The following is a 192,841-nucleotide window of genomic DNA, read 5'->3' on the forward strand; positions in this document are numbered from 1 at the left end:
CACAAGTTGAATTCGCGCACCGGCTCGATCTATATCGTGAAGCCGAAAATGCACGGTCCCGCCGAAGTCGCGTTTGCGAGCGAACTGTTCGCGCGCGTCGAAGATCTGCTGAAGCTGCCGCGTAACACGATCAAGATGGGCATCATGGACGAGGAGCGCCGCACGAGCGTGAATCTGCTCGCGTGTATTGCCGAGGCGTCGGAACGCGTGGCGTTCATCAACACGGGCTTTCTCGACCGGACCGGCGACGAAATGCACAGCGCGATGGAAGCCGGCCCGATGATGCGCAAGGGCGACATGAAGTCGAGCGCATGGATCGCCGCATACGAAAGCAGCAACGTGCTCGTCGGTTTGCACGCGGGCCTGCGCGGCCGCTCGCAGATCGGCAAGGGCATGTGGGCCATGCCCGATCTGATGCACGCCATGCTCGAACAGAAGATCGCGCATCCGAAGGCCGGCGCGAACACTGCATGGGTGCCCTCGCCGACCGCGGCAACGCTGCATGCGCTGCACTATCATCAGATCGACGTGCAGGCGGTTCAGCAGCAACTGGAGCGCACCGACTATGCGAGCGTCCGCGACGAACTGCTGGACGGCCTGCTGACGATTCCCGTCGTCGAAACGGCCAACTGGAGCGCCGACGAGATCCGCGCTGAACTCGACAACAACGCGCAAGGCATTCTGGGCTACGTGGTGCGCTGGATCGATCAGGGCGTGGGCTGCTCGAAGGTGCCCGATATTCACGACGTCGGCCTGATGGAAGACCGCGCAACGTTGCGTATCTCGAGCCAGCACATTGCGAACTGGCTGTATCACGGCGTGGTGACGCGCGAGCAGGTCGAGGAGACCTTTAAACGCATGGCGCAAGTGGTCGATCAGCAGAACGCCGGCGATCCGAATTACAGGCCCATGGCGCCCTCGTTCGGCACCATCGCATTCAAGGCCGCGCAAGCACTGGTATTCGAAGGACGCCAGCAGCCGAGCGGCTACACGGAACCGTTGCTGCACAAGTTCCGTCTGCAAGTGAAGAACGGCTGAGCTTGATATCGCGCCGCGGCTCGAAGAAGTTTTAAATTCGAGCGCGGCAAAAAACGACGGGCGCCCGCGTGGATCGGGGCGCCCGTTTTCAATGCGCGCGATGTTTCGGGCGCTTCTGCGTGATGCTTCGACGTGATGCCTGAATGCGATCTCGCGCCAGATGCGTCAATGACACCGATCACGCGAATTGCGCGAAATGCACGAATCGCGCGATCAGGATGTCCCGGCCTGGATCAAGCCGCTTCGGCCGTGTACTGAGGCTCCAGGCTTTCCGGATTCGCCTGTCCATTTGCGCGCATGTATGCGTGCAGATACGCTTCGAACTCCTCTTTCACCTCCGGATGACGCAGCGCGAACTCCACCGTCGCCTTCAGGTAGCCGAGCTTGCTGCCGCAATCGAAACGCGTGCCGAAGTAGCGATATGCGAGCACCTGCTCCTCAGTGAGCAGCGACTGCACTGCATCGGTCAATTGCAGTTCACCGCCGGCACCCGGCTTGAGCGCGCGAATATGCTTGAAGATGGTCGGCATCAGCACGTAGCGGCCCACCACGCCGAGGTTCGACGGCGCATTGTCCGGCGCCGGCTTTTCCACGATACCCGACAGCTTGATCACGTTGTCTTCCCACTCGCGGCCGTCCACGACACCGTACGAGCGGCTGTCTTCGCGCGCGATGGTTTCGACGCCGATCACGGAACTGTGATAGTGATTGAACGTATCGACCAACTGGCTCATGACGGGCTTCGAGCTGTGCAGCAGGTCGTCGGCGAGAATGACCGCGAACGGGCTGTCGCCCACCAGCTTTTCGGCGCACAAGACCGCGTGGCCCAGGCCGAGTGCTTCCGCCTGGCGCACGTAGAAGCAGTCGACGTTGGCGGGTTTGATGCTGCGCACGAGGTCGAGCAGTTTCTGCTTGTTGCGTGCCTCGAGTTCGGCTTCGATCTCATACGACTTGTCGAAATGATCTTCAATTGCGCGCTTGCTGCGCCCAGTCACGAAGATCATTTCGGTGATGCCGGCGGCAATCGCTTCTTCAACCGCGTACTGAATCAGCGGCTTGTCGACGATAGGCAGCATTTCCTTTGGACTTGCCTTGGTAGCCGGCAGGAATCGTGTCCCGAGGCCCGCTACGGGAAACACGGCTTTAGTGACTTTCAGCATGGTAGGCATTCCCAGATCGGTTAGAAATTGGTGTTCGCGAGCCGCTTGGGCCCTCGACGTCGCCAGAAAGGCTAACAAAAAATCTGCGCTAGATCACGCGTGAATTTCACAAACAATGCTTAATGCGCCCGACTCACAACTATTTGCGCCATTTGTCACGGGCACAGGAAACATTTACTTTCGGAAGCCGAATTATTTGCGGACGATTCCGAAAAAATTACTCACGCCAGAGGACCCCGCGCGGACTCCGTTAGCAAGCGAGTTAGCATTTACTGGCGTGCTTCCTCGTTTTCGTCGAGTTGCGGCAGCTTGCCCGGACTGATGCGGAAACGGCGGATCGGCTCATTGCGCAGCGCCTCGCGATAAGCTGAAGCGGCGACGAGGATCAGTAGCACGGCAATGCCGGCAAGCAAATGCAGGTTCATGACTTCACCTCTCATCAGGAGAATCCGTGCTGTAAATTAGCACGACAAAATCGATAAATAATTGATCGTCCGCATCTGCTTATGCGCAATTACATTTAGTCACAAAGGCCGCTCAAATAGAGATTGGCTGTCATTTTTTATTCATTTTTTTATAGACGCAGTGAACTAGCATGTGATGCACCGTGTGCGGAAGTCGCGCGCGGATCCGCATTGCATGACTTCAAATAAAAGGACCGCGCATGAGCGACCCAGCACTGGATGCCGCCGGCTCATCCCTGCCTCTCTCTCCACCTGTGAAGGCTGCCGCACCGCGCGTGCAAAGCGACGCACGTTCCGACAGTGCCGGCAAAGAACATGTGATCGACGCAATGCGCGGTTTTGCCGCGCTGCTCGTCGCGTATTTCCATTGCCGTCAGATCGAGTGGGTCGGCATGCAGGCATTTCATCAGAATGCCGGGCATTCGTTGAGTTTGAAAACAATTGCGGCTTATCTGACTTTCCCTATTGCATGGGGATCGGCGGGCGTGCCGATTTTTTTCGTAATCAGCGGCTACTGCATTCACCGCAGCGGCGCATTACGCCTTGCTAACAACCCGGCTTACCGGCTCGACGCAGGCAATTTCTGGGTGCGCCGCTTTACGCGCATCTATCCGGTGCTGCTCGCCGCCTTGCTGCTGACGCTCGCGCTCGACTGGTTCAGTCTTCAATTGCCGCCGGTTAGTCACAAGATTCGCGAGATCGGCGTACAGGCGTTTCTCGTCAATCTGTTCTCGCTGCAAGGCGTGGCCGGCAAGACGTATGGATCGAACGGCGCGCTCTGGACCCTTTCGCTGGAAGTGCAGTTCTACGCGATCTATCCGTTGCTGTTCGCGCTGCGTCGACGTATCGGCATGACCTCCGTGCTCGCGATCGTCGCCGTGGTCAATCTCGTTTCCGCGTATGTGCTCGAACGGCATGACATCCAGTTCTTCACGTCGTACTGGTTTTCGTGGACCCTCGGCGCATGGATTGCCGACGCGAAAGCCCGCACCTCCGCGCAGACTGGTTCGCCGCGGTGGCTCTATGCGCTCGCCGCAGCATTCATCGCGCTGGGTTGCGCCGCATTTCACTACGGTCAATACGGCGCGTTCCAGCTCTGGGCAATCGGCTTCGCGTTCTATCTGTATAAAGCGCTGAAGCGCGGCAACGTCAACCAGCGCGACGGTTGGGGCTTGCGGCTTCTGTCGCGCTTTGGCGACTTCAGCTTTTCGTTGTATCTGATTCATCTGCCGATCTTCGTGCTGCTTTCGTCGGTCCTCTTCCGCTCTTCGTTGCAGATGTCGATCTGGCCGTCGTTCGGCTACATGCTGGTCGCCGTGCCGGCCGCATACGTGTTCTACCGGCTGGTCGAATTACCGGCGATGAACTGGTCCGCCAGTTTCAAGCCGAAATCCGCTAAAGGCGCGTTCGTGAAGTCGTAAAAAAAGCGGGGCGAATGTCAGTGACGTTCGCCCCGTTGCGCCAAATGACAGGAACTGGCCAAGTCCCTGCCTGCCCCGCGTCAATCGTTCCCGTAACAGATGTTCCTGGCGGTGCCTCTGGCCGCGTTGTCTGTCGCATGTCGGCGGTCTGGGTCGCGATTCATCAAGCCACGCCCTTTACCGCCTTCGTGCTTCATACAGATCGTGCGGGTCGCGCAGATCATGCGCCGGCAGCCTTGCCCGGCCGCGCCACACGCGTCAGTATCCGCTCGACGCTTTCGACATAGCTCGACGTACCGAAGCGGTTCAGCGCCGTCATGTAGCCGTTTTTGATGAGCTTGTCACGCAGTTCGTCGTTCGCGCGCAGTTCTGCCAGCACGTCGGCCAATGCATGCGCATCGCCCGGTGTGCAAAGCACGCCGTTCTCGTAGTCGTCGATAATTTCAAGTACCCCACCCGCACGCGCGGCCACGACTGGCCGTTGCGCGAGCATTCCTTCTACGATCACCCGGCCGAACGGCTCAGGCGTGATGGACGTGTGAACCACCGCATCCACCGCGCACATGCAGCCAGGAATATCGTGCTGGAAGCCGAAAAAATGCACGCGGCCGCCCAGATCATGCGCAGCGACGAACGCGCGCAATTCGATCTCGTACTGATCTTCGCCGAATAGCGCCGCGCCAACCAGCACCGCGTGCATGTGCGGATTGAGCACCAGCGCCTGGAGCAGTACATGCTGCCCTTTCCAGCGTGCAAGGCGGCTGAACGAGCCCACCAGAAACGCGTCGTCCGGCAGGTTCAGCTTCTCGCGCAGCGTGGCTTGCGGCACGTTGCGCAATGCGTCGAACGGCGCCGCCGAAATGCCGTTGAACACCACGTCGATGCGTTTGGCGTCGAAGTGCGTGAGGTCGGCGAACGCGCGCGCCGACGCCGCCGAATTGGCGATCACGTGCGTGAGGCCGAGGCGTGCGCACCATTTGATGATGGCGAGCTGCTTGGACCCGAAATGCTCCGGACTTACGATGTCGCGCAGATGCCAGACCACCGGCCGCCTCGCGAGCTTGCCGGCGACCGCGCCGATCACCATCGCGCGCTGCGTGTTCGCATAGATCACGTGCGCGCTGCGCGCGCGTTTGGCCGTCGCGCGAATAAGCGACATCAGACCCATCAACGCCTGACCCTTCGGCAACGAACCGCCCTGCTTGCGCACGTTGCGCAGCGCGCCCGCATCGAGCACCTCGACACTGGCGCCCACTTTATCGAGCGCGGTACGGAATGGGCCGTCGTCGAACAGCACCACTTGCATGCGCGAGCGCAGCGCCTTGACGATTTCGAGCAGCGACAACTCAGCGCCGCCGAGTACGCCGCTTTGATCCACCGCGAGAATACGCGGCGCGTTCGCGGCCGGCCCCGCGTTATACGGTACATACGGTGGCAGCGTCGTGTCGCGCAGCGCTGGCACGGAAGCCCGCACGTGGGCGAAAAAGCGTTCGCGGAAGTTGGCTGCAGAAAAACGCTCGGCGTTCGCGCGGCAATCGGTTGGCGAGAAACGCTTCACATGTCCATCGAAACGCTCGACCGCGGCGATGATCGAGTCCGCGCTCTGCTCGTCGAAGAACATGCCGGTCGGGCGCGGCTCCGACAGATCGCGCACCGTTTCGAGTGCACCGCCCTTGCCATACGCGATGACAGGCGTGCCGCACGCCTGCGCCTCGACCACGGAAATGCCGAAGTCTTCCTCGGCAGCGAAGACGAAAGCCTTGGCGCGGCTCATCCGGTCCTTCAGCACTTTGAACGGCTGGTAGCCCATGATCTCGACATTGGGCCCCGCCTTCGCGCGGATCTTCTGCATGTCGGGACCGTCGCCGATGACGACGAGTTTTCTCTCGGGCATGCGCGCAAACGCCTCGACAATCAGGTCGATTTTCTTGTACGGCACCATCCGCGAGGCGGTCAGATAAAAGTCTTCCTTCTGCGTGCACAGCGTGAACGCTTCGACGTCGACAGGCGGAAAGATCACCTGCGCATCGCGCTGATAAACCTTTCTAATGCGCCGCGCGATGAAATCGGAGTTCGCAATAAAGCCGTCCACCGAGTTCGACGTGCGGATGTCCCAGTTGCGGATGTAATGCAAAATGAGCCGCGCCATTGCCGACTTCGGCCCGCTCGTCAATTTCGACTGCTGCAGGTACTGGTGCTGCAAATCCCACGCATAACGGATCGGCGAATGCACGTAGCTGATATGCACCTGATCCGGACCGGTGAGAATGCCCTTGGCCACCGCGTGGCTGCTCGATATCACCACGTCGTAGGCGGATACATCGAGTTGCTCGATCGCGAGCGGCATCAACGGCAGATACGTGCGGTATTTGCTGCGCGCGAGCGGGAGCTTCTGGATAAACGATGTGGTCACGGGCTTGCCGCGCAAAAAGCTGCGGTCGTCGAGAAAATCGACGAGGCTGAACAGGTCCGCGTCCGGAAAGCACGCCACTATCTGCTCGAGCACCTTCTCCGCACCCGCATATGTAACGAGCCAGTCGTGCACGATCGCAACCCGAACGGCTTTATCGCCGCGCAATGCGGCACGCCGCGGCGGCGCGTCAGCCGTAGGAACGGTGGTCAGTTCGGCCAGCGCACTGCGCGTCGGAGCTTGCAGCACGGCTTCTTCAAGGACTTCGTGGTTCATGCGCTTTTCCTCGGATTCAGTCGCAACAGCAGTGAACGCGCTAGATCGCGCAAGGCGGGTGTCATCGTGATGGACCAGGCGATGTTCGCGCCCACCATCAACAAGCCGGCGAGGATCGCCATGGCGAGGCCCGGCAGGAAGCTGGAAAGCCAGAGGCTGGCCAGAAGGAAAGCGAAATGAGCCAGCATGTCGAGTGCGATTTGCCGCGCACGGATCGCCGAGAGCCGTAACAGCACTGCGTAATCGAACAGCGCGCGGCCGGCCACCGCGATCGCCGCGCCGGTCAATCCGAAATGCGTGATGCCGAACCACAAAGCCCCTGCAAACAAGGGCAATTCGAACAGACCGACGCGCGCGGCCGTGGCCGGATTAACCTGCGACTGGATCAGGATCCGCGTCACGTTCGCCTGACCCACGAGCCATACCGCAACGATCATGATGCGTCCCACGGGCGCCGCGACACTTGCAATTTCATTGCCGACCCAAAGGTGCAGGAACGGTTCGAGCACCAGCATCGCGATCAATGCGACCGGCGTGAACACGCCGTTGAGAAATTCGAGCGACTGCTGCGTGATAGTGTCGGCATCCGCGCGGCCTACCGCGGACAGCCGTGGAAACAGCGTGCGCACCATTGCGGTGGGCACGATGTTCAAGCGCGTCACGAGGTTTTGCGGCACTGTGTAATACGTGACGAAGCGCGCGCCGAGGCTCGTGCCCAGCATCACGCGATCGAGCGATTCGGCGATCATGTTGGTGACGCTCGCAATCAGCATCCAGCCGCCAAAGTTGAAAAGCCCTTTCGCCACACCGAGCTGCGGCGGCAGAATACTGCGTATTTCAAGCACTTTTATCGCGGACCGGCCGAGCAGGATCGCGGCGAGAATGCGTGCAAACACGGCGGCGGCGAGCACGTTCTGCAAGCTCGCACCGAGCCACAGCGCCGCGCCGAGCGGCAGCAGCTGAAACAGGAACGTGCCGATGGTCTGATTCGTGTTGTAGATGCCGAAGCGTTCGGCGCCGTTGATCGCGCCGGCGAACACCCACGAGACGTTTGCAATCGGAATCGCCACCGCGAGCCACGGTAGCGCCATATACACCTCATGCTGCAGTTCCGGCGACACCTTCGTGAAATACGCGGTGTAGAGGAACGCACCGAAATAGATGATCAACCCGCCGACCACGCCCGTCACGAGATTGAGCCAGGTCGCACTCCAGAACACGCGCGCGCTCTCGTCCTTGTTGCCCGACGCGCGCGCCTTCGAAATGTGATTCTGCGCGGCCATGCTCATGCCCAGATCGAGAATCCCGAAGTAGCCGATCAGCGTCCACACGAGGCTGATTACGCCGTAGCGCTCGACGCCGAGCAGCCTGATATACGACGGCACGGTGACGAGCGAGACGAAAGTCGGCAGCACGAGACCGAAGAAATTGATCGCTACGTTCTTGAGAATGCCTTTGTCCATCGGATGCCCTGGGTTCGACTACGATTGCCTGTTTTTTTCTTCATGCGTGGTGTTGCCGACGCGTCGTCAAGGTTTCCAGCGGTACATCAGCACCTTGCCGCGTGCGTCTTCCTCGACTAATACGAGGTACTCGCCGTCGGCTCGCTTCGCCGCGCTGATGCCGTTGGGTACGTCGACCCAGCCGGACGCCCGGCCCACTTCGGGGCCGGGCCGGATTACGCCGACTTCACGGCCGCTGTCCTTGTCCCACACGTGCACCGCGCCCACCGGTTCGACGCCGAAGATGTATTGCCCCTCGACCGTGAGGCCGATGATCGTCGCGATGGGCTTGCTCTGTGTCTGCCACGGCAGCGCGATCGAATAGCGTTGCACCGGCTTGCCGCTGGACCATTTGTCGTAGCGCACCAGCACGCGGCCCACTTCTTTCCAGAAGCCGCGATCGACCGGCGTGTCGGGCGTATAGCCGCTCACGTACATCGTGTCGGTGTCGGGCTCGTAGATCGCGCGATGCAGTTCGGTGAACGGTTGAGGCACCGGGTACTGCGTGAGGTCCGAATACGAATAGACGGGGTTGGCCTTCGCATCCAGACCGCCGAACCGAAAGCGATAAATGCCCTTGGTGTCACGCGTGCGCCAGATGTCGCCCGCGCTATCCACCCACCAGCCCCAACCGCCCGCGAGCTTCGTGCCGCTCGTGTTCGGGGCGAATTCGTCGCTATTGAATTTGCCGTCGCCGTTCGCGTCGCGCCAGATCCAGTCGCCGCCCGGAGGCGCGTTCGGCACCTTTGCGACCGGGCGCTCGCGACCCGCGATAAAGCCGGACGGAATCGCCGTTTCGCCATCGCGTTGCGGATCGAAGCGATAGATCTTCAGATGGTCCGCATACATGTCGGTCAGGTACAGAAAGGTGTGGCCCTTCAGCTTGCGGGCAATCGGCAAGCCCGGATATTGGTCGGTGTGAAAGACCGGATCGTCCGGGTATCTGAAGCGGTTAGACAGGAATCCGACGTATTTCCAGTCTTGCCCGGCAGGCTTCGACAAATCGAGCTCGAAACGCTTGTTGCCCGTGTACACGCTGTCTGGCCGCGACGGATCGATCCATGCACCATCGACAAAAAGCAGTCCCTGCACGAGCCAGTTCTGCTTGCCGTCAGGCGCGTAGCTTTCGAGGGTCGCGCCAAGGCCCGCGCCGATCGGCTCATAACGCGGGCCGATGCCGTTGGTCGATACATAGACGTTTCCGCTCGCATCCACGCCTACGCCTGTTAGTCCATTGAAACGTCGCGGTCCCGGTCTTCCCGCAACGCCGCTAAAAATTCCGCCGCGCTCGCCCAGTGAGCCCGATTGCGCGTATTGGCCATTGTTCTTGCTGAAGAACAGCACCTGCTGTCGCGGGCCGTTGTCGGCGATCAGAACGCGGCCTTTCGCATCGACGGCGATATCGACGGCGAGAGTATCGGCGGGCAGTTCGAACGTCTCGTCGATCCGCTTGCCGCCCGGCGTGTAATGCTCGACATGCGGCGCACGATCGTTGCGCGTACCGCTCAGCACCCACAGCGTGCCGTCCGGCGCAAGCGCGATCCGGCCGGGCTCGTGGACGCTCCACGCGGCCTTCTGCTGCATCGACTCGGCGTCGTACACCTCGATGCGGTCTCGCGCCGTGTTAGCCGCGTAGAGCGTAGTGTCGCTAGCCGCGAGTCCGCCGATCTCGGCGCTCGTGCCCGTCGGCACTTCGTTCATCATCAGAAAGCCGGCGGCGAGTTGCGCATGCGGGTCAGCGGCTTTCGCCGCGGGCTGAAACGGCGCGGCACGCTTCGGATCGGCAATCTGCCGGCGCGAGATGCCGAACCACTGCTTGCCTTTTACCGGCCACACGCCCTGTTCGACCAGCCGGCCTTTTTCGTTGCCGACTGCAATAGCAACAAATGCGTACTTCCGGTTGATCGCGATCGCGTTGCCGCCGCTGTTACCCCACCCATGTGTTCCGCCCGCGAAGCCGAGCATCTTGCCGTTCTGATAGACGCTCGCTTCGGCGCCGCTTTCGTCCCATGGCGCATTTGTATAGACCTTGCCGTCGGGCGCGACCGCGATCGCCGTGATGTTGATCTGTGCCCACGTGCCGTCACCGAAACCAAACGTGTTGCCGATCCATGACGTCTTCGCGTTCAACGCAGTTTCCGCGCGAGCCGCCGAAGTGGCCGATACAGCAGCCAGTCCGACAGCGCACGCAAATACCGCGAGCCAGCTTTTGAACGTGAAACGGGGCAAGGTATGTCCTCCAGTCGATGCAAACCGATGCTTTGACAGAACTGTGATCCGGGTACGCGACCAGACGAGCGTGCTAACGCGAGCGCCATTGGCAACAGCGTTGCAGGAGTGATGGCAAGCGCCATTCATGAACGCGCGGCTATCGGCACATAGACGACTCAGTGAAAGATGAAGCCGCAGCGCGAAGCTTGCTGTCGCGCGCGGCGTCAGCACGCGCACGCGCTCTTCCGCTTCGAAGATGCAGGCCGCGCCGCGCTGCAGTACGCCGCATCGAACTAACGCGGTGCACGGCGCACGCGCAGTCCCAGGACGCCCAATGCGCAAGGATCACATTACGCGCAAAAAACTCCGCGACGAAAATAGAAAATAATTCAAAAATATTCGACACTTTAAAACGATGCGAAAGAAATCATTTTAAAAATCGATTAACACAAAATATGTCCGTGCGGCATGCGAATGAGCCATGCGAGCACCACTGTCGTTCCTCTTTTCGCCTAGCCAGTCAGTATGGACGTCACTTCATCACGCGATTTGCACCCAACGTCATGAGCGCGACACAAGCATGGAAACGCTGCGCAAATGCTCAACGAAACAACCTGTTTCAATCTGGCTCATTTATCTATTTCATTCCCGTTTTTTCACGATTTTCTTTTGCCTAGAATCAATCGCACTGACGTCGCGGCCACAGCGGGCGCGACTGGCTTTCTGCCTCGGCTCGCGGCTCCTCGCGGCTCGTCGGCTTTCACACCATGGACGGTTCATGACTGTTAGCGCACTGCCCTCAGCGCCTTCCCATTCACGCCGCATCGTGCAGCTCGACGGCTTGCGCGCGATCGCCGTGCTCGCGGTGTTCGCGCAGCACGCGTTGAAAGCACCGCTGTGGATGGGCGTCGATCTGTTCTTTGTTTTGAGCGGCTTTCTGATTACCGGCATCCTGCTCGAACGCAAGGCACGTGAGCAGTCGTACTTCGGCTACTTCTACGCACGCCGTGCGCGGCGCATCTTGCCGCCCTATCTACTGCTGATGGCGGTCTCCTCGATCCTGTTCGGCTTTGGCTGGGCGCAGCACTGGCAGTGGTACGCATTCTTTGCAACGAACATTGGCGACGCGCTGAATCAGAGCGGGCACGACAGCCTGAATGTGTTGTGGTCGCTTGCGGTCGAAGAGCAGTTCTATATCGTCTGGCCGTTCGTGATTCTGTTCGTGCCCGAGCGTGCGCTCGCGTGGGTGGCCGCCGCGCTGGTCCTGCTCGTGCCGGTGCTTCGCGCAGTTGCCACGCCATGGTTCGATTCGTTCTGGCCGATCTATTACCTGACGCCCTTTCGCATGGATCTGCTCGCGGCCGGCGCGCTACTCGCCGTCGGCGTGCGGCGCGATCGTCATGCACTCGAACCGTTCAAGGGCGTGGCGGTGCTGGGTGTGATCGCTGCCCTCGCCGCGCTCGCCTGGCTGCATCTGCACTTTCCGCGTTTTCGCGCGGCCAATACACCACTGTCCAATGCGGGGCTTTACAGCATTTCGTTGGTGCTTTGCACGTCCGTCGTGGTCATCGCCCTGCAAAGCAAGGGCATCGTCAAACGGCTGCTGTGCAATCCGGTACTCGTGTATATCGGCACGATCAGCTACACGATCTATCTGATTCATCTGAGCGTGCTGTATGCGCTCTGGCCGTTGCAGATGAACCGCTATGTGAGCGCCGCGCTCGCGCTCGTTATCACGATTGCATACGCAAGTCTCACGTGGTTCGGGTTTGAGAAGCGCCTGATCTTCGGTTCTCGCGGCAACTTGCATGCGACGGCCGGCACCGGTGCGGGCGTGGCGAGCGCTGCGCCGCAAGTACCGCAAAGCCGCGCATGAGATGCCCCGCATGGCTTCGGGCCGCCGCGATATGCGCGTCGCTTGCAGCACTGTCTCTGCGTTCGCCGGGCGCGATTGCTCAAGCCGCTCAAGTGGAGCAGATGCAAGCGCACGCACAAGTCGTGATCGATGCATACGGCGATTCCACCACGCTCGGTATTTCATGCAGCGAAGGCCATTGCGCGCCGCAAGCGCAGAACGCCGTGGCTTATCTGCAGGACGAATTGCAGACGCATCACGGCGACCGCGTGCGCGTCGCCAACTACGGCGTGGGCGGCACGATGGCCACGCAATTGCTCGACGGCACGGGCAATCGGCGCGCCGGGCCGACCGCCGGTTTGCCATGGCGTGAGCGGCTCGCTGCGTCGCCCGCGCGAATCGTGTTGATCAACTACGGCATCAACGAAGTGATGCAGAACCAGACGCCCGAGCAGTTCTACGCAGCGCAAACCGCGCTCGTCAAAACCGCTCGCGCGCTCGGCAAGGAGCCGGTGCTGGAGACGTCGAATCCGATGCCCGATAACCGGCTCAATGCGCGGCTCGCCTCGATGGTGGCGATGACGCGCCGCGTAGCCGACGAACAGCGGGTGCCGCTCGTCGACCAGTTCGCGTACATCAGCAGTCTGCCGGACTGGAAGACGTTGATGTCCGACGGCGCGCATCCGAAGCCTGGCTTGTACAGGCTCAAGGCCGAGCAGGATTTTCAGGTCGTCGAACCGCTGGTGCGGCGGCTTCTCGATGGCACGCTCTGAGGTGCTCTTTTTTCTTTTTCCAATATTGAAGGCAAGCTATGAGCCAACCACGCAAAGCGATCATCACCGGTGTGTCGGGACAAGACGGCGCCTACCTGACCCGGTTGCTGCTCGACAAGGGCTATCAGGTCACCGGCACCTATCGTCGCACGAGTTCCGTGAATTTCTGGCGCATGCGCGAGTTGGGCGTGCTAGACCATCCGAATCTGCGTCTCGTCGAACACGATCTGACCGACCTCGGCTCGACGCTGCGTCTGCTCGAAGGCGCGCAGGCCGACGAGTTGTATAACCTCGCCGCGCAGAGTTTCGTGGGCGTATCGTTCGACCAGCCGGTGACGACCGCGGAGGTAACCGGCATCGGCGCGTTGAATCTGCTCGAAGGCATCCGCATTCTCAACCCGAAGATGCGCTACTACCAGGCGTCGACATCGGAGATGTTCGGGCTCGTGCAGGCGGTGCCGCAACGCGAGGACACGCCCTTCTATCCGCGCAGCCCCTATGGCGTCGCGAAGCTGTTCGCGCATTGGTCGACGATCAACTATCGCGAGTCGTATGGTCTCTTTGCGAGCAGCGGCATTCTGTTCAATCACGAATCGCCGCTGCGTGGCCGCGAATTCGTGACGCGCAAGATCACCGACACGGTCGCAAAGATCAAGCTCGGCAAGCAGGACGTGCTGGAACTCGGCAACCTTGGCGCGAAACGCGACTGGGGTTTCGCGCTCGAATACGTGGAAGGCATGTGGCGCATGCTGCAAGCCGACGAGCCGGACACCTTCGTGCTCGCAACCGGCCGCACTGAAACGGTTCGCGACTTCGTGCGCATGGCGTTCGCAGCGGCGGATTATCAGATCGAGTGGTCAGGCAAGGAAGAGCGTGAAACGGGCATCGACGTGGCGACTGGCAAGACGCTCGTGCGCGTGAATCCGAAGTTCTACCGGCCCGCTGAAGTCGATCTGCTGATCGGCTGCGCGGACAAGGCGCGCGAGAAACTCGGCTGGCAGGCGCAGACCACGCTCGAACAACTGTGCCACATGATGGTTCATGCGGACATTGGGCGCAATCAGCAACACGAGACGTTTTAATTAGCGATCGCCAGCGGCCGCCGCGCACGCCCGCATTGCGGCAATCAGTGGCGGCCGCACAAAAGCATGCATATGAAAAAAGGCGCCGGCTCTCTTCTACAGGAGCCGGCGCCTTCTTTATTTCGTCCCACGAATTTCAACGCTCGATCAGTGCACCTCGCCCGAGGCAATAGCCTCGCTATACACCGACGCTACCCGTTTCGCGATCACCGAGTTATCGAAGTTTTCACGCGCATAGCGCCGGCACGCATCGGCATCGGGGAGCTTCAACGAGCCGCTCAGCGCGCCGGCAAGTCCCGCCGCGATCGCCTTTGCGCCGGTCTCCGGCAGCACCAGATCGGGCGAGAGCCCCGCAACCGCCTCGGGCAAGCCGCCAACCGGCGTGACCAGCACCGGCGTGCCCGACGCGAGCGATTCGACCGTGATGAGACCGAAGCCTTCGAGCGCGACTGTCGGCACCACGCTGATATTCGCAGCGCGATACAGCGCCGCCAGATGCTGATCCGGCACGAAGCCGAGCAGCTTCACGTTGTCCTGCAAGCCGGCCTCGTCGATGCGCGCTTGCAATTCGTCCGCGAGACGCCCCTTGCCCGCGATCAGAAGCAGCACATCGGGGTGGCTCGGCTTGAGCAGCCTGATCGCGTCGATCAGATCTTCGAGGCCCATGCGCCGCACGAGACGCCGCACCGCCAACACGATCGGTCTGTCCTGCGGCAATTGCAGTTTCAGACGCGCCTCGGCGGGCGTGATCGGCAGATTGAACTGTTCGACGTCGACGCAACCCGGCACCACGCGCACACGCTCCGGCGAGATGCGATAACGCGAAGTGAGAATCTTGCCGAACGCCTCGGACAAGACGATGAGACGCGACGAGCGCGTGTAGACCGATTGTTCGAGATAACGCTTTGCGCGCTGACCGAGCGAATCCGCGCCTTCAACATGGCTTTCGTCGGCCCACGGCCCCTGAAAATGCGAGACCTGCGGAATGCCGCGCGTCACGTCGAGGCCCGGAAACGTATACAGCGCGAAGTGCGACGAGATCACGTCGGGACGCGACGTACTGATTTCCTGGCGCAGTGCGCGGCGCGCGGCCATCAGGCGCAAAGGCAGCGACTGGCCGGCGGAGCCGAAACCGTTGATCGCACCGCCTGTGTCGGCGGCAACCTTCGGCGAGCCTGCTACGACGCCGCGCACCGCAACGCCCGCGCCCGGCAGCGCGCCGACCAGCGAGTAATACATGCGGTCGAGGCCACCCGCGCGCTCCGGGAACCAGTGCATGCCGATCTGCAGCGATTTGATTGAGCTTGTCGTCATTGTCGTTGCCTTTTTGAGCCTTTTTGTATCCGGTGAGTGGTGTGAACGCTCGCGCGTCGCGTCATTCGATGCGCTTGTGTCCGGCCAGCGTGTTCAGCGTGAGCGCGTCGGTCTTCGCGACCACCGCCGCCTCGGCTTCCTTGCGCCGGCGATTCTTCTGCTGCCCCTCGATCTGCCGATACAGCGCGATATATTGCGCGGCCATGCGCGCCCAACCGAAGCCGGTCGCGAGTTCGTTGGCGGCCACGCCCATCTTGCGACGCGCGTCGTCATCGGCGGCGAGGCGTGCGACCGCCCCTGCGAGCGCCTTCGGATCGTCCGGATCGTCGAGCACGATCCCGCATTCCGGCGTGATGATTTCAGCGCCGCCCGCGGTGCGCGCGGTCACGACCGGCAGGCCGGCGGCCATCGCTTCGAGCAGCGACAGGCTCATGGCCTCGTAACGCGACGGAAACACGAACGCATCGACCGAATGCATCAACACCGGCATCTTTCTGACGAGCCCGAGAAAGTGCACGCGATGCGCAATGCCGAGCGTCTTCGCCTCATCCGGATACGGACTGCCCGGCAAAAAACCCGCCACCGCGATATGCACCTGTTCGGGCAAATGCTTGAGCGCGGCTAGCACCGTGCCGAGGTTCTTGCGCGGCGTACGCAGATCGCCGACGAACAGCAGCAAGAACGCGTCTTGCGGCAAGCCGAACTTCGCGCGATCGCCGGTGGCTGCAGCAAAGCCTTGCGTGTCGACGCCGTTGTAGATCACGTCCACACGGTTATCCGGCGTGAGGCCAATCGCGCGGATTTCATCGGCGACTTTTTGCGAGACCGCCGTAATGACCTTCGAGCGCCGGTAGGCCCAGCGCTCGAGCAACGCATTGCAGCGCGTATAGACCGACTGGTACGCGGACCACGCACCCTTCGTGAGACCGAACGGGTAGTACTTGCTCCCGAGCCATCCGCTATGCACGAAGTGCGACGTGTTGACGTCGGCGGGCATCCACGTGATGAAGCCGTTCACATGGAGCACGTCGTATTCGCGGCGATGCGAGCGCAGCCACATCGCGCTCTTGAACGCGAACACCTGCTGGCGCAGCAGATTGGTCGGCCACCAGCGGCCGATTTTCATCGGCACCCAGCGGACATTCGGATGAACGAGCAGATCGGGCGCGACGTGCGAGGCAATCAGCGTGACGCCGATATTCTCGTCGAGCGCCGCGCGCGCGATCTCGTGGTTGACGCGCCCCTGGCCGTCGTTATGGCGCACAACGTGCGTGACAATGGCGACTCTCAATCAGTGCCTCCGTGGAAAAGTTGCGTGCGGGATAACGTACCGGCGCGGTTGATTTTTTCGTAATGCACCGCGGAAAGAATCGAAAAGACGCTCATGAAAAGCAGCAGCCCGCCAGTGCCGACCAGCGAATTGGTGAACACCAGCATTGCGAAAGTCGCAAGGCACAGGCTCAGACATGCGGACACGTACTTGTCGTGGCGCAATCTGAACGACGCAAGCACGGCGCGCGTCAATAGCCACACGATGCCGGACATGTAAAGCAGCGTGCCGGGCCAGCCAAGCACGAACGGGATGTTCATCACGCCGCTGTCGAAGTTGCCGTACTGGCCGAGTTGGCCGCCGTCGTTCGAGAGCTTCGTCGAGGTGCCGGTCGCGCCCATGCCTTCGCCGGAGACATCGGTGAAAGCGGTTTTCGCGAAGGTTGCATAGAACTGGTTGCGGGCCGCGTAGCTCTGGTCGTCGTTCAGATTGACGATGGTGGACAAGCGCGCCTGCATCCGCTCGGCCACCGGACCGACCGCGAGGAGCGGCACGCACAGTCCCGCGAGCAACACCGCGCTCGCGACAATACGTACCCGCACCTTGTTGTTGGACTTGATCAGCTGGATCAGCAGCGCGATGATCCAGCCGCCCCATGTGGAGCGCACAAGGCTCAACGCGAACGAAAAGAAACCGAGCGCCGCCGCGACCCAGCGCACGCGATGCGTGGCCGCCATCACGTACACCATCGCGCCCATCATCGCGAACGCGAACGGCCCCGAAGAATTCATCGTGCTGAATACGCGCACGCCCATCGGCACAGGGTCGCCTTGCGAGTTCATCTGCGAGCCGAGCATCCACAGTGCGTCCCACTGCGGCATGATGAAAAACTGGATCAATCCGTAGCCGCCCATCACGAGCATGCCCCAGATGAACGTGTTCACGATGGTGTCGCGGTACTGCGGATACTGGCGCGTGTTCGCCATGATGTGAAAGCCGATCAGAATCGGATATAGCCAGTTCGCGAGGTCGTAAGTGGCCGCGAGCGGACCGCTCGACACCACGCCGACAAGATAGGCGTAGACGAGGCCGAGCAGAATCAGCAGCACCGGAAGGCCGCGCCGTTGTCCGAGCAGCCTGTAGTAGCGTACGAGCGACAACGCGCTGATCATCGTGACGGCGAGCGGCGCGACCTGGATCAGGCTCGTCGGCGTGAACGAGCCTTTGGACCAGTCGGCGAGGCGGCGCACTTCAGGGCTCAGAAACCATAACCACCACATGAAGCCGATATAGCGCGCGGGGCTCTTGAAGTAGAGCCACAGGCCCGTCGCAATTGCGAGGACGGGAAACGCGAGCGTGAGCACCGTGCCCTGACGCGCGACGATCAGTACGGCCGTGACCAGCCACAGCATGGCTGCGGGCATCCACTCGCGACGTTTGCGCGACGCACCAACGCTGCCCGGCACGCCGGGTATGGGCGGAAGGTCGGCTCGCGGAAGCGTCGACATCGCTTAGAGGCCGCCGCGCGATTCTTGCGCGGTGCTGCGTTGACCGTGAGCGCCCACCGCCTTGTCCGCGTCGGCAGAAGAAGGCGCCGCGCGGCCGCGTGCCGCGGCGCCGCGAGCGCGCAGCATCTCCTGCGTAATCCGCACATGCTGCATCGCGTAGTGCTGCGTGGTCAGATCGCGCGACAGCAGGCCGGCAGCCGCTGCCTGCGCCTGGCGCAATGCTTCCACGGGCGCGGCGGCGAGCCGGTCGACCGCATCGCGCAACGCAGACGGATTGAACGGCGGAATGTACGCGGCCTCGCCGGCCGGAAAATAATCCTGCAAGGCGCCGACGTCGGTCACGACCATCGGCTTGCCGACTGCCGCCGCCTCCAGCATCACGGTGATACCCGACGCGTGCGTGTTCGGCCGCAACGGCACGACGATCACATCGGCCCAGTCATACAGTTCGTGCTGTTTTCTGATGCCTGAGAACAGCGCGATTTCCACGTTCGGCGCGCGCAGCGACGCGGGAATACGACGGCGCGTGGCGAGCTTCACCGTGTAGCGCGCGTCGTTGCCGAACGCCCTGATGAGCGTATCCCAGTCGCGGTCGCGGTCGTTGCCGATCGCGGCAATGCGGATCGGCGAACGCGGCTTCCATTCGGTCGGTGCTTTAACCGGAAAGTCGCGCGTGTTCAAACCATAGAGAAGCGGCTTCGCGTCGCGATTGAAATAGCGCTTGCATAACGCCGCGTTTTCGCTCGCGAGCGTGGTCAGCTGATCGGCGCGCGTCATCAGCTTGCGATACAGCCACTTACGCACGATTCCATACGAAGGCCATTTGTCGAGCAGCCACACGCTTTGCGCGAGCAGAAGCGGCGATGAGTCCGCGCCGGCCTTGCGGCCGCTCAGCAGGAGCATCAACGCGGCTGACAGCCATTCCTGTTCGGTGTGCGTCCAGATCACATCGGAGCGCAACATTTCCGCGCGATTGCGCCACGTATGGATGAAGTCGAAGCCAAGCACCGCCTTCAGCGCACGTCGAACGAGCCGCATCGGCTTGCCTTCGCGAGCGTCGCGTGAATAGGTCAGCGCGAACGCGTCCGATTCGGCGTGGTGATAGCCGTACAGGCAACCGATGTTGTCGCCCGGTCGATAGAAACGCGGATCGGCGCCGTAAAACAGATGAACGTGGACCTTCGTACTCATGCAGACACTCCCTTTGCCGATGCTGCAGCGTGTGAGGCGCTGTGTGCTGCTCGCGCCCGTTGCATTGGCCGCCCGCTCAGGCGGTGCGCGACAGCGCGCGCCGGGCTTCGTGCGCGCCGGTCCGCACCGCGCGCCATCGCGACAGCTTCAGGCGCGCCTGTTTCGACACGAGCGCGAGCGCCGCATGCGTGAGCCCCGGATAGACGCGTGTGCCGACGAGCGTCCACCACCACCACGCGGTTTCGCGGCGCAACGGCGGCAACTGGTCGCGCAGGATCAGATGGAAATTGAACGCGGCATTGCGCAACGCGGCCATGGTTTGCGCGTCGCGGCGGTCGTCGTCGAAACGTTCGGCGGGGAAATGATCGACCGCGACGCGCGGGTCGTACATCAGCTTCCAGCCGGCGTTCTTCACCGCGAGGCTGAACGCCATGTCGTTGTGAACCTGCGCGCCCGCGCCGCGCAGCCGTGCGTCGAAGCGGATGTTGCGCACCGCGTCGCGCCGGTAGCTCATGTTGGCGCCCTTCAGAATGTCGACCTCGCGCGCGCTGCCCACCCCGAGGTGATGATTGCCGATGATCTTGCCGTGCGCCGTGACCTTGCCGACCAATGGCCGCTCGCCGTCCAGCACGCGGCCTTTTTCGTGCACCCAGTCGCGCCCGCCGAGCGCGCCGAGCCGAGCGTCGCTTTCGAACGCGGCTGCAATGCGCTGCACCCAGTCGGGATGAGGCGCGGCGTCATCGTCGGTGATCGCGATTACGTCGCCGTTGGCCGCGTCGAGTCCGCGATTGAGCGCCGCAACCTGGCCGGGCGCTTCGACGAGCGCGACCGAGAGCGGCAGCATGCCGGTCACCGCCGGATCGCGCAGACACATATGAGTCGCCTCGTCGTCGGCGCGCGCCACTACCACGACTTCATCGGGCGCGCGCGACTGCCGTTGCAGCGCCGCCAGGCAGCGCGCGAGGTCGGCCGGGCGGCGGTAAGTCGGAACCAGTACCGTCACTTTCATTGCGATGTCCTTGTTGCGGTGTCCTGTGTGATTCATCGTCGGTGTGCTCCTGCCCGGTCAGGTGCTCAGATATTCCTGGACGGCCGCGTAGCTGCGGTCGTAGCCGCCGCGAGCCCGCGCCGGCATGCCGTTGAAGATGCCACCCTGCACGTGCACGCCGGCTGCACGCAGACGCTTTAACGCGTCGGTGATCTCGCCCTCGCTGTGCATGCCCGAACGCATCACGAAGAAGGTCGAACCGGCATACGCGCCAATGATCGACGCATCGGTCACGGCGAGCACCGGCGGCGTGTCGACCAGGATCACGTCGTAGCGTTTCGCGAGACCGTCGAGGTATTGCGGCAGACGCGGCGACATCAGCAGCTCTGACGGATTGGGCGGACGGCGCCCGCACGAAATGAAGCTCAGGTTCTCGATCTCCGACGCGCGGATCGCTTCCTCCAGCGAGATCTGGCCGCTCAGCAGTTCCGACAGCCCGTTGTCCGGTGTGCCGCCCAGAAAGCGTTCGAGGACGCCGCGGCGCATGTCGCCGTCGATCATCAGCACGCGCTTGCCCGAATGCGCGAGCAGCACCGCCAGGTTGACCGTGAGGAAGCTCTTGCCGACGCCGGCCATCGGGCCCGTGAGCATGACGATGCGGTTCTTCGCGTCCATCATCGTGAACTGCATCGACGTGCGCAGGCTGCGCAAGCTCTCGACCGTGACGTCCTTCGGCCGCGCGTTGGCGAGCACCGAGCGCAGGCGCTCGCCGCCGCGCTGGAAGCCGTTTTCGAGCAGCGTCTGCTCGGCGCTCATCGGCACGAGCCCGAACACCGGCAGATGGAACGCGCGCTCGATGTGCTCCGGGTCGTCGATGCCCTTGAACATATTGCGGCGCAGGAACACGAAACCGGTGCCCGCGATCAGCCCGAGGATCGTCGCCGCCGACAGGATCAGCGCCTTCTTCGGCTTGACCGGCGCGCCGGGCCGCAGCGCGGCGTCGACGATATGCACGTTGCCGCCCGTGCCGGCCTTCTGCACCGACAGCTCCTGCACGCGATTGAGCAGCAGCACGTAGATGTCTTCCGCCACTTTCGCGTCGCGCTGCAACTGCACGGCTTTCACTTCGGTAGCCGGCAGATCGCGAAAGCGGTCAGCGTATTTCGCGCGCTGCGCCTGCAACTCGGCCATTTGCTCGCGCGCCGCCTTGAGCATCGGATGGTCGTCGCCGTAGCGCTCGATGAGCTGCGCCATCTGCAGACGCAAGCCGGCGATCTGCTGCTCGTACTGCACGCTGCCTTCGAGGTACACCTTTGCTTCTTCGCTCGCATTGATCGAGCCGGACTGGCGCTGATACGCGGTCAAGGCGGCTTCGGCGCGCTCCAGGTCCGACTTCAGGCGCGGCTCCTCGCTCTTCAGGAAGTCGAGCATCTTGCTCGCGTCGGCCTGCTTGTTCGAAACATGCTGGCGCACATACGACTGCGCGAGCGCATTGGCGACGAGCGCCGCATGCTCGGGGTTCTTGTCCTCCAGCGAAATCTGGATCACGCCGGTTTGCTTGCCCTGCTCCTGCACGCTGATTGCCGACTGGAACGCGCTGATCGCGTCGAGATCGTTCGCGCGGACCACGGTGAATTCCTCGCCCGGACGCGCGACCAGCTTGTTCACCAGCATCGTCACGCCGCCGCCCTGCGCCTGCTGCCCGACTTGTCCGCGCAGCAGCAGCGCGCCGTTTTCCGCATGCAGCTCGTAACGGTCGCCGCCCAGCGCTTTCATGGTGAGTTTCTGGCCTTCGAGTGCGGGCAGCACGTCGATCGAATCGATGTCGGCCACTTCACCGCCCCACGCATACGACGACAGGCCGAGCCATGGCCGCGCCGGCTGGCCTGGCGTCGCCATGCGCGCGGCGATGCTGCCGAGAAGCGGCAGCGTCTTCGGCGTGACGCTGAAGTTCAGCTTCATCTGCTCGACCACGGGGCCGACGACGCCGCGGCTTTTGATGATTTCGATCTCGGCGTCCGTCGGCAGCGAGGTCGAGCCGCTCGTGATCGCGGCGCCGGTCTGCGTCTGCGTGAGCGCCTGCGACGTGTTGTCGGCCTGCTCGACGCGCACGTGCGCATCGGCCGAATAGATCGGCTTGGCGAGCACACAGTACGCACCAGCAATCGCGACGACCGCCGCGGCGATTGCGATCAGCCACCAGATGTCGTCGATGATCACTTGCACCAGTTGCCCGAGAACGACGTCCTCTTCTTCGGTCCTGAGCGGCCCGGTCATGTGTGGAGAGATTTGATTGCTCACGATTCGATCCCGTATCGGTTGCTTTTGCGGTTGCTTGCGTGCATCTGCTTCGGCGTTGGCTTATCTGTTGTTTCGCGGGTGCTAGCTGCGTTTGCCCCAGTCCCGCGCCGCAGCCACCGGACGATGGCGCGGCGCGGGACCCTCGGCGACTCACGCGCCTAGCGTGTGAGCTGCTTCAGGTAGAACAGTGTCTGCACGCTCGGCAACACCTGCTGCAACACACGGTTGAACGTAGTCGATGCCGCAGTGCCCACATACACGACGTCCATCGGCTGCAACTGGAACTGCGCGGACAGCATGATCGCGTCGGGCTGCGTCATATCGAGGCGGTACACGTCCGGTGTGGTCGGATGCTCGCGCATGCCGCGCATCACGAAGATCTGGCGCGGATTGGCGTCCGTGTCGAGAATGCCGCCCGCTTGCGTGAGCGCGTCGGCAATCGTGAGACGGCCCTTGAGCATCGGCAACTGGATCGGTGTCTTCACCTCGCCCATCACAAAGATGCGGCTGTTGCTGCGGTCCGGCACGTTGATGACGTCGCCGTTTTGCAGCATCACGTTCTGAGTGGTGTCGCCCGCATCCAGCATGCGGTTCGCGTCGAGCACATAGAGCTTGTTGTTGCGCGTGAGACGCACGCGCTGGATGTCGGCGTCGGCAGTCGTGCCGCCCGAGCGCGTCAGCGCATCGACCAGCGTGAGCGGCACGTCGCTCACCGCGAGCGGGCCCGGCGTCTTCACCTCGCCCGTGACCTGCACTTTCTGGCCGCGGTACGACAGCACGCGCACGTCGACCTGTGGATTACGGATATAGCGCACAAGTCCGCTCGCGAGCTGATCGCGCAATTCGCCGACGGTTTTGCCCGCGGCCCGGATGCGGCCGACGAACGGGAAATAGATGGTGCCGTCGGCGGCGATGGTCTGGCCGTACGGATCGGCCTGGCCCGGCAACGCGGCCGTGTACGGCTGCTGCAACGCGCCCGCGATGGTCTGCGTGCTGGTGCCGCCCGCCGACAGCGTGCTGCCCTGTGGCGTGGTCAGTTCAGGGTGATCCCACACGGTGATGCCGAGAATGTCCTGCGGCGAAAGCCGGTAGACGTATTGCGACGGATCGCTGAAAGTCGACGTGGGCAGCGGGCGCGGCGGCATGCTGGCTTCGGCCTGCGCTTGCGCAGCGACGACGCTCGCGTCAATCACATGGACCGGATAGGTTTCCGCGGGCTGGCTCTCGTGCTGGCCGTCGTCTTTCAGACGCGACGTGTCGAGATAGTTGCCGGGTGCGGTGGCGCAGGCCGACAGAAAGGACGTCAGCAGCAGCGTGGCGGCGAACCTGGCTTTGAAGTTCGCTTTGAAGTTAGCGTTGCGGTTCGCAAATGCTTGTGTAGCTTGTGTTGCGTGTGTTTTCATCAGCATATTTTTTTCAGCCATCCCATGACCAGGTGTTCGATGAGCACGAGACTCTCCCTGTAAGCGGATTCCTCGCCGCCGTGCGGATCGGCGACATCGGGCACGTCTTCCCACTTGCCGAGTGGGAAGACCTTGCCGCGCGAAGCAGGGTCGAGCGCTTCGACTTCGCTCGCCTGCGCGCGCTCGCTCACGAGCACAAGGTCGGCGGAGCGCACGAGCTGCCGGTCAAGACGCCGCGAATAATGCGCTTCGGAGGCAACGCCGCGCTCGGCGAGCAGCCGCCGCATGACCGGGTCCATGCCGTGACCGTTCATCGCCCGCACGCCCGCCGAATGAAACGCAATCGCCCCAGCCGACGCATGCGAACGCGCGGCCTGGCGTGCCTTGAACAGCATTTCAGCGGCGGGCGAACGGCACACGTTGGCGTGGCAGACGATCAGAACATTGGCGAACATGTCGGGGCTCCGTGAAGATGCGCGGCGATACAGCATGCGAGCGGCCTGCAAGCCGGCTTAGTGGCCCGCCTCCGCTGCCGCGAGCGCGTCCGCCGGCGTGAGCGGCAGGCCGTTTGCGCCGACTCTCGCGGGCGCGTTGCGCAACGCATGCTGACGGCCGATTGCGTGATATTCGATGCCGAGTTCGAGCAGCGTGTCCGGCTCATACAGGTTGCGGCCGTCGAAAATGAGCGGCGTCTTCAGGATCGTTTTCAGCGCGTCGAAATCCGGGCTCTTGAAGACCTTCCACTCGGTGAGAATCACGAGCGCGTCGGCGCCGTCGGCAGCTTCCATCTCTTCGTTCGCGAAATGAAGGCGTGCGTGCTGCTGCGGCACATCCTTCAGATCGAGCGCGAATACCCGCTTCGATTCGTCGATTGCAACCGGGTCATACGCTTTCACGCGTGCGCCGCGGCGCAGCAGCTCGGCGATCAGCGGACGGCTCGGCGCTTCGCGCATGTCGTCGGTATTGGGCTTGAACGCGAGACCCCACACGGCGAAGGTGCGGTCCGACAGGTCCTCGCCGAGGCGAGCGACGATCTTCTGCGCAAGCACCTTCTTCTGCGTATCGTTGACGGCTTCCACCGCTTCGAGAATGCGCAGGTTGGCGTTGTGATCGGCGGCCGTGCGGATCAACGCCTGCACGTCTTTCGGAAAGCACGAACCGCCGTAGCCGCAGCCCGCATACAGGAAGTCGTAGCCGATGCGCGGGTCGGAGCCGATGCCGCGACGCACAGCCTCGATATCGGCGCCCACACGATCGGCCAGATTCGCGAGCTCGTTCATATAGGAAATACGGGTGGCGAGCATCGCGTTCGCCGCGTATTTGGTGAATTCCGCCGAGCGCACGTCCATGTATAGCGTGCGTTGGCGGTTACGGTTGAACGGCGCATAGAGGCGCTTCATCAGTTCGCGCGCCTTCTCGCCGGGCACGTCCTCATCGCAACCCAGCACGATGCGGTCGGGCCGCGTGAAGTCTTCGACCGCCGCGCCTTCCTTCAGGAACTCGGGGTTCGATACGACCGAGAACATGTGGGCGAGTCCACGCTTCTCGAGCTCTTGTGCGATCGCTTCGCGCACGCGCGACGCCGTGCCGACCGGCACCGTCGACTTGTCGACGATCACCTTGAAGCCGGTCATATGGCGGCCGATGTTGCGCGCGGCGGCGAGAACGTATTGCAGATCGGCGGAGCCGTCTTCGTCGGACGGCGTGCCGACCGCGATGAACTGGATGTCGCCGTGCGCGACCGCCGCTTCGACATCGGTCGAAAACGTGAGGCGGCCCGCCTTGCGATTGCGCGCGATGATCTCCTGCAGACCCGGTTCGTGGATCGGCACGCCGCCGTTGTTGAGCACGTCGATCTTGCGCTGATCGACGTCGAGACAGAAGACGTCGTGGCCGATGTCGGCCAGACATGCGCCCGTTACGAGGCCTACGTAGCCACTACCGATGATCGTCAGGTTCATGTATTACCTCGCAGGAAATTGGAGTTGGTTCAATATGCGTTGTTGCCGACAAAGCCCTTCCACAGCGTCAGCACGACGATCTTGATGTCGAGCCAGAAGGTCCAGTGCTGCATGTAGTAGAGATCGAGCTTGACGCGGCCCATCATCTTTTCGATGCGGTCGGTTTCGCCGCGATAGCCGTTGATCTGCGCCCAGCCGGTGATGCCCGGCTTGATCCGGTAGCGGTGCATGTAACCCTTCACCAGATCCTTGTAGATGTCGTCGTGTTCGAGCGCGTGCGGACGCGGCCCGACCACCGACATCTCGCCGCGCAGCACGTTGATGAACTGCGGCAGTTCGTCGAGGCTCGTGCGGCGCAGGAACGCGCCCACCGCGGTGATACGCGGATCGCGTCGCGTCGCCTGAGTAATCCTGCCGGCCTCTTCCTTGTGCACTTTCATCGAACGGAATTTGTAAATCTCGAACTCGTGTCCGTCGATGCCCTTGCGCTTCTGGCGGAAGAACACGGGGCCCGGCGAACTGAGCTTGACCATCGCCGCGATTACGAGCATTACCGGGGCGAGCGCGGTCAAGGCGGCGAGCGCAAAGAGCCGGTCAAAGATGCGCTTGGGCAGCACGCGCAGATCGGTGATCGGCGACGCCGCCAGGTTGATCGCCGGCACGCCGAGCAACTCGACCATCGGCTGATTGAAAAGAGTCAGGCTGCGCACATCGGGAATGAAGCGGATATTCACGAAGTCGTTGCGCAGATCCATCACGAAGCGATGGATCTCCTTCTCCTTCGAGATCGGCAATGCGAGCCACAACTCGCGAATCGCGCGCTGCCGGACGAGTTCGATCATGCGCTGGTATTCCCGCTCCACGGGCACGCCTTCGATCGCGTCGGACGTAGCCGGGTCTTCGTACGGGTTGATGGTGGCGTCTTCGTCGAACACGACGACCGGGCTAAAGCCCGCGTCCGGACGGCTGCGCATCTGCTGGATCAGGAAGCGCCCATACGGCGCGCCGCCCACGATCGCCACCGCGCGCTGGTTGAAACCTTCCCGGCGCAGTCCGCGCAGAATCGAATAGACGATTACCTTCGTGACGATCAGCAGCACGATGGTGGCGACCGCCCAATACACGAGCCACAGCCGCGACAGACTGTCCGCGCGATGCAGCGTGAAGCTGATGAGCACGCCGGTGACTTCCACCATCGCCCAGCCGCCCGCGACGCGGCACAGCAGGTCGTAAAGGGGCTTGCCGCGCCATGACTGGTAGATGCCGAGCGCCGGAAAGAACACCACCACGAGCAGGACATCGAAAGCGAGCGACACGCTTTGCATATCGTCCAGCCACACCACTTTCCCGTTGTGCACGGCCGCCGCGATCGCGGCGCCGAGCGCAACCATCGCGATGTCGATGATTCTCGATAGAACGCTCAGCATGTGCTGCCCCTCAGTTCGTCAGTCAAGTGCCATCCCGTCGGTTAGTCGGCTGGTGGGTTCGAAATACGCGGCCTGGTCATTACGGCAACAGCACGCACAACGCCGGTCATCTCGCAGGCGAATAATTGCCCGACGCGAAACCAGTTGAAGCGGTGCTAATTGCAATTGCGTTTCCCGCATGGCTAAGCCGGATACGCGGCCGCAGCGAAAAACGTGTCTCGGAATGAGTGAATGTCCTTCTGCAGGTATAGATAAGGCGTTATTAAAATTCGCTTCGCAAGGCTGCAAAAATCTCAAAATGTATCGGCGAAATTTCAGCATTTTTGGTGCAATTTATTCGGCAGTTTTTACCGATAAAGATGCGTTATCGCGGTGTTTTCAGCGGGGTGCGCGCCTTTTGCGGCGTTCTTCGGTCGGAGTTTTTTTCTTCGTGTCCTGCCGGTTCGACAGATGGTCTTGTTCATGCATCAGCGTTAAAAAATAAGTTGCCAGTTTTTTACGCTTAATTTTTATTTTTGGAACCGTGGTGGTGACATTCTTTGTTCACGAGACGTCGAATTTATAGCGTCGTTATATAGTTTTCATTTAACGCGCTTTTATTGATTTCGCCCTTCGTGATAAAACTCGTTGCATTCACCCAGCCCCCGAGGAGTCCATCATGACAGCTCCGGTTACGGCCACGTCCGCCGACACCCGGTCCACGCAAGCGACGTCCGCGCACGTCAAACTCAAGGTCCATCCCGTGATTCTGGCGGGCGGCTCCGGCACGAGGTTGTGGCCGATGTCGCGCGAACAGCACCCGAAGCAGTTGATCGGCCTGCTCGGCGAAGATTCGCTGCTGCAATCCACCACGCGCCGTCTCGACGGCCTCGAGGCCGGTTATCCGCTGACCGGCCAACTCGTCGTGGTGGCCAACGAGGAACAGCGCTTCACGACCGCCGAGCAGTTGCGCACGAGCGGCAAACCAAGCAGGTTGATACTCGAACCCGTGGGCCGCGATACGGCGCCTGCATTGACCGTGGCCGCGCTTTCAATCGCCGCGCAGGACGAGGACGGCATCATGGTCGTGATGCCCGCGGACCATGCGGTTACCGACCTCGACGGATTTCACGCAGCGGTCGCCGCAGGTGTGCAGCATGCGGCGGCGGGCAATATCGTCACGATGGGCATCGTGCCGACCCGCGCGGAAACGGGCTATGGCTATATCCGGATCGGCGCGCCTGTCGCTACGCCTGGCAATCCTGATGAAACGCGGGCAGACGATGCCGCGCAAGATGCCGCACAGAATGCCGCCCACGCCAACGCTCCGATCGCCGCGCACAAACTCGACCGCTTTGTCGAAAAGCCGCATCTCGAACTTGCGCAGCGCTATGTCGAATCGCGTGAATACTGGTGGAACAGCGGCATTTTCATCATGCGAGCGTCGACCTGGCTGAAGGCGATCCGCCACTTTCAGCCCGCCATTTACGAAGCATGCGACGCGGCTTATGCGGGCGGCAAATCAGATGGCGATTTCTTCCGGCTGCAGCGCGATGCGTTCAGCGCGTCGCCGTCCAACTCGATCGACTATGCAGTGATGGAGCAACTCGGCAACGATCAGACCGCAGCCGCGGGCGTTGTCATGCCTTTGCAGGCGGGTTGGTCGGACGTGGGTTCGTGGGACGCAATCTGGGACATCTCCGAGAAAGACGCCGAGCAGAACGTCGGCCGCGGGCGCGTGATGTTCGAAGGCGCATCTTCCACGTTTGCCCATTCGGAAGGACGCCTGATCGCCTGCGTGGGCACGCAGGATCTGGTCGTAGTCGAAACGGCCGACGCCATTCTCGTCGCGGACAAATCGCGCGTGCAGGACGTCAAGAAAATCGTGGCGCGTATTCGCAGCGAGGGCGGCCTCGAAGCGGCCAATCATCGCAAGGTGCATCGCCCGTGGGGCAATTACGATTCCGTCGACACCGGCGAGCGCTTCCAGGTCAAGCGCATCGTCGTGAAGCCGGGCGCTCGCCTCTCGCTGCAAATGCATCATCACCGCGCCGAACATTGGATTGTCGTGCGCGGCACCGCGCTCGTCACGCGAGGGGAAGAGCGCTTTATCGTCTCCGAAAACGAATCGGCTTATATCCCGCTAGGTGTCACGCACCGTCTTGAGAATCCCGGCAAGATGCCGCTCGAAATGATCGAGGTGCAATCCGGTTCGTATCTCGGCGAAGACGATATCGTGCGCTTCGACGACACATACGGACGCCAGTGAAGTACTGAATCACGCACGCGAAGTCACTTGCAGGCACAGCCCTGAATCACAGCGAATGAAGCGGAAACCTGCGGCGGTTGCTCCGACAGCCGCGGGGCACTGCATGCTCATCCCGCGTGGGAGATGAGTTCTGTGTATGACGGATAACGCTCTGCTGCTTCGCGTTCGTTGACTACATGTGCTGCCGTGTCGGCGGCATTCACCTCATTCACCGCACTTGCGATGTTCGCCGTGCCTGACGCGGACACGGCGGACGGTTCGCTCGCATAACGCCGCAGCGGTCCGCGAAACGCATTCAGAGGACCATGCAACGGCGCGCCATGATGCGCGGCGACCGGCTCCGGCACATGGCGCAGGCCGGGCAACGGACGCGCCGGCGCCCCGGCATACGGCGCGTGAGTGGCCGGTCCATTCGGCGCATAGCCTGGCTTGTGCGTTTGCATTGGCGTTGCATGCTGTTGCGGCGCGCGGGCTTGGGGCGCGGCTTGCGCTGCGGCCAGCGTACGGCACTCGCGATCGACCCACTGCGCCGCCCACTCGAACGCATACTGCTCGGCGGCCTGGGGATCGGCGAAACGCGGACCGACGAGACCGGAACGCTCGACGCGCCTGCCGTCCATCATGATCTCCGCCCATGCGCGATACATATCGTTAGGCACACGCTCGGCGGCGACGTAGATCAGATAGCCATGCCGCTCGGCAACTTGCCGGCCGCGCGGTGCGAGACTTGCCGGCAGTGGGCTGCGCTGCAACGCTGCTGCGGGCATTTTTCGCGCCGACGCAATTGCCGAATCCAAACTCTGCATGGCGGCGCCGACTGCACCGGCTTCGCCTATCGCGCCGAGGTCGACGCGCAGCGCAGGGCGCGGCGCATAGGCGACCGAAGGCGTCGGAAAGGCCGGCGCGCGCGCTACTGCCTGCGGTGCATACGCTGCCGACGATGTGTGCTGCGCGAACTGTTCGGTTGGTGCGACATTGTCGATACCCGCCAGCTGACGTGTGATGTCGGCAAACGGATCGGCGCAACGCCAGTCACGCGCGTGAGACGGAAGCGCCGCGTGCAGCGCATTCGCGCCGTTGCCGCTCGTGCCGGGCGCCTGCCAGGACTCGGGGCTCTTCCACGTCACACCACGCGGAGCGTCGTCCCGCGATCTCGAGGTTTCCGCGACCTGCGCGGCCGGCTTGCCTGCAGGCTTGGCGGCAACCAGCGGCGCAGGTTGAGGCACGTACGCGAACGTGCGTCCGGTCCTGGACAGGAGCCGAACCATCTCGAGCAGCGTACCGTTCAACTGCCATTCTTCAAAGCGGCGCCGGCAAGTAGGACCCGACGGATACCGTCCCGGCAGCTTCGACCACGGCTCACCGGTGGTGAGGATCCACAACACTGCATTCGCCACGACACGTGGGTCGGCACGAGGCCGCCCGCGTCGGTTCAGACGGACGGCCGGCTCATCTGAGACAAGCGCTGAGAGCAGCGCCCATTCGTCATTGCTTAGCTCATCGAAAAACATGGATTTTCTCCACGCAGCCTGGCCGGGCCGCGGCTTTGGGCTGACCACGAATTCAACTTTCACGATCCGTGTGTAGCCCTCGGTTGCACAAATATGTTTTGTACGTTCTGTCTGGTGATCAATACCGCCCTGTGTTAGTGCGGTTTGTCCCTATTGCGAAGCACAGAACGTGGTCTCACTCGTGCATGGGAGAATTGTGCACGAAGCATACCACCACCAGGGTTTGCGTGAATATCGTTGCGACAAGTGTTACGGAAAGAAACAAACTTCTCTTGCGCATTCCGTCTTTTCACGTAAAGCCGTAACGGAAATGCTTGCTGCGATAGCACCGGTTTTTCTGTAGCGAGCCTGAGAATTCGAAAAAGCCCCGAATAAACCTATGCAATTTCTCAGTCACGGCGGCATTTGGGATTTTTCGAAATTTTGACTCGGCCGGCTGCGGCAGTTGGTTGCGAGCGCATCGAGCGCAAGGTGCCAACGCTTGATGACATCGATGTGGCAAGAAACGATTCCCGCGTCCTGGCAACAGCGCGGGCGAGGCACCTCGCCCGCGCGTTCGTCGGCGCATTCAATTAGCGGACTGGAGTGGCCGCGCCCTCGCCGACCACGGTCGTCCACTCTCGCACGCGCCAGCGTGTCACAAGGCCCGCCTGCACGTACGGATCCGCCTTGGCAAAGGCCTCGGCGGCTGCTGGCGACTCGCCGGTAAAAAGCAGCACGGCGGTGTCGACGGGTTCGTTCAATGCGCCGGCAAGCAGCAGTTCGCCGCGCTCCGCCGCCGCCCACGCGAGTTTCAGATGCCGCTCGCGGTGCGCGCCGCGCTGTTCGAGATAGTCGGGCACAAGGTCATAGGTCATCAGATAGTGCATGGCATGCTCCTCTGGTTTGTCTGACGCGACAGCATCGGCGCCCCATGCACACCGCTGCGCGGCAGATAGATTGCAGAATTTCGGTCCGGATTTCCTTACCAATTGCTATTCGTGTGCGGGCGCAGCAAAAGAACAATTCAGCGCGAATTTTTTTATTCCGCCACTCGCGGCGGCAACATTGCGATTTACGGCCCCGCTGCATTCGTCAATTAATCTGCAATGCATAACATAATGGCCTGCTCGCAATTGCGCCTTTTGAATGCCGCGAATGCCGCAAGCGCTGCTCCATCAGGGAAAACGCGCGGGTGCGCATGTCAACGCAAACGCGGTTTTGGCCGTTGATGCAGACAGCATTTGCCATAATGGACCTGCCGAGGGCCGGATGCGTCGACGCCCGCGTGCATGAAGACCAAAAACGTTTCTACACCGATGGGAGTGTCACATGAAATTCCAATCCACAATCGCTGCACTGGTACTCGGCACCGTCCTCGCTTCGCCCGCGTTTGCAGAGAACAGCCAGCAAACCAAGATGGCGGACTGTAACAAGCAGGCCGCCGACAAGAAAGGCGACGAGCGCAAGGCATTCATGAAAACCTGCCTTTCCGCGAAGCCGGCTGCCGCACCGATGAGCCAGCAGGACAAGATGAAGGCGTGCAACGTGCAAGCCACCGGCAAGCAAGGCGACGAACGCAAAGCGTTCATGAAGAGCTGCCTGTCTTCCGCGCCGGCCAACTGAGCCCCGCGCATCGCCGGAAAGCGCCGCGTGCGTCGCGGCGCTCGATCGTCGCACTATGCTGTTTGCGTTTTTCCCTCACCCGCTTTCCCCGCCCTTCTCCGAGCCGCCGCCCGAACGCGCCGTTTTTCTTCTATGATGGCTGCGGAGACGGCCCACCCCACACAATATCCATACGGGCCGCCATCTTGTCGTTGATGCCGAAAAGCATCGATTGGAGGCAAGGATGGTATCGAAGCATAAAAACCGCTGGTTGAGGCGGTGGCTGGTCGTCATCGTATTTTGGGCCGTGCCCGTGGCGATCGTTGCAGTCAGCGAAATTCGCGAGGAGATGGCCTACAACGCCGTCGACCTCGAGCGCGCGCTGACCACCTGGAATTTCACCGACGCACAGCGCGCCGCCGGCGCCCCCGCCCGCTGCCACGGCAAGCCCGACGAGGCGCAAGCCGCCGGTTGCCCGGCCGACGTCCTGGCGGCCAACGCGCCGCGCCAGCAGGAAGCCCGCAACGAATACAGCGTGCGCCGCTCTACCTTGATGGCTTACCTGTGGCATGCGTTCGTCGGTTACTGGATCGTGCCGGCGCTCACGCTGTTCGTCGTGGGTGTGCTGATTGGCGGGGTGCGGCGCGCACTCAGGCGGCCGCCCACGGTCAAGAGCCAGGCGAACCACGGCGGATAGCGTGCGCCGAAGCCGCTAGTGTGCGGCGCCGGGACAACACTTTTCGTTCGTTGATGGCGCAAATTCCAGCGCATCCGAATCGGTAAAAATGGGCATCTACCCAAGTTTCTGCGCGGCCGCTGCTGGACAACCCACGAGCGAATCCGCGACGCCGTGAGCCCGTTCGATCACGCTTTCTGCGCGTGGCGAGCCTCGTCGCGCGAGCCGGTCAGATTTACAGCGTATCTCTTGCGATCTCCCGCAAAGCCCCGTCGCATAAGGCTTTTCGCCTAGGCGTGTGAAAGCGCCTTTTGGCCTGCCGTGTGATATAACTCACAGGACAGCCGCTCAACTTCCGCGGCTGCGCCCCGGAACCATACGGAGAAAAACGATGCAAAGACGACACTTCATGTTGAAGACTACCGCTGCGCTCGCTTTCGGAGGCCTTGCACTTGCCGGTTGTACCACCAACACCGGCGGCCACGACACACCGTCCACCGACGCGTCCAAACGTCAGTCGATCGACGCCAGCGTCGACGGCACCTTGTCGCGCCTGTACACGAACGTGAAGGGTTCGCACGAACTCGTCTCGAAGGCTCGGGGCGTGCTCGTGTTCCCGTCGGTGCTGCAGGCTGGCTTCATCGTCGGCGGGCAGTACGGCGAAGGCTCGCTGCGCGTAAGCGGCAGCACGGTGGGCTACTACAGCACGATTTCCGGCTCGTTCGGCTTGCAGGCCGGCGCACAGTCGAAGGCCATCATCTTCCTGTTCATGACGCAGGACGCGCTCGACAAATTCCGCAATGCCGACGGCTGGTCGGTGGGCGGCGACGCTTCGGTCGCGCTCATCAAGATGGGTGCGAACGGCGTGATCGACACCACCACCGCCACGGCGCCGGTGCAAGTATTCGTGCTGACCAATACTGGCTTGATGGGCGATCTGTCGCTGCAGGGCACGAAGGTTTCGCGCCTGAAAATCTAAGGAATTTGACGGCGGACCAGCGGCCTCGCATCACGTCGCATCACGATAAGCGCCCGGACGTATGCGGGCTGCGCGTCCTGTCCGCCTGATTCCTGCAACGGTGTCCGGGTTGGACACGGGGCTTGCGCAGTGTGAGCAGCGCGATGCATCGCAGTGCGCGGAAACTTGACGACAGGGCCGGCTCCGCCCGCGGAGGCCGGCCTTGTCCGTCCGGTCTTGTCCAACTTTTATGCGTTCAACTTAAGGTTCTGAAAACGGTGCGCGGAGCAGTCGGCATATGCTCTTGCAACGAGCAAGCGCATATGTCAACCCGGCGGCCGAACCTTCAGAACCGTCCGCATGCCTCGCTCGCGGAAATCAACGTCCCGAGCTATCCACCACCTTGAACCGCGAACGCTTTTGCGCGCGAATCACCGACTGATACGCATCCACATATTGCTGCGCCATCCGATGCGACGTGAAGCGCTCCTCGAAGCGTTGACGCACGCCCGCACGCGGCATCTTGTGCAGCCGGTTGACCGCCGCCACCGCACCGATCTCGTCTTCGACGATAAAGCCGGTCAACCCGTCTTCGAGCACCTCCGGCACCGAACCGCGATTGAACGCGACGACCGGCGTGCCGCAGGCCATGGCCTCGATCATGACGAGGCCGAACGGCTCCGGCCAATCGATCGGAAACAGCAGTGCATGAGCGCCTGACAAAAATTCGGCTTTCTGATGATCCGCGATCTCACCGATGAACTCGACGTGCGGCAAGTCCAGTAGCGGCCGGATATCACGCTCGAAATATTCGTGATCCGCGGTGTCGACCTTTGCCGCGATGCGGATCTGCATGCCACAGCGCCCGGCAATGCGGATCGCCGTGTCAACGCGCTTTTCGGGCGAAATACGGCCGAGGAACGCGAGGTACTTCTGCTCCACCGGCTGCGGCGTATAAAGCTTCTCCGGCAAGCCGTGATACACCGTGGTCAGCCAGCGCGCTTGCGGCAGCGGATGGCGCTGCGCATTGGAAATCGAAATGACCGGCGCAGTGTTGAACGTGTCGAACACCGGCTGTTGTTCGGGCAGATCGAGCCGGCCGTGCATGGTCGTGACAAACGGCGTCTCCTGCCGCTTGAACACCGAGAACGAGTAATAGTCGAGGTGGAAATGCAGGACATCGAACTCTTCGGCCTGGCGGCGCACGAGTTCCATCAGCAGCATGTGCGGCGCCACGCGATCGCGGATGCCGGGATCGAGGCGCAGCGCCCGCGGCCACACGGCCTCCAGCTTCGCGCTCGTCACCGAGTCGCCACTTGCGAACAGCGTCACGTCATGGCCGAGTTCCACGAGCGCCTCGGTGATGTACGACACGACGCGCTCCGTGCCGCCGTACAGCTTCGGCGGCACCGATTCGGTCAAGGGGGCGATCTGCGCAATCTTCATAGTTGTCTCCGTGAACTGACGGCTTGCGGCGCTGGGTTGTGCACAGCCTGGCACGGCCCGGCGCTGCCCGACCCGCCCAGGTTTATCCGGCGTCAACAGGCGCCGGGCGAGCAGGCAAGTCTTCCGTCTTTCGATTAATGGCGCCGAGGCCGGCGCGCGCCACAGGCATCGAAGCATTATTCCCTGGGAAGCGCTAAAAAGCGCACGGGATTGCATTTTTTGGGCGCTGTTACATTCAGCTTACATCGCAGGGGCCATCGAAATATTGGAGCCGCACGCGCGCGTCGAGCGTCAGCGCGACGGCCATTTCCACGGCGGTATGTCGCGCTCTTCGGCGTCGGCGAGACGCGTTGCACCGAAATGCTTCTCGAGCACGATCGACTCGGTCGCGTCTTCGCGTTCGAGTGACGCGGTGAGCCGCGCCGCGTGCGATACGACAAGCACCTGTGAATGCGCGGCGACTCGCGTGATCAGCCGCGCAAGCGCCGGCAACAGGTCCGGATGCAGACTCGTTTCGGGCTCGTTCAATACGAGTAACGCGGGCGGACGCGGCGTCAACAGCGCGGCGACCAGCAATAAATAACGCAGGGTCCCGTCAGACAGTTCCGCAGCTTTGAGCGGACGCAGCAGACCATGCTGCTGCATCAGCACTTCGAAGCGGCCGTTCTGTGTGGCGACGTCGAGCCGTGAGCCGGGAAACGCATCGTCGATGGCGGCGTCGAGTGCAGCGGGGTCGCCGATCTCGCGAATGGTCTGCAAAGCCGCAGCGAGATCCGCACCGTCGTCGGAGAGCACCGGCGTGTGCGTGCCGATTTGCGGCATGCGCGCAGGCGCGTCGACATCAGTACGGAAATGGTCATAGAAGCGCCACGAGCGGATCTGTTCGCGCACTGCGATCATCTCCGGCGCGCAGCGCGGGTCGGCGAACTCCGTCATCATGCTGTCAAAGCTCGCGACGGGTTGCGGGACTGTTTGCCAGTCGCCGTTTTCATCACGCGTGCGCAGCGCCGCTCCTTGACGATCCACCAGCAACGCCGAGGGCCGCAGCACCGGCCCGCTCCAGATGCACTCGCGCTTGATGACCGGATCGAGCACGAACCTGCTGGTACCCGGATGCGGCAAGCCGAGGTCGATCGCATAGCTGAACGGGTCGCCCGCGAAGCCGAGCCGCAGACTGACCGGTGCGTTGCGGGTCGTGCCTTGAACCTCGAATTCGCCGCTCAGCATGCCCCGGGAAAAACGCTCCGGGCCGGCCCATAACGTGGACGGCAAACCGCCTTCGCGAGCGAGCGACGTGATCACGCCGCCGCGCGCCGTTTCGGCAAGCAGGCGTAGCGACCGATAAACGCTCGACTTCCCGCTGCCGTTGGCACCCGTGATGACGTTAAGCCGCCCAAGCGGCACGATCAATTCGCGCAACGACCGGTAACCGGCGATGGCGAGCGCGCTCAGCACGCGGCCATCCGTGGATACGATGTTCGGCGGGCCGCAGGAGCGCAGCGCCTTGGCGTGCCACGCCTGCATGCGCACACGGCATGCTGTTTCGGACCGCTCACTACTTATGCCCGCCGCCCATGGCGGGCTTCTGCAGCGGCACGCTGCGCAGGTCACGCAGGAAACTGTCGCGCCACACGCCAAGATCGTTTTTGCGCAGCGCCGCCATGTTGATCTCGTGACGCCGCTGACGCGCGTCGAGCGGCATTTGCAGCGCGCGCTGCAACGCCTCGCACATGCCTATTGCATCGTGCGGATTCACGAGCAGCGCGCCTGTCAGCTCGGCCGCGGCGCCCGCGAAAATGGACAGCACGAGTACGCCCGGATCGTCGGGGTTCTGCGCGGCGACATATTCCTTCGCGACGAGATTCATGCCGTCGTGCAACGGCGTGACGAAGCCGATCTGCGACTCGCGGAACAGCGACATCAGTTTCCAGCGGTCGTATTGCTGATTCAGATAGCGGATCGGCGTGTAGTCGAGGCCTGAATAGCGGCCGTTGATTCGCCCTGCTTCGTACTCCAGATCCTGACGAATTTTCTGGTACGTAGCGACGTCCGAACGCGTGGGCGGCGCAATCTGCACGAGCGTGACGTTGCCGCGCCATTCGGGCGAACGTTCCAGCAAATGCTCGAATGCGCGAAAGCGTTCGACGAGCCCCTTCGAATAATCGAGCCGGTCGACGCTCATGATCAGCTTGCGGCCTTCGAGACTCTGCTTCAGATCGAGCACGTGCTGACGGCTTTCGTAGCGCTTTGCCTGCTCTGCGATCTCGTCTGGAAACACGCCGATGCGGTAGACGCCCGTACGCAATTTGCGGCCGAACGCTTCGACGAGACCGTTCGACACCGAGCCGCGCGCGTGGCGAGTGACGTAATCGTGGAACGCTTCCTGATCGGTCGCCGTCTGGAAGCCCAGCAAGTCGTAGCACGACAGCGATTTGACCAGCTCCTCGTGCGGCGGAATGTTGAGCAGAATCTGCGGCGCGGGAAACGGAATGTGCAGGAAAAAGCCGATGCGGTTCGTGATGCCTTCGCTGCGCAGCGCTTCGGCAAACGGAATCAGGTGGTAGTCGTGAATCCAGATCACGTCGTCTGGCTCGAGCAGCTTGATCAGCTTGTGCGCGAGCCACGCGTTGACGCGCCGGTAGCCTGCATACTCCTCGCGCTCGTAGCGCGCGAGGTCGTTGCGGTAGTGGAACACCGGCCACAGCGTCGCGTTCGAGAAGCCGCGGTAGTACTGGTCGTAGTCCTTGCGCGTAAGACCCACCGTTGCGAAGGTGACCGCGCCCTCCTGTTCGAGCGTCGGTCCGGCGTTGGCGACGGTCTCGCTGACCACGTCGCCGCTCCAGCCGAACCACACGCCTCCGGCATCCTTCAGCGCGCCGAACACGCCGACGGCGAGGCCGCCTGCCGATCCTTTGGTTTCCGTCGGCGTTGCGACGCGATTCGACACGACGATCAGTCGGCCCATGTTGCTAGTCCTCCTTGTTGCGCGCGGCATCTGCCGGGGTGCAGCCGGCGCTCGTCATGCAGCGAGCGCCTCGACAAACTTTCGCATGGTGCACGCCATGCCGCGCCGAGTTTATGTGTAAGTGGACGGTTCGACCCCTTAGCGATCGATCGGTTGCATCGCCGTGGGCGCCGGTCGGCGTGGAGGAACCTCACGCGGACACCTGTAGCTGCTAGGCCATTTCCTTGACCCTGTGCGACGGCGCTGCCGCGCCAGTCGCCTGAGCGGGCCGGCTCGCCACCGGGTCCGCCTCAGTATGCGCCGCCGTGCTGCCGGCCGGCGTGCGAGCGCCGCGCGGCACCCAGTCGAGCGGCTCGCCCTTGCCGTTTTCGAGTTCCGCCGACACCTCCGCACGCGCGCGCGGCAGATACTGCGGATAGTGCTTCTGGATGAAGTCGAGCAGCCCCTCGCGCACGCGGCAGCGCAGGTCCCAGTTGAGGCCCGAATCGAGCGAACTGACGAGCGCGCGCAATTGCATCGAGCGTTCGGTGCCCTCGGTGACTTGCAGAACCTGCACGCGCCCGTCCCACTCAGGCGCCGCCGCGACGATGCGCGCAAGTTCCTCGCGCAGCGGCGCGAGCGGCATCCGGTAATCGACGTAGAGAAACACCGTGCCGATAATTTGCGAACTGCTGCGCGTCCAGTTCGAAAACGGATTCTCGATAAACCATTGCAGCGGCACGATGAGCCGCCGCTGGTCCCACAGGCGCACCGACACATATGTGCCGGTGATTTCCTCGATGCGCCCCCATTCGCCCTGAATGACGACGACGTCGTCGAGCCGGATGGGTTGTGACAGCGCAATCTGCAAGCCGGCGATCAGATTGCCAAGCACCGGCCGCGCAGCGATACCGGCAACCAGACCTGCCACGCCCGCCGATGCAAGAAGGCTCGCGCCGATCTGCCGGACATTCGGGAACGTCATCAAGGCGCCGCCCACGCCGACGATCACGATCACGAGCATCACTGAGCGGGCCAGCACTCTCGCCTGCGTGTGGATGCGCCGCGCTTGCAGATTGTCGGCGGTATCGAGCGGATGCGCCTGGATGATTGCCTCGCCGATGGCCGCCGCCGAACGCACCGACAGCCACGTCAACGCGCCGATCATCGCGATAGCCGCGGCGTCGCGCAACGGCGATATGAAGGTTAGCGTGTCGGGCGCCTCCCACCATACGGCTTCCAGCGCGAGAATGATGAGCACGAACAGCGAAGGCTTGTCGATATAGCGAAGCACGACGCTGGTGAGCGGATAAGGCCGCGCGATTCGGGTCACGATACGTGCGCCGACGCGGTGCACGCCGATACCGATCAGCACGACGACCACCGAGATCATCAACGCGCCCAGCCACGTATGCAGCGGCGCTTCGGCGATACGGTCAAGGTGGTTGAGTTCGTCGAGAAAAGGCATGAAGGACAACCTCCTTTTCGATTGGGTATGGACAGGCCGGCGGCCATGAAACGCGGCGACGGCACAATGTGGCACGCGCCGCGGGACGAACCCGCCGGACGCGCTCGTGAAAAGCGCTGAAAAGCACCGTGAAGCGCCTTCGAGGCAGACGCGCTAATGGAAAGATGCGCTCCGCGTTTCGAGCCGGCCGCGCATGGGCAGCGTGGCGTCCGACTCATGGGAAAACGTGTGCGTCCTGCGGCACACGTCCTTTCAGCTCACACTAACTTCCGCTTTTGCAAGGAAATGCCTTGCCGAGTCCCAGCGAGATTGCCGTGCTCGCGTTATAGCCCGCGACAATCGGATTTTCCGCGATGTACTTGCGTACGGCGTCGGTCAGCTGCGCCGAGCGCGCGTCCTGAGGCAAACAGAAGTATTGCCCGACGCGCGGTCCCGTCGTGCCGCCAATCGCGTCGATGGTGTTGAAGATACCGTCGGCGGCGCCTTCGATGTATGCGGCGCACGCGCTGCGCGACGCGACGTCGGTCTTCGTGCACAGTTTGTTGAGGTCGCCCCCCGTAAACGCGGCTGCCGATAACGGTACGGCAAACGCGCTGGCGAAAATCAAAGCCCGCAGCATGGTGTTCCTTTCCAGGGTCGTTTATCAGGCGGTCTGTTGCCGCATCCGGACGGCGCGCGAACGCGCGGCAACAAAGTCGTCATTCTGCACTGTTTTGCGATGCGGCAGCAGGCCGGCAGCCGCGATCTTCAGGCAGTGGGCGGTGCGCGCCGGCGCATGCCGGTGCGCCGCGCGCTCTATTTTTGCTGCATCTGCTGCAACCGCGCGGTCAGACCTTCGACCACGTCCGGCTCCTTATAGGTCTTCGCGAAATCCAGTGCGGTGAGCCCGATCTGGTTCTTGACCGTCAGGTCCGCGCCATTGTCGAGCAGCAGTTTCACCGTCGACACATGGCCGCCGCGCGCCGCCATCATGAGCGGCGTGGTGCCGTTCGGGGACCCTGCGTCCACGTAGGCGGAATGGTCGAGCAGCAGCTTCACGACGTCGTCGTGGCCGTTTGCTGCCGCGTAGTGCAGCGGCGCCCAGCCCTTCTTGTTCACTTCGGCGTCCTTCGCGATCAACTGTTTGACGAAGTCGATGTCGCCGTTCAGCGCGGCCATCATCATTGCGTTTTCGCCGGCTTTGTCTTCGATCTCGACGTTGGTTTTCGGATTCGCGAGCAGCGCGGCGCCGACCTTGTCGGATTTCTCGCGCGCGGCAAGCACCAGAAGCGGCATGCCCTGGTTATCGACGCTGTTCGGATCCATGCCCTTGGCGAGCAGTTTCTTGACGCCGTCGACGTCGTCGAATTTGACTGATTTGATCAGCGAATCGATCGGCGCAGCCTGGGCCGGTGCCGCGATCAGCGAACTCAGCGCGGCGCACGTCACCGTAGCCGCCAGCGCGGCGCGCGAGAAGTTGCGGCGCGCCGACGCGCATGCGGCGCGGGCCGTTTGGGCGGCTTGCCGCACGTTGGAGAAACTGGAACTGTTGATCATATTTTACTTTAGGGTTGACCCCTATCCTCTTAATATTTATCCACTTTCACAGTGCACCGATTGGCGCGGAAAGCTTGAATAGACGGAAGAAATTCTGCGTGGTTGCGGCCGCCAGCGCCTCGTCCGTCATGCCACGCTGCTGCGCGATGAAACGTCCGACATAACTGACGTACGCAGGTTCATTAGGCTTGCCGCGGTACGGCACCGGCGCAAGGTAAGGCGAATCCGTTTCGATCAGCAGGCGCTCCAGAGGCACGCGGCGCGCGACGTCCTGCACGTCCGTCGCGCTCTTGAACGTGACGATGCCCGACAGCGAGATGTAAAAATTCTGCGCCAGTGCCTGCTCGGCTACGGCCCACGGCTCCGTGAAGCAATGCATCACGCCGCCCGGCTCGCTCGCGCGCTCCTCGGCCATGATGCGCAGCGTGTCTTCCGACGAAGAGCGCGTATGGATGATGAGCGGCTTGCCCGTGGCATGCGCGGCGCGGATATGCGTGCGAAAGCGCTCGCGCTGCCATTCCATATCGGCGATCGAGCGGCCTTCCAGGCGGTAGTAGTCGAGCCCCGTCTCGCCAATTGCAATCACTTTCGGATGCCCGGCCAGTTCCACCAGTTCCGCGACGCTTGGCTCGCGCATGTCCTCGTGGTCCGGATGCACGCCCACCGACGCGTACACGTTCTCATGCCGGCTCGCGATATCCAGCACGGACGGCAGCGTTTCCAGGTCCACCGACACGCACAGCGCGTGCGTGACCGAGTGGCTTCGCATATTCTCGAGCACCTGCGGCAGGCGATCGGCGAGTCCTTCGAAATTGATGTGGCAGTGCGAATCGACAAACATGATGATGTCCTGCAAATGAATGGCCCGAGGAATGGCCCGAGGCGGTCAGGCTGCCGCGCCTTGCGCGTCGAGGCGCTTGCCGAGGATCACCAGATCGCGCTCCACGCCGTCCAGCACGGCCACGCGCGGCAGAGAGCCCCATGTGTCGAAACCGAAGCCGCGGAACAGACGCAGGCTCGCCTCATTGTGACCGAAGATAAACCCCAGCACTGTGTCGATGCCGAGCGCCGGCGCCGCCGTCAGCGAGGCCGCCAGCAACTGCTTGCCGAGGCCCTTGCCGCGCGCGCGCTCGTCGAGATAGATGCTGACTTCGGCGGTGCGCTGATAGGCGGGACGGCCATAAAAATCCGAAAAGCTCAGCCAGGCGATCACACGGCGAGGCTGTTCGGCGTCTTCGACAACCCATAGCGGACGTTTGTGCGGCCCATGCGCGTGGAACCACGCAACGCGGCTTTCGACACTGACCGGTTCGAGATCGGCGGTCACCTGGCGCGAGGCCACCGTCGAGTTGTAAATGGCGACGATGGCAGGCAGATCGTCGAGCGTGGCATCGCGGTAAGACAGGCTCATGGTGCTTTCAGATTGAATTGAAGAACCGGCTAACGGGTAAAGCGCTAGTGAACGGAAACGACGTTCGCCGCGCGTGGGGACCACCGCCTCGCGTCATGCAAAGAGTTCGCGGTAACCGAGAAACAGTTCCTCGAACACGAGCCGCGCGTTCAACGGATGATTTTCGACCGCGCGCTGGCGCGTTACGGCGCGCATGAAGCGGGCGAACGCGCTCGCGTCTGCTTGCGATGCGCAGCGCGTCAACGCCGCGGACGCCTGCGGAAAATAGCGCGGCGCGCCCGCGGTGCGCTGCGCGAGCAGATCGTACATCCAGCGTTGCAGCCAGCCGAGTACGAGCGGCACGGGCAGCTTTTGAAGCGCCTCGCCGCATGCAAAGGCGTCGCACTCCGGGCCGGCGGCCAGTTGCTTGAGCGTCCAGTCGCGCAACGTGCGGTTTTCGTCGCTAGCGAGCGCGAGTGCGGTCAGCGGCGCGCCGCCCGCTTCGGCGAGCAGCGCCGGCGCCTCCGCCACGCCTTGCGCCGCGAGCCATTGGGTCGAGACCTGGGGCGCGGGCAGACTCATCGGCCATTGGCGGCAACGGCTGATGATGGTGGGCAAAAGCCGGTCGATCCGCGCGGACACCATCAGGAACACGACGCCCGCGGGCGGCTCTTCGAGTGTTTTCAGCAGCGCATTGGCCGCCGCGATGTTGAGCGCCTCCGCCGGAGCCAGCACGACCACGCGGGCGCCGCCGCGGTGCGAACCCACGCCGACGAAGTCGAGCAAGCCGCGAATTTGCTCGATCTTGATTTCCTTGCTCGGTGCGCGCGTTTTTTTGCCTTCGTCGCCATCGGCTTTTTCGGCTTTCTCGTCCGCGCCGTTGCCGATGCCGGCTTCGGCCGCCAGCGCCTCGGGCACGACGATACGGTAATCGGGATGGTTGCCCTGCGTGAACCAGTTGCACGCGACGCATGCGCCGCACGGTTCGCCGTTGTCTCGCCGATCCTCGCACAGCAGACCTTGCGCGAGATGCTGCGCGAAGCGCAGCTTGCCGATGCCCGCCTGTCCGTGCAGCAGCAAGGCGTGCGGCCAGTGGTCGCGCAATTGCTGCAGGCGGTTCCAGTCATCGGCTTGCCACGGATAAATCATTTTTTCTCTTTCTGATCAGTCAGTTGAACGCGTTTGGTGAGGTATTGCACGAGGCCTTGCTAGGCAGATAATAATTTCTTATATTGTTTGTGTATCAAAGACTTGCAAGAAGTTCGTCAAGTTGTTTCTGGATTCGCGCAATGCTTTGCGAAGAGTCAATGATAGCGAATCGATAAGGCGCTTCTTCCGCGCGCCGCAGATATTCGGCTCGGGTGCGGTCGAAAAACGCGGTCGATTCGCTCTCGAAACGATCCGGATCGCGCGCCGCGCTGCGCCTCTCGTTCGCGATCTCTGGCGCGAGGTCGAACAGCACCGTGAGATCGGGCTGGAAGCCGCCCTGAACCCAGCGCTCCAGCGTTTCGAGCTTGTCGCGCGGCAGCCCGCGGCCGCCGCCCTGATAGGCAAAGGTGGCGTCGGTGAAGCGGTCGGAGAGCACCCAGTCGCCGCGCGCGAGCGCCGGTTCGATCACTTCGGCCAGATGCTGGCGGCGCAGCGCGAACATCAGCAGCGCCTCGGTTTCAAGGTCCATCTTCTGATGCAGCACGATCTCGCGGATCTGCTCGCCAAGCGGCGTGCCGCCCGGCTCGCGGGTCATGACGACCGAGCGGCCGTTGGCCGCCACCTTCTGTTCCAGCCGCTCGCGGAACCAGGCCAGATGCGTCGTCTTGCCGGCGCCATCTATGCCCTCGAATGTAATGAATTTGCCGCGCGCCATTATTGCCCTCGAATGTATTTGTCCACGGCCTTGTTGTGATCGCCGAGGGTGTCGGAAAAGATGCTGCTGCCGTCGCCGCGCGAGACGAAGTACAACGCGCTGGTTTGCGCAGGGTTCATCGCCGCCTGCAGCGAGGCCACGCCCGGCAGCGAGATAGGTGTCGGCGGCAGGCCCATCCGCGTATAGGTATTGTAGGGAGTGTCAGTTTGCAGGTCCTTCTTGCGGATGTGGCCGTTATAGCTCTCGCCCATACCGTAGATCACGGTCGGATCGGTTTGCAGCGGCATGCCCACGCGCAGACGGTTCGCGAAGACGGCGGCGACCATCGCCCGGTCGGATTTCTTGCCGGTTTCCTTCTCGATGATGGACGCCATGATCAGCGCATCATACGGTGTCTTGTAGGGCAGATTCGGCGAGCGCGCGACCCACGCTTCGTCGAGGCGCGCGCGCATCAGCCGATAGGCGCGGCGGTAGACGTCGAGATCGCTCGTGTTTTTGTCGAACAGGTAGGTGTCCGGGAAAAACAGCCCTTCGCCGTTGCCGATCGACGCCTCAGGCGCGCCGATCGCGCTCATCAGCTGCGCGTCGTTCATCCCGGCGCTGTCGTGCTTCAGCGCCGGATTGGCGTCCAGTTCCTGGCGCATGCGCCTGAAAGTCCACCCTTCGATGACGGTCGCGACGTATTCGTTGACGTCGCCGCGAGCGATCTTTTGCAGCACTTCGTATGGCGTGACGCCGGTCTTGAACTCGTAATTGCCCGATTTGAGTTCGCTCTGAAGACCGAGCAGCCGCGTCATGACGATGAACAGTTCAGGCTCGACGGGCACGCCGCCGCGGTTCAGTTGCAGCGTGACGCTGCGCAGACTGCTGTGCGGTTTGACGGTGACGTCGAGTTGCGCGGGGTTCAGCTCGAGCGGGCTATTGGCCCAGTGGTATCCGCCAGCAATCGCGGCTGCGGCCAGCACGACGATAATCGAGCCGGCGACGAAACATTTCTTGAACAGGGACATGAAAACGTGACTGGGTTGGACTGCATATAATACTTGTTTGCCTTAGCTAAAGTCAGAATTGACTGTTCCAGGAATCCATGAACACACCGCTCGCTACCGCTTCAGGCATACCTTCAGGCACTCCTTCAGCTACTGCTTCAGGCGCTGCTCCCGGCGCTGGTTCTGGCAGCCCCGGCGGCGCGCCGTTGGGCCATTCCGCCACGGCGCTGCCGGTGTTGCCGCGTCCGTCCGAGTATGAGTTCGCCGCAGTGCTTGAACATGGCGCCTACATGGCGCTCACGCAGTTCGGCGTGATCGACGCCACCGGCGACGACGCCGCGAGCTTCCTGCACGGGCAGTTGACCAACGACACGCAGCACCTGGACGCCGCGAACGCACGTCTCGCGGGTTATTGCTCGGCGAAGGGACGGCTGCTGGCGTCGTTTTTGACGTGGCGCAGCGGCGACATGATCCATCTGCTCGTCTCGAAAGACGTGCAGGCGGCGGTGCAAAAGCGGCTGTCCATGTTCGTTTTGCGCGCCAAGGCGAAGCTCGTGGATGCAAGCGGCGAACTCGCCGTGATCGGCCTCGCGGGCGATGTCCGCAAGGCGCTGTCCGGCGTGTTCGACGCTCTGCCCGACGGCGTTCATGTGAAGGTGGACGGCGCGGCCGGCTCGCTGATCCGCGTGCCCGATGCGTTCGAGCGTTTGCGCTATCTGTGGATCGGCCCGAAGGCGCAAGTCGAAGCGCACTTGCCGCAGCTTCGCGAGAAGTTGAAGCAGGTTTCGCCCGCAGTCTGGGACTGGCTCGACATTCGCGCAGGCGAGCCGCGCATCACGCAGCCGGTGGTCGAGCAATTCGTGCCGCAGATGGTCAATTTCGACGTGCTCGGCGCGGTCAATTTCCGCAAGGGCTGCTATCCCGGCCAGGAAGTGGTGGCGCGCAGCCAGTATCGCGGCACGATCAAGCGGCGCACGTCGCTCGCCAACGTGGCGAGCGACCTCGATACCGCGAAGGCCGGCGCCGAACTCTTTCACTCCGACGATCCAGGCCAGCCGTGCGGCATGGTGGTGAACGCGGCATCAGCTCGCGACGGCGGCGTCGATCTGCTGGTGGAGATCAAGCTGGCGGCGCTCGAAAGCGGCTCGGTGCATCTAGGCGCGGCGCAAGGCCCGGCGCTGCGGTTCCTCGCGCTTCCGTACGGCCTGCCCACCGAGGTTTGAACGCCCTCGAAGATGCGACGCGGCGCTGTTCGACGAAAACGCGCCGCTTCCTCGCTGCGCCCTCGCCTGAACTTCTGCCTGCCATGCCATTTCAGAAGTCCCCAATTGGGAGACGCCCCCAATGTGCCTGATTGTCTTCGACTGGCGACCCGATGCGGTCGACGGCCCGATCTTCACGCTCGCCGCGAATCGCGATGAGTTCTTCCGGCGCACGGCCGAGCCGATCGCCTGGTGGAGCGACGCGCCGGGCGTGCTGGCCGGCCGCGACTTGCTCGGCGGCGGAACGTGGCTCGGCATGTCGCGCGACGGCCGTTTTGCTGCGCTGACCAACTACCGCGCGCCGCACGAGACGCGCGCCGATGCGCCGACTCGCGGCACGCTCGTCAGCGACTGGCTGGCTTCGGGCAGCGCCGGCAGGAATGGCATGGAGAACGGCGGTGAGAACGGCGGCCCGCGCGAAACGCCGCTGGCCTATCTGCAACGCGTGGCGAAGACCGGCGACATGTATAACGGCTTCAACCTGCTGGTGGGTGACTGGACGCGCCGCGAACTCGCCTGGTATTGCAATCGCTCCAACGTCGCCCCCGCGCTGCTTATGCCCGGCACACACGGCATCTCGAACGCGGTGCTCGACACCGCGTGGCCGAAGCTCGTCAGAAAGCGGGCCGAATTGAGCGCGCTCCTCACGCGCAACCCGATGCCGCCGCTCGAGCGCCTGATCGACCTGATGCGCGACCCGCGCGTCGCTCCCGACGATGAGTTGCCTGCCACCGGCATTCCGCTCGAACGCGAACGGGCGCTGTCGGCGGCATTCATCGAAACGCCGGAGTACGGCACGCGCGGCACGACGGCGCTGCGAGTAGTCGCGAACGCGGAGATGGTCAGCGTGGCGGTGGCCGAGCGAAGCGACGACAACGGCTCACACCGGATCGTGCGCCCGGGCGACTTCGAGCGCAGCTTCGCGTTCAACGTCGAGCCGCAAATCGCGTAATCATTGCTCGCCGAATGCCCTGCGCAATGCCGCCGCGGCCTCCGCGTGCGCATGCGCAACATCGGGCACGAAACCGCCCATCTTGAAGAACTCGTGGATCATGCCGGGGTAGCGCCTGAGCGTGACTTCGTTGCCGTGGTCGCGCAGCTTCAGCGCATAGGCATCGCCTTCGTCACTCAACGGATCGTATTCGGCAGTCGCGATCCAGGCTGGCGCGAGTCCGCCGAAGTCGGGTGCGCCGCGTTTGCCGTCGAGCGGTGCAAAGCGCCAGTCGTCGCGATCGCTCGCGTCGCGAACATATTGATCGAAAAACCATTGGATCGTCTCGCCCGAAAGCAGGAAGCCGTCGGCAAGGCGCGAGTGCGAATCGGTCTCCTGATAGCCGGTCGTGCCTGGATAGATCAGCAATTGCACTGAAAGCGCGATGCCGGCGTCGCGCGCGAGCACCGCGCAAACCGTGGCGAGCGTGCCGCCCGCGCTGTCGCCGCCTACCGCAAGCCGCCCGGTGTCGATGCCAAACTGCGCGGCGTGCGCATGCAGCCAGACGAGCGCGTCGAAAGCGTCGTCGACGGCGGTAGGAAACTTGTGTTCGGGCGCGAGCCGGTAATCGACCGACAGCACCGTGCATTTTCCGTCGCGCGCAAACATGCGGCACAGCGCATCGTGCGTATCGACGCTGCCGACCGTGAAGCCGCCGCCGTGATAGTAGATCAATGCAGGAGCCGGCTCGGCCCAGCTCGGCTCGACGGCCTGATAAAGACGCGCGCGAATCGTTGCGCCGTCGCGCGTCGGCACGCGCATGTCCTCGACGGCAAACATCGGCGCGCTCGCAATCTCGAGAATCGGCGCACTCTTCTCGTACGACGCGCGCGCCGCTTGCGCGGTCATCTCATGGAGCTTCGGGCGCTTTGCGCGCGCGATCATGTCGAGCACCTGCTCGATCTTCGGGTTCAGCGGCATGTGACGCAGGTAACGTTAGATGGCGCATACGCGCCGCAGGTTGAAAAGGCGCACGCGACATTGCGCGCAACGAGCGGCGCTAGTCGGGATCCGCCTGCCTGACTTCGGGTTTCAGCGACATCGGGTCGGTGGGATCGCGCAACTGCTCGATGTCCTCGTGACGCAATCTCACCGTTGCCATGATGGCCGGGTGCGTGATGATATAGAAACGGCGCTCGGCGATAGCCTCGAACGTGATGCCGGCGACATCGGCGGCACTGAGCTTGCCCGATTGCACCGCGCGCTGCAGTTGCTTGCCCGCAGCGATCTGCGAGCGCGTCGGGCGGCTCTCGTTGCGAAGTTCAGCGGGCCGCGAGCGCTCGGCATCGGCGATGCCCGTGGGCACGAACGCGGGGCACAGCAGCGAACAGCCGACGCGGCGGCTCGCCTCACGCCCGGACTGCGCGATTTGCAGGTCGTAATACAGCGTCTCGGTGAGCGAGACGACCGCGTGTTTCGACGCGTTATAGACGCCCATCGCGGGCGGCGACAGCAGCCCCGCGACGGATGCGGTGTTGACGATATGCGCTGGTTCGTTCTGCGCCAGCATGATCGGCGCAAACGCACGCACGCCGTGCGCGACGCCCATTACGTTGACCCCGAATACCCACGACCAGTCGTTGGCGGAACTCTCCCACAGCAAGCCGCCCGAGCCCACGCCCGCGTTGTTGAACAACAGATGCACCTTGCCAAACGCATCGAGCGCGGCTTGCGCGAGCGCTTCGACCTGCGTTGCGCTCGACACGTCGGTCGGCACGCCGATCGCGTCGCCCCCCGCCGCGCGCAACGTATCGACGGCCTGCGCGAGCGCGTCGGGATTCAGGTCGGCGAGCACGAGCTTCATGCCGAGCGCCGCGCCTTTGTGCGCAAACGCGAGGCCGAAGCCGCTGGCCGCGCCGGTGATGACCGCGACCTTGCCTGCAAATTCGAACATCCGTGGACTCCTTTGTGTGCGGCTGCAAGTGCGGCTGCAAGTGCGGTGGCAAACGCGGCTGCAAGTGCGGCTCCAGACGTTTCCAACCGCCGCCCGCCGCCATGACCTCACATCAGATCAATCGCACAAGCTGCTTGCCGAAATTCTTGCCTTTCAGCAAGCCGATGAACGCCTCGGGCGCCGCATCGAGCCCTTGCGCGATGCTCTCGCGATAGTGCAGCTTTTTCTGCGCGACCAGCGTGCCAAGCTGCTTGAGCGCTTCCGGCCAGACGTCCATATGCTCGCTGACGATAAAGCCCTGCACGAGCAGACGCTGCGTCAATATCAGCGACGGGTGCTTGAGCGGCAGCGGCTGGCCGTCGTAGCCCGCAATGTATCCGCACAGCGCGATGCGGCCGAACGGGTTCATGCGTGCGAGCGTCGCGTCGAGCACTTCGCCGCCGACGTTCTCGAAGCAACCGTCGACGCCGTCCGGCGTCGCCGCCTTCAGGTCCTGATAGAGGTTGCCGGCCTTGTAGTCGATGCAGGCGTCGAAGCCAAGCGTTTCCACCACATAACGGCACTTCTGCTGACCGCCCGCGATACCCACTGCGCGCGCGCCGGCCTCTTTCGCCAATTGGCCGACCACGCTGCCCACTGCTCCGCTTGCCGCGCTGACCACGACCGTCTCGCCGGCCTTCGGCGCGATGATCCGGTTCAGTCCGTACCACGCCGTCACGCCCGGCATGCCGACCGGTCCGAGATAAGCCGACAGCGGCACATGCGTGTCGTCGACTTTCTGAATGCCCGTACCGTTCGACGTGCCGTACTCCTGCCATCCGAACATTGCGACGACCTTGTCGCCGACCGCGAACTTCTCATTCTTCGATTCGACCACCTCGCCGACCGTGCCGCCGATCATGACTTCGTCGAGCGGTTGAGGCGGCGCATACGACTTGCTGTCGTTCATGCGGCCGCGCATGTACGGGTCGAGCGACAGATAGTGATTACGCACGCGCACTTCTCCATCGGCGAGCGGTGCAAGCGGCGTTTCGACGAGGCGGAAGTTCTCGGGCGTGACGGCGCCTTGCGGCCGCGAAGCCAACACGAACTGACGGTTGATCTGTGGCATGACATCGTCTCCTTGATTTGCTGCTTCTGCTGATTGTCAAGACCGGCTACAGGTTGCCGGTCGCATATCGTTCCGGTTGCAGCGAGCCTTGCACCCGGCCTGCGCCCGGACAATGCAGATCGAAACGCCGCATGTGCTCAGCCGTCGCTAGGACCGGGTTTCGCCGATGGGTCGCTGCGCAAGCGCTGACGCGTCACGTCGCGGCCCACGGCAAGACGGCGCATGTATTTGAACGTGCCGAGCGCCTTGGCGACGAAGTGCCCTTCGCTATCGCGGATCTCGCCTTCGCAATAGGCCATCGTCGTCGAGCGGTGCAGCACGCGGCCTGTCGCGCGCAACTCACCGCGGCCGGGCTGCATGAAGTTGACCTTCATTTCGACCGTGACCACGCCGACGCCGTCGCCCGCGAGGCTGCGCGCGGCCATCGCGAGCGCAACGTCGGCGAGCGTCATGGTTACGCCGCCGTGCGCGACGTCCCACGTGTTCATATGCTCGGGCAGCAAGGGCAGCATCACTTCGCTGACCCCGTCCGCCGCCGACACCAGTTGCGCGCCGAGCCGGTCGACAAAGGGGCTCTCAGGCAGCGACGCGCCCGTCGCGGTGGATGAAGATGAATCGGTCATTGCGGCTTCAGTTGACTTGTCTCGACATGAGGGCGGCGCAACTCGCGATGATGTGCAAACAGCAGCATGCACGCGACGACGCACCGCGCCAAAGGAGAGGAAATGATACCCGCTATGGCACCGTGCGGTGTCGAGCGGCACTTCGGCTCAACGGTCTTGACGTGCTAAGCGGCCTCACCGTATTCAACGGGCGCGGTGCGCTCACGCCGCTTGCGTCGCCGCGCGCGCGGCCATCGCTGTCGCAAGCCGGCCGAGTTTGAGCACGGCTTCATCCGCGAGTTCGAGGTCCGTGCTCGGACAACTCAGCCTGATGAACCGATCGAAGCGGCCCGCGTTCGAAAACACAATGCCCGGCATCACACGAATGCCTTGCTTCAAAGCGGCGTCGAACAACGCGGCCGACGACACCGCGTCCGGCAACTCGATCCAGAAGAACATACCGCCAGCGGGCGGCGTAAAACGCGTTCCATCGGGAAAGGAGGCGCCGATTGCCGCCGACATCCGCTCACGCTGCAGCCTCAAGCGATCCCGCAAACGCCGCAAATGCCGTTCATACGCGTTCGTTTCGAGAAACCCGGCAAGCACGACTTGCGACAGCTGTTCGTTGTGACGCGACTGCGCAAACTTCAGCATGCCGATACGCGGATGCCAGCGCCCGCCGTTGATCCAGCCGATCCGCATGCCGGGCGCGAGAGTCTTGTTGAACGACGTGCAGTGGATCACAGTGCCGTCGGTGTCCCACGCCTTCAGCGAGCGCAGCGGCTGCGCGCTGTCGACGAGTTCGCGATACGGGTCGTCTTCGATCAGCGCGATGCGGGCTCGCGCGCACAGTTCGACCAGCCTCGCCTTGTGCGAATCGGGCATCACGCTGCCAAGCGGATTCTGCAAATTCGGCACGACGACCACGGCCTTGATGTCGGGATGCGTTTGCAACGCGAAGTCGAGCGCCTCGATGGCGAGCCCACTGCTCGGGCTCGCTGGAATTTCGAGTGCGCGCAGCCCGAGGCTTTCCAGCGCCTGGAGCAAGCCGAAGAAACAGGGCGACTCGACGGCGACGGTGTCACCCGGTTGCGTGACCGCACGCAGCGCGAGATTGACGGCCTCGATGCCGCCGTGCGTCATGATGATGTCGTCCGAGCCAATCTGAATGCCCGCTTCGAGCGCGCGGCGCGCAATGATCGCGCGTAACGCCGGGTCGCCCTGATCGGGCCCGACCGCGGTCAGCAATGTGGGCCGCCTGCGCAACGCCCGCAGCGCGGCTTTTTGCAACGCGTCAGTTGGATAAAGGTCAGCCGAAGCGGTCGCACCGCCCAGATTGAATGCGTCCGGATAGCGCTGATATTGCGAGACGATCGCCGATATCGCCGAGTGAATACCGACGAACTGAGCGGCCTGCGGCAGGGCCGCAAGATCGGGCTCCGACGCGGCCGGCAACGCAGCGCATTGCGAAGCGCGCACGAAGTAACCGGCGCGCGGCCGCGCCTCGATTAGCGCTTCGCGTTCGAGCACGCGATAGCTCTCGATCGCCGTCGCGAGACTTACGCCGTGGCGCTGCATGAATGCGCGCATCGACGGCATACGCTCGCCGGGACGCAGTGCGCCGTTGCCGATTGCGCGACGGTAGTGGCCGGCCAGTTGACGATAAAGCGGCTCGCTCGCCGGCAAAACGTCCGCAGGCGCGAGGTCCGCGCGCTCGGAATGCTCGGACTGCATGACGGTGTCCATGGAGGTGTCCGTGTGCATGTAGGTGGGTCGGCTCATCAACCGATGGTGCGCACTGCGGCGGCGCCGCGACAGATACACGTTCTCTTCATTTCGACCGATACAGCGCGCCAAACCGCCGCCTTGTAGCGGTTCAGATTGCCGATAACTGCGGCTGTTTTCAAGGGCACCTGCTCAATATGCTGGATGGCATGGAAACGGTCTTAAGGAAACGGTCATGTCAACTCGCCCCAACGCCAATCTGTCCCTCCTCGCAGTCGGTCAAGTCGCCCTGCACGACGTGCGGGCAAGAGGCACCGTCGTTGCCGTTGAGGGCGATCTGCTGCTGGCGTTTCGCGATCATTCGCTTGCCTGGCTCGGCGATGCCGTTCCGTTGACGTCCGTCACCTTGCACGAGGGCCAGTGCTTCGTGGCGCGGCAACACGGCATGATATCGATCAGTGCGCAGGATGCGCCGGCTGCCGCCTTCGTGGTGCAACCGTCTCTTGCTGAAAACAGAGGCAGCAGCGCGACGGGTGGGGCTCTGCATTGGTTGACCGCATTCCTGAAAGCGACGCTGCGGCGCACTGCTTCAAACGAAACATGAGACGACCATAAGACGAAAGACGAGCGGTACCTGAGTAACTCACCGAGAAGCCGCATAACAGGCGCCCGCGCGCCGGAATTCGCCAGCTACAATGCATGACCCCATCCGCTCTTCGAGGTGCCGGTCATGTCCTTCGTCCGCATGCTGTTCAGCGCGCGTCTGTGCCGCGTGACCGCGTTATGCGCTGTGTTCGCGCTCACCGTGAGCGGCTGCGCCGGATTCTTCGGCGGCGATCCGTTACGCGTGAGCGTCGCCGGCATCGAACCGATGGACAGCCAAGGCTTCGAGATGCGTTTCAACGTCAAACTGCGCGTACAAAATCCGAACGATTCGGCGGTCAGCTTCAATGGCGTGTCGCTCGATCTGGAACTGAACGGCAAGCCGTTCGCGAGCGGCGTCAGCGACCAGAGCGGCACCGTGCCCCGCTTCGGCGAAACTATTGTCAATGTGCCGTTGACGGTGCCCGCGTTTTCCGCGGTTCGCCAGGCGTTCGCGTTCGCCGGTGTAATGCAGGGCAGCACCGCGCAGTCGAGCCAGATTCCGTACATTATGCGAGGCAAGCTCGCCAGCGGCCTGACCGGCACGACGCGCTTCGTCGATCAGGGCGCGTTGAGCCTGCCCTCGACGGGCATGGCCCTGCCCTGACCACGCTCCGCCGACCACGCGGTCAAGCGACTTCGAACAGCCCCGCCGCGCCCTGCCCGCCGCCGATACACATCGTCACCACGACGAGCTTCGCGCCGCGCCGCTTGCCTTCGATCAGCGCATGCCCGGTGAGCCGCGCGCCCGACACGCCATACGGATGGCCGACCGCAATCGCGCCACCGTCGACATTCAGACGGTCATGCGGAATGCCGAGCTTGTCGGCGCAATACAGCACCTGCACGGCGAACGCTTCGTTCAACTCCCACAGATCGATGTCCTCGACTTTCAGCCCCGCCTGCCTGAGCAGCTTCGGCACGGCGAAAACAGGGCCGATGCCCATCTCGTCCGGTTCGCAGCCGGCCACCGCGAAACCCCGGAAAATGCCGAGCGGCTGCAGCCCTTCGCGCTCCGCGACTTTCGCGTTCATCACCACGCAAGCGGACGCACCGTCTGAGAACTGGCTCGCGTTGCCCGCCGTGATGACGCCGCCCGGCAGCGCGGTGCGGATCTTCGATACGCCTTCGAGCGTCGTGTCCGCGCGAATGCCCTCGTCGCCGCTGACGGTCACCTCTTTCGTGTACAACCGGCCGGTCGCTTTGTCGGCGACACCCGCGAGCACCGTCAACGGCACGATCTCGTCCTTGAACTTGCCGGCTTCCAGCGCCGCTGCGGCGCGCTGCTGTGAGCGCACGCCGTACTCGTCCTGACGCTCTTTCGAAATCGAATAACGTTTTGCGACGTTCTCGGCGGTCTGCAACATCGACCAGTAGATTTCCGGCTTGTTCTCGCTGAGCCAACCGTCGGTCAACATGTGCTGGTTCATCTCGTTCTGCACGCACGAGATCGATTCAACGCCGCCCGCGACGAACACGTCGCCCTCGCCGGCAATCACGCGCTGAGCGGCCAGCGCGATGGTTTGCAATCCCGACGAACAGAAGCGGTTCACCGTCATGCCCGGCACGCTGACCGGCAAGCCGGCGCGCAGCGCGATCTGCCGCGCGATGTTCATGCCCGTCGCGCCTTCAGGATTGGCGCAACCCATGATCACGTCCTCCACACGCGCCGGGTCCAGCTTCGCCCGTTCGACGGCGGCGTGCGTTACGTGCCCGCCGAGCGTCGCGCCATGCGTCATGTTGAAACCGCCGCGCCATGATTTGGCGAGCCCCGTGCGGGCGGTCGATACGATTACGGCGTCAGTCATGCGAGTCTCCTGCGTATAGATGGCGATGGTGGCGCGTGCGTTCCGTGCGGGCGATATCGCCGCCGCGCCGCAATAACGCGCGCCACCGCTGTCGTTCGATATGAGCGGCGTGTGCTGTGCGCGGCGTCAGCCGTTAAAGCCCCGGCCCTGGGCCGCAAGTTCGGCGATGCTGCGCGCCAACTGCCATGCGTCGCCATTCGGCTGCGATGCGTAGCGGCGAATTGCGCGCTCGACGTTGTAGAGGCCGACGGTGTCCGCGTACAGCATCGGGCCGCCGCGATAAAGCGGGAAGCCATAGCCGGTCAGATACACCATGTCGATGTCCGACGCCTTCGATGCAATCCCTTCTTCAAGAATCTTCGCGCCTTCGTTGACGAGCGCGAATACGAGACGTTCGACGATCTCGTCGTCGCCGATCTTGCGGCGCTGCGTGTTCGTTTCGTTCGAGTAAGCGACAATCATCTCGTCGACCAGTTTCGACGGATGCGCGGTGCGATCGCCCGCCTTGTAGTCGTACCAGCCGCCGCCGGTTTTCTGGCCGAAGCGCCCCGTCTCGCACAGACGGTCGGCGATCTTCGAATAATGCATCTCCGGATGTTCCTCATAGCGGCGCTTGCGGATCGCCCAGCCGATGTCATTGCCGGCCAGATCGCTCATGCGGAACGGTCCCATTGCGAAGCCGAATTTTTCAATCGCACGATCGACTTGCGCGGGCAGCGCGCCCTCTTCGAGCATGAAAAGCGCCTGGCGGATGTACTGCTCGATCATCCGGTTGCCGATGAAACCGTCGCACACGCCCGACACCACCGCCGTTTTTTTGATCTTCTTCGCAAGCTTCATGACGGTGGCGAGCACGTCTTTCGCGGTTTGCTTGCCGCGCACGACTTCAAGGAGCTTCATGACGTTGGCCGGGCTGAAGAAGTGCATGCCGACCACATTTTGCGGCCGCCTGGTGAACGCGGCGATCTTGTCCACGTCGAGCGTCGACGTGTTCGACGCCAGGATCGCGCCGGACTTCGCCACTTCGTCGAGACGCTTGAACACCTGCTCCTTGACGCCGAGTTCCTCGAACACCGCTTCGACGATCAGGTCCGCGTTCTTCAGGTCGTCGTACGAAAGCGTGGGCGTGATCAGCGCCATCCGCTCTTCGAGCGCTTCGGGCTTGAGCTTGCCCTTCTTCACAGTTGCTTCGTAGTTCTTGCGGATCGTGGCGAGGCCGCGGTCAAGCGCCTCCTGTTTCGTTTCGAGCAGCGTAACGGGAATGCCGGCGCTGATGAAGTTCATTGCGATGCCGCCGCCCATCGTGCCCGCGCCGATCACCGCGACCTGCCGGATCTCGCGCACTGGCGTATCGGCAGGCACGTCGGGAATCTTGCTCGCGGCGCGCTCGCCGAAGAACGCGTGACGCAGCGCACGGCTCTCGGGCGTTTGCACGAGCGCGACGAAGCATTCGCGCTCGACCTCAAGGCCCTTGTCGAAGCCGTTCTTCACGCCGGCTTCAACTGCGTCGATACATTTGAGCGGCGCGGGGAAATTCTTCGCGACGGTTGCGACACTATTGCGTGCGAACTGGATAAAGCCTTCGGCATTCGGATGCTCGATCTTGCGCTCGCGCACTTTCGGATGCGGGCCTTCTTTTGCGCCGACCTTGCGCGCGAACGCGAGCGCCGCTTCGGCGAGATCGCCGTCCGCGAGTTCGTCGAAGAGACCCGATCGGGCGAGGTCCTGCGACATGACAGGCGCGCCGGAAACGATCATGTTGAGCGCGGCTTCGAGGCCGATTGCACGCGGCAGACGCTGAGTGCCTCCCGCGCCCGGCAAGATGCCGAGCTTGACTTCGGGCAACGCGATTTGCGCGCCGGGCGCGGCGATCCGGTAATGCGCGCCTAGCGCGAGTTCGAGCCCGCCGCCCATCGCGACGCTGTGAATCGCCGCGACCACCGGTTTCGCGCTGCCTTCAACGGTCTTGATGACGGTGGCGAGCGTCGGCTCCTGGGTGGCTTTCGGCGTATTGAATTCGGTGATGTCGGCGCCGCCCGAAAAGGCTTTGCCCGCGCCCGTCAGCACGATGGCCTTGATGGCCGCGTCGTTCTGCGCGCGCTCGATGCCCTCGACGATTCCCGCCCGGGTCGACAGGCCGAGGCCGTTGACGGGAGGATTGTTCAGCGTGATGACGGCCACGCCGTCATGGGTTGTGTAGTCCACTGCCATCTGCCTGCCTCCATGCGATGCATCGCATCCTTGAGATGAGGCGGCGCAGCGCGCCGCCCTTCCGGGTCCACCAGACGACTGATGTCTGGCTTCAGTGCTCCAACCTTCGTCCCGAGTTCAGGTCGGCCGTTCCGGTGTCAGCAGGCAGAATACACAAAAAAGCACGCTCGTTCAATTTATCGTCAGCCGGGGTTTCCCCTGGCGAGCGGGCAGTCTCCCTCGAACATCTGGGCTTCCAGCGCCGACGGCAGCACGTGATCGCGGAAGATTTCGCGCAGCTTCAGCTTTTGCAATTTGCCCGTGGCCGTATGCGGCAATTCGTCGACGAACACCACGTCGTCCGGGATCCACCATTTGGCGACCTTGCCGTTGTAGAACGCGAGCAGTTCTTCGCGCGTCACGTCGAAACCCGCGCGTTTGACCACAGCCAGCAGCGGACGCTCCGTCCATTTCGGATGAGCGCATGCGATGCACGCCGCCTCCGCGACCGCCGGATGCGCAATGGCGACGTTCTCGATGTCGATCGAACTGATCCACTCGCCGCCCGACTTGATGACGTCCTTCGAGCGGTCCGTGATCTGCAAAAAGCCATCTCGGTCGATAGTCGCGACGTCGCCGGTCGGAAACCAGCCGTCCACGAGCGGGGAGTCGTCCTTGCGGAAATACCGGTCGATTACCCAAGGCCCACGAACATACAGATCGCCGAACGCGACGCCGTCCCACGGCAACTCCGTACCGTCTTCGCCGACGATCTTCATATCGACGCCGTAAAGCGCATGTCCTTGTTTCTCAAGCAGTTTGCGCTGCTCAGCAAGCGAGCGCTGCGATTGCTCCCACGTGAGCTTCGCCAACGTGCCGAGCGGTGACATTTCGGTCATGCCCCACGCGTGAATGACCTGTACGTTGTAGTCGTCCTCGAAAGTGCGCAGCATCGCGGGCGGACACGCGGAGCCACCGATCACCGTGCGCTCGAGCGACGAAAAGCGCACGCCAGCTTCGCGCAGATAGTTCAACAGGCCGAGCCAGACGGTCGGCACGCCAGCCGAATAAGTGACGCGCTCGCGCTCCATCAGTTCGAACAGCGACTTGCCGTCCAGGTCCTTGCCTGGAAACACGAGCTTTGCGCCGGTGAGCGGCGCGGCGTGCGGGATGCCCCAGGCGTTGACATGGAACATAGGGACGACGGGCAGCACGGAATCGCGCGCGGACAGGCTCATTGCGTCAGGCAGCGATGCGCCGAACGCATGCAGCACCGTCGATCGATGCGAGTACAGCGCGCCTTTCGGGTTGCCCGTGGTACCCGACGTATAGCAGAGATAGGACGCCTGACGCTCGTCGATTGGCGGCCATTCGAAATTGCCGTCCTGCGCGTTCACGAGCGTTTCGTAACTCAGCACGGGCGTTTGCATCGCCGGCAAATGTGCTTCGTCGGCGAGAGCGATCCAGCCGCGTACTTTCGGGCATTGCGGCGCAAGGCCGTCGACTAGCGGCGCGAAGGTCGTGTCGAACAGCACGTAGGCATCGTCGGCATGATTGATGATGTACGCAATCTGATCGGGGAAAAGGCGCGGGTTGATCGTGTGGCACACGGCGCCGAATCCGGTCGTGCCGTAATAGGCTTCGAGATGCCGGTAGCCGTTCCACGCCAGTGTCGCGACCCGCTCACCGGAATGAACGCCGAGCGCGATCAAGGCCTGCGCGAGCTGCTTTGCGCGCCGTTCGCAATCACGATAGGTGTAGCGATGAATGTCGCCTTCGATACGCCGCGACACGATCTCGGTGCCGCTGAAATGCCGCGCCGCGTGAGCGAGCAGCGAGGACACGGTGAGGGGCACATCCATCATCTGGCCAAGCAGCGGCATCGTCATAAAGGGTCGTCTCCTGGCCTTTTTATTTTCAGGGTTTGGACATTGAAGCGCCGTTCGGGAGAAACCGGCGCGGCAGTGAAATTGCTGAAGCAAGCCACAGGCGAGTCACGCATCCGCCACCACTGGAATGTTCGTATCGGGCATACGCGGGCCATACACGGGCCAAATGCCGGCCCGCCAGCAGCGCCGCGGGTGCGGACTTACAATATCGGTTAATAGTGAGGCGCTCAACATGTCGTTTTCCCCAAGCATTGCAGGCCTGTCCGGGCCTCTGGCGGCACTTTCCGAACTTCTTACCAACCCCACCGAAAGCGCGTTTGCGCGGCTTGGCAGCACGTTTCTCACGCGTCTGGCAGCCACGCCGCTGAGCGCGCCGTATCTCGTCGGTTTCTCGGCCGACACTGCCGCGCTGCTCGGGTTAGAGCCGGGCCTCGAAAAAGAGCCTGCGTTCGCCGATCTGTTTTCCGGCAACAGCACCCGCGAATGGCCAGCCGAGGCGCTCCCGTATGCGTCGGTGTACTCGGGGCATCAGTTCGGCGTGTGGGCGGGACAGCTCGGCGACGGCCGCGCGCTCGGACTCGGCGAAGTCGAATATGCGGGTCAGCGGTTCGAGCTTCAGTTAAAAGGCGCCGGGCGCACGCCGTATTCGCGCATGGGCGACGGGCGTGCGGTGCTGCGCTCGTCGATTCGCGAATTTCTCTGCTCGGAGGCCATGCATCACCTCGGCATTCCGACCACGCGCGCACTGTGCGTGATCGGCTCAGACCAGCCGGTACGGCGCGAGGAGATCGAAACCGCCGCCGTCGTCACGCGCGTCGCGCCGAGCTTCGTGCGCTTCGGCCACTTCGAGCACTTCTATTCAAACGATCGCACCGACGCGCTGCGCGCGCTCGCGGATCATGTGATCGAGCGCTTCTATCCGCATTGCCGCGAAGCCGACGATCCGTATCTCGCGTTGCTGAACGAGGCGGTGTTGTCCACGGCGGATCTGATGGTCGAGTGGCAGGCCGTCGGCTTCTGCCACGGCGTGATGAATACGGACAACATGTCGATCCTCGGCCTGACCATCGACTATGGTCCGTTCGGCTTCATGGACGGCTTCGACGCGGGCTACATCTGCAATCACTCCGACTCGCAGGGTCGTTATGCGTACCGGATGCAACCGCAGATCGCGTACTGGAATCTCTTTTGCCTTGCGCAAGGACTGCTGCCGCTGCTTGGCGAACACTACGAGCAAAGCGCGCGCAACGACAAAGCCATTGAAGACGCGCAACGCGTGCTCGGCGGTTTCAGGGAGCGTTTCGGCCCGGCGCTCGAGCGACGCATGGCGGCGAAGCTCGGGCTCGAAGCCGTGCACGACGGCGATGCGCAACTGGTCAACCGGCTGTTCGACGTGATGCATGCGAACCGGGCGGATTTCACGCTGACTTTTCGCAATCTCGGCCGTATGTCGAAACACGACGCGAGCGGCGATGCGCCGGTGCGCGACCTGTTCCTCGACCGCGCTGCATTCGATGCCTGGGCGAACGAGTATCGCGCGCGCCTGTCCCATGAAACACGCGACGACGCCGCGCGCGCCATTGCAATGAACCGTGTGAACCCCAAATTCATTCTTCGCAATCATTTGGCGGAAACGGCGATCCGCCACGCGAAAGAGAAGGATTTTTCCGAACTTGAGCGTCTGGCCGCGGTGCTGCGTCGTCCGTTCGACGAACAGCCCGAGCACGAAGCGTATGCCGGGTTGCCGCCCGACTGGGCGAGCTCGCTGGAAGTCAGCTGCTCGTCATGACCCGCAAGCTGCAAGCCGCTCTCATTACAAGCCCGAGACAGGAACCGACATGAACAATCCCGACGACCTCAAGCACGACACCCCAGCGGTGCAGAAAGACGACACCGAGTGGCGCAAGCAGCTTTCCGACATCGAATATCAGGTGACGCGCCACGCGGCCACCGAGCGCCCGTTCACCGGCCGTTATCACGATCACTGGGAGCGCGGCATTTATGACTGCGTCTGTTGCGGCACACCGCTGTTCGAATCGGATACCAAGTTCGACGCCGGCTGCGGCTGGCCGAGCTACTTCAAACCGATCAACGGTGAAGTGATTGCCGAGAAAACCGACCGGTCGCATGGCATGCTGCGCATCGAGGTGCAATGCAAGAATTGCGGCGCGCATCTCGGCCATGTGTTCGAAGACGGACCGGCGCCAACGGGTCTGCGCTACTGCATCAATTCGGCTGCGTTACAATTCGACCCCAAGTAACGCAGCGTCCGGGTTTGGCGCGCTCTGTGCCTGTGCTGGCGAATTGCGGTTGCTGTCGGCGAGTAATGTGGCGTCCGCGGACGCGGTAATGCGCCGAGGCAGCCTTGAGCGGCCAGGCCAAGGCCACAAGCAGGCACAAGCAGGCACGGAATGCACACGGACCGCACGGAATGGCACAGTCCGCCCCGAACCGCAGGTAGACGCAACTGGCAGCAACCTGCGGCATCGGAAAGCGAACGGACGCGGGGCATCGCGTCAAGCTGACAACGGTTTCGCGTGGGCTGCGACGGCAATCAGTTCGCTTCCGACGCCGCGCCTGGTTGTGTGCTGCATGCCGCGGGGTGCCTCGTGCATGGCGCCGCGCACTTGCTCCTCCGACCCACTCTCCGAGTTCCCGTCAGATAAATGAAATTCCTGTTCGATCTGTTCCCGATCATTCTGTTCTTCGTCGCCTTCAAGGTGTGGGGCATCTTCACGGCGACCGCAGTGGCGATCGTTGCCACGCTGGTGCAGATCGCGTGGGTGGCCTTCCGGCACCGCAAGGTGGACCCGATGCTGTGGGTGAGCCTCGGCGTCGTCACCGTGTTCGGCGGCGCGACGCTCGTTCTGCACAACGACACCTTCATCAAATGGAAGCCGACTGTGCTGTACTGGGCCTTCTCCGTCGTGCTGATCGTGTCGCAACTCGCGTTCAACAAGAACCTGATCGAAGCGATGATGGGCAAGCAGATCACGCTGCCGCATGCGATCTGGGGCAAGCTGAGCGTAATCTGGGCGATCTTTTTCGTGCTGCTCGGACTGCTCAACCTGTTCGTCGCGTACAACTACACGACCGACCAGTGGGTCAATTTCAAACTGTTCGGCGCGACAGGCTGTCTGGTGGTGTTTATCGTCGGACAGAGCTTGTGGCTGTCCAAGTACATGAAGGAGGAATGATATGAGCGATATGTTCATGCACGCCACCACCGCCGAGCGTGCCGCGCTGATCGAAGCACGCCTTACTGCCGCGCTCGCGCCCATCGCATCGATCCAGATCACCGACGACAGCGCGCAGCACGCCGGCCACGCCGGCGCTGCCGCCGGCGGTCATTTCAGTGTCACGATCGTGGCTGCCGCATTCGCCGGCAAGCCCCGCGTGGCGCGGCATCGCATGGTGTATGATGCGCTGGCCGATGCCATGCAGCGCGGCATTCATGCCCTTGCAATCACGGCTTACACGCCCGAAGAATTCGCTTTGTTGCCCCGCTAGGAAACTTCCGATGACCTTGAAGAAAACCCGTCTTTGGGTATTGCTGGCTGCGTTTGCGGCCGCACCTGCATTCGCACAGAACATCGCCGTGGTGAACGGCACGCCGATTCCGAAAGCACGCGCCGACGCGCTGATCGACCAACTGGTCCATCAAGGCCAGCAGAACACGCCGCAACTCCAGATGGCCGTGCGTGAAGAACTCGTGAACCGCGAAATCCTGATGCAGGAAGCGCTGCGCCGCGGCCTGCCGAATCGTCCGGACATCAAGGCGCAAATTGCTGTCGCTCAGCAAACCGTCGTGCTGCGCGCACTGATCGAAGACTTCGTGAAGAAGAACACGCCGAGCGACGCGGAAGTCACCGCTCGCTACAACGCACTGATCAAGGACGCAGGCGGCAAGGAATATCACCTGCATCACATTCTCGTGGACAACGAGCAGCAGGCGAAAGACCTCATCGCGAAAATCAAGGGTGGCGCGAGCTTCGAGGATCTGGCCAAGCAATTCTCGAAGGACCCGGGATCGGGCAAGAACGGCGGCGACCTGGACTGGTCTGACCCGAAGGCTTACGTGCCGGAATTCGCGGAAGCGGCCACGCATTTGCAGAAGGGCCAGATGTCTGACACGCCGGTGCATACGCAATTCGGCTGGCACATCATTCGCGTTGACGACGTGCGCAGCATCACGCCGCCGCCGCTCGAACAGGTGCGCCCGCAGATCGTGCAGCAGATCCAGCAAGAAAAACTGCAGGCATTCGAAGAAGGTCTGCGCAAGAACGCGAAGATTCAGTAAGCGTTAATTCGCAATCTTCGATCTGGTTCGAAAAAGCCCCGTTCAGTTGATGACTGAACGGGGCTTTTTTATATCGCGCTCCGGCGGGCTTAGGCGCCACTCGACTGTGCGATTTCGCCGAGTGCGCGCCGCGAGCACGCGCACTCACTACCTCATTACCCCAGCCAGCGGCGTGCGTTCTGGAAGACGCGCATCCACGGGCTTGCGTCCGTCGCGCCCTCACCCCAGCTTTCCGGATGCCAGCTCATTTGCACCGCGCGATGCACGCGCTCAGTGTGCGGCATCACAACGGTGAAGCGGCCGTCGGGCGTGGTAACGGACGTGATGCCGTTCGGCGAACCGTTCGGATTGAACGGATACTGCTCGGTCGCCTGACCACGGTGATCGACGTAACGCATTGCCACCGCGACCTTCGACGCATCGCCTTGCTGCGAGAAGTCCGCATAACCCTCGCCGTGCGCAACCGCGACCGGAATGCGTGAACCTTCCATGCCGGCAAAGAAGATCGACGGCGACGCCTCGACTTGCACGAGCGAAAAGCGCGCCTCGAATTTTTCCGACTTGTTGCGCGTGAACTTCGGCCATGCTTCGGCGCCGGGGATCATCGACGCGAGGCTGCTCATCATCTGGCAGCCGTTGCAGATGCCGAGCGCAAACGTGTCGGTCCGGCCAAAAAACGCCGCGAACATATCGGCCAGTTGCGAGTTGAAGCGGATCGCCTTCGCCCAGCCTTCGCCGGCGCCGAGCGTGTCGCCGTACGAGAACCCGCCGCACGCCACCGCACCGGCGAAGTCCGCCAGATCGGCGCGGCCCGCAAGCAGGTCGCTCATGTGCACGTCGTGCGCGTCGAAACCGGCGCGGTCGAACGCATATGCCGTTTCAAGGTGTGAGTTCACGCCCTGCTCGCGCAGAATCGCCACGCGCGGACGCGCGCTCTTGCCCACGTACGGCGCGGCCACGTCATCAGCAGGGTCGAATGTCAGCACCGGAGTGATGCCCGGATCAGCGGCGTCGAGCAGCGCGTCGTATTCCGCGTCGGCGCAAGCCGGGTTGTCGCGCAAACGCGAAATGCGCCAACTCACTTCGCTCCACGTGCGATGCAGTTCTACACGCGGCGCTTCGTAGACCTTCTTCGCGTCGCGATAAATTTCGATGGTATCGCGATCGTTGATCTTGCCGATCACATGCGAGCACGCCGACAGGCCATGCTCGCGCAACGCTGCCAGCACCGCGTCGCGGTCGGCCGCGCGCACCTGAATCACGGCGCCGAGTTCTTCGGTGAAGAGCGCGCGGATCGTGCGGTCTTCGCGGCGGCCGCTCGTCTGCTTTGCCCAGTCTTTCGCGTCGCCGTAATCCGACTCGTGATGCGGATCGAGCACGAGCATGTCCACATTCAACGACACGCCGACGTGACCCGCGAACGCCATTTCACATACGGTCGCCCACAGGCCGCCATCGGAGCGGTCGTGGTAGGCGAGCAGCTTGCCGCTCCCGTTCAGCGACTGGATTGCGTTGAAGAAGCGCTTCAGGTCTTCCGGATCGTCAACGTCCGGCACTGTATCGCCGATCTGCTGCGTAACCTGCGCGAGAATGCTGCCGCCCAGACGATGCTTGCCGCGGCCGAGGTCGATTGCGATCAGCACGGAGTCGCCCACACCGTCCGCACCGTTTGCGCGACGCAGTTGCGGTGTGAGATGACGGCGCACGTCTTCGACCGGCGCGAACGCCGAGATGATGAGCGAAACCGGTGCGACGACTTCTTTAGCGACGCCGCGGTCTTCCCACTTGGTGCGCATGGACAGCGAATCTTTGCCGACCGGAATGCTGATGCCGAGTGCCGGGCACAGTTCCATACCGATCGCCTTGACCGTCTCGTAGAGCGCCGCGTCTTCGCCCGGCGCGCCGCACGCAGCCATCCAGTTGGCCGACAGTTTGAGCTTGTCGAGCGACGCGATAGGCGCCGCCGCGATGTTGGTGATCGCCTCGCCGACCGCCATGCGGCCCGACGCGGGTGCGTTGATGACGGCGAGCGGCGTGCGCTCGGCCATTGTCATCGCCTCGCCGCGAAAGCCCGCGTAGTCCATGGTCGTGATCGCGACGTCCGCGACCGGAACTTGCCATGGGCCGACCATCTGGTCGCGCGCCGTGGTGCCGCCCACCGAGCGGTCGCCGATTGTAATGAGGAACGACTTGCTCGCGACCGTGGGATGGCGCAGCACGCTGACCGCGACTTCCGCGAGTGCGAGGCCGGTCACATCCACCGGCTGGACCTTCGGCTCGACGCGCGTGACGTCGCGATGCATCCGCGGCGCCTTGCCGAGCAACACTTCCATTGGCATGTCGACCGGTTGATGCGCGTTCTCGTCCTTCAGTTCGGGATCGATCAGCTTCAACTGACGTTCGGCCGTTGCCGTGCCGATCACGGCGAACGGGCAGCGTTCGCGCTCGCACATGGCCTGGAAAGCCGGGAGATCAGCGGGCGCGATGGCGAGCACGTAACGCTCCTGCGCTTCGTTCGACCAGATCTCGCGCGGCGACAGGCCGCTTTCCTCCAGCTGGATTTCGCGCAGATCGAAAATCGCGCCCTTTCCTGCGCCGTCGACCACTTCCGGGAACGCGTTCGACAGACCGCCCGCGCCCACGTCGTGAATGCTCAGGATCGGGTTTTTGTCGCCCAGTTGCCAGCACGCATTGATGACTTCCTGCGCGCGCCGCTCGATCTCCGGATTGCCGCGCTGGACGGAGTCGAAGTCGAGTTCGGCGGTATTCGTGCCGGTCGCCATCGAGCTTGCTGCGCCGCCGCCCATGCCGATGCGCATGCCCGGGCCGCCGATCTGAATCAGAAGCGACCCTTCCGGCAGGTCGTGCTTGTGCGTGTGCTGATCCGAAATATTGCCGATGCCGCCCGCGATCATGATCGGCTTGTGATAGCCGCGCACGAGGCCCGCCACGTTCTGCTCGTATGCGCGGAAATAGCCGCCCAGATTCGGCCGGCCAAATTCGTTGTTGAATGCGGCGCCGCCGAGCGGGCCGTCGATCATGATTTGCAGCGGCGAAGCGATGCGGTCCGGGCGGCCATACGCCTCAAGCTTGTCGTTCGGATTGCGATGCGCGAGCGGCACGGCGACATCGCGTGCATTTTCCCAGGCTTCGACGCCGTCCGGCAATTCGAGGTTCGACACCGTGAAGCCCGCCAGACCGGCCTTCGGCCGCGCGCCGCGGCCGGTCGCGCCTTCGTCGCGAATCTCGCCGCCCGCGCCCGTCGCAGCGCCAGGGAAAGGCGAGATCGCGGTTGGGTGATTGTGCGTCTCGACCTTCATCAAGGTGTGCGTGAGTTCGACGCTGCGGCGATAGTGCTCGGGCAGTTCCTTCTCACCAAGCTGCTCCGGCGTGCGCGGGAACCAGCGCTCTGCCATACCGCCCGCCATGATCGCCGAGTTGTCCGAATAAGCGACGATCGTGCCTTGCGGATGGAGCTTCTCGGTATTGCGGATCATGTTGAAGAGCGAGATGTCCTGCTTCTCGCCGTCGATGGTCCATTCCGCGTTGAAAATCTTGTGACGGCAGTGCTCGCTGTTGGCCTGCGCGAACATCATCAGTTCGACGTCGGTCGGATTGCGGCCGAGTTTCGTGAATGCGTCGACGAGGTAGTCGATCTCGTCGTCGGCGAGCGCGAGGCCCAGTTCCGTGTTCGCTACTTCCAGCGCGCGCCGGCTTTGGCCGAGCACGTCGACGGTTTGCAGCGGCTTGGCCGGCAGTTCGTCGAACAGATGCAGCGCATGGTCGCGCGACGGCGCGACGCTCTCGGTCATGCGGTCGTGCAACGCGGCGGCGACGGCCTCGCGCGCTTCGTCGGAAAGCGCCTTCTTGCCGCCCAGCAGGCCGCTTTTCAGCGTAACCGTGTACTCGACGCCGCGCTCGATCCGGCGCACCTGCGTGAGCCCGCACAGGTGCGCGATATCCGTTGCCTTGCTCGCCCACGGCGACACCGTACCGAAGCGCGGCACCACCAGAAACGTTTCGGCCGCGCCGCGCTCTCTGGTTTCTTCGAGCGGATGGCCGTAGTGCATCAGCGCCTCGATCTTCGCGTTGTCTTCAGCGGAAAGCGGGGTCTGCGCGTTGACGAAGTGCAGATATTGCCCGCGCACGCCCGTGATGTTCGGGTCGATGCGCGTAAGCGTTTCGAGCAGGCGGGTTTGACGGAAATCGGAAAGGGCCGAAGCGCCGGGGAAACACGAGAAGTGGGCCATGGACTTGACGTTGCGTCGCTCAATGATGCCGAAGAGTCGCGCGTGATGGCGACATGAGGCGGAAAGGAAGTCAGGGATTATACCCCGGGAACGGCCATCCAGCGGGGCGCGCCATGGCCCCGGAATACGCTGCGCGGGTGTCTCGGGCGACGCCTGCGCAGCAGCGCGCATGACCATGCGCGGGCGTTGACTGCTATCATTCGCCCTTTCATCAGATCGGTGCGAGCGGGGTTCTGGCCTTGCCGCCGGCAGTATGTCGCGAGTCCTGCCCGGATCGGATCCGGGGTCATGTCTTCGCGTCATGTCCGGCCGCGCCGCATGTCACGCCTAGCGGGGCCCGCACAACGGCCCCCGCCCGGCAAATCGAATCAGAACAATGGATGTCATCGTCATTGGCGGCGGGATCGCGGGCGTCGCCACCGCTTATCAGCTACGCGCCGCGGGCCACCGGGTATGCGTCGTCGAGCGCCACGCCACCGTCGCGCAGGGCGCAACCTATGGACATGGCGGCACGGTCCTGCCAACGCCGCTCGACGTCTGGTTTGGCCCGACTTTCATGGCGAACCGGCAGAATGCGAAAAACGGCGTGATCAACAAGCCCGGATTCAACGGGCCGGCGCGCCAGTTCGTGAAGAAGCTCGCCGAATTGCAGGAGCCCGACGAGTTCGGTCGCCAATACCGGCTGTTACGACCGCTTATCGAGCTGTCGCGCGAGGCGATGGCCGACATGGAAGCGCGCTTCGGCTTCGAATTCGAACAGGCGAGCGGTCTGCTCTATCTGGTCCGTTCCGCTCAGGAGTGGCAGCAATTGCAGCCCGCGCTCGGGCTGCTGGCGCTCTACGAAGTGCCGCATCATGTGTTGAGCCCCGCCGAATGTGCGGCGTACGAGCATTCGGTGCGCACCGAACCGGAATTCGCGGGCGGCGTTCTGTTCGAACACGAGCGAACCGCCAATTGCCCGCTTTTCACCAAGCTTCTCAAGCAGACGCTCGACACCCAGGGCGGCGTGCAGTTCATGCTCGGCTGCGAGGTGTCGGCGATCCGCCTCGACGGCCAGCGCGCCGCAGTCGAGCTCGCGCCTCGGCCGGGCGCGGCGTCCCGGTCACGCGAAGTCGATGTGATCCACGCGGACGCGATCGTGGTCGCCGGCGGTTACGGCAGCCTCGCGCTGCTCGAGCGCCTCGGCCTCGCCTTGCCCCTGCATCCGCTGCGCGTGCATACGCTCGTCGCGCCTATCGCGCATGAGGAATGTGCGCCGCATGTCGCTATCGTCGACGCGATCAAGCGCATAGGAATCAGCCGGATGAATCACCGCTTGCGCATTGCGGGCGGTGCGGTCTTGCAAGGCGCTAATCTGATCGAGAAGCCGCTCGGCGAAGCACTGACGAAAGAAGCGCTGGCGCTGCTGGGGCAGGCGACACACGACTGGATTCCGGGCGCGGCGCGTATTTCGGCGGCCTTGCCGTGGGAAGGCATCAAGCTGCTGTCGCCCGACGGCTTGCCGGTGGTCGGCAATGCGCTGCATCCACGGATCTTCGTCAATGTGGGCCACGGGCCTGCGGGTTGGGGCCTCGCGTGCGGAGCGGGCAAGCTGATCGCCGATCTGGTCGTGGGCCAGGCGCCGGATTTGCCCGACGAAACGCTCGCCGCGCTGCGCGTGGACCGGTTCCAGTAACAGCGGGGTGCGCCGGAATCGACGCATTGGGCGCACATCGGCACTACCATAGCGATTCCAGACGCTTTCGCACCTTGCTCAAGGGTGACCGCCCGCCTCGCCATGACAGAAGCCGACCTCACGCCGCCGACGCTGATTCGCCCGCATAACCGCGCCCTCCCGCTGCTGACGCTGACCGACCTGAGGATCGCGGAATCGCAAGCCGCCGCTTCGCTGCCGCAGCATACGCTGATGGACCGCGCCGGCAAGGCGGCAGCCAGCTTCCTGCTCGAACAGATTACCCGCGACACGTCGGTCGAAAAATCCAGGCAGCGCGTCTGGCTGATAGCCGGCCCCGGTAACAATGGCGGCGACGCACTGATTCTGGCGGCGGAGCTGCACAAGGCCGGCATCGCCGTCGAATTGTGCATGCCGGTGGAAGTGAAACCGGACGACGCCCGCTGGGCGCTCGCGACGGCACGCGCATCCGGCGTCGCGATCGCCACCGCGCCGCCCGCGTCGCTCGACGGCTACACGTGGCTCGTCGACGGTATGTTCGGCATTGGCCTCGCGCGGCCACTGGAAGGCGTGTTCGCCGCGACCGCGCGGCAGTTCTCGCAACGTGCCCAAAGCCGGCCGCACACAGGCGGCGTGCTCGCGCTCGACGTGCCGAGCGGCCTCGACAGCGACACGGGCACGATCGTCGGCGACGGCGACGGCGACGCAGCCGTGCGCGCGACCCACACGGTTACCTTCATTGCCGGCAAGCCGGGACTCTTCACGGCGCAAGGCCGCGATCTCGCCGGCTCGGTGACGGTCGCGCCGATCGGCGTCGATTGCAGCGCGCGCACGGCGGTGCAACTGAACGCGCCCGAACTCTTTGGCTCGTTCCTGCCACCGCGTGATTTCGCGACCAACAAGGGCACGTTCGGCAGCCTCGCCGTGGTTGGCGGCGACACGGGCATGTGCGGCGCGCCGATTCTCGCGGCGCGTGCGGCGCTCTACACCGGCGCGGGCAAGGTCCACGTCGCACTGCTCGGCGCCGGCGCCCCGCCCTACGACCCGCCGCATCCCGAACTGATGTTGCATGCCGTCGACGATTTGCCGCTCGACAAGATGGATGCGCTGGCGCTCGGCTGCGGCATGGGCCACGGCGAGCGCGCCACGCGGGTGTTGCACGATGTGCTGCAACTCGATGTGCCGAAGCTCTTCGACGCTGACGCGCTCAATCTGATTTCGAAAGACTCCACGTTGGCCGCGGCCGTTACCGCGCGAGGCGTGCAGGGCGATCCCTGCGTGCTCACGCCGCACCCGCTCGAAGCCGCGCGCCTGCTTGGCACTGAGGTGGTCCGCGTACAGCGCGACCGCCTCGCCGCGGCGCGCGCTCTCGCGGCGCGCTTTGCCAGTGTGGTGGTGCTCAAGGGCACCGGTACGGTGATCGCGGCCCCCGACGGCCGTCTCACGATCAACCCGACCGGAAATGCCGCGCTCGCGACAGGCGGCACCGGCGACGTCCTGGGCGGCATGATCGGCGCTTTGCTCGCGCAGCACTTGCCGGGCTACGAGGCGGCGTTGGCCGGCGTCTACCTGCACGGCCTCGCCGCCGACACGTTGAACGCGCAGGGCCACGGTCCCGCCGGCCTCACGGCCGGCGAACTTGCGCCGATGGTGCGCAGCTTGTTGAACCGCATGTTTTATCCATCGGTGCAATCGTGATGTTGGGTATCGAGCGGCATGGCGCGATATTGGCCGAATTGGGTGGCTGGCTTCCGGCGTGGGTTGTGTCAAAGCGCTGCCGCCTGTCCCGCAACGCCGTTATACTGAGTAATCGAGTGAGGAGTACGTGAGCAACTGCGCTGACCGGTCGAACCTGTGGCCGCGTGCGGACCGCACGCGAACTGAGCGCGCTTGCTGCGCGCATACTGCCTGACGGCGTGGCGGTTCGTAGCGAGCCACTCGCAAAACACGGCGGAATCAACGGGCGTTAATGACTGCGCGGGCGCTCAAGACTCACCGCGAACGCGGCCGTGCTGCCTCGCTCTAATAGCATCGTTGCATCATCCTCGGCGGCGCCTCGCGCGCGCCTTTCTTTGTGCCCCTTGGTTAGACGGACGCTATGACCCAGAATTCGCTCCCCTCCTGGTCCTCTCTGCAAACGCACTACGAGCAGATCCGCGATGCACATCTGCGCGACTGGTTCGCTCCCGGGAACGACCCCGCGCCGACGCGTGCCGAGCGCTTCGCGTTCGCGGGCGGCGGCATCGCCGCCGACTTCTCGAAGAACCGCATCACCGACGAAACCCTGAAGCTGCTCGTGCAACTCGCGCGCGAAGCCGGCGTCGAGAAACGTCGCGACGCGATGTTCGCGGGCGAAGTCGTCAATCCCACTGAAGGCCGTGCCGCGCTGCACACCGCGCTGCGAGCGAGCAACCCCAATGCGCCGTTCCATCAGCAGGTGCAGGCCGAACGCGCGAAAATGGCCGCGTTCGCCGATCAGGTGCGGAGTGGCGCCTGGACCGGCTATACGGGCAAACGCATTCGCCACGTGGTGAACATCGGCATTGGGGGCTCGGACCTCGGGCCGAAGATGGTCGTGCACGCGCTGCATCATCTGGCCACGCCGGAAATCACCACGCACTTCGTGTCGAATGTCGACGGTGCCGATCTCTACAACGTGATGCAGCAGATCGACCCCGAAGAGACGCTGGCCATCATCGTTTCGAAGACGTTCACGACGCTCGAAACCATGACCAACGCGCGTTCGCTGCGTGACTGGTTCACGGAAAAGGGCTGCCCGGAAAATGCGCTGGCGAAGCACTTCGTCGGTGTGTCGGCGAATCCTTCGGAAGTCGTCAAGTTCGGCATCGCGAAAGAGAACGTGTTCGAGATGTGGGACTGGGTAGGCGGCCGATATTCGCTGTGGTCGGCGGTCGGTCTGTCGATCATGATCGCGGTCGGGCCGCAGCAGTTCGGCGAACTGCTGGCCGGCGCGAACGAAATGGACGAGCACTTCCGCACTGCGCCGCTCGAAAAGAATCTGCCGGTGCTGCTGGGCATGATCGGCATCTGGTATCGCAACTTCTTCGGCTCGCAAAGCTATCTCGTCGCGCCGTACTCGGAGGCGCTGCACTTCCTGCCGTCGTATCTGCAACAGCTGGAAATGGAGAGCAACGGCAAATCGGCGCGTCTCGACGGCGCAATGGTCGACTATCCGACCTCCGCGGTAACGTGGGGCGAGCCGGGTACGAATGGTCAGCATGCGTTTTTCCAGATGCTGCATCAAGGTCCGACCATAGTCCCGATCGACTTCATTGCGGTGCTGACGCCAGAGCATCCGCTCGTGAGCCATCATCCGAAGCTGCTCGCCAACTGCTTCGCGCAAAGCGAAGCATTGATGCTCGGCCGCACGCTCGAAGAAGCGAAAAAGGTCGCCGGTCCCGACAAGCCGGAACTGGCGCCGCACCTGGTGTTTCCGGGCAACCGGCCGACCACCACGCTGCTGGTCGAGGCGCTCACGGCGCGCTCACTCGGCGCGCTGATCGCGCTCTACGAGCACAAGGTGCTCGTACAGGCGTCGGTATGGAACATCAATCCGTTCGATCAATGGGGCGTCGAGCTAGGCAAGATTCTCGGCAAGGTCGTCGAGGCGGACCTGACAGCCGCAAGCGTCGACGAAAAGAAACACGATTCGTCGACGTCCGCGCTGATCGCAAGGGCGCGCGCCGCGTTGAAGCGTTGACACTTGAACGCCGGTTGGCTATGTAGCTGGCGGCGTGCTGCGCTCCGTACTGGGTGAAGTATCGGGCGGGCCACTTGTGGCCCGCTTTTTTTCGTGGGCGTATGTTTGACTTCGACCGAGCCTGTGCGTCAGGCGAGACGTCCCGCTTCTATCGTTACGGTCGTATCGCAGCGGCGCGCCAGTTCCACGTCGTGCGTGACGAGAATCAGCGTTGCACCGTTCGCGCGGTTCATCTGGAACATCAGATCGATTACCGCGTGGCCGGTCGCGGCGTCGAGACTGCCCGTCGGTTCGTCGGCGAAGAGAATGGCCGGATGCGTAACGAAGGCGCGCGCCAGTGCGACGCGTTGCTGTTCGCCGCCCGACAGCAGCTTCGGATAATGGTTTGTGCGCTGGCCGAGGCCGACCTGTTCGAGCAGCCCGCGCGCGCGCAGTGCGGCTTCACGTGTACCGATGCCGCCTTGCAATTCGAGCGGCAACGTGACGTTTTCGAGCGCCGTCAAATGCGGCATTAACTGGAACGACTGGAACACGAAACCGACCGAGCCGCTGCGCAATGCCGCGCGCTCGTCTTCGTTCAATGTGGTGAGCTCGCGGCCGAGTAGCCGAACCGAGCCCGAACTCGCGCTGTCCAATCCTGCGAGCAGTCCAAGCAGCGTAGACTTGCCCGACCCGGATGCGCCGACTATCGCGACACTGCTGCCCGCTTCGATAGCCAGATCGATGTTGTCGAGAATGGTCAGTTCGCCCGTCGCATCCTTAACCTTCTTGCACAAACCCCGCACTTCAATGACTGGATCAGTTTTGTTTAGCATAGTGAAGCGTAGGTTGAAAGTGCGCGCCATGAAGCTTCGCGCGAATGCACTGACTTCGGCAACGAGCTCGGTGGCAAGGGGCTCGGTCATAGTGGCGGCCGCCCTTTTTTCGACGACCTTCGCGGTTCGCGCAGCCAATGCGCCCGAAGCGGCCAAACCGGTGATCGTCGTACTTGGCGATAGCATCTCCGCTGAATACGGCTTGCCCCGCGACACGGGCTGGGTCGCGTTGATGCGCCAGCGACTCACCCAGGAGCGAATCGATTATAGCGTCGCCAATGCGAGCATTAGCGGCGATACGACGAGCGGCGGGCGGGCCCGCTTGCCGGCGCTGATGCAACGCCTGAAGCCCAGCATCGTGATTGTCGAACTGGGTGCCAACGATGCCTTGCGTGGCGTGCCGCTTTCAACAACTGAAGACAATCTGCGCACGATCATCGAGCAGGCTCAGCAGGCTCACGCGAAGGTCGTGCTCGTGGGCATGTATGTACCGCCTAACTACGGCCCGGACTATACGCAAAAGTTCCATGGCCTATACGGCCAGCTCGCAAAGCAACTGAACGTGCCGCTAGTGCCGTTCCTGCTTGCCGGCATTGCCGATAAGCCGGATATGTTCCAGGCAGATCAGATTCATCCGACTCAGCAGGCACAGCCAGTGCTACTCAACAACGTGTGGCCCGCTGTCAAGCCACTCCTTCGTACAAGTTCGTCGCACTGAAAGGCTGCTGTCGGCTTGTTTCCGGAACTACGGGGAACACGGATCCGCGAGCTTGAGCTCATGCTTGCGCAATCCCGTGGCCCCGGCTCGATACCGAGCGACTTATGAGGAGATAACGTGAAATACTTACCGTTAATCGCTTTGACCGTGGCAATTTCCGCCTGCGCTGCTCAACCGCCGGCTGGCGTTCAGTCCGTCGGACAAAGCCAGCAACCGCCGAAGGCCGTTGCGACCTGCATCGCGCACAAATGGGCAGACGGCTCCCAGCAACAAGTCGTGTCGCAAGACACCTTGGCCAACGATCAGGCTGTAGACGTGTATGTGCCGGGCCAGCAGCCGCCCAACGGCGCGGCCGCCGTGGTACGTCCTTCGTACTCCGGCAAGGGCTCATGGGTCGGCTTCCGCGCGAACGGAGCAGCAGGCAGCGACGCTACCAGCGCGATCAGCTCATGCCTCTGACCATATTTACCCTCTGATCGCTGCGATCGTTCGGTGAGCTTCGATCTCGCCGAATGACCGATCGAGTCAGATTCGAAAATGAAAAAAGCCCCGCATTTGCGGGGCTTTTTTGCGCTCGCGCGTTCAGCGCGGCTTGTGTGGATTCGCGGCGAGTAGAAAGGTGCACGCTAGGCGCGCCGCGAACACCGACGCGCAAACGAGCGTTCCCTGGAAAGCTTACTCGTCGCTTGCCTGCGCGTTGCTGCTCTCGAGCGAGCCGTACAGTTTTACTTTCGACCGGGCACGCAACGCCTGAACGTAGGCCTCTACTTCGGACTGCGACTCTACCTGCGCGATCTGCTGCTGCGCCGCGGCCAGACGCTGCGGTTCCACCGCTGTGCCTGCGACGACGGCGTTCACTCGATAGATGGCGTAACCGTCGTCACCGAGATCAACGCCCACGTATGCCGGCAGTTTTTGCGCATCGGCCTTGTAGATCGCACTGAGCGCAGCGGGAGGCACGCCTTGCGCGTCGTTGCGCGACACTTTCAACGGCGACGAGAAACCCGTGGTCGCCTTCGACTTCTCGAACTCTGCGAGCTTCGCGATGCCGTCTTTGTGCGCGGCTTCGTTTGACTGAGCCGCGATGACCTTCTGACGCACCAGGTCCTTGATTGCGTCGAGCGACGGCACGGCTGCGGCCTTATAGTCGGTGACGCGTGCCGCGATCAGCGTGTTTGCGCCCACGTCGATTGCCTGCGTGTTGTTGCGTGCCACGGCTGCGTCGTTCGCGAAAACAGCGGCGAGGAATTTCGCGTTGTTCAGCGGGCTGTCGGGCGGCAGCTTCGGATCGGGCTGCGGAGTGACCGTCGCCGTCTGCAACTGCAGCTTGTACTTGTCGGCGGCAGGTTGCAGGCTCTTCGCCTTCTCGTAGACGATCGACGTGAAACCTTCGGAGTCGTCGCTGAATGCCTTGCTCGCCAGCTGCGTTTTCAGGTCTCTTGAGATCTGGTCTTTCACTTCGTCAAAAGGCTTGGTGACGGCCGGCTTCACGTCGGTGACCTTGACAATGTGATAGCCGAAGTCCGTTTGTACGATCCCGCTGACTTCGTCCTTCTTCAGAGCGAAGACGGCGTCGTCGAACGCCTGACCGCCCGCGATCATGCCGCGCCCGAAGTAACCGAGATCGCCGCCCTTTGACGCCGAGCCGGGATCTTGCGAGTTCTGTTGCGCGATCTGAGCGAATTGTTCAGGATGCGCCTTGATCTGTGCGAGCAACTCTTCAGCCTTCTGCTTCGCCTTGGCCTTGTCGGCCGCGCTCGCGTCTTTCGGCGCGGTGATCAGAATGTGGCTGGCGCGTACCTGACCTTCGGTGCGGTAGCGCGCGATGTTGTCGTCGTAATACTTCTTCAGGTCGGCGTCGCTCGGCTGCACCGACGCGGCGAGCGTGGCCGGCGACATCACCAGATACTGAATGGTCGCTGTGGCCGGCGTGGCGAAGTCGTTACGGTGTGCGTCGTAGTAAGCCTGCAATTGCGCGTCGGTGGGCTGCACCTTCGCGGCATAGTCGCGCGGGTGGAAGGCAATACCCTGCAGTTCACGCTGCTGCTCAGCGAGTTCCGTCAGATGCTGAGCGAGCGTTTTAGACGTGAACGCGCTGCCCTGAATGCTGGCAGGCAACTGTTGGGTGGCGATGCTGTAGCGCACGCGCTCGTCGTACTGGTCGGGCGTCATGCCCTGCATGGCAAGCAGTTGCTTGTACCGGTCGACGTCGATTGAGCCGTCTGGGTTTTTCAGCGACGAGATCACCGGATCGTTAAGCAGCGTGCGGCGCACGGCGTCGTCGGATGCGGTCAGGTGCAGGCGCTGCGCTTCATCGGCGAGCACGCGTTGTTCAATCAGGCCGTCGAGCATCTCGCTGCGGCGTTGCGGCGTATCGAACGCCTTCATGTCGAATTGCGCGCCGAGCATCTGACGGGCGCGGTCAAGCTGTTGACGCATCGCATTTTCGTATTCTGCGCGCGTGATCTTGTGACCGTTGACGCTTGCGACGTTTGCACTTTCGTCAAAGAAGCCGCGAAAGCCCTGAATACCCACAAAACCCAGCCCCGGCACAATGACGAGGATGAGCATAAACATCATCAGGCGTTTGTGATTGCGGAAAAAATCGAGCATGCGTGAGTGCCAAAAACAGAACGCCCGATCTTACAACAGCGGGCAATAAAAAAGGCGAACCGGAGTTCGCCTTTCGAGGATACTGGCGGAGTGGACGGGACTCGAACCCGCGACCCCCGGCGTGACAGGCCGGTATTCTAACCGACTGAACTACCACTCCTTATACTGCGCTTTCACTGCGTCACTGCGCAGAAACACTTTAAGAGAATCTGAAACTGGTGGGTGCTGAGAGGCTCGAACTCCCGACCTACGCCTTGTAAGGGCGCCGCTCTACCAACTGAGCTAAGCACCCGGCTTCATGATTCTTGTGCTTCCGCTATTACTGCCTGAGTGGTCCGCCTCGCGCCTGATTGAACAGCCATCGAAACGAGCAACCGTTAATTCAGATTCGCCGCCCTTCTTTCTGGCAAACCTGCAATTCCTCAAGCAGCAAGCCCATTAGTTTAGCGCATCCTTTAGCGCTTTGCCAGGCCTAAATTTCGGCACCTTCGCAGCCTTGATTTTGATCGCATCGCCGGTTCGTGGATTGCGCCCCGTGCGGGCCGTGCGCTTGCCGACGGCAAACGTGCCGAAACCCACCAACGTCACCGAACCGCCTTTCTTCAACGTGCCTTTCACACCGCCGATCACCGCGTCGAGCGCGCGTCCGGCCGCAGCCTTCGAAATCTCCGCTTGTTGCGCAATGTGATCGATCAATTCCGTCTTGTTCATCCCTACCCCCGAGAATGTTTTTAGAACCGAAACGGCGCTCTGCAGCGCCTGACATCGTCTAGCCGGCCGTAATGCCGGGCCGAGTCATTAGAATGGGCCGAAACGCACGTGTCAACCGGGATTGAGCCTGATTCTTGGCGGATTGCCATGATCTCTTTGTCACACTACGTGAATGCCGATATGGGATGTATTAGATGCGCGCGCAACGAGTACTGCGTCAGCAATCCGCTGTTCTTTCTGCAATGAAAGGCGCGTTGTTGCAAGTGTCTTCTGAAGCGTGCGGCAATAAAAAACCCGCGGCCTTTCAGGCCGCGGGTTCTTTCTTGTACAGCAAATAACTTGCTGAAAGCTTAGTGCTTCACGACATCCGTAGCGCCAGTGTCTTTGCCCGGCTCAGCCGCGACGGGCGAGGCAGGCTTCGGCTCTTCTTCCGGCAACGGCGACGGCACACGTTCGAGCGCAAGTTCGAGCACCTTGTCGATCCAGCGGACCGGCACGATTTCGATCGCGTTCTTCACGTTGTCCGGAATCTCCGTCAAATCCTTGACGTTTTCTTCCGGGATCAGCACCAGCTTGATGCCGCCGCGATGCGCCGCCAGCAGCTTCTCTTTCAGACCGCCGATCGGCAGCACTTCGCCACGCAACGTGATTTCGCCTGTCATCGCGACGTCGGCCCGTACCGGAATACCGGTCAGCACCGAGACCAGCGCAGTCGTCATCGCGATACCAGCCGAAGGACCGTCTTTCGGTGTAGCGCCTTCAGGCACGTGGATGTGAATATCCTGCTTTTCGAACGCTTCGTCCTTGACGCCAAGACGACGCGACCGCGAGCGGACCACCGAGCGTGCTGCTTCGACGGATTCCTTCATCACATCGCCAAGCGAACCCGTGCGGATCACATTGCCCTTACCCGGCATCACGGCGGCTTCGATGGTCAGCAGATCGCCGCCCACTTCCGTCCACGCGAGACCCGTGACCTGGCCCACCTGGTTTTCCTTAGCGGCCAGACCGAAGTCGTACTTGCGCACGCCGAGGAACGTATCGAGGTTGCTGCCGTCGACCTTCACCGCGCCTTCCGCCTTCTTCAGCAGAAGCATCTTCACGACCTTGCGGCAGATCTTCGACACTTCACGCTCGAGCGAACGCACGCCCGCTTCACGCGTGTAGTAACGAATGATGTCGCGGATCGCGGTTTCCGTCACATCGACCTCGCCATCCTTGAGGCCGTTGTTCTTCTTCTGCTTCGGCAAAAGATAACGTTGCGCAATGCTGACCTTTTCGTCTTCCGTGTAACCCGACAAACGGATCACTTCCATCCGGTCGAGCAGCGGCGGCGGAATGTTCAGCGAGTTCGACGTCGCCACGAACATCACGTCCGACAGATCGAAGTCCACTTCGACGTAGTGATCGGCGAACGTATGGTTCTGTTCCGGATCGAGCACTTCGAGCAACGCCGACGACGGATCACCGCGGAAATCCTGACCCATCTTGTCGACTTCGTCGAGCAGGAAGAGCGGATTGCGCACGCCGACCTTGGTCAGGCTTTGCAGAATCTTGCCCGGCATGGAACCGATATACGTACGACGGTGACCGCGAATCTCGGCTTCGTCGCGCACGCCACCGAGCGCCATACGCACGAACTTGCGGTTCGTTGCGCGAGCGATCGACTGGCCCAACGACGTCTTACCGACACCCGGAGGCCCAACGAGGCACAGAATCGGCGCTTTCACCTTGTCGACACGTTGCTGGACCGCGAGATACTCGAGAATCCGTTCCTTCACTTTCTCGAGACCGAAGTGGTCTTCGTCGAGCACGCGTTCCGCATTCGAGAGGTCGTTGTTGACCTTGCTCTTCTTGCGCCACGGCAAGCCGATCAGCGTATCGATATAGTTGCGCACGACCGTCGCTTCAGCCGACATGGGCGACATCAGCTTGAGCTTCTTCAGCTCGGCGTCGGCCTTCTTCTTGGCTTCCTTCGGCATGCGGGCAGCCGTGATGCGCTTCTCGAGTTCTTCGAGATCCGCACCTTCTTCGCCTTCGCCGAGTTCCTTCTGGATCGCCTTGACCTGCTCGTTCAGGTAGTACTCGCGCTGGCTCTTCTCCATCTGGCGTTTCACACGCCCACGGATGCGCTTTTCAACCTGCAGGATGTCGATCTCGGCCTCGAGTTGCGCGAGCAGATGCTCGAGTCGCTCGATAACCGGGAACATTTCCAGGATGTGCTGCTTCTGGTCGAGCTTGAGCGGCAGATGCGCCGCGATCGTGTCGGCCAGACGACCTGCTTCGTCGATACCCGACAGCGACGTCAGGATCTCAGGCGGGATCTTCTTGTTCAGCTTCACATACTGATCGAACTGCGACACGATCGCGCGGCGCAGCGCTTCGGTTTCAGCGCTGTCGGCGTGGTCGGGCTCGAGCGGCATGACTTCGCACGAGAACTGCGTTTCCTGTTCTTCGATGGAAAGCGTTTTCGCGCGCTGCAAGCCCTCGACGAGCACCTTTACGGTGCCATCCGGCAGCTTCAGCATTTGCAGGATGTTGGCAACACACCCTACTTCGTACATGTCCTTTTCGGTCGGCTCATCTTTCGCAGCCGTTTTCTGGGCGACGAGCATGATGTGCTTGCCGCCTTCCATCGCTGCTTCGAGAGCCTTGATCGACTTCGGGCGGCCTACGAAGAGCGGAATCACCATGTGCGGGAAAACGACTACGTCGCGCAGCGGGAGCAGCGGGAGCGTAATGCGTTCCTGCGGGAGGAGTTGGGTTCCTGACATTTCATTTCCCCATGAGTGGAATCAGTTCGTTCGATAGGTGAGGCCAGCAGAAACTATTGCAAGGCCTCCGCGTGTGGGAAAAGTTCAGTGACTCCGAAGGTTCAGTGACTCCATTGTGAAAACAACCATTCTGACCACACGATAAACGAAAAAGCCGTTCACGTCGCCATGAACGGCTTTTTGCAGTACCCGAAGCCGATCAGTTCGAACCCGCGACTTTAGGCGCGTCTTCGTAGATCAGTAAGGGTTTGCCGTCGCCGTCAATCACATTGTCGTCGATGATGACCTTGCTCACGCCTTTCATTTGCGGCAAGTCGTACATCACGTCAAGCAACGCCTGTTCCAGGATGGAGCGCAGTCCGCGCGCACCCGTCTTTCGGCGGATCGCCTTACGCGCCACAGCCTGCAGCGCAGCCGGGCGAATTTCGAGCTCGACGCGTTCCATGTTGAACAGCTTGTGGTACTGCTTCACGAGCGCGTTCTTCGGTTCGACGAGGATTTTCATTAGCGCGGCTTCGTCGAGCTTGCCGAGCGTGGCCACCACTGGCAGACGGCCGATCAGTTCCGGGATCAGACCGAACTTGATCAGATCTTCCGGCTCCACTTCACGCAGCACTTCGCCGGCGTCGCGGTCCTGCTTGCTCTTTACGCTTGCGCCAAAGCCGATGCCGGTCTTTTCAGTACGATCGACAATGACTTTTTCAAGGCCGTCGAACGCGCCACCGCAGATGAACAAAATGTTCGTGGTGTCGACCTGAATGAAGTCCTGATTCGGATGCTTGCGGCCTCCTTGCGGGGGCACCGACGCCATCGTGCCTTCAACCAGCTTGAGCAGCGCCTGCTGCACGCCCTCGCCCGACACATCGCGAGTGATGGACGGGTTGTCCGACTTCCGGCTGATCTTGTCGATTTCGTCGATATAGACAATGCCGCGCTGCGCTTTGTCGACTTCGTAGTTGCAGTTCTGCAGCAGTTTCTGAATGATGTTCTCGACATCTTCGCCCACATAACCCGCCTCAGTCAGCGTGGTTGCGTCTGCAATGACAAAGGGGACGTTCAGAAGCCGCGCGAGCGTTTGCGCAAGCAAGGTCTTGCCCGAACCGGTCGGGCCGATCAGCAGGATGTTGCTCTTGGACAGCTCGATCTCGTCTTTCTTGTCGAGATGCTTCAGGCGCTTGTAGTGGTTGTACACAGCAACCGCGAGAATTTTCTTTGCACGTTCCTGACCAATCACATACTGGTCAAGGATTTCACGGATTTCCTGCGGACTCGGCAGATCGGACTTGGACAAGCCCGCCTCGATACCCGCGCCTGCTGCTTCATCGCGAATGATTTCGTTGCACAGGTCGATACATTCATCGCAGATGAACACCGACGGGCCGGCAATCAGTTTTTTAACCTCATGCTGGCTCTTGCCGCAAAACGAGCAATACAACAGCTTTTCGCTGTTAGAACCTTTCTTGTCCGCCATAGATGTGTGAGCCTCCGGACACTCGATTACATGATACGCCGTTTGCCCCAGCCTCGCAGTTGGGCGCGGCCGGGTTGAGCAATGTGACGGCGTTTGCCGCAGGCGCTCGGACGAGTCTTAATTATTTCACAACCGATCGGACGCGGGCTTTGCCCCGATTTAGCGCAAATCCCACCCGATCAAGGACGTTTGTGGGCTACCTGATCGACCAGACCGTAGGCTTGCGCGTCGTCGCCGGACATGAAATTGTCACGGTCGGTGTCGCGTGCAATGCGCTCGACGGGTTGGCCGGTGTGGTGCGCCAGCAGATGATTGAGCCGCTCCTTCAGGTACAGGATTTCGCGTGCCTGAATTTCGATGTCCGACGCCTGACCGCGGGCGCCGCCCAGCGGCTGGTGAATCATCACGCGCGAATTCGGCAGCGCGAAACGCTTGCCCTTTGCGCCTGCTGCAAGCAGGAACGCGCCCATGCTCGCCGCCAGTCCCATGCACAGCGTGGAAACGTCCGGCTTGATGAACTGCATCGTATCGTAAATCGCCATGCCGGCCGACACCGAGCCGCCCGGGCTGTTGATATAGAAATAGATGTCCTTGTCGGGATTCTCGCTTTCCAGAAACAGCATTTGCGCGACCACCAGGTTGGCCGTCTGGTCGTTCACCTCGCCCACCAGGAACACAATGCGTTCCTTCAGCAGACGCGAGTAGATGTCATACGAGCGCTCGCCCCGGCCGCTCGTTTCCACGACGATCGGCACCAGTCCGAGCGCCTGCGCTTCGAGATCCCGGGAAGACTGGGAGGTCAACGTGTCCAGCATTTGGGCGCGAAAGGTCATGCAATGGATCCTTGTCTGGAAATATTCTAAATATTTGATGCTAGACAGGTGTGGTCGACCAGCTCGTATTCAAGTGCACACAAACTGCACAAAAACACCACAAAAAAACGGCGTGCGGGCCGTCGCTCCGACAGCCGGCACGCCGTTGCAGCGACGCTTACGCTTGCGCCGTTGCGCTTGCCAGTTCTTCGAAGCTCACTTCCTTGTCCGTCACCTTGGCCTTGCTCAGCACGAATTCGACGACGTTCGCTTCAACGACGTACGCTTCCATTTCAGCAAGACGTTGCTGGTTCGAATAATACCAGCGGACGACTTCCTTCGGGTCTTCGTAGCTTTTCGCGAATTCGTCGACTTCTGCGCGGATCTGCTCCGGCTTCGCCTGCAGGTCGTTAGCCTTCACCAGCTCGGCCAGCACGAGACCCAGCTTGACGCGGCGCTCGGCCTGTTCCTTAAACATAGCGGCAGGAATCGGCGCATCTTTAGCGTTCGGCACGCCGCGCTGCTCCAGGTCCTGACGCGCCATTGCGACCAGACGCTCCTGGTCCTGCTCGATCAGTGCGTTCGGCACGTCGAGTTCCGAAATCTTCAGCAGCGCGTCCATGACCTGATTCTTGACGATGGCTTGCATGCGGCGCTTCGCTTCACGCTCCAGATTGTCTTTGATCTCGGCACGCATCTTGGTCAGGTCGCCGTCTTCAATGCCGAGCGACTTCGCGAATTCGGCGTCGATTTCCGGCAGGTGCGGCCACTCGATCTTCTTCATCGTGATCGTGAATTGCGCCGTCTTGCCGGCGACGTCCTTGCCGTGATAATCGGCCGGGAACGCCAGATCGAATTCCTTCGTTTCGCCGACCTTCAGGCCCGTAGCTGCCGTTTCGAATTCAGGCAACATGCGACCTTCGCCCAGCACGAACGCGAAGTCTTCGGCGCTGCCGCCCTGGAACACTTCACCGTCGATCTTGCCGACGAAGTCGACCGATACGCGATCGCCTTCCTTGGCGGCCGTGTCACCGCCGCCGTCGCCGTGCTCGCCGGCTTCACCGCGAGCGTGGAAATGCACGCGCTGCTTGCGCAGGATTTCCAGCGTGCGGTCGATTTCCGCTTCGCTGATGGTCGTCGTGGTGCGCTCGATTTCAGCCGTGGCGACGTCGCCCAGCTTCACTTCCGGATAGACCTCGAAGGTCGCGTCGAAGGCGTAATCGCCCTCGGTAGCGTCGGCCTTCGGCGCGAAGCTCGGCTGGCCGGCGACGCGCAGGTTTTCGGCGCGGCTGATGTCGAAGAATTCCTTGCCGACCTTGTCGCTCAGCACTTCAGCTTCCACCTGGCCCGAATACTGTTGCGTCACCATCTTGAGCGGCACCTTGCCCGGGCGGAAACCCGGCATGCGCACGTTCTTCGCGAGTTGACGGATACGCGAGTCCACTTCCTTCTGCACGGCGTCCTTCGGCAGGGAAATCGTTACGCGGCGTTCGAGCTTGCCGAGGTTTTCAACAACGTTAGCCATGGCTTCAATCGTCCTAAAATTATTCGAGCGAATTCAGTTATCTTCTCCGTGCCGCATTTGCGCGCCTGCGCCGCGGGCTTGCAGGCCACCGGCAGCACGGTTGAGTCCAAAGAGCCGAATATTTTAGCAAACTATTTGCGCGGCTAACCGGGATTCGACGGTTGCGCCTACTTTTATCGGCATCCAGAGCCGTTTCGGGTGCTTTTTTTAGCGGTTTTGCGCTTCTCCCATGAAGCAGCCGGGCCGACAAGCCGGCACTGCTGCACCACACCTCGCCACGCATGACAATGCCGGCTATGCCGTTCGGCATATTCAGTCGAAGTGACCATGCTGCTAAGCTAGCGAACACGCTTGGGGCTGCGCTGCGTCCGCTGAACAGCCCGCCTCGCCAGCGGCTTTCCCGCCCGGTACTACAGTACTACTCCAACCATTCAGAGACACCATGCCCAATTCGCCGTCCTCGCCTGTCGTCGTCATTGCCCCGGATTCGTTCAAAGGCTCGCTCGGTGCCGAACAGGTCGCGCAGGCGATCGCGTCGGGCGTGCGGCGGGCGCGCCCGGACGCCGAGGTGCGCATCTGCCCGATGGCGGACGGCGGCGAAGGCACGCTCGACGCGATGCTGACGAGCGGCGGCGAGCGCCGCAAGCTGACTGTGCGCGGCGCGGCAGGCCCCGTGCGCGAAGCGCTGACAGGCATCCTCGCCGACGGCAGCGCAATCGTGGAAACCGCGGAGATCGTCGGCATCACAGACTCGGTTGGTATGGGCGTACCGGTTCAGGCGCGCAATACGCGTGGGATGGGCGAAGCAATCAGCGCGCTACTCGACGCAGGAGTGCGGCGGTTTTTCGTCGCACTGGGCGGCAGCAGCACCAATGACGGCGGCGCGGGTCTGCTGGCGGGTCTCGGCCTGAAACTATTCGACGCGCAAGATCGGGAACTGGAGCCGACGCCCGAGCAACTGGCGCGCGTTGCACGGGTCGACGTTTCACAGCTAGACGCGCGGCTCGAGCACACACAGTTCATCGGCATGTCCGATGTGGACAATCCACTGACCGGCGAGCATGGGGCGACGGCGGTCTTCGGCCCGCAAAAAGGCGTCGCCCCGGAGCAGGTCGCCACGATCGACGCGGCTCTCGCCCGCTACGCCGATCTGCTGGAAGCGGCGCTCGGGCGCACGGCTCGCAACCTTCCCGGCGCGGGTGCCGCAGGTGGACTCGGCTTTGCGTTGCACATGCTCGGCGCTCAGTTCGAGCCTGGCGCGGAAACGGTCGCGCGGCAGATCGGCCTCGACGCGGCACTGCAGGGTGCGAACTGGTTGATCACCGGCGAAGGACGCTCCGACGTGCAAACGCTACACGGCAAGGCGCCCTTCATCGCATGCCGTCATGCGCAGTCTGCAGGTGTGCCGGCCACGCTGCTGTCAGGCGCCGTGGACTCCGCAGCACTGCCGCGTCTAGCCGAATATTTCAGTGGTTGCTTCTCGCCGGCCCCTGGACCAATCACGCTTGAATTCGCGATTCGCGACGCTGCACGTCTCCTGGCGGATGAGGCCGAACAACTGACGCGTTTGAAGTACGGCGCGCGTTGACCCGGCGGCATGGTTGCGGCAACAATCACAGCGCCACAACCGCGTCACTCATCACGGGAAGACCATGAAGGACTCCGCCAAAGCCGGCTTGGAACAGCTCCTCACATATCGTCTGCATGTACTCAACAAGCTCGCGGAGCGTGGTATCAGCGAGCGTTACCAGGACAAGCTCGGCGTGACGCTGCCAGAGGCTCGCGTGATCGCGTCGGTGGGATCGTTTGGACCGTTCTCGATCATGGAACTTGCGAGGCATGCCAATCTCGACAAGAGTCAGGCAAGTCGCGCCGCCGAGGCTTTGATCAGACAGGGGATCGTCAAACGCGAAGCGAGTGTGGAAGACGGCCGCGTCGTGCTCGTGTCGCTCACGCCCGAGGGCCGCGCGTTGTATCGCAGGGTCATGCCGATTGCGCGCAAATGGAACGGCGATCTGTTCAACTGCCTTGACGAGAAACAGAAGCTCGCGCTTGGCGAAGCGCTCGATAAAGTCATCGAAACGATGACTGCGCCTGACGCGTGAACTGAGAATAAAAAACGGCTACGAGCACTGCGCGGGTTGCGCCGCGCAGATATGACGCACGCGGCGGCTTTAAACCCCGCTACGCCGCGCGCGTGGAATCCGCCGTGAGTTGTTTGCGTACGCTCCGCCATTCAAATCGACCATGAGTTGCGCACGCTCTGCGCTTCGAACCAACCACGAGTTGCACGCGCTCCTGCGACGAACGAACCATGACGTGGACACGTTTGTGATTGCCAAACCCACCATGACTGCGTGCACGTCCCGCCCTTCAAACCTAGCCGCAACTCGCGCGTCGCAGACTATTGAAAAGCGTGCAATTCAGGCGCCGCCATCACGCTGATGCCCGCCTTGCGTCGTGCCCGCCACACCACCGGCCATTGAATTGGCTGCATTCTGGGTAGGAGCGCTGGCCGCTTGAGCAGTGTCCGTCGAAGCAGCAGATGTAGTCGCGAAACCAGTCGCCGCACCTCCCGGCACGGCCGCCGCGGCTTCACCCGCCGGCACCCTGGGCGATACGCTGCGAGCAATGCGCCAGGCTATGGCCGCAATCGCTCCGACGGCAAGAACCAGAGCGGCCCACAGCACATACCGGCGGTGTGCATCGGCACTCGCCGACGATGGCGCATTCGCATTCTGCTCAAGCGCCACAGGTTCGCCGACGCGCGCCGTGACCACCGCCGACGAAGCTGCCATCAGCAGTTCGTCGCGCCCGACGGCCGTCGATACGGCCGCGGCATTGCCCACGCCGAGCGTAAAAGGCGCCGCGCCATGCGCGGCAAAGGTCAGCGTCGCGGGGCGCCAGCCTGCTGCGATGGTCAACGCTCCATTTCCGAGCCCGCCGTTGCGCGTATCGACGACCACGCGCCAGTGACGGTCCGTGTCGGGCGTCAGTTGCAGCGAAGGATTGTTCTGTTCGACATCGCCGTTATGCAAACGGAAGAGCGTCGCATTCGACACCTCGCGCCATGCTGCGCCGAGTGCGCCGCGTGAATAGACGACGGCAGGCGCCACCGTATTCGGCTGCGGCAAATGGAGGCGCAAACGGTCGACCGGATACGGTCCGCCAGTCGAGAAAAAATATTCGCCGGCCTTGGGTCCCGCCTGCGCCACGATGTTTTCGCGCCATTCACGCTGCTTGTCCGCGACTTGCACGCCACCCGAGCCGGTCGCCTGCACTTCCACATTCATCGATTCGAGATACGGCGCGCCGTCGAGCCAATGCAAGCGCAGATAACGAGCGCGCGCACCGCTCAGCTCTACGCGGTCCTGGCTCAGCGTGCTGCCGTTGTAGCTGACCTTGAGCAATTGCGCGTCGCCGGCGGGCTGCCAGTTCCGCAAGTCGTCGCTCGATTCAACCGACACCCGCCCCTGGTAGTTATCGTCACGAAGAAGAATCACCAGCGCGCTCACGCGGCCCTCGCGCGAGGCCTCTCCCGCGTCGATCAGATCCGTGTCGTGCTGGGCGCGACCCGGCGGCGCAGCGGTGGCGCGCAGCGAGCCGTCGGCCGCGATCGTCACACCGACCGGCGCACCGATGTGGCCTGCTGGCGCCGGGCGCAGCGGAAACCATCGCGCCGGGCGCAAAGTCGGCGGCGTGCGTGCCGGCTCGCGCGGTCCCTCGAGCGAATACGGCACGGGCTCGCCCGCGCCGTTGAATACGCGCACGTCGCCGAGATCGTTGCGCTGACTGGCGCTATAGACGGCGGCCGGCAGCGTGACGCTGTAATAGGCGGCGCCCTCGTCGAGCTGCAGCGCAAAGTGCCGCGCGAAATTTTCGGCGCAGGCGGGTGCCGCGGCCCACGCGGACCCGATCACGGCGCACCAGGCCGTCACCTTCAGAAAATGCTTCATTGTTCAGTTTCCCCGACCACTCGCGTGGGCGGCAACGGTGAGAAGTAGCCGATCAGCAGCAACATCGCGCCGACGCCGATAAACGATACGAACACGATACGATCCGCTCGACACCGGTCACTGCGACAGGTCGAACAGGAACAGTTTGACGACGGTCGCGGCGAGCAATGCGCCGCCGATGACCCAGACGACACGGCTTGCGCGCCGGGTGGTCCAGATCATCGCCGCGAGTGCGCATACTGTCCAGAATATCGAAACCGACGCCGGCACGAGCATCGACTGCGACATGTCGACGAACTCGTATGGCACCACGGTCAAATGATGCAGCGTGCGCAGCAGCTTCGCGTTTCAAGCAGAGAACGCCGGTTGCCCCGATCAACACTTGCAAAAGGCCACGGATAGCGGCGTAAAAACAATCGCGCACAGCTGCACGATGCTGTCACGCCTCGTGAGCCGCAAACCCGCGAAGGCGAGTGCGCTCTGGCCGACAAGAAAAAAGCTGCTGCAACGCGATCGACGCGAACACCGCGGCATTATCGTACGCCGCGTCGAAATGACTATGCAATGTACGCAGCGGCGAGGCATTGCAATCAAAGTCGGCAGCAACGCTCATCGAGCGCCGCGGTCTTCGCGGCAATGTACCAATCGTGTCAAAATTCGGGATCTGACGCCGCGCCGGTTATCGAATGCATTCACTCAACGACCCGCGCGGCGTGCAAGTCGATCGTTTAATCTAATCAGGAAAGTTTTAGTGGATCTCAACAAACAGATCGCGGCGCTCACCGCGTCCGAACTCCAGACGGCCGGCGCGAGCCAGGCGACGGCCATCGCAGTCAGTGTGCTGCTGCGTCATCTGCGCTCGCCGGAACTGGCGAAGCTGTTGTCGTCGGCATTTGAAAACCATCAGGCGGTCATGCTGCAAACGCCTTGGCCCGATCAGATGCTGCAGGCCTTCGAATCGACTCGACGCTTTCTCGAGGGCGCCGCGCAAGCCGACCTGCCCGGCACCCAGGCGCCGCCGGAAACGCCGGTCGCCTGAGCGCACGAACAGGCGGCCTGAAAACGCAAAACCCCGCCAGTCCAACGACCTGACGGGGTTTGCGTTACATAAAAGTGGTGCGAGGGAGGGGACTCGAACCCCTACACCCTTGCGGGCGTCAGGACCTAAACCTGGTGCGTCTACCAATTTCGCCACCCTCGCAGCCGGACAAGCGTTGTGCGTCTTGCCCGATGTCCTGCACGCTTTGCGCGACACCCAAAGGTGCACGCCCAAAAGCGTAAGCGCGAGATTCTAACGCATTGATTCGCGCTTGTCTGCAACTGCCGCGCATCTGTCCTTACACCGCCGGTGCTACAATTTTCGGCTTCGTGCACGCTTGCCGTGCCCTCTTCGCCTGCCCTTCCCCACATTCCAATCCGTGAATTTCGACGAATATTGCCAGCAAAAAGCGGCGCCGCCAGGATCGAGCACTTACTACGCGCTTCGGCAAGCTCCCGCAGCCAGTCAGCCGCGCCTGACCGCGCTGTTCGCATTGCGCCGCGAGTTCGAGGAAACGGTCAAGGAAGTCAGCGATCCGGCCATTGGCCGCACCAAGCTTGCCTGGTGGCAGAACGAACTGGCCGCGCTTACTGCGGGCACGCCCACGCACCCTGTTTCGAAGGCGCTCGCGGCCTCGCTGCCCGACGTGAAGGCCGAATACCCGGCGCTGCAGGCGCTCCTGAGCGGCTTTGAGATGGACCTCGACCAGGCGCGCTATCTCGACTATCCGACTTTGCGGCGCTATGTTCAGGCGGTCGGCGGGACCTTTGCCTCGTTAGTGGCGCGCGGCTCGAGGACCCAAGCGTCTGCCGACGGTTCACAAGCGCCGGATTGGTCGGCGCCGTTAGGCGAAGCACTGCTGCTCGCACAGCTCGTGGTCGAAACGGGCAATGATGCGCGCCACGGCCGCATCTACATCCCTATTGACGAAATGCAGCGCTTCAATGTGACAGCCGCGGACCTGATCAATCGAAAATACAGCGACGCATTCACCGAACTCATGCGCTTTCAGACGAAGCGCGCTCGTGATGCCGTGCGAACGGCGCTCGCCGCCGTCCCGGCCAACGAGCGCCGTTCGCAGCGCGCGCTGCTCGCGCAAGGCGCGCTCGCGTCCGCGCTATTGGATGAGATCGAACGCGACGGCTACCACGTGTTGCATCAACGTATCGCGTTGACGCCGATCCGCAAACTGTGGATCGCCTGGCGCGCGAAGTGAGCGCCGCCGCGCGCCCTTTGCGGGTCGCGTCGTCCGGCGTCCGGTTTGGCGCGGAGCGCGCCGGCCGTCAAACGCGCAGCAAAGGCAGCGGCGCAAACTGCTGGCGCAGAATCGCCGCGGCATCGAGCCCCCACCATTTCGCAAGCACGGTGGCGTAGAGCCGGCGGAAGTCAACGGCGACCGGTAAGTTGCCATGGCCATCGAGCCGTCCAAGCTCCGGCGGCGCACCGTGCAAGCCCCCGAGCACACGTCCGCCCATCATGAAATGCGGCGCCGACGTGCCGTGATCGGTACCGTTGCTGTCGTTCTCTCGTGGATACCGCCCGAACTCGCCATAGGTCATGACGAGCGTGTCGTTCCAACGGCCCAGTTCGATCAGCGCCGATCTCATCGCTGTCAGGCCTTCGGCAAGCTGCCTCAACAATGTGCGGTGCCTGTACGGCTGGTTGCGATGCGTGTCGAAGCCGTTGAGCGTCAGGCGAATCGCCGCAACGCCGCCGCGTTTGCCCGCTGCCGCGCGCGGCATGTCGTCGGCTTGGAGCATACGCATTGCCGTTTCAATCGACGCGCCGAACGCGCTGCAAGGAAAACCCGTCGTCAGCTGCGGCGCGCGTGCCAGTGGCTTGGGCCTCGCGCCATCGTATGTCATGGCTTTTGCGGTACCAGGACCTTGCATTGAATTCAGGAGAGCCCGCGCACGAGCGCCGTTCGCGAGCGGCCCCATTTCAGCATTGCCAATGACCACGCCGTCTGCAGCGAAATCTGCGGGCAACGGGGCGCTTCTGAAAGCGCGAGTGAGCCAGCCGTCGCGCAGATACTCATCGGCGTGGGAAGCGGTGTCCCATATCTCCACCGAGCGGAAATGCGAGAGATTGGGCTGCGCGTAGCCGACGCCCTGGATAATCGCCAGTTGCCGGCTGTGCCAAAGCGGCATTAACGGTTCCAGTGACGGATGCAAGGCCGTGCGACCATCCAGTTGGATAACCTGCTCGCGCTTGATGCCGATTTTCTTACGCAGCCGGTAGTACGCAGGATCCGCAAATGGGATGACGGTGTTCAGGCCGTCGTTGCCGCCCTTCAACTCGACGAGGATCAGCAGGTTGCCGTATCCGGGACGCAGCGCGGGCAGCTTACTTGCGCTATGCGCGGCGGGCTGCGCGCTCAGCGCACGAGGCAGCCACAGAGTCGCGCTGGCGGCGGCGCTCATCGAGAGAAAGCTGCGTCGTTTCATGTCGTACTCGCGTCGGTGACTTCTTGCGTTGCGGGCTCGGTTTTTCAGGCGATAAGCTGGACCGGCCTGCAATGCGAAACTATGCGCTTTGCGGTCGAGATCTATGCGTGTACGAAGCCTACGCCCGTTGCTGCCGTGACGCATCTTGCGTGATTGGGCCGCGCATTCACGTACCGTTGTAGGTTCCCGCATGCGGAGTGCAATGAGCACGATCAATGACAGGAATGAACGACGGCTGCGTGCGCCTGCTAGTCACATAACACGTGAACGAAGCGGGCAAAACGCGAAGTGCCGGATAGAAACAGGGATGCAAACCAGAAGCGCGCGGGAAGCGCAGAACGAAAGCGCAAAAGAATCAGGACAGCGACAACGCCCAACAGCACATGAAGCAACGCAGCACCAAGGACAACCCGCGCCGACAACTCAAGCCAAGCGTCTACCGTTTGTAAAGCTCGCGGACAGCGTCTTCGATGTGCTGTCTCAACAAACGACGTTCGTCTGGCGTCATATGTCCGTCACGCCGACGTTGATCGAGATCGGGGGGAACTGCCGTACGCAACATGGCGTCTGATGCAGGGCGCTCGACGTTAGAACTGTGACGGCTTGCCCTTGAGTTGCCTGCCCTGGACGCGCGCTCGCTCGCAGCTCTGTCGGCCGAAGGCTGGGCGTGGGCGAGCGTCGGTCCCAATGTGCCTGCGAGTGTACCGGCAACCGCCAGTGCAATCACGCTCAGGCGCACATTCGGCCAGACCCCTCCCTTCATGTTGTTCCCTTCGTGGCGCGGCAACCGGCTACCTCAAATGCGTATGACAAACCCGGTAACGAGCCGGGCGCGTGGGTTTTAGTCGAGTGAAGTATCCACCGAACAGCCGCATTCCGTAAAGGAGTCTAACTGCCACCGCTTTACGTCGTGCCACAGTGCGGGTAAATTTTGTAACCGACTGTAACTCGATAAATGATGCGAACGCGCACCACTTTCTAATCGCGCTAAGATGCCGACCATGGAAACTAAAAACCCTTCGAAAATCCTCGTCGTCGACGACGATCCGCGACTGCGCGATCTGCTGCGCCGTTACCTCGGCGAGCAAGGCTTCAACGTGTACGTAGCCGAGAACGCGCCATCCATGAACAAGCTCTGGGTGCGTGAGCGGTTCGATCTGCTGGTGCTCGACCTCATGCTGCCGGGCGAGGACGGCCTTTCCATCTGCCGGCGCCTGCGCGGCAGCAACGACCGTACGCCGATCATCATGTTGACGGCCAAGGGCGAAGACGTCGACCGTATCGTCGGCCTTGAAATGGGTGCGGACGACTATCTGCCGAAGCCGTTCAATCCGCGCGAACTCGTCGCGCGCATTCACGCGGTGTTGCGCCGTCAGTCGCCGTCCGAACTGCCGGGCGCGCCGTCAGAAACTACCGAAGTCTTCGAGTTCGGCGAGTTCGCGCTGAATCTCGCCACCCGCACGCTTACCAAGGCCGGCCAGGAAATTCCGCTGACCACGGGCGAGTTCTCCGTGCTCAAGGTGTTCGCGCGTCATCCGCGCCAGCCGCTGTCGCGTGAAAAGCTGATGGAACTGGCTCGCGGCCGCGAGTACGAAGTGTTCGACCGCAGCCTCGACGTGCAGATTTCCCGTCTGCGCAAGCTGATTGAACCCGACCCGGGCAGCCCGCGCTTCATCCAGACCGTTTGGGGTCTCGGCTACGTGTTCATTCCCGACGGCGCGGCCTGAGTTTGTTCACACCTCCTGCTTTTGTTTTCAGATAAGAAGAAGGGCCCATGCGGATCGACCGGCGCCTCCTGACGCTCGCGTTCGGCGGCCTTTTCTGGCGGACCTTTCTGTTGATCGCGCTGCTGATCGCAGTGAGTCTCGCCGCGTGGTTCCAGAGCTTCCGGGTGATCGAACGCGAGCCGCGCGCGCAGCGCGTGGCGTTGCAGCTCGTCGCGATCGTGAAGCTCACGCGCACCGCACTCCTCTATTCCGATCCCGATCTGCGGCGCGCTTTGCTGCAAGATCTGGAAAGCAACGAAGGGGTGCGCGTGTACCCGCGCGAAACAACCGACAAGTACAAACTCCAGCCCGACGAGTCGCTGAACCGGCTGATCGAACACGACATTCGCGGCCGGCTCGGCGACGACACGGTAATCGCGCAAAGCGTCAACGACATACCCGGCGTCTGGATCAGCTTCAAGATCGACGACGACGATTACTGGGTCGCACTCGACCGCGATCAGCTCGACAACGCGACGGGCCTGCAATGGGCCGGCTGGGGCGTGTTCGCGCTCGCGCTGTCGCTCTTTGGCGCCGCCTTCATCACGAGTCTCGTGAATCGCCCGTTCGCCCGTCTCGCGATGGCCGCGCGCAAGGTCGGCTCCGGGCAGTCGCCGGAACCGCTGCCCGAGCGCGGCATGGGCGTGGCTGCTGAAACTAATCGCAGTTTCAACCAGATGGTTCAGGACCTCGAACAGCTCGAGGCCGACCGCGCGCTGATGCTCGCCGGCATTTCGCATGACCTGCGCACGCCGCTCGCACGGCTGCGGCTCGAAACGGAAATGAGTCCGTCGGACCAGAGCACCAAAGACGCAATGGTCGACGACATAGAGCAGATGGACATGATCATCGGCCGCTTTCTCGACTACGCGCGCCCTGTGCAACGCGTGCCGGAACCCGTCGATCTGTCCGTGATCGCGAGCGAGCTCGCTGCGCGCATGCAAAGCGAGGACAGCATGCGGCTGATTACGCGGCTCGCGCCGTCGGCGGTGATCGAAGCCGACGAAACGGATATGCGGCGCGTCGTCGGCAATCTGCTGGAGAACGCGCGCAAGTACGGTTTGAGCGATGGCGACGGTATCCCGCACGTGATCCTGGAAACGCGTGTCTCGCATTCGCGCGTGGAACTGTCGGTGGTGGACGAAGGCCCCGGTATTCCGGAAGATCAGCTGGCGCTCGTCACACGCCCCTTCTATCGCGTGAATTCGGCGCGCACTCAGGCGAACGGAACGGGTCTTGGCATGGCGATCGTGCAGCGGCTCGTCGGCCGTTATCGGGGCGCCTTGCGGTTGCGTAATCGCACGCCCGGTCCGGGCCTGGAAGTCACGATCGAGTTCCCGCTCGCCAAGGGTGCCTAAGAGAATCGCGGCCGGCGTCGATAACACAGCGCACGTCGGCCACGCACGACCCACGCACTCTCAATGCCCGCTCCGTTGAATAATAACTATCCGGGTTGTTAGAAAAAAACTATTGAGGCGATAGTTCAATAGAGCTATAGTGAAAAGCCTGTCACGCGCTCGTGATGACGCGCTGGTAGCCTCAGCATGCTTTTTTTCCAACACACGAAGGAGCACTCGCATGAAAACCGTTGGCGACAAACTCGAAGCGTTCACCGTCACCGCTGCCAAGCCTGGCTTCAACAATCACGAGGAAAACGGCGCCTCGGCGTTCGAAGAAATCACGGAGCAGTCGTTCCCGGGCAAGTGGAAAATCATCTACTTCTACCCGAAGGATTTCACGTTCGTGTGTCCCACGGAAATCGTCGAGTTCGGCAAGCTGGCGAAAGACTTCGAAGAGCGCGACGCCGTGCTGCTAGGCGGCAGCGTCGACAATGAATTTGTGAAGCTCGCGTGGCGCCGCGAGCATAAGGACCTGAGCAAGCTGAACCACTATTCGTTCGGCGACGTGAAGGGCGAGTTGATCGACCAGCTCGGCGTGCGCGACAAGGAAGCGGGCGTGGCGCTACGTGCAACGTTCATCGTCGATCCGGACAACACGATCCAGCACGTGTCGGTCAACAACCTGAACGTCGGCCGCAATCCGGAAGAAGTGCTGCGTATTCTCGACGGCTTGCAGACGGACGAACTGTGTCCGTGCAACCGTGCAGTCGGCGGCGCAACGCTGTAAGCCGTGCCGGCCCGAGCCCGCCACGCTTGAAAAAGCCGCGGGCTTTTTTATCGACAACCCGATAGGAGATGACAATGGAGTTCTTGTCTTCCATTAAGGCCCTCATACCCGACTACGCGAAAGACATCCGCCTGAACCTGGACGGCACGATTGCGCGTTCATCGCTCGAAGGCAACGACGCGGTCGGCGTCGCGCTGGCCGCCGCCTTCGCCGCCAAAAGCAACGCAATCGTCAACGCAATTCGCAACGCGGGCGTGCTCTCTCCCGAAGAGACGAACGGCGCGTTGACGGCCGCCGCGTTGATGGGCATGAACAACGTCTGGTATCCGTATGTCGAGATGGCGGAGAACGCGGATCTGAAATCGCAACCGGCGCAGTTACGCATGAACGCCTATGCGTCGCACGGCGGCGTGGACAAACGGCGCTTCGAAATGTACGCGCTGGCCGCTTCGATCATCGGCAAGTGTCACTTCTGCGTGAAGTCGCACTTCGACACGTTGATTGCCGAAGGCATGAGCTCGACGCAGTTGCGCGACGTGGGTCGCATCGCGGCAGTGGTCAATGCGGCTGCGCAGTGCATTGCCGCTGAATAAGCTACCGGCTTGCGGGTTTGCCTCGCCTTGACCGTGGGCAGTGGGGCAGCGACCCAGCGGCGCAGCGGCGCGCTTAGCCGCCGCCGCGCGCCACCTGATGCGTCAATGCCAACGGGTGCATCAGCCCTTGATCAGCAACACCACGGCTTGCGCTTCTATGCCCTCGCCTCGGCCGAGATAGCCGAGCTTCTCATTGGTCTTGGCTTTCACATTGACCTTGTCCGTCGGCAGGCCGAGGTCGGCAGCAATGTTCGCGCGCATGCCTTCGATATGCGGTGCGAGCTTGGGCGCCTGCGCCACCACGCTGCTGTCCACGTTCCCAATCGCGAAGCCCGCTGCCTTCACGCGAGCCACGCATTCGCGCAGCAAAACGCGGCTGTCGGCGCCGGCGAACTTCGCATCCGTATCGGAGAAGTGACGGCCGATATCGCCCATCGCGGCGGCGCCGAACAGAGCGTCGGTGATCGCGTGCAACAGCACGTCGGCATCCGAATGGCCGAGCAAGCCGCGCTCGTACGGAATCGTCACGCCGCCAATAATCAACGGACGCCCCGGCACCAGCGCATGCACGTCATACCCTTGCCCAATTCTGAAATCCATCTGCGTCAAGTCCTCAAGTCCGTTCACTAAAAATGAAATCACTCATCACGATGCCGAAGTGCGCAGCAGAATAGCCTCGGCGAGATCGAAGTCTTCTGGATACGTCACCTTGAAGTTTCGCAAGCTGCCTTGCACCAGCTTCGGCGCATGCCCGGCCCATTCGATTGCGCTCGCTTCGTCGGTCAGGTCGTGGCCGTCGGCCTGCGCGCGCAAGATCGCTTCGCGCAACATTCCGATGCGGAACATCTGCGGCGTTTGCGCCTGCCACAAGCCGTCGCGCGATTCGGTGCGGGCAATGCGTCCGTCCGCCGATGCCTTGTCGATGCGCTTTAACGTGTCCGCAACCGGCAACGCCATGATGCCGCCTACCGCATCGTCCCTGAGCGCGCCCGTCAGCGTGCGGATCAGGTGAGGCGTGATGCCCGGCCGCGCCGCGTCGTGCACGAGCACCCAGTCGTCGTCGCGCGCGTTGAATTCGGTGAGCGCATGCAGGCCGTTGAGCACCGACGCCTGGCGCGACGCCCCGCCGCACCGGCGCACAGCGAAACGCAAGCCGCCGAAGCGGCGCGCGTCGAAGTGCTGGTCGTCAGGCGCGATCACGACGAGCGTCTGTGCGAACTCACTGCAGGCGTCGAACGCGGCGAGCGAATAATGCAACATGTCGCGGCCGGCCACAGTGCGATATTGTTTGGGCATCGCGGCGCCGGAACGGCTGCCGCTGCCTGCGCACGGAATCAGGGCAAATAGACGGGAAGTCACGAGTGCGGATGCCGCGAGGTCAAAGTAAAGGACGGATTTTATAATAGGTCCTTCGCATCCACGCCCCGACACGCGTAAACTTGGCCGTTCGTGTGAGCCCGAGGCCGCCTTTTCTCTTCTATGCCAGACATCGCCGCATCATCGCAGTACTCCCCGCCCGTCGCGCTCGTTAAAGCCGGCCAGCGTTTCGCCTTCGACGGCACGCACGGCTCGTCCGACGCGCTGCTGATCGCCCGCTACCATCTCGCCTACCGTGAGAAGGTGCCGCTACTCGCCGTCGTGTGCGAAAGCGCCGTGGACGCGCAGCGCCTGTCGCAGGAAATCGGTTTCTTCGCGCCGCAGGCGCGCGTGCGTCTGTTGCCCGACTGGGAAACGCTGCCTTACGACACTTTTTCGCCGCACCAGGATCTCGTTTCCGAGCGCCTCGCCACGCTGCACGATCTCGGCGAAGGCCGTTGCGACATCCTGCTCGTGCCCGCCACCACGGCGTTGTACCGGATGCCGCCGGCGTCGTTTCTCGCGGCCTACACATTCTCGTTCTCGCAGGGCGAGCGCCTCGACGAGGCGAAGCTGAAAGCCCAACTGACACTGGCCGGCTACGAACACGTGAGCCAGGTGGTGCGTCCAGGCGAGTACTGCGTGCGCGGCTCGCTGCTCGACCTTTATCCAATGGGTTCGCCGTTGCCCTACCGGATCGACCTGTTCGACGACCAGGTCGACTCGATCCGCGCGTTCGACCCCGACACGCAGCGCAGCCTGTATCCGGTGAAAGACGTGCGCCTGCTGCCTGGCCGCGAGTTTCCGTTCGACGAAGCCGCGCGCACCGCGTTTCGCAGCCGCTGGCGCGAGACCTTCGAAGGTGATCCGAGCCGCGCGTCGATCTATAAGGACATCGGTAACGGCGTGCCGTCGGCGGGCATCGAATATTATTTGCCACTTTTCTTCGACGACACCGCCACGCTGTTCCACTATTTGCCGCAAGGCGCGCAGCTGGCGTTCATCGGCGATCTGGACGCCGCGATCCGGCGCTTTGGCAACGACACCAAGCAGCGCTACAACTTCCTGTCGCACGACCGCGACCGGCCCATTCTCGAGCCGCAGCGCCTGTTCCTGTCGGACGAAGACTTCTTCACGCTCGCGAAACCGTTCGCGCGGCTCGTGCTGCCGGCCAACGCGGGCGGCGGCTGGTCCACGCCGCTGCCGAATCTCGCGATCGACCGTCACGCGGAAGATCCCGTATCGGCGTTGCGCACCTACCTCGACACCACGCCGAACCGCGTCCTGTTCGCCGCCGAATCGGCGGGGCGGCGCGAAACGCTGTTGCAACTGCTCGCGGACAACCATCTGAAGCCCGCGTCGAGCGACAGCTTCCAGGACTGGCTGACGGGCGACGCGCCTTTTTCGCTGGGCGTCGCACCGCTCGCGAACGGCTTTGCGGTGCCCGTGGACGGCATTGCGGTCATCACCGAAACCGAGCTTTACGGGCCGCTCGCGCGGCGCGCCGGTCGTCGCCGCCAGGAACAGGCGAGCAACGTCGATTCGATGGTGCGCGACCTGTCGGAACTCAAGGTCGGCGATCCAGTCGTGCATTCGCAGCACGGCATAGGCCGTTACATGGGCCTCGTCACCATGGATCTCGGCGAAGGCGAGACTGAGTTTCTGCATCTCGAATACGCGGGCGACAGCAAGCTCTATGTGCCGGTCGCGCAGTTGCACGTGATCTCGCGCTACAGCGGTGCCGATCCCGAAAGCGCGCCGTTGCATTCGCTCGGCTCGGGTCAATGGGAAAAGGCCAAACGCAAGGCCGCGCAGCAGATTCGCGACACCGCCGCCGAACTGCTCAATCTGTACGCGCGCCGCGCCGCGCGTTCGGGCCACGCGTTCGCGCTCGAACCGAAAGACTACGTGAAGTTCGCCGAGAGCTTCGGCTTCGAGGAAACGCCCGACCAGGCCGCGGCTATCGCAGCCGTGATCGGCGACATGACGAGCGGCAAACCAATGGACCGCCTCGTTTGTGGCGACGTGGGCTTCGGCAAGACTGAAGTCGCGCTGCGGGCGGCGTTCATTGCCGTCATGGGCGGCAAGCAGGTCGCGCTGCTCTCGCCCACTACGCTGCTCGCCGAACAGCACACGCAGACTTTCACGGACCGCTTCTCCGACTGGCCCGTGCGAATCGCCGAACTGTCGCGCTTCAAGTCGACCAAGGAAGTCAACGCGGCGATCCAGCAGATCAACGAAGGCAGCGTCGACATTGTGATCGGCACGCACAAACTGCTGTCGTCGGACGTGCAGTTCAAGCGGCTCGGACTCGTGATCATCGACGAGGAACACCGCTTCGGCGTGCGGCAGAAAGAGGCGCTCAAGGCGTTGCGCGCCGAAGTGGATGTTCTCACGCTCACCGCCACGCCGATCCCGCGTACGCTCGGCATGGCGCTCGAAGGCCTGCGCGACTTTTCTGTTATCGCGACCGCACCGCAAAAGCGTCTGGCGATCAAAACGTTCGTGCGTCGCGAGGAAGAAAGCGTGATTCGCGAAGCGATGTTGCGCGAACTGAAGCGCGGCGGCCAGGTGTACTTCCTGCACAACGAAGTCGAGACGATCGAGAATCGCCGGCAAATGCTCGAAGCGCTCGTACCGGAGGCACGCATCGCGGTCGCACACGGGCAGATGCACGAGCGTGAACTCGAACGCGTGATGCGTGACTTCGTCGCTCAGCGTGCGAACGTGTTGCTGTGCACGACGATTATCGAAACCGGCATCGACGTGCCGAGCGCGAACACGATCCTGATTCATCGCTCGGACAAGTTCGGCCTCGCGCAACTGCATCAACTGCGCGGGCGCGTGGGACGCTCGCATCACCAGGCGTACGCGTATCTGCTCGTGCACGATCCGCAAGGGCTGACCAAGCAGGCGCAACGCCGTCTGGAAGCGATCCAGCAGATGGAAGAACTCGGCTCGGGCTTCTATCTGGCCATGCACGATCTCGAGATTCGCGGCACGGGCGAAGTGCTTGGCGACAAGCAGTCGGGTGAGATTCACGAGATCGGCTTTCAGCTTTACACCGACATGCTCAACGACGCAGTGAAGGCGCTCAAGGACGGCAAGGAGCCCGACCTCACCGCGCCGCTCGCCGCCACGACCGAGATCAACCTGCACGCGCCCGCGATTCTTCCTGCCGACTATTGCGGCGACGTGCAGGAGCGTCTGTCGCTGTACAAGCGCCTTGCGAATTGCGAGCACAGCGATGCGATCGACGGCATTCAGGAAGAACTGATCGATCGCTTCGGCAAATTGCCGCCGCAGGCGCATGCGCTCGTGGAGACGCATCGTCTGAGACTGGCGGCAAAGCCGTTGGGCATTTCGAAGATCGACGCGGGCGAAGCAGTGATCGGTCTGCAATTCATTCCGAATCCGCCAATCGACGCGATGCGTATCATCGAGATGGTGCAGAAGCACAAGCACATCAAACTGGCCGGTCAGGACAAGCTGCGTATCGAAACACGCAGTCCCGATCTTGCAGTGCGGGTGGCTACCGTCAAGGAAACCTTGCGGGCGTTGGGATCGCCCAGCCGAGGCACGGCAGCGGCGGCCGCGGCGCGTTAGAAAAACGCGGTACGTCTAGCGTTTTCCGCCAATGCTGCGGCGCGCAAAACGCGCGTCGCAGCATACGGGGCGGCTTTTTTTGGGTATGATCGAAAGACTCAAATGCCGGAGTCTTGTCATGTCTCATGTCGCTGATTCAGCGCAGTCCTCGCAAACATCCGCAACTGCTTCGTCCGATTCCGCCTCTGGCACCACGCCTGTCTCGCTTCCCTGGGTCACCCGTCTCGTGTCGATGGACACGGTAAGCCGTAATCCGAATCTCGGTCTGATCGAAACCGTGCGCGACGAACTGCGCGGGCTCGGCATTGAAGGCACGCTCACGCACGACGCCAGCGGCAAATGGGCCAACCTGTTCGCCACGATCCCCGCACACGACGGCGAAACGAATGGCGGCGTGGTGTTGTCGGGCCATACCGACGTCGTGCCCGTCGACGGTCAGCAGTGGGACAGCGATCCGTTCAAGCCGGAAATTCGTGATGACAAGCTTTATGGCCGCGGCACTTGCGACATGAAGGGCTTTATCGGCGCGGCGCTTGCGCTCGTGCCCGACATGCAGCGCGCGAAGCTCGCCAAGCCGATTCACTTCGCACTTTCATTCGACGAAGAAGTAGGCTGCGCGGGCGCGCCACTCCTGATCGCCGACCTGATGAAACGCGGCGTGAAGCCGGACGGCTGCATCGTGGGCGAGCCGACGAGCATGCGGCCCATCGTGGCGCACAAGGGCATCAACGCCTACCAGTGCTGCGTGCGTGGACAGGCGGCGCACTCGTCGCTTACGCCGAAAGGCTTGAATGCGATCGAATACGCGGCGCGACTCATCTGTTATATCCGCGACATGGCCGATCAGTTCCGCGAGCAGGGCCCGTTCGACGAACTGTACGACGTGCCGTTCACCACCGCGCAAACCAGCACGATTGTCGGCGGCAACGCAATCAATACAGTGCCGGCCGAGTGCAAATTCCAGTTCGAATTCCGCAATCTGCCCACGCTCGACCCCGAGCCGATCTTCGCGCGTATCGACCAGTACGCACGCGAAACACTCTTGCCGAAAATGTTGCGCGAGCATCCATCGGCGGCAATCGAGATTACGAAGATCGCCGCGGCGCCCGGACTGGATTCCTCGGAGCAGGCAGCCATCACGCAACTCGTGCGCGCGCTGACGGCGGATCAGGACAAGCGCAAGGTCGCTTACGGCACAGAAGCCGGGCTCTTTTCGCTAGCGGGTATTCCGAGCATCGTGTGCGGGCCCGGCGACATTCAGCAGGCGCACAAGGCGAATGAATTCGTCGCTCTGGATCAACTCGTGCAGTGTGAACGCTTCTTGCACAAGTTCATTCACAGCATGTCCGTCGAAGCGCATGCGCACTGAAACCGTCGCCTGAGCAACGAGAAACCACACTTTCACTTTCGCCCGCCTCTCTCTCATCTCGCTCACGCTTATGTCAACCGCCACGCCGCAGCACACCGACCATACGATCGACGGCGAGCCGATCCCCACTCTCGACGACATCGCCGCGCAGCACTTCGCGCTGACGCCGTGGGTGGCTCGAACGCCGGTGTTCGACAGGCTCGACTTCGCGTCGCTCGAAGGCACGGTGGTCAACTTCAAGTTCGAACTGCTGCAAGCGGGCGGCAGCTTCAAGGCGCGTGGCGCGTTCACGAACCTGCTCGCCCTCGACGAAGCACAACGCAGCGCGGGCGTGACGTGCGTGTCGGGCGGCAACCATGCCGTGGCCGTCGCGTATGCAGCCATGCGGCTCGGCATCAGCGCGAAGGTGGTGCTGTTTCGCGCGGCGAATCCGGCGCGCGTCGCTCTGTGCCGGCAATACCGCGCGGAAATCGTGTTCGCCGAAGATCTAGCGGAAGCTTTCGAACTCGTGCGCCGCATCGAGGCCGAAGAAGGCCGCTATTTCGTGCACCCGTTCAACGGTTATCGCACGGTGCTCGGCTCCGCCACGCTCGGCTACGAATGGAGCACGCAAACACCCGACCTCGAAGCCGTGATCGTGCCTATCGGCGGCGGCGGTCTTGCGGCCGGAGTGGCCACGGCCATGCGGCTCGCGAATCCGGGCGTGCACGTGTTCGGTGTCGAGCCGGAAGGCGCCGATGCAATGGGAAAAAGCTTCGCCGCCAATCACACGGTCAAGATGGGCCACATGCACAGCATTGCGGATTCATTGATGGCGCCGCATACCGAGGAATACAGCTATGAGTTGTGCCGCCGCCATATCGACGAACTCGTGACGGTTTCAGACGATCAACTCTGCGCGGCCATGCTCACGTTGTTCGGACAACTGAAGCTCGCCGTCGAGCCCGCCTGCGCCGCCGCGACGGCAGCGTTGCTAGGACCGCTGCGCGAGAAGCTGCAAGGCAAACGCGTGGGCGTCCTGCTGTGCGGCACGAACACGGACCCGGTCACTTTTTCTGCGCATATCGAACGCGCTCGCCAAGGCATGTTACAGTTTCCGACGTAAGAAACAGTCCTCGCCTTTCTGGGTTTTCAAGGCCGAAGGGCTGGCCTATCTGTCTGAGATTGGTATGATCTGGTCATCGATATCCAGGAGGAAACCCTATGAGCATGGTCAAGGAATTCAAGGAATTTGCCCTTAAAGGCAACGTGATGGATCTCGCGGTGGGTGTCATCATCGGCGGCGCGTTCTCCACCATCGTCAATTCAATCGTGAAAGACCTGATCATGCCGGTGGTCGGCGTCGCTACGGGCGGCCTCGACTTTTCAAACAAATTCATTCGACTCGGTGCCATTCCGGCAAGCTTCAAAGGCAGCCCGGAGTCGTATAAAGATCTGCAGACGGCGGGCGTTGCGGTCTTCGGTTACGGCTCGTTCATTACCGTGGCCATTAACTTCGTCATTCTGGCGTTCATCATTTTCCTGATGGTGAAGTTCATCAACAATCTGCGCAAGCCGACCGATGCCGCGCCGTCCGAACCGCCGCCGACGCCCGAAGACGTGCTGCTGTTACGTGAGATCCGCGACTCGCTGAAGAACTCGCCGCGCTAGGACGGCGGTGAGGCGAAGCGCCATCTCACGATTCAACTAGTAAAAAGGCCTGTTGCGATGCACTCGCAACAGGCCTTTGCTTTTGATACCCGCTTACAGCAGTTGTTCACGATCCGCGATTCGCAATTTGCGTCACGCCTGTTTTTGCGCCTTCAGATTGATCGCGCTCTCGATCATCGCTTCAAGCTGCGCGAAATTGACTGGCTTCGTCAAATGCGAGGTGAAACCGGCGGCAAGGCAGCGGCGTACATCTTCGTCGGTGCCAAAACCGGTCAACGCAACCGCGGGCGCATCCCAATGCTCGCGATACGCCATGATGAAGTCGAGGCCAGTGCCATCGGGCAAACCGACGTCGCTGATAACCAGATCGAATTCCTGCAACTGCGTGGCGGCCAGTGCGTCGTCCACACGGCCCACCGTCGTGACGTCGTGGCCGAGTGTGCGAATCAGTTGCGCCATGACCTCGGCCGTATCCACGTGATCCTCGATCAGCAGAATGTTCAGCACGCCAGCGGGATGCACATGCTCGGGCAATACCGCCTGCGACCGTTGCGCAGGTGCCGCCGCGGTCGGCAGCGTGATCGTGAACGTGGCGCCGCAATGCGGCCCTGGGCTTTGGGCCGTGACCGTGCCGCCATGCACGTCCGTTAGCGCCTTCGTGATTGCGAGGCCCAGACCTAGCCCGCCGAACTGCCGCGTCATGTTCTGATCGCCCTGCTCGAACGCGTTGAACAGCTTGCCGATCTGTTCCGGCTCGATGCCGATGCCCGTGTCTTCGACGCAGATCTGCACATGCATGCGCTCATCGCGCGTGCGCACGTAGATGTGTCCACCGTCAGGCGTGAACTTCGCGGCGTTGCGAATCAGGTTCCATAGCATCTGCTGCAGGCGCGCTCGATCGGCAAGCACATAGTGATGCTTCGCGTCCTTGTGCACATGCACGTCCTGCTGCTTGACCTGGATCTCGCTGCGAAAAAGCTCGAGCACGCTGTCTATCACCTCGTGCACGTCGACCGTTTCGAGCGACAGGCGCAGCTTGCCGTTGGCCACACGCGTAAGGTCGAGCAGATCGTCGATAAGACGCGCCTCCAGTTCGACATTGCGGCGGATCATGCGCACGCTCGAGCGCGCCTGATCCGGCAGGTCGGGAATCATCTCGAGCACGCTTGCACCGGCCAGCACAGGTGTGAGCGGCGTGCGCAACTCGTGCGAGAGCATCGCGAGGAAGCGGTCTTTCGCGCGATTCGCTTCTTCGGCGATCTGCCGCGCCGCCTGTTCAGAGGCGAGAAGCCGTTCGCGTTCCTGCATGGCTTCGCGCTCCGAATGAACATCCGTGCAACTGCCGAACCATTTGCTGAAGTTGCCTTCAGTGTTGCGCGTCGCGACCATGCGCGCGTCGAACCAGCGGTACTCGCCGTCGTGGCGGCGTATGCGTAGTTCGTGTCGATAAGTGCCCGCATTGCTCGCCACCGCTTTTAGCCAGCTGCGGCGAACTTCTTCGCGATCGTCCGGATGCACGGCGTCGAGCCAGGCCAAACCATGCGAACTGTTCTCACCAAGGCCGGTGTAGTCGTACCATTGCTTTGACAGGAAATCGCAGTCGCCGGACGCATTGCAGGTGAGCACGAGGTGCGGCAGCGCTTCCGACAGGTTGCGGTAATGCTGCTCGCGGTCACGCAGCAGCAATGCTTCTTCCGACGCACGCTGCAAGCGCACTTGCGACAGAACCCGCTCCACTGCTTCGGGCAGGTAGTCGAGGTAATCGCCCGACTTGGGCACCACGTCGGACACGCCGGCACGCAATGCCTCGATTACGCGCGACTCGTCTGTAAAACCTGTCACGAGGATGGCGGGAATCCGCACGCCTTCCGAACGCAACCGGCGGAAAAAGTCGAGGCCCGTTTGCGGCCCGCTCAGTTGATAGTCGAGCACGAGCAGGTCCAGGCCGCCGTCCGCGAGCCGCTCGCGAGCCGCCTCGACGCTTGCGCAGACCGCAACCCGGCAGCCGGCGCGTTCGAGCGACTTGCGCGCGAGCCGCAAGATGCCCTCGTCGTCATCGACGACGAGAATGCATGCTGCGGGCGGCGGGGACACTTCTTCAGTCATGCGCGAGTCGCGGTCAGTAGGTCTGGAGAGTATGTGGCAATGCTGTCATGTCATGATGACGCAGTGAAGCGATGCCCGGACGGCAGCTTGACCACCTGCAGGAAGAAGCCGAGGCGACGTACCGCTTCAATAAACGCATCGTACTCGACCGGCTTCGTAATGTAGACATTGCAGCCGAGTTCATAGCATCGCGCGATTTCGCGGGGGTCGTCTGTGGTGGTGAGCACGATCACGGGCACGGGCGCTGTGTGTGGCGACTCCTTCAGACGCCGCAATACCTCGAAGCCATCGACGCGCGGCATCTTCAGGTCCAGCAGCACCACGGAATTCCTCAGATCTTCGGCATTGGCATGACGGCTCGTGACGCTACCGCCCGCTGCAGCGGCGCAGTCGGCCGCATCTGTGCCGAAAAAATAATCGAGCGCCTGCTGACCGTCGCGAAAGCGCACGAAGCCGTTCGAGATGCCGGCACGGCGCAGATTGCGCTCGACGAGCGTGGCATGGCCGTCGTCGTCTTCGATCAGAATAATGCTGACCGTCTCCCCGTGACTCATATGCCCTCCATTCTGTCGGTTCATGCCGGTTCATGTAGGTGCCGCGAATACATTGATTGATGCGACGCGAATCGTTCCATGCAACTGTCCGTACCGCGCCGGTTGCAGTTCAGGGCCGCGTGGGCTGCTCCGGCAACACCACGAAAAACGTCGATCCAGCGCCTTGCGCGGACTCGACCCATACACGCCCGCCATGCCGCTCCACGGTGCGCCGCACGATCGCCAGACCGACCCCGTCGCCGTTCGCTACGTCGCCGTGCAGACGCTGAAATGCTCGAAACACCTTCGACATATAGGCGGCCGGAATGCCCAGGCCGTTGTCGCGCACATAGTACGTGCGCATGCGAATCGCGCGCAGCCCGTTTTCGTCGACGGGCTCCGGTTCGAGCGCACCGATCTCAATGCGTCCGTTGCGCGCGGGGTCCAGATAATTCAACGCGTTGCCGATCAGGTTGCTGAAGATCTGTTCGATCGCGGCCGGGTCGCCCCATGCCGGCGGCAGATCGCGCACGGTAACAACCGCGCCGCGCTCCTCGATGGCGCGTTGCAAGGTCTCGGCGACGCGCGCCACAACGCGCGCGACGCTGGCCCGTTGCCATTGATATTCGAGCCGGCCTGCACGCGAAATCCGTAACAGCGCTTCGATGATCGCCGCAGCCCGCGTGACCGCACTACGCAAGTATTGCAAGGATTCGCGCACATCGCCGTCGAGAATATGCGCCATACGTTTTTGTTCCGCTTCCGGCAGCCGCCCTTCGACGACGATGCTGTCCAACTCATCGCACGAGACCTGCAACTCCTTCGAAAAACCCTGCAGGTTCACGAGCGGCGAGCGCAAGTCATGCGATACGCTGTAGATAAACATTTCGTTGTCTTGCGTCTCCTGGCGCAGTTCCTCATTGACGCCAGCCAGTTCCTGCGCACGCGCTTCAAGACGCTTCTTGAGCGACGCCTGTGCGGCCTCCGCCTCGCGCAGTCGCGCGCCGGTCTGATGCAGCACGGCGTCGAGCGCCGCGATTTCGTCGTTGCCGGACAGGCGCGCGGCAAGCGGCCGCCCGTTGCCAAGGCGCTCCGCGTGATCGGTCAGCACTTCGAGGCGCCGCCCAATGCTGCGCGCAAACACGACTGCGGTACCGGCCCAGATCAGCATGGAGCCGATCACTGCGGCGATCAGCGCATATTGCTGATGCTCGCGACGCCGCACCAGAGCCGCCGAGCGCTCAGCATCGAGACGCGAAGCTTCTTCGCCGAAGGCCGCGAGTTCGTCGCGAAATGCGGCGACTGGCTGCGGCAACGCACCACTCTCGAGCGCAGCGAGCGATTGCAGATTGCGCCCGTCACGCAACGCCTGCGAAATCATTACGGTCTGCGCGCGATATGCGTCGATTGCGCGCTTCATCTGATGAACCCGCTCGACCTGCTGCGGCGTATCGGCAACCAGGGCTTCGAGCTTCGACAAACGGTCGCTCACGTCGATCCACACTGTATGCCGCTCGAGCAACGACGGATCGCCGATCACAATGCCGGTGCGAACCCGAGCTGCCTCGCGCAGCAGCGGATCAACAATTGCCGATGACTGGTAAAGAATCTGCTTGCTATTGGTGACCCATTGCGCGGCTTGGGCTGTCTGCTCCTGGGTATCGAAGACGACGCCAAGAAGCGCCAGCTCCACCAGGCTGGGCACTGCGATCAGCAGCAGGCCCTTGGTGAATAATTTCATGTTCGCCCGAAGGTCGTTCACGCAGCGGCAGCTTGCGGGAACCCGCCAGCCAGACGGGCCATTATCGACGTGAATCGGCAATATTTCAACGTGAGCGCAAGATGCCCGCGCCCACATAAAAATGACTTTTTTATTGGTGCAAGATGTTTTTTCGGCGCGTCGTGCGTCTATGATGGAGTCAGATGTGCTGGAATGCGAAGGCGCGCGGCGAAGCGGTTCGGCATGATTCGTGCGGGAGTCGGTGAGGCGGCGGAGTCGTCGAATCATCGTGAATCCGGCCTTGTCGTATGCTATAAAAGATCGACGTGCGGCGCGCGAAGCCGGGAGTTGTCGCATGAGGACGCTGCGTTTCTTGCAATTCTTTTTCAGGCGAATTTTTATGTCCTTCCCGAAAAAGCGTAGACGCGCGAAGGTGGACGGCGATGAGTCGTTCCTCGCGGTACTACGGCATTTCAAGCCCTTCGGTCAACTCGACACCAAAATTGCGCGCGCTCGCGCGCAAGACGAGCCGGTTCTTTATGCACATGTGTTGCCCGGACTCGACGTACTTCTTTGCAGCGTGCGCGGCGCACACCCTCCCTACCCGGCCGCGGCCGAATTGCGGCGGCGTTGTATCGAATCCATCACGAATGCACTGGAACAGCCGCTCGACGGTCTCGAGAACGGCGGTTACTGGTATGAAGCGGACGGCTTCGGATTCCTGGTATTTGCGAGCCGCGCTCGCGGCAAGATCCTGACCGAGTTCGGCGCGACACGCGTCGGTGCGCGTCGCGGAGTTCGCCGGCAAGATGCGGCGGGCGACGCAACGCCGCGGTCGTTGCGCTAGGCGGAACCTCTCACCCTCTCTTGCACGGCGCGATCATACTGTGACCACGCTGCGGTCACGCTGTGGTGACCGTATGTCCGCGCGGCGAGCTTCGCTCCCGCGAACCCCCTCACGCCAGTGCTACGTCATTGCGCTTACGCCGGCCCTGCGCTCTCCGTGCTATGTAGACTATGTAGACGGCACGCTGATCAGCCATAGAAAAACGAACGAAAAGCCGCCGCCAAGGGTCCAGTCGAACCAGCCCGCAGGTAAAAGGAAGTGCATCAGCTTCCCTTGTACTCGGCTGCGCTCGCGGGCGAAACCGTCGCGGGCTTGCGTCCGGTCGGCGCGGGGGCCGAAGCTGCGGACGCATCCGAAGCCCCGGTCGATGAACGCTTGTTGACCGGCACCCCTTCGAGCGAAATCGCGGGCTTCGGTTTCTGTTTGGTGCCCGGCGGCGGCGCCGTCGGCGCCTGCCGGACTTGCGACAGCAGTTGGGTGCACGGCAACGGCTTGTTATTGCTCGGCGCCAGCAAGGGCAGCAGCGCCGCGAATGGATTGATGAGGCCGAGGCCGACAGCCGCACCGCCCCGCAACGCCAGCGCGCCCACGTTCACACCGACGTGCGGATCCTTGAACGTGCCCTTCGCATACAGCGGCGAGCGCAACGAGAACACGCGGAAGCCCTTCGTATGCGGATGCACGCCGAGGTCCATGGTTTCGTCGCGCAGATTGACGCTGCCGTCGATGTCGATCACGGCGTCGTCGGTATCGAGTGCGAACACGCGCGAATCGAGCACGCCGTTGGTCGCGACAAAGTCCGCGGCGGCACAGTTGATCTTCACGTCCCGATTGCCGAACAGCTTTTCATACACGACGTTCGCGACGTTCAGGCCCGCGGCTTCCATCAGCAAGCGGCTCACCGTCCCTTCGGTGACGAGTGCCTTCACTTCGCCGTTCGAAGTGGCCGCGAGCGCCGCGGGCGAGTTGCCCGTCGCGGTCAGCGCGGCGTCGCCATTGATCTCGCCCAGCGCGTTTTGCATCGTCTTGAAGTTCGGGAACAGCTGCTTTAACTTCAGATGCCGCGCGGAGGTCGCGAAGCGTCCCTTCAGCGGCGCGCTGCTGCCGTCCAGATGAATGTTGGAAGCGAGCGTGCCGCCGGCTACGCCGAACTTCAACGGCTCGAGCGACAGCACGCCGTCTGTCATCACGACGTGCGTGTAGAGATCCGTAATCGGCAGATCGGCGTTCTTGACGATGCGCCGGCCGGTGAACTTCACGTCCGCGTCGATCGCCTTCCAGCGGTCGGTGCGGAATTCCTCGACCGGCAAGGCCTTATTGGAGGGCTGCTTTGCCGCATCCCCGCGCTTGGCCTTGCTCGCGTTGGAGTCCGCGCCGATCACCGGTGCGAGATCGGAGAACTGCAGCAGGTGCGACACGAGTTCGCCCTGCAACAGCGGTCGCGGCCGGCGCGCAATGTAGGTCAGCGAGCCGTTCAGGTCGCTGCCGCCTACGCGGCCTGTAAAGTTTTCATACTTGAAGACGTTGCCGGTGCTCTTGAACTGACCGACGAGGCGCCCTTCCGTTGCGTAGGGCGGCGTGTCGGGCAGCGTCACGCCGGTTAGCGAATAGAGTTTCGCCATGCTGCTGCCCTGCACCCACAGGCGCATATCGACGGCCGAAAGATGCGCCGGATCCGTGATGGTCCCGACGAGGCCGACGTGCAGATCGCCTGCCTTTACGTCAGCTTGAACCGGGAACGGCCGGTTGGCGTCCTGGAGCGCCAGCACACCGCCCACTTTGCCGCTGCCCGAGACCGGGGTCTTGTTGTAGGTGCCTTTCAAGGTCCAGCCGATTGCATACGGCGGCACCTCGCGCTGTGCGCCCCGCGCCGCGTTCGTACTTTCAGCGTTGGCGCCGCTTGCGCTCGATGCCGCTGGCACTTGTGCACCGCTCGCGCCAGATCCAGCTGCGACCGCCGTGGACGCCGCGCCGCTTGCGCCCCTCGAACCGCCCGCGGTGAGCCCGCCCGCGGCACCTGTCGCCACCGTCGTGCCGGATGCGTGGATGTCCGTTGCAGAAGCGCCTGAAGCCGCCGCCGCGGAAGCGGCCGAGGCCGCCGACGCCGCCTGCGCATTGGCCTGGGCGCTCAGTTTTTTCGCGCCGTCTTTGCCGACCGCTTCCGCCGATGCCTTGCGCGACGCCTCCTCCTGCTGCTTCATCGCCTCGCCGATGGGAATCGGCTGACCGAGCGTATCGACGACCATCTGCACGTCGACCTTCTTCTGTTCGTCGAAGAGCGCGATATTGCCTTTCGCGAACACGATGTCGTGCAACTGCAGCTTCCACTGTGACGGCGTTTTCGACGACGGCAGCTGGAACGTCCAGTTGTTGCGACCATCGAGCATGCGTTCGAGATCGACAGAAGGATTCACGAGGTTGATCGCCGGGATCACGATATTGTGCGCGATGAGCGGCAGGACCTTCACCTGGAAGTCGATCTCGTCGAGCGTCGCGAACTGCGGGCGCTTCGCCCAGTCGGGGTTCGCTATCGTGATGTTGGCTGCCGAGAAGCGCGGCCAGGGCACCCAGCTTTTCCAGCCGATTTCGCCGGCCGGGTGCCGGAAACCTACTTTCAGATCCCCATTGATAGTGAACTGTCGACCGATAGCCTGCGTGACCTTGTCATTGACATACGGCCGCGCGCGGTTCCAGTCAAACGTGAGAATAAAAACGGTGAGCGCAACCACGAGGATGACGATGATCGCGACTATCCATGCGACGATTTTGCCGACCCGTCTTCCCATTGTGCTCGACCGTGCCATCAAAAGGCTCCATGGTTTCTTGTTGATTGTCGATCGCGCAGCAGATATCGTGCCCGCTTTCCGCGATGCTCCGGCGCAACGCTTCCCGCTTTGAGCGCACGTTGCGGCTGAACGGCTCGAAGGCTCGGCGGCTCGCCGCAGGCCTCAGTCCACTTTATGATGCTGCATCGCGCACCCGCCCTCTACGCACCACTTGCCTTCATGACCGATGTCCCCTTCGTTTTCGCCGACGGCATCGTCCGGCGCGATGCATCGCGCGGCCAGACCTTGCTCGAGTCCACCGCGTTCGCGCTACATGCCGGCGACCGCGTCGCCATCTCAGGAGCGTCGGGCTCAGGCAAGAGCGTGTTCCTGCGAGCTCTCGCGCTGCTCGATCCGCTCGACGCCGGACGCATCGTCTGGCATGGCGCGCCCGTCGCGCGAGCCGCGATTCCGCGTTACCGGCGCAGCGTCGCCTATATCCGGCAGCGGCCCGCGCTGCTCGACGGCACAGTGGAAGACAATCTGCGTTACCCGTTCGAACTGCGCGCGTATCGCGACACGCGCTTCGACCGCGAAAAGGCCGCCGACCTGGTCGCGCAGGCTGGCCGTGCGGGCGATTTTCTCGACAAACGCGCAAGCGAACTGTCAGGCGGCGAAGCGCAAATCACCGCGCTGATTCGCGTACTGCAACTCGCGCCCGAAGTGCTCCTGCTCGACGAACCGACTGCGTCACTCGACCCTGAGTCGTCGCACGCAATCGAAGGGCTCGTGCGGGCATGGTTCGACGCCGATCGCTGCGCGCACGCCTCGATCTGGGTCTCGCACGATCCGGCACAAGCTGCTCGCATGAGCGAGCGCCATCTGACGATGCATGCGGGCGTCCTTGAAGAGCCCGCCGTCACGTCCCCGCAAGGAGCGCCCAGCCGATGACATTGCAAAACCTGAGTCTTTGGGACGTCGCGATCGCCGCGTTGCTGATCGTCGTGAACGGCGCGGTGTCGGTGGCGCTCAAGCTCGATCTCGAACGCAAGCTCGCGTGGGCCGCCGTGCGCACCGTCGTGCAGTTGCTCGTAATCGGCTATGTGCTGGGTTGGGTGTTCCGCTACAGCCACTGGTTCGTGGTGCTGCCGTTGATGACCGTGATGACGCTGATCGCCGGCTTTGCCGGTGCGCAGCGTGGCAGCCGCACCTACGCGGGACAGCGCGCGGACAGTGTGCTGTCGATCTGGGTCAGTTCGTGGCTGGTGGCAGCGGTCGGGTTGTTCGTCGTGATCCGCATTCACCCTTGGTACGAACCGCAATATGCGATTCCGATTCTCGGCATGATCCTCGGCAATACGCTCACCGGCGTCTCGCTTGGCATCGAACGAATGACCGAGGAGTTGACCGCCAGGCGCGATCGCGTGGAGATGGCATTAGCGCTCGGCGCGACGCGCTGGGAAGCGGCGCAAGCGCCCGCTCGTCAGGCGGTGCGCGCGGGCATGATGCCGACGCTCAACCAGATGGCCGTGGTCGGCGTAGTCAGCCTGCCCGGCATGATGACCGGCCAGGTGCTGGCCGGCCAGTCGCCGTTGCAGGCGGTGCGCTATCAGATCGTGATCATGTTTCTGATCGCGGCATCGTCGGCGCTCGGCACGGTGGGTGCGGTGCTGCTCACCTATCGGCGCCTCTTTTCAGCGGAGCACCGGTTTCTGTCGGCACGGCTGGTCGAACGGGCCGGCGTGCGGCGCTGAACGGTTCGGACCAGCTCTTGCCATAAAGCGATACGGTGGTCTGGTGCTCCGCCACCACGGTCAGCGTTTCGCGCTGATCGCGACAGTCGTGCCGTCGCTGAGCGTCAGCGTCTTCGTGCTGCCGTTCACCGGCATCGTGAAACGCAGCACCTGGCTCATGCTGACATCGTTCGGACACTTGAGCGATTTCCCATTGGCCGTGACGGTCTTCACGCCATCTGGCTTGTGCGCCTGGAAACTCAATTGCACGGTCGCCGTGCCGTCGTCGGCGACGACCGGCGCGAGGCGGATCTGTGTCTGGCGGATCATCGCGCCATTGGAGTCGAGCGGCAGCGACGCGTAGTTCGGACACGCATCAGCCGCAGGAATTGCGCCGCCCGGCGGCACCGTCTTCCACGTGAAGTCGTCCGACTGTCCGGAGCGGATGGTGCGCGTTTCCTGCGAGTTGCCGAACTGTTTGGAGGTGACGCGCACCGTGTAGCGAATCGGACCGTCGAGGGCGGATTGCGACGTCACCGTGATCGGCGTGGCCGCCCGAGCCGCAGGCGCGAGCACGCCGCAAGAAAGCACGCAAGCGAGAGAAGCGACAACTGGAACGGCGGAGAGTTTGAAGCTGGAGCTCATACTGTCACCTCGTTGTTGTGCCGCTGCATGCCCGCGTCAGTGCGCTGCCCCCGCATGGTCCAGGTGAAGCGCGCGGGAGCCGGCAGCGGACGCGAGACACGCAACCGTTTTAGCATGATGCGTCACCAGTCTACCGCCAAGCGATGCCGCGCGCGCTCCCTGAGCATCGGGTGTTACCCCGCTTGCGTGGACGCGTTTTATCAGAAGCCGGTCAGGACCAGCTTGCCGATCGCGCGCCCTTCTTCGAGCAGAGCATGCGCGCGCCGAAGGTTCGCCGCATTGATCGCGCCGAGGTGTTGCCCGACGGTCGTGCGCAATGTGCCGGCATCGACGAGACGCGCCACTTCGGTCAGCAGCTTGTGCTGTTCGATCATGTCGGGCGTGCCGAACATCGAACGCGTGAACATGAACTCCCAGTGAAACGCGGCGCTCTTCGCCTTCAGCAACTCGACCGGCACCGGCTTGCTGTTTTCGACGATCGTGCAGATGCCGCCCTGCGGTTTGATAAGCTCGGCCGCGACCGGAAAGTTCTTGTCCGTGTCGTTGAACATCAGCACGTAGTCGACCTGTTCGATGCCAAGTTTCTTCAGTTGAGCGGGCATATCGCCGAAGTGATCCACTACATGATCCGCGCCCAGTTCAGTTGCCCACTTCGCCGACTCGGGACGCGACGCGGTCGCGATCACTGTTAGCTTCGCGAGCTGTTTGGCCAGCTGGATGCCGATTGAGCCGACGCCGCCCGCGCCGCCGAAAATCAACACCGTGCGCCCCTCGTGCGCGCCTTGCGGCGACACGCCGAGGCGATCGAACAACGCTTCCCATGCGGTGATCGCCGTCAGCGGCAACGCGGCTGCATGCGTGAAATCGAGCGACGCGGGCTTGCGTCCGACAATCCGCTCGTCAACGAGATGAAACTCGCTGTTCGCGCCCGGTCGCGTGATGCTGCCCGCATAGAACACCGGATCGCCGACCTTGAACAGCGTCACGTCCGGACCCGCTGCGACGACCGTGCCTGCGGCGTCCCAGCCGAGCACGCGCGGCGCCTTTTCGACGGTATCTTTCGGCGCGCGCACCTTGGTGTCGACTGGATTGACCGAGATGGCCTCGACTTTCACGAGCAGATCGCGACCAGTCGCTTCAGGTTTGGGGATATCCACGTCGATCAAGGCTTCGTCGTGGTCGATGGGCAAATAGCGGTAAAGGCCAACGGCTTTCATAAGTGCTCCCGTGTTTGTTCCGATGAGGTTGAAGAACCGGTGAGGTCCGCGCGGGTTTTGATGCTGCCCGCGCCGTTTCACAGAGACCGCCGATCCATGGACGTGATCGTAAGCCGCCTCTTACTTTGATAAAAGCGGCATAATCGCTGAAACATCTTTTTGATTTTCCAAAGAATGGACATTCCGGCATCTACTTTCCGCGATTTGCGGCCGGCCGGCAGCGAACGTGAACGGCTCGACTTGCTCGACGTCGCACTATTCGTGCGAGCCGCGCTGCTGGCAAACGTGTCGGCGGCGGGACGCGAGTTTGGCCTGTCAGCGGCGGTGGCGAGCTCGCGGATTGCGCAACTGGAAAAGCTGCTCGGCGCCCGGCTGTTGCATCGAACCACGCGCCGCATCAATCTCACGCAGGACGGCGAAGTCTTCATGGCGCGCGCCGAAGCGCTGCTCGACGCGGCCGCCGCAGCACGTGCGTCGGTGGGCCGCGGGCAAGCGGAACCGCAAGGCCGCCTGCGCGTGTCGATGCCGTCGTCGTTCGGGCGGCAGCACGTGTCGCCCGTCATCACCGAATTTCTGCGCCGTTATCCGGGCGTGAGCGTCGATTTGCGGCTGACCGATCAGCTTGTCGATCTCGTCGATGCGGGTATCGACGTGGCGATCCGTATCGGCGTGCTGAAAGATTCTTCTCTGGTCGCGCGCCGCCTCGCGGTCAACCGGCGTGTGTTGTGCGCGGCCCAGTCCTACCTGGCGGAGTGCGGCACACCACACCATCCGTCGGATCTCGCACAGCACGAGTGCATGATTCTGTCGGATCAACGCGACTGGGCATTCGAAACGCCAGCGGGAACGCTCGATGTGCGCGTGAGCGGGCGCATGGTCACCGATAACGGCGAAGTGATTCGCGACGCGCTCCTCGCAGGTTTCGGCATCGCGCTCAAATCGACATGGGACGTCGCGCCGTTTTTGCGCACTGGCGAACTGGTGAGCGTGCTCGAAAACTATCCGCTCGCGGAGAAAGTGGCGATCTGGGCTGTGTATCCGAGCCGCGCGTTCGTACCGCCGAAGACGCTCGCGTTCATCGACTTTCTTGCCGCGCATTTCGGCGATCCACCTTTCTGGGACATGGAGCCGGAGTGAGGATTGGTGACGTCGAGCATCGCTGATCTCAGTGCCGACGCGGACCGTACGAAAGACAGCAGGTTCGCGAGGTTGTCGTGAACCATGCGTCCGTTAGCCTCGGTTCGGCAGAACTCGCAGATAGAAGATCTGCAGCTAGCGCCAAGCCGACTTCCCGTCAGCGGCAGGCGGGCCTACGGCTCCCCGAAGTCAGCTTGCAATGCCTCACGAGCCAGCCTTGCCGGCTGCCGTACCTGGCGATTTCCCATCGGTGTTCACGTCGGCCTGCGCGTCGTTCTGCGTCTTTTCCTGATACTCGCTGCCACCCCGGCGATCCGTGTCCTGCAGCCCGCGTTCGACGTCGCTATGCGCCTGTTTGCCGACACGCCGTGGCTCTTCGTCGTGCTGCGAGCCGGCGCTCTGGTCGTTCTCGTGCGGCAACGGCGCGGCTGCGTCCTCCAATGACTGCGGATGCTTCTCGGCATGCGGATCGGCCTGCTTGCCGCCGTCCGACGATTGCGGTGTGCTCTTCATAGCCCGCTCCTTATGGGTTCACTATTGCAGCCGACGCGAACGCGCCGGCTACGCTCCGTTCAGGCGTTTTCTCATTGCCGCGGTGATGCGCTGGCGAGTCTTCGAGTAGTCGGCCCACGGGTCGCTCTTCAGATTTGCAAGACGCTCATGCAGGTTCCCGATATTCCACTGATCGCCGCCAGTGGTCGACGCGACTTCGTCCCACGCGAGCGGCACCGAAACGCCTAGCCCCGGCCGCGCCCGCGCGGAAAACGCAGCGACCGTGCTCGAGCCGCGGTTATTGCGCAAATAGTCGACGAAAATCTTCTGCTTGCGATTTTGCGCGCCCATTTTCGCGCTGAAATATTTGGGCAGCGTGCTAGCCATGTGCTGAGCGACCGCCTGCGAAAACTCCTTCACCTCGTCCCAACCCGCGTGTTTCGACAGCGGCACCACGACATGGAAGCCCTTGCCGCCGCTTGTCTTGCAAAAAGACATGAGGCCGAGTTCGTCCAGCAGCGAGCGCGTCAGTTGAGCCGCCTCGATCATCCGGTCCCAGCCGAGCGACGGATCCGGATCCAGGTCGAACACCACGCGGTCCGGCTTTTCGATGTTCGATGCCACGCCATTCCACGTGTGAAATTCGATGGTGCCCATTTGCGCGGCGCCGACTAGCGCCTTCACGGTCTCCACCGTGATGAGCGGAGGGTGACCGGGGTCGAGCCCGGGGTGCTGCGTGATGTTCGGGATCGACAGCTTCTGGCTGTGCTTCTGGAAAAACAGCTCACCGCCGATGTCCTCGGGTGCGCGCACAAGCGACACGGGCCGGTCCGCCAGATGCGGCAACATCCATCGCGCGACCGATTCGTAGTACTGCACGAGGTCGATCTTGCGCGCGCCGGTGCTCTTGTCGATCACGCGGTCCGGGTGCGATACGCGAACGCCGGCGACTTCGGCGGGTGACGCGGATTTTTTTGATCGCGACGCGGCGGTTTTAGTGTCCCCGGCTTCGTCTTTGGGTGTGGTGGTTTTGGCTGCTGCTTTGCTCGCTGTCTTCGCGGCCGGCGTGGTTGCCGTTGCTTCGCCAGCGGTTTTAGCGGTCGATTTAGCGGTCGAATTAGCCGACGCCTTTGCGGTGGTTTTAGCGCCCGGCTTCCCTACCGTTTTTGCGCCCTTTTCCGTGTCGTTGTCCGTTGCTTCTTCCCCCGCCGTTTTGCCGTCGGAGCGCTTCTTACTTGCGCCTGAAGTCTGCACATCGTCATCCGCTTCAGCCGCCGCGCGCCGTCCTGAACGTTTCTTCTGCGCCGAGTCGGATTCGGCCTCGATATCCGTTTGTTGTTGCACGTCGTCCCCCTTGCGTGGTGCTTCCTTGACGATCTGGCGCGCCGGCTTGTCGCTGCGCAAACTGACGAACGACGCCTGGCGCACGATACCGTCGCTCGTCCATTCGGCGAAATTGCATTCCGCGACGAGCACGGGTTCGACCCAATGCACCGGCGTGCGACTGCGCTCGCGCGGCGGACTCGCGAACGGCATGCGTTTCGTTTCGTGTGCGTCGAGTTCTTTCTTCACCGAGCGCAGCAAGGCGGCGTCGAAACCGGTGCCGACGCGCCCCGCATATTGCAACTTGCCCTTGCTGTCGTACACGCCGAGAAGCAGTGCGCCGAACGCCGCGCGGCTGCCCGACGGTTCCGAATAACCGCCGATCACGAACTCCTGGCGTCGGCGGCACTTGAGCTTGATCCAGGTGGCCGAGCGGCCGGAGCTATAGCCGCTGTCGCGCCGCTTACCGATGATCCCTTCGAGCGCCATATCGCACGCGCTTTTCAGCAGATCGTCGGCGCTGAACTCGAAGTCGTTCGAAAAGCGCAGCACGCTGTCGTCGACCGGTTCGAGCAGCGCGCGCAGGATCGCGCGTCTTTGCTGCAGCGGCACGCCGCGCAAGTCGTAGCCGTTCAGAAACGGCACGTCGAACAGATAGACGACGATGTCTTGCGGCCGGTTCGAATCGAACGCGTTCTGCAACGCCTGAAAGTTGGGCACGCCGTTCTCGTCGAGCACCACCGCTTCACCGTCGAGCCACGCGCTTTCCACGCCAAGTTGCTCGAATGCCTTCACCTGCTTGCCGAATTTGGCGGTCCAGTCGTTGCCTGCGCGCGTGAACATCTGCACGTCGCGGCCCTTCGCGCTCGCGTCGATGCGAGCGAGCACGCGATACCCGTCGAACTTGATTTCGTACGACCAGTCGTCCCCGGGCGGCGTAGCGTCGACGAGCGTCGCCAACTGTGGCTTGAGCGTTGCGGGCAGTTTCGCTGCGACCGCACCTTCTATTGCCGGCGACACGGCGAGTTCGCGCAGCGATTCGCTGCTGCGCGTCGCCACGATGTCCGGACGCTTCGGATCGCCGCGGACGGGAGCCGCCGCAGTTCGCTTCGCTGCCACCTGCTTGTCTTCTGGCTTGCCCGTCTGCTTGTTTGTCCGCTTGCCGCCTTTCCCATTGGAGGCCGGCGCGGCGGCGAGCACACTGCCCGGCTGTTCTGCGAGAACATTGTATTCGCTCTCGGGACGCGCCTCGTCGTCGCGTTCCTTGATCAGCAGCCATTGCTCCTTGTCGGCGTTGCCGCGCATGTGGCTGCGCACGAGCGTCCAGCCGCCGTGCAGCTTTTCGCCGTACAGATGGAACTTGAGCTTGCCGGCCCGATAAGCACGCGCCGCCTCGGCCGCGCCGCCGACCGGCTCCCACGTGCCGCGATCCCAGACGATCACCGTGCCCGCGCCGTAATTTCCCCGCGGAATTTCGCCTTCGAACGAACCGTACTCGACCGGATGATCTTCAACATGAACGGCGAGACGCTTGACCGATGGATCGAGGCACGGCCCTTTCGGCACCGCCCACGAAAGCAGTGCGCCATTCAATTCGAGACGGAAGTCGTAGTGCAGGCGCCGCGCGTGGTGCTCCTGAATCACGTACGACAGGCCCTTGTCCGGTCCGGGCCGCGCCGCATTGCGCCCGCCGCGCTTTTTGGTCGCCTTGTTGCCGGCGGGCTCGGGCGTTTCGTCGAAGCGGCGCTTGCGGTTGTAGAGGTCGAGTCGGTCGTTCATGGCGCGAACTCCATCGGGGTCGAGGTAGCGATGGCTTGCGGCGCTTGACCCGATCGATCCGATCGGCGCACGAGCGGGCTCATGCCGCGGTTCGTGCCGCTATCCGTGCCCCGTTGCGCTCGCCGCTCCATCATGCCGCCGCGCGGCGCTTGCGCGCGGTCGTAGTCGACTTGGCCGTGGCGCGTCCGCCTCCACTGCCGCTGCTACTGCCGCTTCCACTCGATCGAGGCGCACGTGTGGAGCGCGTCGTGCGTGGTTTTTTACGCGATGCCGTCGAGCCGCTGTCCTCTTGCGAATCGCTGTCTTCGTCGGCAGTCTCGTCGGCGCTAGCGCGCTTGCGCGTGCCAGAAGCAGGCTTGCTCTTACCGCGTCCAAGGCTGCGCTTGAGCAGGTCGGACAAGTCCAGAATGTCGGCCGATTGACGCGACTCGCGCGGCGCTTCGATATCGGTGATTTCCTCGGTCTTGCCCTCGCGGACTTTCCGGTCGACGAGCGCCATGATGTCGTCGCGGAACGTGTCGTGGTATTTCGACGGGTCCCAGGTGTCGCTCATGTCGTCGATCAGCTTCTGCGCCATGTCGAGCTCTCGCGCGCTGACACCGGCCGCCTTGGTGCCCTCGGCCGGCAGCTTGAATTCGTCGAAATCGCGGACTTCCTCAGCCCAGCGCAGTGTGTTCAGGGCGAGCACCGGGCCGACCGGGATCAGTGCGGCAAGATGCTGCTTGTTATGCAAGACGACACTCGCCACGCCGACCTTGCCCGACGATTTCATCGCCTCGCGCAACAGCGCATAGACCTTTTCGCCTTTGCGGTCGGGCGTCAGAAAGTACGGTGTGTCGAGGTAGAGAAAGGAGATGTCGGGTGCGTCGACGAAAGCGAGAATATCCACCGTCTGCGTGGATTCGGGATTCGCGGCGCGAATCTCGTCATCCGTCAGCACCACGTACTTGTCCTTCTCGTATTCGAAGCCGCGCACGATGTTATCGCGCGTCACGTCCTTGCCGGTGCGCTTGTTGATCTGCTTATAGCCGACCGGATCGATCGTGCGCTTGTCGAGCAGGTTGAAGCCGACCTTCTCCGACTTCGTAGCCGGATACAACTGCACCGGTACGTGGACAAGGCCGAAGCTGATCGCGCCTTTCCAGATCATATGTGCCATCGTGCGCTCCCTGGGCCTAAGACCCATGAAGAAGCACCAAGCGTGCCACGGCTTTTCGACGACGCGCGGCGCAAGGCCGTTGGCCTGTGCGCACGCCGCGCTGTAACTCTTGCATGTTGGCGGCAAAAACTACGGAGTCCCGTGCATTGCCGCCCGTACCTCTATCAGCAAAGCAGCGGTACCGAAGCGAAACCGCGAAACCGCACGCGCCCGCCGCGCGTCGGCTCGCCGTCCAGTCGATACGCAGGAAACCGCTGGACGAAACGGCCGATAGCAATGCGCGCCTCGAGCCGCGCGAGCGACAACCCCGCGCACTGATGGATACCGAACCCAAAAGCGAGGTGGCGGTTGGGCGCGCGGCGAATATCGAAGCGGTCGGGCTCCGCAAACTGCTCCGGGTCGCGATTGGCCGCGCCGATGCACAGCGTGATCGGCGTGCCGCGGGCTACCGGCACGCCGCCAATCTGCGTGTCGCTCGTCGTCATGCGGTTGCCGAGCTGGTTGGAGCTCTCGAAGCGCAAACATTCTTCGACGGCCGATTCGATCGACGACGGATCTTCCAGCAGCGCGGCGCGCTGATCGGGCCACTCGGTCAGCGTGACAAGCCCGTTGCCGATCAGGTTCGTGGTCGTTTCGTGGCCGGCATTCAGAATGAAGATGCAGTTTTGCAGCAACTCTTCTTCCGACAATTGCTCGCCGTCGCCGCCTTCGCCGCGCTCGCCTTGAATGAGGCGCGTGAGGACATCGTGTTGAGGATCGCCCGGTTCGCGTCGGCGCCGCGCGACCAGATCGCGCAGATAATCGACGAACTCGGTCACCGCACGATTGCCCCGCTCGAACTGCTCGCTGGTGAGCGAAGGTTCGAGCGCACCGAGAATAGCGAGCGACCAGTCGCGCAACGGCTCGCGTTCTGCATGCGGCACGTCGAGCAGGTTGCCGATGATCTCCACCGGAATCGCCGATGCGAACTCGCCGATCAGATCGATGCGCCCGCGTTCAGCCGCGGCATCGAGCAGACCGTCGACGAGACGCACCAGACCGGGTTCCATTGCCGCTATCGCGCGCGCGGTCAGCGCGCCCGCGATGAGCTTGCGCACGCGCGTATGGCGCGGCGGATCGTTGAACACGAGGCTCGTGGTGTGATGCGTGTAGAGCGGCGAGTCGCCGTACTTCGGCTTGAATTCGACGGTCTTGTCCGAACTGAAGGTCTTCGGGTCGCGATATACGGCCTGCACGTCGCGAAAGCGCGTAAGGAACAGCGAGCCATCGGGCATGCGCTTGACTGGCTCATGAGTGCGCAATGCGCTGTAAACCGGATATGGGTTCGCGTAGAACTCCGGGCTCAGATGGCGCAGATCGAAGTCGCGCGCGAGGATGGCTGTGTCGCCGGCGGTCGCCGTGGGCATGCGTTGTCTCCGTATGGTGTGCGTTGTTGCTCCTGCATCGCAATGACTGTGCTCCGCGCATTTAATGTGTTCTGGCGGTGCTTTGCGAGCGGTGCTCAGAGCCTTTCTCGTTGACGGCGTTCTCGCGTCGACTCGAAGGCGTGGATGCAGTGAGCGTGGCGCATCGTTTGACTCGTCAGTATGAACGAGGCGCGCGGGGATTGCATTGCCGCTAACACGCGTTTTGGCGCCCGCGACGGCGCTCGCGGTCGAGCCGTTACAATAAGCGGATTTCCTGCGAGCCCCGCGCTCGCCTTTTTCTCGTCAATGCGTCGTTCATGAACCTCGTCATTCAAAGCCCCGCGCCGATTTCCGCCGATCATCACAAAACGCTCGTTGCGCTCGCGCGCGGTTCGCACGCCACCGTCGTCGACGCAAACGCTATCCGCATCTCCGACGCCGATATTGCACAGCGTCCGGACCTGGACGTTTATTGCGGCACGCATCGGCTGGATTACGCTTTTGTCGAAGCGGGCCGTCAGTTGCGCGGCTTCGGCCTCGTCGCGATGGACATGGATTCGACGCTGATCACGATCGAATGTATCGACGAAATCGCCGACTTTTGCGGTCTGAAAGCGGAAGTCGCCGCAATCACCGAAGCCTCGATGCGCGGCGAGATCAAAGACTTCAACGAAAGCCTGACGCGCCGCGTCGCGCTTCTCAAGGGACTCGACGCAAGCGCGCTCGAACGTGTCTATGAAGAACGCCTGCAGCTTTCGCCAGGCGCCGAGCAGATGCTGGCAGGCGCAAAAGAAGCAGGACTGAAAACGCTACTGGTATCCGGCGGGTTCAATTTCTTCACCGAGAAGCTGAAGGCACGGCTCGGCCTGGATTTCACGCGCGCCAATACGCTCGACATCGTGGACGGCAAGCTGACGGGCAAAGTGATCGGCGAGATCGTCAATGCCGATGTGAAAGCGCGCACGCTGCGCGAGACGTGCGCGCAGCTCGGCATCGAGCCGTCGCGCGCGATCGCAATGGGCGACGGCTCCAACGATCTCAAGATGATGGCCGAAGCGGGACTTTCTGTTGCGTTCCGCGCGAAGCCGGTCGTACGTGAAGCCGCCAGCGTGGCGTTCAACTACGTCGGGCTGGATGGTTTGTTGCGGTTGTTTTGAGGTCTACTGCGAGGCTGGGGTGGTAGCGTCTTCGTTGTACCTGATGGCTGCGACTCGCTGAGCGCAGCACGATAAAAAAGCCCACCGCGAACGCGTCGCCGTGGGCTTATCTCACTGCGCCGACGCAGCGTCAGTTCACGCGAGTGCTGCGAGACACTGCTTGATATCCGCGCGCAAATCGGCTTCTTCCTCGAGGCCGATATAGAACCGCACCAGCGTGCCGCGATGCGGCCATTCGCCTTCAGTGCGCATCGACGCAATGTCGTACGGCATCACGAGGCTATGCGCGCCGCCCCAACTCCAGCCGATGGCAAAAAGCTCCAGCGACTCGCAGAAATTGTCGATCTGCGCGGCGCTGTACCGCCCGTCGAACACGACGGAAAATAATCCGCCAGCTCCCGTGAAGTCGCGCTTGAAAAACTCGTGCCCCGGACAGTCTTCAATCGCCGGATGCAACACCGAGGCGATCTCCGGCCGCGTCTTCAGCCACTGCGCGAGCGCAAGCGCCGAGCGGTCGTGCTGCTGGAAACGCACTTGCATCGTTGGCAGGCTGCGCAGGATCAACGAGCAGTCGTCCGACGACACGCCGATGCCCATGCGCATGCGCGCCGCCTTGAGCTTCAGATGCAGTTCACGATCGACGGTGATGGTGGCGCCCATCAGCACGTCGCCGCCACCCGACTGATACTTGGTGAGTGCCTGCACCGAGATGTCGACGCCGTGATCGAACGGACGGAAACCGAGCCCGGCGGACCAGGTGTTGTCGATTGCCGTCACCACGTTGCGGGCGCGTGCCGCCGCGGCGATTGCAGGCACGTCGGCCACTTCCATCGTCACGGAGCCCGGTGCTTCCAGCCAGATGAGCCGCGTGTTCGGCTGGATCAGCTCGGCAATGCCCGCACCGATCATCGGGTCGTAATAACGAACAGTCACGCCGAAGTCGCGTGCGAGCCAGTCGCCGTGATCGCGGTTCGGCGAGTAGACGTTGTCGGGAATCAGCACGTCGTCGCCCGCTTTGACGAGCCCGAAGTACACGTTCGAAATAGACGACAGGCCCGAAGGCTGCAACAGCGCGTGATTGCCGCCCTCGATCGTGGCAAGGCGCTGCGCGAGAGCGAGCGACGTGGGCGTTGCATGCAGGCCATAGCGCCATTGGGCATCGTTTTTCCAGTCAAGCGCGCGCATGGTCGCGAGGTCCGGGAAAACGACGGTCGACGCGCGCGTGACCGGCATGGAGAAAGACTCGAAGCCCGGTGTGAGCTTGTCCTCTGCATGCACGATGCGAGTCTGCAAAGACCGTTTGAGTTTGGATTGGGTCATGATGAATTCAATGAAGAAAGACGATGCGAAAAGCGGCTAACGCCGCGCCGCTCACGCAAGAGTAGACGAGTCGGCCGAATTTCGCCGCGCCGGGTGTGGGTGCTGCGAACCCGCGAAGAGCGCCGTGCGCAGAATCACTCGCCGGTTTGCAGGTTGCTGACGCCGCCTACCGGCCGGCCCGCACCCGTTGGGGCTGCTGGCGGAGCCGCGGCTGCTGGCGCCGCCGCATCGGAGCGAGTCGCGGAAGCCGCGGCGCCCGCAGCCGTTTTGCCGTCTTTCGCAGCAGCGGCCGTGGCCGCTGCCGGCACCGCTTGTCCCGCTGCCAGCGGCTTGAGATCGAACGGCTGGGGGTTCGAATCGTCGACGTTCATCCGGTCACCCGCCACAGAACCGTCCGCCGCGAACTTGCCGACCCAGTTGCCGGTAATGTGCGTGCCGTCGTTCGACTCCTCGACTTCGAGCGTGTCGCCATCGCGGTCGCCGGCGATCAGAATCACTTCACCGGTGTCCGTGAACTGATACTCGCCATGAACGCCGGAAGGGTCGTCCGTCTTCGGGCCAAGGCGCAGCACGATCTGGCGTGAGCCGAGCATGCCGCTATAGCGCGGAAATCTGGCGAACTCCGGGCTCGGCTTGAGCGGCAACTGGATCGGCGGGGGCGCGGCGAGTTCCTTTACCGCATCACTTTGCGCCTGCGCCGTTTCCGGCGACAACGCCACCGCGCTCACGGACAGCAATGCGGCAACGCTCATAGCCGTCCAGCCGCGCCGACGCATCGCGCCTTTAACCGGTTTCGATTCCTGCATCCGTTCTTTCCTCAATTACCTGGCTACTACTCGCTGCGCTTCAGGCCACTCAGATCCGTTCGAAGATCGCGGCGATGCCCTGTCCGCCGCCGATGCACATCGTGACGAGTGCGTAGCGGCCGCCAATGCGTTGCAGCTCGTACAACGCCTTCACGGTGATCAACGCGCCGGTGGCGCCAATCGGATGGCCGAGCGAAATGCCCGAGCCATTCGGGTTGACCTTGGCCGGATCGAAGCCCAGTTCCTTGCTGACCGCGCAGGCTTGCGCGGCGAACGCCTCATTGGCCTCGATTACGTCGAGGTCCGCAACCGTCAGCCCGGCACGCTCGAGCGCCTTGCGGCTCGCGGGCACGGGACCGATGCCCATATGGGCGGGATCGACGCCCGCATGCGCGTACGAAACGAGCCGCGCCAACGGCTTGATGCCGCGCTGTTCCGCAACGCTGCGCTCCATCAGAACGACGGCAGCGGCCGCGTCGTTGATGCCCGAAGCGTTGCCCGCCGTGACCGTGCCGTTTTCTTTCGCGAACACGGGCTTGAGCTTGGAAAAATCTTCCGCCGATGCGTTCATGCGCGCGTGTTCGTCGGTATCGAACACGGTGTCGCCTTTCTTCGACGGAATCGTGATCGGCAGGATCTGTTCCTTGAAGTAACCGCTCGTGATCGCGTTGGCTGCGCGGCGATGCGATTCGAGCGCGAGCGCGTCCTGCGCTTCGCGCGAAATGTCGTATTTGCGCGCAACGTTCTCGGCGGTCACGCCCATGTGAATGGACTGGAACGGATCGTTCAGCGCGCCGACCATCATGTCGACGAGGCGCGCGTCACCCATGCGCTGACCGAAGCGCGCGGCGGGCATCGAGTAAGGTGCGCGGCTCATGTTCTCCGCGCCGCCGCCGATCGCGATGTCCGCGTCGCCGAGCAGCACGCTTTGCGCGGCCGACACGATCGCCTGCAAGCCCGAGCCGCACAGACGGTTCACGGTCAGCGCGGGCGTGTGCTGCGCGACGCCGCCGTTGATCGCGGCCACGCGGGCCAGATACATGTCTTTCGGTTCGGTATGCACGACGTTGCCGAACACCACGTGGCCGACTTCGTCGCCGGACACGTTTGCGCGCGCGAGGGCCTCGCGCACGACGCGCGCGCCGAGGTCGGTCGGCGGGAAGTCTTTCAGACTGCCGCCGAAACCGCCGATTGCCGTGCGCACACCGCTCACCACCACTACGTCCCGTTGCATTGCTCGCTCCTCGTTTAGTCTCTCAAGATGGTTCGCTTTGGCTCGACCCCTATTGCGGCGCGTATTGCGACGCTTGAGGCGGCGCATATCGCGACGCTTAGTGCGACACGTTATGCGACGCTCAGCCCGCGAGAATCCGTTCGACCGCCGCCCGCGAAGGAATCGGCGCGACCGCGCCGTAGCCTTGCGTGGATAGCGCCGCGGCGACGTTCGCATAACGCGCCGCTTCAAACGGATCGTCGCCTTCGACGAGCCGCGCGATGAACGCGCCGCCGAAGCAGTCGCCCGCGCCGGTTGCATCGACCGCATTCACAACGTGGCCAGGCACGACACGCCGCTCGTCCGGCGTCGCGATGTATGAACCCTCCTTGCCCAGCTTCAGCGCAACCACGCGCGGGCCGTGCGACAGAAGGAAATCGACGATCTCGTCGCGACCGGTCAAACCGGTGAGTTCGGTGACATCGTCCCAGCTTGGCAGGCAGATGTCGGTCTGGCGGATGGCTTCGAGCATCACCGCGCGTGCCCGGTTCAACGGCCACAGTTTCAGGCGCAAATTCGTGTCGAAACTTACCCGCACGCCATTGGCGCGCGCATGCGCGATGGCTTCGAGCGCCGCGTCGCACGCGCTCAGACTGATCGCGAGACTGATGCCCGACAGGTGAACGACTTTGGCAGCGGCGATTGCGTCGAGCGGCAGGTCGCGCGGCGCATAGCGGCTCGCTGCGGAACCTGCGCGCAGATAGTCGAACGCGTGGCCGTCCGGGCCATGTGAGACGAAATAAACGCCAGTGGACGCATGCGGGTCGACGCGTACGAGCGCGGTATCCACTTGCTCGCGTTCCCACAGATCGATCAGGAGGCGCCCGAAATGATCGGCTCCGACCGCGGACACGAAGCCGGTACGCGCGCCTTGCCGCGCCGCCGCGACGCAGAAGTTCGATGTGTCGCCGCCGAAGCCCTGCAGATAGTTCGGCTCGTCTTTCGCCGACTGGTTGAACTCGATCATCGCCTCGCCGAGCGCGAGGATTTCCGGTTTAGCCGACGTGTTCACCGACATCGCTCAGACCTCGCCCCACAGATCGTGGCCGTCCGCGCCGGTGATCTTCACCGACACGAAATCGCCGACCTTGTAACGCTTCGACGCCTTCACGGCGGGCGCGATATACACGACGCCGTCGATCTCCGGCGCATCAGCGGCGGTGCGGCCAATACCGCCGTCGGCATTGATCTCGTCGACCAGCACTTTCAGCGTCTTGCCGACCTTCTTCGCGATGCGTTTCGCCGACACCTCTTCGGCCACTTCCATGAAACGCGCACGGCGCTCCTCGCGCACTTCATCGGGCAACGCGCCGTCGAGTTCGTTCGCCGTAGCGCCTTCAACCGGCGAGTAGGCGAAGCAGCCGACACGATCCAGTTCGGCCTCGCGGATAAAGTCGAGCAGCGTCTGAAACTGTTCTTCGGTCTCGCCCGGAAAGCCCGCGATAAACGTGCTGCGGATCGTCAGATCCGGGCACATTTCGCGCCACGCCTTCACGCGCTCCATTACTTTCTCGGCGTTGGCCGGGCGCTTCATGCGCTTCAACACTTCAGGATGCGCGTGCTGGAACGGCACGTCGAGATATGGCAACACGTGCCCCTTGTACGGACCTGCCGCCATCATCGGGATGACTTCGTCCACGCTCGGATACGGATATACGTAGTGCAGGCGCACCCACGCACCGTACTGGGCGGCCAGTTCGCCGAGCGCGCCAACCAGATCGGTCATACGCGTCTTGATCGGCTTGCCGTTCCAGAAGCCCGTGCGATATTTGACGTCGACGCCATACGCGCTCGTGTCCTGCGAGATAACGAGCAGTTCCTTCACGCCGGACTTGAACAGATTTTCCGCTTCGAGCATCACGTCTGCGACCGGTCGCGATACGAGATCGCCGCGCATGGAGGGGATGATGCAGAACGTGCAGCGGTGATTGCAGCCTTCGGAAATTTTCAGGTACGCGTAGTGACGCGGCGTGAGCTTCACGCCAGCGGCCGGCACGAGATCGACGAACGGATCGTGCGGCTTCGGCAGATGCGTGTGCACATGCTGCATCACTTCGCCCAACGCGTGCGGACCGGTGACGGCCAGCACCTTCGGATGCACTTCTTCGATGAGCCCCGAGCCGCTCGCGCTCTTCTTCGCGCCAAGGCAGCCGGTGACGATCACCTTGCCGTTTTCATTGAGTGCCTCGCCGATCGCGTCGAGGCTTTCCTGCACAGCTTCGTCGATGAAGCCGCAGGTATTGACGACCACGAGGTCCGCGCCGTCATACGTGCCGGAAATCTCATAGCCTTCGGCGCGCAGCTGCGTGATGATCTGCTCGGAGTCGACGAGAGCTTTCGGGCAGCCGAGGCTGACGAAGCCGACCTTCGGACTGGAAGGCGTCGGCGAGGTGGAGGAAATGGTCTGCGGCATAGGTGAATCCGGCGTATAGCGGTGACGTGGCGACAATGGGGACGATCGGGACAGCGCGGCAGGGGACGGGAGAACGGGTCGTTCACAACGCCCAGATCCGGAGAACGAGCGTCCCGCGCACGCAACCCGCTATTGTACCGCGCTCACGGCGCTCAGCCTGCCGCGCGCCGCACCAGCCATGCCGCAAGTCCGCGCCGCTATGCGCTGCACGGCGGCACGCCGCGCCAGGCGGGCTCGGGCGGCTACTTCTTTTCCGGTTCGGGATTGGCCTGCGGGCTAGCGGGCGCCGCAGTGTTGGCGCCACCCGGCACGTTGACCGCGCCGCCCGGCGTGAACGGGAATGTGGCGAACATGGACTTCGCCTGATTCTGCATCTGCTCCTGCATCTGCACGAACATGTTCTTCGACTGCTCGATGTAGCTCGTCATCATGCCTTGCATCATCGGCGCCTGCATGTTCATGAACTGCGACCACACCTCGGGGTTCATCGCCTTGCCTTCATACAGGTTCTTCGACTGATCGGCGAGCTTTGCCTGAATGTCGATGAAAGCCTGGATGTTCTTTTCCAGATACGTGCCCATCATGCCCTGCATCGCGTGGCCGTAGAAACGGATGATCTGCGACAGCATCGACGACGAGAACATCGGCAAGCCGCCGCTCTCCTCCTCGAGAATGATCTGCAGCAGGATCGCACGCGTCAGGTCTTCGTTGCTCTTGGCATCGATGACCTTGAAATCCTCCTGGTCCAGCACGAGTTGCTTGACGTCCGTCAGCGTGATGTACGTGCTTGTCTCGGTATCGTACAGCCGACGATTCGGATATTTCTTGATCAGTCGTTCGGCTGCTTTCTTTGTAGTAGTAGTCATGTAACGCCTTTGAGCGCAAGTAGAGCGCGGACGGCGTGCCGGCTGCGCAATCGGGCATTTGCGCAACCGGGACGCCGCCGGAACCATCCGAGCCAGACCGCGCTGCCTTGTGAGCGGCGCGCCTGTAACTCAGCCCATATGCAAACCGCCGTTCAGCGAAAAATCCGCGCCCGTCGAAAAACCCGATTCTTCCGACGCGAGCCACGCCACGATCGAGCCGATTTCGTCCGGCTGTCCGAGGCGGCGCACCGGAATCGTCGCAACGATCTTTTCCAGCACGTCGGGGCGGATCGACTTGACCATGTCCGTGCCGATGTAGCCCGGCGACACGGTGTTGACCGTTACGCCCTTGGTGGCTACTTCCTGCGCGAGCGACATCGTGAAGCCGTGAATGCCGGCCTTCGCCGTCGAGTAGTTGGTCTGGCCGAACTGCCCCTTCTGCCCATTCACCGACGAAATGTTGATGATGCGGCCCCAGCCGCGTTCCACCATGCCGTCGATCACCTGCTTGGTGACATTGAAGAGACTCGTCAGGTTGGTATCGATCACCGCGGTCCAGTCTTCGTGGGTCATCTTGCGAAACACCACGTCGCGCGTGATGCCCGCATTGTTCACCAGTACGTCGATCTCGCCGACTTCGGCCTTGACCTTGTCGAACGCGGCTTTGGTCGACTCCCAATCGCCGACGTTCCCTTCTGACGCGACGAAATCGAAGCCCAGCGCCTTCTGCTCTTCGAGCCATTTCACGCGGCGCGGCGAATTCGGACCGCAGCCCGCGATGACCTTGTAGCCTTCCTTGTGCAGCCGCTGGCAGATGCTCGTGCCGATGCCGCCCATGCCGCCCGTTACATACGCAATTCGCTGTGTCATGACTTTGACTCCATTATCGTTTTCGAGGCGCCGACCGGCTGTTCCGACCGGCTACCTCTGCCCTCGCCTGATGCTTGATCGCGCCGCCCTCTCGCGAACGGCTGTGAGGCCGCTACTGCGCTCGCGCGCCGCCTGGGGCCCGCGTGAACATCTGATCCGTCACCTGCTGGCGCTTCGCGCGCAGGCGAGGCGCGCGTTCGTTCAAACCCGCTCGAGCGCCAGTGCGACGCCCATGCCGCCGCCGATACACAGCGAAGCGAGACCCTTCTTCGCGTCGCGCTTCTGCATCTCGTGCAGCAGCGTGACGAGAATCCGGCAGCCGGACGCACCGATCGGGTGGCCGATCGCAATCGCCCCGCCGTTCACGTTGATCTTCGACGTGTCCCAGCCCATCTGCTTGTGTACCGCGAGCGCCTGAGCGGCGAACGCTTCGTTGATTTCCATCAGGTCGAGATCGTTCACGCTCCAGCCTGCCCGCTCGAGACAGCGGCGCGAAGCCGGCACCGGGCCCATGCCCATGATCTTCGGATCGACACCCGCGTTTGCGTACGCCTTGATGCGCGCAAGCGGCGTGAGGCCGAGCGCTTCCGCTTTCTTCGCGGACATCACGAGCACCGCCGCCGCGCCGTCGTTCAGGCCTGACGCGTTGGCCGCCGTGACCGTGCCTTCTTTCGAGAAAGCCGGCTTGAGCCCTGCAAGCAATTCAGCCGTCACACCGTGACGCACGAACTCGTCGGTGGCGAAACGCACCGGGTCGCCCTTGCGTTGCGGGATTTCGACCGGCACGATTTCGTCGTCGAAACGGCCCGACTTCTGCGCGGCTTCGGCCTTGTTCTGCGACAACGCGGCAAACGCGTCCTGCTGTTCGCGCGTGATGTCGAATTCCTTCGCGACGTTTTCAGCCGTCACGCCCATGTGGTACTGGTTGTACACGTCCCACAGGCCGTCGACGATCATCGAGTCGATCAGCTTTGCGTCGCCCATACGGAAGCCGTCGCGCGAGCCAGGCAGCACGTGCGGTGCGGCGCTCATGTTTTCCTGACCGCCGGCGATCACGATGTCTGCGTCGCCCGCAATGATCGCGTTGGCGGCCAGCATGACCGCTTTCAGGCCCGAACCGCAGACCTTGTTGATCGTCATGCCGGGCACTGCCGCAGGCAGGCCGGCCTTGATCAGCGACTGACGCGCCGGATTCTGCCCCGAGCCCGCCGTCAGCACCTGACCCAGGATCACTTCACTCACCTGCTCGGGCTTCATGCCCGCGCGTTCCAGCACCGCGCGGATCACCGTCGCGCCGAGCTCGGGCGCCGCGATCTTCGCGAGCGACCCACCGAATTTGCCTACTGCCGTACGGGCGGCCGATACGATCACAACATCAGTCATTTCGATATCCTCCGGGCACATCGGCTGATTACGCCGCAGCCCGTCACGTTAAAAATCTTGTTGCTCGTCAAAAACGCTCACTCGTCTCGTTGCCTGCGGCCGGTCGAACCGCACGCCATAGCGCCTCACTCGCGCTGCCGCACGTAGCGCCCCGGCGCCGGCTCGATTACCGGAAACTCCTGGGAGCCCGCCGTAGCGCGCGGCTTCACCTTCTTGCCGCCATACTGATCGAGCCACGTGGTCCACTCGGGCCACCAGCTGCCGGGCACTTCTTTCGCCACGCCGAGCCATTCGTCGGGCGTTTCCGGCAATTCCGCGGTTTCACCGTCGAGCGTCCAGTAACTGCGTTTCTTTTTCGCGGGCGGATTGATCACGCCGGCGATATGACCCGACGCGCCGAGTACGAACTTCAACGGTCCGGTGAGGAGCGGCACCGACGCATAAGCCGTTTGCCACGGCACGATATGGTCTTCGCGCGAACCGTAGATGAAGGTGGGCACGTCGACCTTCGAAAGGTCCACCGGCTCGCCGCAGGTAGTCAGCGCGCCTCGCTCGCGCAGACGGTTTTCGAGGTACGTATTGCGCAGATACCAGACATACATGGGGCCCGGCAGGCTTGTCGAGTCGCTGTTCCAGTACAGCAGGTCGAACGGCACCGGCGTGCGTCCCTTCAGATAATTGTCGACCACGTAGTTCCACACGAGGTCGTTCGGCCGCAGGAACGAAAACGCGTTGGCGAATTCGACCCCGCGCATCAGTCCCGGCGGCGTACCGTTCTTGCCGCCGATGGTCTGCTCGCGCATCTGCACATGCGCTTCGTCGACGAAGATATCGAGCACGCCCGTATCGGAGAAGTCGAGCATCGCGGTGAGCAGCGTCATCGACGCAGCCGGATGTTCGCCGCGCGCCGCGGCGACCGCGAGCGCCGTGGCGAGCAGCGTGCCGCCTACGCAGAAGCCAAGCGTGTTGATCTGCTCGCGCCCGCTGATCCGGCTCGCCGTTTGCAATGCCGTGAGAACGCCTTCACCAACGTAGTCGTCCCACGTTTTATGGGCGATCGACGCATCCGCGTTACGCCAGGAGATCAGGAACACCTGGTGTCCCGAATCCAGCACATGCGCGACCAGCGAGTTCTCCGGCTGCAGGTCGAGAATGTAGTACTTGTTGATGCAAGGCGGCACGATCAGCAACGGACGCTCGCGCACGGTCGCCGTGCGCGGCTTGTACTGGATCAACTGCATCAGCTCGTTTTCGAAAACGACCGAGCCTTCGGTGGTCGCGAGATTTTCGCCGACCACGAAGCGCGATTCGTCTGTTTGCGAAATCTTGCCGCGCTGCATGTCCGTAAGCAGATTCATCACGCCTTGACGCAAGCTCTCGCCATGGCTTTCGAGCAAGGTTTTTTGCGCCTCGGGATTCAACGCGAGGAAGTTGCTCGGCGATGCGGCGGCCGTCCATTGCTGAACCGCGAAACGGATGCGCTCGCGCACTTTCGGTTCCGCTTCCAGCGCATCGACCATTTCCTGCAGATAGCGCGCGTTCAGCAGATACCAGGCAGCGGTGAATGCGAAGGCCGGCGTGGAACTCCATGCGTCCGAACTGAAGCGGCGGTCCTTGAGTTCGGGCGCCTTCGGTGCTGCGCCGTTGCCGCTCGCCTGCTGGAGCAGGACCATTGCTTCGCGCGTGTAGTCGGCTTGCAGTTTCTGCAGACGCTCGGGCGGAATCGCCGCGGCTGGCATGTTCAACCCAGCCAGCGACGGCATGGCTGGCATCGCGCCCGCTGCCAGCTTGCTGAAGTCAGGCATGCCTGGGAAGCCGGGGAAAGACCCGAGTCCTGGAAACGTCGCTGGAAATGTCCCTGGAAACGACGGCATTTGCGGGAAGCTCCAGGGTACCGCGCCTTGCGCTGGAGGAACCTGCGGCATGGCGAACGGCGTGCCGGTGCCAGCGGGCGCCGCGCCGAGCGCGCGCCACGCATTTAACCAGGCGTCGAAAAATTGCTGCATGCCCGCGGCAGGTGTAGCTCCGCTCGTGTCGGCCTGCTGCGTTTGCTCCTTCGAGGAGTCGGTGCTGGGGGAAGCTGAGGAATGAGAAGCTGCCATACCTGCTTTTGACCGGTAAGTCCTTGCGGACGGTTGAGAGGCAGGTTCTTGCGCACGTGGGCGATCGCTCGCGCCCTCGTCACGCCCTGTCCCATGTACGAGGAGCTGTGAGAAACATTCTTGCTCCCCATCGCAAGGCATGTCAATGCTTGTTCCCGATTTTGCCGCAGTGCGATAGTTTTTTAATTATCGTTTTCCCTGTATCGCCTGTCGTGATTTTCGGCCATATGTCAAACGCATGGCGGATCTGCAAAAAAGCTCGCGTTCTACGGCGCTTTAATCACATTTATGAAGTGCAGCACAACGCTGAATCGCGGTTGGTTTATCGACTCGATCGGGTTCCGGCAGCGCAGCAAAAAGCGGAGTGCCCGCGCTTCAGGAAACGGGCAGACGCATGCTCGTAGATAGCGCGATGTGCGACGCGTGCGAACGATCGCCGTGTGCCGGGGCCGCGCGTTAGTCGTTACAGCGTTGCGTCGAAGATCACGCAACGCGTCAGTCGCTGAACGTCAGTCACCGAGTGTTTGTGCCTGATCGTCGAGCCAGATCAAGGCGGCCATCCGGCCGGTCTCCCGATCGCGACGATACGAATAGAGCCGCTCACGTTGCGTGACCGTGCACAGATCGCCGCCGACAATGCGCGTCACGCCAAGCCGCTGCAAGCGCAAGCGCGCCAGCGCAGGAAGGTCCGCAAGGTATTTGCCGGCGTTTCGCGGATGTTCGACGAAAGCGCTCGCCGTGGCCGCGCGCCCGCTTTCGTCCGTGCCGTTCATGAAGGCGTCACGCACGTCCGCACCCACTTCGAACGACTCCGGTCCAATGCACGGTCCGAGGTACGCGTGCAACTCGCCCGTTTGCACGCCGGCGAGTTCCGCGACGCGCTGGGCCGTTTGCTCCACGATGCCTGCCGCGAGTCCGCGCCATCCCGCATGCGCCGCGCCGACTGCGCGCCCCGCTTCGTCGCACAACAGCACCGGCATGCAGTCGGCGACCATCACGACGCACGCGATGCCCGCGCGATCGGTGACGCTCGCGTCAGCCTGCGCCGGCGCACCGCTCGCGCGCGCTTCGCCAAGCGCGTCTTCTGCACGCACGATGCGCGCTCCGTGAACCTGATCGAGCCACGCTGCCTCAGTCAAGCCGGTCAGTGCGAGGAGCCGCGCGCGATTGGCGGCGACGGCCGCCGGATCGTCACCGGACTTCATCCCGAGATTCAGGCCGCCGCGCTGGTCCGCGCCGTCGCGCCAGCGCCCGAAGGGCGGCTCGCTCACGCCGCCGTCGCGCGTGGTGACGAGCGCACGCACGCGCGGCGCCACGTTCCAGGCGGGTTGCACGACATCGGCAAAGCTCAGTTGCGGCAGGCTCGTCATGCGCGATCGTCCTCGTCTTGCTCTGAATGGTCCGCGGCTGCGTCGTCTTCATCGTGCTCATCGAGGTCGTCCATCTCCTCGCCAAGCGATGCTTCGTAGCCGTCTTCCTCATAGTACGTCTCGTCGAACTCGCCCGCATCGTCGCGGCCGAGACCGAGCGCCGCCGACAGCGCCGCGATGTCCTCGGGCACGTCGGCGCGCCATTGCATCGTGCGGCCGGTTTTCGGGTGAATCAGACCGAGGCGCCATGCATGCAGCGCCTGACGCGCGAACTCGCCCGGCAGCGGCGTAACCGAACGCTTGCCGCGGGCGCGCCCATAGACAGGATCGCCCAGCAGCGGGTGGCCGATGTGCGCGCAGTGCACGCGAATCTGATGCGTACGGCCGGTTTCCAGATCGCAATGGATCGCGGTGACCGGCTGACGCTGCCAGATCGCCGTATCGACGCGCCGGAAATGCGTGCGCGCCGGTTTGCCCGATGCGCCCGTGACCACCGCCATGCGGGTACGCTCGCGCGGATCGCGGCCGATCGGCGCGTCGATCGTTCCTTCTTCGGGCATGTTGCCCCACACGAGCGCAAGATAGCGGCGCTTCACCGTGCGCGCCTGCAACTGGCGCACGAGGTCGGTCTGCGCTTCGAGCGTGCGGGCAACCACCATCAGCCCTGACGTTTCCTTGTCCAGCCGATGCACGATGCCCGCACGCGGCAAGCCCGCCGCCGCGTCTCCGTAACGGTACAGCAGACCGTTCAGCACGGTGCCGCTCCAGTTCCCGGCCGCGGGGTGCACGACCATGCCGGCCGGCTTGTTGATGACCACGAGCGTGTCGTCTTCGTAGACGATTTCCAGCGGCACCGGTTCGGGCGTGAACGCGAGCTGTTCGGGCAGCAGATCCGGCACGAGTTCGATCGTCGCGCCGAGCGGAACCGGCTGGCGGATTTTCGCGGGCTTGCCGTCGATGCGCACGCGCTCCGCCTCGATCCAGCTTTGAAGCCGGTTACGCGAAAATTCGGGGAACACGCGCGCCAGCACCTTGTCGAGGCGCTCGCCCGCCAGTTCGTCGGGCACCACGACATTGCGCGGCGTTTCGTCGGTGACACGGTTCGCCACGGTGGGTACCGTGCTGGCCGCACGGGCCTCGCCGAGCGCGTCGGCGCCGAGATCGTCGTCGAGCGAATCGGCGCCCAACGCGTCGGAGGGGTCGGCGCTTACGTTATAATCTTCGTTGCTATTCCCGGCACCGGTTGCAGCGCCTGGAGTATTTGAGCGGGTCATTGAGTCTGGGTCACCTGGACGTAAAGCTAGACTGGAAAATGCGAGCCTTGAACACCATCACTAAAGCGGCGATCAATTTGAAGGCCATGAAGAACGCGGCCCGGAAAGTGGCCGGATACATTGCGTGTGCCGCAGCCGTCGCGGTTGTTGCGGCTTGCCACGGCCTGCCGGAGAAGACCGACGAAACGGCAACGTGGAACAACAACAAATTATATACGGAGGCGAACGACGCCTTGAGCGGCGGCGATTTCGGCAAGTGCGCGAAATACTTCGAAATGCTCGAAGGCCGCGACCCGTTCGGCCACTTCGCACAGCAGGCGCAGATCAACGTCGCGTATTGCAACTGGAAAGACAATGAACCCGCGGCCGCCGACCAGGCGATCGACCGCTTCATCCAGCTACACCCGGATCACCCGGACATCGCCTACGCGTACTACCTGAAGGGCATGATCCACTTCAACGACGACCTCGGTCTCTTCGGCCGCTTCTCCGGTCAGGACATGAGCGAGCGCGATCCGAAGTCGCTGCGTGAGTCGTACGACGCGTTCAAGGTCGTCGTCGACCGTTACCCGAACAGCAAATACGCGCCCGACGCTGCACAGCGCATGCGCTACATCGTGAACGCGCTCGCGTCTCACGAAGTCCACGCGGCAGACTACTACTACCGCCGCGGCGCCTATGTGGCTGCAATCAACCGCGCGCAACTCGCGTTGAAGGAATACAAGAACGCACCGGCTATCGAAGACGCACTGCACATCATGATGCTGTCGTACGAGAAGCTGAACCAGCCGCAACTGGCCGACGACACGAAGCGCGTCCTGGCCGGCACTTTCCCCGACAGCCCGTACATCACGGGCCACGCAAGGCCGGGTAAGGAAAAGTCGTGGTGGCAGTTCTAAGCCGCGCAGCACGCTGAAACATCGGCTGCAAGTGAAAAACGCCACGACCCAGGTCGTGGCGTTTTTCTTTGCGGGTTCGGTCCAAGCGTTCAGTCTATGCGTTCACTCGTTCACGCGTTCGCGCTTCAGCAATCGCGCTCGAACAACGCAATCGACTCCACATGCGACGTGTGGGGGAACATGTTGACGACGCCAGCACCCACCAGCCGGTAGCCAGCCTCATGCACGAGCAGACCCGAGTCGCGCGCCAGCGTCGACGGGTTGCAGGACACGTAGACGATCCGCTGCGGCAGCGGCCCGTCGCCGCTCTGAGCAATCTCCGCCAAAGCTTTCGCGACGGCGAGCGCGCCTTCGCGCGGCGGGTCGATCAGGAACTTGTCGAAGTGGCCGAGCGCGCGAATGTCGTCGGCGGTGACTTCGAAAAGATTGCGGCACGCGAACGACGTATGCGCCGCCACGCCGTTCAGCTCGGCGTTGGCGAGCGCCCGCGAGGTCAGCACTTCGCTGCCTTCGATACCCACTACTTCCCTCGCGACACGCGCGAGCGGCAGCGTGAAGTTGCCGATGCCGCAGAATAGATCGAGCACGCGGTCGGTGCGCGCCGGCGCCAGCAGGCGTAGCGCCCGGCTCACGAGCACGCGGTTGATCGCGTGATTGACCTGCGTGAAGTCGGTCGGCTTGAACGGCATCCGGATGTCGTATTCGGGCAGCGTGTAGTCGAGCTGCACGTCGAGCGGATAGAGAGGCGTGACGGTGTCGGGCCCGCCCGGCTGAATCCAGAACTGGACCTTGTGCTCGTCGGCGAACTCGCGCAGCACCTGCTCGTCAGCAGGAGTCAACGGCTCCAGGTTGCGCACGACGAGCGCCGTCACCGACGAGCCGACCGCCAGTTCGAGCTGCGGCATGCGATCGTAAATGGACAGCTTGCGCACCATGAAGCGCAGCGGCATCAGCATGGCTGATACATGCGGCGGCAGGACTTCGCAGGTTTTCATATCCGCGATGTAGCTGCTTTTCTTCTCGTGAAAGCCGATGCGCATGCCGCCCTTTTCCGGCAGGAAACGCACCGCGAGACGCGCGCGGTAGCGGTAGCCCCAAGCCGGTCCGTGAATCGGGCGGAACACCGTTTCAGGGCGCAGCTTCGCCAGATGCTGAAGGTTGTCTTCGAGCACGCGCTGCTTGACCGCGACTTGCGCACGAATATCCAGATGCTGCATCGAACAGCCGCCGCAAATGTCGAAGTACACACACTTGGGCTTGGTGCGCATCACGCTTTCGCGGAATACCTGGACGACTTCGGCTTGCTCGAATTTCGGCTTGCTGCGATGTGTCGAGTAGCTCACGCGCTCACCGGGCAGCGCGCCTTCGACGAAGACCACCTTGCCGGGCGTGCCGTCCTCGCTCTCCATGCGGCCGACGCCGCGGGCTTCCATATCGAGCGAAACGATTTCAATGACCGGTTCATTGCCGGTAATGACGAGCGCTGGCGCCGGAGCAGGCGTCTTATGATATTTCGACGGGCGCTTCGGCGACCGACGGTGGGGGGCAGTTCGGGACACCTGCTACTTCCTGGCAAACTTTGGGGAAAGGCGAGATTGTAGACGAAGCGCCGGGCGACGCCTTCACCCCGCGCGCATCGCCAGCACCGCCTGCAGCGCTACTGATCGAACGCTGCAAGATACTCCGCCCATTGTGGCGCCGTTTCGAGCGCCAGTGCGTTCTTGACCAGATTGATCTCGTCGGCGTATTCCGCGGCGGAAAATGCGCCGCGAATGAGCTGAAAGCGGCAATAGAGCAGATACGTATTTACGACGTCGGTCTCGCAGTAATTGCGGATTTCCTCAATCCGCCCTTCCTGATACGCATGCCACACCTGGCTGCCGTCCATGCCCATCTTGCCGGGAAAGCCGCACATCTTCGCCAGCGCGTCGAGCGGCGCGTTGGCGCGCGCCTGGTACATCGCGAGCACGTCCATCAGATCGGTGTGGCGCGCATGATAACGGCTGATGTAGTTGTTCCACTTGAACTCGCGGTCGTCCTCGCCGAGATCCCAGAACCGGTAGGCGGGTATCCCGTTGACGAGCGCGCGATAGTTCAACACCGGCAAATCGAAGCCGCCGCCGTTCCACGACACGAGCTGCGGCGTGTACTTCTCGATCACGCGATAAAACGACTGCACGAGCGCCGCTTCGCCGTCTTCCAGCGTGCCGAGCGAGCGCACGCGAAAACCGTTGTTGTCGCGGAACACGCAGGAAATCGCGGCGATCCGTTGCAGATGATGCGGCAGAAAATCGCTGCCCGTCTTGTCGCGGCGGGCGGCAAACGCATGCTCGGCGACTTCGGCGTCGCTCATTGTGGCGGGCAAATCTTCGAGGCGGCGGATGCCGGCGACATCGGGAATCGTCTCGATGTCGAAAACAAGAATCGGTGTCATCAGGTTAGAGAACGGCGTCTTTCCGAACGCCGTTGGAGGCGAAAAAGCGCTTTAAGCGCACGAGCGCTTCTTGTTGGATCTGGCGCACACGCTCGCGCGTGAGGCCCATTTCATCGGCGAGTTCTTCGAGCGTGGCGGGCTCGATGTGGTTCAGCCCGAACCGGCGCTCGATCACATGACGGTGCTTGTCCGACAAGCGTGCAAGCCACGCGCGCGTGAGCGTTTCCAGTTCGCGATGCTGGACTTCTGCGTCCGGCGACTGGCTCTGGTCGTCGGACAACAGATCGAGCAGACTGCTGGCGGGATCGAGATCAAGCGGCGCGTCGAGCGACGCCGTGTGCTCGTTCAGCGCGAGAATGTCAGTGACTTCGTCAGTGGTCTTACCAGTCAGATACGCAATGTCGTCGATGCTGGCGTCGCGCCGCTCGGCTGCTTCGCCCGAATTCATCGAATTTTTTTCCAGATGGCGCTTTGCACGCAACACCTGATTGAGCTCGCGAATCACGTGCACCGGCAAGCGCACGGTGCGAGCCTGGTTCATGATCGCACGCTCGATGCTCTGTCGTATCCACCAGGTCGCGTAAGTCGAAAACCGGAAGCCGCGCGTGGGATCGAATTTTTCGATGGCATGCATCAGGCCGAGGTTGCCCTCTTCGATCAGATCGAGCAGCGGCACGCCGCGGTTCAGATAACCCTTAGCGATGCTGACGACAAGCCGCAGATTGCGCTCGATCATTACCTGCCGTGCTTCGAACTCGCCCGCCTTCGCAAGACGGGAGTACTTCTGCTCCTCTTCGACAGTGAGGAGCGGCTTTACGCTGATGCGGTTCAGATAATGCTGGATCGTGTCGGCCGTCAGCTCGGCCTGCAGCAACGCGCGGAAGTCGTCGGCGTCGGGCACGACCTCGGCCACGCCTTCCCGCGCGTCGCCGCCTTCTTCCGCGCTTTGACGCTCGTCGAGTTCGCGTTCTTCAACAGTCTCTTCTTCCGCTTCGGAAGCGCCGCTTTCGTCCACCGAAGCGGACGTGGCATCGCTGATCGTTTCAGATTCGGCTTGCGGCAGGCGGCGCTTCGATTTCGGCATGGTCGTATCGCTTATTGCGGCGGCAAATACTTCAGTGGGTCGACAGGTTTACCCTGTCGGCGAACTTCGAAATGCAACATGACGCGGTCTGAATCGCTGTTACCCATCTCGGCGATTTTCTGCCCTTTCGTTACCGCGTCCCCCTCTTTTACCATCAAAGAGCGGTTGTGTGCATATGCGGTGAGATAAGTTGCATCATGCTTGATGATAATGAGATTGCCGTAACCACGCAGCCCATTTCCGGCATAAACCACGCGGCCGTCGGCGGAGGCCTTTACTGCGTCGCCCGCCGCGCCGCCAATGTTGACACCTTTGTTTGTCGAATCGTTAAACGTACCGAGCAACGGACCACGCACCGGCCACGCGAAGTTCACGTTGCCGGATGCGCCGGCGCTCGAATCGCTCGCCGCACCCGCCGCACCGGTACTGGACGGCGGCGTGAGCGCAGCGTTGTTCGCAGTCGTACCGTAGATGGGCGGCGCGGCGACGCCGGCCGCAGCACCCGCGGACGGCGACGTGCCGTTCAGCGGCGCGCCCTGCACTGCGCCGGTGCTGCCGATGGGCGCGGTCGTCACGCCCGGCGTCAACGCGGCGGTATTGGCGTCCGGCGGTACGACGCGCAGCAGCTGATCCACCTCAATCTGATTCGGGTTCGTGAGATTGTTCCACGCGGAAATGTCACGGTAGTTCTGGCCGTTCTCGAGTGCGATCCGATACAGCGTGTCGCCGGGCTTCACGCGGTAGTAGCCCGGCGGCGGCGGCCCGAGCGGCACCGGCGGCTGCTGCGCAGCCTGCGTGCTGAGCACATTGCCGCCGGAGCGGTCGACGACCGGCGCCTGATCGAGCCGGGATGCACAGGCTGTCATCAACAGGGACAAGGCGAGCACGCACACGCTGCGCTGGGTGATGGACATAGGGATATTCAGACTGGTTCTTTGCATCGCGCGCAACATACTCATCGGTGTCAAATCACTCCGGATTTTAAGGGTACAAAGAAAACGCGATCAAGCCGCGACTCCCGCCACTGCGCCGGTCCGAGACGCTCGACGAGCGTCAGTACCTGGCTCTGACCTTCCTGCGAGCCGACCGGCGCGATCAGACGGCCGCCGATCGCGAGTTGTTCAAGTAATGCTTGCGGTACGTCGAGGCCCGCGGCGGCGATCAGAATGGCGTCGAAAGGCGCCGCTGACGGCAGCCCCAAACGCCCGTCGCCATAGTGCAGCCGGATATTCGGAATTCGCAGCGGACGCAAGTTTGTCTTCGCGCGCTCGGACAACGGCTTGATCCGTTCGATCGAATACACCTCGCGCGCGACCTGGCTCAGCACCGCCGCCTGATAACCGCAACCCGTGCCGATTTCGAGCACGTTCGTCAGCGTGCGGCCCGCCGCCGCGAGTTCGATCATTCGCGCGACCACCGACGGCTTCGAGATAGTCTGGTGATGCCCGATCGGCAGCGCCGCATCTTCGTAGGCCTGAACCGCGAGACCCGGATCGACGAACATGTGGCGCGGCACGACCGACATCGCATTCAACACGCGCTGATCGGTAACGCCGTTTGCACGCAGGCGTTCGACCATGCGTTCGCGAACCCGTTCCGAGGTCAACGCCATGGCGCCGTTCAAAGCGACGTTCGGCGCTGCGCTGCGCTCTGCCGGCCGGCTTGCGGGTTTTGCCGACGACGCCAATTGCGCACCAGGTTTGGCTGGCGCTCGCGCGGGCGCCGGTGCCTGCGCAGCGGTCCTGCCCGCTGACGACGGCCGCACACTCGCACTTTGCACGACAGGCCTCGCCGGCGATTTCGCTGCAGGCGCGGCAAGCGGCTTTGGCGGCGTCATGACTTGTGGCCTCGCCTGCGCACCGACCGGCGATTTTGCCGGGACCGGCGCCTGCGCTCGACTTTGCTTCGACGGCGCTTTGCCCACCACACCGGGCTGCAGATTTCTCGCGGGCTGCTGCCGCGCATTGAGCGCAGCACTCGCGGCAAGTGCTGCGGCGCGCACCTCGCCCGGACGGCCCTCCGGCCGGCGCGGCTCGCGCACCAGATCCTCGAGACCGAGCGGGAAGCGCTTCGCGCGCTCGCTCGTCATGAAGCGCCGCTACCCGCACGCGCCCAGTCGCGCGCCGCCGGCAACATCTGCGTGTGGGTCAGATCCAGTTGCAGCGGCGTGATCGACACATGGCCGTTGGCGACTGCGTGGAAATCGGTCCCTTCGCTAGCATCGCGGGCGCTGCCCGACGGTCCGATCCAGTAGATCGGCTCGCCGCGCGGATTAGTCTGGCGGATCACCGGCTGGGACGGGTGCCGCTTGCCAAGACGCGTGATATGCCAGGTGCGCAATTGCTCGTACGGCAGGTTCGGAATATTGACGTTCAGGAGCGGATGCCCCGGCAGCGGATGTGCAAGATAGTGCGCGACGATCTCTGCGGCGACGCGCACCGCGTCTTCGAGATGCATCCAGTCCTTGTCGACCAGAGAAAATGCGATGGCCGGCACACCGAACATGATGCCTTCCGTAGCCGCCGCGACGGTGCCCGAATAGAGCGTGTCCTCGCCCATGTTCTGACCGTTGTTGATCCCCGACACGACGAGATCGGGCGTGTGGTCGAACATGCCCGTCAGCGCGATGTGCACGGAGTCGGTAGGCGTGCCGTTCACGTAGTAGAAACCATTGGCCGAGCGCAGGACCGAAAGCGGCCGCGACAACGTCAGAGAATTGGACGCGCCGCTGCAGTTCTGTTCGGGTGCCATCACGGTCACGTCCGCGAGCGGCTTCAGCGCTTCGTAAAGCGCGGCAAGGCCGGGCGCCAGATAACCGTCGTCGTTGCTGAGTAGAATTCGCATGCGGCGATTGTAACCGAGGAAAGAAGGCGCGCGAACGACACGACCGGGGTGTTGCGCGCACCACGCAAAGCGCAGGCGCCGGGCTCGCGATAAGGCGCACGAGGCTTGCAGCAACACGACCTGCGCGCTCAGCCAAAGGAGATAAACGTACGGTCGTACGGATGCTTTACACTCGAAGCGACTGTGAACCTCGACCGAATGGAGACACGATGCGCGCGATTCGCTGCAATCAATATGGGCCGCCCGAAAGCCTCACCGTAGAGAACCTGCCGGAGCTTCTGCCCGAGGCGGGGCAGGTCGTGATCGACGTGAAGGCCGCCTCCGTCAACTTTCCCGATGTGCTGATCATCGAGAACAAGTATCAGTTCAAACCGCCACTGCCCTTTACACCCGGCTCCGAGGTCGCGGGAATCGTGCGCGCGATCGGCGCGGGCGTCACGCAGTTCGCGCCGGGCTCGCGCGTGGTCGCGTTCACCGGTTCGGGCGGTTTCGCGGAGCAGGCTGTCGCGAGCGCGTCGGCATGCGTTCCGCTCGCGGACGGCGTCGGTTTCGAACTGGCTGCGGCGTTCACGCTGGCGTATGGCACCTCGCACCATGCGGTCGTGGATCGCGCCGCGTTGCAATCTGGCGAGACGATGCTCGTGCTCGGCGCGGCAGGCGGTGTCGGCCTCGCGGCTGTCGAAATCGGCAAGGCGCTCGGCGCTCGCGTCATCGCGGCCGCTTCGAGCGACGAAAAGCTGTCCATATGCAAAAAGCATGGCGCGGACGCGACGATCAACTACAGCACCGAGGACTTGCGTGAGCGCATCAAAGCACTCACCGACGGACGCGGTCCGGACGTAATCTACGACCCGGTCGGCGGCGTGTATACGGAGCCGGCGTTTCGCAGCATCGGTTGGCGCGGGCGTTATCTGGTGGTGGGTTTTGCGAACGGCGAGATCCCGAAGCTGCCGCTCAATCTGACGCTGCTCAAAGGCGCAAGCGTGGTCGGCGTGTTCTGGGGAGATTTCGCGAAGCGCGAGCCCGAGCGCAATCATGCCGCTTTTGAACAGATGGTCGGCTGGATAGGCGAAGGCAAGCTCAAACCTTACGTGTCGGCGCGCTACCCGCTCGAAGAAACAGGGCGCGCGCTGCGCGATATGGCCGAGCGCCGGGTAATCGGCAAGGTGGTGATTACCCCATGACTGCAAGCGCCCCGCGGCTACGGTAGGGTTGCAGCCGCACAGCAGACTCCTTGGGCGTTCGGCAAAATTAAAACAGCGTGTGGCTCTTCAGCTCACACGCTGTTTTTCTTTTCTGCGGCGTTTGCGATTCCTAGAGCTTTTCGGTGTCGCCGGTTTTCGGCTGCCACTTCATCAGATGCCTTTCGCCGACACCGACGATCGCGTCGAGCACCAGCGCGAACGCGGTCAGCACCAGAATGCCGGCGAACACCGTGTTGATGTCGAAGGTGCCTTCGGCTTGCAGAATCAGGTAGCCAACGCCGCGCGCCGAGCCGAGATACTCGCCCACCACCGAACCGACGAACGCCAGGCCCACCGACGTATGCAAGCTCGAAAACACCCAGCTCATCGCGCTCGGCAAATAGACGAAACGCAGCAGTTGCTTGCCGTTCGCACCGAGCATGCGCGCGTTGGCGAGCACGACCGGGCTCACTTCCTTCACGCCCTGATACACGTTGAAGAACACGATAAAGAACACCAACGTGACGCCCAACGCGACCTTCGACCAGATGCCGAGACCGAACCACACGCCGAAGATCGGCGCGAGAATCACCCGCGGCATCGAGTTCGCGGCCTTGATATACGGATCGAATAGCGCGCTCGCGAGCGGCGAGAGCGCAAGCCATAAACCGACGCCAAGACCGAGCGCCGTGCCGAACGCAAACGCTAGCACGGTCTCGAGCAGCGTGATCCACAGGTGCAGATAAATCTCGCCGGTCGTGAACCACTCCCAGATCCGCAGCAGCACCTTTTGCGGTTCGCCGAAGAAGAACGCTGCCTTGTTCGGGTCGTCGAAATAAAACGCCGGCAAGAGCGTCGGGCTCGTCAGCACGTACCAGAGCACGAAGCACAGCACGAGCAGCAGCCATTGCCAGATCACCAGATTCGCCCGGTTAGGGCGCAACGTCTTCCACATGACTCGGTTTGCCTTAGACGATTGATAGACGTAAAACGTGACGCGCGCCAACAGTCATTAGACGGCGCTCAGTTGCTGCTGATAGCCCTTGAGCACCTCGTCGCGCAGCACGCTCCAGATTTGCGCGTGCAATTCGACGAAGCGCGGATGCGAGCGGATTTCCGCGACGTCGCGCGGACGCGGCAAGTCGATCGTGAATTCGCCGATGGGATGCGTGCCCGGCCCCGCCGACAGAACGACCACGCGGTCGGACATCGCGATCGCCTCGTCGAGATCGTGCGTGATGAAGAGCACTGCCTTGCGTTTGGCCGCCCACAGCTCGAGCAACTCGTTTTCCATGAGCTGACGCGTCTGGATATCGAGCGCCGAAAACGGTTCGTCCATCAGGATGATGTCCGGATCGAGAATCAGCGTCTGAGCCATCGCCACGCGCTTGCGCATGCCGCCCGACAACTGGTGCGGATAACGGTCGCCAAAGCCGCCGAGGCCCACGCGCTTGAGCCATTCGTCCGCCTTGTTGCGCGCCTCGGCTTGCGGAACACCGTGAAATGCGAGGCCCGCGAGCACGTTGTCGATAGCCGAGCGCCACGGCATCAATGCATCGGCCTGGAACATGTAACCCGCGCGCCGGTTGATGCCCTTCAACGGCTCGCCGAATACGCTGACCGTGCCCGACGACGGCCCAAGCAAACCGGCGCCGACGTTGAGCAACGTGGATTTACCGCAGCCGGTCGGGCCCACCACCGAGACGAACTCGCCCGGCGCGATTCTCAACGTGGTGTCCTTGACCGCCGTGTAGCGCTGCGCGCGGTTGTCGCGCGCAGCGAACGTGCAAGTGATGTTTTCGAGCGCCAGGGCTGCAACGGTCATCGTTCGACTCTGTTCGTGGATCGGTTCGGAATGGGACGCCACGCGCCGAGCGTGGCGTGACGTGACGTAGTGCCAGGAGGACGACGTTAGGCCTTCACCGTGGTCAGCGCTTTCTTGACGAAGTCGTTCGTCCACGTCTTCGATACGTCGATCGGCTTGCCCTGCACCGCCGGATCGAACGCCTGCAAGGTCTTGAGCGACGTCGCCGGGCCATCGGCGGGCATCAGGCCATCGGGCGACATCGCTTCCTTCACGTGCTGCCATGCGTCCAGATAGACCGCGCGATCTCCGAGCAGATATCCTTCGGGCACCGTATTGATGAGTTCGGTTCCGGTCGCGGTCTGCAGCCACTTGAGCGCGCGCACCATCGCGTTGGTCAGCGCCTGCGTAGTGTTCGGATTCTTCGTGATGAAACTTTGCGATGCGTACAGGCACCCTGCCGGCATGTCGCCACCGAACACGCTGCGCGTGTCGGCAAGCGTGCGCGTATCCGAAACGATGCGAATTTCGCCGGTACGTTCGAGTTTGGTCATGACGGGGTCGAGATTGGCGAGCGCGTCGATCTGCCCGGACTGCAGCGCCGCGATTGCGCCGGCGCCCGCGCCGACGCCGATGAACGCAACGTCTTTCGCGGTCAGCCCGCCCTTGGCCAGCACGAAGCTCGCCATGATCGAAGTCGACGATCCCGGCGCCGTCACGCCGATTTTCTTGCCCTTCAGATCGGCGATCGACTTGTAGTTCGGCATGGTCTTCTTCGATACCGCGAGCACGATCTGCGGCGCGCGTCCCTGCAATACGAACTCGCGAAACGACTGCTTCTGCGCCTGCAGCAGCAACGTGTGTTCGAACGCGCCGGAGACGACATCCGCGCTGCCGCCCACCGCCGCCTTCAACGCTTGCGAGCCGCCGGCGAAATCGGAAATCTCGACGTCGAGTCCTTCGTCCTTGAAGTAATTGCGGCGCTCGGCGATCGTGAGCGGCAAATAGTAGAAGAGGTTTTTTCCGCCGACAGCAATGGCCACTTTCGTGGTTTCCAGTTTGCTCTGTGCGAAAGCGAGCGGCGTGGCCGTCAGCGTGGCGCCAGCAAGCGCGGCGGTACCGGCGAGGAAGCTTCTGCGATGCATGTTCGTTGTCTCCAAGGCTCTTGCAAAATCTGGTCTTGCGATTTTAATTGTTCGGCCGCAGCGGGCGTGGCTCACACGGGGTTGCTTAGATGCGTTGCTCCCGTGCCTGGCCCGTCTACTAGCCCGTATGCGCGGCTCGCAGGCTGCTCACACGATTCGTTGCGCGTGCAACCTTGCGATGTGGTCTGCATCATAACCTAGCGATTGCAGGACTTCATCGGTATGTTCACCCAGTTCGGGGCCGAGCCAGCGCGTCTCGCCGGGCGTCTTCGAGAGCTTCGGCGTGACTGCCGGCAGCGTGATCTCGCGGCCGTCCTGCCACTTGAAGCGCTGGATCATCTGGCGCGCCATGTACTGCGGATCGGTGAACATGTCGGCCACGCTATAGATGCGGCCCACCGGCACGTCTGCTGCGTTGAGCACGGCGAGCGCTTCGTCGATCGTGCGTGTGGCGAGCCACGCGGCAATTGCAGCGTCGATTTCCTGCGTGCGCGGCACGCGGCCGTCGTTATGCGCGAGAGCTGGATCGTTCGCGAGATCTTCGCGTTCGATCGCGATCATCAGGCGCCTGAAGATTGGATCGCTATTGCCGCCGATCACGATGCTGCCGTCGCGGCAAGGATAAGTATTGGACGGCACAATGCCCGGCAGCGACGCGCCGGTGCGCTCGCGCACCATGCCGTAGACGCCGTATTCGGGCACGACGCTTTCCATCATGTTGAAGACAGCCTCGTACAGCGCGACGTCGACGACCTGCCCCTTGCCGCCGTTCACCTGCTTGTGATGCAGCGCCATCAGCGCGCCGATCACACCGTGCAGCGCCGCGATCGAATCGCCGATCGATATGCCGATGCGCGGCGGCGGCAAATCGGGGTAGCCGGTGATGTGCCGCAAGCCGCCCATCGACTCCGCGATCGCGCCGAAGCCAGGCCGGTCGCGATACGGTCCGCTCTGGCCGTAGCCGGACAAGCGCACCATCACGAGCCCGGGGTTTTCCGCCGACAGCACGTCATAACCGAGCCCAAGTTTCTCCAGCAGGCCAGGCCGGAAATTTTCGACGACGATATCCGCTTCGCGCGCGAGACGTCGCACGATCTCCTTGCCCTCCTCGGCCTTCAGATTGATCGTGACGGATTTCTTGTTGCGCGCCTGCACGGCCCACCACAACGACGTGCCGCCGACTTCCGGATACAGCTTGCGCCATTTGCGCAGCGGATCGCCGCCCTTGGGGTCTTCGATCTTGATCACGTCCGCGCCGAACTCGCCGAGAAAGCGGGCGGCAAACGGCCCCGCGATCAGCGTGCCGAGTTCCAGCACCTTGACGCCCGCAAGTGGGCCGCGTTGGCTTGGGGGCGCCTCTTTCGCCTCGTTGGCGCCTGATTCGGGAGTTGCGCTCATAGTCTCCTTCGTTCTGTTCTGTATTTGTGGCGGCGGCGCCGCTCGCGAGCGATAGCGGCGCGGTGTCGCTACATCGAGCGGCGATCGAGCATCGCGCGGGCAATCGTGCCGGCGTCGACGTATTCGAGTTCGCCGCCTACCGGCACGCCGCGCGCGAGGCGCGTGACGGACAGGCCGCGCGCCTTGAGCGTCTGCCCGAGGTAATGCGCGGTCGCCTCGCCTTCGTTAGTGAAATTGGTTGCCAGCACGACTTCTTTCACAACGCCGTCCGACGCTCGCCTGACCAGTCGGTCGAAATGTATCTCCTTCGGGCCAATACCGTCGAGCGGACTCAGACGGCCCATCAGCACGAAGTACAGACCGCGGTACGTCATGGTCTGTTCGAGCATGATCTGGTCGGCAGGTGTTTCGACGACGCACAGCAGCGTCGGATCGCGCTCCGGGTCCAGGCACACTTCGCAGATTTGCGCTTCGGTGAAGGTGTTGCACTTCTCACAGTGCTGCAGATGCTCGGTCGCGAACAGCAACGCGCGGCCCAGCTTTTCCGCGCCGTCGCGGTCGTGCTGCATCAGGTGGTACGCCATGCGTTGCGCGGACTTTGGCCCGACTCCGGGCAGCGCGCGCAGCGCTTCGACGAGCGCCGACAAGGCGGAAGGTTGTTTCATGCGAATCGGCGTCGAAGTGGGTTTGCCAGGGCAGATGGGTTTGTAATGCGGTTCGGCGTGTAGCGGTTCTTCAGATGCTGTCGAGCTTTGCGCCCGCCTGTGGATCGATCGCGCAAGCGGGGCTGAGTCTCATAGCCCGCGCTGGTCCAGGCGGCCTGCACAGTGCGTACCGCGCTGCGCCTGCGCGGCGCGGTAAGGCCGGCTCGATCGGATGCGACGCCGGTGATTGCGACGCGCAGCCGTCAAATGTGACGCCCGACGCTCACACGCTGCGTTAGCTCACCGTTCTTGCCCGCTCCGTCTTGCAGCGTCGCTTTTAGAACGGCAGCTTGAAGCCCGGCGGCAGCGGCAGGCCCGAGGTCATGCCACCCATTTTTTCCTGAGCGGTGGCTTCGGCCTTGCGCACGGCGTCGTTGAACGCAGCGGCGACGAGGTCTTCCAGCATGTCCTTGTCGTCGGCGAGCAGGCTCGGGTCGATCGACACGCGGCGCACGTCGTTCTTGCAGGTCATCGTGATCTTCACGAGACCGGCGCCCGACTGCCCCTCGACTTCGATCTGAGCGAGCTGCTCCTGCATCTTCTTCATGTTTTCCTGCATCTGCTGGGCTTGTTTCATCAGCCCTGCGAGTTGACCTTTCATCATGGAAATGCTCCTTCTTGATAGCGTGAAATTCGAAAATCGCGCGCGCCCCAGTGTGTTTCCGGCGTGATCGCGCAGCGAATCAGTGAACCGAGGACGCGCCGTTCGGGCCGGCGTCCGGATTAATCGAAGTAATCGAGCTAATCGAACTAATCGGGCGGATGGAGCCCGGCACGATGCTCGCGCCGAACTCCCGGATCAGCGACTGCACGAAGGGATCGGCGCCGATTTCGCGCTCCGCTTCCTGCTGGCGTTGTGCCCGCATGGCGGCGTCGTGCGCGGCTGCCGTGCGACGCGCCGGGCCGACTTCGACCTGCACATCAACATGCTGGCCCAGTTTTTCGGCGAGCGCGCTTTTCAGTTTCGCAACCTGCGAAGCCTCCGCGTACTGCGGCACGGGCACGTTCAGTTTCAGGGTATTGCCTTCGAGCGCCATCAGTTCGCTGTTGAACGCGAGCTGATACGAGATGCCCTTGAGCGGCAGGTCGACGGCGAGCGCAGGCCAGTCGCCTTTGAACCCGAGCGGATCGAGCGGCACGGCGGGAGGCAGCGGACGCTTATCGACGACCGGCGTCGGCGCGGATGCTGGCGCGCTCACGCGGACGTCGTCAGGGCCGGTGTCGAACACGGGCGTGTAGTTGTCGTCGGGCGGCCCGTAGTAGCCGTCGTCCGATGCGGACAACGGCACATAGTCGTCGGGCGGCATGTAGTCCCATGGAGGAACCGCCGAGCCGTTCAGCTGCGACTCCTTGCGCGCCGCCGATTGTGCCAGTGCCGTTGCTGATGCTGACGAGCGGGCGCCCGATGCGGACTCCGGCTGTGCCGCGCCACGCGGCGCGCCGGGCGTTGGCACCGGAACCACCACGCGCGGCGCGGCCGGTTTCGGCGGGGCCGGACTCGTGTTGGCGGACGCCGCAGGCTTCGGGGTCGACGCGGCGTTCGCGCGACCACGGTCGGACGACACCTTCAGGCCAGCGCTGCGCAGAACGTCGAGTGCGGCGCTCGCGCCGCCCGCACGGCGCGGCGGTGCGTCGGGCAACGTCGCGGGCGCGAGTCGGGCCGTCTCATTCGAATCCGCCGCGGACGCGGCTTCGCTCGCGCGCGCGAAGGCGGCGGCAGCCGGTGCGCTGAGCGTGGCGGGCGGCGTGCTTTCCAAAGACGCTGTTTCCGCCGACGTGGATTCCGATGCAAGCGCAGCAGGCGTATCCGCTGCTGCGGGCGTCGGTGCGGGTTCGGCGGACATTGAAGCGGACGCGGACGCTGCGTCGACAGCACTCGGGTCCGTCGCCTGGCTCGCGGCAGACGCAGCGGGCTCATCGTCCCACGGAGCCAACGCAAGCGCTGTCGTACTTTCCGAAGCGGCGGACGTTCCCGAGGCCGGCGCGGGCACATCGAAGCGCGCAGGTGTCTGGGGAGTGTTCGCTTCGTTCGGGATCGGCGCCGACTCTTGAGCGCTGTGCTGAGCGACGTCGCCGGAGGCTGACACAGCTTGTGTGCTTCCCGCAATGTCCTGCTTCTGACCGACGCTTGCTGGCGCACCTCCGGCAGCCCGGGAAACGCGTCCCGGCTCGCGAGCCGGCTCAGCCGAAGAAACCGCGCCGCGCGGGCCCGCCGCCAACCGTACGGGCGACGCTGTATCTGCCGCCGACAAACCCGCCGCCACCGCGGGCGTTCCCGCCCGCTTCCCTCCGCTCGCGCCAGCCTGGCCAGCCTGGCCAGCCTGCCGGCCAGATCCAGCTGCTCCGCCGCCGCCCGTTGGAGCAGGCTCGAACGCAAGCATGCGCAGCAGAGTCATCGTGAAACCGGCGTATTCGTCGGGCGCGAGACCGAGCTCGCTTCGGCCGATCGTCGCAATCTGATAGAACAACTGCACCTGTTCGGCGCTGAGCGTCTCGGCAAAGCGGCGCAGGTCGCCCGCCTCCGGCCACTCGTCCAGTACCGACGACGGCGCGAACTGCGCCCACGCGATGCGATGCAACAGGCTCGCGAGATCCTGCAACGCGGTCGAGAACGACAGACTGCGCAGCGCCATTTCGTCGGCAACCGACAGCACAGCCGCGCCGTCACCTTCGGCGAGCGCATCGAGCAGCCGGATCAGGTAGCTTTGATCGAGCGCGCCGAGCATGCCTCGCACAGCCTCTTCATTCACCTGATTAGCCGAATACGCGATAGCCTGGTCGGTCAGCGAGAGCGCGTCGCGCATCGAACCGTCGGCAGCGCGCGCGAGCAGGCGCAACGCCTGGGCCTCGTACGGCACATTTTCTTCGCCCAGAATGTGTTCGAGGTGCGAGACGATGTGGCCGGCCGGCATCTGCTTCAGATTGAATTGCAGACAGCGAGACAGCACCGTGACCGGAATTTTCTGCGGATCGGTGGTGGCGAGAATGAACTTGACGTGCGGCGGCGGCTCTTCCAGCGTCTTCAACATTGCGTTGAAGGCATGGTTCGTGAGCATGTGCACTTCGTCGATCATGTAGACCTTGAAGCGTGCATCGACCGGCGCGTACACCGCGCGCTCCAGCAACGCCGCCATTTCGTCGACGCCGCGATTACTTGCCGCGTCCATCTCGACGTAATCGACAAAGCGCCCTTCGTCGATTTCACGGCAGGCCCGGCAGACTCCGCACGGCGTGGAAGTCACGCCCGTTTCGCAGTTGAGCGCTTTGGCGAAGATGCGCGAAAGCGTCGTCTTGCCGACGCCACGCGTGCCGGTAAAAAGATACGCGTGATGCAGACGGCCGCCGTCGAGCGCGTGCGTGAGCGCGCGCACGACGTGCTCCTGTCCGACGAGCGACGCGAAATCTTTCGGCCGCCATTTGCGTGCGAGAACTTGATAGGTCATCGGGAAATTGTATCAGTAACAATGCCTTGCAAAACCGATTCGCGACCCGGCGCCAACGCGCGTGGCCGCCAGATTAAACTGCGCGATTGAAAGCGGCTAATGGAGCGATAGAAAAATATATTGGCGGCAGCGCGGAGCGTCGTTGTGCATCGTCCGCGCGACATGCACAGCCGTATGGCTGCAGGCGCGCAGCAAATGGGCAGCCGTGCAGTGCGAACAACAGCACATAGGCAACCGGCATCTGGAACAGACGCGATGACAGCGAGCGCAAGGGGAAGAAAACAGAACGAACAGAAAGAGGAAGGTGACGAGCCTGACCCTCGGCACTGGTGGAAAACGGCTGTGGCTGCTTCGTTCCCGACCTGACCAGGTTGACCATCCCTCCATGCGAGGAGGCCCGTCACGAAACATTCTATCACCGCCTGGCTCTTCGCGCGACTGTTAATACGAGCAAAGCGCAAAGCGCGCACGGAATCACCGTCGTTCCCGTCTCGCCACACGGCTTGCGCCGCGTACTTGAGTTTCATCGCCGGACCTCCACATAGGCTACGTCGTGGATGATGAAACACGGTGGCACGTCATCGGCAGCCGTCGGCCCCACTGCCCCTGATGGGTACTATCGCCCCCGGCAACGCATAGCGAATTAAGCTAAACTGCGGTACGGATGACCCGCAAGCGCGAGCCTTCCGCCCACGCCGACTGGTCCCCGACTTTTCGCGCGCAGGTGGTGAGGTTCGGAGTGCGGCTAAGCGAACGGAAGTTTCCCTAGGTTTTGACGTATCGTGGCGAGCAATTCAGGCGGGCCTCGAACCGATAGAGGTATTCATACAATGAGCGAACAAATCAAGCATATTAGCGACGCATCGTTCGAACAGGACGTCGTGAAATCCGATAAACCCGTGCTGCTCGACTTCTGGGCTGAATGGTGCGGTCCGTGCAAGATGATCGCGCCGATCCTCGACGAAGTCGCCAAGGATTACGCCGATCGTCTGCAAATCGCGAAGATCAACGTCGACGAACATCAGTCGACGCCGGTCAAGTTCGGCGTGCGCGGCATCCCCACGCTGATCCTGTTCAAGAACGGCGCTGTCGCCGCACAGAAGGTCGGCGCATTGTCGAAGTCGCAACTCACCGCGTTCCTCGACGGCAACCTGTAAAACAGTCGCGCGGGCGCGCCGCGAGGTCTACCGGACCCGCGCGCGCCTCGTCTGCCCTGTTGTGGGGCGGCAACGTTCCCTACAAGAAAGATGCCGTAGCGCCTCACTGGCGGAAACTGGCGTGTGCTATGCTAGAATCCGCAAAACGTCGAAAAGACGTGTAAGTCCTTGAGCGGTTCCGCTCACTTCTCCTCCCAGATTCCATTTCGTCGCACCTTCTCCTGCGGGTTCTCCGTATGCATTTATCCGAGCTTAAGACTCTGCACGTGTCCGAATTGATCGAGATGGCCAATGGCCTCGAGATCGAAAGTGCGAACCGCCTGCGCAAGCAGGAATTGATGTTCGCCATTCTAAAAAAACGAGCCAAAACGGGCGACACGATCTTCGGCGACGGCACGCTTGAAGTGCTGCCGGACGGCTTCGGCTTCCTTCGGTCGCCGGAAACTTCCTATCTCGCCAGCACGGATGACATTTACATCAGCCCGTCGCAAATCCGCCGCTTCAACCTGCATACGGGCGACACGATCGAAGGTGAAGTGCGTACGCCGAAAGACGGCGAGCGCTATTTCGCGCTGGTGAAGGTCGACAAGGTCAACGGCCAGCCGCCGGAGGCCTCGAAGCACAAGATCATGTTCGAGAACCTGACGCCGCTGCACCCGAACAAGGTGCTACTGCTCGAACGTGAAATGCGCGGTGAAGAGAACGTCACCGGCCGCATCATCGACATGATCGCGCCGATCGGCAAAGGCCAGCGCGGCTTACTGGTTGCGTCGCCCAAGTCCGGCAAGACCGTGATGCTTCAGCACATCGCGCACGCCATCAAGCAGAACCATCCCGACGTCGTACTGTTCGTGCTGCTGATCGACGAGCGTCCGGAAGAAGTGACGGAAATGCAGCGTTCGGTGGCCGGCGAGGTGATCGCCTCCACGTTCGACGAACCCGCCGCGCGTCACGTGCAGGTCGCCGAAATGGTGATCGAAAAAGCCAAGCGCCTCGTCGAAATGAAGAACGACGTGGTTATTCTGCTCGACTCGATCACGCGTCTTGCGCGCGCGTACAACACGGTCGTGCCGGCTTCGGGCAAGGTGCTGACGGGCGGTGTGGATGCCAATGCATTGCAACGCCCGAAGCGCTTCTTCGGCGCGGCGCGCAATATCGAAGAAGGCGGCTCGCTCACCATCATCGGCACGGCGCTGATCGAAACTGGCAGCCGCATGGACGATGTGATTTACGAAGAATTCAAGGGCACCGGCAATATGGAAGTGCACCTTGAGCGCCGTCTCGCAGAAAAGCGCGTGTACCCGTCGATCAATTTGAACAAGTCCGGCACGCGTCGCGAAGAATTGCTGATCAAGCCCGAAGTGCTGCAAAAAATCTGGGTGTTGCGCAAGTTCATTCACGACATGGACGAAGTCGAGTCCATGGAATTCCTGCTCGACAAAATTCGCCAGACGAAGAGCAACTCCGAGTTCTTCGACATGATGCGCCGTGGCGGCGGCAGCTAAAAGCTGCGCCTGCACACCGCATGAGAAAACCGCTCGTCGCCGACGAGCGGTTTTTTTTCGCCTGGCAGATCTGCAATAGTGCGGCTTCTACTCCAGCAATTGAGTCCCACGCTCCAACCTATACGTGAACGTACACGTTGGAGTAAAATCTGACGACGTTTCTGTCAGGCCATGCTCATGTCGAATGACTCACCCACCCTGCTTACTGTCCGTGACGCGGCCGAGCGCCTCGGCGTCACGCCTCGCACGTTGAAATACTACGAAGAGCGCGGGCTTGTATCGCCCGCTCGCAGCGAAGGCCGCTACCGTCTTTACGACGACAACGACTTACAGCGGTTCGGGCGCATCCTGCGTTTGCGTTCGTTGGGTTTCTCGCTGCACGGCATTACTGAGATGCTCAAACGGCCGCTCGAACCGGTCGCGGGCGGACACCGTTTTTCAACCGAATCGCTGCAACAGATTCACGACGCGATCGCTGGACAGGTGAACGCACTCGACGCACGCATTCAAGCTATGCGCCGGGAGCTCAAGGAAGCGCAGAAGCTGCGCGACGAATTGAGTCCGGACCTCGATTATCTGAAGCGTCGTCTAGCGGGCGAGAACGCGGACGCCCTGCTCGAACAGCGCCGCAACGCGCTGGCGAAAGGCGCAAAAGCTTCGAAGACCGCCAAAGGCCGTGAGGACCCTCAAGCGCTTAAGACCGTCAAACGCAAGGAAGCCAGCACAAGACCCGCTGCGAAGCGCGGGAGCAAAACGCGCGCCTCGACTGCGCGCGAGCGTTCATGAGCACAGCATGGCCTCGCACCCGGTGGCCCGGCGTGGACAAACTGCGTGGCGATGTATTCCCTTGGGTGCTGGCGGTCGTCACGGGTCTCGACTATTTCGACAATTCGATTTTTTCGTTTTTCGCGAGTTATATCGCCGGCGGCGTGAACGCGTCGCCGGACGAACTCGTGTGGGCTTCGAGCGCCTACGCGGTCGCGGCGGTGCTGGGCATCCTGCAGCAGGAATGGTGGGTCGAGCGCTTCGGCTACCGGCGCTATGTCGCCGGTAGCATGCTCTTGTACGCGGTGGGCGCCGTAGCGGCCGCGCTGTGCGAATCGTCGGTTGAACTGGCGTTCGCGCGCGGCTTTCAGGGCTACTTTATCGGCCCGATGATGGGCACGTGCCGCATTCTGATCCAGATGAGTTTCACGCCCAAACAACGCCCCGCTGCAACCCGGGCGTTCCTGATCCTGATCGTGCTGAGCAGCGCGCTCGCGTCGTTAATCGGCGCCCAGCTGGTTTCGTACTTCGGCTGGCGTGCACTCTTCGCCTGCACCGCGCCCGTCGGCATGCTGTTCATGGTTCTCGCCGTGCTAGCACTGCCCGACGCGGGCAACCGTCTGCCCGAGGAGCGCGGTTCAGCACACTTCTGGCCGTACATCGTGTTTGCCTTTGCGCAAGGCGCACTGCAAATCGTCATGCAGCAGGTGCGCTTCCAGTTGTTCAGCGCGTCGCACGGTCTGATCCTGCTCACACTCGCCGGCATCGTCGCGCTCGGCTGGTTCGCGTATCACCAATGGCATCACCCCGCGCCGCTCATGCGCCTGCACGCATTGCGCGAGAAGGTGTTCCAGGTCGGTCTCGTGCTGTACATGTTCTATTACTATCTGTCGACCGCGTTTAGCTATCTGATTTCGCGTTTGCTCGAGAGCGGTCTCGGCTACCCGATCGAGAACGCCGGGCAACTCGTCGGCGTCACGTCGCTGATTTCCGCGAGTGCGCTCTTCATCTATCTACGTTTCGCAAAACTTCTGACGCGCAAGAAGTGGATCATCGTGCCCGGCTTCGGCATCGCGGCACTCACGGCCGCGTGGATGACCGACATGTCGCCGTCCGTCGGCGAAGCGGCGCTGGTGGGGCCGCTTCTGTTGCGCGGCCTGCTGTTGCTGTTCATCGTGCTGCCGGTCGCGAATCTGACCTTCAGGATCTTCGCGATAGAGGAATTCACGCACGGTTACCGGTTGAAGAACATCGTGCGGCAACTGACGATCTCCTTCGCCACCGCGTCGGTGATCATCGTCGAGCAGCATCGGCAGGCGATGCATCAGGCGCGACTCGTGGAGTTCGTGAATCCGTACAATCCATTGTTCCAGGACTCGCTTGCTGCGCTCACGCGCACGTTGTCCGCTGCCGGACGTTCGCCGTCGGACGCACATTCGCTTGCGCTCGTGGAGATCAGCCGGACAGTGGCGCGGCAGGCCAGTTTTCTGACCGCGCTCGACGGCTTTTACTTCCTGATCGGCATCGCGATTTGCGGCGGGATTTTTGCCGCGTGGCAAAAACAGATCGACTAACGGTTTCATCGGCCCATGCTTTCGAAACTCACCCAATGGCTCGGCGCCCGCCGACGCGAGCGCGCGCTGCGCGAATACGCAATCGGCGATGCCCTGTGGCAGGCCACGCTCGACAGCTTGCCGTTCCTCGCGCATCTGGATGCCCCGGATCTCGCGCGCCTGCGCGAGATGAGCAGCCTTTTCATCGCACAAAAGGAGTTTTCGACCGCGCATGAGCTCGAGTTGACCGACGCAATGACCGTCGCCATTGCGGCCCAGGCGTGCCTGCCTGTGCTGAATCTGAGCCTCGATCTTTATCGCGGATGGGTCGGCGTGATCGTGTATCCGGGCGAATTCGTGATCCGCAAGACCGTTGAGGACGAAGACGGCGTCGTTCACGAGGTCGAGCACGACGCGAGCGGCGAAGCGTGGGAAGGCGGCCCCGTCGTCCTGTCGTGGGAAGACGCGCAGATGACGGACGGCGCGGATGCATATAACGTGGTGATTCACGAGTTCGCGCACAAGATCGACATGCTCAACGGCGAAGCGGACGGCCATCCGCCGCTCGTGCGCCGTTGGCACGCGCCACTCGACTCACAAGCCTGGGCAGACGTGTTCGACGCCGCCTACGATCAGTTCTGCGCCCGCGTCGACGCCGTGCCGCAGCGCCGCTGGACTCGCTTCGAGCGGGAATCGCTGATCGATCCCTACGCCGCCGATCACCCGTCCGAATTTTTCGCGGTGTGCAGCGAGGCGCTGTTCGTCAAGCCACAAGCTTTCGAAGCGGAGCATCCGGAGCTATATCGGCTTCTCGCCCGATATTATCGTCAGGACCCGGCGCGAGTCGGCCTGACGTTCGCGCCGGCGCAATAGTCGACTTACAGGCAAAACGCCGGAGAACACCTGACGGAATTCGTCAAGCGACTGATTTTCTGGCATAATCGCCGTTTTTCGACCACAGGCAAGTGGCTCGCGCCTAGATGCAGTCCGCCGTGAGCGGCCGCACGCGGGTTGGCTACCGCCAGATTAAAGGAAAGATCATGAAAGAAGGCATTCACCCGAATTACCGCGAAGTCCTGTTCATCGACATGTCGAACGACTTCAAGTTTGTGACGCGCTCGACCATCCAGACGCGCGAAACCGCCGAATTCAACGGCCAGACCTACCCGCTCGCCAAGATCGAAGTGTCGTCGGAATCGCATCCGTTCTACACCGGTCAGCAAAAGATCATGGACACGGCAGGCCGCGTCGAGAAGTTCAACAAGAAGTTCGGTTCGCGCGCTACCGGCAAGGCAGCAGCGAAGTAATACCTGCCGCTTTGGCTGGCTGGGCAGAATCAGGCCGATTCGGCTTATTTTTGTCGGACAGCGAAGCAGCAAAGAGAAGGGCAGCGCGAGCTGCCCTTTTTTGTCGCCTGCGCGCAACTGGAAAGCCGGTGCCAACGTGGCGAACGTTCGAGCCGCCGTACAAGCTGGCCAGCCAGCCCGGTGTAACGGCACGCTCGAAGCCGTTGCCGGCCATTACCGGCCGTGACGCGCACTGTGGCTCCCGACTACAATGCCGGATGCTCCAATAAGGCCATGCCAGCCGGACCGGCCGTCCAGTGGCGGCTTTCGCTTATTAAATATCCCAAACCGCATGAGACCTGTCGTTCGCCTCACTGCTTCCGCGACCAGTGCGCTCCCGCGCTGGCTGCTGTTGACCATCTGTATCGTCTACGCGTCGTTCGGCCTGTTCGGCCGCGATCCGTGGAAGAACGAGGACGCAGCTGGCTTCGGCGTGATGTGGACCATGGCGAACGGCAGCGCGCATGACTGGCTCCTGCCGAATCTGGTCGGCAAGTACCTGACTGAAGACGGCCCGCTTGGCTACTGGCTCGGCGCCAGTGCCATCCGCGTGTTCGCGCCGTGGGTCGACGCGAGCAATGCGTCCCGTGTGGTTACCGGCTTGCTGTTTTGCGCGGGCTGCGCTTTTGTCTGGTATGCCGCCTACCTGCTCGGCCGGCGCGCCGAAGTCCAGCCGTTCAAGTACGCGTTTGGCGGCGAGCCGGAACCTCGCGACTACGGTCGCACGCTCGCCGACGGCGCTCTGCTGATCCTGCTCGCCTGTTTCGGCCTCGCCGAGCGCGGCCACGAAACCACGCCGCAGCTGGTGCAGTTCGTGTGTATCGCGATGCTCGTCTACGGGCTCGTGCGAATGATCGACAAACCGATTCAGGGCGCCGCGATCTGGGGCCTGGCGATCGGCTTCGTCACCCTCGCGAGCAGCCCCGTGCTGGTCGGCGCGCTTTTGCTGGGCACGCTCGCCATGACGTTGATCGTCCGCGAGACGCGCTCGCGCTGGCTGCTGCTGGCGGGTCTGCCGATCGCCCTGGCGCTCTCGGTCGCGTGGCCGATCGCCGCGCTCTGGGCTTTTCCCGTCGACGCCGTCTGGTATCTGAACCAGTGGGTGCACGTCAGCCTGAGTTCGTTCGCCGGCCCGCCCGGCTCGGTCGCGGCATACGCGCTGAAAAACCTGCCGCTCTTCACGTGGCCCGCATGGCCTCTCGCGCTATGGGCATGGTTCAGCTGGTCGGGTCTGCGCCGCGCGCCGCACGTCGCGATTCCGCTTTCGGTGATCGGGCCGCTGCTCGTGCTCGTCGTGTTGCAGAGCCATCAGTCGAACCGGCTTTATATGTTGCTGCTGCCCGCGCTCGCAGTGCTGGCCACCTTCGCGCTGCCCACGCTCAAACGCGGCGCCATCAACGCCATCGACTGGTTCGCATTGCTCAGTTTCACGATCCTCGGCAGCTTCGTCTGGCTCGTGTATGTGGCCGGGCTGACCGGCTTCCCGCATCCGCTCGCGCGCAACCTCGCGCGTCTCGCGCCGGGCTTCGCGCCGCAGTTCAAAATACTTTCGTTTGTCTGCGCGGTCGCGGTGACGGTTTGCTGGTTCGTGCTCGTGCAATGGCGTCTCGCGCGCCATCCGAAGGTGCTATGGCGCAGCGTCGTGCTCTCGAGCGCCGGCACGACGCTCATGTGGGTGCTGCTGATGACCTTGTGGCTGCCGGTCGTCAACTACAGCCGGACTTACAAGGACGTCGCCGAACAGATCGCGAGTCACTTGCCTGAGGACTACACCTGCATATCGCCGGTGCGCCTCGGCAATGCGCAAATTGCGACCTTCGCGTATTTCGGCGACATGCACTTCTCGTTCAATCAGGACTGCGACGTCATTCTGCGCCAGGACACGCAAGACTTCGGCGAGCCTAGCGCGATGTCCGACTTCGTGTGGAAGCTGGTCTGGGAAGGCCGCCGCGTGGCCGACCGCGACGAACGCTTCCGCTTGTATGTGCGCATCGACCGTCCGAAGCCGCCGGTCGTGAAACGGCGCAGCTGGCACAAGAAGCCTGGCTGACCATGCTCGCCGACGTACGGAAAATCGCCGGGCTCGCGTGGCCGGTGCTGATCGGTCAACTGGCTATCATCGCCTTCGGCGTGATCGACACGGCCATGGTCGGCCGTTACTCGGCTGTCGATCTCGCGGCGCTAGGCCTCGGCTCGTCGATTTACATCTCCGTCTACATCGGCTTGACCGGTATTCTCACCGCGCTGCAACCGATCACCGCGCAACTATTCGGCGCACGCCGCTACCAGGAGATCGGCGAGGAAGTCCGGCAATCGCTGTGGCTCGCACTGGCGCTCACGGTCATCGGCTTCCTGATTTTGTTCTTTCCCGGCCATCTGCTGCATCTCGCGCGCGTGCCCGATGCGCTGCACGAGCGCACGGTGTCGTATCTGCGAATACTCGCATTTGGCCTGCCTGCCGGCCTCGTGTTTCGCGTCTACGGTTCGATCAGCAATGCAGTGGGCAAGCCGCGACTCGTGATGATCCTCCAGATCGGCGCGCTGTTGCTAAAGGTGCCGCTCAATACGTGGTTCATTTTCGGCGGCCTCGGCGTGCCGGCGCTCGGCGGCCCCGGTTGCGCGCTTGCCAGCACCTTGATCAACTGGGGGCTCGCGCTCGTCGGCATGTTGCTGCTCACCCGTGTCGACGTCTTCACGCCGTTCGCGATCTTCGAGCGCTTCTGCTGGCCCGTCTGGCGGCGCCAGGCCGCGCAGCTGCGGCTGGGCATTCCGATGGGACTGTCGTATCTGATCGAAGTCACGTCGTACACCTTCATGGCGCTCTTCATAGCGCGTTTCGGCACGACGACGCTCGCCGGGCACCAGATCGCCGGCAACATCGGCGCGGTGTTGTACATGACGCCGCTGTCGATCGGCATTGCTTCGTCGACCTTGGTGGCTCAGGCGCTCGGCGCGCACCGCCCGGAGGCCGCGCGCACGTTGTCGCGCCACGGAATCATGATGGCGGTCGCCCTCGCCTGCTGTTACGGCGCAGTGCTGCTCGTGCTGCGACCCTACGTGATCAAAGGCTATACGCCGAACGCACAAGTCGTGGCAGCGGCGCTGCCGCTCGTGCTGATCGTCGTCTGCTATCACCTGTTCGACGCGCTGCAGATCACCACCGCGTTCGTGTTGCGCGCGTACAAGGTTGCCGTCGTGCCGACCGCAATCTACGCTGTCGCGCTGTGGGGCGTGGGTCTCGGCGGCGGTTATCTGCTCGGCTTCAATGTGACCGGCGCGATCCCGCCCTGGCTGACGGGGGCGCGCGGCTTCTGGGTCGCGAATACGGCGAGTCTTGCGATCGCGGGCATCGGCTTGCTGCTTTACTGGCGCGTGGTCAGCAAACGGCATGTGCGCGCGGGCGCGACGCTTCGACACGAAGCGGCTGATTGAGGGCGACGTTGGCGACATCGCCACTTGCCTCCGACAGTCACCCGCAACCAACCCGCGCAATTCCTGTCTGCGCAAACCGCGAGCTTTAGCGGTGCGCGTCGCTCCTCTGCCCGTTACGCATGCTCACCCTGCCTGCGTCAGGTTCTCTGCCCGCTCCGGCCGCACCTCTGGCAACCCCTGATCCTGGCGCTCGAAAACCTCGCGCGCGGCGAACAGCGCGTTCAATGCCGCCGGGAACCCAGCATACAAGGCCATCTGCATGAACACCTCGACGATTTCCTCGCGCGTGCAGCCGACGTTCAACGCCGCTTCGATATGCACCTTCAGCTGCGGTTGCGCACAGCCGAGCGTCGCGAGCGACGCGATGGTGGCAATCTCCCGCGCGCGCAGATCGAGTTGCGGACGGCTGTAAATATCGCCGAAGCCGAATTCGATCAACAGTCGCGCGAAATCCGGCGCAATCGGTGCAAGCGCGGCGATCACCTGCTCGCCGGCAGAACCGTCGATTTCCCTCAGTTTGTTCCAGCCTTGCGTGTAGCGCTCGTTTTGCGCGTAGTCCATGGTGAGTCCTTTTCCGAGTGTGAGAACGATGACGTGTCGTCGATCCGTCGTGACTGACTATCCGCTGCCGACGTCTGGCCGGCTGCCTCGCCTTCGTAATACGCAATCTTGTCGACAATTGCGCCAAGGTTGGCCTGCAAGTCGGTAATCCGCGCCAGAACCGCCTCGCGATGCGCTACCAAAAGATCGCGGCGCGCACCGAACGTTTGCTGACCCTCGGCACGCAGCGCCGCGAAGGCCTGCATGCCGGCGATCGGCATGCCGGTGGCTTTGAGGCGCATTAAAAACCGCAGCCAGTCGAGGTCGGCCGGCGAATACAGGCGATGCCCCGCCTGCGTGCGGCCAACCGCGCGAATCAGCCCGGCCTGCTCGTAATAGCGCAGCGTATGCGTGGAGACGCCGATGGTGTCAGCGACCTGCCCGATGGTGAGTGCGTTCGACGTGTTCGACATGACAGGACTCAGGTTAGGACTTCGAGTGCACTCTAAGTCAAGTGCGTCGCGCTGTCATTCTCACGCGACCTCGCAGCTCAGCCGGCGATGCAATGCGATTCGATCGCGATTCGATGCGAGCAATCCGGCTCACAACCGCCTTCTTGCCAGGCAAAAGGTTTAAAGATTGTTCACGACGATTTACTTGCCGTTGATCGGCCGGTATAAATCGTCGGCGGTCGCCAATAAGCGCGCGCGTTTGTCCTATGCTTAAGCGCAGCGCCCGCTGACACATTGCGTCGTCCGTTCCCGGCTAACTTTTGCCCTCAATGGAGTACCTGCCATGCTGAAAAAGCTCGTGATGCTGTGCGTTGCCCTGATGGTGTCGCTGTCGGCGGGATACGCGTCCGCTGTCGAAGTGAATTCCGCCGATCAGGCCGCACTCGAATCGGTGAAGGGCATTGGGCCCGTGCATGCAAAGGCGATCATCGAAGAACGCACGAAGAACGGGCCGTTCAAGGACGCCGACGATCTGGCCACGCGCGTCAAAGGCATTGGCAGCAAGTCGATCGTAAATCTCGAAGCGGCGGGCTTGACGATCAACGGCTCGTCTACGCCGCCAACGGGCGCGAAACCCGCGACGAAGTCCACGGCGACGAAGACCGCGCCAGCGGCCAACACGTCAGCAACCGCGGCCACTACTGCAACGACGGCAACGACGACCGCAACTCCGGCCGCGCCAGCGGACGCTTCAGGCGCAAAAGCTTCGAAGTCTTCGAAGAAGAAGGCTAAGGCCGCAGCCTCTGACGCGACAGCGGCATCCGCGCCGTCGGCCACTGCCACTGCACCCGCAGCACCCGCCGCGGCAGCCAGTTCACCTGCCGACGCATCTGGCGCAAAGGCGTCGAAGAAGGAAGCGAAGAAGAGCAAGGCCGCATCGGCAGCGGCGGCTTCGGGCGGCGCATAGAGAACCTGCGCGCAGAAATCGGATCGTAGACTGACTAAACCAGCAAGGTAGAGCGCCAGCAGCGAAGTTTCGGTGCAATCCGCGCGATCCGCGTGTGACGAGCATGCCGCGCCTGCCGGCAATGCGCCTGCCTTCCCCGACGCCGCGCAGCCGCGCGGCGCGTCACCCGCCGACCCGTCATCGACGTGTCGGCATTCAAGAGAGACCGTCATGAGCCTACTCGACACCCTCGGTTCCCTGGTTGGCAAATCGCCCGAAGGCGGCGGCCAGCAAGCGCTGATCGCCGCCGCACTCGAATTCGTCAATAGCCAGCCGGGCGGCCTGAACGGCCTGATCCAGCGCTTCCAGGAGAAGGGCCTCGGCGACGTCGTATCGTCGTGGGTCAGCAACGGCGAGAACCAGCCGATTGCAGCCGATGCTTTGCACAGCGTGCTCGGATCCGAAGCCGTCACCGGACTTGCCGCCAAAGCCGGCGTGCAACCGGATCAGGTCACCGGCCTGCTCTCGCAGATCCTGCCCCACGTGGTCAACGCCGCGACGCCAGACGGCGAAGTGCCGGCCGAAGGCAAGCTGAACGCGACCACCGTGCTTGGCGCGCTCGGCGGCCTGTCCGCGCTGTTCGGCAAGGGCACTGCGTAAAGGCATTGCGTAAAGGCACTGCGTAAGCGCGCTGATCGACGCAAGCACTACCTTGCCTGTCCATTGAGCAGGCAAAAAAAAGCGGCAACGAAGGTGACTTCGTTGCCGCTTTTTCATGTGCGAAGCTAGCGTGACACGTCGCTCGGCGTAGCGGGCTTCAAATCACATAATGCGTGGGCCAACGCGCCGCATTAATACGACGCGCGAACACACGACATCGATTAGTGCACCACTCGCTCGAACACCAGGTTGCCATCTTCCAGTTCGACCGGAATGACGTCCTTCGGACCGAACTTGCCAGCCAGAATCAGCTTGGCGACCGGGTTCTCGATCTCCTGCTGGATTGCGCGCTTCAACGGCCGCGCGCCGAACAGCGGATCATAGCCGACCTTGCCGACGTGCTCCAGCGCCTCGTCCGACACCACCAGTTGCATGTCGAGCTTGGCGAGTCGCTCGTGCAGACGCTGCAGCTGGATTCGCGCGATGGACTGCACGTTCGAACGATCGAGCGCATGGAACACCACGACGTCGTCGATACGGTTCAGGAACTCGGGGCGGAAGTGCAGCTTCACCTCTTCCCACACCGCGTCTTTCACCGCTTCCTGCGGTTCGCCGACCATCGCCTGAATGACCTGCGAACCGAGGTTCGACGTCATCACGATCACCGTGTTCTTGAAGTCCACGGTACGGCCCTGGCCATCGGTCATGCGGCCGTCGTCGAGCACCTGCAGCAGCACGTTGAACACGTCCGGATGCGCTTTCTCGATTTCGTCGAGCAGAATCACGCTATACGGCTTGCGGCGCACGGCCTCCGTCAGATAACCGCCCTCTTCGTAGCCCACATATCCGGGCGGCGCGCCGATTAAACGCGCGACGCTGTGCTTCTCCATGAATTCACTCATGTCGATGCGGATCAAGTGATCTTCCGAATCGAACAGGAACGCCGCCAGCGCCTTGCACAACTCGGTCTTACCTACGCCGGTCGGCCCGAGGAACAGGAACGAACCGTACGGACGGTTAGGATCCGACAGCCCCGCGCGCGAGCGGCGGATCGCATCGGCCACCGCGCTGATCGCCTCGTCCTGACCGATTACCCGCTCATGCAGCTTGTCTTCGATCTGCAGCAGCTTCTCACGCTCGCCCTGCATCATCCGCGAAACCGGAATACCGGTAGAGCGCGACACGACTTCCGCGATTTCCTCCGCGCCGACCTGCGTGCGCAACAGACGCGGACGCGTAGGATTGTTCTGCTCCTTCGCTTCGGCCTGGGTGACTTCCTTCAACTGCGCCTCGAGGCCCGGCAGTTTGCCGTATTGCAATTCCGCGACCTTTTCCAGCTTGCCTTCACGCTGCAAGCGCGTGATTTCCGCGCGCGTCTTGTCGATCTCTTCCTTCAGTTGCGCGCTGCCCTGCACCGCTGCCTTTTCCGCAGTCCAGATTTCTTCGAGGTCCGAATATTCGCGATCGAGCCGCTCGATTTCTTCCTCGATCAGTTGCAGACGCTTTTGCGACGCTTCGTCCTTCTCCTTCTTGACGGCTTCGCGTTCGATCTTCAGCTGGATCAAGCGACGGTCGAGCCGGTCCATCTCTTCGGGCTTCGAGTCGATTTCCATCTTGATCTTCGACGCCGCTTCGTCGATCAGGTCGATTGCCTTGTCCGGCAGGAAACGATCGGTGATGTAGCGATGCGACAGTTCCGCCGCCGCGACAATGGCCGGGTCGGTGATGTCCACGCCATGGTGCAGCTCGTACTTCTCCTGCAAGCCGCGCAGAATCGCGATCGTGGCTTCGACCGTCGGCTCGTCGACGAGCACCTTCTGGAAGCGGCGTTCGAGCGCCGCATCCTTTTCGATGTACTTGCGATATTCGTCGAGCGTGGTCGCGCCGACGCAATGCAGTTCGCCGCGCGAGAGCGCCGGCTTCAGCATGTTGCCCGCGTCCATCGCGCCTTCGGCCTTGCCCGCGCCGACCATCGTGTGAATTTCGTCGATAAATACGATGGTTTGCCCTTCGTCTTTCGCGATGTCGTTCAGCACAGCCTTCAGGCGCTCTTCGAATTCGCCGCGATATTTCGCGCCCGCCAGCAATGCAGCCATGTCGAGCGACAGCACCCGCTTGCCCTTGAGCGTTTCGGGCACTTCGCCGTTGACGATCCGCTGCGCGAGCCCTTCGACGATCGCCGTCTTGCCCACGCCCGGCTCGCCGATCAGCACCGGATTGTTCTTCGTGCGACGTTGCAGAATCTGAATGGACCGGCGGATTTCGTCGTCACGGCCGATCACCGGGTCGAGCTTGCCGGCGCGCGCGCGCTCGGTCAGGTCGACCGTGTACTTCTTCAGCGCCTCGCGCTGGCTTTCGGCGTCCTGGCTGTGCACTTGCGAGCCGCCACGCACAGCGGCAATCGCGCTTTCGAGCGACTTGCGCGACAAGCCATGCTGGCGCGCGAGGCGGCCGGCTTCGCCCTTGTCGTCCGCGATCGCGAGCAGGAACATTTCGCTTGCGATGAACGTGTCGTTGAGCTTTTGCGCTTCCTTGTCGGCCTGATTCAGCAGTCCCGTGAGTTCGCGGCCGATCTGCACGTTGCCGTCCGTGCCTTGCACTTGCGGCAAACGCGTGATGGCGTCGTCGAGCGCGGTTTGCAGCGCCTGAACATGCACGCCTGCGCGCGAAAGCAGCGAGCGGGCGGAGCCGTCCTGCTGCGCGACCAACGCCGCCAGGACATGAACGGGTTCGATGTATTGATTGTCATGGCCGACCGCGAGACTCTGCGCGTCCGCCAGCGCTTCCTGGAATTTAGTGGTGAGTTTGTCGATTCTCATGCGAGACCTCCAATTTCGATTACCACTAAAATGAGGCGTTTTATTCAGGTTTCAAGCGCTTTTTTAACGTCACGACGGAGTTTTTAACATCTCCCGCGAAGAAAATGCGCGGCCGTGTATCACAGCCGCGCTCAGGAAATCGGTACGGGCTTGTCGCTCGCCGCCATGACAGGCGCCAACGGCACGACCGGAATGACCGTGCGAATGCCGAGCAGCGCCGCCAGCGGACCTTGGGGACCCGCCACTTCGTCGATCGTATGGCGATCGAGTTCTGTGAGAAAAGCATGACGCGCCGCCTCGAGCGCGCCGCGCAGCCGGCACTGGGGCGTAATGACGCACGGTCGGCGTTCGCCGTTCTGATCTGGCAGGCAGGCCACCAGCGCGAAGTCGCTTTCCGTTGCGCGCACGACCTCGCCGACCGTCAGCGAACGGGTTCGCCCGGCAAGCCGCAAGCCGCCGTTGCGGCCGCGCACGGTTTCCACCCAGCCGAGTTCGCTCAGCTGCTGCACCACTTTCATCAGGTGATTCTTGGAGATGCCGTACGCCTGCGATATGTCCTGAATGGTCGATAGGCCCTCGCCCCGAACCGCGAGGTATAACAGGACGCGCAGCGAGTAGTCGGTGTAGTCGGTCAGTCTCATAGGTGCAGTATCGCAATGAGCGCAAGCCGCGATCCGTGGGATAACCGCGTCGATGCAAGGGTTGCCGGAGGCCGCAGCTTCGCCATAAGATGCAGATGGCGCATATTTATTATGCTGCTTGAGTAAAAGTTGGGCGTTCGCGCCCATGGTAGCGTTTTCCGCCGCGCCCAGTCGCAGGAAAAGCGCGCTTTTTTCAGTCCATTTCGGTGGAACTCGCCCTATGTCCGGCGATTCGTGCCGGTGCGTGGCGCGCTGTGGCAAGCGACGAGCCAATCGTCGCACACTTCCGGAACTTGCATGAAGCCTTCTTTTCCCGCCGCGCCGGTTGTCGAGCGCGCCGCCGAGCCTGATGAAGCCAATATCCGCGAGCTTGTGTACGGTTTCTACGACCGCGTACGGGCAGATCCGCTGCTCGGGCCGGTTTTCGATGCAAAGCTGGCTGGCCGCTGGGACGATCATCTGCCGAAAATGTGCACGTTCTGGGCGAGTCTGGTGCTGGGCGCAAAGCAGTACCGCGGCAATGTGCAGCAGGCGCATCAGCCGCTCGAAGGGATCGAGCCGCAGCATTTCAGCCGCTGGCTGTATCTGTTCCTCGACACTGTCGAGTCCCGTTATGAGCCGGCCGCCGCGGTCCGCTTCATGGAACCGGCGCTGCGCATCGCACAGAGTTTGCAATTGAGCCGTTTTGGTTGGGACTACAAGATTCCGGCAGAACAACAGGCGTTGCTCGAACGCGTGGCGCCAAAGCGCTCTGCCCGCGGCGATGAGCCGCAGCTTCCCGCGCGGCCCACGGGGGAGCCGTTTCCGACGCGCATTATCGGGCGGGCACGCGACGAGTGACGACGAGCGACGGTGAGTGACGGCCCGAGCAGCACGCCTCGTCATGCTGCCTCAGAACCCGACGCTCATGCGACGAGCGCGGCAAACGCCTACTCCGAAGATCCGTTCCCGGATTCGATGCCCCATCGCGCGAGCGCAGTATCGTCGGTCACGCGGGCGTCCACCCAGCGCTCGCCCGCTTCGGTTTTCTCCTTTTTCCAGAACGGCGCCTGGGTTTTCAGATAGTCCATCACGAACTCACACGACGCAAACGCATCCCCACGATGCGCGGCCGTGGTCGCCACCAGCACGATCTGGTCGAGCGGATAAAGTTTTCCCACGCGATGCACGATCAGCACCTCGATGCCCGGCCAGCGCCGGCGTGCGCTTTCCACAATCGCTTCGAGCGACTTCTCAGTCATGCCCGGATAATGCTCGAGCTCCATTGCCTCGACTGTGCTGCCCTCGTTCAGATCGCGCACGGTGCCGACGAAGCATGCCACGGCGCCTATCTTCGGATTGCGAGCGCGCAGCGCGGCAACTTCGGCGCTGAGGTCGAAATCTTCGGTCTGGACACGTACGGGCATGGCGGGCTCCTCGCGGTTCAACCGCCGGTGACGGGTGGGAAAAACGCGACCTCGCAACCCTCGGTGATTCGCGTGCCGGCGTTCGTCATGACGTGATTGCAGGCCATGCGCAGCGCGCGGCCTTCCGCGAGCGTGTCGGCCCAGATGCCGCCACGCACACGCAGCCACGCGCGGACGTCGCCGACGGTTGCGACGCCCTCGGGCACGTCAACGGTTTCGTCAGCCAGATCGAGCGCTTCACGCACGCTCGCAAAATATCGCAGTTGAATCTTCATGGGATGCCGCCGGCGTTGCCGGCCTCAATTCAGCAATTCGGAAAAAGGAATGAAACGCACGGTTTCGCCGGCGCTGATCGCATGATTGGGCGGATTGTCAATCAGACCGTCGCCCCATACCGTCGACGTCAGCACGGCCGAGCTCTGGTTCGGAAACAGTTCGAGGCCGCCAGCGCTGTTGATGCGCGCACGCAGGAATTCGTTGCGGCGATCGGCCTTGTTCTGGGTGAAGTCGGCCCGCAACGACAGCGCGCGCGGTGCGACCGCCTGCACTCCCGCAAGCCGCAAAATGAACGGACGCACGAACAACAGAAAGGTCACGAAGCTCGACACAGGGTTGCCGGGCAGACCAATGAAAAACGTTTCGGCCGACGACGGCACAGCCACCGACGCGGCGGCATGCTTCGGATCAGAAGCGTGATTAGCGCTGGCCTCAGCGCTGGCCTCACCACTGCCCACGCCGCGGCGCACGGCGCCGAACGCGAGCGGTTTGCCGGGTTTCATCGCGATCTGCCACATCGCGAGGCGTCCTTCCGCCTCGACGGCCGGCTTCACGTGATCTTCCTCGCCAACGGACACGCCCCCGCACGTCAGGATGAGATCGTGCGCGTGCGCGGCTTCACGCAGCAGGTCGCGCGTCGCATCGAGCCGGTCGGCGACGATGCCAAAGTCGCTCACCTCGCAGCCGAGCTTCTCGAGCAGTCCACGCAGCGTAAAGCGATTCGAGTTGTAAATTGCGCCGGGCTTCAGCGGCTCGCCGGGCATGGTCAACTCGTCTCCGGTGAAGAAAACTGCAACTCTCACCCGACGGCGAACTTCCAGTTCAGCACAACCGACCGACGCGGCAAGCCCCAACGCCTGCGGCGTGAGCCGCGTGCCGGCCGGCAGGATGACCGAGCCGCTTTGAATGTCGGCGCCTTGCGCGGTGATCCATTCGCCGGGCCGGGGACTGTGCAAAATAGTGACCTCATCGCCGTCGGCTTCCGTTTGCTCCTGCATCACGACGGCATCGGCACCCGGCGGCACGGTCGCGCCGGTGAAAATGCGGGCTGCCGTACCGGACTTCAGCGGCTCGGGCGCATGACCGGCGGGGATGCGTTGCGACACCGGCAGACGGCGGTTGCCGTGCGTCGTCACGTCGGCGGCGTGGATCGCGTAGCCATCCATTGAACTGGTGTTCATCGGCGGGACGTCGAGCGGCGAGACGACATCCGCCGCAAGCACGCGGCCCGATGCTTCGAGCGTCGGAATGAATTCGGTGCCGATGACCGGGCTCGCAGCGCTGAGCAGGGTCGCCAATGCGTCGGCGGTGGCGAGCATCGGAGCGCGGGGCGTGGGTGTGGACATCTGGGGTTCGAAGCCGCAGGTTAAAAGAACATTGTAGCGGCCGAAGGCCGAGCCTTGTCACGCCCGCGCTTATTGGAAGCTTTTGCGGCGCGCGGCGGAGTTCTGAGGCGCTCGCCGCAGCGGGTAAGGCAAGCGCGCCGCGTCCAACGCGACCCGACCGCCGGCTCGGCGTCAACACTACCGGCGAGGCATGTCACGCGCGCCGCTGGCCCGCGCGCCAGTCGCAATTACGCGCTCGTATTGGCCACGATGAAGTCCTTCACGCGCTGTGCGTCGGCGGGCAGCACTTCAAAACGCTGCGGCAGCGACTCCAGCCCCGTGAACGCGGCCGGACGCTCGGGCTCGCGCAACAGCGCTTCGCGAATCGTCTCGCCGAACTTGATCGGCTGCGCCGTCTCCAGCACGATCATCGGCACGCCGGGTTGCAGATGTTCGCGCGCCACCTTCAGGCCGTCTGCCGTATGCGTGTCGATCATCGTGTCGTAGCGCTGGAAGACGTCGCGAATCGCTTCAACGCGGTCGTCGTGGCTGCTGCGGCCCGACACGAAGCCGAACTCCTTCACGCGAGCGAAGTCGCCGCTCGCCGCGAGGTCGAAACCGCCCTTCTCCTCGACGTCGCGGAACAACTGCAGCACTCGCGCCGGATCACGGCCGAGCAGATCGAACACGAAACGCTCGAAGTTCGACGCCTTCGAAATGTCCATGCTCGGGCTGCTCGTGTGGTACGTCTCCGCGGCCTTGCGCACGCGGTAGATGCCGGTGCGGAAAAATTCGTCAAGCACGTCGTTCTCGTTCGTAGCCACCACGAGTCTTTCGATCGGCAGACCCATCATGCGCGCGATGTGACCCGCGCACACGTTGCCAAAATTGCCCGACGGCACCGTAAACGACACCCGCTCGTCGTTGCTCTTCGTCGCGGCGAAATAGCCCTTGAAGTAATAAACGACTTGCGCAACGACGCGCGCCCAGTTGATCGAATTGACCGTGCCGATCTTGTACTTCGCCTTGAACGCGTGGTCGTTCGAAACGGCTTTGACGATGTCCTGGCAATCGTCGAACACACCTTCGACCGCGAGGTTGAAAATGTTCGGGTCTTGCAGGCTGTACATCTGAGCGGTCTGGAACGCGCTCATTTTCTTGTGCGGCGACAGCATGAACACGCGAATGCCCTGCTTGCCGCGCATCGCGTATTCGGCGGCGCTGCCGGTGTCACCCGAAGTCGCGCCGAGAATGTTCAGCGTTTCGCCGTGTTTTGCGAGCGCATATTCGAACAGGTTGCCGATCAACTGCATCGCCATGTCCTTGAACGCAAGCGTCGGACCGTTCGACAGCTCCAGCAGCGACAGCGGCGCGCCGTTCTCGACGCCGAGTGTTTTGAGCGGCGTGATCTGCTCCGCACCTTCGTCGTCGCGCACGTTGCAGTATGTTTGCGCCGTGTAGGTCTTCCGGGTCAGCGCGCGCAGGTCTTCAGACGGAATGTCGTCGCTGAACTTCGACAGTATTTCGAAGGCGAGATCTGCATACGGCAGCGTGCGCCAACGCGCGAGTTCATCCGCGCTGACGCGCGGGTATTCGGCCGGCAGGTACAACCCGCCGTCTTTTGCGAGACCGCCGAGCAAAATGTCGGAAAAAGTGTGGCGCTCGCCGGCTCCGGCGCCGCGCGTGGAGAGGTAGTTCATAGTTCGGCCTAGTTCAGCGCTTCCATGCGCAGCTTCGTGACTTGCGAGACAACGGTCTGCAACGCTTCGATCGACCTGATCGCCGCATTGACATTTTTTTCAACCGTTTCGTGCGTGATCAAAATGATGTCGGTCTCGCCCTTGCCGTTTGCATCGACGTGCTCCGATTCCTTTTGCAGGAGCGCGTCGATCGAAATGCCGGTGTCGGCCAGAATGCGCGTGATGTCGGCCAGCACGCCCGTCACGTCGGCGACCCGCAAACGCAGGTAGTAGCCGCTCGTCACTTCGTCGATCGGCAGAATCGGAGTGCTCGACAGGCTATCCGGCTGGAAAGCCAGATGCGGCACGCGATGCTCCGGGTCGGCCGTATGCAGGCGCGTCACGTCGACCAGATCGGCGACCACGGCGGACGCCGTCGGCTCCGCGCCCGCGCCCTTGCCGTAGTAAAGCGTGGTGCCGACTGCGTCGCCGTGCACGACGACCGCGTTCATCGCGCCTTCCACATTGGCGAGCAGGCGCTTTTCCGGAATCAGCGTGGGATGCACGCGCAATTCGATGCCCTTGTCGGTGCGCCGCGCGATGCCGAGCAGCTTGATGCGATAGCCGAGTTCCTCGGCGTATTTAATGTCGATTGCGGCGAGCTTGCTGATGCCTTCCACATACGCGCGGTCGAATTGCACCGGCACGCCGAACGCGATCGCGCTCATGATCGTCGCCTTGTGCGCGGCGTCCACACCTTCGATGTCGAAGGTCGGATCGGCTTCGGCGTAACCCAGTTCCTGCGCGGCCTTCAGCGCGGTCGCGAAGTCGAGCCCGCGGTCGCGCATTTCCGAAAGAATGTAGTTCGTCGTGCCGTTGATGATGCCCGCGATGTACTGGATGCGATTCGCCGTGAGCCCTTCGCGCAGCGCCTTGATGATCGGGATGCCGCCCGCTACCGCCGCCTCGAACGCGACCATCACGCCGTTGGCGCGCGCCGCTTCGAAGATTTCCGTGCCGTGCACCGCGAGCAGCGCCTTGTTGGCCGTGACCACGTGCTTGCGGTTCTTGATTGCGCGCAAAACCAGGTCGCGCGCCACGCCCGTGCCGCCGATCATTTCCGCGACGATGTCGATCGAAGGATCGTCGACCACCGCGTTGAAGTCGTCGGTGAGCGCCACGCTCGCCGCGTCAGCGCCCAGCGCCGCGCTCGCCTTCGCCGGATTGCGCACTGCAATGCGCGACACCTCGATGCCGCGGCCGGCCCGGCGTTTGATTTCTTCCTGATTGCGGCGCAGTACCGTGAAGGTGCCGCTGCCTACCGTGCCGAAGCCCAGCAGTCCAACTTTGATCGGTTCCATGCAGCGTGTTTTCGAGTAAATGTTTAAAAAGTGCCCCCAACCCTGGCGCTTCGCGCGAGGCCCCGAGGGGGTGAGAAAGCTCGGGCGGCCCGGCGTTTTCTCACGAGGAAACGGGTGTCGGATGCAATGCGCCGCCGAAGCGCGAGTCGCCTATTGTGCGCTAGGCCGTGTGACGTTTGCGATAACCGTCCAGAAAACGCGCGATCCGGTTGATGGAATCCGCGAGGTCGTCGACATTCGGCAGGAACACGACGCGGAAATGATCCGGCGTTTTCCAGTTGAAGCCAGTGCCCTGGACCAGCAGCACGCGCTCTTCCAGCAACAGGTCGAGGATGAACTGCTGGTCGTTTTGGATCGGATAAACCTTGGGGTCGAGGCGCGGGAACATGTACAGCGCCGCTTCCGGCTTCACGCAGCTCACGCCGGGGATCGACGTGAGCATGTCGTACGCGAGCTCGCGCTGCTTGTAGAGGCGCCCGCTCGGCACGATCAGGTCGTTGATGCTCTGATAGCCGCCGAGTGCGGTCTGGATCGCGTACTGGCCGGGCACGTTCGGGCACAGGCGCATGGACGCGAGAATGCCGAGCCCTTCGAAGTAGTCTTTCGCGCTGCGGCGGTTCTCGCCGGTCAGGCCCGAGATGAACATCCAGCCCGCGCGGTAGCCGCAGGAGCGGTAGCTCTTCGACAGGCTGTTGAACGTGACCGTCAGCACGTCTTCGGAGAGCGCCGCCATTGACGTATGCGTCTTGCCGTCGTAGATGATCTTGTCGTACACCTCGTCGGCGAAGATCACGAGGCCGTGCTGACGCGCTATCTCGATCAGGCCCAGCAGCAGTTCGTCGGAGTACAGCGCACCGGTCGGGTTGTTCGGGTTGATGACGACGAGCGCGCGCGTGTTCGGCGTGATTTTCGCGCGGATGTCGTCGAGGTCGGGCATCCAGCGGTTGCCTTCGTCGCAGATGTAGTGCACCGGCGTGCCGCCCGAGAGGCTCACGCCGGCCGTCCACAGCGGATAGTCGGGCGCGGGCAGCAGCACTTCGTCGCCGTCGTTCAGGAGCCCCTGCAACGCCATCACGATCAGCTCCGAGGCGCCGTTGCCGATGTAGATGTCATCCAGCTCGACGCCGTGTACGCCCTTTTGCTGCGTGTAATGCATGATCGCCTTGCGCGCGGCGAACACACCTTTGGAGTCGGAGTAGCCGGACGAGCCCGGCAGGTTCAGGATCATGTCCTGAATGATTTCGTCGGGCGCCTCGAAACCGAACGGCGCGAGATTGCCGATGTTCAGCTTGATGATGCGGTGGCCTTCTTCTTCGAGCCGCTTCGCGTGTTCGAGGACGGGCCCGCGAATGTCGTAGCAGACATTCAACAACTTGTTGGATTTGAGAATCGGTTTCACGGCGGGCACTTCATCCTGGTTAATTGGCTTGGAGCCTCGGGCCTGCAGCTTCGGGCGAACGGACACGGGCGCGGGCACCGGCAAACAACTGAACGCCCCGGCCGGGTTCGCGGATACGGGCAAACGGGCGCGGCCGGCGCGGGTTGGGCCGCCCTGCGCGGCCACTTCCCGAGGTTCTGTGCAGAGTCTGCTCGGAGCCCTTTGCGGCGGATTGCGCCGATGCACCAGCGAGACCGGCTAAAGCAGGCTAAAGCGCTCGCTAAAGCGGAACAAAAGCGGACGAAAGCGGGCAAAACCAGGGCGCGTGGCCGATAGACCCGCCCCGGATCGTCAGCGCGGCTTGTGGCGGCGCTTGGCGAGAGGCGCCGCTGGGCGGCTAAAAAGTTATAATTTAGCGGATTTTGGCCGACTTCCGCAATGCACCAACCGTAACGGGACCACAACGAACCGTGACGGAACCGCAACGGGAGCTTTTTTGGCCCTTTCGTGTCCCACTCGCGTCTGACCGCCCGGCTCGTGCTTGCAACGACCAGGCCGCCAACACGCATGATGTCTCGCGACGACTTCGGAAAACGAATTTGAAATTACATCAGGATTCCAGCGGCGCCCTCAATACCGTGACCGGTTACGGCGACGGCTATGTCGAAATCAATCTGGTGCGTCATTCCGGCAGCCTCCTCGTGCTTCCGGAAGCGCCTGTCATTCCCTGGCCTGTCTCGTCCTTCGAGCAACTGAGCCCCGAGCTTTTCTCGATGCTGGTCGAGCCCGCGCCCGAAGTGGTGATCTTCGGCAGCGGCGAGCGGCTGCGGTTTCCGCACCCGCGCCTGACTGCCGCGCTCACCGCCAAACGCATCGGCGTCGAAACGATGGACTTCAAGGCCGCCTGCCGCACGTACAACATCTTGATGGCCGAGGGCCGCAAGGTCGCGGCCGCGCTGCTGATCGAAGGCTAGCGGGCCTCGCAACCGGTGCGCAGACGCCGTAACTGCCGCGTCGGCGGCCTTGGGTCGACCGCCGCGGCGCGAATTGGGCGGATGCGTTCGGCTAGCGTTGCTGTCGTGGCCCGGAGTGCGGACCTCATTGCTGGCGACAGCGCTGCTCCAGGCGCGCTGGGAGAGCGCCTCACGCGACTTGCAGCAGCCCCGCCCTCGCCGGGTCACGGACGATCACGTACACTGCGCGCCATCTATGCGAAGCCGGCGGTGTTGACATTTGCGATTTTGGCGGCGCGCGAAATGCGCCGGCACGTGAGCGGCCATAAGACCTGGCGCGAGCCAAGGCACAGCAGCACAGCAGTGGGCCACGAAGCTCAGGGCCGCCGCCCATTCCGAATAACAACGCAGCGCCGCCCACGCGGCGTTGCCAGAAAGGTTTAAATCGATGAACGATACGCCGTCGAGGCTACCGCTCAACCGCACCGCGATTCTGTTGCTGGTGCTGGCCCTTGCCGTCATCTGGTTCGTGCCGCTCGGGTGGCGCCATCTGTTGCCAAGCGATGAAGGCCGCTACGCCGAAATGGCGCGGGAAATGTTCGTGACCGGCGACTGGATCACGCCGCGCTACAACGGCTACAAATATTTCGAGAAGCCGCCGCTGCAAACGTGGGCGAACGCGCTCACGTTCGCGTGGTTCGGCATCGGCGAATGGCAGGCGCGGCTCTACACGGCGCTCACCGGATTCGCCGGCGTGCTGCTGATCGGCTTCACGGGCGCGCGCGTGTTCAATGCGGCGACCGGCGTGTTTGCAGCGCTGGTGCTCGCGACGTCGCCCTACTGGAACCTGATGGGCCACTTCAACACGCTCGACATGGGCCTGTCGTTCTGGATGGAACTCACGTTGTGCGCATTGCTGCTCGCTCAGCGCCCAAATCTCGAGACCTCCCGTGTGCGCGGCTGGATGTGGCTGTGCTGGGGTTCGATGGCGCTCGCCGTATTGTCGAAGGGCCTCGTCGGCGTCATTCTGCCGGGCGCCGTGCTGGTGATCTACACGCTGGTCGCGCGCGACTGGGCGGTGTGGAAGCGCCTGCATCTGATTGGCGGCCTCATCGTGTTCTTCGCGATCGTCACGCCGTGGTTCGTGCTGGTGCAGCAGCGCAATCCCGAGTTCCTCAACTTCTTCTTCATCGTTCAGCAGTTCAAGCGGTACCTGACGCCCGAGCAGAACCGTCCCGGGCCGTTCTATTATTTCGTGCCGGTGCTGATCGTCGGCTTCCTGCCCTGGCTCTCGGTGGTACTGCAGAGTGTGCGTCACGCGTGGCGCCTGCCGCGCCAGCCGAATGGCTTCGCGCCGGTCACGATGATGCTGGTCTGGACCGGCTTCATCTTCCTCTTCTTCAGCGCGTCGCATTCCAAGCTGCTCTCGTACACGCTCCCGATCGCGCCGCCCATCGCGCTTCTGATCGGAATGTACCTGCCGCTCGTCACGCGGGACCAGTGGCGCCGCCATCTCGCCGGCTATGCACTATTTCTCGTAGTCGCTGCATTCGCCGCGCTCTTTCTGCCGCGCTTCGGTAGCCAGCGCAATCCCGCCGAACTGTACGCGCAGTACCGCACGTGGGTACTGGCCGCCCTTGCCGTCGCGTTCGTGCTGACGCTCGCCGCACTGTGGCTCAATCGCCGCAGCCGCGCCGGCAGCCTCGGCACGATCGCGAGTTTCGGCGCGGCGTGGCTGTTGCTCGGCACGATCGCCGGCATCGGTCACGACGTGTTCGGCCGCCTCAGTTCCGGCGCGCCGCTCGCGCCCGCTATCAAGGCGCAGATGGCGAAGTTGCCGGCCGACACGCCGTTCTACTCGGTCGGCGTGCTCGACCACACGCTGCCGTTCTACATCGGCCATACGATGACGATGGTCGAACACCCCGATGAACTTGCGTTCGGCGTGTCGGTGGAACCGCAGAAATGGCTGCCGTCGGTCGAGGCGTGGGTCGAGCGCTGGAAGGCCGACCGCTACGCACTCGCACTGATTCCGCCCTCCACTTACGAGCGGCTCCTGAAAGAAGGCCTGCCGATGCAGGTCGTTGCCCAGGACTCGCGCCGCGTCGTCGTAATGAAGCCGCTCGCAGCGGGCGCGGTGGCCGCGCCGGTGGAAAAAACCCAGCAGTGACCCCATATCAGGACCTGAACGACCGATGAACCCCATTTCCCTCTTTTGCATTCTCGCCGGCGTCGCGTTGAACGCCGGCGCGCAGTTGCTGCTCAAAGCCGGAACGAATGCGGTTGGACACTTCGAATTCACCCGTGCGAACATCGTGCCGGTTGCCTTTCGCATTGCGACGCAGCCGCCGATCATCGGCGGTGTGGCCTGCTATGTGATCAGCCTGGCCGTCTGGATCGTCGGGCTGTCGCGCGTGGATGTGTCGATTGCCTATCCGATGCTGTCGCTCGGCTATGTCGTCAACGCTTTCGCCGCGTGGTATCTGTTCGGCGAGGTGCTGTCGGTGCAGAAACTGGTCGGCATCGGCGTCATTCTGGTGGGCGTGGTGATAGTCGCGCGCAGCTAGCGCACCACGAACGAACCGCAGCAAAGCTGCCGCAAAGATAGCGTAAGCCGGCATCCGCACTGGCTAAGCAAAACGTAAGGTTGATCGCGGTATGCTCCGCGGTTTGCACCCTTTTTAGCCTTGGCCCGGATTTGCGCGTAGTGTGTGTTCACCGCGCCCCTTCAGGCCGCGGCCCTTTCGATCGAGCGAAGTATTCATGACCCAGTCAACCGTTCCGCCTCTGCCGTTCCTGCCGTTCGTCAAGCCGGAGATCGATGAAGAAACGATCCGCGGTGTAGCCGACGTTCTGCGCTCGGGCTGGATCACCACCGGCCCGCAGAACCAGAAGTTCGAGGCGGCGCTCTCTGAATTCTGCGGCGGCCGTCCCGTGCGCACGTTCAACTCCGGTACGGCGACGCTCGAGATCGGACTGCGCATTGCCGGCGTGGGCGAAGGCGACGAAGTGATCACGACGCCCGCCTCGTGGGTGTCGACCAGCAACGTCATTTACGAAGTCGGCGCGACGCCGGTATTCGCCGACATCGACCCGGTCACGCGCAACATCGACCTCGACAAGCTCGAGAAGGCGATCACGCCGCGCACCAAAGCGCTGATTCCGGTTTATCTGTCTGGCCTGCCCGTCGACATGGACCGCCTGTACGCGATTGCGCGCGAGCACAAACTGCGTGTGGTGGAAGACGCCGCGCAGGCGTTCGGCTCGACGTGGAACGGCAAGCGCATCGGCGCGATCGGCGACATGGTCTCGTTCAGCTTTCACGCGAACAAGAACCTCACGTCGATCGAAGGCGGCGCACTCGTACTGAACGACGAGAACGAAGCCGTCCTCGCACAAAAATACCGGCTGCAGGGCATCACCCGCACGGGCTTCGACGGCATGGACTGCGACGTGCTCGGCGGCAAATACAATCTGACGGACGTCGCCGCGCGCGTGGGCCTCGGTCAGTTGCCGCACCTCGAACGCTTTCTCGCACAACGCAGGAAACTGGCGCGCGCATACTTCGCCGGCTTCGAGGGTGGCGCCGCACTGAAGCTGGGCGTTGGACTGCCTTTCGCCGACTTCGAGAACAGCAACTGGCACATGTTCCAGATCACATTGCCGCTGGAGAAGCTTTCAATCGACCGCGCCGGTTTCATGGGCCAGTTGAAAGAACGCGGCATCGGTTCGGGCGTGCACTATCCGGCCATTCATCTGTTCTCGCTGTACCGCGCGCGCGGCTTCACGGAAGGCATGTTCCCGCACGCCGAGCGTTTCGGCGCGACGAACGTCACGTTGCCGCTCTTCACACTGATGAACGAAGGCGACGTAGAGCGCGTGTGCCGCGCGGTCAACGAAATTTGCGAACAATACGGAAAATAAGCGGAAATGATTTATACGGAACAACGCGCCGTCGCACCGGAAGTGTCGATCATCATTCCGGTGTACAACGAGGAAGCCGGGCTTGCGGCGCTATTCGCGCGGCTCTATCCGGCGCTCGACGCGCTCGGCACGTCTTATGAAGTGATCTTCATCAACGACGGCAGCCGCGACAAATCCGCCGCGCTGCTCGCCGAGCAGTTCCGCGCGCGCCCCGACACGACCCGCGTCATCCTGCTGAACGGCAACTACGGGCAGCACATGGCGATTCTCGCGGGCTTCGAACAGTCGCGCGGCGAAATCGTCATTACGCTCGACGCCGACCTGCAAAACCCGCCGGAAGAAATCGGCAAGCTGGTCAACAAGATGCGCGAAGGCTTCGACTACGTCGGCACGATTCGCCTGCAACGTCAGGACAGCTTGTGGCGCCGCAAGGCTTCGCGCGTGATGAACCGGCTGCGCGAGCGCATCACGCGCATCAAGATGACCGATCAGGGCTGCATGCTGCGCGCGTACAGCCGTCACATCATCGACACGATCAATCGCTGCGGCGAAATCAACACGTTCATTCCGGCGCTTGCGTACACGTTCGCGCAGAATCCCGTCGAGATCGAAGTCGCGCACGAGGAGCGCTTTGCCGGCGAATCGAAGTACTCGCTTTATTCGTTGATCCGCCTGAATTTCGACCTCGTGACCGGCTTTTCAGTCGTGCCGCTGCAGTGGCTGTCGTTCATCGGCGTGATCCTGTCGCTCGGCTCCGCGGCATTGTTCGTGCTGCTGCTGATACGGCGGTTCATCATCGGGGCGGAAGTTCAGGGTGTGTTCACGCTCTTCGCCATTACGTTCTTCCTGCTCGGCGTGATCATCTTCGCGCTCGGGCTGCTCGGCGAATATATCGGCCGGATCTATCAACAGGTGCGCGCGCGCCCGCGCTATCTGGTGCAGACCATTCTCGAACAGCGCGACGGCGCGGCCGCGGTTGAAATGCCGCGTCAAACCGTCGTGCAGGCGATTCAACCGGCACCGCTCGCCGACCATCACGACGAGGGCCCGAACCGATGAAACCGCGCGCCGTCGTATTCGCGTATCACAACGTCGGCGTGCGCTGCCTGCAGGTGCTGCTCGCGCGCGGCGTCGACGTGGCGCTCGTCGTCACACACGAAGACAGCCCTACCGAAAACATCTGGTTCGGCAGCGTGGCGACGGTCGCGGCCGGGCACGGCATTCCTGTGGTGACGCCCGCGGACCCGAAGAGTCCCGAATTGCGAGCGGCCGTCAGCGCGGCACATCCCGACTTCATCTTCTCGTTCTACTACCGCCACATGCTGCCGGTCGACCTGCTCGCGCTCGCCGCGCGCGGGGCTTACAACATGCATGGCTCGCTATTGCCGAAGTACCGCGGCCGCGTGCCCACCAACTGGGCGGTGCTGCACGGCGAAACCGAAACCGGCGCGACGCTGCACGAAATGGCCGCGAAGCCTGACGCGGGCGCAATCATCGCGCAAACGCCGGTGCCGATTCTGCCCGACGACACGGCGGCGCAAGTGTTCGACAAAGTCACGGTGGCCGCGGAGCAGACGCTGTGGCGCGTCCTGCCGGCGTTGCTCGCCGGCGAAGCGCCGCATCTGCCGAACGATCTCTCGCACGGCAGCTACTACGGCGGGCGCAAGCCGGAGGACGGCCGCATCGACTGGACACAGCCGGCTCAACAGGTCTACAACCTGATCCGCGCGGTCGCGCCGCCCTATCCCGGCGCGTTCACCGACATCGACGGCCGGCGTTTCGTCGTCGCGCGCGCGCGGCTTGCGGCGCCGGGCGCGCTTCGCCCGGATTTGCCGCCGGGCCTGCACGTAGGCGATAATGGCGTTTTCGCGATATGCGGCGACGGTCGCGCGATCGCCATCCACGAATTGCGGCATCAGCACGACGGCACTGAAACCGTCGTCACTCCGGCCACATTCGCCCAGCTCATTCAAACTCCCCGACATTTATGAAGAAAGTCCTGATCCTGGGTGTGAACGGCTTCATCGGCCATCACCTGTCCAAACGCATTCTCGAAACGACCGATTGGGAAGTTTTCGGAATGGACATGCAGACCGAACGTCTGGGCGATCTCATCAATCATGAGCGGATGCACTTTTTTGAAGGCGACATCACGATCAACAAGGAGTGGGTCGAATATCACGTCAAGAAGTGCGATGTGATTCTGCCGCTGGTCGCGATCGCCACGCCGGCTACCTACGTGAAGCAGCCGCTGCGCGTGTTCGAACTCGACTTCGAAGCGAACCTGCCGATTGTGCGTTCGGCGGTCAAGTACGGCAAGCATCTGGTATTTCCGTCGACCTCCGAGGTCTACGGCATGTGCACGGACGAGCAATTCGATCCGGAAGAATCGCAACTGTCGTACGGTCCGATCAACAAGCCGCGCTGGATCTACGCGTGCTCGAAGCAGTTGATGGACCGCGTGATCTGGGGCTACGGCATGGAGGGTTTGAACTTCACGCTGTTCCGTCCGTTCAACTGGATCGGCCCGGGCCTCGACTCGATCTACACGCCGAAGGAAGGCAGCTCGCGCGTGGTCACGCAGTTCCTCGGCCACATCGTGCGGGGCGAGAACATCAGCCTCGTCGACGGCGGCGCACAAAAGCGCGCGTTTACGGATATCGACGACGGCATCGGCGCGCTGATGAAAATCATCGAGAACAAGGACGGCGTTGCAACGGGCAAGATCTACAACATCGGCAACCCGACCAATAACTTCTCGGTGCGTGAACTCGCGCACAAGATGCTGACGCTCGCCGCGGAATTTCCGGAATACGCGGACACCGCGAAAAAAGTCCAACTGGTCGAAACGTCGTCGGGCGCGTATTACGGCGCCGGTTATCAGGACGTACAGAATCGCGTGCCGAAGATCGACAATACGATGCAGGAACTCGGCTGGGCGCCGAAGTCCACCTTCGACGAAGCGCTGCGCAAGATTTTCGAAGCGTATCGCGGCCACGTCGGCGAAGCACGCGCGCTCGTCGAACAGCAGTAAGGGCTGATCCTTGGCCCGAATCGTCCTGAAGATCGACGTCGACACGCTGCGCGGCACACGCGAAGGCGTGCCGAATCTCGCGCGTATTTTCGACCGCTTCAAGGCCCGCGCTACTTTCCTCTTCAGCCTCGGCCCCGATCACACAGGTTGGGCGATGCGCCGTGTGCTGCGGCCGGGCTTTTTGCAGAAGGTGTCGCGCACGTCGGTGGTCGAGCACTACGGGCTCAAGCAGTTGATGTACGGCGTGCTGCTGCCGGGGCCGGACATTGGAGCCAAGGCGTCGGCGGAAATGCGGGCGATCCACGAAGCCGGTTTCGAGTGCGGCATTCATACCTGGGATCACGTGTACTGGCAGGACAACGTGCGCTCGAAAGATCGCGCGTGGACGTCGGCGCAAATGCAGAAAAGCCACGACCGTTTCATCGACATCTTCGGTGCGCCGCCCGTCACGCATGGCGCGGCCGGATGGCAGATGAACGGCCATGCGTTCGAGCAGATCGACGCGTGGGGCATGCACTACGCGTCTGACGGCCGGGGCCATTCGCCGTATGTCCCTGTGGTCGACGGAAGAACGCTCGCGCATGTGCAGATGCCGACCACGCTGCCAACGCTGGACGAAGTACTCGGCGTGGACGGCGTGGACGAACACAACGTCGCGGCCTTCATGCTGAAGCACACAGAAAAGAATCCGCACGATCAGGTGTTCACACTGCACGCGGAACTCGAGGGCCAGAAGCTCGCGCCGATCTTCGAACAGTTACTGGAAGGCTGGCGTACACAGGGCCACACGTTCGCGACCATGGGCGATTACTACGCCACGCTGGACCGCGGCGCGCTGCCATCGTACCCTGTTACGTGGGGCGAAATTCCAGGGCGCTCCGGCGAGCTGATCGTCCAGCCGTGACTGGCCGCCCCGCATGCTGACTTCACGCAGCCGTTGAGTTGCTGTCCGGCAGCCCGCCCTGACGACCCAACCGCCACGCGAGAACATGCGCGCACCGGTAGCCCCTTCCCCAACTCGATGCCAGGCCGACGCCGCCTTGTCGGATTCACACCGCGCCGCCGCCTATAACAACCGGAGAACCTCGTGTCCATCGCAGTCGACCAACCCATCCCCGACTTCACCGCTCCCGCCACCGGAGGCGAGATCACGCTGTCCAAACTGCGGGGCAAGAAGGTGGTGCTGTATTTCTATCCGAAGGACAACACGCCCGGCTGCACGACCGAAGGTCTGCAGTTCCGCGATCTCTATCCGAAGTTCAAGAAGGCCGGCGCGGAAATCATCGGCGTGTCGCGCGACAGCCTGCGCTCGCATGAGAACTTCAAGGCAAAGCTCGAATTGCCGTTCCCGCTGATCTCCGACCCGGAAGAAAAGCTGTGCGCGCTCTTCAACGTCATCAAAATGAAGAAAATGTATGGCAAAGAAGTACGGGGAATCGAGCGCTCCACGTTTCTCATCGATAGTGACGGTGTGCTGCGCACGGAGTGGCGTGGCGTGAAAGTGCCCGGGCATGTCGACGAGATTCTGGAGGCTGTACAAGCGCTTTGAGGCGCGTTATATTGGGTTGCAATGAGTGCCTGTCCACCCCAAAATTTTCGTCGCTGCGCCACATTCGACGGCTGCTTTGCCGGATTTATCAGGTCCGTCGGAGTCGTCAGGCGCAATGCGAACACCGTAGGCGAGCCGCTTGCCCCGTACGCCGGGGCGGCGGCTTTTTTATTGCGCGCAGCCGTTCGTTCACTCGGCCGCGCGTTTATCGTTAAGGAGCCGATCGAAGACCAGGCGAACCGGCATCTCTAGACCGAATGCGCGCCTCCGGGCGCAAACTGCGTGCGCAACATCGGCACGGGCAGAATGCGACAGGCGGCGCACGATATGTGACCCGATTATTTCGAGGGAAACCATGCCTTTGCCTACCCCCCCCAGCAAGCTCGGCAATCTCCTGCCGCCTGACGAATACAAAGCCAAAGCCGCCACACCGGCGCGCCCCGCTTCGAAGAAACAGGCCGAAGGCGAATCCGCGGAGCCGGCCGATTACGGCCGCGCGAACGTCGCCACACCCATGGCGCACGCGGCCAATGCCGCGACCACGTTGCGACCGGTGCCGGCATCGTCGGCGGCCGTAACGGGGACCGCAGCCGACGAGGCCGCTCAGGCACGCGGCGCGTCGGGCTCCGGCCGCAAGACGAGGCAAACCGCCGCGCTGCTGCAACCGGTTCCCGCTGCCCGTCCGCACGCCGAACCCGCCGCCGAGCCGCAGCCGGCCGTCGCACGCACGCCGAGCGCGAAGCAGCCCACGGCGAGTACGCCGGCCGCCGCGCCTACCGCGCGCGGCACGAGTAAAAAACGCGGCACCGCCGCCGAGCCGGTCGAAGTCCAGAAGCTCTTCGTGCTGGACACGAACGTGCTGATGCACGACCCGAGCTGCCTGTTCCGTTTCGAGGAACACGACGTCTATCTGCCGATGATGACGTTGGAAGAACTCGACAACCATAAGAAAGGCATGTCGGAAGTCGCGCGCAACGCTCGCCAGGTGAGCCGCACGCTGGACGCACTGGTGGCGAACGCGGGCAACATGTCTGAGGGCATTTCGCTCGCGCGTCTGGGCAGCCGCGAGGCGTCCGGGCGTCTGTACTTCCAGACCAAGCTGACCGCGATCGAACCGGTTGAAGGTCTGCCGGAAGGCAAGGCCGATAACCAGATTCTCGGCGTCGTGCGCGCGTTGCAGCGCGACCGGTCGGATCGCCAGGTCGTGTTGGTGTCGAAAGACATCAATATGCGCATCAAGGCGCACGCGCTGGGCTTGCCCGCCGAAGACTACTTCAACGACCAGGTGCTCGAAGACAGCGACCTGCTGTATTCGGGCATCCGCGCGCTGCCGCAGGACTTCTGGACGAGGCACGCGAAGGGCATGGAGAGCTGGCAGGACACCAAGACGGGTACCACGTATTACCGTGTGACCGGTCCGCTGTGCCCGTCGATGCTCGTCAACGAATTCGTTTATCTCGAGCCGCAGAACGGCGAGCCGGCGTTCCACGCGCTAGTGCGCGAGTTGAACGGCAAAACAGCGCTGCTGCAAACGCTGCGTGACTATGGCCACCACAAAAACAACGTGTGGGGCATTACGGCACGCAACCGCGAGCAGAACTTCGCGCTGAATCTGTTGATGAACCCCGAGATCGACTTCGTGACGCTGCTCGGCCAGGCCGGCACCGGCAAGACACTCGTTGCGCTCGCGGCAGGTCTCGCACAAGTGCTTGACGACAAGCGCTACAACGAGATCATCGTGACGCGCGCCACGGTGCCGGTTGGCGAAGACATCGGCTTTCTGCCGGGCACGGAAGAGGAAAAAATGCAGCCGTGGATGGGCGCGTTCGACGACAACCTCGAAGTGCTGCAGAAAACCGACGACGCAGCCGGCGAATGGGGCCGTGCCGCGACTCAGGAACTGATCCGCTCGCGCCTGAAGATCAAGAGCATGAACTTCATGCGCGGACGGACGTTCGTCGACAAGTATCTGATCATCGACGAGGCGCAGAACCTGACGCCCAAGCAGATGAAAACGCTGGTCACCCGCGCGGGTCCCGGCACGAAGATCATCTGCCTCGGCAATATCGCCCAGATCGACACACCTTATCTGACGGAAGGCAGTTCGGGCTTGACGTATGTGGTCGACCGTTTCAAGGGTTGGGCGCACAGCGGTCATGTGACGCTCGCCCGCGGCGAACGCTCGCGCCTCGCCGATTACGCGTCCGAAATCCTTTAAGATTCAATTAGCTGGCTGGACCTCGGAGCCGCGCCCGGAACTTTCCGGGCGCGGCTTTTTCATTGCCGCGGCGTCTTTGGCCAGCAACACTTAGCGCACGAACTTCAAGTAATTTGTCAAGAATTCTTGCCGCTTCCGCATTTCACCGGCTACCATCCGGACATCGTCCGTCATTAAACGAGCGTTTACCGCTTTACTCTTTCATGCGCCGACTTGCGTTCTCGCTGCTGACCGTGTTGTTGCTCGCCGCCTGTGCCGGCGCGCCGCAGAAGACGTCGTCGCGCGGTTCGTCAAGTGCCGTTACCGTCGCAAACGGGGCGTACCGCGCGCCGCCACCGGGTTTCCCCAACTTCGTCGACCACAGCATTGGCCGCGAGGAAATTTCTATTCAGGCAATGAGCCTTGTCGGCGTGCCCTACCGTTGGGGCGGCAACACGCCCGATAGCGGCTTTGATTGCAGTGGCCTGGTTCGCTATGTGGTGTCGCGCGCGGCTTCAGTGAATTTGCCCCGCACGACCGCCGATATGAGCGGACGCGGCGAATCGGTCGAACCGGACGAGATCGCGCCGGGCGATCTGATTTTCTTCAACACGACCGGGCGCGCGCACTCGCACGTAGGCATCTATGTAGGCAAGCTGCGCTTTGTAAACGCACCGTCGACGGGCGGCACTGTGCGGCTCGATTATTTGACCAATCCCTATTGGGCGAAGCGCTTCGACGGCATTCGCCGGGTGGCCGGACCGGCCGCGAAGCCGGTGCCGTTCGACGCGCCTAGCTACCAGGCGGCGGCGCCTCAGACGGAGCGTGCGGTAACACAGGCGGCGAGCACGGCAGATCGAAGCGGCGAAGCGCCGGCGGCGAACGCACCGTTGGCTGCGTCCCGAGCAGTTCCCGTCTATGCGACCGGTTCGTCGCCCTCCCCAGTAACGTCTCGCGCAGTCGCCGAGCCGCGCGCGCCAGCGACTGCGGCGGCCGAGCCGGCCCTTGCGGCCACGGCGGTCACGCGCGGGCCGCAGGCGGATCCCTTTGAACCTCCGCCGCCTGCTATGAGCGCGGCGCAAATTCAGGCGCGCGCAGCAGGCGCAGTGTCGCCGACGCCTGCTCTGTCGGCTCAGGCCAGTGGGTATGACGGCGGTGCGAGCGCACCGGATCAGCGGCAAGCCGCTGCAGGTACCCCGCCAGTTTCCCAAACGGCCACCGCGCGAGGAGCCGATGCAATCGACGCAGCCGCCGATGCGTTCGAGCCGCCACCGCCCCCTTCAGTCGCAGCACGTCAGGCACGCCAGGCGCGGCAGGCAGATGCGGCAGAACGCGCACCGGCCGATAACGGCGGCGTGCAGATCATGCGAGCCTCGACGGCCTCACGAGGCCTCGCTGCCCCATCGCAAACGAACGACGACCCGATCGCCCGGTTTGCCAACGGAAACTTCTAGCTAGCCGACTTATCTGGCCGGTGCGCTGTCACGCATGCGCACGGCTGAAATGGCTATGGACCATTGGCATCGCGAGGGGTCACAACGCGGCCGCATTTTCTTCAAGGCGAGCAGTCGCTCGACATACGCGCTTGCCCTTCTTCGACGTCGGCGAATACATTAATCGCAGCCCACGGCATCAGATCGTTCAGACGCGCCTCGGTGAAGCACTGATACTTGCCGTGACGTGGGCGGGAACTCGACGTATTCAATCAGCCGCTCGGCGACCATGCGATCCAGT

The 192,841-nt window shown here is 62.9% G+C and carries 158 protein-coding genes, 3 tRNA genes, 1 other RNA gene and 1 pseudogene (1 of these 163 running past the window's edge); 63 read left to right on the forward strand and 100 right to left on the reverse strand.

Translation table 11 applies throughout. The features are described 5' to 3' along the window. A protein-coding gene (locus BCA01S_RS19280) for a malate synthase G (protein ID WP_027778319.1) crosses the window boundary here: on the forward strand, positions 1 to 1,038 show its 3' portion. It extends 1,134 nt beyond the left edge of the window; 1,038 of the gene's 2,172 nt are visible here — the last part of the coding sequence; the start codon falls outside the window, past its left edge; its stop codon occupies positions 1,036 to 1,038. 233 nt (positions 1,039 to 1,271) lie between these two features. On the opposite strand, the gene galU is transcribed toward BCA01S_RS19280, so the two are convergent. Then, the gene (galU, locus tag BCA01S_RS35030) at positions 1,272 to 2,198 is read right to left on the reverse strand and encodes a UTP--glucose-1-phosphate uridylyltransferase GalU (protein WP_084166891.1); all 927 of its coding nucleotides are present in this window, start codon (positions 2,196 to 2,198) and stop codon (positions 1,272 to 1,274) included. Between the two features lie 269 nt (positions 2,199 to 2,467). Then, positions 2,468 to 2,623 (reverse strand): hypothetical protein, encoded by a 156-nt coding sequence (locus BCA01S_RS38560; RefSeq protein ID WP_167455730.1) that lies wholly within the window; start codon positions 2,621 to 2,623, stop codon positions 2,468 to 2,470. A 239-nt stretch (positions 2,624 to 2,862) separates the two neighbouring features. Between BCA01S_RS38560 and BCA01S_RS19295 the strand changes: the two genes are divergently transcribed. Then, the gene (locus BCA01S_RS19295) at positions 2,863 to 4,083 is read left to right on the forward strand and encodes an acyltransferase family protein (protein WP_027778320.1); all 1,221 of its coding nucleotides are present in this window, start codon (positions 2,863 to 2,865) and stop codon (positions 4,081 to 4,083) included. 220 nt (positions 4,084 to 4,303) lie between these two features. On the opposite strand, the gene BCA01S_RS19300 is transcribed toward BCA01S_RS19295, so the two are convergent. From BCA01S_RS19300 to BCA01S_RS19310, 3 genes are all read right to left on the reverse strand, one after another. Beyond that, entirely contained in the window at positions 4,304 to 6,769 is a 2,466-nt protein-coding gene (locus tag BCA01S_RS19300; RefSeq protein ID WP_027778321.1) for a glycosyltransferase family 4 protein, read from the reverse strand. Next, complete coding sequence (locus tag BCA01S_RS19305) at positions 6,766 to 8,232, reverse strand: flippase (RefSeq protein WP_027778322.1); 1,467 nt, start codon at positions 8,230 to 8,232, stop codon at positions 6,766 to 6,768. Before BCA01S_RS19305 ends, BCA01S_RS19300 begins: the two co-directional genes overlap by 4 nt. 66 nt (positions 8,233 to 8,298) lie before the next feature. After that, positions 8,299 to 10,500, reverse strand: coding sequence for an NHL repeat-containing protein (locus tag BCA01S_RS19310; protein ID WP_027778323.1), 2,202 nt, complete (start codon positions 10,498 to 10,500; stop codon positions 8,299 to 8,301). A gap of 760 nt (positions 10,501 to 11,260) precedes the next feature. On the opposite strand from BCA01S_RS19310, the gene BCA01S_RS19320 reads away from it, so the two are divergent. The 3 genes from BCA01S_RS19320 to gmd are packed head-to-tail and all read left to right on the forward strand — an operon-like array spanning position 11,261 to position 14,192. Beyond that, positions 11,261 to 12,358, forward strand: coding sequence for an acyltransferase family protein (locus BCA01S_RS19320; protein WP_027778324.1), 1,098 nt, complete (start codon positions 11,261 to 11,263; stop codon positions 12,356 to 12,358). After that, positions 12,355 to 13,110, forward strand: a complete 756-nt coding sequence (locus tag BCA01S_RS19325) for an SGNH/GDSL hydrolase family protein (RefSeq protein ID WP_027778325.1) — start codon at positions 12,355 to 12,357, stop codon at positions 13,108 to 13,110. Before BCA01S_RS19320 ends, BCA01S_RS19325 begins: the two co-directional genes overlap by 4 nt. Before the next feature lie 38 nt (positions 13,111 to 13,148). Continuing rightward, entirely contained in the window at positions 13,149 to 14,192 is a 1,044-nt protein-coding gene (gmd, locus tag BCA01S_RS19330) for a GDP-mannose 4,6-dehydratase (protein WP_027778326.1), read from the forward strand. Between the two features lie 147 nt (positions 14,193 to 14,339). On the opposite strand, the gene BCA01S_RS19335 is transcribed toward gmd, so the two are convergent. From BCA01S_RS19335 to BCA01S_RS19380, 10 genes are all read right to left on the reverse strand, one after another. Next, a complete protein-coding gene (locus tag BCA01S_RS19335) occupies positions 14,340 to 15,506 on the reverse strand; it encodes a glycosyltransferase family 4 protein (RefSeq protein WP_027778327.1) in 1,167 nt (388 codons plus the stop codon). Between the two features lie 61 nt (positions 15,507 to 15,567). Beyond that, positions 15,568 to 16,797: a glycosyltransferase family 4 protein gene (locus BCA01S_RS19340; protein WP_027778328.1), complete on the reverse strand. Its 1,230-nt coding sequence runs from the start codon at positions 16,795 to 16,797 to the stop codon at positions 15,568 to 15,570. Further along, a complete protein-coding gene (locus tag BCA01S_RS19345; RefSeq protein WP_027778329.1) occupies positions 16,794 to 18,284 on the reverse strand; it encodes a glucose-6-phosphate isomerase in 1,491 nt (496 codons plus the stop codon). The genes BCA01S_RS19340 and BCA01S_RS19345 overlap by 4 nt, the downstream gene beginning before the upstream one ends. 3 nt (positions 18,285 to 18,287) lie before the next feature. Further along, a complete protein-coding gene (locus tag BCA01S_RS19350) occupies positions 18,288 to 19,475 on the reverse strand; it encodes a glycosyltransferase (protein ID WP_027778330.1) in 1,188 nt (395 codons plus the stop codon). Positions 19,476 to 19,551: 76 nt separating this feature from the next. After that, entirely contained in the window at positions 19,552 to 20,484 is a 933-nt protein-coding gene (locus BCA01S_RS19355) for a glycosyltransferase family 2 protein (protein WP_027778331.1), read from the reverse strand. A 57-nt stretch (positions 20,485 to 20,541) separates the two neighbouring features. Next, on the reverse strand, positions 20,542 to 22,740 hold the full coding sequence (locus BCA01S_RS19360; protein ID WP_027778332.1) for a polysaccharide biosynthesis tyrosine autokinase: 2,199 nt from the start codon (positions 22,738 to 22,740) through the stop codon (positions 20,542 to 20,544). A 182-nt stretch (positions 22,741 to 22,922) separates the two neighbouring features. Continuing rightward, a complete protein-coding gene (locus tag BCA01S_RS19365; RefSeq protein WP_027778333.1) occupies positions 22,923 to 24,173 on the reverse strand; it encodes a polysaccharide biosynthesis/export family protein in 1,251 nt (416 codons plus the stop codon). Then, complete coding sequence (locus tag BCA01S_RS19370; RefSeq protein WP_027778334.1) at positions 24,167 to 24,622, reverse strand: arsenate reductase/protein-tyrosine-phosphatase family protein; 456 nt, start codon at positions 24,620 to 24,622, stop codon at positions 24,167 to 24,169. Before BCA01S_RS19370 ends, BCA01S_RS19365 begins: the two co-directional genes overlap by 7 nt. 57 nt (positions 24,623 to 24,679) lie before the next feature. Then, positions 24,680 to 26,128, reverse strand: coding sequence for a UDP-glucose dehydrogenase family protein (locus BCA01S_RS19375; protein ID WP_027778335.1), 1,449 nt, complete (start codon positions 26,126 to 26,128; stop codon positions 24,680 to 24,682). A gap of 29 nt (positions 26,129 to 26,157) precedes the next feature. Beyond that, on the reverse strand, positions 26,158 to 27,555 hold the full coding sequence (locus tag BCA01S_RS19380) for an undecaprenyl-phosphate glucose phosphotransferase (protein ID WP_027778336.1): 1,398 nt from the start codon (positions 27,553 to 27,555) through the stop codon (positions 26,158 to 26,160). Positions 27,556 to 28,213: 658 nt separating this feature from the next. Here BCA01S_RS19380 and BCA01S_RS19385 point away from each other — a divergent pair. After that, positions 28,214 to 29,803 carry a mannose-1-phosphate guanylyltransferase/mannose-6-phosphate isomerase gene (locus BCA01S_RS19385; RefSeq protein WP_027778337.1) on the forward strand — a complete coding sequence of 530 codons (1,590 nt, stop codon included), beginning with the start codon at positions 28,214 to 28,216 and terminating at the stop codon, positions 29,801 to 29,803. 107 nt (positions 29,804 to 29,910) lie between these two features. Here the strand turns inward: BCA01S_RS19385 and BCA01S_RS19390 are convergent, their stop codons facing one another. Beyond that, positions 29,911 to 31,314 carry a DUF6566 family protein gene (locus tag BCA01S_RS19390; RefSeq protein WP_027778338.1) on the reverse strand — a complete coding sequence of 468 codons (1,404 nt, stop codon included), beginning with the start codon at positions 31,312 to 31,314 and terminating at the stop codon, positions 29,911 to 29,913. A 572-nt stretch (positions 31,315 to 31,886) separates the two neighbouring features. Continuing rightward, positions 31,887 to 32,183: a YciI-like protein gene (locus BCA01S_RS19400; protein WP_027778339.1), complete on the reverse strand. Its 297-nt coding sequence runs from the start codon at positions 32,181 to 32,183 to the stop codon at positions 31,887 to 31,889. Positions 32,184 to 32,625: 442 nt separating this feature from the next. Between BCA01S_RS19400 and BCA01S_RS19410 the strand changes: the two genes are divergently transcribed. The 3 genes from BCA01S_RS19410 (at position 32,626) to BCA01S_RS19420 (ending at position 34,553) form a co-directional block, all read left to right on the forward strand. Then, positions 32,626 to 32,919, forward strand: a complete 294-nt coding sequence (locus BCA01S_RS19410; RefSeq protein ID WP_027778340.1) for a PsiF family protein — start codon at positions 32,626 to 32,628, stop codon at positions 32,917 to 32,919. A gap of 223 nt (positions 32,920 to 33,142) precedes the next feature. Then, positions 33,143 to 33,595 carry a hypothetical protein gene (locus tag BCA01S_RS19415; RefSeq protein ID WP_027778341.1) on the forward strand — a complete coding sequence of 151 codons (453 nt, stop codon included), beginning with the start codon at positions 33,143 to 33,145 and terminating at the stop codon, positions 33,593 to 33,595. 370 nt (positions 33,596 to 33,965) lie between these two features. Continuing rightward, positions 33,966 to 34,553: a BPSL1445 family SYLF domain-containing lipoprotein gene (locus BCA01S_RS19420; RefSeq protein WP_027778342.1), complete on the forward strand. Its 588-nt coding sequence runs from the start codon at positions 33,966 to 33,968 to the stop codon at positions 34,551 to 34,553. A 357-nt stretch (positions 34,554 to 34,910) separates the two neighbouring features. Here the strand turns inward: BCA01S_RS19420 and BCA01S_RS19425 are convergent, their stop codons facing one another. The 11 genes from BCA01S_RS19425 to mltG form a co-directional block, all read right to left on the reverse strand. Continuing rightward, complete coding sequence (locus tag BCA01S_RS19425; protein ID WP_027778343.1) at positions 34,911 to 35,978, reverse strand: glycosyltransferase family 4 protein; 1,068 nt, start codon at positions 35,976 to 35,978, stop codon at positions 34,911 to 34,913. Between the two features lie 291 nt (positions 35,979 to 36,269). Next, positions 36,270 to 37,433 carry an AAA family ATPase gene (locus BCA01S_RS19430; RefSeq protein ID WP_027778344.1) on the reverse strand — a complete coding sequence of 388 codons (1,164 nt, stop codon included), beginning with the start codon at positions 37,431 to 37,433 and terminating at the stop codon, positions 36,270 to 36,272. 100 nt (positions 37,434 to 37,533) lie between these two features. Beyond that, the gene (gene otsA, locus BCA01S_RS19435; RefSeq protein ID WP_027778345.1) at positions 37,534 to 38,943 is read right to left on the reverse strand and encodes an alpha,alpha-trehalose-phosphate synthase (UDP-forming); all 1,410 of its coding nucleotides are present in this window, start codon (positions 38,941 to 38,943) and stop codon (positions 37,534 to 37,536) included. Positions 38,944 to 39,154: 211 nt separating this feature from the next. Next, positions 39,155 to 40,390, reverse strand: a complete 1,236-nt coding sequence (locus tag BCA01S_RS19440) for a mechanosensitive ion channel family protein (RefSeq protein ID WP_027778346.1) — start codon at positions 40,388 to 40,390, stop codon at positions 39,155 to 39,157. A gap of 262 nt (positions 40,391 to 40,652) precedes the next feature. Further along, positions 40,653 to 41,009, reverse strand: coding sequence for a Rap1a/Tai family immunity protein (locus tag BCA01S_RS19445; protein WP_006048979.1), 357 nt, complete (start codon positions 41,007 to 41,009; stop codon positions 40,653 to 40,655). A gap of 176 nt (positions 41,010 to 41,185) precedes the next feature. Further along, complete coding sequence (locus tag BCA01S_RS19450) at positions 41,186 to 41,926, reverse strand: ankyrin repeat domain-containing protein (protein ID WP_027778347.1); 741 nt, start codon at positions 41,924 to 41,926, stop codon at positions 41,186 to 41,188. 46 nt (positions 41,927 to 41,972) lie between these two features. Beyond that, complete coding sequence (locus tag BCA01S_RS19455; RefSeq protein WP_020065938.1) at positions 41,973 to 42,767, reverse strand: TatD family hydrolase; 795 nt, start codon at positions 42,765 to 42,767, stop codon at positions 41,973 to 41,975. A gap of 45 nt (positions 42,768 to 42,812) precedes the next feature. Further along, the gene (locus BCA01S_RS19460; RefSeq protein ID WP_027778348.1) at positions 42,813 to 43,337 is read right to left on the reverse strand and encodes a GNAT family N-acetyltransferase; all 525 of its coding nucleotides are present in this window, start codon (positions 43,335 to 43,337) and stop codon (positions 42,813 to 42,815) included. Positions 43,338 to 43,430: 93 nt separating this feature from the next. Then, positions 43,431 to 44,465: a DNA polymerase III subunit delta' gene (locus BCA01S_RS19465; RefSeq protein ID WP_027778349.1), complete on the reverse strand. Its 1,035-nt coding sequence runs from the start codon at positions 44,463 to 44,465 to the stop codon at positions 43,431 to 43,433. A gap of 94 nt (positions 44,466 to 44,559) precedes the next feature. Beyond that, positions 44,560 to 45,180 carry a dTMP kinase gene (gene tmk, locus BCA01S_RS19470; RefSeq protein ID WP_027778350.1) on the reverse strand — a complete coding sequence of 207 codons (621 nt, stop codon included), beginning with the start codon at positions 45,178 to 45,180 and terminating at the stop codon, positions 44,560 to 44,562. Beyond that, entirely contained in the window at positions 45,180 to 46,190 is a 1,011-nt protein-coding gene (mltG, locus tag BCA01S_RS19475) for an endolytic transglycosylase MltG (protein WP_027778351.1), read from the reverse strand. Before mltG ends, tmk begins: the two co-directional genes overlap by 1 nt. A gap of 77 nt (positions 46,191 to 46,267) precedes the next feature. Between mltG and ygfZ the strand changes: the two genes are divergently transcribed. Both ygfZ and BCA01S_RS19485 read left to right on the forward strand, forming a co-directional pair. Continuing rightward, positions 46,268 to 47,392: a CAF17-like 4Fe-4S cluster assembly/insertion protein YgfZ gene (gene ygfZ, locus BCA01S_RS19480; protein ID WP_027778352.1), complete on the forward strand. Its 1,125-nt coding sequence runs from the start codon at positions 46,268 to 46,270 to the stop codon at positions 47,390 to 47,392. Between the two features lie 121 nt (positions 47,393 to 47,513). Next, the gene (locus BCA01S_RS19485; RefSeq protein WP_027778353.1) at positions 47,514 to 48,383 is read left to right on the forward strand and encodes an NRDE family protein; all 870 of its coding nucleotides are present in this window, start codon (positions 47,514 to 47,516) and stop codon (positions 48,381 to 48,383) included. Here the strand turns inward: BCA01S_RS19485 and BCA01S_RS19490 are convergent, their stop codons facing one another. The 6 genes from BCA01S_RS19490 to BCA01S_RS39530 form a co-directional block, all read right to left on the reverse strand. After that, complete coding sequence (locus tag BCA01S_RS19490) at positions 48,384 to 49,343, reverse strand: alpha/beta hydrolase (RefSeq protein WP_027778354.1); 960 nt, start codon at positions 49,341 to 49,343, stop codon at positions 48,384 to 48,386. It abuts the gene before it with no gap. 79 nt (positions 49,344 to 49,422) lie between these two features. After that, positions 49,423 to 50,316: an SDR family oxidoreductase gene (locus BCA01S_RS19495; RefSeq protein WP_027778355.1), complete on the reverse strand. Its 894-nt coding sequence runs from the start codon at positions 50,314 to 50,316 to the stop codon at positions 49,423 to 49,425. A gap of 112 nt (positions 50,317 to 50,428) precedes the next feature. Further along, positions 50,429 to 51,427, reverse strand: coding sequence for an NADP-dependent oxidoreductase (locus BCA01S_RS19500; RefSeq protein ID WP_027778356.1), 999 nt, complete (start codon positions 51,425 to 51,427; stop codon positions 50,429 to 50,431). A gap of 137 nt (positions 51,428 to 51,564) precedes the next feature. Continuing rightward, positions 51,565 to 52,050 (reverse strand): PaaI family thioesterase, encoded by a 486-nt coding sequence (locus tag BCA01S_RS19510; protein WP_027778357.1) that lies wholly within the window; start codon positions 52,048 to 52,050, stop codon positions 51,565 to 51,567. Positions 52,051 to 52,251: 201 nt separating this feature from the next. Beyond that, on the reverse strand, positions 52,252 to 53,763 hold the full coding sequence (locus BCA01S_RS19515; protein ID WP_042318988.1) for an aminotransferase-like domain-containing protein: 1,512 nt from the start codon (positions 53,761 to 53,763) through the stop codon (positions 52,252 to 52,254). 229 nt (positions 53,764 to 53,992) lie between these two features. Then, positions 53,993 to 54,301, reverse strand: a complete 309-nt coding sequence (locus BCA01S_RS39530; RefSeq protein ID WP_156955067.1) for a hypothetical protein — start codon at positions 54,299 to 54,301, stop codon at positions 53,993 to 53,995. 183 nt (positions 54,302 to 54,484) lie between these two features. Between BCA01S_RS39530 and BCA01S_RS19530 the strand changes: the two genes are divergently transcribed. Further along, positions 54,485 to 55,003 (forward strand): LEA/WHy family protein, encoded by a 519-nt coding sequence (locus tag BCA01S_RS19530; RefSeq protein WP_027778360.1) that lies wholly within the window; start codon positions 54,485 to 54,487, stop codon positions 55,001 to 55,003. Between the two features lie 22 nt (positions 55,004 to 55,025). Here the strand turns inward: BCA01S_RS19530 and BCA01S_RS19535 are convergent, their stop codons facing one another. The 3 genes from BCA01S_RS19535 to BCA01S_RS19545 all read right to left on the reverse strand — a co-directional run bounded on the left by BCA01S_RS19535 (position 55,026) and on the right by BCA01S_RS19545 (position 60,283). Continuing rightward, positions 55,026 to 56,204 carry an acetyl-CoA C-acyltransferase gene (locus BCA01S_RS19535; RefSeq protein WP_027778361.1) on the reverse strand — a complete coding sequence of 393 codons (1,179 nt, stop codon included), beginning with the start codon at positions 56,202 to 56,204 and terminating at the stop codon, positions 55,026 to 55,028. A gap of 126 nt (positions 56,205 to 56,330) precedes the next feature. After that, entirely contained in the window at positions 56,331 to 58,415 is a 2,085-nt protein-coding gene (locus BCA01S_RS19540) for a 3-hydroxyacyl-CoA dehydrogenase NAD-binding domain-containing protein (RefSeq protein WP_027778362.1), read from the reverse strand. A gap of 182 nt (positions 58,416 to 58,597) precedes the next feature. Continuing rightward, positions 58,598 to 60,283 carry a 3-(methylthio)propionyl-CoA ligase gene (locus tag BCA01S_RS19545; RefSeq protein ID WP_027778363.1) on the reverse strand — a complete coding sequence of 562 codons (1,686 nt, stop codon included), beginning with the start codon at positions 60,281 to 60,283 and terminating at the stop codon, positions 58,598 to 58,600. Positions 60,284 to 60,515: 232 nt separating this feature from the next. On the opposite strand from BCA01S_RS19545, the gene BCA01S_RS19550 reads away from it, so the two are divergent. The 5 genes from BCA01S_RS19550 to BCA01S_RS19570 all read left to right on the forward strand — a co-directional run bounded on the left by BCA01S_RS19550 (position 60,516) and on the right by BCA01S_RS19570 (position 64,583). Next, the gene (locus BCA01S_RS19550; protein ID WP_027778364.1) at positions 60,516 to 62,072 is read left to right on the forward strand and encodes a protein adenylyltransferase SelO; all 1,557 of its coding nucleotides are present in this window, start codon (positions 60,516 to 60,518) and stop codon (positions 62,070 to 62,072) included. Positions 62,073 to 62,121: 49 nt separating this feature from the next. After that, a complete protein-coding gene (gene msrB, locus BCA01S_RS19555) occupies positions 62,122 to 62,544 on the forward strand; it encodes a peptide-methionine (R)-S-oxide reductase MsrB (protein WP_020065919.1) in 423 nt (140 codons plus the stop codon). A 405-nt stretch (positions 62,545 to 62,949) separates the two neighbouring features. After that, on the forward strand, positions 62,950 to 63,480 hold the full coding sequence (locus BCA01S_RS19560; RefSeq protein WP_027778365.1) for a septation protein A: 531 nt from the start codon (positions 62,950 to 62,952) through the stop codon (positions 63,478 to 63,480). A 1-nt stretch (position 63,481) separates the two neighbouring features. Next, the gene (locus BCA01S_RS19565; RefSeq protein WP_020065917.1) at positions 63,482 to 63,793 is read left to right on the forward strand and encodes a BolA family protein; all 312 of its coding nucleotides are present in this window, start codon (positions 63,482 to 63,484) and stop codon (positions 63,791 to 63,793) included. Between the two features lie 10 nt (positions 63,794 to 63,803). Further along, entirely contained in the window at positions 63,804 to 64,583 is a 780-nt protein-coding gene (locus BCA01S_RS19570; protein ID WP_020065916.1) for a peptidylprolyl isomerase, read from the forward strand. Between the two features lie 155 nt (positions 64,584 to 64,738). On the opposite strand, the gene purL is transcribed toward BCA01S_RS19570, so the two are convergent. Next, complete coding sequence (purL, locus tag BCA01S_RS19575; protein WP_027778366.1) at positions 64,739 to 68,833, reverse strand: phosphoribosylformylglycinamidine synthase; 4,095 nt, start codon at positions 68,831 to 68,833, stop codon at positions 64,739 to 64,741. 376 nt (positions 68,834 to 69,209) lie between these two features. On the opposite strand from purL, the gene BCA01S_RS19580 reads away from it, so the two are divergent. The 3 genes from BCA01S_RS19580 to pgi all read left to right on the forward strand — a co-directional run bounded on the left by BCA01S_RS19580 (position 69,210) and on the right by pgi (position 74,226). Then, the gene (locus BCA01S_RS19580; protein WP_027778367.1) at positions 69,210 to 70,508 is read left to right on the forward strand and encodes an FAD-dependent oxidoreductase; all 1,299 of its coding nucleotides are present in this window, start codon (positions 69,210 to 69,212) and stop codon (positions 70,506 to 70,508) included. A gap of 102 nt (positions 70,509 to 70,610) precedes the next feature. Beyond that, positions 70,611 to 72,203 (forward strand): bifunctional ADP-dependent NAD(P)H-hydrate dehydratase/NAD(P)H-hydrate epimerase, encoded by a 1,593-nt coding sequence (locus BCA01S_RS19585; protein ID WP_027778368.1) that lies wholly within the window; start codon positions 70,611 to 70,613, stop codon positions 72,201 to 72,203. Between the two features lie 400 nt (positions 72,204 to 72,603). Further along, on the forward strand, positions 72,604 to 74,226 hold the full coding sequence (gene pgi, locus BCA01S_RS19590) for a glucose-6-phosphate isomerase (RefSeq protein ID WP_020065912.1): 1,623 nt from the start codon (positions 72,604 to 72,606) through the stop codon (positions 74,224 to 74,226). Between the two features lie 128 nt (positions 74,227 to 74,354). On the opposite strand, the gene BCA01S_RS19595 is transcribed toward pgi, so the two are convergent. Next, the gene (locus BCA01S_RS19595) at positions 74,355 to 75,041 is read right to left on the reverse strand and encodes an ABC transporter ATP-binding protein (RefSeq protein WP_027778369.1); all 687 of its coding nucleotides are present in this window, start codon (positions 75,039 to 75,041) and stop codon (positions 74,355 to 74,357) included. 28 nt (positions 75,042 to 75,069) lie between these two features. Between BCA01S_RS19595 and BCA01S_RS19600 the strand changes: the two genes are divergently transcribed. Next, positions 75,070 to 75,759, forward strand: coding sequence for an arylesterase (locus tag BCA01S_RS19600; protein ID WP_020065910.1), 690 nt, complete (start codon positions 75,070 to 75,072; stop codon positions 75,757 to 75,759). 117 nt (positions 75,760 to 75,876) lie between these two features. Next, positions 75,877 to 76,218 (forward strand): hypothetical protein, encoded by a 342-nt coding sequence (locus tag BCA01S_RS19605; RefSeq protein WP_027778370.1) that lies wholly within the window; start codon positions 75,877 to 75,879, stop codon positions 76,216 to 76,218. A 216-nt stretch (positions 76,219 to 76,434) separates the two neighbouring features. Here BCA01S_RS19605 and BCA01S_RS19610 read toward each other — a convergent pair whose 3' ends face one another. The 8 genes from BCA01S_RS19610 to tig all read right to left on the reverse strand — a co-directional run bounded on the left by BCA01S_RS19610 (position 76,435) and on the right by tig (position 85,665). Beyond that, on the reverse strand, positions 76,435 to 78,372 hold the full coding sequence (locus BCA01S_RS19610; RefSeq protein ID WP_027778371.1) for a SurA N-terminal domain-containing protein: 1,938 nt from the start codon (positions 78,370 to 78,372) through the stop codon (positions 76,435 to 76,437). A gap of 83 nt (positions 78,373 to 78,455) precedes the next feature. Beyond that, positions 78,456 to 78,532, reverse strand: a tRNA-Asp gene (locus BCA01S_RS19615). Between the two features lie 56 nt (positions 78,533 to 78,588). After that, positions 78,589 to 78,664 (reverse strand) — tRNA-Val (locus BCA01S_RS19620). Between the two features lie 146 nt (positions 78,665 to 78,810). After that, positions 78,811 to 79,083, reverse strand: coding sequence for an HU family DNA-binding protein (locus BCA01S_RS19625; RefSeq protein WP_006048930.1), 273 nt, complete (start codon positions 79,081 to 79,083; stop codon positions 78,811 to 78,813). A 350-nt stretch (positions 79,084 to 79,433) separates the two neighbouring features. Next, a complete protein-coding gene (gene lon / locus BCA01S_RS19635) occupies positions 79,434 to 81,857 on the reverse strand; it encodes an endopeptidase La (RefSeq protein WP_027778372.1) in 2,424 nt (807 codons plus the stop codon). 199 nt (positions 81,858 to 82,056) lie between these two features. Beyond that, entirely contained in the window at positions 82,057 to 83,328 is a 1,272-nt protein-coding gene (gene clpX / locus BCA01S_RS19640) for an ATP-dependent Clp protease ATP-binding subunit ClpX (protein WP_006048928.1), read from the reverse strand. Between the two features lie 179 nt (positions 83,329 to 83,507). Continuing rightward, on the reverse strand, positions 83,508 to 84,161 hold the full coding sequence (gene clpP / locus BCA01S_RS19645; protein WP_006048927.1) for an ATP-dependent Clp endopeptidase proteolytic subunit ClpP: 654 nt from the start codon (positions 84,159 to 84,161) through the stop codon (positions 83,508 to 83,510). A gap of 157 nt (positions 84,162 to 84,318) precedes the next feature. Beyond that, on the reverse strand, positions 84,319 to 85,665 hold the full coding sequence (tig, locus tag BCA01S_RS19650) for a trigger factor (RefSeq protein ID WP_027778373.1): 1,347 nt from the start codon (positions 85,663 to 85,665) through the stop codon (positions 84,319 to 84,321). A 442-nt stretch (positions 85,666 to 86,107) separates the two neighbouring features. Between tig and BCA01S_RS19655 the strand changes: the two genes are divergently transcribed. Together BCA01S_RS19655 and BCA01S_RS19660 are read left to right on the forward strand one after the other, a co-directional pair. Continuing rightward, entirely contained in the window at positions 86,108 to 87,253 is a 1,146-nt protein-coding gene (locus tag BCA01S_RS19655; protein ID WP_027778374.1) for a glycerate kinase, read from the forward strand. A 64-nt stretch (positions 87,254 to 87,317) separates the two neighbouring features. After that, complete coding sequence (locus BCA01S_RS19660) at positions 87,318 to 87,770, forward strand: MarR family winged helix-turn-helix transcriptional regulator (RefSeq protein WP_027778375.1); 453 nt, start codon at positions 87,318 to 87,320, stop codon at positions 87,768 to 87,770. A gap of 318 nt (positions 87,771 to 88,088) precedes the next feature. Here BCA01S_RS19660 and BCA01S_RS19665 read toward each other — a convergent pair whose 3' ends face one another. Both BCA01S_RS19665 and BCA01S_RS38775 read right to left on the reverse strand, forming a co-directional pair. Beyond that, positions 88,089 to 89,621: a DUF3999 domain-containing protein gene (locus BCA01S_RS19665; protein ID WP_027778376.1), complete on the reverse strand. Its 1,533-nt coding sequence runs from the start codon at positions 89,619 to 89,621 to the stop codon at positions 88,089 to 88,091. After that, positions 89,618 to 89,969, reverse strand: a pseudogene (locus tag BCA01S_RS38775) (DUF2339 domain-containing protein); the annotation flags it as partial. The gene BCA01S_RS19665 and the pseudogene BCA01S_RS38775, both read right to left, overlap by 4 nt. Before the next feature lie 403 nt (positions 89,970 to 90,372). Between BCA01S_RS38775 and BCA01S_RS19680 the strand changes: the two are divergent. Further along, on the forward strand, positions 90,373 to 90,660 hold the full coding sequence (locus BCA01S_RS19680; protein WP_020065898.1) for a hypothetical protein: 288 nt from the start codon (positions 90,373 to 90,375) through the stop codon (positions 90,658 to 90,660). 75 nt (positions 90,661 to 90,735) lie between these two features. Here BCA01S_RS19680 and BCA01S_RS19685 read toward each other — a convergent pair. Continuing rightward, positions 90,736 to 90,822: transfer RNA gene (locus BCA01S_RS19685), tRNA-Leu, on the reverse strand. Between the two features lie 217 nt (positions 90,823 to 91,039). Between BCA01S_RS19685 and BCA01S_RS19690 the strand changes: the two genes are divergently transcribed. Then, on the forward strand, positions 91,040 to 91,876 hold the full coding sequence (locus BCA01S_RS19690; protein ID WP_027778378.1) for a squalene/phytoene synthase family protein: 837 nt from the start codon (positions 91,040 to 91,042) through the stop codon (positions 91,874 to 91,876). A gap of 67 nt (positions 91,877 to 91,943) precedes the next feature. Here BCA01S_RS19690 and BCA01S_RS19695 read toward each other — a convergent pair whose 3' ends face one another. Together BCA01S_RS19695 and BCA01S_RS39105 are read right to left on the reverse strand one after the other, a co-directional pair. Further along, positions 91,944 to 93,107 (reverse strand): DUF1501 domain-containing protein, encoded by a 1,164-nt coding sequence (locus BCA01S_RS19695; RefSeq protein ID WP_027778379.1) that lies wholly within the window; start codon positions 93,105 to 93,107, stop codon positions 91,944 to 91,946. A gap of 436 nt (positions 93,108 to 93,543) precedes the next feature. Next, positions 93,544 to 93,870, reverse strand: a complete 327-nt coding sequence (locus BCA01S_RS39105) for a hypothetical protein (RefSeq protein ID WP_084166892.1) — start codon at positions 93,868 to 93,870, stop codon at positions 93,544 to 93,546. A gap of 229 nt (positions 93,871 to 94,099) precedes the next feature. On the opposite strand from BCA01S_RS39105, the gene ompR reads away from it, so the two are divergent. The 4 genes from ompR (at position 94,100) to BCA01S_RS19720 (ending at position 97,593) form a co-directional block, all read left to right on the forward strand. Further along, positions 94,100 to 94,834, forward strand: a complete 735-nt coding sequence (ompR, locus tag BCA01S_RS19705) for an osmolarity response regulator transcription factor OmpR (RefSeq protein WP_006048917.1) — start codon at positions 94,100 to 94,102, stop codon at positions 94,832 to 94,834. A gap of 47 nt (positions 94,835 to 94,881) precedes the next feature. Beyond that, the gene (locus BCA01S_RS19710) at positions 94,882 to 96,231 is read left to right on the forward strand and encodes an ATP-binding protein (protein WP_020065895.1); all 1,350 of its coding nucleotides are present in this window, start codon (positions 94,882 to 94,884) and stop codon (positions 96,229 to 96,231) included. Positions 96,232 to 96,451: 220 nt separating this feature from the next. Further along, positions 96,452 to 97,000, forward strand: coding sequence for a peroxiredoxin (locus tag BCA01S_RS19715; protein ID WP_020065894.1), 549 nt, complete (start codon positions 96,452 to 96,454; stop codon positions 96,998 to 97,000). A gap of 74 nt (positions 97,001 to 97,074) precedes the next feature. After that, the gene (locus BCA01S_RS19720) at positions 97,075 to 97,593 is read left to right on the forward strand and encodes a carboxymuconolactone decarboxylase family protein (protein WP_027778381.1); all 519 of its coding nucleotides are present in this window, start codon (positions 97,075 to 97,077) and stop codon (positions 97,591 to 97,593) included. Between the two features lie 120 nt (positions 97,594 to 97,713). Here BCA01S_RS19720 and ispF read toward each other — a convergent pair whose 3' ends face one another. Continuing rightward, entirely contained in the window at positions 97,714 to 98,193 is a 480-nt protein-coding gene (ispF, locus tag BCA01S_RS19725) for a 2-C-methyl-D-erythritol 2,4-cyclodiphosphate synthase (protein ID WP_027778382.1), read from the reverse strand. Between the two features lie 45 nt (positions 98,194 to 98,238). Beyond that, the gene (gene ispD, locus BCA01S_RS19730) at positions 98,239 to 98,952 is read right to left on the reverse strand and encodes a 2-C-methyl-D-erythritol 4-phosphate cytidylyltransferase (protein ID WP_027778383.1); all 714 of its coding nucleotides are present in this window, start codon (positions 98,950 to 98,952) and stop codon (positions 98,239 to 98,241) included. A 120-nt stretch (positions 98,953 to 99,072) separates the two neighbouring features. Between ispD and mfd the strand changes: the two genes are divergently transcribed. From mfd to mscL, 4 genes are all read left to right on the forward strand, one after another. After that, positions 99,073 to 102,555, forward strand: coding sequence for a transcription-repair coupling factor (gene mfd / locus BCA01S_RS19735; RefSeq protein ID WP_027778384.1), 3,483 nt, complete (start codon positions 99,073 to 99,075; stop codon positions 102,553 to 102,555). Positions 102,556 to 102,673: 118 nt separating this feature from the next. Then, positions 102,674 to 103,924 (forward strand): acetylornithine deacetylase, encoded by a 1,251-nt coding sequence (gene argE / locus BCA01S_RS19740; protein ID WP_027778385.1) that lies wholly within the window; start codon positions 102,674 to 102,676, stop codon positions 103,922 to 103,924. A gap of 70 nt (positions 103,925 to 103,994) precedes the next feature. Further along, a complete protein-coding gene (locus BCA01S_RS19745) occupies positions 103,995 to 105,029 on the forward strand; it encodes a threonine/serine dehydratase family protein (protein WP_027778386.1) in 1,035 nt (344 codons plus the stop codon). Positions 105,030 to 105,127: 98 nt separating this feature from the next. Further along, positions 105,128 to 105,574 (forward strand): large conductance mechanosensitive channel protein MscL, encoded by a 447-nt coding sequence (gene mscL, locus BCA01S_RS19750; RefSeq protein ID WP_027778387.1) that lies wholly within the window; start codon positions 105,128 to 105,130, stop codon positions 105,572 to 105,574. Between the two features lie 132 nt (positions 105,575 to 105,706). On the opposite strand, the gene BCA01S_RS19755 is transcribed toward mscL, so the two are convergent. From BCA01S_RS19755 to BCA01S_RS19765, 3 genes are all read right to left on the reverse strand, one after another. Continuing rightward, the gene (locus tag BCA01S_RS19755) at positions 105,707 to 107,680 is read right to left on the reverse strand and encodes a hybrid sensor histidine kinase/response regulator (RefSeq protein ID WP_027778388.1); all 1,974 of its coding nucleotides are present in this window, start codon (positions 107,678 to 107,680) and stop codon (positions 105,707 to 105,709) included. A gap of 50 nt (positions 107,681 to 107,730) precedes the next feature. After that, the gene (locus tag BCA01S_RS19760) at positions 107,731 to 108,234 is read right to left on the reverse strand and encodes a response regulator (RefSeq protein WP_027778389.1); all 504 of its coding nucleotides are present in this window, start codon (positions 108,232 to 108,234) and stop codon (positions 107,731 to 107,733) included. Positions 108,235 to 108,343: 109 nt separating this feature from the next. Then, positions 108,344 to 109,954 carry a sensor histidine kinase gene (locus tag BCA01S_RS19765; RefSeq protein ID WP_027778390.1) on the reverse strand — a complete coding sequence of 537 codons (1,611 nt, stop codon included), beginning with the start codon at positions 109,952 to 109,954 and terminating at the stop codon, positions 108,344 to 108,346. Between the two features lie 334 nt (positions 109,955 to 110,288). Between BCA01S_RS19765 and BCA01S_RS19770 the strand changes: the two genes are divergently transcribed. Then, the gene (locus BCA01S_RS19770) at positions 110,289 to 110,780 is read left to right on the forward strand and encodes a hypothetical protein (protein ID WP_006048904.1); all 492 of its coding nucleotides are present in this window, start codon (positions 110,289 to 110,291) and stop codon (positions 110,778 to 110,780) included. Positions 110,781 to 111,043: 263 nt separating this feature from the next. Here the strand turns inward: BCA01S_RS19770 and BCA01S_RS19775 are convergent, their stop codons facing one another. Further along, entirely contained in the window at positions 111,044 to 113,584 is a 2,541-nt protein-coding gene (locus BCA01S_RS19775; RefSeq protein ID WP_027778391.1) for an AsmA family protein, read from the reverse strand. Positions 113,585 to 113,785: 201 nt separating this feature from the next. Between BCA01S_RS19775 and BCA01S_RS19780 the strand changes: the two genes are divergently transcribed. Then, positions 113,786 to 114,496 carry an ABC transporter ATP-binding protein gene (locus BCA01S_RS19780; RefSeq protein ID WP_027778392.1) on the forward strand — a complete coding sequence of 237 codons (711 nt, stop codon included), beginning with the start codon at positions 113,786 to 113,788 and terminating at the stop codon, positions 114,494 to 114,496. Then, positions 114,493 to 115,299 carry an ABC transporter permease gene (locus tag BCA01S_RS19785; protein ID WP_027778393.1) on the forward strand — a complete coding sequence of 269 codons (807 nt, stop codon included), beginning with the start codon at positions 114,493 to 114,495 and terminating at the stop codon, positions 115,297 to 115,299. The genes BCA01S_RS19780 and BCA01S_RS19785 overlap by 4 nt, the downstream gene beginning before the upstream one ends. A gap of 60 nt (positions 115,300 to 115,359) precedes the next feature. On the opposite strand, the gene BCA01S_RS19790 is transcribed toward BCA01S_RS19785, so the two are convergent. Continuing rightward, a complete protein-coding gene (locus BCA01S_RS19790) occupies positions 115,360 to 115,923 on the reverse strand; it encodes a DUF6013 family protein (protein ID WP_027778394.1) in 564 nt (187 codons plus the stop codon). 200 nt (positions 115,924 to 116,123) lie between these two features. Continuing rightward, positions 116,124 to 117,140, reverse strand: a complete 1,017-nt coding sequence (locus BCA01S_RS19795) for a zinc-binding alcohol dehydrogenase family protein (protein ID WP_027778395.1) — start codon at positions 117,138 to 117,140, stop codon at positions 116,124 to 116,126. 174 nt (positions 117,141 to 117,314) lie between these two features. Here BCA01S_RS19795 and BCA01S_RS19800 point away from each other — a divergent pair, with 174 nt between their 5' ends. Further along, positions 117,315 to 118,277 carry a LysR family transcriptional regulator gene (locus BCA01S_RS19800; protein ID WP_027778396.1) on the forward strand — a complete coding sequence of 321 codons (963 nt, stop codon included), beginning with the start codon at positions 117,315 to 117,317 and terminating at the stop codon, positions 118,275 to 118,277. A gap of 204 nt (positions 118,278 to 118,481) precedes the next feature. On the opposite strand, the gene BCA01S_RS19805 is transcribed toward BCA01S_RS19800, so the two are convergent. The 4 genes from BCA01S_RS19805 to BCA01S_RS19820 all read right to left on the reverse strand — a co-directional run bounded on the left by BCA01S_RS19805 (position 118,482) and on the right by BCA01S_RS19820 (position 124,436). Beyond that, entirely contained in the window at positions 118,482 to 118,790 is a 309-nt protein-coding gene (locus BCA01S_RS19805) for a hypothetical protein (protein WP_027778397.1), read from the reverse strand. A gap of 48 nt (positions 118,791 to 118,838) precedes the next feature. Then, positions 118,839 to 121,871: a DNA ligase D gene (ligD, locus tag BCA01S_RS19810; protein ID WP_027778398.1), complete on the reverse strand. Its 3,033-nt coding sequence runs from the start codon at positions 121,869 to 121,871 to the stop codon at positions 118,839 to 118,841. Between the two features lie 130 nt (positions 121,872 to 122,001). Next, positions 122,002 to 123,030, reverse strand: a complete 1,029-nt coding sequence (ku, locus tag BCA01S_RS19815; RefSeq protein ID WP_027778399.1) for a non-homologous end joining protein Ku — start codon at positions 123,028 to 123,030, stop codon at positions 122,002 to 122,004. A 164-nt stretch (positions 123,031 to 123,194) separates the two neighbouring features. Beyond that, complete coding sequence (locus tag BCA01S_RS19820; protein WP_027778400.1) at positions 123,195 to 124,436, reverse strand: cytochrome P450; 1,242 nt, start codon at positions 124,434 to 124,436, stop codon at positions 123,195 to 123,197. A gap of 317 nt (positions 124,437 to 124,753) precedes the next feature. On the opposite strand from BCA01S_RS19820, the gene serB reads away from it, so the two are divergent. Then, complete coding sequence (gene serB / locus BCA01S_RS19825) at positions 124,754 to 125,593, forward strand: phosphoserine phosphatase SerB (RefSeq protein ID WP_027778401.1); 840 nt, start codon at positions 124,754 to 124,756, stop codon at positions 125,591 to 125,593. A gap of 135 nt (positions 125,594 to 125,728) precedes the next feature. Here the strand turns inward: serB and BCA01S_RS19830 are convergent, their stop codons facing one another. The 11 genes from BCA01S_RS19830 to BCA01S_RS19885 form a co-directional block, all read right to left on the reverse strand. Continuing rightward, the gene (locus BCA01S_RS19830; RefSeq protein WP_027778402.1) at positions 125,729 to 126,913 is read right to left on the reverse strand and encodes a cystathionine beta-lyase; all 1,185 of its coding nucleotides are present in this window, start codon (positions 126,911 to 126,913) and stop codon (positions 125,729 to 125,731) included. A 134-nt stretch (positions 126,914 to 127,047) separates the two neighbouring features. Beyond that, entirely contained in the window at positions 127,048 to 127,719 is a 672-nt protein-coding gene (locus BCA01S_RS19835) for a hypothetical protein (protein ID WP_027778403.1), read from the reverse strand. A gap of 49 nt (positions 127,720 to 127,768) precedes the next feature. Further along, complete coding sequence (bktB, locus tag BCA01S_RS19840; RefSeq protein ID WP_027778404.1) at positions 127,769 to 128,953, reverse strand: beta-ketothiolase BktB; 1,185 nt, start codon at positions 128,951 to 128,953, stop codon at positions 127,769 to 127,771. Between the two features lie 121 nt (positions 128,954 to 129,074). Further along, complete coding sequence (locus BCA01S_RS19845) at positions 129,075 to 130,010, reverse strand: sugar kinase (RefSeq protein WP_027778405.1); 936 nt, start codon at positions 130,008 to 130,010, stop codon at positions 129,075 to 129,077. Positions 130,011 to 130,013: 3 nt separating this feature from the next. Continuing rightward, positions 130,014 to 131,405, reverse strand: a complete 1,392-nt coding sequence (gene rimO / locus BCA01S_RS19850; RefSeq protein WP_042318966.1) for a 30S ribosomal protein S12 methylthiotransferase RimO — start codon at positions 131,403 to 131,405, stop codon at positions 130,014 to 130,016. A gap of 242 nt (positions 131,406 to 131,647) precedes the next feature. Next, positions 131,648 to 132,271 (reverse strand): polyhydroxyalkanoate synthesis repressor PhaR, encoded by a 624-nt coding sequence (phaR, locus tag BCA01S_RS19855; protein ID WP_020065866.1) that lies wholly within the window; start codon positions 132,269 to 132,271, stop codon positions 131,648 to 131,650. A 129-nt stretch (positions 132,272 to 132,400) separates the two neighbouring features. Further along, on the reverse strand, positions 132,401 to 133,141 hold the full coding sequence (locus BCA01S_RS19860; protein ID WP_020065865.1) for a 3-ketoacyl-ACP reductase: 741 nt from the start codon (positions 133,139 to 133,141) through the stop codon (positions 132,401 to 132,403). Between the two features lie 201 nt (positions 133,142 to 133,342). Beyond that, the gene (locus BCA01S_RS19870) at positions 133,343 to 134,524 is read right to left on the reverse strand and encodes an acetyl-CoA C-acetyltransferase (protein WP_027778407.1); all 1,182 of its coding nucleotides are present in this window, start codon (positions 134,522 to 134,524) and stop codon (positions 133,343 to 133,345) included. 125 nt (positions 134,525 to 134,649) lie between these two features. Further along, the gene (gene phaC, locus BCA01S_RS19875; protein WP_027778408.1) at positions 134,650 to 136,530 is read right to left on the reverse strand and encodes a class I poly(R)-hydroxyalkanoic acid synthase; all 1,881 of its coding nucleotides are present in this window, start codon (positions 136,528 to 136,530) and stop codon (positions 134,650 to 134,652) included. Between the two features lie 605 nt (positions 136,531 to 137,135). Then, a complete protein-coding gene (gene pgeF / locus BCA01S_RS19880) occupies positions 137,136 to 137,996 on the reverse strand; it encodes a peptidoglycan editing factor PgeF (RefSeq protein WP_027778409.1) in 861 nt (286 codons plus the stop codon). Beyond that, positions 137,993 to 139,270: an RluA family pseudouridine synthase gene (locus BCA01S_RS19885; RefSeq protein ID WP_027778410.1), complete on the reverse strand. Its 1,278-nt coding sequence runs from the start codon at positions 139,268 to 139,270 to the stop codon at positions 137,993 to 137,995. The genes pgeF and BCA01S_RS19885 overlap by 4 nt, the downstream gene beginning before the upstream one ends. Positions 139,271 to 139,356: 86 nt before the next feature. On the opposite strand from BCA01S_RS19885, the gene BCA01S_RS19890 reads away from it, so the two are divergent. Further along, complete coding sequence (locus BCA01S_RS19890) at positions 139,357 to 140,169, forward strand: outer membrane protein assembly factor BamD (protein ID WP_167455754.1); 813 nt, start codon at positions 139,357 to 139,359, stop codon at positions 140,167 to 140,169. Positions 140,170 to 140,294: 125 nt separating this feature from the next. Here BCA01S_RS19890 and rlmD read toward each other — a convergent pair whose 3' ends face one another. From rlmD to surE, 6 genes are all read right to left on the reverse strand, one after another. Next, positions 140,295 to 141,728 carry a 23S rRNA (uracil(1939)-C(5))-methyltransferase RlmD gene (gene rlmD, locus BCA01S_RS19895; RefSeq protein ID WP_027778412.1) on the reverse strand — a complete coding sequence of 478 codons (1,434 nt, stop codon included), beginning with the start codon at positions 141,726 to 141,728 and terminating at the stop codon, positions 140,295 to 140,297. Between the two features lie 98 nt (positions 141,729 to 141,826). After that, on the reverse strand, positions 141,827 to 142,603 hold the full coding sequence (locus BCA01S_RS19900) for a 3'-5' exonuclease (RefSeq protein WP_027778413.1): 777 nt from the start codon (positions 142,601 to 142,603) through the stop codon (positions 141,827 to 141,829). Positions 142,604 to 142,607: 4 nt separating this feature from the next. Beyond that, positions 142,608 to 143,687 carry an RNA polymerase sigma factor RpoS gene (gene rpoS / locus BCA01S_RS19905; RefSeq protein WP_027778414.1) on the reverse strand — a complete coding sequence of 360 codons (1,080 nt, stop codon included), beginning with the start codon at positions 143,685 to 143,687 and terminating at the stop codon, positions 142,608 to 142,610. Positions 143,688 to 143,698: 11 nt separating this feature from the next. Then, positions 143,699 to 144,646 carry a peptidoglycan DD-metalloendopeptidase family protein gene (locus BCA01S_RS19910; protein ID WP_027778415.1) on the reverse strand — a complete coding sequence of 316 codons (948 nt, stop codon included), beginning with the start codon at positions 144,644 to 144,646 and terminating at the stop codon, positions 143,699 to 143,701. Between the two features lie 5 nt (positions 144,647 to 144,651). Further along, the gene (locus tag BCA01S_RS19915; protein WP_027778416.1) at positions 144,652 to 145,776 is read right to left on the reverse strand and encodes a protein-L-isoaspartate(D-aspartate) O-methyltransferase; all 1,125 of its coding nucleotides are present in this window, start codon (positions 145,774 to 145,776) and stop codon (positions 144,652 to 144,654) included. Next, a complete protein-coding gene (surE, locus tag BCA01S_RS19920; protein ID WP_027778417.1) occupies positions 145,773 to 146,531 on the reverse strand; it encodes a 5'/3'-nucleotidase SurE in 759 nt (252 codons plus the stop codon). Before surE ends, BCA01S_RS19915 begins: the two co-directional genes overlap by 4 nt. 209 nt (positions 146,532 to 146,740) lie before the next feature. Here surE and BCA01S_RS19925 point away from each other — a divergent pair, with 209 nt between their 5' ends. Next, entirely contained in the window at positions 146,741 to 147,715 is a 975-nt protein-coding gene (locus BCA01S_RS19925; protein ID WP_027778418.1) for an NADPH:quinone oxidoreductase family protein, read from the forward strand. Positions 147,716 to 147,845: 130 nt separating this feature from the next. On the opposite strand, the gene BCA01S_RS19930 is transcribed toward BCA01S_RS19925, so the two are convergent. From BCA01S_RS19930 to ffs, 8 genes are all read right to left on the reverse strand, one after another. Further along, entirely contained in the window at positions 147,846 to 148,670 is an 825-nt protein-coding gene (locus tag BCA01S_RS19930) for an ABC transporter permease (RefSeq protein WP_020065852.1), read from the reverse strand. 57 nt (positions 148,671 to 148,727) lie between these two features. Further along, positions 148,728 to 149,540, reverse strand: a complete 813-nt coding sequence (locus tag BCA01S_RS19935) for an ABC transporter ATP-binding protein (protein WP_027778419.1) — start codon at positions 149,538 to 149,540, stop codon at positions 148,728 to 148,730. Positions 149,541 to 149,626: 86 nt separating this feature from the next. Continuing rightward, on the reverse strand, positions 149,627 to 150,664 hold the full coding sequence (locus BCA01S_RS19940; RefSeq protein WP_027778420.1) for an ABC transporter substrate-binding protein: 1,038 nt from the start codon (positions 150,662 to 150,664) through the stop codon (positions 149,627 to 149,629). Between the two features lie 147 nt (positions 150,665 to 150,811). Further along, positions 150,812 to 152,062 carry a CaiB/BaiF CoA transferase family protein gene (locus tag BCA01S_RS19945; protein WP_027778421.1) on the reverse strand — a complete coding sequence of 417 codons (1,251 nt, stop codon included), beginning with the start codon at positions 152,060 to 152,062 and terminating at the stop codon, positions 150,812 to 150,814. Between the two features lie 68 nt (positions 152,063 to 152,130). Beyond that, positions 152,131 to 152,727: a recombination mediator RecR gene (gene recR, locus BCA01S_RS19950; RefSeq protein WP_020065848.1), complete on the reverse strand. Its 597-nt coding sequence runs from the start codon at positions 152,725 to 152,727 to the stop codon at positions 152,131 to 152,133. Between the two features lie 316 nt (positions 152,728 to 153,043). Continuing rightward, on the reverse strand, positions 153,044 to 153,370 hold the full coding sequence (locus tag BCA01S_RS19960) for a YbaB/EbfC family nucleoid-associated protein (RefSeq protein WP_013588467.1): 327 nt from the start codon (positions 153,368 to 153,370) through the stop codon (positions 153,044 to 153,046). A 79-nt stretch (positions 153,371 to 153,449) separates the two neighbouring features. Continuing rightward, entirely contained in the window at positions 153,450 to 156,209 is a 2,760-nt protein-coding gene (gene dnaX, locus BCA01S_RS19965) for a DNA polymerase III subunit gamma/tau (RefSeq protein ID WP_027778423.1), read from the reverse strand. A 303-nt stretch (positions 156,210 to 156,512) separates the two neighbouring features. After that, positions 156,513 to 156,611, reverse strand: an RNA gene (gene ffs, locus BCA01S_RS36710) — signal recognition particle sRNA small type. A gap of 428 nt (positions 156,612 to 157,039) precedes the next feature. On the opposite strand from ffs, the gene trxA reads away from it, so the two are divergent. The 8 genes from trxA (at position 157,040) to BCA01S_RS20005 (ending at position 165,967) form a co-directional block, all read left to right on the forward strand. Next, on the forward strand, positions 157,040 to 157,366 hold the full coding sequence (gene trxA / locus BCA01S_RS19970) for a thioredoxin TrxA (RefSeq protein ID WP_006048864.1): 327 nt from the start codon (positions 157,040 to 157,042) through the stop codon (positions 157,364 to 157,366). A gap of 236 nt (positions 157,367 to 157,602) precedes the next feature. After that, a complete protein-coding gene (gene rho, locus BCA01S_RS19975; RefSeq protein WP_006048863.1) occupies positions 157,603 to 158,871 on the forward strand; it encodes a transcription termination factor Rho in 1,269 nt (422 codons plus the stop codon). Between the two features lie 177 nt (positions 158,872 to 159,048). After that, positions 159,049 to 159,657: a MerR family transcriptional regulator gene (locus tag BCA01S_RS35035; protein WP_042318990.1), complete on the forward strand. Its 609-nt coding sequence runs from the start codon at positions 159,049 to 159,051 to the stop codon at positions 159,655 to 159,657. Beyond that, on the forward strand, positions 159,654 to 161,210 hold the full coding sequence (locus tag BCA01S_RS19985; RefSeq protein ID WP_027778424.1) for an MFS transporter: 1,557 nt from the start codon (positions 159,654 to 159,656) through the stop codon (positions 161,208 to 161,210). The genes BCA01S_RS35035 and BCA01S_RS19985 overlap by 4 nt, the downstream gene beginning before the upstream one ends. Positions 161,211 to 161,225: 15 nt before the next feature. Next, on the forward strand, positions 161,226 to 162,062 hold the full coding sequence (locus tag BCA01S_RS19990; RefSeq protein WP_027778425.1) for a M90 family metallopeptidase: 837 nt from the start codon (positions 161,226 to 161,228) through the stop codon (positions 162,060 to 162,062). A gap of 167 nt (positions 162,063 to 162,229) precedes the next feature. Next, a complete protein-coding gene (locus BCA01S_RS19995) occupies positions 162,230 to 162,496 on the forward strand; it encodes a type B 50S ribosomal protein L31 (protein WP_020065843.1) in 267 nt (88 codons plus the stop codon). Between the two features lie 331 nt (positions 162,497 to 162,827). Continuing rightward, positions 162,828 to 164,585 carry an ArnT family glycosyltransferase gene (locus BCA01S_RS20000; protein WP_027778426.1) on the forward strand — a complete coding sequence of 586 codons (1,758 nt, stop codon included), beginning with the start codon at positions 162,828 to 162,830 and terminating at the stop codon, positions 164,583 to 164,585. Between the two features lie 2 nt (positions 164,586 to 164,587). Further along, on the forward strand, positions 164,588 to 165,967 hold the full coding sequence (locus BCA01S_RS20005) for an MATE family efflux transporter (protein WP_027778427.1): 1,380 nt from the start codon (positions 164,588 to 164,590) through the stop codon (positions 165,965 to 165,967). A 123-nt stretch (positions 165,968 to 166,090) separates the two neighbouring features. On the opposite strand, the gene BCA01S_RS20010 is transcribed toward BCA01S_RS20005, so the two are convergent. Both BCA01S_RS20010 and BCA01S_RS20015 read right to left on the reverse strand, forming a co-directional pair. Continuing rightward, positions 166,091 to 166,528, reverse strand: a complete 438-nt coding sequence (locus BCA01S_RS20010) for a carboxymuconolactone decarboxylase family protein (protein ID WP_027778428.1) — start codon at positions 166,526 to 166,528, stop codon at positions 166,091 to 166,093. Then, positions 166,480 to 166,980, reverse strand: a complete 501-nt coding sequence (locus BCA01S_RS20015; protein ID WP_027778429.1) for a MerR family transcriptional regulator — start codon at positions 166,978 to 166,980, stop codon at positions 166,480 to 166,482. The genes BCA01S_RS20010 and BCA01S_RS20015 overlap by 49 nt, the downstream gene beginning before the upstream one ends. Before the next feature lie 322 nt (positions 166,981 to 167,302). Here BCA01S_RS20015 and BCA01S_RS20020 point away from each other — a divergent pair, with 322 nt between their 5' ends. After that, positions 167,303 to 167,926, forward strand: coding sequence for a helix-hairpin-helix domain-containing protein (locus tag BCA01S_RS20020; protein ID WP_027778430.1), 624 nt, complete (start codon positions 167,303 to 167,305; stop codon positions 167,924 to 167,926). Between the two features lie 72 nt (positions 167,927 to 167,998). After that, on the forward strand, positions 167,999 to 168,565 hold the full coding sequence (locus tag BCA01S_RS20025) for a YidB family protein (protein ID WP_425176770.1): 567 nt from the start codon (positions 167,999 to 168,001) through the stop codon (positions 168,563 to 168,565). Positions 168,566 to 168,786: 221 nt separating this feature from the next. Here BCA01S_RS20025 and clpB read toward each other — a convergent pair whose 3' ends face one another. Beyond that, complete coding sequence (gene clpB / locus BCA01S_RS20030) at positions 168,787 to 171,384, reverse strand: ATP-dependent chaperone ClpB (RefSeq protein ID WP_020065836.1); 2,598 nt, start codon at positions 171,382 to 171,384, stop codon at positions 168,787 to 168,789. Between the two features lie 131 nt (positions 171,385 to 171,515). Further along, positions 171,516 to 172,025 (reverse strand): Rrf2 family transcriptional regulator, encoded by a 510-nt coding sequence (locus BCA01S_RS20035; protein ID WP_027778432.1) that lies wholly within the window; start codon positions 172,023 to 172,025, stop codon positions 171,516 to 171,518. A 297-nt stretch (positions 172,026 to 172,322) separates the two neighbouring features. Here BCA01S_RS20035 and BCA01S_RS20040 point away from each other — a divergent pair, with 297 nt between their 5' ends. Continuing rightward, positions 172,323 to 172,865, forward strand: a complete 543-nt coding sequence (locus BCA01S_RS20040; RefSeq protein ID WP_027778433.1) for a group III truncated hemoglobin — start codon at positions 172,323 to 172,325, stop codon at positions 172,863 to 172,865. A gap of 89 nt (positions 172,866 to 172,954) precedes the next feature. Here the strand turns inward: BCA01S_RS20040 and moaE are convergent, their stop codons facing one another. The 6 genes from moaE to BCA01S_RS20070 all read right to left on the reverse strand — a co-directional run bounded on the left by moaE (position 172,955) and on the right by BCA01S_RS20070 (position 179,480). Next, on the reverse strand, positions 172,955 to 173,431 hold the full coding sequence (gene moaE, locus BCA01S_RS20045; RefSeq protein WP_027778434.1) for a molybdopterin synthase catalytic subunit MoaE: 477 nt from the start codon (positions 173,429 to 173,431) through the stop codon (positions 172,955 to 172,957). Positions 173,432 to 173,448: 17 nt separating this feature from the next. Continuing rightward, positions 173,449 to 173,706 (reverse strand): molybdopterin converting factor subunit 1, encoded by a 258-nt coding sequence (moaD, locus tag BCA01S_RS20050; RefSeq protein ID WP_027778435.1) that lies wholly within the window; start codon positions 173,704 to 173,706, stop codon positions 173,449 to 173,451. 24 nt (positions 173,707 to 173,730) lie between these two features. Continuing rightward, on the reverse strand, positions 173,731 to 175,053 hold the full coding sequence (locus BCA01S_RS20055; protein WP_027778436.1) for a molybdopterin molybdotransferase MoeA: 1,323 nt from the start codon (positions 175,051 to 175,053) through the stop codon (positions 173,731 to 173,733). Positions 175,054 to 175,280: 227 nt separating this feature from the next. Then, positions 175,281 to 176,732 carry a threonine synthase gene (gene thrC / locus BCA01S_RS20060; protein ID WP_027778437.1) on the reverse strand — a complete coding sequence of 484 codons (1,452 nt, stop codon included), beginning with the start codon at positions 176,730 to 176,732 and terminating at the stop codon, positions 175,281 to 175,283. 8 nt (positions 176,733 to 176,740) lie between these two features. Further along, positions 176,741 to 178,072 carry a homoserine dehydrogenase gene (locus BCA01S_RS20065; protein ID WP_027778438.1) on the reverse strand — a complete coding sequence of 444 codons (1,332 nt, stop codon included), beginning with the start codon at positions 178,070 to 178,072 and terminating at the stop codon, positions 176,741 to 176,743. Between the two features lie 160 nt (positions 178,073 to 178,232). Then, positions 178,233 to 179,480 carry a pyridoxal phosphate-dependent aminotransferase gene (locus BCA01S_RS20070; RefSeq protein ID WP_027778439.1) on the reverse strand — a complete coding sequence of 416 codons (1,248 nt, stop codon included), beginning with the start codon at positions 179,478 to 179,480 and terminating at the stop codon, positions 178,233 to 178,235. A 569-nt stretch (positions 179,481 to 180,049) separates the two neighbouring features. On the opposite strand from BCA01S_RS20070, the gene BCA01S_RS20075 reads away from it, so the two are divergent. The 11 genes from BCA01S_RS20075 (at position 180,050) to BCA01S_RS20140 (ending at position 192,561) form a co-directional block, all read left to right on the forward strand. Then, positions 180,050 to 180,424, forward strand: coding sequence for an Mth938-like domain-containing protein (locus BCA01S_RS20075; protein ID WP_027778440.1), 375 nt, complete (start codon positions 180,050 to 180,052; stop codon positions 180,422 to 180,424). A gap of 427 nt (positions 180,425 to 180,851) precedes the next feature. Next, positions 180,852 to 182,573: an ArnT family glycosyltransferase gene (locus BCA01S_RS20085; protein WP_027778441.1), complete on the forward strand. Its 1,722-nt coding sequence runs from the start codon at positions 180,852 to 180,854 to the stop codon at positions 182,571 to 182,573. A 25-nt stretch (positions 182,574 to 182,598) separates the two neighbouring features. Further along, the gene (locus tag BCA01S_RS20090) at positions 182,599 to 182,970 is read left to right on the forward strand and encodes an SMR family transporter (protein WP_027778442.1); all 372 of its coding nucleotides are present in this window, start codon (positions 182,599 to 182,601) and stop codon (positions 182,968 to 182,970) included. A 196-nt stretch (positions 182,971 to 183,166) separates the two neighbouring features. Beyond that, a complete protein-coding gene (locus BCA01S_RS20095; protein ID WP_027778443.1) occupies positions 183,167 to 184,327 on the forward strand; it encodes a DegT/DnrJ/EryC1/StrS family aminotransferase in 1,161 nt (386 codons plus the stop codon). A 6-nt stretch (positions 184,328 to 184,333) separates the two neighbouring features. Then, positions 184,334 to 185,386 (forward strand): glycosyltransferase, encoded by a 1,053-nt coding sequence (locus BCA01S_RS20100; RefSeq protein WP_027778444.1) that lies wholly within the window; start codon positions 184,334 to 184,336, stop codon positions 185,384 to 185,386. After that, positions 185,383 to 186,318, forward strand: coding sequence for a formyltransferase (locus BCA01S_RS20105; RefSeq protein ID WP_027778445.1), 936 nt, complete (start codon positions 185,383 to 185,385; stop codon positions 186,316 to 186,318). The genes BCA01S_RS20100 and BCA01S_RS20105 overlap by 4 nt, the downstream gene beginning before the upstream one ends. After that, positions 186,315 to 187,361, forward strand: a complete 1,047-nt coding sequence (locus tag BCA01S_RS20110; protein ID WP_020065820.1) for a bifunctional UDP-4-keto-pentose/UDP-xylose synthase — start codon at positions 186,315 to 186,317, stop codon at positions 187,359 to 187,361. Before BCA01S_RS20105 ends, BCA01S_RS20110 begins: the two co-directional genes overlap by 4 nt. Before the next feature lie 10 nt (positions 187,362 to 187,371). Continuing rightward, positions 187,372 to 188,265, forward strand: coding sequence for a polysaccharide deacetylase family protein (locus tag BCA01S_RS20115; RefSeq protein WP_027778446.1), 894 nt, complete (start codon positions 187,372 to 187,374; stop codon positions 188,263 to 188,265). 183 nt (positions 188,266 to 188,448) lie between these two features. After that, positions 188,449 to 188,910, forward strand: coding sequence for a peroxiredoxin (locus BCA01S_RS20120; protein WP_027778447.1), 462 nt, complete (start codon positions 188,449 to 188,451; stop codon positions 188,908 to 188,910). A gap of 355 nt (positions 188,911 to 189,265) precedes the next feature. Next, a complete protein-coding gene (locus BCA01S_RS20130) occupies positions 189,266 to 191,128 on the forward strand; it encodes a PhoH family protein (RefSeq protein WP_027778448.1) in 1,863 nt (620 codons plus the stop codon). 203 nt (positions 191,129 to 191,331) lie between these two features. Further along, the gene (locus BCA01S_RS20140; RefSeq protein ID WP_027778449.1) at positions 191,332 to 192,561 is read left to right on the forward strand and encodes an NlpC/P60 family protein; all 1,230 of its coding nucleotides are present in this window, start codon (positions 191,332 to 191,334) and stop codon (positions 192,559 to 192,561) included. 101 nt (positions 192,562 to 192,662) lie between these two features. Here the strand turns inward: BCA01S_RS20140 and BCA01S_RS38025 are convergent, their stop codons facing one another. After that, a complete protein-coding gene (locus BCA01S_RS38025; RefSeq protein ID WP_156955068.1) occupies positions 192,663 to 192,812 on the reverse strand; it encodes a hypothetical protein in 150 nt (49 codons plus the stop codon). Positions 192,813 to 192,841: the final 29 nt, after the last annotated feature.

The organism is Paraburkholderia caledonica NBRC 102488 (genome assembly GCF_000685095.1).
In the GTDB taxonomy this organism is placed as follows: domain Bacteria; phylum Pseudomonadota; class Gammaproteobacteria; order Burkholderiales; family Burkholderiaceae; genus Paraburkholderia; species Paraburkholderia caledonica.

Coding starts and splice junctions, on each gene's coding strand:
- galU (WP_084166891.1), bottom strand. CDS start 2,198: ATGCTGAAAGTCACTAAAGCCGTGTTTCCCGTAGCGGGCCTCGGGACA.
- BCA01S_RS38560 (WP_167455730.1), bottom strand. CDS start 2,623: ATGAACCTGCATTTGCTTGCCGGCATTGCCGTGCTACTGATCCTCGTC.
- BCA01S_RS19295 (WP_027778320.1), top strand. CDS start 2,863: ATGAGCGACCCAGCACTGGATGCCGCCGGCTCATCCCTGCCTCTCTCT.
- BCA01S_RS19300 (WP_027778321.1), bottom strand. CDS start 6,769: ATGAACCACGAAGTCCTTGAAGAAGCCGTGCTGCAAGCTCCGACGCGC.
- BCA01S_RS19305 (WP_027778322.1), bottom strand. CDS start 8,232: ATGGACAAAGGCATTCTCAAGAACGTAGCGATCAATTTCTTCGGTCTC.
- BCA01S_RS19320 (WP_027778324.1), top strand. CDS start 11,261: ATGACTGTTAGCGCACTGCCCTCAGCGCCTTCCCATTCACGCCGCATC.
- BCA01S_RS19325 (WP_027778325.1), top strand. CDS start 12,355: ATGAGATGCCCCGCATGGCTTCGGGCCGCCGCGATATGCGCGTCGCTT.
- gmd (WP_027778326.1), top strand. CDS start 13,149: ATGAGCCAACCACGCAAAGCGATCATCACCGGTGTGTCGGGACAAGAC.
- BCA01S_RS19335 (WP_027778327.1), bottom strand. CDS start 15,506: ATGACGACAAGCTCAATCAAATCGCTGCAGATCGGCATGCACTGGTTC.
- BCA01S_RS19345 (WP_027778329.1), bottom strand. CDS start 18,284: ATGTCGACGCTTCCGCGAGCCGACCTTCCGCCCATACCCGGCGTGCCG.
- BCA01S_RS19350 (WP_027778330.1), bottom strand. CDS start 19,475: ATGAGTACGAAGGTCCACGTTCATCTGTTTTACGGCGCCGATCCGCGT.
- BCA01S_RS19355 (WP_027778331.1), bottom strand. CDS start 20,484: ATGAAAGTGACGGTACTGGTTCCGACTTACCGCCGCCCGGCCGACCTC.
- BCA01S_RS19360 (WP_027778332.1), bottom strand. CDS start 22,740: ATGACCGGGCCGCTCAGGACCGAAGAAGAGGACGTCGTTCTCGGGCAA.
- BCA01S_RS19365 (WP_027778333.1), bottom strand. CDS start 24,173: ATGCTGATGAAAACACACGCAACACAAGCTACACAAGCATTTGCGAAC.
- BCA01S_RS19370 (WP_027778334.1), bottom strand. CDS start 24,622: ATGTTCGCCAATGTTCTGATCGTCTGCCACGCCAACGTGTGCCGTTCG.
- BCA01S_RS19375 (WP_027778335.1), bottom strand. CDS start 26,128: ATGAACCTGACGATCATCGGTAGTGGCTACGTAGGCCTCGTAACGGGC.
- BCA01S_RS19380 (WP_027778336.1), bottom strand. CDS start 27,555: ATGCTGAGCGTTCTATCGAGAATCATCGACATCGCGATGGTTGCGCTC.
- BCA01S_RS19385 (WP_027778337.1), top strand. CDS start 28,214: ATGACAGCTCCGGTTACGGCCACGTCCGCCGACACCCGGTCCACGCAA.
- BCA01S_RS19390 (WP_027778338.1), bottom strand. CDS start 31,314: ATGTTTTTCGATGAGCTAAGCAATGACGAATGGGCGCTGCTCTCAGCG.
- BCA01S_RS19400 (WP_027778339.1), bottom strand. CDS start 32,183: ATGCACTATCTGATGACCTATGACCTTGTGCCCGACTATCTCGAACAG.
- BCA01S_RS19410 (WP_027778340.1), top strand. CDS start 32,626: ATGAAATTCCAATCCACAATCGCTGCACTGGTACTCGGCACCGTCCTC.
- BCA01S_RS19415 (WP_027778341.1), top strand. CDS start 33,143: ATGGTATCGAAGCATAAAAACCGCTGGTTGAGGCGGTGGCTGGTCGTC.
- BCA01S_RS19420 (WP_027778342.1), top strand. CDS start 33,966: ATGCAAAGACGACACTTCATGTTGAAGACTACCGCTGCGCTCGCTTTC.
- BCA01S_RS19425 (WP_027778343.1), bottom strand. CDS start 35,978: ATGAAGATTGCGCAGATCGCCCCCTTGACCGAATCGGTGCCGCCGAAG.
- otsA (WP_027778345.1), bottom strand. CDS start 38,943: ATGGGCCGACTGATCGTCGTGTCGAATCGCGTCGCAACGCCGACGGAA.
- BCA01S_RS19440 (WP_027778346.1), bottom strand. CDS start 40,390: ATGCCTTTTCTCGACGAACTCAACCACCTTGACCGTATCGCCGAAGCG.
- BCA01S_RS19445 (WP_006048979.1), bottom strand. CDS start 41,009: ATGCTGCGGGCTTTGATTTTCGCCAGCGCGTTTGCCGTACCGTTATCG.
- BCA01S_RS19450 (WP_027778347.1), bottom strand. CDS start 41,926: ATGATCAACAGTTCCAGTTTCTCCAACGTGCGGCAAGCCGCCCAAACG.
- BCA01S_RS19455 (WP_020065938.1), bottom strand. CDS start 42,767: ATGTTTGTCGATTCGCACTGCCACATCAATTTCGAAGGACTCGCCGAT.
- BCA01S_RS19460 (WP_027778348.1), bottom strand. CDS start 43,337: ATGAGCCTGTCTTACCGCGATGCCACGCTCGACGATCTGCCTGCCATC.
- BCA01S_RS19465 (WP_027778349.1), bottom strand. CDS start 44,465: ATGATTTATCCGTGGCAAGCCGATGACTGGAACCGCCTGCAGCAATTG.
- tmk (WP_027778350.1), bottom strand. CDS start 45,180: ATGGCGCGCGGCAAATTCATTACATTCGAGGGCATAGATGGCGCCGGC.
- mltG (WP_027778351.1), bottom strand. CDS start 46,190: ATGTCCCTGTTCAAGAAATGTTTCGTCGCCGGCTCGATTATCGTCGTG.
- ygfZ (WP_027778352.1), top strand. CDS start 46,268: ATGAACACACCGCTCGCTACCGCTTCAGGCATACCTTCAGGCACTCCT.
- BCA01S_RS19485 (WP_027778353.1), top strand. CDS start 47,514: ATGTGCCTGATTGTCTTCGACTGGCGACCCGATGCGGTCGACGGCCCG.
- BCA01S_RS19490 (WP_027778354.1), bottom strand. CDS start 49,343: ATGCCGCTGAACCCGAAGATCGAGCAGGTGCTCGACATGATCGCGCGC.
- BCA01S_RS19495 (WP_027778355.1), bottom strand. CDS start 50,316: ATGTTCGAATTTGCAGGCAAGGTCGCGGTCATCACCGGCGCGGCCAGC.
- BCA01S_RS19500 (WP_027778356.1), bottom strand. CDS start 51,427: ATGCCACAGATCAACCGTCAGTTCGTGTTGGCTTCGCGGCCGCAAGGC.
- BCA01S_RS19510 (WP_027778357.1), bottom strand. CDS start 52,050: ATGACCGATTCATCTTCATCCACCGCGACGGGCGCGTCGCTGCCTGAG.
- BCA01S_RS19515 (WP_042318988.1), bottom strand. CDS start 53,763: ATGCAGTCCGAGCATTCCGAGCGCGCGGACCTCGCGCCTGCGGACGTT.
- BCA01S_RS39530 (WP_156955067.1), bottom strand. CDS start 54,301: ATGCAGAGCCCCACCCGTCGCGCTGCTGCCTCTGTTTTCAGCAAGAGA.
- BCA01S_RS19530 (WP_027778360.1), top strand. CDS start 54,485: ATGTCCTTCGTCCGCATGCTGTTCAGCGCGCGTCTGTGCCGCGTGACC.
- BCA01S_RS19535 (WP_027778361.1), bottom strand. CDS start 56,204: ATGACTGACGCCGTAATCGTATCGACCGCCCGCACGGGGCTCGCCAAA.
- BCA01S_RS19540 (WP_027778362.1), bottom strand. CDS start 58,415: ATGGCAGTGGACTACACAACCCATGACGGCGTGGCCGTCATCACGCTG.
- BCA01S_RS19545 (WP_027778363.1), bottom strand. CDS start 60,283: ATGACGATGCCGCTGCTTGGCCAGATGATGGATGTGCCCCTCACCGTG.
- BCA01S_RS19550 (WP_027778364.1), top strand. CDS start 60,516: ATGTCGTTTTCCCCAAGCATTGCAGGCCTGTCCGGGCCTCTGGCGGCA.
- msrB (WP_020065919.1), top strand. CDS start 62,122: ATGAACAATCCCGACGACCTCAAGCACGACACCCCAGCGGTGCAGAAA.
- BCA01S_RS19560 (WP_027778365.1), top strand. CDS start 62,950: ATGAAATTCCTGTTCGATCTGTTCCCGATCATTCTGTTCTTCGTCGCC.
- BCA01S_RS19565 (WP_020065917.1), top strand. CDS start 63,482: ATGAGCGATATGTTCATGCACGCCACCACCGCCGAGCGTGCCGCGCTG.
- BCA01S_RS19570 (WP_020065916.1), top strand. CDS start 63,804: ATGACCTTGAAGAAAACCCGTCTTTGGGTATTGCTGGCTGCGTTTGCG.
- purL (WP_027778366.1), bottom strand. CDS start 68,833: ATGGCCCACTTCTCGTGTTTCCCCGGCGCTTCGGCCCTTTCCGATTTC.
- BCA01S_RS19580 (WP_027778367.1), top strand. CDS start 69,210: ATGGATGTCATCGTCATTGGCGGCGGGATCGCGGGCGTCGCCACCGCT.
- BCA01S_RS19585 (WP_027778368.1), top strand. CDS start 70,611: ATGACAGAAGCCGACCTCACGCCGCCGACGCTGATTCGCCCGCATAAC.
- pgi (WP_020065912.1), top strand. CDS start 72,604: ATGACCCAGAATTCGCTCCCCTCCTGGTCCTCTCTGCAAACGCACTAC.
- BCA01S_RS19595 (WP_027778369.1), bottom strand. CDS start 75,041: ATGCTAAACAAAACTGATCCAGTCATTGAAGTGCGGGGTTTGTGCAAG.
- BCA01S_RS19600 (WP_020065910.1), top strand. CDS start 75,070: ATGAAGCTTCGCGCGAATGCACTGACTTCGGCAACGAGCTCGGTGGCA.
- BCA01S_RS19610 (WP_027778371.1), bottom strand. CDS start 78,372: ATGCTCGATTTTTTCCGCAATCACAAACGCCTGATGATGTTTATGCTC.
- BCA01S_RS19625 (WP_006048930.1), bottom strand. CDS start 79,083: ATGAACAAGACGGAATTGATCGATCACATTGCGCAACAAGCGGAGATT.
- lon (WP_027778372.1), bottom strand. CDS start 81,857: ATGTCAGGAACCCAACTCCTCCCGCAGGAACGCATTACGCTCCCGCTG.
- clpX (WP_006048928.1), bottom strand. CDS start 83,328: ATGGCGGACAAGAAAGGTTCTAACAGCGAAAAGCTGTTGTATTGCTCG.
- clpP (WP_006048927.1), bottom strand. CDS start 84,161: ATGACCTTTCGCGCCCAAATGCTGGACACGTTGACCTCCCAGTCTTCC.
- tig (WP_027778373.1), bottom strand. CDS start 85,665: ATGGCTAACGTTGTTGAAAACCTCGGCAAGCTCGAACGCCGCGTAACG.
- BCA01S_RS19655 (WP_027778374.1), top strand. CDS start 86,108: ATGCCCAATTCGCCGTCCTCGCCTGTCGTCGTCATTGCCCCGGATTCG.
- BCA01S_RS19660 (WP_027778375.1), top strand. CDS start 87,318: ATGAAGGACTCCGCCAAAGCCGGCTTGGAACAGCTCCTCACATATCGT.
- BCA01S_RS19665 (WP_027778376.1), bottom strand. CDS start 89,621: ATGAAGCATTTTCTGAAGGTGACGGCCTGGTGCGCCGTGATCGGGTCC.
- BCA01S_RS19695 (WP_027778379.1), bottom strand. CDS start 93,107: ATGAAACGACGCAGCTTTCTCTCGATGAGCGCCGCCGCCAGCGCGACT.
- BCA01S_RS39105 (WP_084166892.1), bottom strand. CDS start 93,870: ATGAAGGGAGGGGTCTGGCCGAATGTGCGCCTGAGCGTGATTGCACTG.
- ompR (WP_006048917.1), top strand. CDS start 94,100: ATGCCGACCATGGAAACTAAAAACCCTTCGAAAATCCTCGTCGTCGAC.
- BCA01S_RS19710 (WP_020065895.1), top strand. CDS start 94,882: ATGCGGATCGACCGGCGCCTCCTGACGCTCGCGTTCGGCGGCCTTTTC.
- BCA01S_RS19715 (WP_020065894.1), top strand. CDS start 96,452: ATGAAAACCGTTGGCGACAAACTCGAAGCGTTCACCGTCACCGCTGCC.
- BCA01S_RS19720 (WP_027778381.1), top strand. CDS start 97,075: ATGGAGTTCTTGTCTTCCATTAAGGCCCTCATACCCGACTACGCGAAA.
- ispF (WP_027778382.1), bottom strand. CDS start 98,193: ATGGATTTCAGAATTGGGCAAGGGTATGACGTGCATGCGCTGGTGCCG.
- mfd (WP_027778384.1), top strand. CDS start 99,073: ATGCCAGACATCGCCGCATCATCGCAGTACTCCCCGCCCGTCGCGCTC.
- argE (WP_027778385.1), top strand. CDS start 102,674: ATGTCTCATGTCGCTGATTCAGCGCAGTCCTCGCAAACATCCGCAACT.
- BCA01S_RS19745 (WP_027778386.1), top strand. CDS start 103,995: ATGTCAACCGCCACGCCGCAGCACACCGACCATACGATCGACGGCGAG.
- mscL (WP_027778387.1), top strand. CDS start 105,128: ATGAGCATGGTCAAGGAATTCAAGGAATTTGCCCTTAAAGGCAACGTG.
- BCA01S_RS19755 (WP_027778388.1), bottom strand. CDS start 107,680: ATGACTGAAGAAGTGTCCCCGCCGCCCGCAGCATGCATTCTCGTCGTC.
- BCA01S_RS19760 (WP_027778389.1), bottom strand. CDS start 108,234: ATGAGTCACGGGGAGACGGTCAGCATTATTCTGATCGAAGACGACGAC.
- BCA01S_RS19765 (WP_027778390.1), bottom strand. CDS start 109,954: ATGAAATTATTCACCAAGGGCCTGCTGCTGATCGCAGTGCCCAGCCTG.
- BCA01S_RS19770 (WP_006048904.1), top strand. CDS start 110,289: ATGAGGACGCTGCGTTTCTTGCAATTCTTTTTCAGGCGAATTTTTATG.
- BCA01S_RS19775 (WP_027778391.1), bottom strand. CDS start 113,584: ATGGCACGGTCGAGCACAATGGGAAGACGGGTCGGCAAAATCGTCGCA.
- BCA01S_RS19780 (WP_027778392.1), top strand. CDS start 113,786: ATGACCGATGTCCCCTTCGTTTTCGCCGACGGCATCGTCCGGCGCGAT.
- BCA01S_RS19785 (WP_027778393.1), top strand. CDS start 114,493: ATGACATTGCAAAACCTGAGTCTTTGGGACGTCGCGATCGCCGCGTTG.
- BCA01S_RS19790 (WP_027778394.1), bottom strand. CDS start 115,923: ATGAGCTCCAGCTTCAAACTCTCCGCCGTTCCAGTTGTCGCTTCTCTC.
- BCA01S_RS19795 (WP_027778395.1), bottom strand. CDS start 117,140: ATGAAAGCCGTTGGCCTTTACCGCTATTTGCCCATCGACCACGACGAA.
- BCA01S_RS19800 (WP_027778396.1), top strand. CDS start 117,315: ATGGACATTCCGGCATCTACTTTCCGCGATTTGCGGCCGGCCGGCAGC.
- BCA01S_RS19805 (WP_027778397.1), bottom strand. CDS start 118,790: ATGAAGAGCACACCGCAATCGTCGGACGGCGGCAAGCAGGCCGATCCG.
- ligD (WP_027778398.1), bottom strand. CDS start 121,871: ATGAACGACCGACTCGACCTCTACAACCGCAAGCGCCGCTTCGACGAA.
- ku (WP_027778399.1), bottom strand. CDS start 123,030: ATGGCACATATGATCTGGAAAGGCGCGATCAGCTTCGGCCTTGTCCAC.
- BCA01S_RS19820 (WP_027778400.1), bottom strand. CDS start 124,436: ATGCCCACGGCGACCGCCGGCGACACAGCCATCCTCGCGCGCGACTTC.
- serB (WP_027778401.1), top strand. CDS start 124,754: ATGAACCTCGTCATTCAAAGCCCCGCGCCGATTTCCGCCGATCATCAC.
- BCA01S_RS19830 (WP_027778402.1), bottom strand. CDS start 126,913: ATGACCCAATCCAAACTCAAACGGTCTTTGCAGACTCGCATCGTGCAT.
- BCA01S_RS19835 (WP_027778403.1), bottom strand. CDS start 127,719: ATGCAGGAATCGAAACCGGTTAAAGGCGCGATGCGTCGGCGCGGCTGG.
- bktB (WP_027778404.1), bottom strand. CDS start 128,953: ATGCAACGGGACGTAGTGGTGGTGAGCGGTGTGCGCACGGCAATCGGC.
- BCA01S_RS19845 (WP_027778405.1), bottom strand. CDS start 130,010: ATGTCGGTGAACACGTCGGCTAAACCGGAAATCCTCGCGCTCGGCGAG.
- rimO (WP_042318966.1), bottom strand. CDS start 131,405: ATGCCGCAGACCATTTCCTCCACCTCGCCGACGCCTTCCAGTCCGAAG.
- phaR (WP_020065866.1), bottom strand. CDS start 132,271: ATGACTACTACTACAAAGAAAGCAGCCGAACGACTGATCAAGAAATAT.
- BCA01S_RS19860 (WP_020065865.1), bottom strand. CDS start 133,141: ATGACACAGCGAATTGCGTATGTAACGGGCGGCATGGGCGGCATCGGC.
- BCA01S_RS19870 (WP_027778407.1), bottom strand. CDS start 134,524: ATGACTGATGTTGTGATCGTATCGGCCGCCCGTACGGCAGTAGGCAAA.
- phaC (WP_027778408.1), bottom strand. CDS start 136,530: ATGCAGCAATTTTTCGACGCCTGGTTAAATGCGTGGCGCGCGCTCGGC.
- pgeF (WP_027778409.1), bottom strand. CDS start 137,996: ATGACGAGCCTGCCGCAACTGAGCTTTGCCGATGTCGTGCAACCCGCC.
- BCA01S_RS19885 (WP_027778410.1), bottom strand. CDS start 139,270: ATGACCCGCTCAAATACTCCAGGCGCTGCAACCGGTGCCGGGAATAGC.
- BCA01S_RS19890 (WP_167455754.1), top strand. CDS start 139,357: ATGAAGAACGCGGCCCGGAAAGTGGCCGGATACATTGCGTGTGCCGCA.
- BCA01S_RS19900 (WP_027778413.1), bottom strand. CDS start 142,603: ATGACACCGATTCTTGTTTTCGACATCGAGACGATTCCCGATGTCGCC.
- rpoS (WP_027778414.1), bottom strand. CDS start 143,687: ATGCCGAAATCGAAGCGCCGCCTGCCGCAAGCCGAATCTGAAACGATC.
- BCA01S_RS19910 (WP_027778415.1), bottom strand. CDS start 144,646: ATGAGTATGTTGCGCGCGATGCAAAGAACCAGTCTGAATATCCCTATG.
- BCA01S_RS19915 (WP_027778416.1), bottom strand. CDS start 145,776: ATGACGAGCGAGCGCGCGAAGCGCTTCCCGCTCGGTCTCGAGGATCTG.
- surE (WP_027778417.1), bottom strand. CDS start 146,531: ATGCGAATTCTACTCAGCAACGACGACGGTTATCTGGCGCCCGGCCTT.
- BCA01S_RS19925 (WP_027778418.1), top strand. CDS start 146,741: ATGCGCGCGATTCGCTGCAATCAATATGGGCCGCCCGAAAGCCTCACC.
- BCA01S_RS19930 (WP_020065852.1), bottom strand. CDS start 148,670: ATGTGGAAGACGTTGCGCCCTAACCGGGCGAATCTGGTGATCTGGCAA.
- BCA01S_RS19935 (WP_027778419.1), bottom strand. CDS start 149,540: ATGACCGTTGCAGCCCTGGCGCTCGAAAACATCACTTGCACGTTCGCT.
- BCA01S_RS19940 (WP_027778420.1), bottom strand. CDS start 150,664: ATGCATCGCAGAAGCTTCCTCGCCGGTACCGCCGCGCTTGCTGGCGCC.
- BCA01S_RS19945 (WP_027778421.1), bottom strand. CDS start 152,062: ATGAGCGCAACTCCCGAATCAGGCGCCAACGAGGCGAAAGAGGCGCCC.
- recR (WP_020065848.1), bottom strand. CDS start 152,727: ATGAAACAACCTTCCGCCTTGTCGGCGCTCGTCGAAGCGCTGCGCGCG.
- BCA01S_RS19960 (WP_013588467.1), bottom strand. CDS start 153,370: ATGATGAAAGGTCAACTCGCAGGGCTGATGAAACAAGCCCAGCAGATG.
- dnaX (WP_027778423.1), bottom strand. CDS start 156,209: ATGACCTATCAAGTTCTCGCACGCAAATGGCGGCCGAAAGATTTCGCG.
- trxA (WP_006048864.1), top strand. CDS start 157,040: ATGAGCGAACAAATCAAGCATATTAGCGACGCATCGTTCGAACAGGAC.
- rho (WP_006048863.1), top strand. CDS start 157,603: ATGCATTTATCCGAGCTTAAGACTCTGCACGTGTCCGAATTGATCGAG.
- BCA01S_RS35035 (WP_042318990.1), top strand. CDS start 159,049: ATGTCGAATGACTCACCCACCCTGCTTACTGTCCGTGACGCGGCCGAG.
- BCA01S_RS19985 (WP_027778424.1), top strand. CDS start 159,654: ATGAGCACAGCATGGCCTCGCACCCGGTGGCCCGGCGTGGACAAACTG.
- BCA01S_RS19990 (WP_027778425.1), top strand. CDS start 161,226: ATGCTTTCGAAACTCACCCAATGGCTCGGCGCCCGCCGACGCGAGCGC.
- BCA01S_RS19995 (WP_020065843.1), top strand. CDS start 162,230: ATGAAAGAAGGCATTCACCCGAATTACCGCGAAGTCCTGTTCATCGAC.
- BCA01S_RS20000 (WP_027778426.1), top strand. CDS start 162,828: ATGAGACCTGTCGTTCGCCTCACTGCTTCCGCGACCAGTGCGCTCCCG.
- BCA01S_RS20005 (WP_027778427.1), top strand. CDS start 164,588: ATGCTCGCCGACGTACGGAAAATCGCCGGGCTCGCGTGGCCGGTGCTG.
- BCA01S_RS20010 (WP_027778428.1), bottom strand. CDS start 166,528: ATGGACTACGCGCAAAACGAGCGCTACACGCAAGGCTGGAACAAACTG.
- BCA01S_RS20015 (WP_027778429.1), bottom strand. CDS start 166,980: ATGTCGAACACGTCGAACGCACTCACCATCGGGCAGGTCGCTGACACC.
- BCA01S_RS20020 (WP_027778430.1), top strand. CDS start 167,303: ATGCTGAAAAAGCTCGTGATGCTGTGCGTTGCCCTGATGGTGTCGCTG.
- clpB (WP_020065836.1), bottom strand. CDS start 171,384: ATGAGAATCGACAAACTCACCACTAAATTCCAGGAAGCGCTGGCGGAC.
- BCA01S_RS20035 (WP_027778432.1), bottom strand. CDS start 172,025: ATGAGACTGACCGACTACACCGACTACTCGCTGCGCGTCCTGTTATAC.
- BCA01S_RS20040 (WP_027778433.1), top strand. CDS start 172,323: ATGAAGCCTTCTTTTCCCGCCGCGCCGGTTGTCGAGCGCGCCGCCGAG.
- moaE (WP_027778434.1), bottom strand. CDS start 173,431: ATGCCCGTACGTGTCCAGACCGAAGATTTCGACCTCAGCGCCGAAGTT.
- moaD (WP_027778435.1), bottom strand. CDS start 173,706: ATGAAGATTCAACTGCGATATTTTGCGAGCGTGCGTGAAGCGCTCGAT.
- BCA01S_RS20055 (WP_027778436.1), bottom strand. CDS start 175,053: ATGTCCACACCCACGCCCCGCGCTCCGATGCTCGCCACCGCCGACGCA.
- thrC (WP_027778437.1), bottom strand. CDS start 176,732: ATGAACTACCTCTCCACGCGCGGCGCCGGAGCCGGCGAGCGCCACACT.
- BCA01S_RS20065 (WP_027778438.1), bottom strand. CDS start 178,072: ATGGAACCGATCAAAGTTGGACTGCTGGGCTTCGGCACGGTAGGCAGC.
- BCA01S_RS20085 (WP_027778441.1), top strand. CDS start 180,852: ATGAACGATACGCCGTCGAGGCTACCGCTCAACCGCACCGCGATTCTG.
- BCA01S_RS20090 (WP_027778442.1), top strand. CDS start 182,599: ATGAACCCCATTTCCCTCTTTTGCATTCTCGCCGGCGTCGCGTTGAAC.
- BCA01S_RS20095 (WP_027778443.1), top strand. CDS start 183,167: ATGACCCAGTCAACCGTTCCGCCTCTGCCGTTCCTGCCGTTCGTCAAG.
- BCA01S_RS20100 (WP_027778444.1), top strand. CDS start 184,334: ATGATTTATACGGAACAACGCGCCGTCGCACCGGAAGTGTCGATCATC.
- BCA01S_RS20105 (WP_027778445.1), top strand. CDS start 185,383: ATGAAACCGCGCGCCGTCGTATTCGCGTATCACAACGTCGGCGTGCGC.
- BCA01S_RS20110 (WP_020065820.1), top strand. CDS start 186,315: ATGAAGAAAGTCCTGATCCTGGGTGTGAACGGCTTCATCGGCCATCAC.
- BCA01S_RS20130 (WP_027778448.1), top strand. CDS start 189,266: ATGCCTTTGCCTACCCCCCCCAGCAAGCTCGGCAATCTCCTGCCGCCT.
- BCA01S_RS20140 (WP_027778449.1), top strand. CDS start 191,332: ATGCGCCGACTTGCGTTCTCGCTGCTGACCGTGTTGTTGCTCGCCGCC.